Origin of the sequence: Sporolactobacillus terrae (assembly GCF_019930545.1) — a bacterium.
GTDB classification, from domain to species: domain Bacteria; phylum Bacillota; class Bacilli; order Bacillales; family Sporolactobacillaceae; genus Sporolactobacillus; species Sporolactobacillus terrae.
On record NZ_CP082837.1, the window covers coordinates 3,054,631 to 3,285,316 of the forward strand.

The 230,686-nt window shown below is 46.4% G+C and carries 219 protein-coding genes, 5 pseudogenes and 1 riboswitch (2 of these 225 running past the window's edge); of the genes and pseudogenes, 173 read left to right on the forward strand and 51 right to left on the reverse strand.

Going from position 1 to position 230,686, the window contains the following annotated elements:
• The 8 genes from K7399_RS14710 to K7399_RS14745 all read left to right on the forward strand — a co-directional run.
• A protein-coding gene (locus K7399_RS14710) for a pyrroline-5-carboxylate reductase family protein (protein ID WP_128165970.1) crosses the window boundary here: on the forward strand, positions 1-546 show its 3' portion. It extends 264 nt beyond the left edge of the window; 546 of the gene's 810 nt are visible here — the last part of the coding sequence; its start codon lies off the left edge, out of view; its stop codon occupies positions 544-546.
• Positions 547-549: 3 nt separating this feature from the next.
• Complete coding sequence (locus tag K7399_RS14715) at positions 550-1,320, forward strand: VOC family protein (RefSeq protein ID WP_128165971.1); 771 nt, start codon at positions 550-552, stop codon at positions 1,318-1,320.
• A 13-nt stretch (positions 1,321-1,333) separates the two neighbouring features.
• Positions 1,334-2,215, forward strand: a complete 882-nt coding sequence (locus tag K7399_RS14720; protein ID WP_223362366.1) for a transporter substrate-binding domain-containing protein — start codon at positions 1,334-1,336, stop codon at positions 2,213-2,215.
• 22 nt (positions 2,216-2,237) lie between these two features.
• Positions 2,238-2,936, forward strand: a complete 699-nt coding sequence (locus K7399_RS14725) for an amino acid ABC transporter permease (protein WP_010023645.1) — start codon at positions 2,238-2,240, stop codon at positions 2,934-2,936.
• 14 nt (positions 2,937-2,950) lie between these two features.
• On the forward strand, positions 2,951-3,709 hold the full coding sequence (locus tag K7399_RS14730; protein WP_028976916.1) for an amino acid ABC transporter permease: 759 nt from the start codon (positions 2,951-2,953) through the stop codon (positions 3,707-3,709).
• 21 nt (positions 3,710-3,730) lie between these two features.
• Positions 3,731-4,471, forward strand: a complete 741-nt coding sequence (locus K7399_RS14735) for an amino acid ABC transporter ATP-binding protein (protein ID WP_028976917.1) — start codon at positions 3,731-3,733, stop codon at positions 4,469-4,471.
• Positions 4,472-4,536: 65 nt separating this feature from the next.
• Positions 4,537-5,280: an SDR family NAD(P)-dependent oxidoreductase gene (locus tag K7399_RS14740; RefSeq protein WP_164875452.1), complete on the forward strand. Its 744-nt coding sequence runs from the start codon at positions 4,537-4,539 to the stop codon at positions 5,278-5,280.
• A gap of 24 nt (positions 5,281-5,304) precedes the next feature.
• Positions 5,305-6,324: a uroporphyrinogen decarboxylase family protein gene (locus K7399_RS14745; RefSeq protein WP_051577900.1), complete on the forward strand. Its 1,020-nt coding sequence runs from the start codon at positions 5,305-5,307 to the stop codon at positions 6,322-6,324.
• A gap of 76 nt (positions 6,325-6,400) precedes the next feature.
• Here the strand turns inward: K7399_RS14745 and hcp are convergent, their stop codons facing one another.
• Entirely contained in the window at positions 6,401-8,038 is a 1,638-nt protein-coding gene (gene hcp, locus K7399_RS14750) for a hydroxylamine reductase (RefSeq protein ID WP_128165974.1), read from the reverse strand.
• Positions 8,039-8,423: 385 nt separating this feature from the next.
• Here hcp and K7399_RS14755 point away from each other — a divergent pair, with 385 nt between their 5' ends.
• Both K7399_RS14755 and K7399_RS16330 read left to right on the forward strand, forming a co-directional pair.
• The gene (locus tag K7399_RS14755; RefSeq protein ID WP_028976920.1) at positions 8,424-8,846 is read left to right on the forward strand and encodes a VOC family protein; all 423 of its coding nucleotides are present in this window, start codon (positions 8,424-8,426) and stop codon (positions 8,844-8,846) included.
• Positions 8,847-8,971: 125 nt separating this feature from the next.
• Positions 8,972-9,302, forward strand: a pseudogene (locus tag K7399_RS16330) (DUF6176 family protein).
• A gap of 4 nt (positions 9,303-9,306) precedes the next feature.
• On the opposite strand, the gene K7399_RS14765 reads toward K7399_RS16330, so the two are convergent.
• Positions 9,307-9,594, reverse strand: a complete 288-nt coding sequence (locus K7399_RS14765) for a DUF5316 domain-containing protein (protein WP_028976921.1) — start codon at positions 9,592-9,594, stop codon at positions 9,307-9,309.
• A gap of 30 nt (positions 9,595-9,624) precedes the next feature.
• The gene (locus tag K7399_RS16190) at positions 9,625-9,753 is read right to left on the reverse strand and encodes a hypothetical protein (protein WP_263282748.1); all 129 of its coding nucleotides are present in this window, start codon (positions 9,751-9,753) and stop codon (positions 9,625-9,627) included.
• Between the two features lie 565 nt (positions 9,754-10,318).
• Here K7399_RS16190 and K7399_RS14770 point away from each other — a divergent pair.
• The 17 genes from K7399_RS14770 (at position 10,319) to K7399_RS14850 (ending at position 29,603) form a co-directional block, all read left to right on the forward strand.
• Complete coding sequence (locus tag K7399_RS14770) at positions 10,319-11,065, forward strand: VIT1/CCC1 transporter family protein (RefSeq protein WP_010023627.1); 747 nt, start codon at positions 10,319-10,321, stop codon at positions 11,063-11,065.
• Between the two features lie 21 nt (positions 11,066-11,086).
• A complete protein-coding gene (locus tag K7399_RS14775) occupies positions 11,087-11,776 on the forward strand; it encodes a VIT1/CCC1 transporter family protein (RefSeq protein ID WP_010023626.1) in 690 nt (229 codons plus the stop codon).
• Between the two features lie 184 nt (positions 11,777-11,960).
• Positions 11,961-12,064, forward strand: a riboswitch (SAM riboswitch).
• A 293-nt stretch (positions 12,065-12,357) separates the two neighbouring features.
• A complete protein-coding gene (locus tag K7399_RS14780; RefSeq protein ID WP_051577903.1) occupies positions 12,358-13,524 on the forward strand; it encodes an amidohydrolase in 1,167 nt (388 codons plus the stop codon).
• Between the two features lie 356 nt (positions 13,525-13,880).
• Positions 13,881-14,435, forward strand: coding sequence for a serine O-acetyltransferase (locus tag K7399_RS14785; RefSeq protein ID WP_010023624.1), 555 nt, complete (start codon positions 13,881-13,883; stop codon positions 14,433-14,435).
• Positions 14,436-14,896: 461 nt separating this feature from the next.
• The gene (locus K7399_RS14790; RefSeq protein WP_028976923.1) at positions 14,897-16,465 is read left to right on the forward strand and encodes a Vga family ABC-F type ribosomal protection protein; all 1,569 of its coding nucleotides are present in this window, start codon (positions 14,897-14,899) and stop codon (positions 16,463-16,465) included.
• Positions 16,466-16,782: 317 nt separating this feature from the next.
• The gene (locus K7399_RS14795) at positions 16,783-17,937 is read left to right on the forward strand and encodes a pyridoxal phosphate-dependent aminotransferase (protein WP_028976924.1); all 1,155 of its coding nucleotides are present in this window, start codon (positions 16,783-16,785) and stop codon (positions 17,935-17,937) included.
• A gap of 33 nt (positions 17,938-17,970) precedes the next feature.
• A complete protein-coding gene (locus K7399_RS14800; RefSeq protein WP_010023619.1) occupies positions 17,971-18,732 on the forward strand; it encodes an SDR family NAD(P)-dependent oxidoreductase in 762 nt (253 codons plus the stop codon).
• A 278-nt stretch (positions 18,733-19,010) separates the two neighbouring features.
• Entirely contained in the window at positions 19,011-20,372 is a 1,362-nt protein-coding gene (locus K7399_RS14805) for an aspartate kinase (protein ID WP_010023617.1), read from the forward strand.
• Positions 20,373-21,438: 1,066 nt separating this feature from the next.
• Positions 21,439-21,762, forward strand: a complete 324-nt coding sequence (locus tag K7399_RS14810; protein ID WP_010024591.1) for an ArsR/SmtB family transcription factor — start codon at positions 21,439-21,441, stop codon at positions 21,760-21,762.
• Positions 21,763-21,816: 54 nt separating this feature from the next.
• Positions 21,817-22,248, forward strand: coding sequence for an arsenate reductase (thioredoxin) (gene arsC, locus K7399_RS14815; protein WP_028976925.1), 432 nt, complete (start codon positions 21,817-21,819; stop codon positions 22,246-22,248).
• Positions 22,249-22,261: 13 nt separating this feature from the next.
• Positions 22,262-22,621, forward strand: coding sequence for an arsenite efflux transporter metallochaperone ArsD (arsD, locus tag K7399_RS14820; protein WP_010024593.1), 360 nt, complete (start codon positions 22,262-22,264; stop codon positions 22,619-22,621).
• 18 nt (positions 22,622-22,639) lie between these two features.
• The gene (gene arsA / locus K7399_RS14825; RefSeq protein ID WP_028976926.1) at positions 22,640-24,391 is read left to right on the forward strand and encodes an arsenical pump-driving ATPase; all 1,752 of its coding nucleotides are present in this window, start codon (positions 22,640-22,642) and stop codon (positions 24,389-24,391) included.
• 119 nt (positions 24,392-24,510) lie between these two features.
• On the forward strand, positions 24,511-25,806 hold the full coding sequence (locus tag K7399_RS14830; RefSeq protein ID WP_028976927.1) for an arsenic transporter: 1,296 nt from the start codon (positions 24,511-24,513) through the stop codon (positions 25,804-25,806).
• Between the two features lie 220 nt (positions 25,807-26,026).
• Positions 26,027-27,187, forward strand: a complete 1,161-nt coding sequence (locus K7399_RS14835; protein WP_028976928.1) for a cation:proton antiporter — start codon at positions 26,027-26,029, stop codon at positions 27,185-27,187.
• A gap of 14 nt (positions 27,188-27,201) precedes the next feature.
• Entirely contained in the window at positions 27,202-27,492 is a 291-nt protein-coding gene (locus tag K7399_RS14840; RefSeq protein ID WP_010025172.1) for a hypothetical protein, read from the forward strand.
• 51 nt (positions 27,493-27,543) lie between these two features.
• Complete coding sequence (locus K7399_RS14845; RefSeq protein WP_028976929.1) at positions 27,544-28,824, forward strand: ArsB/NhaD family transporter; 1,281 nt, start codon at positions 27,544-27,546, stop codon at positions 28,822-28,824.
• A 200-nt stretch (positions 28,825-29,024) separates the two neighbouring features.
• Positions 29,025-29,603 carry a coiled-coil domain-containing protein gene (locus tag K7399_RS14850; protein WP_128165975.1) on the forward strand — a complete coding sequence of 193 codons (579 nt, stop codon included), beginning with the start codon at positions 29,025-29,027 and terminating at the stop codon, positions 29,601-29,603.
• Between the two features lie 179 nt (positions 29,604-29,782).
• Here K7399_RS14850 and pdxR read toward each other — a convergent pair whose 3' ends face one another.
• Complete coding sequence (gene pdxR, locus K7399_RS14855) at positions 29,783-31,186, reverse strand: MocR-like pyridoxine biosynthesis transcription factor PdxR (RefSeq protein ID WP_028976930.1); 1,404 nt, start codon at positions 31,184-31,186, stop codon at positions 29,783-29,785.
• A 109-nt stretch (positions 31,187-31,295) separates the two neighbouring features.
• Between pdxR and K7399_RS14860 the strand changes: the two genes are divergently transcribed.
• From K7399_RS14860 to K7399_RS14895, 8 genes are all read left to right on the forward strand, one after another.
• The gene (locus K7399_RS14860) at positions 31,296-31,838 is read left to right on the forward strand and encodes a pyridoxamine 5'-phosphate oxidase family protein (RefSeq protein ID WP_028976931.1); all 543 of its coding nucleotides are present in this window, start codon (positions 31,296-31,298) and stop codon (positions 31,836-31,838) included.
• Positions 31,839-31,920: 82 nt separating this feature from the next.
• Positions 31,921-32,691, forward strand: a complete 771-nt coding sequence (locus K7399_RS14865; RefSeq protein WP_028976932.1) for an alpha/beta fold hydrolase — start codon at positions 31,921-31,923, stop codon at positions 32,689-32,691.
• A gap of 387 nt (positions 32,692-33,078) precedes the next feature.
• Positions 33,079-34,539, forward strand: a complete 1,461-nt coding sequence (locus K7399_RS14870; RefSeq protein WP_128165976.1) for an MFS transporter — start codon at positions 33,079-33,081, stop codon at positions 34,537-34,539.
• Entirely contained in the window at positions 34,536-35,702 is a 1,167-nt protein-coding gene (gene aroC, locus K7399_RS14875; RefSeq protein WP_128165977.1) for a chorismate synthase, read from the forward strand. The genes K7399_RS14870 and aroC overlap by 4 nt, the downstream gene beginning before the upstream one ends.
• A gap of 54 nt (positions 35,703-35,756) precedes the next feature.
• Positions 35,757-36,305, forward strand: a complete 549-nt coding sequence (locus tag K7399_RS14880) for a hypothetical protein (protein WP_128165978.1) — start codon at positions 35,757-35,759, stop codon at positions 36,303-36,305.
• 7 nt (positions 36,306-36,312) lie between these two features.
• Positions 36,313-37,620 (forward strand): 3-phosphoshikimate 1-carboxyvinyltransferase, encoded by a 1,308-nt coding sequence (gene aroA, locus K7399_RS14885; RefSeq protein WP_128165979.1) that lies wholly within the window; start codon positions 36,313-36,315, stop codon positions 37,618-37,620.
• Positions 37,617-38,729, forward strand: a complete 1,113-nt coding sequence (locus K7399_RS14890) for a prephenate dehydrogenase (protein WP_128165980.1) — start codon at positions 37,617-37,619, stop codon at positions 38,727-38,729. The genes aroA and K7399_RS14890 overlap by 4 nt, the downstream gene beginning before the upstream one ends.
• Positions 38,729-39,250, forward strand: coding sequence for a shikimate kinase (locus K7399_RS14895; protein ID WP_128165981.1), 522 nt, complete (start codon positions 38,729-38,731; stop codon positions 39,248-39,250). Before K7399_RS14890 ends, K7399_RS14895 begins: the two co-directional genes overlap by 1 nt.
• Positions 39,251-39,594: 344 nt before the next feature.
• Here the strand turns inward: K7399_RS14895 and hemG are convergent, their stop codons facing one another.
• Entirely contained in the window at positions 39,595-40,977 is a 1,383-nt protein-coding gene (hemG, locus tag K7399_RS14900; RefSeq protein ID WP_128165982.1) for a protoporphyrinogen oxidase, read from the reverse strand.
• Positions 40,978-41,212: 235 nt separating this feature from the next.
• Between hemG and K7399_RS14905 the strand changes: the two genes are divergently transcribed.
• Complete coding sequence (locus tag K7399_RS14905) at positions 41,213-41,710, forward strand: AAA family ATPase (protein ID WP_128165983.1); 498 nt, start codon at positions 41,213-41,215, stop codon at positions 41,708-41,710.
• A gap of 67 nt (positions 41,711-41,777) precedes the next feature.
• On the opposite strand, the gene K7399_RS14910 is transcribed toward K7399_RS14905, so the two are convergent.
• Positions 41,778-42,587 (reverse strand): ZIP family metal transporter, encoded by an 810-nt coding sequence (locus tag K7399_RS14910; protein WP_010026009.1) that lies wholly within the window; start codon positions 42,585-42,587, stop codon positions 41,778-41,780.
• Between the two features lie 957 nt (positions 42,588-43,544).
• Between K7399_RS14910 and K7399_RS14915 the strand changes: the two genes are divergently transcribed.
• From K7399_RS14915 to K7399_RS14935, 5 genes are all read left to right on the forward strand, one after another.
• A complete protein-coding gene (locus tag K7399_RS14915) occupies positions 43,545-44,621 on the forward strand; it encodes a C40 family peptidase (protein WP_028976942.1) in 1,077 nt (358 codons plus the stop codon).
• Between the two features lie 384 nt (positions 44,622-45,005).
• Positions 45,006-45,719, forward strand: a complete 714-nt coding sequence (locus tag K7399_RS14920) for a YczE/YyaS/YitT family protein (protein WP_010027557.1) — start codon at positions 45,006-45,008, stop codon at positions 45,717-45,719.
• A gap of 227 nt (positions 45,720-45,946) precedes the next feature.
• Positions 45,947-46,225 (forward strand): hypothetical protein, encoded by a 279-nt coding sequence (locus K7399_RS14925; protein ID WP_028976943.1) that lies wholly within the window; start codon positions 45,947-45,949, stop codon positions 46,223-46,225.
• 90 nt (positions 46,226-46,315) lie between these two features.
• Positions 46,316-46,810 (forward strand): hypothetical protein, encoded by a 495-nt coding sequence (locus K7399_RS14930; RefSeq protein ID WP_051577908.1) that lies wholly within the window; start codon positions 46,316-46,318, stop codon positions 46,808-46,810.
• Between the two features lie 600 nt (positions 46,811-47,410).
• The gene (locus K7399_RS14935) at positions 47,411-47,581 is read left to right on the forward strand and encodes a DUF1540 domain-containing protein (RefSeq protein ID WP_010027073.1); all 171 of its coding nucleotides are present in this window, start codon (positions 47,411-47,413) and stop codon (positions 47,579-47,581) included.
• A gap of 39 nt (positions 47,582-47,620) precedes the next feature.
• On the opposite strand, the gene K7399_RS14940 is transcribed toward K7399_RS14935, so the two are convergent.
• Together K7399_RS14940 and K7399_RS14945 are read right to left on the reverse strand one after the other, a co-directional pair.
• On the reverse strand, positions 47,621-48,109 hold the full coding sequence (locus tag K7399_RS14940) for a GNAT family N-acetyltransferase (protein ID WP_010027072.1): 489 nt from the start codon (positions 48,107-48,109) through the stop codon (positions 47,621-47,623).
• A gap of 80 nt (positions 48,110-48,189) precedes the next feature.
• The gene (locus K7399_RS14945; protein ID WP_010027071.1) at positions 48,190-49,092 is read right to left on the reverse strand and encodes a LysR family transcriptional regulator; all 903 of its coding nucleotides are present in this window, start codon (positions 49,090-49,092) and stop codon (positions 48,190-48,192) included.
• Between the two features lie 118 nt (positions 49,093-49,210).
• Between K7399_RS14945 and K7399_RS14950 the strand changes: the two genes are divergently transcribed.
• Positions 49,211-50,653: an MFS transporter gene (locus K7399_RS14950; protein WP_010027070.1), complete on the forward strand. Its 1,443-nt coding sequence runs from the start codon at positions 49,211-49,213 to the stop codon at positions 50,651-50,653.
• Positions 50,654-50,706: 53 nt separating this feature from the next.
• Here the strand turns inward: K7399_RS14950 and K7399_RS14955 are convergent, their stop codons facing one another.
• From K7399_RS14955 to K7399_RS14970, 4 genes are read right to left on the reverse strand one after another with little or no spacing between them, the layout of a single operon-like run.
• Entirely contained in the window at positions 50,707-51,489 is a 783-nt protein-coding gene (locus K7399_RS14955; RefSeq protein WP_037563323.1) for a flavodoxin family protein, read from the reverse strand.
• A complete protein-coding gene (locus K7399_RS14960) occupies positions 51,486-51,866 on the reverse strand; it encodes a DUF488 domain-containing protein (protein ID WP_028976945.1) in 381 nt (126 codons plus the stop codon). The genes K7399_RS14955 and K7399_RS14960 overlap by 4 nt, the downstream gene beginning before the upstream one ends.
• 11 nt (positions 51,867-51,877) lie before the next feature.
• Positions 51,878-52,114, reverse strand: coding sequence for a ferredoxin (locus tag K7399_RS14965; protein WP_010027065.1), 237 nt, complete (start codon positions 52,112-52,114; stop codon positions 51,878-51,880).
• A 29-nt stretch (positions 52,115-52,143) separates the two neighbouring features.
• On the reverse strand, positions 52,144-52,452 hold the full coding sequence (locus K7399_RS14970) for a cupin domain-containing protein (RefSeq protein ID WP_010027064.1): 309 nt from the start codon (positions 52,450-52,452) through the stop codon (positions 52,144-52,146).
• Positions 52,453-52,691: 239 nt separating this feature from the next.
• Between K7399_RS14970 and K7399_RS14975 the strand changes: the two genes are divergently transcribed.
• From K7399_RS14975 to K7399_RS15000, 6 genes are all read left to right on the forward strand, one after another.
• Positions 52,692-53,354, forward strand: coding sequence for a Crp/Fnr family transcriptional regulator (locus tag K7399_RS14975; protein WP_037563326.1), 663 nt, complete (start codon positions 52,692-52,694; stop codon positions 53,352-53,354).
• 258 nt (positions 53,355-53,612) lie between these two features.
• Positions 53,613-54,296 (forward strand): queuosine precursor transporter, encoded by a 684-nt coding sequence (locus tag K7399_RS14980; RefSeq protein WP_010027062.1) that lies wholly within the window; start codon positions 53,613-53,615, stop codon positions 54,294-54,296.
• Between the two features lie 14 nt (positions 54,297-54,310).
• On the forward strand, positions 54,311-54,796 hold the full coding sequence (gene queF / locus K7399_RS14985) for a preQ(1) synthase (RefSeq protein WP_028976947.1): 486 nt from the start codon (positions 54,311-54,313) through the stop codon (positions 54,794-54,796).
• A gap of 17 nt (positions 54,797-54,813) precedes the next feature.
• Positions 54,814-55,509, forward strand: a complete 696-nt coding sequence (gene queC / locus K7399_RS14990) for a 7-cyano-7-deazaguanine synthase QueC (protein WP_028976948.1) — start codon at positions 54,814-54,816, stop codon at positions 55,507-55,509.
• 233 nt (positions 55,510-55,742) lie between these two features.
• Positions 55,743-56,300: a cysteine hydrolase family protein gene (locus K7399_RS14995; protein ID WP_028976949.1), complete on the forward strand. Its 558-nt coding sequence runs from the start codon at positions 55,743-55,745 to the stop codon at positions 56,298-56,300.
• Positions 56,301-56,634: 334 nt separating this feature from the next.
• Complete coding sequence (locus K7399_RS15000) at positions 56,635-57,090, forward strand: putative immunity protein (RefSeq protein WP_128165985.1); 456 nt, start codon at positions 56,635-56,637, stop codon at positions 57,088-57,090.
• Positions 57,091-57,381: 291 nt separating this feature from the next.
• Here the strand turns inward: K7399_RS15000 and K7399_RS15005 are convergent, their stop codons facing one another.
• On the reverse strand, positions 57,382-58,131 hold the full coding sequence (locus K7399_RS15005) for an NADPH-dependent oxidoreductase (RefSeq protein ID WP_028976951.1): 750 nt from the start codon (positions 58,129-58,131) through the stop codon (positions 57,382-57,384).
• A 58-nt stretch (positions 58,132-58,189) separates the two neighbouring features.
• Here K7399_RS15005 and K7399_RS15010 point away from each other — a divergent pair, with 58 nt between their 5' ends.
• The 7 genes from K7399_RS15010 (at position 58,190) to K7399_RS15040 (ending at position 68,773) form a co-directional block, all read left to right on the forward strand.
• Positions 58,190-58,462, forward strand: coding sequence for a hypothetical protein (locus K7399_RS15010; RefSeq protein WP_028976952.1), 273 nt, complete (start codon positions 58,190-58,192; stop codon positions 58,460-58,462).
• Between the two features lie 58 nt (positions 58,463-58,520).
• Positions 58,521-59,537 (forward strand): Wadjet anti-phage system protein JetD domain-containing protein, encoded by a 1,017-nt coding sequence (locus K7399_RS15015; protein ID WP_028976953.1) that lies wholly within the window; start codon positions 58,521-58,523, stop codon positions 59,535-59,537.
• Entirely contained in the window at positions 59,525-61,042 is a 1,518-nt protein-coding gene (locus tag K7399_RS15020) for a hypothetical protein (protein ID WP_028976954.1), read from the forward strand. Before K7399_RS15015 ends, K7399_RS15020 begins: the two co-directional genes overlap by 13 nt.
• Positions 61,029-61,772 carry a DUF6063 family protein gene (locus K7399_RS15025; protein WP_028976955.1) on the forward strand — a complete coding sequence of 248 codons (744 nt, stop codon included), beginning with the start codon at positions 61,029-61,031 and terminating at the stop codon, positions 61,770-61,772. The genes K7399_RS15020 and K7399_RS15025 overlap by 14 nt, the downstream gene beginning before the upstream one ends.
• Positions 61,756-66,168, forward strand: coding sequence for a coiled-coil domain-containing protein (locus K7399_RS15030; protein ID WP_128165986.1), 4,413 nt, complete (start codon positions 61,756-61,758; stop codon positions 66,166-66,168). The genes K7399_RS15025 and K7399_RS15030 overlap by 17 nt, the downstream gene beginning before the upstream one ends.
• A 404-nt stretch (positions 66,169-66,572) precedes the next feature.
• A complete protein-coding gene (locus K7399_RS15035) occupies positions 66,573-67,769 on the forward strand; it encodes a pyridoxal phosphate-dependent aminotransferase (RefSeq protein ID WP_028976957.1) in 1,197 nt (398 codons plus the stop codon).
• Positions 67,766-68,773 (forward strand): D-2-hydroxyacid dehydrogenase, encoded by a 1,008-nt coding sequence (locus K7399_RS15040; RefSeq protein ID WP_028976958.1) that lies wholly within the window; start codon positions 67,766-67,768, stop codon positions 68,771-68,773. Before K7399_RS15035 ends, K7399_RS15040 begins: the two co-directional genes overlap by 4 nt.
• Positions 68,774-68,939: 166 nt before the next feature.
• On the opposite strand, the gene K7399_RS15045 is transcribed toward K7399_RS15040, so the two are convergent.
• From K7399_RS15045 to K7399_RS15055, 3 genes are all read right to left on the reverse strand, one after another.
• Entirely contained in the window at positions 68,940-69,506 is a 567-nt protein-coding gene (locus K7399_RS15045; protein ID WP_028976959.1) for a biotin transporter BioY, read from the reverse strand.
• Between the two features lie 101 nt (positions 69,507-69,607).
• A complete protein-coding gene (locus K7399_RS15050; protein WP_028976960.1) occupies positions 69,608-70,387 on the reverse strand; it encodes an ABC transporter permease in 780 nt (259 codons plus the stop codon).
• The gene (locus K7399_RS15055) at positions 70,377-71,276 is read right to left on the reverse strand and encodes an ATP-binding cassette domain-containing protein (RefSeq protein WP_037563331.1); all 900 of its coding nucleotides are present in this window, start codon (positions 71,274-71,276) and stop codon (positions 70,377-70,379) included. The genes K7399_RS15050 and K7399_RS15055 overlap by 11 nt, the downstream gene beginning before the upstream one ends.
• Before the next feature lie 131 nt (positions 71,277-71,407).
• Here K7399_RS15055 and K7399_RS15060 point away from each other — a divergent pair, with 131 nt between their 5' ends.
• Positions 71,408-72,166, forward strand: a complete 759-nt coding sequence (locus tag K7399_RS15060; RefSeq protein ID WP_028976962.1) for a TetR/AcrR family transcriptional regulator — start codon at positions 71,408-71,410, stop codon at positions 72,164-72,166.
• Positions 72,167-72,232: 66 nt separating this feature from the next.
• Here K7399_RS15060 and K7399_RS15065 read toward each other — a convergent pair whose 3' ends face one another.
• The 5 genes and pseudogenes from K7399_RS15065 to K7399_RS15085 form a co-directional block, all read right to left on the reverse strand.
• A complete protein-coding gene (locus K7399_RS15065) occupies positions 72,233-72,394 on the reverse strand; it encodes a hypothetical protein (RefSeq protein ID WP_160168712.1) in 162 nt (53 codons plus the stop codon).
• A gap of 43 nt (positions 72,395-72,437) precedes the next feature.
• A complete protein-coding gene (locus tag K7399_RS15070) occupies positions 72,438-72,962 on the reverse strand; it encodes an ImmA/IrrE family metallo-endopeptidase (protein ID WP_028976963.1) in 525 nt (174 codons plus the stop codon).
• Between the two features lie 364 nt (positions 72,963-73,326).
• The gene (locus tag K7399_RS15075) at positions 73,327-74,217 is read right to left on the reverse strand and encodes a metal ABC transporter substrate-binding protein (RefSeq protein WP_051575262.1); all 891 of its coding nucleotides are present in this window, start codon (positions 74,215-74,217) and stop codon (positions 73,327-73,329) included.
• Positions 74,218-74,267: 50 nt separating this feature from the next.
• The gene (locus K7399_RS15080) at positions 74,268-75,098 is read right to left on the reverse strand and encodes a metal ABC transporter permease (protein ID WP_028976965.1); all 831 of its coding nucleotides are present in this window, start codon (positions 75,096-75,098) and stop codon (positions 74,268-74,270) included.
• Positions 75,099-75,113: 15 nt separating this feature from the next.
• Positions 75,114-75,827, reverse strand: a pseudogene (locus K7399_RS15085) (metal ABC transporter ATP-binding protein).
• 238 nt (positions 75,828-76,065) lie between these two features.
• Here K7399_RS15085 and K7399_RS15090 point away from each other — a divergent pair.
• Positions 76,066-77,568 (forward strand): aminotransferase-like domain-containing protein, encoded by a 1,503-nt coding sequence (locus K7399_RS15090; RefSeq protein ID WP_028976967.1) that lies wholly within the window; start codon positions 76,066-76,068, stop codon positions 77,566-77,568.
• A gap of 19 nt (positions 77,569-77,587) precedes the next feature.
• Positions 77,588-78,781: an aminotransferase-like domain-containing protein gene (locus K7399_RS15095; protein ID WP_028976968.1), complete on the forward strand. Its 1,194-nt coding sequence runs from the start codon at positions 77,588-77,590 to the stop codon at positions 78,779-78,781.
• An 86-nt stretch (positions 78,782-78,867) separates the two neighbouring features.
• Here the strand turns inward: K7399_RS15095 and K7399_RS15100 are convergent, their stop codons facing one another.
• Entirely contained in the window at positions 78,868-79,437 is a 570-nt protein-coding gene (locus K7399_RS15100) for a helix-turn-helix domain-containing protein (RefSeq protein WP_128165987.1), read from the reverse strand.
• Between the two features lie 139 nt (positions 79,438-79,576).
• Here K7399_RS15100 and K7399_RS15105 point away from each other — a divergent pair, with 139 nt between their 5' ends.
• From K7399_RS15105 to K7399_RS15145, 9 genes are all read left to right on the forward strand, one after another.
• Positions 79,577-80,269, forward strand: coding sequence for an AzlC family ABC transporter permease (locus K7399_RS15105; protein ID WP_128165988.1), 693 nt, complete (start codon positions 79,577-79,579; stop codon positions 80,267-80,269).
• The gene (locus K7399_RS15110; RefSeq protein WP_037581876.1) at positions 80,262-80,576 is read left to right on the forward strand and encodes an AzlD domain-containing protein; all 315 of its coding nucleotides are present in this window, start codon (positions 80,262-80,264) and stop codon (positions 80,574-80,576) included. Before K7399_RS15105 ends, K7399_RS15110 begins: the two co-directional genes overlap by 8 nt.
• A gap of 198 nt (positions 80,577-80,774) precedes the next feature.
• Positions 80,775-81,233 carry an IS200/IS605 family transposase gene (gene tnpA, locus K7399_RS15115; RefSeq protein ID WP_051575261.1) on the forward strand — a complete coding sequence of 153 codons (459 nt, stop codon included), beginning with the start codon at positions 80,775-80,777 and terminating at the stop codon, positions 81,231-81,233.
• A 538-nt stretch (positions 81,234-81,771) separates the two neighbouring features.
• Positions 81,772-84,837, forward strand: coding sequence for a sigma-54-dependent transcriptional regulator (locus tag K7399_RS15120; protein ID WP_128165989.1), 3,066 nt, complete (start codon positions 81,772-81,774; stop codon positions 84,835-84,837).
• 234 nt (positions 84,838-85,071) lie between these two features.
• Positions 85,072-85,521: a PTS sugar transporter subunit IIA gene (locus K7399_RS15125; protein WP_028976971.1), complete on the forward strand. Its 450-nt coding sequence runs from the start codon at positions 85,072-85,074 to the stop codon at positions 85,519-85,521.
• Positions 85,518-86,009 (forward strand): PTS sugar transporter subunit IIB, encoded by a 492-nt coding sequence (locus K7399_RS15130; RefSeq protein WP_028982597.1) that lies wholly within the window; start codon positions 85,518-85,520, stop codon positions 86,007-86,009. Before K7399_RS15125 ends, K7399_RS15130 begins: the two co-directional genes overlap by 4 nt.
• Positions 86,010-86,047: 38 nt before the next feature.
• Positions 86,048-86,848 carry a PTS mannose/fructose/sorbose transporter subunit IIC gene (locus K7399_RS15135; RefSeq protein WP_010023727.1) on the forward strand — a complete coding sequence of 267 codons (801 nt, stop codon included), beginning with the start codon at positions 86,048-86,050 and terminating at the stop codon, positions 86,846-86,848.
• Positions 86,849-86,862: 14 nt separating this feature from the next.
• On the forward strand, positions 86,863-87,699 hold the full coding sequence (locus K7399_RS15140; RefSeq protein ID WP_028976973.1) for a PTS system mannose/fructose/sorbose family transporter subunit IID: 837 nt from the start codon (positions 86,863-86,865) through the stop codon (positions 87,697-87,699).
• A 72-nt stretch (positions 87,700-87,771) separates the two neighbouring features.
• Positions 87,772-88,149 carry a hypothetical protein gene (locus K7399_RS15145; protein WP_028976974.1) on the forward strand — a complete coding sequence of 126 codons (378 nt, stop codon included), beginning with the start codon at positions 87,772-87,774 and terminating at the stop codon, positions 88,147-88,149.
• Between the two features lie 126 nt (positions 88,150-88,275).
• Here K7399_RS15145 and K7399_RS15150 read toward each other — a convergent pair whose 3' ends face one another.
• The 4 genes from K7399_RS15150 to K7399_RS15165 form a co-directional block, all read right to left on the reverse strand.
• The gene (locus K7399_RS15150; protein ID WP_028976975.1) at positions 88,276-88,701 is read right to left on the reverse strand and encodes a MarR family winged helix-turn-helix transcriptional regulator; all 426 of its coding nucleotides are present in this window, start codon (positions 88,699-88,701) and stop codon (positions 88,276-88,278) included.
• A gap of 9 nt (positions 88,702-88,710) precedes the next feature.
• A complete protein-coding gene (locus K7399_RS15155; protein WP_028976976.1) occupies positions 88,711-90,537 on the reverse strand; it encodes a DHA2 family efflux MFS transporter permease subunit in 1,827 nt (608 codons plus the stop codon).
• 18 nt (positions 90,538-90,555) lie between these two features.
• A complete protein-coding gene (locus tag K7399_RS15160) occupies positions 90,556-91,212 on the reverse strand; it encodes an HlyD family secretion protein (protein ID WP_128165990.1) in 657 nt (218 codons plus the stop codon).
• Between the two features lie 494 nt (positions 91,213-91,706).
• The gene (locus K7399_RS15165) at positions 91,707-92,027 is read right to left on the reverse strand and encodes a helix-turn-helix domain-containing protein (protein ID WP_051577913.1); all 321 of its coding nucleotides are present in this window, start codon (positions 92,025-92,027) and stop codon (positions 91,707-91,709) included.
• A 117-nt stretch (positions 92,028-92,144) separates the two neighbouring features.
• Here K7399_RS15165 and K7399_RS15170 point away from each other — a divergent pair, with 117 nt between their 5' ends.
• From K7399_RS15170 to K7399_RS15205, 8 genes are all read left to right on the forward strand, one after another.
• A complete protein-coding gene (locus K7399_RS15170; protein ID WP_028982600.1) occupies positions 92,145-93,134 on the forward strand; it encodes an asparaginase in 990 nt (329 codons plus the stop codon).
• Between the two features lie 197 nt (positions 93,135-93,331).
• Positions 93,332-95,077 carry a sigma-54 interaction domain-containing protein gene (locus K7399_RS15175; RefSeq protein WP_128165991.1) on the forward strand — a complete coding sequence of 582 codons (1,746 nt, stop codon included), beginning with the start codon at positions 93,332-93,334 and terminating at the stop codon, positions 95,075-95,077.
• Between the two features lie 413 nt (positions 95,078-95,490).
• Positions 95,491-96,492, forward strand: a complete 1,002-nt coding sequence (locus K7399_RS15180; protein ID WP_128165992.1) for a proline racemase family protein — start codon at positions 95,491-95,493, stop codon at positions 96,490-96,492.
• A gap of 27 nt (positions 96,493-96,519) precedes the next feature.
• Entirely contained in the window at positions 96,520-97,833 is a 1,314-nt protein-coding gene (gene prdC, locus K7399_RS15185; RefSeq protein WP_128165993.1) for a proline reductase-associated electron transfer protein PrdC, read from the forward strand.
• A 26-nt stretch (positions 97,834-97,859) separates the two neighbouring features.
• Complete coding sequence (prdA, locus tag K7399_RS15190; RefSeq protein WP_128165994.1) at positions 97,860-99,569, forward strand: D-proline reductase (dithiol) proprotein PrdA; 1,710 nt, start codon at positions 97,860-97,862, stop codon at positions 99,567-99,569.
• Positions 99,570-99,581: 12 nt separating this feature from the next.
• On the forward strand, positions 99,582-99,770 hold the full coding sequence (locus K7399_RS15195) for a CBO2463/CBO2479 domain-containing protein (protein WP_128165995.1): 189 nt from the start codon (positions 99,582-99,584) through the stop codon (positions 99,768-99,770).
• 108 nt (positions 99,771-99,878) lie between these two features.
• Positions 99,879-100,604 carry a D-proline reductase (dithiol) protein PrdB gene (gene prdB / locus K7399_RS15200; RefSeq protein ID WP_128165996.1) on the forward strand — a complete coding sequence of 242 codons (726 nt, stop codon included), beginning with the start codon at positions 99,879-99,881 and terminating at the stop codon, positions 100,602-100,604.
• Positions 100,605-100,691: 87 nt separating this feature from the next.
• Positions 100,692-101,930, forward strand: a complete 1,239-nt coding sequence (locus tag K7399_RS15205; RefSeq protein WP_128165997.1) for an aspartate aminotransferase family protein — start codon at positions 100,692-100,694, stop codon at positions 101,928-101,930.
• Positions 101,931-102,014: 84 nt separating this feature from the next.
• On the opposite strand, the gene K7399_RS15210 is transcribed toward K7399_RS15205, so the two are convergent.
• Positions 102,015-102,887, reverse strand: a complete 873-nt coding sequence (locus K7399_RS15210; RefSeq protein ID WP_128165998.1) for a DMT family transporter — start codon at positions 102,885-102,887, stop codon at positions 102,015-102,017.
• A gap of 478 nt (positions 102,888-103,365) precedes the next feature.
• On the opposite strand from K7399_RS15210, the gene K7399_RS15215 reads away from it, so the two are divergent.
• The 6 genes and pseudogenes from K7399_RS15215 to K7399_RS15240 all read left to right on the forward strand — a co-directional run bounded on the left by K7399_RS15215 (position 103,366) and on the right by K7399_RS15240 (position 110,204).
• Positions 103,366-104,502, forward strand: a complete 1,137-nt coding sequence (locus K7399_RS15215; RefSeq protein WP_128165999.1) for an IS110 family RNA-guided transposase — start codon at positions 103,366-103,368, stop codon at positions 104,500-104,502.
• A gap of 738 nt (positions 104,503-105,240) precedes the next feature.
• A complete protein-coding gene (locus K7399_RS15220; protein WP_128166000.1) occupies positions 105,241-106,923 on the forward strand; it encodes an alpha-keto acid decarboxylase family protein in 1,683 nt (560 codons plus the stop codon).
• Between the two features lie 1,474 nt (positions 106,924-108,397).
• Positions 108,398-108,796 carry a fluoride efflux transporter FluC gene (locus K7399_RS15225; protein ID WP_028977307.1) on the forward strand — a complete coding sequence of 133 codons (399 nt, stop codon included), beginning with the start codon at positions 108,398-108,400 and terminating at the stop codon, positions 108,794-108,796.
• Entirely contained in the window at positions 108,786-109,166 is a 381-nt protein-coding gene (crcB, locus tag K7399_RS15230) for a fluoride efflux transporter CrcB (protein ID WP_128166001.1), read from the forward strand. Before K7399_RS15225 ends, crcB begins: the two co-directional genes overlap by 11 nt.
• Positions 109,167-109,378: 212 nt before the next feature.
• A pseudogene (locus K7399_RS15235) lies at positions 109,379-109,765 on the forward strand (PTS glucitol/sorbitol transporter subunit IIB); the annotation flags it as partial.
• Positions 109,766-109,811: 46 nt separating this feature from the next.
• Positions 109,812-110,204, forward strand: a complete 393-nt coding sequence (locus K7399_RS15240) for a PTS glucitol/sorbitol transporter subunit IIA (RefSeq protein WP_128166002.1) — start codon at positions 109,812-109,814, stop codon at positions 110,202-110,204.
• Positions 110,205-110,351: 147 nt separating this feature from the next.
• Here K7399_RS15240 and K7399_RS15245 read toward each other — a convergent pair whose 3' ends face one another.
• The 5 genes from K7399_RS15245 to K7399_RS15265 form a co-directional block, all read right to left on the reverse strand.
• Positions 110,352-111,446: a metallophosphoesterase gene (locus K7399_RS15245; RefSeq protein ID WP_164875454.1), complete on the reverse strand. Its 1,095-nt coding sequence runs from the start codon at positions 111,444-111,446 to the stop codon at positions 110,352-110,354.
• A gap of 214 nt (positions 111,447-111,660) precedes the next feature.
• Positions 111,661-112,107 carry a ferritin family protein gene (locus K7399_RS15250; protein ID WP_128166004.1) on the reverse strand — a complete coding sequence of 149 codons (447 nt, stop codon included), beginning with the start codon at positions 112,105-112,107 and terminating at the stop codon, positions 111,661-111,663.
• Positions 112,108-112,184: 77 nt separating this feature from the next.
• Positions 112,185-113,228: a DUF1648 domain-containing protein gene (locus K7399_RS15255; RefSeq protein WP_010023775.1), complete on the reverse strand. Its 1,044-nt coding sequence runs from the start codon at positions 113,226-113,228 to the stop codon at positions 112,185-112,187.
• Positions 113,229-113,391: 163 nt separating this feature from the next.
• A complete protein-coding gene (locus K7399_RS15260; protein WP_010023776.1) occupies positions 113,392-113,778 on the reverse strand; it encodes a GntR family transcriptional regulator in 387 nt (128 codons plus the stop codon).
• A gap of 254 nt (positions 113,779-114,032) precedes the next feature.
• Positions 114,033-114,659: a DUF421 domain-containing protein gene (locus K7399_RS15265; protein ID WP_010023778.1), complete on the reverse strand. Its 627-nt coding sequence runs from the start codon at positions 114,657-114,659 to the stop codon at positions 114,033-114,035.
• Between the two features lie 161 nt (positions 114,660-114,820).
• On the opposite strand from K7399_RS15265, the gene K7399_RS15270 reads away from it, so the two are divergent.
• From K7399_RS15270 to K7399_RS15300, 7 genes are all read left to right on the forward strand, one after another.
• The gene (locus K7399_RS15270) at positions 114,821-115,738 is read left to right on the forward strand and encodes a ketopantoate reductase family protein (protein WP_128166006.1); all 918 of its coding nucleotides are present in this window, start codon (positions 114,821-114,823) and stop codon (positions 115,736-115,738) included.
• 187 nt (positions 115,739-115,925) lie between these two features.
• A complete protein-coding gene (locus K7399_RS15275) occupies positions 115,926-116,963 on the forward strand; it encodes a DUF1835 domain-containing protein (RefSeq protein ID WP_128166007.1) in 1,038 nt (345 codons plus the stop codon).
• 6 nt (positions 116,964-116,969) lie between these two features.
• Positions 116,970-118,007: an NADH:flavin oxidoreductase/NADH oxidase gene (locus tag K7399_RS15280; protein WP_128166008.1), complete on the forward strand. Its 1,038-nt coding sequence runs from the start codon at positions 116,970-116,972 to the stop codon at positions 118,005-118,007.
• A gap of 273 nt (positions 118,008-118,280) precedes the next feature.
• Entirely contained in the window at positions 118,281-119,756 is a 1,476-nt protein-coding gene (locus K7399_RS15285; RefSeq protein WP_028982615.1) for an MDR family MFS transporter, read from the forward strand.
• 45 nt (positions 119,757-119,801) lie between these two features.
• A complete protein-coding gene (locus K7399_RS15290) occupies positions 119,802-120,377 on the forward strand; it encodes a DUF4811 domain-containing protein (RefSeq protein ID WP_051577962.1) in 576 nt (191 codons plus the stop codon).
• A 203-nt stretch (positions 120,378-120,580) separates the two neighbouring features.
• The gene (locus K7399_RS15295; protein ID WP_128166009.1) at positions 120,581-122,050 is read left to right on the forward strand and encodes an MDR family MFS transporter; all 1,470 of its coding nucleotides are present in this window, start codon (positions 120,581-120,583) and stop codon (positions 122,048-122,050) included.
• Between the two features lie 245 nt (positions 122,051-122,295).
• A complete protein-coding gene (locus tag K7399_RS15300) occupies positions 122,296-123,672 on the forward strand; it encodes an amino acid permease (RefSeq protein WP_128167263.1) in 1,377 nt (458 codons plus the stop codon).
• Between the two features lie 209 nt (positions 123,673-123,881).
• Here K7399_RS15300 and K7399_RS15305 read toward each other — a convergent pair whose 3' ends face one another.
• The 3 genes from K7399_RS15305 to K7399_RS15315 form a co-directional block, all read right to left on the reverse strand.
• Positions 123,882-124,505: a hypothetical protein gene (locus K7399_RS15305; RefSeq protein ID WP_128166010.1), complete on the reverse strand. Its 624-nt coding sequence runs from the start codon at positions 124,503-124,505 to the stop codon at positions 123,882-123,884.
• Positions 124,506-124,601: 96 nt separating this feature from the next.
• The gene (locus K7399_RS15310; protein WP_414625722.1) at positions 124,602-125,243 is read right to left on the reverse strand and encodes a cupin domain-containing protein; all 642 of its coding nucleotides are present in this window, start codon (positions 125,241-125,243) and stop codon (positions 124,602-124,604) included.
• 42 nt (positions 125,244-125,285) lie between these two features.
• Positions 125,286-126,158, reverse strand: a complete 873-nt coding sequence (locus K7399_RS15315) for a cation diffusion facilitator family transporter (protein WP_028982620.1) — start codon at positions 126,156-126,158, stop codon at positions 125,286-125,288.
• Between the two features lie 117 nt (positions 126,159-126,275).
• Here K7399_RS15315 and K7399_RS15320 point away from each other — a divergent pair, with 117 nt between their 5' ends.
• The 3 genes from K7399_RS15320 to trpB all read left to right on the forward strand — a co-directional run bounded on the left by K7399_RS15320 (position 126,276) and on the right by trpB (position 127,930).
• On the forward strand, positions 126,276-126,503 hold the full coding sequence (locus tag K7399_RS15320) for a DUF2500 domain-containing protein (protein ID WP_223362622.1): 228 nt from the start codon (positions 126,276-126,278) through the stop codon (positions 126,501-126,503).
• Positions 126,415-126,612: a DUF2500 domain-containing protein gene (locus K7399_RS16335; RefSeq protein WP_223362367.1), complete on the forward strand. Its 198-nt coding sequence runs from the start codon at positions 126,415-126,417 to the stop codon at positions 126,610-126,612. Before K7399_RS15320 ends, K7399_RS16335 begins: the two co-directional genes overlap by 89 nt.
• Positions 126,613-126,745: 133 nt before the next feature.
• Positions 126,746-127,930, forward strand: a complete 1,185-nt coding sequence (gene trpB, locus K7399_RS15330) for a tryptophan synthase subunit beta (protein ID WP_128166011.1) — start codon at positions 126,746-126,748, stop codon at positions 127,928-127,930.
• Positions 127,931-128,437: 507 nt separating this feature from the next.
• Here trpB and K7399_RS15335 read toward each other — a convergent pair.
• Positions 128,438-128,875 (reverse strand): hypothetical protein, encoded by a 438-nt coding sequence (locus K7399_RS15335; protein ID WP_128166012.1) that lies wholly within the window; start codon positions 128,873-128,875, stop codon positions 128,438-128,440.
• Positions 128,876-128,966: 91 nt separating this feature from the next.
• Between K7399_RS15335 and K7399_RS15340 the strand changes: the two genes are divergently transcribed.
• Positions 128,967-129,605: a GNAT family N-acetyltransferase gene (locus tag K7399_RS15340; RefSeq protein ID WP_128166013.1), complete on the forward strand. Its 639-nt coding sequence runs from the start codon at positions 128,967-128,969 to the stop codon at positions 129,603-129,605.
• A gap of 97 nt (positions 129,606-129,702) precedes the next feature.
• Complete coding sequence (locus K7399_RS15345; protein WP_128166014.1) at positions 129,703-130,641, forward strand: coiled-coil domain-containing protein; 939 nt, start codon at positions 129,703-129,705, stop codon at positions 130,639-130,641.
• Positions 130,642-130,783: 142 nt separating this feature from the next.
• Here K7399_RS15345 and K7399_RS15350 read toward each other — a convergent pair whose 3' ends face one another.
• The gene (locus K7399_RS15350; RefSeq protein ID WP_028982625.1) at positions 130,784-131,467 is read right to left on the reverse strand and encodes an NAD(P)H-dependent oxidoreductase; all 684 of its coding nucleotides are present in this window, start codon (positions 131,465-131,467) and stop codon (positions 130,784-130,786) included.
• 168 nt (positions 131,468-131,635) lie between these two features.
• On the opposite strand from K7399_RS15350, the gene K7399_RS15355 reads away from it, so the two are divergent.
• Together K7399_RS15355 and K7399_RS15360 are read left to right on the forward strand one after the other, a co-directional pair.
• Complete coding sequence (locus K7399_RS15355; protein ID WP_128166015.1) at positions 131,636-132,421, forward strand: glucose-1-dehydrogenase; 786 nt, start codon at positions 131,636-131,638, stop codon at positions 132,419-132,421.
• Positions 132,422-132,428: 7 nt separating this feature from the next.
• The gene (locus K7399_RS15360; protein WP_128166016.1) at positions 132,429-133,061 is read left to right on the forward strand and encodes an NUDIX hydrolase N-terminal domain-containing protein; all 633 of its coding nucleotides are present in this window, start codon (positions 132,429-132,431) and stop codon (positions 133,059-133,061) included.
• A gap of 159 nt (positions 133,062-133,220) precedes the next feature.
• Here the strand turns inward: K7399_RS15360 and bla are convergent.
• Positions 133,221-134,132: pseudogene (gene bla / locus K7399_RS15365) on the reverse strand (class A beta-lactamase).
• Between the two features lie 363 nt (positions 134,133-134,495).
• Here bla and K7399_RS15370 point away from each other — a divergent pair.
• The 6 genes from K7399_RS15370 (at position 134,496) to K7399_RS15395 (ending at position 140,817) form a co-directional block, all read left to right on the forward strand.
• Positions 134,496-135,272 (forward strand): tyrosine-protein phosphatase, encoded by a 777-nt coding sequence (locus K7399_RS15370; protein WP_128166017.1) that lies wholly within the window; start codon positions 134,496-134,498, stop codon positions 135,270-135,272.
• Positions 135,273-135,347: 75 nt separating this feature from the next.
• Positions 135,348-135,506, forward strand: a complete 159-nt coding sequence (locus tag K7399_RS15375; RefSeq protein ID WP_164875455.1) for a hypothetical protein — start codon at positions 135,348-135,350, stop codon at positions 135,504-135,506.
• A 51-nt stretch (positions 135,507-135,557) separates the two neighbouring features.
• Positions 135,558-136,103, forward strand: coding sequence for a LemA family protein (locus K7399_RS15380; protein WP_028977276.1), 546 nt, complete (start codon positions 135,558-135,560; stop codon positions 136,101-136,103).
• Between the two features lie 12 nt (positions 136,104-136,115).
• Positions 136,116-137,006, forward strand: coding sequence for a zinc metalloprotease HtpX (gene htpX, locus K7399_RS15385; RefSeq protein ID WP_128166018.1), 891 nt, complete (start codon positions 136,116-136,118; stop codon positions 137,004-137,006).
• A gap of 700 nt (positions 137,007-137,706) precedes the next feature.
• Positions 137,707-139,158, forward strand: coding sequence for a glycoside hydrolase family 68 protein (locus tag K7399_RS15390; RefSeq protein ID WP_010027213.1), 1,452 nt, complete (start codon positions 137,707-137,709; stop codon positions 139,156-139,158).
• A 99-nt stretch (positions 139,159-139,257) separates the two neighbouring features.
• The gene (locus tag K7399_RS15395; RefSeq protein ID WP_128166019.1) at positions 139,258-140,817 is read left to right on the forward strand and encodes a glycoside hydrolase family 32 protein; all 1,560 of its coding nucleotides are present in this window, start codon (positions 139,258-139,260) and stop codon (positions 140,815-140,817) included.
• Between the two features lie 143 nt (positions 140,818-140,960).
• Here the strand turns inward: K7399_RS15395 and K7399_RS15400 are convergent, their stop codons facing one another.
• Entirely contained in the window at positions 140,961-143,894 is a 2,934-nt protein-coding gene (locus K7399_RS15400; RefSeq protein WP_128166020.1) for an insulinase family protein, read from the reverse strand.
• A 213-nt stretch (positions 143,895-144,107) separates the two neighbouring features.
• On the opposite strand from K7399_RS15400, the gene K7399_RS15405 reads away from it, so the two are divergent.
• Together K7399_RS15405 and K7399_RS15410 are read left to right on the forward strand one after the other, a co-directional pair.
• Positions 144,108-144,518, forward strand: coding sequence for a DUF1801 domain-containing protein (locus K7399_RS15405; RefSeq protein ID WP_037563621.1), 411 nt, complete (start codon positions 144,108-144,110; stop codon positions 144,516-144,518).
• Positions 144,519-144,653: 135 nt separating this feature from the next.
• Positions 144,654-145,487 carry an aldo/keto reductase gene (locus tag K7399_RS15410; RefSeq protein WP_128166021.1) on the forward strand — a complete coding sequence of 278 codons (834 nt, stop codon included), beginning with the start codon at positions 144,654-144,656 and terminating at the stop codon, positions 145,485-145,487.
• 70 nt (positions 145,488-145,557) lie between these two features.
• Here K7399_RS15410 and K7399_RS15415 read toward each other — a convergent pair whose 3' ends face one another.
• Entirely contained in the window at positions 145,558-146,556 is a 999-nt protein-coding gene (locus K7399_RS15415; RefSeq protein ID WP_128166022.1) for an IS30 family transposase, read from the reverse strand.
• A gap of 308 nt (positions 146,557-146,864) precedes the next feature.
• Here K7399_RS15415 and K7399_RS15420 point away from each other — a divergent pair, with 308 nt between their 5' ends.
• A complete protein-coding gene (locus K7399_RS15420; RefSeq protein WP_128166023.1) occupies positions 146,865-147,230 on the forward strand; it encodes a hypothetical protein in 366 nt (121 codons plus the stop codon).
• A gap of 318 nt (positions 147,231-147,548) precedes the next feature.
• Here K7399_RS15420 and hemH read toward each other — a convergent pair whose 3' ends face one another.
• The 3 genes from hemH to K7399_RS15435 form a co-directional block, all read right to left on the reverse strand.
• Positions 147,549-148,364, reverse strand: coding sequence for a ferrochelatase (gene hemH, locus K7399_RS15425; RefSeq protein WP_223362368.1), 816 nt, complete (start codon positions 148,362-148,364; stop codon positions 147,549-147,551).
• A 57-nt stretch (positions 148,365-148,421) separates the two neighbouring features.
• Positions 148,422-149,879: an IS1182 family transposase gene (locus tag K7399_RS15430; RefSeq protein ID WP_028977206.1), complete on the reverse strand. Its 1,458-nt coding sequence runs from the start codon at positions 149,877-149,879 to the stop codon at positions 148,422-148,424.
• Between the two features lie 105 nt (positions 149,880-149,984).
• The gene (locus K7399_RS15435; RefSeq protein ID WP_223362369.1) at positions 149,985-150,227 is read right to left on the reverse strand and encodes a ferrochelatase; all 243 of its coding nucleotides are present in this window, start codon (positions 150,225-150,227) and stop codon (positions 149,985-149,987) included.
• A gap of 288 nt (positions 150,228-150,515) precedes the next feature.
• On the opposite strand from K7399_RS15435, the gene K7399_RS15440 reads away from it, so the two are divergent.
• From K7399_RS15440 to K7399_RS15470, 7 genes are all read left to right on the forward strand, one after another.
• On the forward strand, positions 150,516-150,725 hold the full coding sequence (locus tag K7399_RS15440; protein ID WP_028977454.1) for a helix-turn-helix transcriptional regulator: 210 nt from the start codon (positions 150,516-150,518) through the stop codon (positions 150,723-150,725).
• Positions 150,722-151,123: a hypothetical protein gene (locus K7399_RS15445; protein ID WP_223362370.1), complete on the forward strand. Its 402-nt coding sequence runs from the start codon at positions 150,722-150,724 to the stop codon at positions 151,121-151,123. The genes K7399_RS15440 and K7399_RS15445 overlap by 4 nt, the downstream gene beginning before the upstream one ends.
• 159 nt (positions 151,124-151,282) lie before the next feature.
• Complete coding sequence (locus tag K7399_RS15450) at positions 151,283-151,618, forward strand: winged helix-turn-helix transcriptional regulator (protein WP_028977456.1); 336 nt, start codon at positions 151,283-151,285, stop codon at positions 151,616-151,618.
• Positions 151,619-151,700: 82 nt separating this feature from the next.
• The gene (locus K7399_RS15455) at positions 151,701-152,312 is read left to right on the forward strand and encodes a nitroreductase family protein (RefSeq protein WP_028977457.1); all 612 of its coding nucleotides are present in this window, start codon (positions 151,701-151,703) and stop codon (positions 152,310-152,312) included.
• Positions 152,313-152,956: 644 nt separating this feature from the next.
• Positions 152,957-153,772 carry a basic amino acid ABC transporter substrate-binding protein gene (locus K7399_RS15460; protein WP_028977458.1) on the forward strand — a complete coding sequence of 272 codons (816 nt, stop codon included), beginning with the start codon at positions 152,957-152,959 and terminating at the stop codon, positions 153,770-153,772.
• 78 nt (positions 153,773-153,850) lie between these two features.
• Complete coding sequence (locus tag K7399_RS15465) at positions 153,851-154,510, forward strand: amino acid ABC transporter permease (protein WP_028977459.1); 660 nt, start codon at positions 153,851-153,853, stop codon at positions 154,508-154,510.
• The gene (locus K7399_RS15470) at positions 154,510-155,232 is read left to right on the forward strand and encodes an amino acid ABC transporter ATP-binding protein (RefSeq protein WP_028977460.1); all 723 of its coding nucleotides are present in this window, start codon (positions 154,510-154,512) and stop codon (positions 155,230-155,232) included. The genes K7399_RS15465 and K7399_RS15470 overlap by 1 nt, the downstream gene beginning before the upstream one ends.
• A 71-nt stretch (positions 155,233-155,303) precedes the next feature.
• Here the strand turns inward: K7399_RS15470 and K7399_RS15475 are convergent, their stop codons facing one another.
• Complete coding sequence (locus tag K7399_RS15475) at positions 155,304-156,032, reverse strand: EcsC family protein (protein WP_028977461.1); 729 nt, start codon at positions 156,030-156,032, stop codon at positions 155,304-155,306.
• A gap of 408 nt (positions 156,033-156,440) precedes the next feature.
• Here K7399_RS15475 and K7399_RS15480 point away from each other — a divergent pair, with 408 nt between their 5' ends.
• Positions 156,441-156,893, forward strand: a complete 453-nt coding sequence (locus K7399_RS15480) for a hypothetical protein (protein WP_028977463.1) — start codon at positions 156,441-156,443, stop codon at positions 156,891-156,893.
• Positions 156,894-156,981: 88 nt separating this feature from the next.
• Positions 156,982-157,314: a hypothetical protein gene (locus tag K7399_RS15485; protein ID WP_028977464.1), complete on the forward strand. Its 333-nt coding sequence runs from the start codon at positions 156,982-156,984 to the stop codon at positions 157,312-157,314.
• A 159-nt stretch (positions 157,315-157,473) separates the two neighbouring features.
• Here the strand turns inward: K7399_RS15485 and K7399_RS15490 are convergent, their stop codons facing one another.
• Complete coding sequence (locus K7399_RS15490; protein WP_010026491.1) at positions 157,474-157,845, reverse strand: ParB N-terminal domain-containing protein; 372 nt, start codon at positions 157,843-157,845, stop codon at positions 157,474-157,476.
• A 171-nt stretch (positions 157,846-158,016) separates the two neighbouring features.
• On the opposite strand from K7399_RS15490, the gene K7399_RS15495 reads away from it, so the two are divergent.
• The 4 genes from K7399_RS15495 to K7399_RS15510 all read left to right on the forward strand — a co-directional run bounded on the left by K7399_RS15495 (position 158,017) and on the right by K7399_RS15510 (position 162,706).
• Positions 158,017-158,508: a YbaK/EbsC family protein gene (locus K7399_RS15495; protein ID WP_028977465.1), complete on the forward strand. Its 492-nt coding sequence runs from the start codon at positions 158,017-158,019 to the stop codon at positions 158,506-158,508.
• 156 nt (positions 158,509-158,664) lie between these two features.
• On the forward strand, positions 158,665-159,504 hold the full coding sequence (locus K7399_RS15500) for a DUF4097 family beta strand repeat-containing protein (RefSeq protein WP_028977466.1): 840 nt from the start codon (positions 158,665-158,667) through the stop codon (positions 159,502-159,504).
• Between the two features lie 269 nt (positions 159,505-159,773).
• Positions 159,774-161,186: a DHA2 family efflux MFS transporter permease subunit gene (locus tag K7399_RS15505; RefSeq protein ID WP_028977467.1), complete on the forward strand. Its 1,413-nt coding sequence runs from the start codon at positions 159,774-159,776 to the stop codon at positions 161,184-161,186.
• A gap of 293 nt (positions 161,187-161,479) precedes the next feature.
• A complete protein-coding gene (locus tag K7399_RS15510; RefSeq protein WP_223362371.1) occupies positions 161,480-162,706 on the forward strand; it encodes an AGE family epimerase/isomerase in 1,227 nt (408 codons plus the stop codon).
• Here K7399_RS15510 and K7399_RS15515 read toward each other — a convergent pair.
• A complete protein-coding gene (locus K7399_RS15515; protein ID WP_223362372.1) occupies positions 162,686-164,032 on the reverse strand; it encodes a glycosyltransferase family 2 protein in 1,347 nt (448 codons plus the stop codon). The two genes, K7399_RS15510 and K7399_RS15515, sit on opposite strands and share 21 nt — an antisense overlap.
• Positions 164,033-164,445: 413 nt before the next feature.
• Here K7399_RS15515 and K7399_RS15520 point away from each other — a divergent pair, with 413 nt between their 5' ends.
• The 20 genes from K7399_RS15520 to K7399_RS15615 all read left to right on the forward strand — a co-directional run bounded on the left by K7399_RS15520 (position 164,446) and on the right by K7399_RS15615 (position 184,156).
• Complete coding sequence (locus K7399_RS15520) at positions 164,446-164,892, forward strand: Rrf2 family transcriptional regulator (RefSeq protein WP_223362373.1); 447 nt, start codon at positions 164,446-164,448, stop codon at positions 164,890-164,892.
• A 28-nt stretch (positions 164,893-164,920) separates the two neighbouring features.
• Positions 164,921-165,286: a hypothetical protein gene (locus K7399_RS15525; RefSeq protein WP_010023361.1), complete on the forward strand. Its 366-nt coding sequence runs from the start codon at positions 164,921-164,923 to the stop codon at positions 165,284-165,286.
• Positions 165,287-165,636: 350 nt separating this feature from the next.
• The gene (locus K7399_RS15530) at positions 165,637-166,464 is read left to right on the forward strand and encodes an aldo/keto reductase (protein WP_039744399.1); all 828 of its coding nucleotides are present in this window, start codon (positions 165,637-165,639) and stop codon (positions 166,462-166,464) included.
• 101 nt (positions 166,465-166,565) lie between these two features.
• Positions 166,566-167,993 (forward strand): MDR family MFS transporter, encoded by a 1,428-nt coding sequence (locus K7399_RS15535; protein ID WP_420854106.1) that lies wholly within the window; start codon positions 166,566-166,568, stop codon positions 167,991-167,993.
• Positions 167,994-168,168: 175 nt separating this feature from the next.
• Positions 168,169-168,840, forward strand: coding sequence for a YwaF family protein (locus K7399_RS15540; protein ID WP_223362375.1), 672 nt, complete (start codon positions 168,169-168,171; stop codon positions 168,838-168,840).
• Positions 168,841-169,462: 622 nt separating this feature from the next.
• Entirely contained in the window at positions 169,463-169,735 is a 273-nt protein-coding gene (spoIIID, locus tag K7399_RS15545; protein ID WP_010027158.1) for a sporulation transcriptional regulator SpoIIID, read from the forward strand.
• A gap of 148 nt (positions 169,736-169,883) precedes the next feature.
• Positions 169,884-170,885: a rod shape-determining protein gene (mreB, locus tag K7399_RS15550; protein WP_010027160.1), complete on the forward strand. Its 1,002-nt coding sequence runs from the start codon at positions 169,884-169,886 to the stop codon at positions 170,883-170,885.
• 120 nt (positions 170,886-171,005) lie between these two features.
• On the forward strand, positions 171,006-171,818 hold the full coding sequence (locus K7399_RS15555; protein WP_223362617.1) for a flagellar hook-basal body protein: 813 nt from the start codon (positions 171,006-171,008) through the stop codon (positions 171,816-171,818).
• 22 nt (positions 171,819-171,840) lie between these two features.
• Positions 171,841-172,674 (forward strand): flagellar hook-basal body protein, encoded by an 834-nt coding sequence (locus K7399_RS15560; protein WP_223362377.1) that lies wholly within the window; start codon positions 171,841-171,843, stop codon positions 172,672-172,674.
• Between the two features lie 14 nt (positions 172,675-172,688).
• Positions 172,689-173,027, forward strand: a complete 339-nt coding sequence (locus K7399_RS15565) for a DNA-directed RNA polymerase subunit beta (protein WP_010027163.1) — start codon at positions 172,689-172,691, stop codon at positions 173,025-173,027.
• 33 nt (positions 173,028-173,060) lie between these two features.
• Positions 173,061-173,492 carry a 3-hydroxyacyl-ACP dehydratase FabZ gene (gene fabZ / locus K7399_RS15570; RefSeq protein WP_223362378.1) on the forward strand — a complete coding sequence of 144 codons (432 nt, stop codon included), beginning with the start codon at positions 173,061-173,063 and terminating at the stop codon, positions 173,490-173,492.
• Between the two features lie 256 nt (positions 173,493-173,748).
• Positions 173,749-174,255, forward strand: coding sequence for a thioredoxin domain-containing protein (locus K7399_RS15575; RefSeq protein ID WP_223362379.1), 507 nt, complete (start codon positions 173,749-173,751; stop codon positions 174,253-174,255).
• Between the two features lie 493 nt (positions 174,256-174,748).
• A complete protein-coding gene (locus tag K7399_RS15580) occupies positions 174,749-175,858 on the forward strand; it encodes a GerAB/ArcD/ProY family transporter (protein ID WP_223362380.1) in 1,110 nt (369 codons plus the stop codon).
• Positions 175,859-175,873: 15 nt separating this feature from the next.
• Positions 175,874-177,415 (forward strand): spore germination protein, encoded by a 1,542-nt coding sequence (locus tag K7399_RS15585; RefSeq protein ID WP_223362381.1) that lies wholly within the window; start codon positions 175,874-175,876, stop codon positions 177,413-177,415.
• The gene (locus tag K7399_RS15590; protein ID WP_223362382.1) at positions 177,412-178,566 is read left to right on the forward strand and encodes a Ger(x)C family spore germination protein; all 1,155 of its coding nucleotides are present in this window, start codon (positions 177,412-177,414) and stop codon (positions 178,564-178,566) included. The genes K7399_RS15585 and K7399_RS15590 overlap by 4 nt, the downstream gene beginning before the upstream one ends.
• Positions 178,567-178,781: 215 nt before the next feature.
• The gene (locus tag K7399_RS15595; RefSeq protein WP_223362383.1) at positions 178,782-180,011 is read left to right on the forward strand and encodes an MFS transporter; all 1,230 of its coding nucleotides are present in this window, start codon (positions 178,782-178,784) and stop codon (positions 180,009-180,011) included.
• 11 nt (positions 180,012-180,022) lie between these two features.
• On the forward strand, positions 180,023-180,799 hold the full coding sequence (locus K7399_RS15600) for an IclR family transcriptional regulator (RefSeq protein WP_223362384.1): 777 nt from the start codon (positions 180,023-180,025) through the stop codon (positions 180,797-180,799).
• 403 nt (positions 180,800-181,202) lie between these two features.
• Positions 181,203-182,462 carry a Zn-dependent hydrolase gene (locus tag K7399_RS15605; RefSeq protein WP_223362385.1) on the forward strand — a complete coding sequence of 420 codons (1,260 nt, stop codon included), beginning with the start codon at positions 181,203-181,205 and terminating at the stop codon, positions 182,460-182,462.
• A gap of 6 nt (positions 182,463-182,468) precedes the next feature.
• On the forward strand, positions 182,469-183,251 hold the full coding sequence (locus tag K7399_RS15610; protein WP_223362386.1) for a dihydroorotate dehydrogenase electron transfer subunit: 783 nt from the start codon (positions 182,469-182,471) through the stop codon (positions 183,249-183,251).
• Positions 183,248-184,156, forward strand: coding sequence for a dihydroorotate dehydrogenase (locus tag K7399_RS15615; RefSeq protein ID WP_223362387.1), 909 nt, complete (start codon positions 183,248-183,250; stop codon positions 184,154-184,156). The genes K7399_RS15610 and K7399_RS15615 overlap by 4 nt, the downstream gene beginning before the upstream one ends.
• Here the strand turns inward: K7399_RS15615 and K7399_RS15620 are convergent.
• On the reverse strand, positions 184,149-184,364 hold the full coding sequence (locus tag K7399_RS15620) for a hypothetical protein (RefSeq protein WP_223362388.1): 216 nt from the start codon (positions 184,362-184,364) through the stop codon (positions 184,149-184,151). The two genes, K7399_RS15615 and K7399_RS15620, sit on opposite strands and share 8 nt — an antisense overlap.
• A 103-nt stretch (positions 184,365-184,467) precedes the next feature.
• Here K7399_RS15620 and allB point away from each other — a divergent pair, with 103 nt between their 5' ends.
• On the forward strand, positions 184,468-185,862 hold the full coding sequence (allB, locus tag K7399_RS15625) for an allantoinase AllB (protein WP_223362389.1): 1,395 nt from the start codon (positions 184,468-184,470) through the stop codon (positions 185,860-185,862).
• Positions 185,863-185,941: 79 nt separating this feature from the next.
• Here the strand turns inward: allB and K7399_RS15630 are convergent, their stop codons facing one another.
• Complete coding sequence (locus K7399_RS15630) at positions 185,942-186,412, reverse strand: hypothetical protein (protein ID WP_223362390.1); 471 nt, start codon at positions 186,410-186,412, stop codon at positions 185,942-185,944.
• Between the two features lie 334 nt (positions 186,413-186,746).
• Between K7399_RS15630 and K7399_RS15635 the strand changes: the two genes are divergently transcribed.
• The 3 genes from K7399_RS15635 to K7399_RS15645 all read left to right on the forward strand — a co-directional run bounded on the left by K7399_RS15635 (position 186,747) and on the right by K7399_RS15645 (position 189,114).
• Entirely contained in the window at positions 186,747-188,018 is a 1,272-nt protein-coding gene (locus K7399_RS15635; RefSeq protein WP_223362391.1) for an AAA family ATPase, read from the forward strand.
• The gene (locus K7399_RS15640; RefSeq protein WP_223362392.1) at positions 188,015-188,647 is read left to right on the forward strand and encodes an RloB family protein; all 633 of its coding nucleotides are present in this window, start codon (positions 188,015-188,017) and stop codon (positions 188,645-188,647) included. Before K7399_RS15635 ends, K7399_RS15640 begins: the two co-directional genes overlap by 4 nt.
• Positions 188,648-188,940: 293 nt before the next feature.
• Positions 188,941-189,114: a hypothetical protein gene (locus K7399_RS15645; protein ID WP_223362393.1), complete on the forward strand. Its 174-nt coding sequence runs from the start codon at positions 188,941-188,943 to the stop codon at positions 189,112-189,114.
• Between the two features lie 129 nt (positions 189,115-189,243).
• Here K7399_RS15645 and K7399_RS15650 read toward each other — a convergent pair whose 3' ends face one another.
• A complete protein-coding gene (locus K7399_RS15650; RefSeq protein WP_010025925.1) occupies positions 189,244-190,593 on the reverse strand; it encodes a TrkH family potassium uptake protein in 1,350 nt (449 codons plus the stop codon).
• A 58-nt stretch (positions 190,594-190,651) separates the two neighbouring features.
• Positions 190,652-191,308 (reverse strand): potassium channel family protein, encoded by a 657-nt coding sequence (locus tag K7399_RS15655; protein WP_028983251.1) that lies wholly within the window; start codon positions 191,306-191,308, stop codon positions 190,652-190,654.
• Positions 191,309-191,904: 596 nt separating this feature from the next.
• On the opposite strand from K7399_RS15655, the gene galU (K7399_RS15660) reads away from it, so the two are divergent.
• The 32 genes from galU (K7399_RS15660) (at position 191,905) to K7399_RS15815 (ending at position 230,107) form a co-directional block, all read left to right on the forward strand.
• Positions 191,905-192,786 carry a UTP--glucose-1-phosphate uridylyltransferase GalU gene (galU, locus tag K7399_RS15660; protein ID WP_139691874.1) on the forward strand — a complete coding sequence of 294 codons (882 nt, stop codon included), beginning with the start codon at positions 191,905-191,907 and terminating at the stop codon, positions 192,784-192,786.
• A gap of 77 nt (positions 192,787-192,863) precedes the next feature.
• The gene (locus K7399_RS15665) at positions 192,864-193,505 is read left to right on the forward strand and encodes a sugar transferase (RefSeq protein ID WP_223362618.1); all 642 of its coding nucleotides are present in this window, start codon (positions 192,864-192,866) and stop codon (positions 193,503-193,505) included.
• 198 nt (positions 193,506-193,703) lie between these two features.
• Entirely contained in the window at positions 193,704-194,576 is an 873-nt protein-coding gene (gene rfbA / locus K7399_RS15670; protein WP_223362394.1) for a glucose-1-phosphate thymidylyltransferase RfbA, read from the forward strand.
• Between the two features lie 22 nt (positions 194,577-194,598).
• A complete protein-coding gene (rfbC, locus tag K7399_RS15675; protein ID WP_420854100.1) occupies positions 194,599-195,171 on the forward strand; it encodes a dTDP-4-dehydrorhamnose 3,5-epimerase in 573 nt (190 codons plus the stop codon).
• Positions 195,171-196,193 carry a dTDP-glucose 4,6-dehydratase gene (gene rfbB / locus K7399_RS15680; RefSeq protein WP_223362395.1) on the forward strand — a complete coding sequence of 341 codons (1,023 nt, stop codon included), beginning with the start codon at positions 195,171-195,173 and terminating at the stop codon, positions 196,191-196,193. Before rfbC ends, rfbB begins: the two co-directional genes overlap by 1 nt.
• Positions 196,183-197,031 (forward strand): dTDP-4-dehydrorhamnose reductase, encoded by an 849-nt coding sequence (gene rfbD / locus K7399_RS15685; protein ID WP_223362396.1) that lies wholly within the window; start codon positions 196,183-196,185, stop codon positions 197,029-197,031. The genes rfbB and rfbD overlap by 11 nt, the downstream gene beginning before the upstream one ends.
• 8 nt (positions 197,032-197,039) lie before the next feature.
• Positions 197,040-197,960, forward strand: a complete 921-nt coding sequence (locus K7399_RS15690) for a glycosyltransferase family 2 protein (protein ID WP_223362397.1) — start codon at positions 197,040-197,042, stop codon at positions 197,958-197,960.
• A 48-nt stretch (positions 197,961-198,008) separates the two neighbouring features.
• Entirely contained in the window at positions 198,009-199,343 is a 1,335-nt protein-coding gene (locus tag K7399_RS15695; protein WP_223362398.1) for an O-antigen polymerase, read from the forward strand.
• The gene (locus tag K7399_RS15700; protein WP_223362399.1) at positions 199,340-200,284 is read left to right on the forward strand and encodes a glycosyltransferase family 2 protein; all 945 of its coding nucleotides are present in this window, start codon (positions 199,340-199,342) and stop codon (positions 200,282-200,284) included. The genes K7399_RS15695 and K7399_RS15700 overlap by 4 nt, the downstream gene beginning before the upstream one ends.
• A 2-nt stretch (positions 200,285-200,286) precedes the next feature.
• Positions 200,287-201,405, forward strand: a complete 1,119-nt coding sequence (locus tag K7399_RS15705; RefSeq protein ID WP_223362400.1) for a glycosyltransferase family 4 protein — start codon at positions 200,287-200,289, stop codon at positions 201,403-201,405.
• 14 nt (positions 201,406-201,419) lie between these two features.
• Entirely contained in the window at positions 201,420-203,411 is a 1,992-nt protein-coding gene (locus tag K7399_RS15710; RefSeq protein ID WP_223362401.1) for an Ig-like domain-containing protein, read from the forward strand.
• Positions 203,412-203,684: 273 nt separating this feature from the next.
• Positions 203,685-204,917: a glycosyltransferase gene (locus K7399_RS15715; protein ID WP_223362402.1), complete on the forward strand. Its 1,233-nt coding sequence runs from the start codon at positions 203,685-203,687 to the stop codon at positions 204,915-204,917.
• A gap of 45 nt (positions 204,918-204,962) precedes the next feature.
• On the forward strand, positions 204,963-206,225 hold the full coding sequence (locus K7399_RS15720; protein WP_223362403.1) for a flippase: 1,263 nt from the start codon (positions 204,963-204,965) through the stop codon (positions 206,223-206,225).
• Positions 206,226-206,892: 667 nt separating this feature from the next.
• Positions 206,893-210,399, forward strand: coding sequence for a CDP-glycerol glycerophosphotransferase family protein (locus K7399_RS15725; RefSeq protein ID WP_223362404.1), 3,507 nt, complete (start codon positions 206,893-206,895; stop codon positions 210,397-210,399).
• 107 nt (positions 210,400-210,506) lie between these two features.
• Positions 210,507-211,883: a DUF6270 domain-containing protein gene (locus tag K7399_RS15730; protein ID WP_223362405.1), complete on the forward strand. Its 1,377-nt coding sequence runs from the start codon at positions 210,507-210,509 to the stop codon at positions 211,881-211,883.
• A 776-nt stretch (positions 211,884-212,659) separates the two neighbouring features.
• The gene (locus K7399_RS15735; protein ID WP_128166064.1) at positions 212,660-212,911 is read left to right on the forward strand and encodes a hypothetical protein; all 252 of its coding nucleotides are present in this window, start codon (positions 212,660-212,662) and stop codon (positions 212,909-212,911) included.
• 303 nt (positions 212,912-213,214) lie between these two features.
• A complete protein-coding gene (locus tag K7399_RS15740) occupies positions 213,215-213,979 on the forward strand; it encodes a YveK family protein (RefSeq protein ID WP_223362406.1) in 765 nt (254 codons plus the stop codon).
• Positions 213,966-214,667 carry a CpsD/CapB family tyrosine-protein kinase gene (locus K7399_RS15745; protein WP_223362407.1) on the forward strand — a complete coding sequence of 234 codons (702 nt, stop codon included), beginning with the start codon at positions 213,966-213,968 and terminating at the stop codon, positions 214,665-214,667. The genes K7399_RS15740 and K7399_RS15745 overlap by 14 nt, the downstream gene beginning before the upstream one ends.
• Before the next feature lie 44 nt (positions 214,668-214,711).
• The gene (locus K7399_RS15750; RefSeq protein WP_223362408.1) at positions 214,712-215,479 is read left to right on the forward strand and encodes a tyrosine-protein phosphatase; all 768 of its coding nucleotides are present in this window, start codon (positions 214,712-214,714) and stop codon (positions 215,477-215,479) included.
• Between the two features lie 115 nt (positions 215,480-215,594).
• Positions 215,595-216,914: a UDP-glucose dehydrogenase family protein gene (locus tag K7399_RS15755; RefSeq protein ID WP_223362409.1), complete on the forward strand. Its 1,320-nt coding sequence runs from the start codon at positions 215,595-215,597 to the stop codon at positions 216,912-216,914.
• 23 nt (positions 216,915-216,937) lie between these two features.
• Positions 216,938-217,825, forward strand: a complete 888-nt coding sequence (gene galU, locus K7399_RS15760; protein WP_223362410.1) for a UTP--glucose-1-phosphate uridylyltransferase GalU — start codon at positions 216,938-216,940, stop codon at positions 217,823-217,825.
• Positions 217,826-217,829: 4 nt separating this feature from the next.
• On the forward strand, positions 217,830-218,537 hold the full coding sequence (locus K7399_RS15765) for a sugar transferase (RefSeq protein WP_223362411.1): 708 nt from the start codon (positions 217,830-217,832) through the stop codon (positions 218,535-218,537).
• A gap of 165 nt (positions 218,538-218,702) precedes the next feature.
• Positions 218,703-219,446, forward strand: coding sequence for a WecB/TagA/CpsF family glycosyltransferase (locus K7399_RS15770; RefSeq protein ID WP_223362412.1), 744 nt, complete (start codon positions 218,703-218,705; stop codon positions 219,444-219,446).
• 11 nt (positions 219,447-219,457) lie between these two features.
• Positions 219,458-220,564 (forward strand): glycosyltransferase family 4 protein, encoded by a 1,107-nt coding sequence (locus K7399_RS15775; protein ID WP_223362413.1) that lies wholly within the window; start codon positions 219,458-219,460, stop codon positions 220,562-220,564.
• 396 nt (positions 220,565-220,960) lie between these two features.
• Positions 220,961-221,119 carry a hypothetical protein gene (locus tag K7399_RS16340; protein ID WP_223362620.1) on the forward strand — a complete coding sequence of 53 codons (159 nt, stop codon included), beginning with the start codon at positions 220,961-220,963 and terminating at the stop codon, positions 221,117-221,119.
• A 26-nt stretch (positions 221,120-221,145) separates the two neighbouring features.
• Complete coding sequence (locus K7399_RS15785; RefSeq protein ID WP_223362414.1) at positions 221,146-222,291, forward strand: glycosyltransferase; 1,146 nt, start codon at positions 221,146-221,148, stop codon at positions 222,289-222,291.
• Positions 222,288-223,388 (forward strand): glycosyltransferase family 4 protein, encoded by a 1,101-nt coding sequence (locus K7399_RS15790; RefSeq protein WP_223362415.1) that lies wholly within the window; start codon positions 222,288-222,290, stop codon positions 223,386-223,388. Before K7399_RS15785 ends, K7399_RS15790 begins: the two co-directional genes overlap by 4 nt.
• Positions 223,385-224,551, forward strand: a complete 1,167-nt coding sequence (locus K7399_RS15795; RefSeq protein WP_223362416.1) for a glycosyltransferase family 4 protein — start codon at positions 223,385-223,387, stop codon at positions 224,549-224,551. The genes K7399_RS15790 and K7399_RS15795 overlap by 4 nt, the downstream gene beginning before the upstream one ends.
• A 4-nt stretch (positions 224,552-224,555) precedes the next feature.
• On the forward strand, positions 224,556-225,650 hold the full coding sequence (locus tag K7399_RS15800) for an EpsG family protein (protein ID WP_223362417.1): 1,095 nt from the start codon (positions 224,556-224,558) through the stop codon (positions 225,648-225,650).
• Between the two features lie 702 nt (positions 225,651-226,352).
• Complete coding sequence (locus K7399_RS15805; protein WP_223362418.1) at positions 226,353-227,264, forward strand: hypothetical protein; 912 nt, start codon at positions 226,353-226,355, stop codon at positions 227,262-227,264.
• A gap of 114 nt (positions 227,265-227,378) precedes the next feature.
• Positions 227,379-228,512, forward strand: coding sequence for a glycosyltransferase (locus K7399_RS15810; RefSeq protein ID WP_223362419.1), 1,134 nt, complete (start codon positions 227,379-227,381; stop codon positions 228,510-228,512).
• Between the two features lie 41 nt (positions 228,513-228,553).
• Complete coding sequence (locus K7399_RS15815; RefSeq protein WP_223362420.1) at positions 228,554-230,107, forward strand: lipopolysaccharide biosynthesis protein; 1,554 nt, start codon at positions 228,554-228,556, stop codon at positions 230,105-230,107.
• A gap of 508 nt (positions 230,108-230,615) precedes the next feature.
• On the opposite strand, the pseudogene K7399_RS15820 reads toward K7399_RS15815, so the two are convergent.
• A pseudogene (locus K7399_RS15820) lies at positions 230,616-230,686 on the reverse strand (transposase domain-containing protein); its annotated part runs 226 nt beyond the window's last position; the annotation flags it as partial.

Genomic DNA, 230,686 nt, shown 5'->3' on the forward strand with positions numbered 1-230,686 from the left:
GGTCTGAAGAAGCCGCTGATCTCGATCATTGCCGGTGTCACGATCAAACAATTGGAGCAGGCGCTCGAAACGCCGGATTATCCACTTGTTCGTATTATTCCGAACACGCTCACGGATACAGGTTTCGGAGTTACTGGAGCCGCGCTGAACGCAGCAGCAAAGCAAGCGGACGTCGATGAATTTCTGAAGAGTTTCGGAAAAGTTGATTATATTCCCGAAGAACAAATTGATATCTATACCGGGTATGCGATTGCCGGACCAAATTATGTGTACAATTTCTATCTTGCACTGACCAATGCCGGTGTACTTGGCGGACTATCACGAAAACAAGCCAATCAAATTGCCCGTGAGAATCTTCAGGGCGCGGCGAAGATGCTGGAGATCACCGGCAAACATCCTTATGAATTGCTAGATATCAATAATTCGGCAGGTGGTGTAGGCATCACCGCGCAACATGAGCTGGATGCAAGCGACTTTGCGGCGGGTGTTCAGAATGCTGTACTCGCAGCGATCCGAAGAACAACCGAATTGGGGAAGGGAGAATAATAAATGGCTGTTTTAAACTGGGATCATACGATGATCAATGTTCAGGATGTCGATGAAGCAGTCCAATTTTTTGGCGAGCACGGCATTGTGTTCGCACGGGGCGGACGCCATGAAAAGTGGGGTACCGAAAATGCACTCGGGTATTTTGGTCTAAACTATATTGAACTGATTTCTGTTTATGATGAGGCGCGGGCAAAGGACTTTTCACGCTCAGATGCTTCGGCAGTCTATGACGCGGTTCAAGATTATGAACAGAAACTGCAGCGCATCAACACGATTGCGCTCCGAACATCGGATATTGAGGCGACACACGCACGCCTGAAGCAAGCCGGTGTTCCTGCCGGTGACATCGAAGTCGGCAAACGACTGAACGAGCAAGGGCACTTGATTACCTGGTCGATTTTCTTTATCGATGGTACGATTGACGGTTTGCCTTATCCATTTTTCATTCAATGGCAAGGCAGCGATGAAACGCGCGCGCAAAAACTTACGGAGCAAGGGCTGATTGTCCAACATGCTGCCGGAGATTTGCTGGCGAGACAGGCGGTATTCCATGTACCCGATCCGCAAAAGGCAGCCGACGTCTGGGGACGGCTGCTGGAGGGCAATCCGGAAAAAACAGAGCGCGGATATCGTATACAGTTGCAGGATCGGCAATTGATTTTTGATCAAGGCGCGGAAAATCACATCGTTCAGCTCAAGTTTGACGGTGCCGGTGATCCATTAAAACAACAAACACTTGTGTTTGACCAAATAAAACTTTCATTTAACTAAAGGGGAGAGCAACATGAAAAAGTTGGACAAGATCATCATCGGTGTCATCGCAGCAGTTGTCATTGTCGCTGCAGGTATTTATTTTCTAGGCGGTCTCGGGTCGAATAAATCGGCAACTTCCGATAAAGCAAGTTCCGACAAGCCAAAAGTGATTAAAGTGGCCTACGCTACGACCAATTTCCCGATTACCTATCAAAACAGCAAGAAGCAAGGGGACGGATATGACGTTGCCATCATGCGTGAAATTGATAAACAACTGCCTCAATATAAATTCGACTATGTCGGTACAAGTGATGATGACGTTTTAATCGGTGTGAAGAGCGGCAAGTATCAAGTCGGTGTTAAGAATATTTTCTATACGGCAGATCGCGCGAAGACCTACCTCTTTCCAAAGAACTATTTCGGTGTGAGTGATTCCGGCTTTGTTGTTCGTACAAAAGATAAGGATAAATTCGGCGGCTTGGCGAAGCTGGCTAAGAATAAGGGTAATCTCGTTCCCATTGCGCCGCAAAATGGACAATATGGGGTCATCGCTGAATACAACAAGAATAATGATCCTAAGATTGACTTAGGGAGTGCAGACACATTCGTTGTTTCCGATGCCTTGAAATGGGTCAATGAAGGTCGTTACGACGCATTCTTCGCGATCCGTCCAATGTTTGAAGCCAATGTTGAAAAGAAAAACGGAGCCAATGCAGACTTGAAGGGCAAGTTGAGCTATGTGACGTTAGGCGGCATCAAGACCTACCCGCTGTTTAATAAGGATCAAAAGGAATTTGCGGCAGCCTACGATAAGGTGATCAAGAAAATTATTGATTCCGGCAAGGCATCCGAACTCTCAGAGAAATACTTTGGTCAGGATAACTTTAAATTACTCGATCAACCGTTCAAGTAATCGAAAAGTTGAGGTTATGTAAATGGAGAATATCAAATTAATCATTAATTTTTTAGGTCAGTTGCTGCCGGCCATTAACATTACCTTAATCGTCTCGGTATCATCCATCATTTTGGGCAGTCTGCTCGGCCTGCTGCTTGCTGCAGCGCGATTAAGCGAATCGGTTGTCCTGCGGGTGCTTGCTAGTGTATATGTGAGTGTGGTTCGGGCAACACCGGCGATCATCATGATTTTCGTGGTGTATTACGGCATGCCGATGTTGTTTAATGACTGGTTCCATACGAATATTGACGGTTGGAACCGTATGTACTTTGTCATTATTGCATTAACCGTTCTGTTTTCCGCTCCGGTATCGGAGATTATGCGTTCGGCGTATGAATCGATTGCAAAAGGACAGATGGAGGCCGGACTGATGGTCGGCATGACGCCGTTCCAAACCCTTTATCGAATCATTTTACCGCAAGCGTTTGTTGTGGCACTGCCTAACTTTGCCAATTCAGTCATCAATCTTCTAAAAGAAGGTGCCTTGACGTTTACCATCGGGGTTGTCGACATGGTCGCCAAAGCGCAAATGATCGTTGCCAATAACTCAGGCGGCTATGCTTGGCAGACGTATTGTGCTTTAGCCTTGATTTACTGGGTGATTTCGCTGGCGATTGACAAAGGCGTGTCTCAGGTTGAAAAATCTTATCAAGCAAAACGAAAAACGATTGCCGTTTAAAGGGGGGCGCTTCAATGTCATTAAATACAGACTTCATGGTAAAAGTAGCCCAAACGGCCATTCAAGGGGTTCCCGTTACCCTGCAGATTGTCTTGGTTGCATTAGTGATCGCATTCCCGATTGGCATTCTCTTTGCTTTAATCCGAATTTATCGGGTCAAAGGCTTGCAACGCTTGGTGCAATTCTATGTCTCTCTGGTTCGAGGGACGCCGATCATTGCTCAGATTCTGATTGTATACAGTGCATTTCCGAGCCTGTTAAATATGATCATTGGCAGGGCAGCATTCGCCATAAATCCGATTTATTACGCGTACATCGTCTTTACGTTGAACGCGATTGCGACCTTGACGGAAGTCTTCCGTTCCGCACTGCAGACGGTTGACAAAGGGCAGATGGAGGCGGGTCTGATGGTCGGCATGCAGCCGCGGCAAACGTTTTGGCGGATCATTCTGCCTCAGGCATTGATTTCAGCACTGCCCAATATCGCCAACACAACGTTATATCTGATTAAGAATTCATCGCTTGCTTTTATCATGTCGGTTAAAGACATTACTGCGATTGCCAAAACGGAGGCCGCGTTCAACTATAATTTTCTGGAGGCCTATCTGGTGGTTTGGGTGTACTATCTGATCATCTGTTATGCTGCAGAAGTGGTCTTCTACTTGCTTGAACGCTATTTCAGCAAGTATCGCAGACCTATAAAGAAGACGAGCGGTTTCAATTGGCTTCCTTTTGGTATTAAGCAGCCGAAACTAGAGCGAAAACAGAGCTAGCAGAAAGCGGGAGGATCAATCATGCTCACGATTGAAGGCTTAAAGAAAAGCTATGCAGGAAATGACATTCTCAAGGGGATCAGTATCGATGTGAATAAAGGTGATGTCATTTCAATCATTGGGCCCAGCGGCTCCGGAAAGACGACCCTTTTGCGGACGATGACCACGCTGGAAGAGGCCGATGGCGGACATCTTACGTTTGCCGGCGTTGATAAAGACTTTGAGAAGCTGACAGGAAAAGAAGTCAACACGATTCGACGCAATGTTGGCTTTGTCTTTCAAAACTATAACCTTTTTAACAATAAAACGGCCTTGCAGAACATTACGGAAGGCTTAATCGTTGCACGCAAAGTGAAGAAAAGCGAAGCGGAGAAAATTGCGTTGAAAGCATTGGAGCGTGTTGGCCTGACAGACCGCAAAAACCACTATCCGTCACAGCTTTCCGGCGGGCAGCAGCAGCGTGTCGGCATTGCTCGGGCGATTGCGCTGAATCCGGAAGTTATTTTCTTTGATGAGCCGACCTCAGCCTTGGACCCGGAACTTGTCGGGGAAGTGCTGAAAGTCATGCAGGACTTGGCAAGTTCAGGGACAACCATGGTGGTCGTCACACACCAGATGAGTTTTGCCCGTGATGTTTCCAATCGCGTGATTTTTATGGCGGATGGGCACATCGTCGAACAAGGGGCACCAAAAGCTATTTTTGAAAAACCTTCTGAGCAGCGAACGAAGAAATTCTTGACGGACATCTTAGCAAACGTGTGAAGAAGAACCATCTGTAGGTGAAGCAGAATTTTTCAAAACGTATGATTGAAGGAGACCGAGGCGGCATGGCACACGACAAGAAACATGTAATTGTTACAGGAGCAAGCAGCGGCATTGGACGCGCGACTGCGGTTGCCCTAGCTGAGCAGGGGTACAGCGTGCATTTGATTGGCCGAAATGCAGAACGTCTTGCAAACGTACAGACTGAGACACGCCGTGAAGGCGTGCGGAGCACAACGTATCAATTGGAATTGACGGATAAGACCGCGGTTCAACAGGTATTTGATGAAATCTACGCAACAACCGGACGTATTGACGGGTTAGTGAACGCGGCAGGCATTTTCTACACGACGAACGTTTTAGACTATGAGGACCCGTCATGGAAGGAAATCATGGATGTCAACTTCTATGGGACGCTGTATCCGAGTCTGGCACTGCTTCCGAAACTGATCGCTCAAGGATTCGGCAGCATTGTGAACGTGACGTCTGTCGATGCTTTTGACGGAATCTCGAATTACGATGCGTATGCCGCGTCAAAGGGTGCGGTAACCAGCTTGACAAAGACATTGGCGCTGGAGGGTGCAGCGAAAAATGTGCGTGTGAATGCGGTTGTTCCCGGAATTACCGATACGGAAATGACGCACGAACGGCTTCTGGAAAACATTGAGAAGTATCGCAAAAAAGTGCCGATGCAGCGTGCGGCTCAAGCGTCTGAAGTTGCAAAGCCGATTGCTTTTCTGATTTCTGATGATTCAAGTTACATCACCGGTCAGAGCCTCCATGTCAATGGCGGCTGGCGTCTCGCATAAGGCAAAATACAGGGAGTGACGGTTGTGGCAGAAAACAAACATCAGATTTTACTCGATACGCTGGATAATAAGCCGACAGACCAAGTGTTGGCCGGATTTTGGCATCACTATCTGTCGGATGAAAAAAAGCAAGTGCTTGGCTACCGTGATCAGGCGGTGATCGATGATATTGTTGCACGGCAACAACATTTCTATGATCGCTATCAGCCTGATTTTACAAAGATTATGAGTGACGGATTCTTCCTGCATCCCAGCGTGATTGACAACACGTTTGAAACGCCGGAAGACTTGAAGAAGATTCAGCGCATTGATGCGAATGATCCGTGGATCACGCGTCAAGTGGCGGCAATTAAAGCAATTGTTGACCATTACAAGGGTGAAATCGGCAGCTTTTACAATATTTTTTCGCCATGGTATCAGTTACGCCTGCGTTTTGAGATCCTTGAACAGGATCCTAAGAAGATATACCGCTTTTTAAGAGAAGCTCCTCAAGCGATTGCCGATGCCTTTGACATTCTTGCCGATGATCTAATTTTCTTAAGTACCAAGTTGATTCAACAGTCGGGAATTGACGGCATCTATCTATGCGTACAGCAGCCGCAGGACTCCGTCATTAGTACGAAAACATGGCAGCAGTTCGTGCAGCCCAGCGAGGTGAAACTGCTGGGCGCAGTTCAAGAGGTTCACGATTACAACATGATTCATATCTGCGGCTTTGAAGGCAAGCGGAATCGCCTTGGCGATTACAAGAACTATCCGGTTAAAGCATTCCACTGGGCCTCTTATGTCGAAGAAGTTTCCTTAAACGAAGGCAAGAAACTATTTGGTGACCGCGCGGTGATGGGCGGCTTTGAAAATACAGAGAACGGTGTCTTCTATAAGGGAAGCAAAGAAGAAATTCAGGCGGAGACAAAGCGTCTGCTCGAAGAAAATGGGCGCCAAGGCATTCTGATCAGCGGCGATTGCAGCATCCCGTTTGACACCGACGACGCGCATGCTGCGTGGGTTTCTGAAGCGGCGAACGGGTTGAATGTCGGCGATTGATTTGAAAACAAGTTCAAAGAAGAGTAAAATCGCGATCCCGAGTTCGGGGGTCGCGATTTGTGTTTGAGCGATTCAATTAGCCGAAGAACATGTTCAAATCCTCTTGAACGCTGCCTATGCCTGTGACACCGAATTGTTCGGTCAACAATGCGGCGACGGTAGGTGAGAGGAATGCCGGCAGGGTCGGTCCAAGATGAATGTCCTTAATGCCGAGATGCAACAAGGCTAAGAGTACAATAACCGCTTTTTGCTCATACCATGCAAGGTTAAAAATGATTGGCAGGTCATTGATATCGCTTAACTGGAAGATCTGCTTCAACTTAAGGGCAATCAACGCTAAAGAATAGGAGTCATTGCATTGCCCGGCATCAAGCACGCGCGGGATGCCATCGATCGCGCCTAGATTGAGTTTATTGTATTTGTACTTCGCACATCCAGCCGTTAAAATAACGGTATCTTTAGGGAGCGATTTGGCAAAGTCGGTATAGTAGTTTCTTGATTTAGCGCGCCCGTCGCATCCGGCCATGACAATGAACTTTTTAATGTGGCCCGATTTGACCGCAGTGACGATCTTATCTGCCAGTGCAAAGACCTGCTCATGCGCAAAGCCGCCGACAATTTTTCCAGTTTCAAGCTCAGTAGGCGGCGGACATTTTTTGGCGTGGGCAATGAGTTTGGAGAAATCTTTTTGTTCACCAATTTTGCCAGAGAGGTGCGTGCATCCTGGAAAACCTGCGGCACCGGTTGTGTATATACGATCTTTATAGCTGGCTTTTGGTGGAACGATACAATTTGTTGTCATAAGAATCGGACCATTAAAACGCTCAAACTCTTCTTTTTGCTTCCACCATGCATTTCCATAGTTTCCAACGAAATTCGGGTACTTCTTAAATGCGGGGTAATAATGCGCAGGGAGCATTTCCGAATGTGTGTAGACATCGACACCGGTTCCTTGCGTCTGCTGAAGCAGTAGCTCAAGATCACGCAGGTCATGGCCTGAAATTAGAATTCCCGGACGATCTCTGACGCCAAGATTGACTTCGGTTATTTCTGGATTTCCGTACGCATTTGTATTAGCCTGATCCAGCAAGGCCATGCCCTTCAAACCGTAGCGTCCTGTTTCGAGTGTCAGACTTGTGAGTTCTTTGGTGCCCAACGTATCGTCCAAGGTTGCTGCCAAGGCATGTTGAAGAAATTCATGAATTTCCTCGCTGTCTTTGAGCAGGACATTGGCGTGTTTCATATAGGCGGAGAGGCCTTTCAAACCATAAGTAATGAGTTCGCGTAAACTGCGAACATCTTCGTTTTCCGTAGAGAGGACGCCTAGATGTGCCTTTTTAAGAGCAAGACCTCTGTAATCGGAAGATGTCCAAAGTGCTGCATCCGGAAGATTCTTCTTATCGGTTAATGCATCAATCAGTCTGTTTTTTACTGTAAGCGTTGCTTTGACTAGGGAGCGGATGGCTTGTTCATCGAAGTTCGCGTTTGTAATCGTGGTGAAGAGATTTTCTGTGACCAAATGGTTGATGTCGGCGGAGATTTTCTTGCCTTCATCACGCAGACGCATGGTCACAGCGGAAAGCCCTTTCGTGACGTATACGAGCAAATCTTGCGCAGCAGCGACTTCAGGCTTTTTCCCACAGACGCCGACTAATGTACAGCCTCTACCCCTTGCTGTTTCCTGACATTGGTAGCAAAACATTCTCTTTTCCATGTTTCATTCCTCCAGATCAAGATTTTTTTGATTTACTTTGCGCAAACGATTGGCTAAGACGTGTTTGAACTTCAATTTCCTTCAATCATAGTCATGAGGTGAATCAAATGCCATGATCTGGATCAAGTGTTTCGAAGAATTGTTTTGCAGGTGAGACATTCTTGAAGCGGCGTATTAAAGGAACAGAACAACGCATGTTTTTAATCGAGCCTTGCCGGGTATAAATAAATAGGTATGTCCTTCATCCCGTGCTCCTGAATTTGAACGGGAAGACTTGGGAAAGATAAAAGCGTTTGACCCATGAGAAATATAGGGTAAGCTATATGAATGTACGTTCCTGTTTCCTGGTACATAGAAAATCTAAAAAAAGGCAGAGGTGTAGGCGATGAGTGGCGTTCATCCTTATTTGCGAATGAATGGCAATGGGCAAGAGGCCGTTAAGTTTTATGAAGAGGCATTGCGCGCAGAGGTTGTTGGCGTCCAGACATTTGGTGAAATGCCGTCCAACCCGGAATTTCCGCTCCCTGAAGAAGCGAAGCATCGGGTCATGCATGCGATGCTAAAAGTCGGTGCTACCGTTCTTATGCTGTCGGACACGTTCCCGGGTGATGCTTATCAGCTGGGAAACCAAGTTGATGTAGCACTTATTCTCGATGAAGTCAGCCAATCAAAGGCTGCATTCGAGAAACTTCAAGTAGGCGGCGATGTGCTCATGCCACTTCAAGAAACGCCTTGGAGTCCTTCCTACGGACAAGTAAAAGATAAGTTTGGCGTTACATGGCAGATTTCAACAGAAGTTAAGCGTTGAATTGCGTCGACTTGGCGCACGGAAAGCTTTACAGAGCGTCAAAGGCAGCTTTGACTAATTAGGCACCCCAGCAGTTTTAAATGCTGGGGTGTTTGTGCATGTGTGCTCGGATTGTACACAGGAGGTTGAAAACAGAATTGAGCAACTTGCGTGTGAAAAAAGGCAAAACAAAAAGGTACATGAACGGCTGGTATGTCTGAATTGGATGCCAGAAGTCCTGCTGACTTTGAAAATGACGTCGAAGCGATTTTTCGCGAAAAGGATGCCGATGATGAATTCCTGTATTGGTTCTCGATTCAAAGCGAAGGCGGAGCGATGGTCGAAGAATTGAATCACGAAATCGACTGCGTTCATCTAAACTATTGGTACGAATGTATCATTGAATCCGTTCATGTACCAACGCTGGCACCGCAGGTTGAGATGATCCCCAAGCGAATACGGCGGTTGACGAGCTAAAGGACTATGCAATCCATAGAAGAGCGATAAAAGCAACGAAATTGGGAAGGCCTAAAAGAAACAAGCGGCTCATCATACCGGTTCGTTCGTTCCTGCTTTTCTTGTCTTCAGTTGCGAAGTTCGCACGGTTGCGGTCGCCACTGACTAATGCGCCGGAAGCTAGAGCGGAAATAAGCAGACAAACAATACCGATGACGGCGGCAATGCTTGCGAAGAAATCACGAAAAGGCGATAGAGCGCCGATGACAAAGAGCAGTATGGCTATGGTTAATCCGGTTGCAAAGAATTTCAATTGGTTCACCTCAAGTGTTTTGTTGGGAGATTAGTGCGCGATAAAAATGGCATAGACAATGAACGCTACCGCTGCAATGACGATCAGGGACATACATCCTGGTTTTCCGATAAATACGCGATCGAAATTGTCTTTTCTGTTCTTGTTCGATTCGAACATGCTGCACTCCTTTGCATTAACAAATCATTACGATTTTCTTACTGATTTTTCTGTATTTACAATCTATTATACATGATTGCCGGAAAAAATGCTGCCTCGGTGGTGTCATGATAACGAATGCATCGTTGAGATTTCCGATTCCTCTGCATCATCTTTCGAGGTGGTCCCCCATTTTATTACGTGGAACAGCAGCAATTCATGTCCTCGCTTAATTCTCAATTATAAACGATAAGACAAAACGTGAATTCCTTTTGAATATAATAAAGTAATGATTATTAATTGATAAATAGTATATATAAAATCATCTGGATTGATTCTGAGTTCATTCATTCTTAATTGTGATTTTTAACGAAATAATCCTATAATACGGCGATTAACAATGATAATCATTCTTTGTTATCAGCGTAATTAATTGTGATTATCATTATCAATTAAAAAATATAAATGATAATAAAGGCTTGAATTTCTAATAACAAGTGCTACAATTTTATGTATAGAATAAATGTTTCCTCGATGAAAATTAGAGCTTTTATTAATAGTGATCATTGGAAGGGAGCGCAGAGTCATGTCAATGATGGAGAATAACGTCGAAAAATTGAAACTGAGATTGAAAGAGAATGAGACGCTAAAAAAATTTTTTCGTAAAAGTACATTAGCTCAGAAAGTTAACGTCCTGCGCGCGAGCGTGATGGGGGCGAATGATGGAATTATTTCCGTTGCCGGCATTGTTTTAGGCGTTGCCGGAGCAACAAATAATAATTTTGCGATTTTTATAGCCGGAATCGGTGGCTTGCTTGCGGGAAATATCTCGATGGCAATGGGAGAGTATGTGTCGGTCCATTCGGAACGCGATGCTCAGGAACGAGCGACACGAAAAGAGAAGCAATTATTGGCAACAAATTATGACCAACAGTATCAATACATTTGCAAGCGGTTGGAGACGTCGGGGATTTCTCATGAGCTGTCTGAACATGCGGCTCAAGAAATGATGGCGCGTGATCCGCTCGGAACGGTCGTTCGTGAGAAATATGGGTTTGATCCAGCACAGTTCACAAGTCCGTTTGCGGCCGCACTGGCTTCGATGCTGTCGTTTACACTGGGAGCATTGCTTCCCCTTATGGCAATGACCTTGTTGCCCGCTCAATGGAAGACCATTGGAACGATGCTCGCTGTCGTATTCGCGCTCATGATTACAGGGTACAGCGCCGCTGCCTTGGCGCGCACCAATCGATCCCGCAGCGTCTTTCGCAATGTAGTGGCGGGCTTGCTGACGATGCTTGTCACTTACTTTATCGGAAGTCTATTTGCCTAAGGATTCAGGAGATGAGTTTCATTGATTCAGAGTAAGGTAACGAAACAGACCATGAGTGAAAAATTAAATACACTAAGAGCCGGCGTGCTCGGTTCGAATGATGGAATCTTGACCGTTGTCGGCGTGCTGTTCAGTGTGGGTGCGGCAACGACGAACCACTTCACAATCTTGATCGCCGGATTATCCGACTTGATTGCCTGCGCGTTCTCAATGGCAGCAGGAGAATATGCATCGGTTAGTACGCAAAAAGATACGGAACATGCGGTTGTGGAAAAAGAACGGTCACTGCTTGAAAGCAATCGTGCGCTTCAGCTGCAGCAGGTTGCGGACTATTATCAAACGAAAGGGGTAACAAGCAAAACAGCGTACGCGATTGCCCAAGAACTGATGGTACGCCGCCCATTACAAACCGTTGTCGACGTAAAGCACAACATTCAATTGGGTCATTATATGAATCCTTGGTTTGCCGCATGTGCCTCTTTGATCTCTGCGGCGATGGGCGGCTGCCTGCCCCTTCTCGCCCTTACCTTTCTTCCTGGAAACGCGCAATGGCCGGGAACAATCGGTGCAGTCATTCTGTCCGTAGCACTTACCGGGTTTCTTGGCGCGAAGCTTGGCCGAGGATTTGTTAAAAAAGCGATTATTCGTAATGTGATCATAGGGATTGTTACAATGCTGATCCATTATTACGTCGGTGTGCTGATTGTTTGAAAACAGCGTGCCCGTCATGATTTAAAGGCGGGTTAGGGTTGTGGCGCAAGGAGGCTGTAGTCCCGCTCTTTTCAACGAATTCGTGACAATGGATGCGCCTAATTAAATTATTCGGATAAAAATACTAAGAATTATCTTGACGCTTGCAATTATTTTAGATACACTCAATACACCAACTGAATCATTCTTATCAAGAGCGGGGGAGGGACTGGTCCAATGAACCCCGACAACCAGCATTTGCACGATGTATGGTGTCACATCCAGCAGATTCATTCTGAGAGATAAGAATAATAGCAGCGAACGTTGCGACGGCTATTTTTCTTCGACTCAAGAAAAATAGCCGTTTTTCTGTACACGATTCGTGTAAGGGCAGCGTTCGCGGGCAAAGTTCCATGGTATTCCAACATAATAACTTGTTCAAAAATAAGACCGTACTTGAAGATGTAACGGAAAGTCTTAGTGTCGTCTCGAGAAGAACGAGGAACTGGTCGAGGATTCGAAACCAAAAGAACGCTTTGAAAACAGCAAACGTGTGCGCACGCAAGCTTTTCTGCAAAAACTGACGTATGAGGAGGATTGACATGACTCAGATTAAGGAAACTTTGCAAACATTAGAACCGCTCTTTCACTGGTTTCATCGCCATCCGGAACTCGCGCTTAGCGAATTTGAAACAACGAAAAAAATCAAACAGGTGCTGACCGAGCACGCGATTGAGCTTTTGCCCAACCCGCTGGATACCGGTGTTTTCGCAAAGATCGGTGGCAAGCATGACGGACCATTGATTGCGCTTCGAGCGGATATTGATGCACTGCCGATTAACGAGGAGTCAGGGCTGACCTACTCTTCTGAGTATCCCAATCGGATGCATGCCTGTGGTCATGATTTTCACTTAACCAATTTACTTGCGACAGCCATCGAATTGAAAAAAATTGAAGATGAGCTGAACGGAACAGTCTTGCTTATTTTCCAACCGGCGGAAGAAGTCGATCATGGTGCAGACAAGGTTGTGCAGACCGGCATCTTAGAGGGTGTGGAAGCGATCTTTGGTCTTCACGTCAATACAGAACTACGGGCGGGCGTTGTGGGTATAAAAGAAGGCAATTTGAATGCCGCGGTTGATCGCTTCTTTGTTTCGTTTACAGGAAAAGGAGGGCATGCCGCTCATCCTGAAGATGCGAATGATGTGATTGTTGCGACAGGGCAGTTGATCGGTGCCGCTCAATCAATTGTCAGCCGCAATATCAGTCCTTTCGAACCAGGTGTGGTGTCGATTACACACATTGAAGCTGGAAAGACATGGAATGTCCTACCGAGTACCTCCTTGCTTGAAGGGACGGTTCGCTCATACGCGCCAAGCGTTCGCGGGCAAATCAAAGCCCGTTTGCAGGAGGTGACGCGTGGCATAGCCGCTACCAATGGCATTAGCGGTGCATTTAAATGGGTGGATGGTGCGCCGGCCGTGGTGAATGACCACCGCTTAACGAAACTGGTTGCGTCTGTAGCAAAGGAGCAGAACTTTGATGTTGTTCCTCTGAATCCAAGTATGGGCGGCGAAGATTTTTCATCCTATCAACAGGTGATTCCCGGCACCTTTTTCAATGTTGGTGTTTCTTCGGACTATCCGGTGCATAACAGCAAATTTAAGGCGGATCCGAAAGCCTTTGAAACATCCGTTCCTCTTTTCATTGCATTAGTCAAAGCCTATTTTGAAAGGGGCTTAAGCGATGGTGAAACGCTTCTATCCTGATTTTTTAACGATGTGTTCGGACCGATCATGCAGCCGGGGTCGAGCGCCAGTTTTGCCGGGACCAGCCGTGTTGGACGAGTGGCTCATTATGTGGTTAAGTCGCCACTGCTTTAAAGCGTAGCCTGAATTGAGCGGATAAAGCAGATCGTTTTACACAATCTGAAAATTCTGCTAAAATATAAAGATGAGCGCTTCTTCCATTGTTATTCATAGTAATCGGACAGCACCTAGAAAGGTGTTTTTTTGTATCTTTATATTTAGGATCGTGGGCAGAAAGTTGCAGATGAGCAAAGTTTATCTAAAAAATGAAAGGATGATGCATCAGTAATGGAAAAAGACAAGAGTTTGGTGGTTGGATGAAAAAATGGCGAATCGATATGCAGGCGAATGATCGGGTCAATGGAAAACTTGTACTCACCATTTACCGCTTTGGCAACTGGCTGTACGAAGATTTTAAAGTCCCGGTGTTTCATTGGCTGCTTTGGTGGAGTTATAAGATTTTGAATTTAGTTATTGCAAAGGGGTTTTGCAGTGCGGACATCCCTGCAAGTACCAAAATCGGTGCGGGTCTTTACTTAGCTCACGGCGGCAATGGAGTTGTCATCCACGAACGGTCGGTCATCGGCGAGCGCGTATCAATCCTTCAGCAAGTGACGATTGGTGAAAATTCTCATCACAGAACACATCCTGATGTTGGACCGATCATCGGCAGCGATGTTTATATCGGCGCCGGTGCCAAAGTGGTTGGGCCGATCAAAGTCGGCGACAGCGCAATTATCGGAGCAAACGCTGTCGTTTTAAAGGATGTCCCAGATATTGCTCGGGCAGTCGGCATCCCGGCCCACATCATCAAAAGCGATAAAATCATCTATACACGACATTCCCCCTCAGTAAATTTAAGGAAGAAGTAAGAACTCAGCCGTTCAGCACGTCTCATCAAAAGGCATCTCCCAACTGGCGGAGCTTCATGATCACGCCCAACCTTGACAAGGCAAGGAACGTCAACTGAAAAGCAGCATGTGTCAAAAATTCGTGATCCTCGAATGCAGATAAGTGCTCAGAGGCGGTCGGACTTTACAAACGGAGAGCGTTTAACTAAACTAAAGGTAATCAAACGAACGGAAGGGTGAACCAAGGGCCGATGAAAAACTAATCCTATTTTTGAAGCTGATAACTGAGGGACGTTGAAACAGTAGCTTTTTTCTGTCTTCATGCCTTCAGTCGGATGTTCAGAGTAGGATGGTTTTCTTCGCTCGTGCCCAAAAAGAGTGGATCTCTTTTTGCTGTTCACCAAAGTGATGCCGCCTATTCTGAAGCCGGATAGGGGGCATTTTTCTGTCCCCGGATATTGAATGAAAATGGGGATGATGCAATGGTTTTACTTGAGGCAATGAAGATCAAACACTCGGTCAAAGATCGGCTACTGTTTGCCATCGATCAATTATACGTGCATGAGAAGGATCGGATTGGTCTGGTTGGACGAAACGGAAGCGGGAAGACGACACTGCTCAATATACTTGCGAAAAAGCTGACTCCGGAGGAAGGAACCGTGATCCAACGGGCATCATGTGACCTGCTGCCTCAGCTGAAACGCGCGGATACGACCAAAAGCGGCGGTGAAGTGACGCAGGCATACATTCAGGAGGCACTGCTTAGGGCGCCGGAACTCTTGCTCGCTGATGAGCCAACCACAAATCTTGATCTTGAGCATATTGAGTGGCTGGAAAAGAAATTGAATGCCTGGCAAGGCGCATTGATCCTTGTGTCGCATGACCGTGCCTTTCTCGACCACTTGTGCACGACAATCTGGGAGATTGAGGATGGGAAGCTAACGAAATACACGGGCAATTACAGCGCCTACGAAAAACAAAAAGAAGCCCAACGCGCCGAGCAGCAACTTGCTTATGAAAAATATGAGAAGAAAAAGCGCCAACTGGAGGATGCGCTGCAATTAAAGGTGAGGAAAGCTGAGCGGGCCACGAAAAAGCCGAAACATGTGAGTGCATCCGAATCAAAGATTACAGGTGCACGGCCCTATTTCGCAAAAAAACAGAAGAAGCTGCAGAAAACGGCAAGTTCCATTGAAACACGCCTGGATCAATTGGAAAAGGTTGATAAGGTTAAAGAAGTCGAACCGATCAAAATGGCTTTGCCCAATGCCGATGCATTTAAAAACCGAATCATTTTTCGCGTGAAGGATGTATCTGGGCAGATTGGCGAACGGGTGCTGTGGAAGCGTGCACGTTTTCTTATTCGCGGCGGCGATAAACTGGCAGTCATTGGTCCGAACGGGAGCGGGAAGACGACACTGATTAAAAAAATCATTCACCAAGAAGCAGGAATTTCACAATCGCCTTCGGTTAAAATTGCTTATTTCAGTCAGAACTTGAACATTTTAGATGAAAAACAGTCGATTCTTGAGAATGTCCGTGTCTCATCCAAACAGAGTGAAACCTTGATTCGAACGGTACTGGCACGGATGCATTTTTACCGCGATGCTGTCGAAAAACCGGTTGACGTACTTAGCGGTGGTGAACGCGTCAAAGTCGCGCTAACCAAACTCTTTTTAAGCGAGATGAATACACTGATTCTGGATGAACCGACGAACTATCTTGATTTGGAAGCCGCTTCAGCGCTTGAATCACTGCTTAAGGACTATGAAGGAACCGTGATCTTCATCTCCCATGATCGTCGCTTTATTGAGCGTGTCGCGACGCGGGTGCTTGAGATCCGTAATCAGAAAATCACCCTTTTCGAAGGAAGCTATCGGCAGTTCCGAAACCGGAAACCGAAAAAGAAACACGACGTGAAACAGGACCAGCGGCTGATTATTGATACAAAGATGACCGAGGTGCTCAGCCGGTTGAGTATTGAACCATCGTCTGAATTGGAGGAAGCGTTCCAGAAGCTTTTAAAAGAAAAGAAAGAGCTTGAACAGTAAGCGAGAAAAGGCAGACGATAACGGGCAATGATGCATTAAATAGGATAAAGCTGGCCAATCAAAGCAGATACGAAAACGCAGCGCGAGCAACGCAAGAAAACGAGCGGAGGGAGGGTGAATCCCTACCGCTCGTTTTTTGTCGCACGGCAATTAGGATTCTGGAAAACAACGCGCTTTATTTAAACAATGCTTGTTTTTCCCAAAGCACCGGGATGCATTGGCTGTGAAAATTTATTTTAAAGCATCTTTTGCTTATCCGCTCGAATCGATTTACTGATAGTATAGAGAAAGGTTATTAAGAATTGGAGGAGCGTTACGTGGAATTTTCAAAGAAAGTGGCCGCCATCCATCCATCGCCGATTCGGGATATGATGGTGCGTGCCGCGCGTATTGATGATGTCATTTCGTTTGCGGTTGGTGAACCGGACTTTCATTCAGCACCGAATGTGATTGAGGCAGCAAAAAGCGCTCTCGATAATGGAGAAACTAAATATGCGCCTGGCGCAGGAATGACAAAGCTGCGGGAGGTTTATGCAGCCTACCTCAAAGAGGCCATCGGTGTTTCTTATGAGACGGAAAACTGTCTCGTGACAACGGGCGGCATGGGCGCGCTTTTTCTCGGTTTGACCACACTTTTGAATTCTGGGGATGAAGTCATTTTCAGTTCGCCGTACTGGAGCAATTATGGGCAGCAGATCGTGCTTTGCGGTGGCAAGCCTGTTGCGGTTGATGTCGATGAAGCGCATGATTTCGTGATTGATCCAGTTGCCATTGACAAGGCAATCACTGCGAAGACAAAAGTAATTCTGCTAAACTCACCGAGCAATCCGACCGGCAGTGTGATTGATGCAGCATCGCTGCGCGCGATTGCTGAGATTGCGGTGAAACATGACCTTGTTGTGATCAGTGATGAGGTGTATCGCCACATTCTCTTTGATGGAGAAACGTACACAAGTATCGCCTCTTTTCCTGGAATGAAGGAACGTACGCTGATTATCGACAGTTGCTCGAAAACCCATGCGATGACCGGTTTCCGTGTTGGTTTTGCAACCGGACCGCTGAATTTGATTCGAGAGATGACGAAGATTACCGAGGACGTTTGGAGCTGCGTGAATACTTCTGCCCAATTCGCGGCGATCGAAGCGTTCACCCGCGGAACGGATTACCGTGAAATGATGGTCGCTGAATATGAAAAGAGGCGTAATTATATTTATCAACGGATTAATGCGATTGATCGTCTGTCTTCGATTAAACCGATGGGTGCCTTCTACCTTTTTGCGAACATTACAAAGACGGGACTTGCCGCAAAGGAATTCTGTGATCGTCTGCTCGATGAAGCGCATGTCGCGGTCGTTCCCGGTGACCATTTCGGGACGCATGCTTCAGGATACGTCCGCATTTCCTATGCAACGTCGATGCAAAAGATTAAAGAGGGTATGGACCGAATCGAAGCGTTTGTCAATCGGTTGTAAGATGTGGAAATGAATCACTAGGAGGGATACGTGATGGAGTTAGCAATAGTTACCGGCGGATCACGCGGACTCGGGTATGAGACGAGCCGTATCCTGCTTGAGCGCGGGATTCGGGTGATCGGCATCTCCCGCAGCATCAACGCGACCATTGATGCACTCATTAAAGGGAGCAACGGGCATTATGTGCATGTTGCAGCGAATCTTGCAGATGCATCCGATGTTTCATCCGCCATGCAGCAGGTCTGTGCGCGGATCTCATCTGAGAAACCCGAAAAAGTATATGTGGTCAATAATGCGGGAACTGTGGAACCGATTGAACGGTTGGGCTATTTAGATGCCCCAGCGATTCAGCAAGCCATTCAATTAAATATGCTTGCGCCGATGTTAATCAATAACCGCATACTGCAGCAACTGGACGGTGAAAAAACGGAACTAGTGATTGTCAACGTGACTTCCGGTGCCGCAGAACGGGCGATCCATGGCTGGGGCGTCTACTGCACGACCAAAGCGGCGATTGATATGCATACGAAAACAGCAGGGCTGGAACAGGAACAGGCCGGGTTGCCGCATAAAGTGATCGCCTTCAGTCCGGGAATTATGGATACTGAGATGCAGGAAACGATCCGAAGTACAGCAGCAGAAGCATTCGCCGACCATAGTACTTTTGTAGGCTTTAAAGAAAACGGTAAGCTGCGTCCACCTGCAACGGTTGCAGGTACGTTAGTCAACTTGATATTAAATGAACCGTTAGTGAATGGGAAAGTTTATGATGTGAACGACTTTATTTCATTGTAAGAAAGTCTAGAGATGTCGAGGAAAAGAGGACAAGAGGGCTGACGCGGAGGAAGTTGAAGCAGCTGCCTACTGGTACCGAACCGCTCTGTGATGTGAGTCATCTGAGCGTCCGCACTCAGAATAATTGGATGGACAGACGTTTTTTTACCCCTTCTTCCAATTTTGTCACTGATTATTCGAGAAAAAGTAGAAAAAGGGTTTGAAAATTTTTCTGAAAAGAGTAATAATGAAAAGACATTTGCGGAAAGAATCAAATAAGTAGGGGTTGCTGTTGCTTCATGAAAGTAGTTAAATTTGGAGGAAGCTCACTGGCTTCCGGAGTACAAGTCGAAAAAGTATATCAAATTGTTTCATCAGATCCTGAACGTAAAATCGTCGTCGTATCCGCTCCTGGAAAACGCTATGCGGACGATGAAAAAGTAACCGACCTTTTGATCAGCTGCGCTGAACGCTGTTTGAAAGGTGAAGATACGCATGATCTAGTCGATACGATTGTCGGCAGATACCAAAGCATTGCTGAAGAACTTCATCTTGCCGATACAATTATCAGAAAAGTCAAAGATGATCTGCTCAGTCTGCTTGCAAGCGACAAGACCAACCCATCCGCCTTTATTGAAGCGGTTAAGGCGAGCGGCGAGGATAATAACGCCAAGCTTGTTGCTGCCTGCTTTAAACATAAAGGCTTGAATGCTCATTATGTTTCACCAAAAGAAGCAGGTTTGCTTGTCAGCAATGAGCCCGGCAACGCGCAGGTGCTCCCTGAATCGTATGAACGGCTTTACGCATTGCGCGATCAGCCGGGAATTATCGTATTTCCAGGTTTCTTTGGCTATAATACCGACGGCGAAGTGGTTACATTTTCGCGCAGCGGATCGGATATAACCGGATCGATCTTGGCAAATGGGGTAAAAGCGGATCTCTATGAGAACTTCACCGATGTTGATGCCGTTTATGCGGTGAATCCGCATCTTGTTTCTCATCCGAGAGAAATTTGCGAACTGACGTACCGTGAAATGCGCGAACTTTCTTATGGCGGTTTTTCTGTTTTTCATGATGAAGCACTGATCCCGGCTTTCCGCGTAGGCATTCCGGTCAACGTGAAGAATACCAACAATCCGGAGGCTCCAGGAACGAGAATTGTGAGCGAACGCAAAAATACGAACGGGCCGGTTGTCGGAATTGCTAGTGACGACGGCTTCTGCAGCATATACATCAGCAAATACCTCATGAATAAGGAAATCGGATTCGGACGCAAGGTGCTCTGTATTTTAGAAGACTATGGCTTGTCCTTTGAACATATTCCCTCGGGGATTGATGATATGACGGTTATTCTTCGCCAAAGCCAGATTGATGAAACGCTTGAAAAGGAGATTACCGCGCGTCTCATCGAGGAACTTCACGCCGATGAAGTTCATGTTGAACACGACCTTGCGCTGATCATGATGGTGGGCGAAGGGATGAGACAAAAGGTCGGTACAAACGCACGCGCATCAATGGCATTAGCCAATGCTCATATTAACATTGAGATGATTAATCAAGGTTCATCGGAAACGAGCATGATGTTCGGCGTTAAGGAAGCGGTTGAAGATCGGGCGGTACAGGCCCTTTACGAAGAATTTTTTTCGACTGCTAAAGTATGAGCGGAATAAGCAATGGAAGAAGCTCCGGATCGGGGCTTTTTTTTATAGGTAAAGACAATTTATAATTTTGCCTTGCTGGGACGATGATAACGGCATAAAAGTGGAACTTTCGCTAATTGTAAGAGGAACTTCTGCTAATTATAAAGGAACTTTCGTAATTGTAAGGGAACTTCCGCTAATTATAAAGGAACTTTCGCTAAGGACGCATACGTCCTGTATGCAACGCGAAAGTCACCGCATCCTGCGGAAGTACGTCCTGTGCACAACGCGGAAGTCACCGCATCCTGCGGAAGTACGTCCTGTATGCAACGCGAAAGTCATCACATCCTGTGAAAGTACGTCCTGTGCACAACGCAGAAGTCACCGCATCCTGCGGAAGTACGTCCTGTGCACAACGCGGAAGTCACCGCATCCTGCGGAAGTACGTCCTGTATGCAACGCGAAAGTCATCACATCCTGTGAAAGTACGTCCTGTGCACAACGCAGAAGTCACCGCATCCTGCGGAAGTAAATAGGCGGAAAAAATCCTTTTAATTTGAAAATAAAACTAAAAATTAGCTTAAATAGACGGAGAGCTTCCGCTTATCGACTTGAAAAACGCGAAAATGAGGGGTTTGCTTTGCATAAGCGGAAAACCTCCGCTTATGTACCCCCGAAACGAGCTCCGTTCTGTAGATAACCGAAGAAACTCCGCTTATTTTACGAGTTACTTAATTAAGACCCAGAATGCTTAATGAAAAAGAAGTGAAATGGATGGGACCAGTGTCTTAGCCAAGAATTAAAGCGGAGGTGCCTGGCGCCAGCGGGATCGCGCCTAGTTGATGCGTGCCAGCGAGACCCCGCAGATTCCTGCCCTGTCTGAGGGGGCTCGCGGTGCGCCCGCGGCAAGCGAGCGATCGGAGCGTACACAAAAATAAGATTGGTTTTTCTTATGTGAAAAATCCCGGGTAAAGCCAATCCGCAAAAAAAGTAAAGGAAATGATTTTTGTTGCATGAAGAGCAGTTATCTTTTAATATAAGTGTATAATAATATAAGTGTGAGTGAATATAGACAGGAGTTGAATCGATGATCGGCACAAATGCACGTGTTTCGGAACTTGCTGCGTTGCTTAAACTGCTTGGCGATCAAACACGCTTGACTCTCCTTTCCTATTTGAAGCAAAGAGAACTATGCGTGTGTGAACTTGTGGATGTCCTAAATGTCTCACAACCGGCAATCAGCCAACATCTTAAAAAGCTTCGGCTTGCGGGTATCGTTCAAGAACGGAAGCAGGGGACATGGGTCTATTATAGCCTGAATCAGCAGCTGCCGGATTATGTGTCGGTAATTCTCAAAGCTCTGCCGGATCAACAGCTACCAAGCTGCGACAATCCGAAATGCTGTGAATGAAACGACTGTTGAAGCTGAGCACAGGTAAATCCAATAAGGGAAGGAACAGTGACCATGAGCAAAAAAATCATTTATTTTCTCTGCACCGGCAACTCCTGCCGCAGTCAGATGGCTGAAGGATTTGCCAAAAAGTATTTAGCCAGCGACTTTGACGTATATTCTGCCGGGATCGAAGCGCACGGCTTGAATCCCAAAGCGGTGAAGGCGATGAATGAAGTCGGTATCGACATTTCTGATCAAAAATCGAAACGTATTGATCCGCAGCTGCTCAGCCGTGCTTATCTTGTTGTGACGCTGTGCGGCGATGCTGAGGATCGGTGCCCAAGGACTCCGCCGAATGTGCGGCGCGAACATTGGGGTTTTGATGACCCGGCAAAAGCTGAAGGAACGGATGAAGAAAAGTGGCAGGTTTTTCAGCGGGTACGTGATGGAATCGGTGCACGGATTAAGCGGTTTGCTGAGGAAGATAAGCAGTCCAATCACTAAGGAGATGTCAGCGATGAAATCCATTCAAATTTTCGAGGCGGCGATGTGCTGTGCAACGGGCGTTTGTGGACCAAGTACTGATTCAGAGTTGATTCGGATCACTTGTGCAGTACGGAATATCCGGCGTAAGGAATTCGATATTGTACGCATGAATTTGACCAGTAATCCGGATGCCTTCGTAGCGAATTCACTCATTCGGGATTTGCTGAAAAAGGAAGGTACAGAGGTTCTCCCGATAACACTCGCAGACGGAAAGCTTGTGAAAAAAGGAAGCTATCCGACCAACCAGGAACTGGCAGAATGGTCGGGAATTGCGCTTGAAGCGATCAATAAAAAGCAGCACTTTCAATTCAAGCTGAATATGAACCAATAAGGGAAAGAAGGAGATCTCTTGACGCGCCTATTCCGGCCACAAACAATGGCGCTGCCCCGCTACTTATTTTTTACAGGCAAAGGCGGCGTTGGAAAAACATCGATTGCGTGCGCGACGGCGGTTGCACTTGCGGATCAGGGAAAGCGGGTGCTGCTTGTCAGTACGGATCCTGCATCGAATTTGCAGGACGTTTTTGATGCAGTGCTCACCATGGAGATCACTGAAATCTCTGAAGTTCCGAATCTGTTCGTATCCAATCTGAATCCGGAAGAAGCGGCTGCACGCTACAGAGAAAAAGTGATCGCGCCATATCGAGGTCTGTTGCCGGACGCGGCTGTGAAGCAAATGGAAGAGCAGCTTTCTGGAAGTTGCACCGTAGAAATCGCTGCATTTGACGTCTTTTCGTCGTTGCTGACCAATCGAGCGCTCGACCGAAGCTATGATCACATTCTTTTTGATACGGCGCCCACCGGCCATACGCTGCGCCTTTTGCAGCTGCCAGGTGCATGGAGCGGCTTTCTGAATGAGAACACACAAGGCACATCATGTCTTGGTCCATTAGCCGGCTTAAATGATAAAAAAGAACAATACTTAGAAACCGTCCAGGTACTCGAGGATGAGAAGCGAACGATGCTGATCCTAGTCGCGAGACCGGAACTTTCGACCATTAATGAAGCGGCTCGAGCATCTAGGGAATTAACGAATATTGGCATGAATAATCAGCATTTAGTGATCAATGGGCAGATTGAACAAAGCAAGACTGATGATGCTTTAGCTGCTGCGCTTGTGACTCGTCAGCATGAAGCACTCGCAAATCTGCCGCAGGAACTTCGCACGATTCCGGTGTACCATCTGTTTTTGGCACCTTGTAACATGACCGGCGTACGAAATATTCGTAAGCTTTTGTCCGATCAAGTGATGGGTACACGTGATCAATGGGCGTCCCCGTTCGAAACGAAGAAATCGAAGCAGTACCCTGAGTTGAGTCGATTCATCGATGAATTGATTGAAAGAAAGCAGCGTGTGGTCTTCACGATGGGAAAAGGCGGCGTGGGCAAAACAACATTAGCCCGGACCATTGCCTTGGAACTTGCTGCCCAGGGAGAAAATGTTCATTTAACAACGACAGATCCTGCAGGTCAATGTGACTTCGTTAGCGCAGGAAAATCTCAAAGGATTACCGTGAGCCGGATTGACCCGAAGACAGAAGTTAAAAACTATCGAAAAAAGATTCTGGAACGCTCTCGTGAACAGCTGGATGATGAAGGGCTCGCGTATCTGGAAGAAGATCTGAAATCACCGTGTACGGAAGAAATCGCCGTCTTTCGCGCATTTGCTGAGTTGGTTCAAAAGGCTGATGATACGTATGTAGTCATTGATACGGCACCGTCCGGTCATACGCTACTACTTTTAGATGCAACTGAGGAATATCATCGTGAAATTGCACATGCAGCAGGAACAGTACCCAAATCCATCCAACAGCTTCTCCCGCGGCTCCGCAATCCGGATGAGACGGCAGTAGTAATCGTGATGCTACCGGAACCAACGCCTGTGTTTGAAGCAGAGCGTCTGACTGCTGACTTAGAACGTGCCGGCATTCGGCCATCGTGGTGGGTTGTCAACCAAAGTTTGATGAGGACCCGCACCAATGATCCGTTGCTAAAGAAACGTTCAGTTAACGAGCGCATATGGATCGAGCGTGTAGATCGAAATGCTGGCCATCGGTTAACGGTTATCCCGTGGCAAGAAACGGATGAAGACCATTTTTAAGGGACGGTAAAATGGATTCAAGTATTTTTGTTAGAACATGCTTTCTATGTACACAGGAGTCGGTGCTTCTTTCCTGACTCCATTTTTAGTTTGTTATAATAGAGAAAAGGGGAAACGTAATGGCAGCAATCTTAGCTGTTCTTGTTTTTTTATTAACATTGACGTTTGTTATTTGGCAGCCGAAAAATCTATCGATCGGTTGGTCTGCATGCGGCGGAGCGCTGCTTGCTTTGCTCGTCGGCGTTGTTCGGTTTCAGGATGTCTGGACGGTTGCAGGCATCATATGGAATGCGACACTTGCTTTTGTAGCGATTATTATTATTTCATTGATCTTGGATCGTATCGGTTTCTTTGAGTGGGCGGCGCTGCATATGGCGCGTCTGGCGAACGGTCACGGAATTCGTATGTTTATCTTGATTTCCGTACTCGGCGCGCTCATCTCGGCACTGTTTGCCAATGATGGCGGCGCGCTGATTCTGACGCCGATTGTGCTTGCGATGGTGCGTGCCTTGAACTTTGATGAACGTCGGGTGTTTCCCTTTGTGATCGCCAGTGGGTTTATTGCGGACACGACCTCTTTGCCCCTGGTTGTAAGCAACTTGGTAAATATTGTTTCAGCAGATTTCTTTAGCGTTTCTTTTGGACGCTATGCCATGCATATGCTGATCCCGACACTTTTCTCATTGGCTGCAAGTATTGCCGTCCTTTATTTCTATTTTCGGAAGGACTGGCCACGTACCTATCAATTAACCAATTTGAAGAAGCCGGCTACCGCACTTAAGGATCGTCGTATGTTTCACATTTCCTGGTTCGTGCTGATCGCGCTTGTGGCCGGCTACTTTGTCAGCAGTTTCATTAAAATTCCAGTATCCTTTATTGCTTTGGCGGTTGCGTTTGTGTTTCTTTTTCTTGGAGGCCGAAGCCCTGCGATTCATACCAGAACGATTATAAAAAGTGCACCGTGGAGTATTGTATTTTTTTCTTTAGGCATGTATGTCGTTGTCTATGGTTTAAGAAATGCTGGGATCATTCATCGACTTGCTCGGGTTATTGAGGCAGGTGTCGATGGTGGCCTGCTGACGGGAACAATCGTGATGGGATTTCTCTCAGCAGTGCTGTCGGCGTTGATGAACAACTTGCCGACCGTCATGATCAATGCGCTGTCGATTGATGCATTGCCGGTTGCCGGAGTGATGAAACAGGCACTCGTCTATGCTAATGTTGTCGGTGCCGATCTTGGACCGAAGATGACACCGATCGGGTCGCTCGCAACGTTGCTTTGGCTACACGTCCTTTCAGGAAAAGGCGTGAAAATTGGCTGGGGCTCGTACTTTAAAATCGGAATTGTAATGACGATACCGGTTCTCGTCGTGACGTTAATAGGTGTGTATGTGTCGATGGTTTTGTCGGGTTAATCGCAGACGGTAGGCTAATGGGAGGTTTTCGATAAATTAGCGCATACTCAGGCAAAAGCGCTTGAACAGGCGAGGGTTTATCTTGACAGAAAAAGGGAACTTCGTTACTCTTAACACTAAGAACTGTATTATATTGAGCGTTTTGGAGGAGCCTGTCACATAGGCTCCTTTTTTAATTGTCTTTTTTCCAAAAATAACCAATTGTGTAAGGAGGAAAATCGTGCATTTTATTTTAGAATTAGCGATTATTTTGATTGCAACAAAATTAGCTGGTCATGTGAGTGTTTTGTTAAAACAGCCGGCTGTTCTCGGCGAACTTGTGGTTGGTATCGTGATTGGTCCAGCGCTGCTTGGCTGGATTCCAAATTCGGACACCATCCATCTATTAAGCGAAGTCGGTGTCATTCTACTGATGTTCATTGCAGGACTCGAAACCGACTTGGATGGTCTGCGTCAAAATGCAAGACCCTCTTCAGCTGCGGCGATTGGTGGCATCATCTTCCCGCTTGGCTTCGGATATCTTGCAGGGCTGATCTTAGGCATGGATTTAGCTCACGCTGTTTTCTTAGGATTAATTCTTTCGGCAACTTCCGTGAGTATTACCGTCCAGTCATTGAAAGAAATGGGAAAGCTGCAAACAAGAGAAAGTACCACGATACTAGGGGCGGCCGTTCTCGATGACATTCTAGTCATTATTCTGTTAGCTTTTGCCATGAGCTTCTTCGGGGAATCCGATCAAAGCACACTGCTTGTGATTGGTGAAAAAGTACTGTTCTTCGCTTCTATTATTCTGATTAGTTGGAAGGGACTTCCGATGGTGATGAGCTGGTTCGGTAAAATGAAAGTCAGTGAACCGTTACTTAGCGGTGCACTCATTCTTTGCCTGCTTTTTGCCTACTACGCTGATCTACTTGGTGTTGCGGGAATTATCGGTGCTTTTATCGCCGGTGCGGCAATTGCGCAAACTCAGTACAGTAAAACAATCGAGCATAAAATTGAGCCGGTTGCCTACGGCGTGTTTGTTCCCATTTTTTTCGTCAGTATCGGACTAAACGTTTCTTTCTCAGGGCTTAACGAGCAGATTTGGTTTATTGTGGCGATTTCGCTCTTGGCTGTTTTTTCAAAACTGGCCGGCTCTGGCATTGGTGCTTATTTGACTGGATTTGATTTCCATGGGTCGGCGCGGGTCGGCGCTGGGATGATTTCCAGAGGTGAGGTCGCCTTGATCCTAGCCAAAATAGGATTGGACGCCAAGCTTCTCGCTGAAGAATTTTTCACACCGCTGATTGTCGTCGTTATGGTGACCACACTTGTCACGCCGCCTTTACTGAAGGTCCTGTTTGAAAATGAGCACACTCAAGTGAATACCACTGAGAAATAAAGGGTGATGAAAAAGTGAAGAACTTGACCTATGAGGTGAACAAATCACAAATTTATTTGAAAGAACAAGACGATGCAGGAGATTGTGCATTTATGATTCAGGCAAAGACCAATGATGCGCTGAATCGCTTGCGTCAAATGAAGATTTTTTTTGAGAGCGACAAAGTCTCAACAGACATTTTGTTTTATCCGCAAAAAGACAAGGTGTATCAAGTGATTGTCCGAAAGGAAGTTTACACTGCGTTCATTGTTCACTTATTTCAACTTCAGCTGCTGAAAACAGTTCAATGGAACGGGATAGCATGAAGATCCGCACACGGCTAAAGAGAAGAGAAAACCAACAGGAGGCAGAGCAGCATGGGGAATGAATCGTTACTTGCAATTGGTATCTTTGTACTGACCTATGGACTGATTATTGCTGAAAAAATTCATCGAACGATCATCGCGATGATCGGCGGCGGACTAATGATTGTATTGGGGATCGTCAGTCAGCACGTGGCATTAGCACATATTGACTTTAATACATTGGGCTTGCTGATCGGAATGATGATCATCGTATCAATCACAGCGGAAACCGGATTATTTAAATTCATTGCACTTTGGGCAGCAAAAAAAGTAGGCGGCAGGCCGGTCGCTCTTCTTGTTGTTTTTTCGTTGATTACTGCACTGGGCTCTTCGTTTCTGGACAATGTAACTACAGTTTTGCTGATGGTGCCGGTGACCTTCAGTATTTCAAGAGCACTTAAGGTTTCTCCGATTCCGTTTCTTATTTCAGAGATACTTATGTCGAATATCGGGGGAACAGCAACGATGATCGGCGACCCTCCGAACATCATGATCGGTAGTGCGGTTAAAAGCCTTAGCTTTATGGATTTTATCACGAATCTTGCACCGGTGATCATTATCATTATGGTTCTCACCTTGCTAATTCTTCGGTTTATATATCGTAAACAATTAACAACAACTGATGAAGCGCGGGAACAGATTGCCGCTCTGGATCCGAGCAGTGAGATTGTGGATCGACTATTGCTAATTAAATCTTTAGCTGTCTTGTTGCTGACCATTTCAGGGTTCTTTCTGCATCAGGCATTGGGGTTGGAGACGGCAACTGTGGCGCTGATGGGTGCTTTTCTTCTGCTCCTTTTATCCGGAGAGAAGCAACTTGAACGTGCGTTCCATCAGGTGGAATGGACAACAATTTTTTTCTTTGTTGGGTTATTTGTTCTTGTTGGCGGATTAGAGGAGACCGGGATGATACGTTTGCTTGCAGAGCAAGTGATCCAATTGACCGGAGGCAATCTTGCACCGGCAACTTTTTTAATTTTGTGGATGAGCGGTTTTGCATCCGCATTTATCGATAATATTCCATTTGTAGCGACAATGATTCCCTTGATTCAGGACATGGGCCAAATGGGAGTCAATGATCTGGAACCAATTTGGTGGAGCCTTTCTCTGGGAGCCTGTCTTGGAGGAAATGGAATGCTGATTGGAGCAAGTGCAAATTTAATTGTTGCCGGTTTATCTGGGAAAGAGGGCTATCCAATCACCTTTCTAAGATTTATGAAAATCGGATTACCCGTAATGATTTTGTCACTGGTAATCTCAACGGTTTACATTTATTTTAGGTACTTAACGTAATCGATTGCTGGAATAAAGGAAAACAGCATTAATGTTGTTTTTGAAAACGATACGCGATGAATAGGAAAACGTTTTGAATCAAACCGGTGCAAATTTGTAACTTTGTCGTTGAAAAAGCCGTGTGGTATGGGTAGAGAGGACTTTTGCTAAGCGGCATTTCATTGTATAATAACTGAAACCACATAAATGGAGGTGAGTCTATGCAAATAAAAGACAGCGATTTTCATCAATTGTTTGAACTGGTCACCGATACACGAAAAGTGATTTTGAATTTTAAAGATTCTGTGGACAAGCGCTTTGAAGCGGTGGATGAACGTTTCGATCAAGTGGACAAGCGCTTTGAAGCGGTGGATGAACGTTTTGATCAAGTGGACAAACGTTTTGAAGCGGTGGATGAACGTTTCGATCAAGTGGACAAACGTTTTGAAGCGGTGGATGAACGTTTTGATCAAGTGGACAAGCGCTTTGAAGCGGTGGATGAACGTTTTGATCAAATGGATAAACGTTTTGAAGCGGTGGATGAACGTTTTGATCAAGTGGACAAGCGCTTTGAAGCGGTGGATGAACGTTTTGATCAAATGGATAAACGTTTTGAAGCGGTGGATGAACGTTTCGACAAGATCGACAAGCATTTTGACACTGTTGATCGCCGATTGAGCAACCTTGAAACCGCTCAATTAGAAACCAATGCACGTCTCTCAAAACTCGAAGCAGGTCAACACAAAACAACGCAGGCACTGACGGCTATTGCTGATGTTCTAAGGGAACACGCAAAATAACTCATGCGTATTAAACGTCATGAATAGCAATAGCACACCATTTCTTTAATTTACTCGACCCTTCCTCTGCAATAAGAATCACATTTGATGTGCGCTCTTCAAGTCCTTATTTTATCTTCAGAAATCGTACTGCGTACATTCGAGCGTCTCGCATAAAACAATCCCTTTTCTAATTGAACTCATTGATAATCATGCAGCCAGGCTTGATGCAAGCGTTGGATGCCCTTTTTGATTTCTTCTGGAGACAATCCGCCGTAGCCAAGCAGAACGGAGGTTTGAAGCTCCTTTTTGTGAAGAACGGCAGAGACTTCGTACACAAGAACACCGACCGATTTCGCCTTCTCAATCAGCACAGCGGCGGGGACTTTACTCTTCACATGGAGGACAATGTGGAGCCCTGCGTCCTGACCGCTTACTGCACAATGGTTACCCATGACCGACTGAATTTCGTTTAAGAGCAGCGCTTGTTTTTTCTTGTACAGCGTCCGCATCCTGCGGATATGCTGCTCCCATTTCCCACTTCTCATAAATAGAGCAAGCGTCTGTTGATGCAGCCGCGACGCACTTTGCCGCCATTCTAGCTGTTGATAGGTGCCGAGAAGTTCGGGCGGCAAGACCATGTAGCTGATTCGAATCGCCGGCATCAGTGATTTAGAAAACGTGCCGATGTAGATGACCCGATTGTGCTCATCAATGCCTTGAAGTGAGGGGATCGGTTTACCTCGATAGCGAAACTCGCCATCATAATCATCTTCAATGATCCATCGCGCCTGCTTGTTGGCCCAGTCGAGCAGCTGAATGCGGTTTGTGATCGGCATCACCATGCCTAATGGATACTGATGTGATGGCGTGATGTAGACCGCATCAACGGGTGCATGCGTTAATTTGTTGATGGACAGACCTTCCTTTTCAACGCTGATCGGTACCAGTTGGATCGGTCGTTTTTGAAGCGAGCGGCGCACGCCTTGATAACCAGGATCCTCCATTGCAATCCGACCGGTTTTCCAATCGATAAGCTGGTAGAGTAGCGCAAGTATGGACGGAGTTCCAGCAGCGATGACAATTTGTTCCGGCATGCATTGGACGCCGCGCGAGCGATGCAAGTAGCCGGCAAGCAATTCTCTGAGGCTAGCTTCGCCTTGATAAGCGCCGTATCCGATCACACTTGGATCTTCAAACAGCCTCTGCTCACATTTCCGCCATGCATTGAGTGGAAAATGGCTGACATCAATCGCGGACATAAAGAAGTCGATGTCAGGCGCTTTTTCACTTGTCCGGTTAAGCTGCTTAGGCTTGATTGTGCGCATCGAACCGGCGGAACGGTTCAGGAACGGGTGATCCATTTTTGCGACAAAATAGCCGCTGCGTGGTCTGCTTTCAAGATAACCTTCCGCGAGCAGCTGCTGGTAGGCCATTTGTACAGTGGTTTTGCTGAGTGCGAGCTGATCTGCCAGATAGCGGATCGAGGGAAGCCGCGTCTGTTCCGGTAAGCCGGCCAACTCAATCTCGCGCTTAAAGTATGCGTAGAGCTGCAGATACAACGGTTCGTTTAAGTGATCATCAAGTTTCGGAATAATTTCCATTACCTTTTCTCCTCTGTACCGGTTAATTTATGCTAATCTGTATCTTTTAAAGGATACAGTGGTTTATATAATATTATAAATGATCAGAATAAAAAAGGCGGTGGTTGACATGCGTGCATTGCGAAAAAAGGCGCTGGAATGTAAGGATACGGATAAAATTAACCAATTTTTAATCAATTCCGAGATTGGGTTTCTAGGCGTTGCCGATGAGGAATACCCTTATGTGGTTCCGCTTAATTATATCTGGCACAAAGATAGAATCTACTTTCATGGCGCGAATGCGGGGAAAAAGGCCGAGCTAATGCGTGCGAATTCCAAGGTTTCCTTCACGGTTTGCGAGGAACTGGGCATCATGACGAGTCCAGTGCCGGCACACACGAGCACCGCATACATGAGTGTGATGATCTTTGGACAAGTGAAGCAGATCGCGGATTGGGATGAAGCGACGGAGGTCATGCAGAAGCTATTAGATAAATATGTTCCGGGTTACTTTGACCGTCCGCTCGCACGCAGTCATGTCGAGAAGTATCGTTCAAAACTGGGCAGCCCGACCACTGTTTACTGCCTGACTCCGGATGTGCTGACGGCAAAAGAGAGTCCGCTTGAGTCGGGACGGAAGTTTGAAGCGGGGATGAAGGCCAGGAAAAAATAAAGGAACGTGGCGGCTGCGCAAGGCATGCTTTGCAGAAGGCATGTTAAAATGAATAAAACGAATCTGCAAAGAGGGATACTCCATGAAAGCATTTTACATTGAAAAGGCACATGCAACCATGCGCTATAATGATTTTCCAGGGCGAGATCAACCGATTGTCTTTATTCATGGACTCGGATGTGCCGGATCATTTGACTATCCTCAAGTCGCGGCTCAGGCAGAACTTCAAAAACATCGCTGCATTATCGTTGACCTTCTAGGGGCCGGCTACAGTGACAAACCGCCGGATTTCAGTTATACCGTAAGCGCACATGCAGAATATCTGGCTGACTTTGTTGCTGCACTTCATTTGCATGATTTCGTGCTGTTCGGGCACAGTTTAGGCGGAGCGATTGCAATCGCACTTGCCGGCAAGTGCCAGGAACGGGTGAATCGCCTCCTTTTGAGTGAAGCAAATCTAGACAAAAGCAGTGAGGGATCAACCAGTAAATGTATTGCTGATTATGAAGAAGATCAATTTCTGAAAAATGGATTTGAAACGTTAATTCAAGACAGCCGCGCGAGCGGAAATCAAATGTGGGCAGCCTCCTTGTCCCTATGGTCGCGCGAAGCGGCCTATCGTCTTTCAAAGTCGGCGGCAAAAGGAGTCGAGCCTTCGTGGCGAAAACAATTCTATGCGCTGGATTGCCCAAAAACATTTCTTTTTGGCGCGAAGTCCCTTCCAGACCCGGATGAACAGATGCTTCGACAGCAGGGCATTGGCGTTGATGTGGTAAAAAATGCCGGGCACTCCATGGCTTGGGAGAATCCAAGCGGGCTGGCTCGGGCAATTGCCAAGGGGATCACGACCTAATCAATCGTGCGGCAATCGTTTCAATCGAAACATCTGAAAATGGTATTGACAACCGTTTCGGTTGGTGTTTAAATTATACGTAATCTCATTTGAAGGGAACGTTAAATGATGCAGACTTGGCAATGGTTTGAAAAAGACTATTACGGCTTCTATTACTACTTTAGGTAGCGTTCGTATCCGCTTCGGGTGCGAACGCAAGATTGCGTGAGCGTCTGAAGTTGGGAAGCTGTAATAGGCAGGCCAACTTAGATGCGAAGTAACTTCGATCTAATTGGTTGCCATTGCAAGTGGAAGAGCATCTTTATTTGGCGTTGTTATAAAACCAGTTGGGTCAATAGATCCGGCTGGTTTATTTTTTTTTTCAGAGAAACAGAAGGGATGAATGAAATGAATCGATCAAACAAAGTCAGACTCAGTCTTATTTTGTATCTGAATTACTTTGTTCACGGCATTGGGCTGATTATTTTGACGCAGAATATGAAGACATTGAGTGGTGAGTGGGGCACGCCGCTTGCCGTCGTTTCTTTTGCAATTTCTGGAATGGGCATTGGCAAGCTGATCGCCTATTACGCACTGGGCAGCTTATCGGATCGTTACGGCCGCAAGGCGTTAGTTGTTTTCGGCATGGGCTTGTATGTGGTCTTTTTTTTCGGTATAACGCTCACGCATGATTTTCATATCGCCTATTTGTTGACCATTCTGGCCGGCATGGCAAATTCAGCGCTGGATTCGGGAACCTATCCAACTTTCCTTGAGATGAACGGTAATAACGGGGCTTACAATATCTTGATCAAGGCCGCCATGTCGCTCGGTGAATTTGTTCTGCCCATCTATATTGGGCTTAATGAAAATCTAGGCGGCTGGTACGGCATGAGCTTTATCATCACCGGTGCGATTTTGCTTATCAATTTGATCTTGATCAGTCGGACCAAGTTCCCGCAGCGGCCAAAAACAGAAAAACAAATCAGCCAGCGTCTGTTCAGTGAACGATTGACCGCACCGAAAATCGGCATGCTCATAATTCTGTCAATCTATGGCTACACGTCAATGGCCGTGATGATTTTGTTTACTCAGTGGATTACCCTTTATGGGATCGATTTTTTGGGAATGAACAACCTTCAGGCGCATTTTCTGCTGTCGCTATACAGTATGGGATCGATTATCGGCGTACTCTTGATTTTCAGCATTCTTCAACGCGGGTTGATTCGCGACATCCGCTTAATTGTGGGATTGAACGGCTTATCTGTGCTTAATCTGCTGGTCATCTGCTTTTCAACGCATCCGCTGCTCGTCAGTATCACCTCTTTTCTTTTCGGAGTCACGGCAGCCGGTGGTGTCATGCAGGTTGGACTGAACATTTTCAGCGCCATGTTCCCACATGCAAAAGGGCGCGTCACCGGCATTTATTTCTCATTCGGCAGCATCGCATTATTTACCGTACCGATCATTACCGGCATGCTGTCGAAAATCAGCACGGCTGCCGCCTTGCGTTTTGATATCGTGCTCGCACTCATTTCCCTAGTCATCTGGGTGATCGGACATCGTCTGATGGATAGCATTGAATCGTCAGATCTTAGCCGTGAACGCAGGCAAATCAATAGCATTGATTTCTTCATTCTGAAGCTGTTGCAGCGGCGTTTTAAGCATGTGCGGGCGATCGGTTTGAAAAAAATCCAGCAAAACGGTACGATTTTCGATTCGGCACGGGAAAAAGAAATTCTTGATAAAATTGAACAAAAGATCCGTGATAAAGAAAACAGCAGATACTACCAATCCATTTTTAAGAGTATTATGACCAGCTCGAAAAACTATCAATCCGAGGTTCAAGAGAAAGGAAGAGTTCAATGATCTACTTAACAGCCGGCGAATCACACGGGCCGGAACTGACCGGGGTGATCGAAGGATTCCCGGCAGGATTAACTTTGTCGGTTGAAAAAATAAATGAGAAATTGCATGCACGCCAGTGTGGGTACGGCCGCGGCTATCGGCAAAAAATTGAAAAAGACGAGGTGAAAATCACATCCGGTGTGCGTCACGGCGTCACGCTCGGCTCACCGATTACGTTGCGCATTGCCAATATCGATCACAAACATTGGGGCGAGGTCATGAAGCCAGTCGGTGCACCGGACCCTGAGGTCGCGATGCGGGAAGTCAAGAAGCCGCGTCCCGGGCATGCCGATCTGGTCGGCGGCATGAAATACGGACATCGCGATTTGCGTAATGTTCTGGAACGGTCTTCAGCACGTGAAACAGCAATGCGTGTTGCGATCGGTGCGGTTTGCACGCAACTGCTCAATCAGTTGGGAATAACGATTGCCGGATATGTGCGCAGCATTGGTCCAATCGAAGCCGATGGCGAGCGCTTGCTTTCTCCAGATGAAATTGAACAGGCGATCGCACTGAACGATCTGCGCATCGTTGATCAGGACAAGGTTGAGCAGATCCATGAATTCATCGATCGAATGAAAAAAGCGGGCGATACTCTCGGAGGCGTCGTTCGTGTCGTCGCCTCGAACGTACCTGCCGGTCTTGGCAGCTACATCAGCTGGAATGAAAAATTGGATGCCAAAATCGCTGCCGCAGTGCTGGGGATTAATGCCTTTAAAGGGGTCTCATTCGGCGACGGTTTCGAGCTGAGCAGACGCTCCGGAAGTAACGTGATGGATCAGATCTATTGGGATAAGGAGCAAGGCTGGTACCGAAGCAGTGACCATCTTGGCGGATTCGAAGGCGGAATGACCAACGGCATGCCGATTATTGTCAATGCGGCGATGAAACCGATCCCGACGCTCTATAAGCCGCTGCACAGTGTAGCGATCGACAGCAAGGAAGAACAAAAAGCAAGCATTGAGCGCTCGGATGTGACGGCAATTGTCCCGGCATCACTGATCATTGAATCGGTTGTTGCCATTGAACTGTGCAAAATCATTCTCGATACGTTTGACTGCAGTCGTTTTCATCGCTTGAAGAAGCAATACAACGACTATTGCGAGGAACTGAAAAACTATTAAATCATTGTCTCGTTGTGTGTCATAGACTGGGGACAGCGTGAAGGAGTGCTGAGCGTGATTATCCATACTTTAGGACCTGCAGAAACGGACAGTTGCGAAGCGGCATCGGATTATCTTCGGCATCAGTGTGACAAGGGAACTCTTGTACTTCATGACAGCTTCGAGTCCGTGATCAATCATTTGGATGCGTTTGTGGGCGATTTTCTGCTTATACCGGCAGCATTTAAATCCTCGCGTAGAAACATTGATTGGGCGGACGTTCATTACGGCTGTTTGGAGCAGTTGAAACTGGTCGACTGTTTTCACGCTCAACTTGATCCGCTTGTATTAGTCCGCAGGAAGGATGCGGCTCATGCCATTGCCTATACACATCCGGCAACAGCCGCCTTATTAAAGAAGTATTTGCAGAACAGTGACCGCTCGGTGGAAATTCGTTACACGGACAGCAAATATTTAGCTTACCAGAACTATCGGTTAAACCACGCTCAACTTGTTGTGACCAACAAGAAAATCATCAGTCTTGGCGAGCAAGAAACGATTGAAAAAACCTATGCGGTTGATATGGTTTGGTGCGTATACAAAATACTGAAGCGATCAAGGTGAATGTCAGATGAAAAAGTTAACAACAACGATTCGGAGAGGGCTTCATGGACAGCTCCATGTTCCAGGGGATAAGAGCATTTCCCACCGCAGTATCATTTTCGGTGCGATCAGCAGCGGCGTGACTGAAGTCAACAATTTTTTGCCGTCCGAGGACTGTCTCACAACGATTCAGGCGTTTCGGGACATGGGTGTCGTGATCGAACGCAGCAGCGACCATGTTCGTGTTCATGGCACACCGAATGGTCTGAAGCTGCCGCGCCATCCGCTGAATATGGGCAATTCCGGGACGACAACCCGTCTTCTGCTCGGCTTACTAAGCGGGCAACAGTTTACGACGGAGCTATTTGGCGACGCATCGCTAAGCAGGCGGCCAATGCGACGGGTCACTGAGCCGCTTTCTCAAGCCGGTGCACGTTTTCAAGTCGGCGAAAAAGGGACGCTGCCCATTACTGTTTTTGGACAGCGAAATCTCAAAACACTCAACTACCGTTTACCGGTCGCCAGCGCTCAAGTGAAAAGTGCCTTGATTTTGGCCGCATTGCAGACGTGCGGTGAATCGACCATCATTGAGAAACTGCAAACCCGAGATCACACGGAACGGATGCTCAAGGCTTTTGGTGGCGAGATTTATCAGCATGGACGGACGATTCAAGTGATGGGGAAGCCGCAACTGACCGGGCAAAACGTTACGGTACCGGGCGATATGTCTTCAGCCGCCTTCTTTCTTACTGCGGCGGCACTGCTTCCGGGCAGCGAGGTGACGTTGAAAAATGTTGGGCTTAATCCGACACGTACCGGTTTCCTGGATGTATTAAAACGCATGGGGGCTTCCGTCGACGTGCTTAACGAAAAGAAGCAGGTGGAGCCGTCCGGTGATCTGCGGGTGCGCCATGCCCATTTAAAAGCAATTCATCTGTCACAGGAAGAGATTCCGAGTGTTATTGATGAACTGCCTTTGGTCGCCCTGCTGGCTACTCAGGCGAAAGGAACAACGACCATTACCGGTGCGGAAGAGCTACGCGTCAAAGAAACGGATCGTATTGCGGTGGTTGCCGAAGAACTGACGAAACTTGGTGCGCGCATCGAAGAACTGCCAGATGGTTTGATCATTCATGGACAGACGGCATTGAACCCTCAGATGAGTGATCGGGTCGATACACATGGCGATCATCGTATCGGGATGATGCTGGCGGTTGCGGCGCTTCTCTGCGACAATTCGCTTTATTTGGAAAACGAGGCGGCAATTAATATTTCCTATCCCGGTTTTTTTGACGATCTTAAGCAGCTTTGCGAAGAGGGGACTGCGGAGCGATGAAAACGATTTTAATCGATGGCTTGGGACTTATTGGCGGATCGATTGCGCTGGCGATTCGCAAGAAATGGCCGGATGAGCGGATTGTTGCTGTCGATGTCAGCCCCGATGTGCTTGAGCACGCAAAACGGTCCGGAATCATTGATGAGGGTTCGCTGCAGCTTAACGAAGTTGCCGCCAACGCCGATGTGATCGTGCTGTCTGCACCGGTCGGGATTATTATTGACCATATCAAAACGCTTGCAGAACTGAGCCTGAAACCTGAAGTCATTGTGACCGACGTCGGCAGTACGAAGCAAGCGATCATGCAGCACGCACAGAAACTTACGGAAAAAAAGGTTATTTTTATCGGCGGGCATCCGATGGCCGGCTGGCACAAGACGACGATACGTGCTGCCCGTGCAGATTTGTTTCAGAGTGCCTATTATTTTCTGATCAACGATACGCTGATTGATGAGCGGCATCAAGCGGCTGCCCGTGCGCTGCAAGAGCTGCTGTCCGAATTGTCCGTCAAATGGCTGACGGTTTCCGCCAGCCGGCATGATCGGATCGTGGCACAGATCAGTCACCTCCCGCATATCTTGGCTTCCGGATTGGTGAACATGTCCCAGAATGAATTTCGAAATTCGCCGCTTTCGTTGAAATTGGCTGCAGGAGGATTCAAGAGCATTACACGGATCGCTTCGTCTGATCCAACGATGTGGACAGACATTCTGCTCAGCAATCGCGAAACGCTTATTGATAAAATTGATCGGTTTAGCCAGTGTTTGGATGAGGTTAGACAAGCACTAGCGGCTTCCGACCGTGAATCGATCCGGACGTTTTTTAAAGAAGCGAAAGTCACGCGCGACAATCTTAATGCACAGACCGGCGCGCATGCACCGAACTTTTACGACTTATTTCTTAATCTCCCGGATTGCATTGGTTCGCTAGCCCGCGTAACGCGGATTTTAGAGCATGCAAAGATCAATTTAGTAAATATTCATATTCTGGAAATCCGTGAAGACGTGGCCGGGGTGCTGCAGTTGTCATTTTCCAATCAGGAAGACCGGTTGCAGGCAAAATGTGAACTGGACCGGCACGGATTACCAACCATCCGAGGTGACCAATAATGGCGCAATGCATTTTAATCGGCTTCATGGGCAGCGGCAAAACGACGGTCGGTCGTCTCATGGCGGAGACGACCCATACGCCGCATTTGGATTTGGATGAGCTGATTGTTGCTCAATCCGGCCAGTCGATCAATCAAATTTTTGCCGCGCATGGCGAAGCATACTTTCGCGATCTTGAATCGCAAGTGCTGCGCTCGGCAATGCAGGCTGAGGGCATCCTATCGACAGGTGGAGGCACACCGGTTCGTGAAGAAAACAGGAAGATTTTGGTGCAATCAGGTATTCCGGTTATTTTCCTGAAAGCCTCACCGGAAGTTATTCGCGCTCGGTTGAAGGAAGCATCGGACCGGCCGCTACTGCGCAAACTGTCTGCCCAGCAGTTCGTACACTTGCATGAGGAGCGCGAGGCGTATTATGCGCAGGCAGCTGATTTGACGGTCGTTACAAATCATAGGAAGCCCGCAGACATTGTCCGTGAAATCTTAACACGCGCAGACTTATTAGAGTCCAAGAGAAAATAAGCCAACACAAACAGATCGGAATAAATCCAAAATAAACCAAAGCCGAGGCGAAGGCATGTACGCTTCGGCTTTTTGACAGGTAAAGAAAGGATGTAATTTGACCTTGCTGGTACGCTGATTAGCGTTATAAAGAGGAACTTCCGCTAAGGGGCGTGCATGTCCTGTGGCCCCGCGGAAGTCACCACATCCTGCGGAAGTACGTCCTGCATCCAAACGCGAAAGTCACCACATCCTGCGGCAGTACGTCCTGTGCACAACGCGAAAGTCACCGCGTCCTGCGGAAGTAAGGACCGGGCGCTTTTTGCCTGGTTTTTCTTATACGTCTGGCGCTTTAAGTCGATTCATCAGCTGTGTGCATGTTCAAGGGTGTTGAGATAATGAACCGCTTGTTCAGCGGTCTGACGGGCATTTTCTGTACAATCTGGAAGCCCGACCCCGTGAAGCATGGCACCACAAGCGAAGACGCCGTCAATGGTACTAAGCGCATTTTCAAACGCGTGAACGCGCTGTTTGTGATTGACGGTATATTGCGGCATGTTGTCGATTTGCCGCGTGACGATCGAGAACAACGGTGTACCGATTCGACTGATCGTTCGCAAATCAGCAAGGGCTGCTTGCGCTATAGCCGCATCGCTTTGGTGAACGAGTGCTTGGTCCTCAGGTGTGCCGACATAGGTACGTACGAATGCATAACCGTCCGGTGCCAGGTGCGGCCACTTTCGATCCATAAAGCTGCAGGCCGTGATGTGCAGCTGTTCTTTTCGCGAAACCACGTAGCCCGTGATATCCAAAGCTTCAACGTCTTCTTTTTTAAAAGCAAAGGCAACGGTTGCGGTTGAGGAACGTTTATCATTAGAAAGTGCCCATGCTTCTGGAAAATTGAGCAGTGGACCGAATTGTTTTGGAGAAGCAGCTAAAAGGATTGCATCGGCATTCAAAACGGTACCGTCGTCGAGCGTCACACGGCCAGAGTTAATTTGCGAAACCGATGTGTTCCGCCTGATCTCGTCCGCATAGTCCGCAAGCTTTTCGGTCAATGCACTCAGTCCGCCTGACAGTGAGACAAACGCACCCGTCTTTTTAGTGACCGCTTCTTTCTGTTTGGGTGGGCGCAGCGTTTTCATGCCAAGAATCAGGCTGCGGTGTTTCTTCTCAATGGAAGCAAACTGAGGCAGGGTCTCTTCCAAGCTCATATCGGAAAGGTCGCCGTTATAGATACCGGAAAGAAGCGGTTCAATCATGTTGGCGACCAGTTCTTTTCCAAGGCGCTTTTCAAAGAATGTGCGAACGGAAAGGTCTCGGTCTTGATAGACATGTGGAATCAGCAAATCCATTGCCGCACGCAGTTTGCCCCATGGACTGACAAGGCCGGTTGTCACCATTGGTAGCAGCTTTGTCGGCACACCCATGACCGCCCCTTTTGGCATTTGCCTCAGACGGTGATTCACATAAATCGAATAACCGCCGGATTTGGAATGGACAAGCTGATCGCCGAGGCCGATCGCTTTGATGAGGTCGGTCAGTCCCTTCTTGCGGGCCATATACCCTTCAGGACCGCATTCAATGGTAAACCCGTCTTTATAAATTGTTTTGACTTTTCCACCGATTCGATCGGCTGCTTCCAGTACCGTCACATGGACATCCGGTTTGTGACGTTTGATGTAAAAGGCTGCCGCGAGTCCTGAAATACCGGCACCGACAATGATTATCCTCTGTTTTGCTGTCATCCTGATCCTCCGCATACGTTTTTACGCATCATTCTATCTTCATTTTAACACGACTTATGAGAAGGGCCGTATAAAAAGCATTGACTGGATCCCCCCATAGCGATCAGCCGCAGCATCTAAATTTAAGTTTATAATTAGAAGGAAACGGGGATAAGCGCTCCGGCTCAAGCGAGCAACTGAAGTGCTTTAGCTCAATGGCGATGAATCAACCGCATAAAAGGTGAGGGGAATGGCGATGAAAAAATTAATTATGATGAACGGAACCATGGGCGTTGGAAAAAGCACCGTCTCCGAGCAGCTGACCAAACAGCTGAAGCCAAGCATCTACTTGGATGGAGATTGGTGCTGGAAGATGAATCCATGGGTGTTCAGTGAAGAGAATAAACGGATGGTGCTCGGTAATATTACGTATCTGTTGAATGCGTATCTTGCCAATTCCTGCTTCGACTACATTATTTTTTGTTGGGTTATGCATCAAGAACAGATCATTGAAGAAATTCTGAACCGCCTCCATGGCGACTATGAGCTCCATAAAATGACGCTGATGTGCAGAGAAGAGGTGCTGCGTGCGCATATCCTGCATGATGTGAAAAAAGGAATCCGTTCGATCGATTCAGTTGAAACCAGTATTGAGCGGCTGCCGCTCTATGAAAAGATGGACACAGTTAAAATTGATGTCAGTGAAATCAGTGCTAGGGAAGCGGCGATGCAGATTGCTCAGCGGATTAAGTGACAGCGCTTTGTCGCTTACGCGCGGATTGCGCCGATTTTTCGGTAAATAAACATTTGTTTAACACCGGTTATCCGAGTGCGACATCCAGCATCATCATGACGGAAAAACCGACCATGGTTGCTGCCGTTGCCAGATCGGTCGATCCTTCGCGTTGTGATTCGGGAATCAATTCTTCGATAACAACGAAAATCATGGCGCCGGCAGCAAAGGACAGGGCATAGGGCAGAATCGGCGTGACAAGAATGACGAGATAGGCACCGATGACCGCAAAGATCGGTTCGACAATTGCCGACATTTGTCCATACCAGAAGCTCTTTGTCCGGGAGAAGCCTTCACCGCGCAACGGGATAGAAACAGCAGCGCCTTCAGGAAAATTCTGAATGCCGATCCCGAAAGCGAGAACCATGGCGGCGATAAGCAATTCGTGTTGGCCGGCAACAACCGCACCAAAGGCAACACCAACCGCCGCACCTTCCGGAATATTGTGAATGGTAATCGATAACACGAGCAGAAAGGTTTTGCGCAGGTGTGTTTTTGGGCCTTCTTTATCGGTAACCGGCATACCAAGGTGCAGATGTGGTGTGACCCGGTCAACGAGGCGCAAGAAGGCACCTCCGAGCAGAAAGCCAACTAAAGCAGGAACAAAGGAGAGCTTGCCTAAGTGGGCACTCATCTCAATCGCCGGTGCAATCAGCGACCAGAAGCTGGCCGCAATCATGACGCCGGCTGCGAAGCCGAGCATCACATTCGCCATTTTTTTATCAAGATTTTTAAAGAAGAACACGAGCGCCGCACCTGCAGCGGTACAGCCCCAGGTAAACAATCCGGCCAACAGGGCGAGAAAAACGGGGTTCAATGTGGACAGTGTGCCAAGCAACAGGCAAAACCACCTTTTTCTTATTATTTTATCATAGAAAGCATGCGCTTATCGAGAAATGAGCCGATCCGATGAATGAAGATTACCGTGATTGATCGCGTCAATTGCTCCTAAATCGTTATTATTTCATTTCTGGTTCATTTTGATTAACGTTCTTCATTTTTCATCAGGCACAATACATTTGATACGCTCGGATCGCCCGCGGTCGCGCTCTGTTGATGCGAGCAACCTGAGTGTCGTTCGTGCACAGCATTGACGGTTCAAAACCGCGTCCTGTGAAAGTGAATAGACGGAAAAAGTTCTCTTAATTAGAAAATAAAATAAAAAATAGCTTAATAGACGGAGAGATTCCGCTTATCAACTTAAAAGACGTGAAAATGGGGAATTTTGCTTTGCATAAACGGAAAACCTCCCCTTATTATCCCCGAAACGCGCTCCATTCTGCAGATAACCGAAAAAACTCCGCTTATTTTACGAGATACTTAATGAAGGATCAGAATACTTAATGAAACGGAAGTGAGATGAAATGGAGATCGTTTTTATTCGCTCACAAATGGCCAAGAACCCCCTCATGCTCTGGCGCCTGCGGGATCGCGCGTTGTTGATGCGTGCCAGCAAGACCCCGCAGATTCCTGCCTGTCTGAGGAGGCTCTTGGACTGCCCGCGGCAAGCGAGCAATCGGAGCGTACACAAAAACCAGGATGGTTTGAGGACCAAGTACAGCTTGGTTTGTCTTACCAACAATACCCATTAATGTTTTCCAATGTTAACCATGTGAATATATAGCGCAAATATGAAGTTTGATGGCGTTTTTTGTAATCAGATTGTATCGGTGCTGTCAATAGGATGTTATTGGAATGCAACGTCCGGAGCCTATGATTAATGGTGTTGAAAAAGTTCATAAACACTGAGAAACAAAGAGATACTTTTAGAGCTCGCAATGGAGGTAGACAACTTATGAAAAAAAGCATCCTTTCCGTAGCACTAATCGGCGGGTTGACAGTTACAGGTCTCGGAACACATCAGGCACAAGCAGCTTCAGGAGCATCGGTTGTAAATGTAGCTGAACAGGGCGTTGGTTCATCTTATACATGGGGGCAAAATGACTGCTCCGGATTCACGCAACGCGTATTTTCAAAACTAGGCGTGCAGCTGCCGCATAGCTCGGCCGGCCAAGCGGGTTACGGCACAGCCGTCAGCCGTGGGGGTCTGCAGCCGGGTGATCTTGTCTTCTTCAATACGTCAGGCAGCGGCATTTCTCATGTTGGCATCTATGTCGGCAATAATCGGATGATCAGTGCGGAGACGGAGAAAACGGGGGTTCGCGAAACACAAATCTTTGGTGGAGGAGCCTCTAGCTATTGGGAGCCGCGTTTTGTGACTGCGCGAAGAGTTGTCGCCGGCCAATCCGTTTCGCAGCAGGCAGCAGAATCAACGCCCGCATCATCAACGGCGCCGGCGCCATCCGCTTCATCAGCGCCTGCACAATCAAGTTCAGATAAGGCAGCTTCTGCAGCTTCCGATTCAACGACTCACGTGTCTCAGCCTGCATCGGCTCAGCCAAGTGGTGCGAAGAATCAAACGAGTGATGATCAGAAGAGGACACCGGTCGCACAGCCGTCTTCCTCAGCGCAGCAGACGACCCAAACAGCCAAGAGCAGTGTTTCTAAAAAAACACCGTCGGCTCCATCCGCATCGGTGCGGCAGCCAAGTGCAAGTGCTTCTTCAGCTTCACAAGGAACAGTAAAAAATGGCAGTTACATCGTACGCGTCGGCGATACGCTTTGGGAAATCTCAAATCAAAACGGCATCTCCGTACAAAAGCTGCAACGTTTGAACGACCTATCCGACACGATGATCCATCCGGGACAGAAGCTCAACCTGCAGGATCCGCAGCAAACCTATACCGTTAAATCCGGTGATTCGCTTTGGGCCATTGCCGATAAGCATGACACAACCGTCAAACAGTTAATGACGGCAAATCATCTGGATTCGGATCTGATCTATCCGGAAGATCACCTGACGATCAAATAAGGAAAGCATTGGTGATATAGCCATCCTCCGAACAGAACAGGATTGAGGATTAAAGACCGGGCATTTTTTGCCCGGTCTTTTCATGTTTTCGGACGTTTTGCTGATTGACCGAAACAAGCGAAGCCGCTAAATGCTAGGCGAGCGCAACTTTTTTTATTAGATAAGGGGGGCAACCGTTTAAGATGCGCAAAAAGAATTACGATAAAAAAGTATTTTTTCATCATTCCCATTGATCCCGCGTGCAGAAAGTAATACGCTAGCTAAAGTATGTCGGTAAACCTTTTTGTCCTTGGGATGAAGAGGAGTGATCCGGCACGGACAACGTCACTCAACCAGTGATGCTTGAAACGAAGCATCAGATTGATACAAGAAAGGAACATTTTCGTGGTTGCCAATCATGCTGTACCTGTACGTACCAGAAGACAAAGTGAAAATCTGATTTACTTTGCCCTTTCAATTCTTTTTAATTCTTTAGGCAATGCATTGACCGTTGCGCTTAATCTTGGCAGTGCGCTGTGGACGGCTTCTGCAGTGAATTTTACTTTTATTACAGGCATTCCGCTTGCTGTCGTACTGTTTGCATTCGGTGTGGCTGTCATTATTGCCAATGCTGTGATTATCGGCAAACTGGACTGGCACCGCATCATAGGGAACGTCATCTTCATGGTTCCGTTCAGCTATTTAATCGGGATACTCAGTAATTACTTGATCTTGTGGGGGATAAACGATCTTCCGTTGATTGTCCGAGTGGTGATGGATTGTTTCGGTGTTTGCCTCATTTCACTTGCCATTTCGATCTATCAACGTGTGAATCTCATGCTTCATCCTGTTGATGACTTGATGCAGATCATCCGCTTTAAGTATTTTAAAGGGAGCGCGACAATTGCTCAGCTAGTGACCTTCATGCCGCCAATCCTCATCACCGTGATCTGCTGGATCATCGGTCAGCACCTGCTTGCGATAAATATCGGAACAATTTTCGCATTGCTGTTCCAAGGTTCACTTGTTGGCGTGTTTGATAAGATTGTTTTTCCTTCATTAAAACATCAGAATCTTGACCACGGCGAAACCAAGAATGACGATCGCGTGCATTCATGAGAAAACGCAAACGACCCTGAATCGGAAAAAGCTGTTTCACTAGTCAGTAGTGAAACAGTTTTTTTCAGGCTTGAATTTACACTTTAAGTGCAATTAAAAGGACTTAAACCGATCGAAGAAGTTGAGAAACACTTGCAACAGCATAATAGCTAGCTGAACCATTATTATAAAAAAAGAAATTCATCGTTTCTGGTAGAAGAAATCCCCGAATCGGAGGAGTAATCTTAATGGATACGGCATTGGATGAAGCACAGGAATTTGTAGAACAAGACCCATTTTTAATTCATGAGATTGCCACGTATTCGTTTGTTGAATTTATGCCGTTGATTATGCGCAGCATCCGAATCATTACGAGACGCAAGGCGGAAACAATACATCTGCGACGCTTTTCGTTGGTACATGTAAGGATGGCACCTATGACGATGTATCTGCAAGTCCTGAAAAAATATACACGAGAGTGCAGCTGCACAAAAAATGGAAGGTTCGTGATGGTAAACGATTTCTAAATGAAACGGTTGTTGGAATACTCCGAAAACACTTTTGGTTATAGCCGAATGGATGTATAATAACAGAAATCACACAAAAGGAGGGACGGTATGACTGACAAGGAAAGTGAATTTCACCAACTTTTTGAGGTGCTCACAGACACGAGAAAAATTATGTTGGATTTTAAGGGAAGCGTAGACAAGCGGTTTGACGCGATAGATCAACGCTTTGAATCAATGGACAAACGCTTTGAATCAATGGATCAACGCTTTGAATCAATGGACAAACGCTTTGAATCAATGGATCAACGCCTTGAATCAATGGATCAACGCTTTGAATCAATGGACAAACACTTTGAATCAATGGATCAACGCTTTGAATCAATGGACAAACGCTTTGAATCAATGGACAAACACTTTGAATCAATGGACAAACGTCTAAGTGAATTGAGTGACGGACAATCGATTATGAACCACCGGATCGGAAACTTGGAAACGGCTCAAATTGAAACGAATGTCCGCCTATCAAAGATTGAAGCCGCTCAAGATAAGACTACGAAAGCGTTCATGACTATTGTGGAATTATTTAATGAACATTCCAAGTAAGGATTTGTTATTTGCTTTTATCCATCATACTGGTGTTTTGTTGACTCCTCAAGAAAGATTACTTCACGTTAATTACTCCCGATGATCGCCCAACGAATCCAAGTAAAATAGATTCATTTCTCTTATTTTCAATGAATGAGGCGGGTCCATACACGTCTATGCCTGCCATATTATGCATCACCTATTAATGCTTAAAACTTGAAATACCAAAAACGACCTTCAAACCTTGTCCAATAAGAAAAATTGCTACTTTTAAACACAAAACTGTCAATTAAAATAAGTAAAAACACCAACATAGAGGGAATCCACCATATCAGTTCATACCACTTGTGAATAAAATTCATCTTTTCAATCCTGCTAATAATTAAAAAAATTATAACAAAAAGCATGGAAATGAAATAGTTTCGATTCTTGGTCATTTTCTGTGAAACATCAATGGTTTGGGAGCGTGAAAAAATCGTGAATACCTATGAGAATTGTCTTTTTAACGCCATTCGTTGAGGCTTTAGATTGAATTTACCCACCCTTGTCTTGCTGGAAAAGGGGCCGCTGCATGTATTTCGGGTGGGTGATCATAATAATCGTGGGAGGTGATCCGCTTTGGCAAAAGATGTACTGTGCGAAGTAAACAACTGCACGTTCTGGGATGAAGGAAACCACTGTTCCGCAAACGCGATTTATGTGGTGAGTCACAAAGGAAACCAAGCATCAAAAACCGAAGAAACCGACTGCAAAACGTTTAAACCGGAACACTCGAAAGTTCATCACTAATGGCATGTTGAATGAGGCGGGAGCGCGGATGCTCTCGCCTCATTCGTTTAACGGTTTATCCATATTGAACCACTTCATGCCGCCGTGCTCGGATGCGGCGATGCCTTGGTTGGTGTAGCCGTTCTTCTCGTAAAAAGGGATAAGAAATTGGCGGCAGGTAAGGGTCACCGTCAAGCGATCTTTTTCACGGGCTTTATCCTCCAATGCGCGCAGGAGCTGGGAGGCAATGCCTTTTCCTTGGCAATTCGGCGCGACGACAAGTCCGAGGATGCTCTGATAGCCGCCGCGATCCGGATTGGGTATGGTTTGTTCAAACAGGTCATCGGTAATATGCGGCATGGAAATGACCGGTCCGTTGACGTAGCCAATGATTTGATTCATTTCTTCAGCGACGAGGAACGTGTCGGGGATGGTTTCAATACGGGTGATGAATGCTTGCTTGGTTGCGGCTTCTTCCGGAGTAAAACCGCTGTTTTCCAGTTCGATGAGCTGCGCTAAATCTGATTTGCGGACTTTTCTGATCTTCATGACGTTTCTTGTCTCCTTTAGGTGTTTTCGGAAGTGCTGCATGCGCAAGGGCGATTGGCGAACCGTCACCAGGCATACGTTTAATGGCCGGATTCTTGACGAAAGAGATCAATAAATCGCTTTGCTTTTTTCGTTAAGTAGCTGTCTTTCAGCCAGATGATGCCAACCTCCGACCGAGCCGTGATATCCGGCAGCTCGAACATGTCGATGTCGGCGATGGAAAAGGCGGTCAGAACAGATTTCGGTAAAATCGTGACGCCGATTCCGGCTGTGACGAGTGCAATGGTTATCGATACACTGGAACATTCACAGATGATATTCGGTTTAAAGCCGAGGCGGAGGCATTCGTTTACGATTTTTTCATTGAGTTGAACCGTCTTATCGCTTTTTAGAGCGATCAGTGGTGTCGCTGCCAAATCTTTCAGACGAAAATGAGATTTGGCTTGCTGCCATTTTCGATTCTTAGGGACGATCATCACAAACGGATCGGACGGCAGATGCAACGTCTCGTATTTGGCGTGATCATCGTTTGATTCAAACGGCAGGCGTGTGACGACGAGTTCAATACTGCGGTCGGCCAAATAGTCGCCCAAAACAACATGGTCTCCTTCGAGAATTTTGAAGGTGACGTGCGGATAGCGGTCTCGAAAACAGGCGATTTTCTCAGGAAGAAGGGAGGCGCATGAAAAGACAGAACCGATATTGAGCCGTCCTTGAAGGCCCATGTCGATTTCTTTGACTTCTGTGATGGTGTCGTCCATTTGCCGAAGCATATCTTTTGCATGTTTCTGCAGGGTTTCGCCGGCTTCAGTCAGGCGCATCCGCTTGCCTTGTCGGTCAAACAAGGCGACGCCGAGCTCTTCTTCAATCAATTTCAGCTGCCTGCTGAGCGGTGGCTGTTCTATAGATAATTTTTTCGCGGCACGCGTAATTTGTCCTTCTTTGGCAATCGCCAAAAAGTAGCGGAGCTGTCTCAAGTCCATGTTCCTTCACCTTCTTATGTATACTTAAAAGGTATGTTAACGAGATAAAACAGATAGTTAATGTATGGTTAAACGAATGATATCATAAAAGAAACGAATCGAGAAGGGGGGACGCTGCATGGAAAAGCATCGCATCTTTGTAACGGTTAAGAACGAGCCGGGCATACTGGCAAAGGTATCGCAACTCTTTGGCCAATTCGGACTAAATATTGATGCCTTAACCGTTGACGCCAACAAAAAAGTATGCACCTCAAAAATGAAAATTACGCTGCAATCGGAACCACCGCTCATTGAGCACGTGATCCAGCAACTAAGCAGTCTTGCTGACGTGCTTCAAGTGAACGTTGCCCGACATGCTGCCCGCAGCAGCCTGAGTGCCGTTCTTTCAAAACGCGGAGTCGCTTTTTGGCTGGTGGCCTACAGCTTGTTTATCACGCTGCTCGGCACTAATATCCCATCACCGCTGCTGGCCTTGTATCGCGCCCAATGGCATTTATCCGTCGGCATGGTGACGTTGCTGTTTGCCAGTTACGCCATTGTGGTCATCCCGACGATCATTCTTTCCGGGCAACTGTCGGATCAAATCGGACGCAAAAAACTGCTGATCCCCGGCGTGTTCTTCACCGTTGTCGGTTCACTTCTTTTTGCCTTTTCCACAAATTTTGCGCTGCTGCTTGTGTCACGTATTTTTCAAGGGATTTCTGTTGGCATGCTGAACGGGGTGGCCGTTGCCGCTCTGACCGAACTCGATCCGAAACAAAACCGGATTAAAGCCGCATTTGTCGGCTCGATGGCCGTAACGATCGGCAACGCATTGGGTCCGGTTTTATCCGGGTTACTTGGCGAATATGCACCGCATCCAATGAAGCTTGCTTACTTTGTGCATATGTTCCTCGCCATTCCCGGTTTTCTCGGCCTTTTCTATATGCGTGAAAAAGTAAGGCGGCCGGAGGCGATTCGGATCCATCGTCCGGCGGTACCGCGTGAACTTTTCGGCCGTTTTTATCTCTCCGGCATCACTTCATTCATCGCTTGGTCGCTGATGAGCTTGATGCTGTCGATTATTCCCAGTTACACCGAACAGCTTGTCGGCAGCGCCAACCTGGCTGTTGCCGGCGCAATTGTTGCCCTTGTGCTCAGTGTGTCCACGATCAGTCAAATCGTCTTGAAAAATTTACCGCTTCAGCGCTTATCGCTTGTCGGTTTTGCAGTGACTCTGCTCGGTCTTGCTTCGCTCATTGTGACGCTTGAAACAAAATCGCTTGTCTTTCTCTTTTTAACGACACTGTTGATTGGTTTCGGCCATGGTCCGACCTTTGCCGGCAGCCTTGCGCTGACCAATCATATTTCCCCGGATGCTTCGCGCGGCGACATTATTGCTTCGTTTTACGTCGTCACGTATCTCGGCGTTAGCCTGCCGATCCTTGGCCTCGGATTTGCCGCGCGTTGGGTCGGCTTGAACAATGCCGTATTCATTTATAGCGCACTCATGATGGTTCTGATCTTAATCAGCATGTACTTCTGGATCATCGATGCCCGTAAAGCACGTAGCGTCAACTGAGTATTAATAAAAAACGGTCGCCCCGCTCAATCATGAGCGGACGACCGTTTGCTTTAGGTGCGCCGGTGTTTGCGAACGGCGAAATAGCGGAGCATTAAGGAAAGAAAAAGGTAGCTCAGAATCACAAAGGAGAGATAGTTGATCCAAAAGCGGTGCAATTGAATGAGATGCATCGCCGCCAATCCTTGCTGGATCCCCATAACAATCAGAATGGTGAAGGCCAGCATAAAGAAAAGCTGAATGTAGCGTTTCAAAGTGAATCCTCCTTTTTGGATACGTAGCGGCATGTCCTGACCGATCGCTCTGCAGGCCACCTGTTTTGCTTCCGGCAAGGTGGTTACCCCGAATGTATCCGTACATACCGCTTCGGCAAGCCGGTGCATGCCGGCTGCCTGAAGTGGCCGATCCATCGTAAGAAACGTTTGATCCGTGATGCCACTGAACCGGTTGACGTTCTTGCTGGTGTAGCAGCTGGTCAAGAGTACATAGCTTTTTCCACGATAATCACCAGGGATGGGTTCCCCTTTTTTCGTGAAGCGGACGAGCTGAGGACGGAAGCAGTCAAGAAAATGCTTCATCAACCCGGATACGTCGCCCCAGTAAGTGGGTGAAGCGAGCACGAGACCATCTGCCTGCTTGAGCTGCGCGTCCAGCTGTGCCATGGCGTCACGTGCCTCAGAATCTTCCGGATTCATGCTTAACCGATAGTCATTTAAATCGATTGTATCGATGCGGCAGCCGCGCTGGCGTGCACCGTCGAGAACAGCATCCAGCATTTGCGCGGTCACGCCGTTGCGATTCTCTGTACCGAGAATGCCGATTATTGTTGGTGTCATGATTGTTCAGGTGCTTCTTTCTCGTCAAGATAATGCAGCAAAACGCGCGCATGGTTGCAGTTGGGATCCTTCGCCGCATAAAGCAGCGTCACATTTTGCGTGCGGTTCCAGTCAAGCAGCTGGCGCACGGCCTGCTGTTTCTCCGCATCCTCAGACAATTCGCGCCGGTATGCTTGCGCAAATGCTGCAAAGCGCTCCGGTTTGTGATTGAACTGTGTGCGAAGCTCGGGACTTGGCGCGACATTTTTCATCCACTCATCGAGCTGCGCCTTGGCTTTCGATACACCTCTTGGCCACAAACGGTCGATGAGAACGCGCAAACCATCGTCATCCTGAACGGATTCATAGATTCGTTTAATTTTTCGTTTCACATGCATCACCTGTAGGGTCAAAAGGGTTTGTCTGATACAAGTATCGATTCTGTAGGACATCCTTCATAGGCATCCTCTAAATCTATTAATAATTCTTCAGGAACCGGCTGGATCCCTTTATTTCCGTCAATGATTGAAAAAGCGAGCCCTTGATCATCGTAGTTGAAGATGTCCGGAGCAGCCATCTCACACGCACCGCAGGAAATGCAGGTATCCTTATCGACACGTGTGTATTGATGTTGTTTTTCTTCCAAAGCAGTCACTTCCTTGTTCTTGATGCGAATTAGCAGCCGCCTACCGGACCGGCGGCGGATTTCACGAGTACCACATCACTGTCTTCTTCGGCACTGAGCGAATGGAGCTCTTGCGCGTTCAAATGGACAAGCTTGCCCGGTACCAGATGTTCCGATTGTCCGGAAGCGGTGAAGACGATTGCGCCGCGAACGGGGATGACCGTTACGGCTGCGTCACCGCCATGGTGTTCGGGAATGCTTTGGCCTTTTTTCAAGGAGAGGTGCATCACGGTCTGGTATTCATCATGATACAGTCGTTCTTTTAAAGCGGAATGAGTTTCACATGTAAGCAGTTGCACTGAAAACGCCCCTTTATCATTAAATGGATGGTTTATTGTTTAATTGAGAATTTGTATCACCTATACTATATAATAATGTTGGCAAACGAAACATGATCGAGATCAAGTTTGTGTGAATGGAGAGCAAATGACCGCAGTGCGGCGGATTCGTTTTGCGGTTAAAGTGCTGGCAAGGCGAGGGAGCCAGGTCGCGCGTTTGGCGCATGCCGGCGGGTCAATGATAAAAGGGGGGGACATTGATGTCTGTTTTAAAAGCAACCGGTTGGTTTCAGAATTTTACCGATGAGCAGCTGAGGGAGATCGCGTCATTTGGACGGATAAAACGGATTGCGGATAAAAAACTGCTCTTTGTTCAAGGGGAACCATTAACCGATTACTTTTTTGTTGTCGATGGTCTGGTCCATGCGTACCATCAGAATAAAGAAGGAAAAAGGTGGATCGCCAGCCTGTTTGCAAGCGGCGATTTGTTCCCGCATGTCGGTTTGGCGGATGATGAAAGTCATTATCCGGCTAATGGCGGAACGATTACGCCATGCCTGCTGCTCGTCATCAGTCGGACGAACATGCAAAAATTGATGCTTCGTTACCCCGTGCTTGAACGTCGCCTGACCGAATTTCTCGCAAAGAAAAGCCGGGAACTGATGAATCGCTATGCCGATTCGGTGCTTGAACCAGCACTGAATCAGCTTTTGTCCCTACTGAAACGTCTGGCAAGCACCTCAGGAACGCCGGCTTCCAGCGGCTGGACCTTGATCCGTCATGCGATGACCGAGCAGGATATGGCCGGATATCTCGGCGTAACGCCTGAAACCGTCAGCCGTCTGCTCAATCGGCTGTATCGTGAAAAACGCGCCAAATCAGCCGGACGCGGCAAAATTTACATTGATTTGGAGCGATGCTGATTAACAGGGCGTTAACTTTTGCGGAATTCGCTTTAACTTTGAGTAGATTCGCTTTAAGAATTGGGCGATTCGCTTTAACTATGGCGGATTTCGCTTTAACCTCGGGATGGTCGTCTTTTTCGTCCCGAATAAATGCGTCATTTTTTCATGAAGTGCTTGCCATTATTCCAGAACAGCGCCTATAATCAAGGAGTTGCACGTTTGGCAGAGTTCGAAACCCTCCTCTGCCTTACCAAAAAAACTACGGGAGTGATAACCATGAACGCACCGCAACATGTATCAACTCAATCATCTGTTTTTATCCCCTTTAAGCTGATCGTTCTGGCGATGGTGTTTGTCACCTGCTTGATCGCAGCCAATCTTGTGGCCGCAAAGCTTTTCTCTGTTGGCGGCCTTTCCATGACCTCGGGTATTATCATCTATCCGCTGACTTTTCTCGTGCTTGACAGTATTACCGAATGTTGGGGCAAATCGATTGCTCAGAAAATCGTCTGGATCGGGTTGCTCGCCAATTTGCTTTTTATTGTTTTGCTGCAGGCAGCGATTCATCTTCCACCGGCGCCATTTTGGAAAAATGAGGCAGCTTTTTCTGAGATTCTCGGTGCAATGCCGCGCACCGTCATTGCCTCGCTGTGCGGCTACAGCATTTCGCAAACGCTGGATATTGCCATTTTTACCGGACTGAAAAAGCGCACGCAGGGCAAAATGCTCTGGCTGCGCAGTTTATTAAGTACAGCAATCAGCCAGCTGGCCGACTCGACCGTTTTTATGTTTGTCGGGTTTACCGGCATTCTGCCCGTTACCGCGATTCTGTCAACGATCGGTAGCGAATACGTGCTTAAATTCGGTTACGCGGTTGTTGGCGTACCGCTGATTTACCTCATTGTTCACTGGATTCGCAGCAGAGCAGCTCATACGGATTATGGGCTTAGCAAAGAATGAAAGGGGACGATCCCATGGACCGATCCAAGGAAGATTTAACCCTGCTTGGCAATAAAGGGACAAAATACAGCTTTGACTATGATCCGGGATTGCTGGAAACCTTCCAGAATGCGCACCCGGATCGGGACTACTTTGTAAAATTTAATTTTCCGGAATTCACCAGTCTCTGCCCAATTACCCATCAGCCGGATTTCGCAACGCTTCATATCAGCTATGTTCCGGCAGTACGGATGGTGGAAAGCAAGTCGCTGAAACTGTATCTGTTCAGTTTCCGCAATCACGGCGATTTCCATGAAGACTGTATGAATAAAATTGCCGATGACCTGATCCACCTCATGGATCCGAAATATCTCGAAGTCTGGGGGAAATTTACGCCACGCGGCGGCATCAGCATTGACCCGTATGTCAACTATGGCAAGCCGGGCACGCGCTGGGAACAGGTCGCCTTTGAGCGGCTGAGCCGCCATGATATGTATCCGGAAAAAATTGATAACCGATAAAAAGGAGGCATCCGGCGATGAAAAAAAGAGCGGTTGTTGTTTTAAGCGGCGGTCTCGACAGCACCACCTGTATGGGCGTCGCCAAAGACCAAGGTTACGAGCTCTGGCCGATGACGTTCAGCTATGGGCAGCGTCACGATCGAGAAGTGGAACAGGCGCGAAAGATTGCCGACTATTTTCAAGTCAACACGCATCGCATTGTTAATCTGGACTTTTTCAAGCAGCTGGGCGGCAGTGCATTAACCGATCAACAGCTGGATGTGCCGCAAAATGAAGAAAATCCGGGCATCCCGATTACTTACGTGCCGGCGCGCAACATGATTTTTCTGGCGCTGGCTTCTGCATATGCCGAAGTGATTGGTGCATCGGCTGTGTTCACCGGTGTTTCGTCGGTCGACTACAGCGGCTATCCCGACTGTCGGCCGGAATTTATTGAAAGTATGGCCAAAACCGTCAATCTGGCTACACGTGCCGGCGTCACCGAACACAAAATTTCTATTGAAACACCACTGATGCACTTGACGAAAGCGGAAACCATTCGCCTTGGCACGCGGCTGCACGTCCCTTATGAACGGACGACCTCGTGCTATAATGGTGGCGATAAAGCATGCGGAACCTGCGACAGCTGCCGGCTGCGCATTAAAGGGTTTCAAGAAGCCGGTCTCGTCGATCCGATTGACTATGCGATTCCGATCGATTGGTCGCGTGCCTAACGCTTCGATAAAACTGCCTCGCGCGTCATATTGGCGCTGGGGCAGTTTTTTTAGAAAAAATTTTTAAAAATCTTTACATTTCGGCATCTGCCTTGTCTGTATTGATCAAATCTATACGGCTCCAACCCGCATGCTAGCTTGCGGAAAAAGAGAATTCGAAAAGAATGGTTCAGGCCGCATGTTCATCAATCGACTATGCTACAATGAAAAAAATAGTAGAGGAGCGTGCCCCGATGAACCAAGCGTTACTTGTTATTGATGCTCAGCAAGCGCTGATTGACGGCGATGCCGGCGAACCCGGCGTTGGCAATAAAGAAATCCTGCTTCAAAAGATTAATGCAGTGATCGAAAAAGCCGTTCAAGAGAATGTGAACATCGTCTTTGTTCGTGACACAAGTGTTGCCGGAGGAGAGGGACCAGGCTTCGAGGTGCATCCGGCGATCCGTAGACCGGAAGGCGCAGCCTTTTTCAAAAAGAGCGCGACAAGCGCTTTTTATCACACATCGTTATTGGACTACCTCAAAGAACGCGCCATCGAGCATCTTGTGATAGCCGGTTGTCAGACTGAATATTGTATTGATACCGCCGTTCGGATGGCAACGGTCAACGGCTTTGATGTTACCTTGGTCGGCGACGCCCATGGAACTGCGGACACCCCGGTTTTGTCGGCAGAACAGATCGTGAAACATCATAATCAAACGTTGAATGGCTATGACAACGATGACCATTTTTCGCTCGTCCGGAATTCGGATGAAGCACTCTTTCAGCCGATTCATGAGCGTTACCGATGATCTCACGTTTTGTTCAATTTAGACGATTAAGCGCGATTGCTGCAGACCTCTTCCAAAATGCTGGGAGAGGTTTGTTTTTAAACGATGAAAAACGGCGCTTCGCGGGATGAATGATGCAGAATGATTGGTTCGGGGGTCAGGAACATCTAGATCTTCCCGAAAACGAAAAAACCAATGATCTTTGAAAAATTGGAGAAAATAAGGAGGCACAAACAGGTGCTGATTTTGAGCATGCGGACAGAGGCGCAACCTGTTCTGGAGCAGATCGTGTAGAAACAGCGGTAAACAGAAGCGCCTGCGCCACGGAAATAACCGCCTGCCAAGGAGGGATGTTATGCAATTCATAGAATCAGAACGTAAGAAGGCAATTGATGAGAAGCTTCAAACGGTAAGTCAAAAGATTGCTGCGCTGTGGGCGGTACAATGCGCGGAACATGTTATTTGCTATTTTGATCAGGAACGTCCGAAAGACAATCGCCCGAGAAAAGCAGTGGATGCGGCACGAGCGTGGGCACGCGGACGCATTAGCATCGCTGACGCACGAAAAACAGCCTTTGCTGCGCATGCCGCCGCCCGCGCAGCCAAAAGCGACGCGGCTATTGCCGCCGCTCGATCTGCCGGGCAAGCGGCAGCTACCGCACATATGACAGGGCACGCAATCCATGCATCGACCTATGCGGCCAAAAGCGTCTTCCATGCGACTGACGGTGATCTGAAAGCGGTGGATCAGGAGCGCATGTGGCAGTATGACCGGCTGTGCGAGCTTGCGCTTTTTATAAAAGATGACTGATTTGCGCGATGGCCATTGCTTAAAAGAAGCAAGCAGGTCCTTCACTAGCGCGGGTGTCTCAAATGAGAACATAAAAAAATGAGTCTGGAAAGGGAACTCCAAACTCTGGATTAAGCAATCAAGTAAATCCAAGTGTGATCGAACCGCAAAAATCACTCACAAAGAAAGGCCAAAACGCTGGCCGTTATAACTGGGATGAGTGCTCATCTATCGATGATTCATTCTTGCTGCACGTCCTTATCCAAGTCATGATCGCGAGTCTGCCATTCATCCACCTGCAGAATCATCCCCTCAATACTGAAACAATCCCTGCGCTTTCAACGTTTCCATCATTTTTTGTTTGTTTTCCGATTGGGTTCCTGTGACAGCTTTTGCGATCTGATTTGTAAACGTATCGACGCGGCGGTTGGCATCGCGCAGATCATAGTACTGATTGACGACATGATCATAGTCCTTTAATTGCTCAAGCGGCTGCTCCATTGAATGGTATTCATTTTCAAAATATACGGTTTCTTTTGGCAGGCGCGGCTTCAGCTGCGGCGCTTGGTTCGGATAGCCGGTGGCAACGCCGAACGCCGGAAAGGTCAGTTTTGGCAGTTTTAATAAATCAACCACCGCTTGAGGATCGTTTAAGATACTGCCAAGATAAACGGCGCCCAGCCCCAGACTTTCTGCTGCAGTTACGAGGTTCTGCGCAGCGATGACCGTATCACTGAATGCACGGAAGAAAAAGTCGGTCGAACCGAGTACATCGGACGGCTGCTCCTTCGCCTTGGCAATCGCGGCATTGCGATGCAAGTCAATAACAAGGACAAACAGGCCGTCAGCTTCGGCGATATAGTGCTGATTGCCAATCTCGGCTAGCGCCTGTTTCTTTGCCGGATCGGTGACGCGGATCATCGAGTATTGTTGGAAAAAGTTGCTCGTTGATGCATGCTGCGCAGCGCGAACCATCAGATCAATCTGTTCTTCAGGAATCTTCTGATCGGTAAAACTGCGTATGCTGCGGTGGTTTAAAAGAGTTCTAATTGTTTCATTCATGCCAGCAGATACTCCTTTTCATAAATAGATCTTGTCTAACCGTTACCTTGATTATAGCATGGAGGGGAAAAGGGAAGAATCACTAATAAAACTGACTGATAAACTGCCCAAACTGGCTGATAAAATTCGCAAACTGACTGATAAACTGCCCAAACTGGCTGATAAAATTCGCAAACTGACTGATAAACTGCCTAAACTGGCTGATAAAATTCGCAAACTGCCTGATAAACCGCCCAAACTGGTTGATAAAATTCGCAAACTGCCTGATAAACCGCTCAAACTGCCTGATAAACCGTTCAACTGGAAAATTTCATCATCTGTCAGGTCATGAGGAAAATACTTCGAAAATTTAGTACAATAGTACTATAGCAGGAATTCGGGGGCATTTTATGGATGACGTAACAAAGCGTATTGCAACCTTTGCAAAGAAAACGATCACTTTGGATGAGCTTCAACAGCTGCTCAACCCCTTTTTCAGCTCCTATACGGATTTCGCTGAAACTGTGCGCGAATTTGAGCGGCATCAGGTGCTGGTGATGATCCGTGCTTCGGGGCGAACAATTCGCATACCCGCGCTTGCCAATCGCTACCGAATTAATAAAAGCGCGCTGAGCGGCGACTACCATAAAGAGCTCCAGCACTACCGGAGCAAGCTGCACCAAGCGATCAGTCTGGATAGCTATTATCGCAGCGATCCGGAATTGTGGGCGCGCGATCTGCCTGACCTCATCAAAGTGGATCACTACCTTAAAAACCATGGATTTCCGCAAGAAGCGGTTCCAGCACCGGAGCGCAGCTTTGAACTCGTTGCCGACGAAAAATGGATTGATGAAAAAGGCGGAAGGGAACTGCTTGAGAAGACCGGCTTGTATGCGCGCCTTAATATCCTTCCCGTCTCTGATCCACTGATGCTTGCGATCAATCCTCGATTCATTCATGAATCCGAACAAACACATCTGATTGTTGAAAATAAAACGACCTATCAAGGCTTGCTGCCGGTATTAAAACAGACACGTTTTGCCACACTGATCTATGGCTGCGGTAAAGCGGTGATTAAAAGTATCGAGCAGTTTTCGATGCAGTATCCGGTTCGGGCAGCACATCGCTTTCTGTATTTCGGCGATCTGGATCGAGAAGGACTATCAATCTGGTATTCACTCAATCAAAAGCAAGCAGCAGAGCCGGCACTTCCTTTTTATGAGGCGTGTCTGAAGAAAAAGGCGGCGGCGGGGAAAGCGTACCAACAGGCGCGCAGCACGGCGATCGATGCTTTTCTCACCCATTTCCCGGCACCGGAAGCGCAGCAAATACAACGCGCACTTCAAAATGGAAACTATTATCCACAGGAAATCTTGAAGACTAAGGAATTGCAGCAGATAGGGAGGGAAGCCGATTGGAAGAACTAGATCTGCGCGAGATCGTCAGCGGCTATAAGGAGCGGATACGCCGGCTTGCTTTGTTTGATCCGCTTTATGAGCTGGAGCGCAAGCGTGAACAGGACCACGAGAAAAAAGACATCGACATGAAAGGCCTTGGGCTGCTTGCGCTGCTGTTTTTCTTTGAGCAGAAGCTAATGCGCCAATATAAGGCGGGAGCGAAACAACTGGCTGCTTTTCTAGAAAAAACGGCTGAGATGCAGTACCGGCTGGATCATGAAGATTACGAGCGTCTGGCCCGGTCGATTATTCAGACCTTCCGGCCAACCACCGGAAAAAAACGGTGCTATAGCTTTTTTAATTGGGAAACCGGGGCGGATGATGGGATTGATTATTCGATTTTGAAGGCGAGCAGTTTCGACATGAAAACAAATCAGCAGTACTACACTTTGGATGAGGACGGGCTTGAACTCGTTTTTGCGACGAAGGAATTTTACAGTGAATTTCAGTTGTCGATCAATCAGCTCATGTTGCGCAAGCAGCTGGACAAGGGTGAATTCAAGGGCGCCCTTAGGCAGATCAATGAGATGCGCATTGATGTGGAAAGCCTTGTCGAGCGGATGACGCGGCTCAAACACGAAATCCAGCGCAGTATCGTGTCTGAAGAGACCTTTGAGCGCTATAAGCAGCTGCTTGAGGATATCTACGGGCGGCTGAACCGGGAGAATGATGAATTCAAAGCGCTGCGTGCGTTTGTGAAAGAGACGCGCCAGCGCCTGTATGCAAAGGACATGCATAAGAAAGAATCGCGTACTTATGACCTGGTTCTGCGCATTGCGCGTGAACTGGAGTCGGTCCATTACGAGCATACACGGCTGCTGGAACAAACCGGCGACTTGAAGAATACCACGCTGCTGACAGCACAAGAGTCCTTATACTATACAGGTATTCAAGCCTTCAATTTCGATCAGGACTTGTCTGCAAAAATTACTGCAACTCCTTTGCCGCTTGAAGCGATGGCCGGCGTGCTCCAGCCTTTTCTGAAGGTAGAGGAGAACAAGCGGTGGTCGCCGCTGACTATCCTCGCCGATCAGAAAATCAGTGAAGAACGTGCATCGGCGGATGACCAAGGCTTTATCGATGTCGACTCAGATGATGAAGCGTTGCCGTATCGACGCCTTTTGGCGGAAAAATATCGAGAATTAATGGCTCTGTTTCTGGGCGCTTCCGAGCAGAGCGGTGTTCGAAAACTGTCTCAGTTCATCAATTTTCTCGAAGAAAGCGATCGTTCCGATTTGTTTGAGCAGCGTTACTTTTACCAGTTTTGGCTCATTCTGCATCAACGTTCGCCAATTATTAATGGAGAAACTGAGGGTGACGATGAGGGCAAAACGGTACTCGATGATGCACTGACACTGCTTGGCGACCGAGTGCTCCATGTGCGTGAAGGAAGCGGTATCCTGAAAAAATCCAAGCGCTTCTCGATCCAGGAGCTGCTGATCCATATGGAGGAGGGCAACAATGAACTATCCTGAACAAAAAGTGACCCAGGCGTTTCGCCTTTATACGCTTCTCGCTAGAGACGGCGCTGCAGCGGAAGACGCCGTACAAAATTATCGTGCCGATGATGCGATCCGCGGCTTGCTGGACACCTTTGCAAGAGAGGTGGATTGTGTCGTCATCAGTACCAGCGAGCAGCTGTTTCTCATTCCTGAAACCAAGCTTTCTCCCTTCCACGTCAGCAACGACTGGATCAAACGCAATTATCTGCGTACCGGAGCAACCAATGGCGACCTCTATCTGCTCTACTTCGCCACAATGATTCTGTTTGGTAGTTTTTACGATACCTACCAGAGTCAGGAACCGACGCGGCTGTTTTTGCGCCTCGATGAGTGGGTACGTTTTATTCAGGAACGTATCGATCAGTTGAAAACGCATGATGAAGAGGAACTGAAACAGTTGGAGCAAGCGTTTTCCTATAACTGGCGGCTGATTATCGAAAAATGGGACGATATGGACGACATTAAAGAAACCGCCAAGAAGCAAAGCGGCAACACGATTAGCCGTATGAGTTTTATCAATACGGTCAAACGATTCTTGGCCGATCAAAAGTTGGTGCAAGACATTGGCAATGAAGAGATCCGGCTGACCGAGAAAGCGAAGACGATTATTCAGCGCTATTTCATGGAAGTCGAATATAGTAAAGGAATTTTTGAATTCCTCTATGGTTTTGAAGGAGATGAACCGCATGCCGACGATCAGTAAAATCCGCTTAACGAATGTCATCTACGAGGAAGGCAACAAACGCTATAATGACGAGCTGTTTCTCTTTGACGGACAGAATGGCGCGATCTTGATTGAGAACGGCGGCGGGAAGACCGTCTTTATCCAAACCGCGCTTCAGGCCATTTTGCCGCATACCGACCTTGCCGATCGCAAAATAAAGAATACCTTGATGCTTGACGGCGCGCCGGCGCATATTGCAATCGAATGGATCATCAACGAGCAGCCGAGACGTTATGTAGTGACGGCGGTGTCACTGTTTACAACGAAGAACACACTCGATTCACTGCGCTATGTTTATGAATACCACGAGAACGATCTGAACGGTATTGAGGGGATTCCGTTTGTCCGAGCCACTAAAGGCGGCAAACGTCCCGCTGACCGCGGTGAAATGCAGGATTATTACAGCGGCATGCATGAGAAGACGCTCAGCGCACAAACCTTTAAGACGATTAAGGACTATAAAGCGTTTCTGGAGGAGCAATACAACATTATCTCCAGTGAATGGGAGAGCATTGTCAAAATTAACGGTTCTGAAGGCGGCGTTGAAGCCTTCTTTGATGAATGCAAGAATACAAGTCAACTGTTTGATCGTCTCTTGATCCCAACCGTGGAGGATTCGATGGTCGGACATGACCGCCATCTTTTCGCCGATTTGTTTGAAAAACAGCTTGAAAGTCTGAAAAATTATCAGAAGCTGAAAGCGACAATCGAAGAAAACGAACAGATCAGCAGCGCGCTTGAGGAATACAGCAAAACCAGTGAAGGGCTGCATGAACACGAAGTGACGTATACGAAAACAAAGCAGCATGCCAAAGGGGTCTGGAAGCAGCTGACGGATCAGCAGCGCAAACAGCAGGCAGAGCAAGAGGCAAACGATGCAAAGCTTCAAGAATGGAAAAACGATCGTTATACGCACGCGGTTAAGGCCGAATCCTACAAAATTTTCACCGAAAAGATTGCGCTTGCCGATTTGGACAAAGCCTATAAAAAGGCGCGCGCGTTGCAAACGGAAACGGAAGAACGGCTGCAAAAGGACCGGCATGCCTATGCCTCGCTGCAATGGGCTAAAGTAATTGAGCGACGCAACGTACAGATGGAGCTGTTGCAGGAGTGCGAACGGCAGTTGGAGGCGATGGATCGGCGTGCGGACGCGCGCGAGCTGCGCAGCGAGTATGAACTGGCCAAGCGCCAGCTGCTTGGCTGTTTGCTGCAAGAGATCGAGAGCTTAGAAACAACGCGGCAGGAATTGACAATGGCGCAGCAACCGCTTGTTCAGCAAATCAGTGAGCAGGAAACGGCGCAGAAAGCCTGCATCGAAACAGAAAAAATGAGGCGTGATTCGTGCGCGAAAATTGAGGGACGCTTGCAAACACATCGGGAAGCGTTGGAACAGTTGATTCGCGAACTGCCGATCCATTCGGAACAAGAAACGGTGACCGAGCAGCTCGGAAAATGGACGCAGCGCGATCAATTTTTAGACGAGGCAATCATTGCTTTGATGCAGCAGGAGAAGGAGCTGCGTGCACGTCAGGCAGAAGTTCAGGAACAGAAAGCAGCGTTACAAAATGAGAAAAATGAGACCATGCGTGAATCCGATCAGCTGCAAAATGCGCTTGCACAGATGGAGAAAGCAGAGCGCGGTGTCATCAAACAGCTGGCGGCACTGCGCCCGCAATGGAGCGGGCTTGAGACCGTGTATCTTGATCAGGACTCGATCACGCAGCGGCTTGGCGAGACGATCGATCGCTTCACGGCAGAACGCGAGGAGCTCCTCTATAAAGAACGGGTTGCCCGCCGATTTGTCGATGATCACGGCGATCAGGATCTATTTTTTGGCGATGCTTATTTGGATCAGCGCATCCCCGCATGGAAAAATCAATTTGGGTTTCTTGCGACAGGTGTGGAATACCTGCAAATGGTCGATGACTCGGATCGAAGGCGGATGCTGGGTTACCCGCTATGGGCGCTTACGCTTGTGACCACGGCTTCGGAAAAGGCGCAGCTTCTGGAGAAATTGGATCATGTTGCGGCACGTCTGCAATACCCGATCACGGTGCTTTCAACGGAAGAAGCACTGGCGGCGGATTCTCGACATGCGGGCCAATGGGTGGCTCCGGCGCATTGGCGGGGCAATACGAACCCCGATTCGTTTGCAGAATGGAAACAGCGGCTGGGGGATGAAGCCGATCAAGCGACGGGGCGACGCGCGGCCAATGAACGCGAATCCGCTCGCTGGCAGCAGACGCTCCATGCATTCAACAGCTTTTTCAGCGACTATGCCTATCAAACGGTCGAAGCGCAGCGTGCCAAAAAGAACGAGCTGCAAAACGCGCTCGAGACGCTTACCTTGTCGATGCGCGAAACGGAGCAGGAAGCAGCTGATTTGGAAACGGAGCGAATGAAGGGCAAGGCAGCGATCGACCAGTATCGAGAAGAACGAAACGGACTGGCGCTGTATATGGAAAAGGCGCGTCGTGCGTTGCGGATTGAGAAAACGATTGAAGAAGAAAAAGAGCGATTAACACAAGCGAAAGCGCATGTACGCGCAGCCGAGCAGGCGCTTGCAGCGGTGCTCGACAAGCTCAGTCTCTTAAATGATGAAAAGAAGCGCATTGATCAGCGCCTGAACGCCATTTCTGCCGAACTTCGTATTTTGCGGCGAGATGACGACTATATTGCTTTGCGCGACTTGACTCCGGAAAGGACAGACAAAAGCAAAGCGGTAATCAAGGAACAGATCAAGAACTTGGAAATGCGCTTAAATCAAATCAACAAAACGCGCGGCGAATGGGATGAAAAACGCAAGGGTGCGGCGAGCGAAATTAACCATCTTGATGAAGCCATGAACCGCCTGCGCCGCACGTACGACTCCATTGACGAAACGCAAAGGTTCCCGGGCGATGGCGATCAGCAAATCGAAACACTCCGGGTATGCATTAAGGAACGTGAAAAGGAGCAGCAGCAGCGTGCCGATGCCGCGCAGACGGCCCAATTGAAAGAAGCGGAACAAAAAGGGAGTGTGCGCAGCAGCCTGCAACAATTCCAGCAGCATTTCCCGAATGAAGAAGTTGTTGATTTTCATAAGGATACGGGCGATGCAAAGCAGGCGCTTCAGGGCGAGAAAAAGCGGCTGAACGAACGCAAACGCTATCTTGATCAGGCAGCCGGACGCATTGAAAAAGAGCTGACGGCGCTTAATCAGGCGAGCACGCAGCTCGATAAATTTGAGATCGCCCATCATTTTACGGCTCCGGATCTCAAAGCGATTCCGTTAACCCGCGAAGAAATCAATGATCTGACCTATAACCGTAAAAAATCGGTGTCGGCGATTACCGATGCGCTAGAAGAAAATCAAGCCACTGTGATGGCCGGGAAAAGTGAAGTCGGACGTGCTCAGCAGACATTTAAGAACTTTTGCCGAACTCAAATTTCCGATGTTAAGCTCAGACAAATGGCAATCAGCGGCATCGAAACAAAGCAAAGCTTTGAGGCGATCATTGCCTTCAAGAAGAATATGTCACTGCGTATCGCGCGCATTTCTCATTATGCCCGCGAGCATATCCGCCAGAGCGACAAGGACTTGCAGCTGTTCATTGACCAAATTCAAACCCATCTACGTACATTGGCGGAAGAACTGCGGCAGATTCCAAAGAAAACCAAGGTCAAGGTCAAAGACGATTGGAAGCAAATTTATTCGTTTACGATTCCAGAGTGGAAAGAAGAAGACGGAAAAGCGCGGATTCGCAATCATGTTGAATGGATTTTAGATAAGTTGGATGAGCCGAGCTTCTTCAATGAGGAGGGCAGGCAGGACAGCGGAAAAGTACGCAAAGCGCTGGATACTTGGCTGCAGTCGAAGCAACTACTCCGCGAGATCATCGGCAGCGATGTTTTAAAAGTGACGCTGCGAAAGGTAGCGAGCGACAGTACGGTGTCCACACGCTTTTACACATGGGAGACGAGCAATATTTGGTCCGGAGGCGAGCGCTGGAGCAAAAACATGACGCTTTTTCTCGGTATCCTCAACTATGTTGCGGAGAAAAAGAAGCATCTTAAATCGAATGGACACTTGCATCGGGCCGTCATTCTCGACAACCCGTTCGGTCAGGCATCCAGTGACCATGTGCTAAGTCCAGTATTTTTTGTCGCCCAGCAACTTGGCTTCCAGATGATTGCGCTCACGGCTCTTGCCGAAGGCAAATTTCTGCAAGACTATTTCCCTGTCATTTACAGTTGCCGCCTGCGAGGCGCGTCTGACTCCGGCAAACAAGTCATGACCAAGGAAAAACGAATCCGCAAAGCGTACTTTGAAGACCACGCTCCGCAAAGCCTTGAACGCCTTGGCGAAACCGAGCAGATCGGCTTGTTTGATTGATCCAGCTTCGGCGTCGATGGAACGAAGCTTCATTCGTTTTCCCAGCGCCTTGAAAAAATAAAAGTTTGACACTTTTTAAAAAATTTGATATAAATAGATCACCAACTCAAAAGGAGTCCTTGGTCATGAAACGAGCAGGAAAACTCCAATTGAATAGCTTTTATTACTACTTTGGCTTCTTTCGTTAGTGTTTGCATTTGCTTCGCTGGATGCAAACACTTCTTCAACAGAAGCTTGCATCCATGCGGGAGCCAAGGTGGTAGCATTAAACTTGGAAAAATAACCACATGGATAAAGAATCAATAATCCGTGTGGTTTTCATTTATCGCGAAGAATTCCTGAGCACCCACGGTTTATTGAAACCGTGGGTGTTTTTTTCACACTTTGGAAAAGGAGAAATCATCATGACCCATTCATTAGTCAGCAAGATGAAAAAGGAATTAAGTTTAATTCAGCCGTCTGACATCCTGAAGTTTGATCAGGAAGCTTCAGCAATTCCAGGGATTATTAAGTTAACCATTGGAGAACCGGATTTCAATACACCGGAACATGTGAAAGAGGCCGGAAAACGGAGCATCGACCATAATCGCAGCCACTATGCGCCGCCGAACGGAACGCCTGAGCTTCGCCAGGCAATCAGCCGTTTTCTCGAGAAAAAGTACGGTCTGTTCTACAATGCGGATCATGAAATTCTTGTCACTGCCGGAGCAACCGAAGCAATCTATACGGTACTCACCTCAATTTTGAATCCTGGAGACAAGGTGCTGATGCCGACACCGATCTTCCCGCTCTATATCCCGGACACGCTGCTTGCCAAAGCAGAACCGGTATTCATGGATACGTCTGATAATGGCTTTGTGCTTTCACCGGAGCTGCTGGAGAAGACACTTGCCGAGCATGGCGATGCCGTGAAAGCAGTAATCTTCAATTTCCCATGTAACCCGACCGGTGTGACGTACCGGCGTGATCAGATTGAGGCACTGGCAAATGTATTGAAAAAGCACGACATCTTCGTCATCTGTGATGATATTTACAGCGAACTGACCTATGGTGAGCGTCATATTTCAATGGCTGAGTACCTTCCAAATCAGGCGATCGTGATCAATGGTGCGTCAAAATCACACGCGATGACCGGATGGCGGATCGGCTTCATCTGTGCTCCGGCTGCGATTGCAACGGAACTGGGAAAGATTCATCAATTCACGATTACCTCGACGGCTACGGTCGCTCAGGATGCGGCACTGGAAGCCTTTGAAAACGGGATAGATGACGGGGTTCACATGCGCGCGGAATATCAGAAGCGGCGTGATTTTGTCTATGAGGCGATGAGTAAAAATGGCTTCGATTGCGTCAAACCACAAGGTGCGTTCTATCTATTTGCTAAGATTCCGGCTCATATGATTCAAAACAGCATGGATTTCAGCCGCGATTTGGCACATAAAGCGAAGGTGGCGGTAATTCCAGGCGGATCGTTCGGCCCCGGCGGTGAAGGCTATATTCGCATCAGTTATGCGGCCAGCATGGAACAGCTGCAAGAGGCGATGCGCCGGATCGCACACTATGTGGAAACGCTAAAAGAACAAAGGAGCGTGCAACAATGAAGATTATCATGTTTTCCGTTCGCGATGATGAGGAAGCGGCAATCAGGAAATGGGAGAAGAAAACAGGGGTCCGAGTGGACATCAACCAGCTTGAATTAAATGCGGATACGGCAGATCAAACGCAGGGCTATGACGGGATTGTGATTCAACAGCGCAGTCGCATCAGTGATCCAGTTGTATACGAAAAACTTGAGAAAAATGGACTGAAGCAGCTGTCCTCACGCACAGCCGGCTATGATATGGTTGACCTTGAGCAAGCGAGCGCGCACGGACTCGTTGTCACCAATGTGCCGGCTTATTCGCCGAACTCAGTCGCCGAACTGGCACTGACACAAACGATGCGCTTGATTCGCAACTTGCCTTTGTTTGATGCGCGCGGTGCCGAGCAGGATTTCCGCTGGGCAGGACTGATGGCACGCGAGATTCGCACACTGACCGTCGGAATCATTGGTGCGGGGCGGATCGGCGGGACGGCTGCTCGTTTGTTCAAAGCGCTTGGCGCCACAGTCATTGCCAACGACATTGTTGAACGCGATGAACTCAAGGACAGCGTCACGTATGTGTCCAAAGAAGAACTGCTTCGAACGGCAGATGTTGTGACACTGCATGTGCCGCTTATGGAATCAACGACACACCTGATTGATGCGAACGCACTTGCCTTGATGAAGAATGACGCTGTACTCATCAACGCATCACGCGGTCCGGTTGTCGACACCGATGCGTTGATCGCCGCTTTGCAAAACAAGCAACTTGCCGGTGCAGCACTGGATACTTTGGACGGCGAAGAATGCGTTTTCAATCAGGATCTGCGCGGCAAAGCACTACCGAGTGAGCAGCTGAAGACGTTGCGCACGCTGCCGAATGTACTGATCACACCGCATATCGGCTTCTACACCAATAATGCAGTGAAAAATATGGTTGAAATCAGCCTGAATGATGTCCTGACGATTGTGAAGACGGGCACAAGCGAGCACCAAGTGAACAAAGTGGCGGTCGAAAACTAATCAGAAGAGCGGCATAAGGCTGCGCTTGGTTCCTATAAATAAATTTGGCGAAGCCAAGCTTCTAGCGCCGGCTAAGCGTTCGTTGCCCTAATACTCTAATCGATAATCTTATCGTATTAAATGAAAAACAGCCCCCTGTAATTACGGAGGGCTGTTCACTATTTTTTTATGCTGCAGGTTGCTTGTTCTTAGCAGTCAACAAGCCAAACTTTGTCAGGCGTGAGCGTACTTGAATACCGACAACGCTGGCGATGGCCGCTTTCACGACGCCAACAAGCAGGAAGGGGTAGACGCCGGCAGCCATTGCTTTGGCCCATGACAGATCGAGCACAAATTTCAGCTGGATCGTGCCAATCGCAAGTGTGACGAACATGCCGACAACGTTGGCAACGATCGCCATTGGCGTATTGAATTTCGTGTGTTCAAGAAGCCATCCGGTCACAAAAGCGGCGAAAATAAAACCGATAATATAACCGCCGGTCGGTCCGAGGATAATGCCGAATCCCCCACTCATTTCAGCAAATACGGGTAGGCCGATTGCGCCAAGACCGGCATAGACGAGCATCGAGCCGGTTCCGTAGCGGCTTCCTAGAATTGTGGCGGTAAGGCCGACAGCTAAGGTTTGACCGCTGATCGGAATAATCGGCAGCGGAATCGTCACTTGAGCAAGAATTGCAGTAATGGCGGCAAACAGTGCACATAGAATTAAATTTTTCAGACGTGTATGATTCATTTTAATAGATCTCCTTGTTTATAAGTTAACTATATCGAATAATAGGTTAACATATATTGAAGGATTTGACTATAAATTTATCGTGATCTATGAAAAATGATTTATCGACGTCCGGATTTCCGTTGAAAGGACCAAGCACTCAGAACAAATGCGACGAGCAGTAAGCCGCCGCACCAGCCGAGGGACCACCATCCGTTGGTATGCAGCGGGGAATCATTGAGTAGCGAGCGGATCGTTTCGGTGATCGGCGTGATCGGTTGATGGTCGGCAATCCCGCGAAGCCAGCCGGGCATGGTGTTTGTCGGAACAAATGCACTGGATAAATAAGGAAGAAAAAGTAAGACAAAGCCATATCCTCCGGCAGCAGACGGTCCGGATGCCATCATCCCAATTGCAGCGAAAAGCCAAGTGAAGGTAAAAATAAATAATGTAATGATCCCAATGGCGCCAAGCCATTGCAAGAAACTGGCTTCCGTACGAAAGCCGATCAGTAGCGCAACACCGATTACAAGCGTCGTAGCGAGCAAATTACGTAAAACACTGGCCACCACATGACCATTGATCACATCAAGGCTTCTTACGGACATCGTGCGAAAGCGGTCAATGATGCCATTGGTCATATCTTGAGCAACATCAACGGCTACACTGGATGAGCCAAAGCCGGCACATAAGAGGATGGTGCCGGGAACCACGTAGGTCACATAATTTCCGCTTGGGTCAATGGCACCACCGAAAACATAAGTAAACAGAAGCATTAAGAGAATGGGTAGAGCAATGGCCATAATCATTGCATCCGTGTTTCTGATGCTGTGGCGAATGCTGCGCTGAATGAAGATGAGCTGCGCAACCCAAACGCTGGATTTAAGTGACTCATTGTTCATGATTGATTTCCTCCTTTCGCCGATCGGTTACAGACAGGAAAACGTCATCCATACTTGGCCGGCGAATACGAATACGGGTTTGCGCAGGGACGTGGTCGATGAGTTCATCGATCCGCTGTTTAAGCTGCTGGATTGTTCCGTCTGTCGGAATTTCCTGAAGCATTTCATTGTGTTCATTTCGTAATTCAATGATATCCTGATTAATTTGCGCTTTTAATTCATCAGCGGTTCCTTGCGCAACAATCCGTCCATTGGAAATAAAGGCAATATGGTCAGCAAGCTGGTCGGCTTCTTCCAAATATTGTGTGGTCAGAAAAATGGTTGTGCCTTGTGCTTTTAATGCGCAGATCATTGCCCACAAGGCTCGCCGACTTACCGTATCGAGTCCGGTTGTCGGTTCATCAAGAAACAAGATTGGTTTTTTGACGATGATGCTGACGGCCAGATCAAGACGACGTCGCATGCCTCCGGAAAAAGTTCTGACTGTTTTATGGGCAGCATCGACTAAATCGAATTGTTGGAGCAAGGTAAGCGCACGTTGCTTAGCTACAACAGCTTTCAGCCCAAAGAGCCGGCCCATCATGATCAGATTTTCCTGGGCAGTCAACAATTCGTCAACCGCAGCATACTGACCGGTGAGGCTGATCAATTGTTTCACTTCTTCTTTACTGGCGGAAACATCATGCCCATCAATAAAAACCGAACCCGCATCCGCGTTCAATAAGGTGGAAAGAATATGAATAATGGTTGTTTTTCCCGCTCCATTAGGCCCGAGCAATGCAAAGATACTTCCGGAAGAGACGGAAAAATCGATCTGTTTAAGGACTCGCGTGCCATTAAAAGATTTTGACAGACCATGGACATCAATCGCGTAACGTGTCAAATGCATACATCCCCTTCTGTGTATGATATAAACGGTTTATTGCGTACACAGTATATAACGTATACAATTAATGTGCAAGTTTTTATGATCTAAATCGGCGGAAACGTCGACCAGATGCGAGATCAGGAGGATGGACTATGGACAAGCAGCTTCCAAACGGTATTGCGCTCAGCTGGGGATTAGGAAAACCGTCGAGCCGGGGCCCAAAGCGAGAAATGAGTCTGAAACAGATTGTGGATACAGCGGTTTCGATTGCCGATAAGGATGGACTTGCAGCGGTTTCCATGAATCGGGTAGCAAAATCACTCGGATTTACAGCGATGTCGCTTTATCGATACATACCAAGTAAGGATGATCTCATCATTTTGATGCAGGATGCGATTTCTGATCTTTCTATTCCATTGGAGAAGGCGGAACATGGGTGGAGAGAAGCGATGGAAGCATTTGTTCAAGCGACCATTGACGTCTATAAAGAACATCCGTGGTTTCTAGAGACACCAATTTATGGTGTGCCGATGACGCCGAATGCACTGAAAGTAGTAGACTGGGCGCTTGGTGGGCTGCAGCATGTACCGCTTGAAGATTCTGAGAAGATGGCCGTGATTTTGCTGCTCAGTAGTTACGCGCGTGCGTGCGGCATTCTTCAGAAGGACATGGCACGTGCGATGCAGTTAGGCAGTCCTCCGGATGCGTTTAGCGGAAAAGGATATGCCGATACACTGGCAAGTCTAGTGACCCCGGAACGTTTTCCCTACTTGCACAGCGTTGTTGCATCGGGTGCTTATACAGATGAAAACCAGTCCTCTGAAGATGCCGGCGACGATATTGAGTTTGGGCTGAAGCGTATTTTGGATGGGATTGAACAGTATTTAAAGAAAAAAAAAGAACAGACTTAATTTGAAGTCTGAGAGGCTTAGTATTGCTCAATTAGAGAAGCTAAGATATGAAAATGCTTAAGCAACTTACAGTTTTACGAGCAAACGGTGAATCCATTGCCAAGGGCGTTTAGCGCAGGTTGATTCTTTGTGAACGTCTTCGTATGGATAACCGCTTTTTTCAATCATTTCTTGAAAATGCCGATCAACAGCTTCATTCATTGCTTTTTCATCCTCTTTGTAAGACATAGGCGCAGCCTTTCCCCCTTAGTATGATCAGTCTCTTGCTCCATTAGCTGACTTGCCCACGGATCGATGGATCTGCGGACGGGTTCTGCGCACGCTTGAGCTCATTTAGTCGCGCTTTAACTTGGGCGCTCGGAACCATTAAATGCGTGGCGATTTCTTCCACCGACAACCGCTGATTCAAACAATCACTCAATGCATGACTCGGAATTAAAAGGAAGCGGGCAAATTCATCGGCCTCTTGTTCTTCAGGATACCCTGCTGATGGATCGCTGTTGTAGCGAATACGGCAATAACGGTCTGCGTGCTGTTCCTGATTGAGATGAAGAAAATAGTGACCAAGCAGATGCGCGAGAAAGAAACGCTGATGTGCTTGGTCCCAGTTGCTTGCCAAATAGAATAACGTTTGCCCTTCATTTTTCGTTCGGATGATGCCGAAGCGATCGGAAAATTCACAGTCGGTATGATAGACGGTGATGTGCGCTTTAGAAGCGATCAGAAATGGATCGACAGGGACATGTGCTTGCGCTCCGTAATGCAATGACAATGCTTTAACTTTACTTTCCAGCACAACCAACAACCTCCATAAAATAAACTTCAAGGTCAGATGCAGAGATTCGCTAACTCTATTTTGCACTAAGGAAACATTAATGTCAATAAGAAACAAAAGTTCCTTTGTTTAAACTTTTGGCGGATAAAATGAGAAAAACCTAGCAAAAAGCGCCCGGTCCCTCATCTTCAGCCATGTGTGATGGATTCGTGTCTTTTCAGTGCTGAATCATCGCTCCGATTGCTCGCTTGCCGCAGGCGTCTCGCGTATCTGCGCATTTGATTCTCGGTCCAGATACTGGGCTATGGGTTTGAAGATGGGACAAAATCATATTCTGGAAAAAACAGCCGCTCTCAAATTGAGAACGGCTGTTTTAAAGGGGAAATTAGTTGCTTAGTCCGTCATAGATATGGTCAAGATTCCATTTCATCATGCCGTAGTAGGTGTCACCATCCTTACCTTTTTTAGCCAAGGAGTCGGTGAAGATTTTGCTGTAAATCTTAATACCCGTTTCTTTGGACAATGTGTCCATGCTTTTCGGATTAACACTGGTTTCCACGAAGAGGTGCGGGACCTTGTGTTTTTTTATAATACCAATGATCCGTTTCATCTGATCAGGCGTCCCTTGTTCTTCAGTATTGATTTCCCAAATGTATTCCGGGTGAAGTCCATACGCACGTGAGAAGTACTTAAATGCACCTTCACTAGTGATTAGATAGCTTTGTTGTTCCGGTATTGCCGCCATTTTTTCCTTGGCTTCTTTGTCGAGATCCTCAAGTTTCTTTACATAAGCATCTGCATTTTTATGATAGGCATCGCCGTGGTTCGGGTCTTGCTTCGCCATTTGTTTCTCCATGTTGCGGATGTATTTGATCCCGTTTTGAATATCAAGCCATGCGTGCGGATCGATCTGTTTTTCCTGACCCTCTGAGTTTAGATGAATGGCTGTAACGCCTTTGCTTACGGCAAAGATGTTTTTATTATAATCGCTGCTTCGCCCGGCACTGTCAATCATTTTCTTGAACCAGCCATTGCCGACTTCGAGATTCAGCCCATTATAGAAGATGAGGTTGGCTTTAGCGACACTTTTCGCGTCTGTTGGCAGTGGTTCATATTCATGCGGGTCCGTGCCAATCGGTACGATGCTATGAACGTCGACATGATCTTTTCCGATCTCCTTAGCCATGTCGTAAAGAATGGAGTTCGTGACAACAACTTTCAATTTGTTGTTTGTAGATCCTGACGAACTGCCACAGGCGGAAAGAGCGAATACCATGATGAGACCTAAGGCGAGGGTAAAATAGCGGCTGGTCGTATGCAAATGAATCACTGCTCCTTTTTAAAGATAAATTGGTTTTTTTTCGAAAAGAGGAAAGCAATGCCGAACATCACCGTTGCACTGACGACAATCGTTGCACCGGAGGCCAGATTGTACGTGAAGCTGAAGTAGAGGCCAATGACGGAACTGATGACGCCGAACACGGCTGCAAGAACAATCATGCGACTCATCTTATCGGTGAGCAGGTAAGCCGTGGCGGCAGGCGTAATCAACATCGCCACAATCAGAATGACACCAACCGTTTGCAGGGAGACCACCGTCATCAGCGTCAGTAACACCATTAAGAAATAGTGAATCACTTGCGTGTTGATTCCATAGGTCTGGGCAATGGTTTCATCAAATGAGCTGACCAGCAGTTGCTTGTAAAAGAGTGAGACCAGAATAATAACGAGAAGCGTGACGATTAGGGTAAGCATGAGATCATGCATTGTTACTGCGAGAATATTGCCGAATAGAATATGATAGAGATTGGTTGAACTTTGTACCACCGTGATCAAAATCATGCCCAGCGCTAAAAAGGAACTGAGGATAATCCCGATTGATGTATCGCTTTTAATCGGGCTCTTTCTGCTGATAAACCCCATACAGAGGGCAGCGAAAACACCGCAGAGCGTTGCACCGATAAAATAATCAATGCCCAGCATGAATGAAATAGCCACGCCTGGAAGGACGGCATGAGAGATGGCGTCGCCCATAAGTGACATCCCTCTAAGAATGACAAACGATCCGATAACGCCTGATCCGATCCCTACCAAGATTGAGGTAATGAGCGCTTGCTGAAGAAAACGATAGTTCATGATGTCTGAGAAAAATTCCAAATGATTTAACCTCCCTTAAAAATTGATTTCCGCACCGTAGAAATGTTTGAGCTGCTCACCGGTAAACACATGCGCCACTTCACCACAGACAATATGATCCGAATGAAGCATCACCACATCGTCAAAGTAATCCTTAACTGTACTGAGGTCATGATGGACGATGACAAAGGTTTTTCCTTGAGCATTCATCTCACGGACTAAGTCCATAATGATTTTTTCACTGACGACATCGACACCGGCGAACGGTTCATCAAGAAAAAAGCGGTCTGTTTCTTGAACCAGCGCACGGGCGATAATCGCACGCTGCAACTGACCGCCGGATAATGCGGCAATCTGCCGGTGGCCTAAATCGCCCAGTTTGACAGCTTCAAGCCATTTCTGCGTACGGGCTTTCTCAGCTTTTCCCGGTCGTTTAAATAGCCCCAGAGATGGATAGGTACCCATCAGTACCATGTCAAAAACCGTGATGGGAAAGGTCAGATCAATCGACTGTCGTTGCGGTACATAAGCGATCGTTTGATGCTACTTTTTCGGATTGGTTTCGCCGCTGTCCAACGTAATCGTTCCCGTCGACATTGGAATCAATCCAAGCACAGCTTTCATAAATGTTGACTTTCCCGCCCCGTTTGGGCCAATGATCCCGGTAACTTTGCCGGAACGAATGGACACTGAGACATCGTTTAGGACACGCCGCTTGCCGTAGTAGACCGATAAATTTGAGATCTCCATATCATTCTCCTTAGAAAGATTAGTAGTCAAAAGACAAAATGTTTCTTTTGAGAAACATTGTTAGCCTAATTATAAACGACAATGATTTTCATTGTAAAGGTCCTACGAATGATTTAGAAAATAAACGAATCATTGTGGCCAAAATTGGACTGTTCAGGATCGATCCAATTGGATCTTTTCATAAGGTATTGGTATGGATATGATAAGAATAATTTGAATCAGCAGAAGGAGGAATGTAATGAACGTAACGATTAACCGTGAAGCGGCAACGCCGGTCTATCTTCAAATTGCCAGTCAGATAAAAGGACAGATTCTGTCTGGAAACCTGCCGGCAGGGTTTATTCTTCCTCCGGAACGCAAATTAGCTGAGCTTAAAAAGATCAGCCGGACGACCGTCATTAAGGCCTATGAGGAATTAAAAGCGCTTGGTCTGGTTGATGCACAGACCGGCAGGGGAACGGTTGTTACCGAACAGAAGGTTCCCGATCCCGTCCCGTTACAGCCGGCAGTGCTGCCGATGTCATGGTATCCCCTGTTTGATAAGCGCATGGCGAACTTAAATGATGCGGTGGGCGAGATTATGTATATGGGGAATCAAAATCGCGTCATCTCGCTTGCGGCAGGGATTGGTGATCCGGATTTGTATCCAATTGCTGATTTCCAGCGCATTCAGCGGGAACTGCCAATCACCAGTGCTCATCTTAATTTTAGTCCGGTCGAAGGCTATTACCCGCTTCGCGAAAGCATCAGCCAATTAATGGAAGGTCGCAATCTTACTGTGACTGCAAAGGAAACAATGATTTTATCCGGTTCGATGCAAGGCATTGATTTTGCCGCACGCGCATTCCTGTCTGCCGGCGACGCTGTGATTGTTGAGGAACCGACTTTTTTACAGGCGATTAAGTGTTTTCGGGCAATGGGCGCTAAAATTATCGGCATTCCCATGGATCGGGAAGGCATGCGGCTGGATGTACTTGAAGCGCAAATTTCTCGTTATAAACCGAAGTTCATCTATACCATTCCCAACTTTCATAATCCGACGGGCATTACGATGAGCATGGCGAGAAGGAAGGCGTTGCTGAAACTCGCCTATCGCTTCCAGGTTCCGATTTTAGAGGATGATCCTTATGGAGATATCACGTTTGATCAGGAACATCCGCTTCCGATTAAAGCGCTTGATGCTTATGGCTATGTGATTTATCTCAGTACGTTGTCAAAGGCACTTTTTCCAGGATTAAGAATCGGTTGGACCATCGCTCCTGAGGCAGTGATGAAGAAATTTTTGCTGTTAAAGCAAATCACCGATCTTCATGTGAATACAGACAGCCAAATCCTTGTGGATCGCTATTTGCGGGACGGATGCTATGAGGAACACCTTAAGAAAATTCTGCCATTATACAGAAAGAAAAGGGATGCCGCTGCAGAATTATTACGGCAGGAGCAATCGGCCATACCGTTTGATTTGCCCGCCGGCGGCTTTTATTTCTGGTGTCGTCTCCCTTATGCAGTACCGCAGAAAAAATTACTGGCGCTATGCGGGGAACAAGGCATGATCTACACACCGGGCAATGTATTCTACCCGCAAGAAAGTGATGGCGAGCATTGGGTACGGCTGAATTTTACCTATGAGCGAATGGATCGGCTCAAGCAAGGATTAATGGTATTTATTAAGTCCGTTAAGAAACTGAATGAATGGAATGGGACAAGAGACGCACCCACGGGCGCCCCCCCAATTGTATAAACGAGGAGCGGATTGATCAATGACAGTTAAGTATGCAAAGCGCGCCGAGCATGTCGCGCGTTCGGCAACACGTGAAATTCTAAAAGTGCTCGGCCGACCGGAAATCATTTCATTTGCCGGCGGACTGCCGGCACCAGAACTATTTCCTGTAGAAGCGATTAAAGAGGCCTGTTCGGCCGTGCTTGATGAAGCGGGGGAACAGGCACTTCAGTACAGCACAACTGAGGGATTTCTTCCATTGCGAAAAGCGATTAGCACACGTATGGAAGCGATTGGTGTGCGTGCAAATGCAGATCATCTGCTTATTCTTACGGGATCTCAGCAAGGCCTTGATCTGACGGGGAAAATTTTTCTTGATAAAGGAGATACCGTCATTTGCGAAAGTCCAACCTACCTTGCGGCGATTCAAGCGTTCAAGGCCTATGAGCCGCAATTTGCAGAGGTGGCCATGGACGACTCTGGCATGAGGATGGACGAGCTTGAGCGAACGCTTCAGCAGAACCCCAAAGCGAAATTTATCTATACGATTCCTGATTTTCAAAATCCAACCGGACGGACCATGGCACTGGAACGTCGCAAGCAGATGGTGGCGCTTGCCAATCAATACGATGTCGTCATACTTGAAGATAATCCGTATGGCGCAATTCGGTTTGCCGGTGAAGCACTGCCGCCGGTTAAAAGCTTTGATACAGAAGGGCGCGTCATCTACCTCAGCACGTTCTCGAAAATCTTTGCACCGGGTTTTCGCCTTGGCTGGATCTGTGCAGCGTCTGATTTCATGAACCGTTATGTTTCTTTCAAGCAGGCAACCGATCTTCATTCGGATGTGTTTGCCCAGCGCGTTACGGCGAAGTACTTGGAGCTGAATGACCTTGACGCGCATATTCAAAAGATCAAAGCAGTTTACCGTGCCCGGCGCGAAACAATGATGCGTTGTATTGAAACCTGTTTGCCGGGTCATCTTAAGCACAGCGCTCCGGAAGGCGGTTTGTTTATCTGGGTTGAGCTGCCTGAATCGGTCAATGTTCAAGCACTATTTGAGCGATGCCTTAAAAATAATGTTGCGTTTGTATCGGGCGATTCCTTCTATCCTAATGATGTGAAACAAAACGCTTTTCGATTGAATTACTCAAACATGAGTGAAGAACGGATTAAAGAGGGAATGAAACGGCTTGGCGAAGCACTTGGTGAAGCACTTTCCGAATATGCTTAAGAAACAGCTCTTCAGGAGACTTCGCTGAAGAGCTGTTTTCAATCAAAGCAGGTTCACGAATGAGCCAATCGATGGCGAAAGTAAGGCTACATGGAATGATAAGCAATCACGAAATGTAAAATGGCAAGCTCGCCGGAGGGGTTGATGTATTTATGATCGAGATCTCCTTTAAACTTGATCGAATCGTACGCATGAAGAGGGTAGGTTTCGCCGCCTACCGCCACATTTAAGGAACCGGCCATGACGGTGACGTATTCGTTGACGCCGAATTGGTGAGCTGCAGAAAGGTATTCAGTATGCGGTTGCAAATAACCGCGGTACAGTTCGTAGAGGCCATGGGATTGAAAGAGCGGCTCTGCGACAAAGCCTTTATCTGAACTTGCCAATTTGATGCCGTCTTCTTTTCGCGCGATGGAAACATCCGATTCAATCGACAGCAGGGTGCTCACCGGGATGTTTAGCCCATTGGCGATTTTCCAGATCACCGACAGCGTTGGATTGCCTTCGCCGCGCTCTACATTCATCAGGGTTAGCTTGCTGATGCCGATTTTCTTAGCCAGTTGTTCCATACTCATGCCACGGTTCGTCCGAAATTGGCGCAGGTTCGCACCGATCCGTTTGCCGGCATCGCCGTCTTCCCAAGGATTCTTCTTCATGACCGGTTCTTTCCTTTCGGTATAGTTTACTATAAAAAAAGTAAATTATTATATACTTTGAGGGGGCTGTATATTATAATTTATAACAAGTTAACTTTATTATACTATACGTAACTCAAACTGAGGAGGATGAAGCGTCATGCGCGCTGTAAAACGTGCCGTTTTGAAAACAGCGAGTGTTGAAGCGCTGCCACTCGCGATTGCGATTGCCGCGTACGGCGTGTCCTACGGCGTACTTGCCACCCAGGTCAATTTTAATGTACTGACCGCTGCTTTGATGTCCGTGCTCGTCTTTTCCGGATCTGCGCAGCTGGTCGCTGTTGCGATGCTTTCCGGCGGAGCGGGTCTTGCGAGTGTGTTGGTGACCGTCATTTTGCTGAATCTGCGCAACTTGCTTTACGGAGCAGCATTAGCCGAAGGGCTTGCCCCTGCCGGTAAGTGGACAAGTCTGCTCGCATTTGGCATTTCAGATGAACCCTTTGTCTTAGCAAGCAGCCGATTTAAAAAGGTTGGTCCGGATCCGTTCTATTTCGCAGTTGTCGCAGGCATTTTTTATATGGCTTGGATCTTCGCTTCATTGACCGGTGCGCTGATTGGCGGACAACTTGATCCGCAGAAATTTGGACTTGATTTGGCATTTCCGGTTACTTTTGCAGCACTGCTTGTTCCCGGTTTAAAGGGAAAACCAGTGATCGGCACGGCTCTGGCCGCAGTTGTGATGACCTTGGTCCTGGAATGGATGAAGCCGGGAAATGAATTGACCATCATTCTGACCGGACTTCTGGCACCGCTCGTTGGACTTTACCTACATAGGAGGATAAATAATGAATAACCCATGGCTGTTAATCATTGTGCTGGCGGCGGTAACGTATCTGTCCCGATTACTTGGAGTAACGGTCATGGCAGGGCGCAGCCTCAGCCCGAGTTTGCGTCGCTACTTTAATTACGTCCCAACCGCAATTATTGTTGCGCTCATTATGAAACAGATTTTTGTTCCATCCAACGGTCAACTGACGTTGTCGCTGCCGGTGCTTGCTGCCTGTCTTGCCGGCGCGCTCTCAATAAAATTTGTGAAGAAGTTCCTGCCCTCGGTCGTGATTGGGATTGTGATCGGCTTGCTTGTTCGCTATTTATTATGAAATGCAGCTGTCTCAGTCGGTTTTACGATTGAGACAGCTCTTTTATTTATGGACTTTAGTCCGTTGAGTACGCGTAGCGTGCGAAACATAAACCCCCCGCTATGCGGGGGGAGTACCAAATCGTTATACAAAGAAGCGCTTCCTTTCGATAGAATATAGATGTTCAGGCTATATTGCTACATGAAAGGAAGCGCTAGAATGGCTAATAAAGCAAACAGTTTAGCCCATACCAAATGGTTGTGTAAATACTATATCGTATTCACACCAAAGTATAGACGAAAAATTATCTACAATCAATATCGGAGAAGCTTACAGGAAATCATCAAGCAGCTCTGTCGGTATAAAGGAGTAGAAATTTTGGAAGGACATATGATGCCTGATCATGTGCATCTTCTGCTCAGCATACCACCTAAAATGAGCGTGGCAAGTTTTATGGGCTATTTAAAAGGCAAAAGTGCGTTGATGATGCTTGACAAGCATGCAAACTTAAAGTACAAATTTGGCGATCGTCATTTTTGGGCAGAAGGCTACTATGTGAGTACCGTAGGATTGAATGAAGCAACCATCAAGAAATATATTCAAGATCAAGAAAAACACGATATTGCACTGGATAAATTAAGCGTTCGAGAATATGAGGACCCCTTTAGAGGTCGCTGAGTAGTACAAACACCCATTTATGGGTAAGCAAAAGAGGCAAAGTCAATATAGCCTGAACAAAGTGAAGGCCAGCGCCTTGAGACGCTGGCCGGTAATCCAAGGCTTATAGCCTTGGAGCAAACCACCCTTTTGAAGGGTGGTTATGATTTCAGGATAAGAATGTATCTGATTTTGCCCCGTCTTCAAGCCAATAGACCCGTGTCTTGGCTAAGAATCAAAGCGGAGCCACTCTGGCGCCTGCGGGACCAGCGTGCCAGCGAGTAACCGAACCGACGATTCAGCACCGAAAAGACACGAGCCCATCGCTGGAGGTTAAGGACCAAGCACAGCTTGATTTTTCTTTGCAGGTAAAGAAAGTTTATGATTTTGCTTTGGTGTAGAACGATAAGCGGCAATTTCATCAATAAGAGTTAGCTCGAGACACGAAAGCGCGAGACGCCTGCGGGAACAGCGAGCCAAGGAAGACCCTGCAGATCAATTGCGTGTCCGAGGAGGCTTCCGGAACGCCCGCGGCAAGCGAGCAGCTGGAGTGTCGTTTGTGCACAAGGTGATGAACAAAGCCCGAATGGAAGGCGGAAGTAAGGATCGGGCGTATTTTGCCGCCGAATCAATGGCGGATTCCCGAATCAAGCTTTCGTTAGTCTCAAGCCGGACATCGAAACGCATTTCTCCCGATCAATTCCCGAATAGAAGTTTTTTGATGAAAGGGAGTGAAACGCCCGAAAAGAAAACGTTTTCAATTATAATAGAGGATATAGCAGACAACATGGAGAATGGGATTATAGAGGTGAACGTAATGGGACGGCGACGTGAAAAGATTTTTGAGGAATTAACGCGGCAATGTGCGCAATTAGATAAGAAAAAGCTGCTTGATCTTTCGGGCGTGTCAGCATCGGGCTTAGCGGATGCGCTCGGCATCCTGCGCAGTAATGTCAGCGCAGAGCTCAATGAACTGGTCCGTGAGAAGCGCGTGATCAAGTTCGTGACGCGGCCGGTGCTCTATGCACCGGCCGCACTGATTCACGAACAATTCGGCGATGCGGTCGATACGTATGCGCTTAAGTGTGCATCGTTGAAGGAATGGTTCAATCAAGAGCGGACGCGCGAGAAGAATGAAGATCCATTTTCCCATCTGATCGGTTCAGATAAAAGTTTGAAAAAAAGCGTCAAGCAAGCCAAATCAGCGATTGTTTATCCGCCAAGAGGGTTGCACACGCTAATCCTCGGGCCAACCGGTTCAGGGAAAACATTATTTGCGCATATGATGCATCACTATGCAATTGCAATCAAGCGCATCAAGGAACACGCGCCGTTCATTGATTTCAACTGCGCGGATTATTACAACAATCCGCAGCTGTTGATTGGACAGCTGTTTGGCTATATAAAAGGCGCATTTACCGGGGCTGCTCACGATCAGGACGGATTGGTCGCAAAGGCGGATGGCGGTATTCTGTTTCTTGATGAAATTCATCGGCTGCCGCCGGAAGGTCAGGAAATGCTGTTCTATTTTATGGATACCGGCCACTACAGCAAATTAGGCGAAACCGGCAACAAGCGCGGCGCTCGGGTTCTGATCATCGGTGCGACGACAGCCGACCCGGAATCGGCACTGTTGCAGACCTTTCTGCGGCGTGTTCCGGTGATGATCAATGTTCCCAACTTCCAAAGCCGAAGTGTGAGTGAGCAGATTGAGTTGAGCAAATTTCTGCTCTCTCGGGAAGCACATCGCACGCATCATGAATTTCACGTGAGTTCCGATGTGATCAAAGCGTTGATTGGCAGTGTTACTTTTGGCAATATTGGCCAGCTGAAATCGAATGTGCAGCTGGTCTGTGCGCAAGGATTCCTTGATAGCATGAACCAAGATTATGTTGAACTTGATGCGAAAATGCTGCCCACGGAAATGCAGGAAGGGTTGCACCGCATCTCGCATCAGCCCAAAGTCAATCAGGAGCTAAGCAAACGGTTGCCGCTTTTCCTTGTGGTAACCGGGAGCAAGGACCCGCTCTTAAACGATGTGGATCAATACGAACCTCCATTTGATCTCTACAAAATGATCTCGGGAAAATACGACGCTTTGATCCATGAAGGTTTATCAATGCAGGATATTCGCAAACTCGTCATGGAAGATATTAAGAATCAAGTGAAACAATTTTACCAAAAAACGTCGAGTGATTCGTCAAATACAGTCGTGGATCAGCGCGTCGCCCGCCTTTCCGAAGATTTGGAGGTCATCTGCGCCCGCGTATTAGGTCAGCATTTGAGCCATCAATTTGTTTCGCTGCTTAATGTGCATCTGTCCGCGTTTCTGGAACATCCGCTGCGCAGAATGAATGGAGCGCCAGATAAGGCGATGTTTCCTTTTGCACAGAAAGATTATGAAGCAGCGGTTCAGGTGGCTGATTTAATTGACCGCAGGCTTGGTGTAGCGTTGCCAGAGGTAGAGATGGTCTACATTGCTTTTCTGATCGGTTCGTTTGTTGAACTTTCTCAGCAGCGCAACGTTGGCATTGTTGTTGCGGCACATGGTCCGCAAACCGCAAGCTCCATGGTCAGCGTTGTCAAGGAATTAATGGGCGATTATCCGATTGCGGCCGTCGATATGCCGCTCAGTCTCAATTTCGGCGATATCTTTGAAAATATCGTAGCAGCGGTTCGTTCCGTTGATCAGGGTGCCGGCGTGCTGATGATGGTCGATATGGGGTCGCTCTACTATTTTGAAGAAAAGATCGCGCAGGGTGCCAAAGTGCGAGTCAAGGCCATCGACATGGTATCAACGCCGATGGTGCTCGATGCGGTGAAAAATGCCAATTATTTGCATATGGATTTGAATGGAATGGTTGATTCCCTCGATACATTGCGCCGGACGGTTGGTATGGAGACGCGCAGCGCGCGCAGTGAACGTCAGAAAGCGATTCTAACCATTTGCACAACTGGAAGCGGCATTGCCAAACGTATTAAAAATATTGTCAGCATGTATCTGCGCAACCTTACCGATGAAGAAATCCTTGTTATACCGGTATCAATCGAGGACCTATATGATGTCGCACGAAAAATGCAATGTAAATATGAGGTTGTCGCCAGCATTGGCGCAAAGAACCCGAAACTTGAGGGCGTACCGTACATCACGCTTTCTCAATTTGTCGGCGGCGAAGGTCAAGAGATTCTGCAATCCGTTCTTGCGGGCAAAACCTTGCCGATGAAAGACAACCCCTCTCATGTTATCGTAAAAGGAGTCTGCGTGGACAGCTTGCAGGATATGCTGATGTACCTAAACCCGAAACGAGCGGTCGCCGCAATTCTTGAATTTAATGAAGCCGTTCAAAAAGCGCTGCACCTTCATTTTAAAAATGCGACCCAGATTCGAATCGTCATGCATCTTGCATTTGCTCTTGAACGGGAAATTGTCCGCATGCCACTGACTTACGAAGGCGCGCGCAGTTCGGAAAAAAAGCGTTTAGCCAAGCAGCTTGATCCGACAATGGCCGTGCTAAAAGACAAGCTTAACCTCTCGCTCAGCGAGGATGAATTGTACTATTTTATTGATATGGTGATCGATGAATTTGGCAAAGAAGTCATTTATCGGCGCGCACTTCAAAACTAGTGTGTTCTTTTTTTGAATACGAATGGGTTAGTGTTTTAGTTTAAAACAGAAAACCTATTAGTGCGTTATTCGAAGGTTTAGTGTTTCGTTTTTCATAAATAGTGTGTTGACTAAAAACAGATCAATAATAATAGCGCTTACAAAAGGGCCTTCTCGAGGCTCTTTTTTTTTAACACACCGTGTTGGCATAAAAGTTGCTTAGTAAAAAGTGCACAGAGAGAGGAGGAGAGAAAAGTGGTCGCGATTGTTATTGCTACACACGGAAATCTCTCGGAAGCGCTGATTGGAACGGCCAAGATGATTTTCGGAACAATGGAACATATTGCTGAAGTTACCTTTAAACCCGGTGAGGGGATCGAGCATTTGCTCGATAAATATCAGAAAGCGAGCGATGGGTTAGGAGATGATCAGGTTCTGTTCCTAGTGGATTTGTTTGGAGGCAGCCCATACAATGCCGCCAGCCGTTTTGTTGCGCGTAAACCGTCCATGGATGTGGTCAGCGGCGTCAATTTGCCGATGCTGATTGAAGTCCTTGGCAAGCGTCTTGCGGGAGCCTCACTTGAGGAACTGGTACAAACTGCAACAGCCGCCGGAACAGACGGCATTAAGTCATTCAAAGACGTTTTTTCGCATCAAAAAATTGCCAATAGTGCACAAGAAGACGAAGGAGATGAGTTGGGATGAATATTAAATGGTTACGTATTGATTCTCGATTAATTCACGGACAGGTGGCAAACAACTGGGTGAACCATGTGGGGGCCGGAACAATTATTGCCGCAAATGACAGCGCTGCCAAGGATGATTTGAGAAAAACACTGCTGCTTCAGGTTGCCCCGGGACGCACAAAGTCCTATGTGATGACCGTCGATAAAACGGCGCGCTGCTATAAAAACCCGACCTATAAAGACTTGGACGTCCTGATGGTGGTCGAATCGCCCAAAGACGTTCTTCGTTTGATGGATCAGGGCGTTGACGTGACTCAGGTCAATGTCGGCGGCATTACCTTTAAAGAAGGCATGACACTAATCTCCGAAGCCGTATCGGTCAGCCGAGAAGATGTCGAGGCATTTAAGGAGCTTGACAAGCGCGGCATCAAGCTGATTCTGCAACAGCTTCCCAACACGCAAGCGTCTGATTTTATGAACCGGCTGAAAAGCAAAAATCTTGTATAAATAAAAAGATTAGCAGACAAAAAGGGAGGTCTTCAAACATGAATGCCATGCAATTTATTTTAGTTATCTTGGTTGCGCTGGTTTGCGGGATGGCGAGTGTTTTGGATGAACGCCAATTTCACCGTCCGCTTGTGGCGTGTACGCTTATCGGTCTTGTTCTTGGTGATTTGCACACCGGTATTATTCTTGGCGGTCAACTTGAATTGATTGCGCTCGGCTGGATGAACGTTGGTGCAGCGATGGCACCTGACTCGGCCCTCGCTTCAACGATTTCAGCGATTATCGTTATTGTCGGGCATCAATCGATCGGTGAAGGGATTGCGATTGCGATTCCACTTGCTGCCGCCGGTCAAGTACTGACCATTTTTGTTCGAACGATTACAGTATTCTTTCAGCACCAAGCGGACCATTTTGCTGCGAATGCGAATTTCCGAGGGGTCGAGTGGTGTCATATAGGAGGGCTGTTGCTACAAGGCCTGCGTGTGGCGATTCCTACCGGAGCCGTTGCCGCCATTGCCGGAACGAGCCTTGTCAGCCAGTGGCTGGATGCGATTCCGCCGGTCATCACCCATGGTCTGCAAGTTTCGGGTGGGTTCATCGTGGTTGTTGGGTATGCCATGGTTATTAACATGATGAAAGCGCGTGCGTTGATGCCGTTCTTCTTCATTGGATTCACGCTTGCCACCTTTATGAGTGGAATCAACCTTGTTGGTCTTGGTATTCTCGGTGCTTGTGCTGCCGTTGTCTATGTTCAATTGAATCCAGATTTCCATGACGCGATTAAAGCGCCAACAGCTGCAACGAACGTCGGATCCGATGATGACGATGTATTAGGATAAGGAGGGTGAATGAAATGAGTGAAACGAAAAAAGTACAGCCGTTAACGAAAAGAGACATTATCAATACCTATTTTCGAAGTACATTCATGCTCGGCTCCTTTAACTTCGAACGGATGCAAGCAATTGGGGTTGCCGTTACGATGATCCCGGCGATCAAACGGTTTTATCATCGAAAAGAAGATCAGGCAGCCGCATTGAAACGCCACTTGGAATTTTTTAACACAACGCCTTGGCCAGCATCAGCGATCTTTGGTGTGACCGCAGCGATGGAACAAAAGAAAGCAGAAAACGGTGAAATTGATGAGGCCGCCATTACGAACGTGAAAATCGGTTTGATGGGACCGCTTGCCGGTATCGGCGATCCGATTTATTGGGGAACGGCACGTCCAATTTTAGCCGCACTCGGCGCGTCGCTGGCACTGAGCGGAAGTATTCTAGGGCCACTGCTCTTCTTCTTCGGGATCAACATCATCCGCATGCTGACCAGATGGTATGGGTTTAAATTTGGCTACAGCCAAGGTACGGATATTGTGCAGGATGTCGCCGGCAACCGTCTCAAGAAATTGACGCAAATGGCTTCGGTGCTCGGACTGTTCGTCATGGGTTCACTTGTTTCGAAATGGACCAGTATCAAAATGCCCTTTGTCCTTGTGTCCTATGAACAAGCGGGAAAGACGGTCAACACAACGCTGCAAATGATTCTCGACCAACTGCTTCCTGGCCTCGTTGCTTTGCTGATGACCTTCGCTTGCATGTGGCTTCTGAAACGGAAAGTCAATGCAATCTGGATCATCTTCGGCATGTTTGCGATTGGTATTCTCGGATACTGGGCAGGGATTTTCGGACTGTAAATTGAGTCGTTTGGCGAGGCATCACGCGCGCAGCGTATACGATTTTGCAAAAAAGGCTAGGAGGAGATTTTCATGTTAAAAAGTATCATCGCATTTTTGGAACCTAATCATAAACCGGAAGGCTACATCTTCAGTTCGGCGAAATTAGTAACCGGATTAATGGTACTCGGCCTCCTGCTTTACACGATTACTGGCGGCTGGGGGACGATTGCTTGTCTCGCGCTTGCGATTGGTTTAATGATCGGTCGCCATCTGCTTGTCAAGCAGGCCACCAATGATTTTCGCGACCTGCATCATGCCAAGAAAGGTTATGGGCAAACCAGAAACAAAGACTATTTGCGCTTTATCAAAGCACGTGGCGAGCAAATGCTTCGCGACAACAAAGCACTCACTAAATCAGCAAAGATTGAAATTCGTGAACTCCTTGCCTATGCGGAACGATACCTTTGATGTGCGCCCTGTGATGCTCAGCTGCAGAAAATCAATGAAACGAATTAAAAAGCAGCACCGCAATGATTGCGGTGCTGCTTTTTGTGAGTCATAAATGAATTGGAGCCTAAGCTGAAACGTCAGCGATTAGTCAACCAATTTAGCAATCAGCTCGGACAACTGATTAAGCTCCTGATCATCAAAATCACTGAAAACCTGACGCATGTAGTTCTCGCGGATGCAGATCAATTGGTGATAGAGCGCAATGCCTTTTTCAGTAACCGTTAACCGAACTTTTCTCCGATCTGTTTTAGATCGCTGACGCATCACATAGCCGCAACGAATCAGTTTATCGATGACCGTCGTCGCGTAACTTGGAGATACATCGAATTTCTTTGCAATTCGTGATGAGGTTTCCCGATCATGTCGGTAAAGATGGGACAGGAACGAGAATTCATGAGCAGTCAGTTCACTGCCCTGAAGTTCATTGATTGTCCGCCGAAAGCGGCGAATAACAATTGCAAAGCTGTTTTCGATTTCATGGATCTTGGCTTCTCTGTCCGTAAGAGACACCTGCTTCCCTTATTCTTTGGCCGTTGTCAGATTCGTCTGCGTCTTTTTCAGATCCGTGTTCTGTTGCGGCGGGGTCGCGCGTTTAATAAAGAAGGAGAGCACCCAAGCAACGATCGTCAGCAAGGTCGCAACGATAAAGGCATCATTAATGCCTTGAATCGTCGCCAATTGCTGCACCTTCATCTCAAGCAGCTGCATGACGGTTTGCTGCCCCTGTACCGCGGAAACGTGACCGCTTGCAGCCAGTGAAAGACTGGAACTCTGCAGCTGCTGCATAAACGGATGATTGCTTGAAGCAACCTGATTGGCATAGTCGCCAATATGAAATGTGGTTCGGTTCGACATAACGGTAACAAGGAAAGCGGTACCGAGTGAACCGGCAACCTGACGCATCGTATTGGACATTGCAGTCCCGTGACTGTTCAACTCGCGGGGCAGATTATTCAGCCCTTCAGTCATAATCGGCATCATCAATAGCGACATACCGAACATTCGCGCGGTGTAGAGAAACATAATCCAGCCGTATGTGGTTGCATCGCTCAAATGCGCAAAGCCCCACGTCGTAATGATTGTCACAGCGAGCCCTGCTACCGCGAGCGGCCGCGAGCCGATTCGGTCAAAGAGCATGCCGGTAATCGGCGACATGACACCCATGAGCAGCGCGCCTGGCAGTAAGAGCAGTCCGGATTGAAGTGGTGTAAATCCGCGGATGTTCTGCAAGTAGATCGGAAGCAGAATCATTGCGGCAAACATCGCCATTGTCACTAGTATATTAACGATTGTCGTGAAAGTAAATATTTTGTATTGAAAAACGCGCAGGTTAAGCAGTGGCGTATCCAAATGCAGTTCGCGCCAGACAAATAGAATCAGTGAGATGATCCCAACGATAAGTGTCACCAGTACGGCGGCGTCATCCCACCCGTTGTTTCCGGCTTCACTGAACGCGTACAGGATGCCGCCGAAGCCAATCGTCGACAAGATAATGCCCAGAAGATCCAGCTTCGGAAATGAGCGGCGGCCGACATTTCTAAGAAATGTGATCGCCAGAAAGACATCGACAATGCCAAGCGGGAGCACGATCCAGAATAAGAGTCGCCATGTAAAGTGTTCCACAATATAGCCGGAAAGCGTTGGCCCAACGGCAGGCGCGAAGATCATTGCCACACCCATCAGACCCATTGCCCCGCCACGTTTTTCAGGCGGAAAAATGGTCAAGAAGACATTGGTCATCAGCGGCATGATGATCCCGGCACCGGTTGCCTGAATCACGCGTCCGCCCATCAAAATGATGAAGTTAGGCGACAAGGCACAGACAAGTGTTCCCAGCGAGAACAGGACCATTGCTGAAATAAAGAGCTTTCGCGTCGTAAAAGTTTCCATTAAATAGGCGGTAATTGGGATCAAAACCCCATTGACCAGCATATACCCGGTGGTGATCCATTGCGCCGTGTTGGTCGAAATATTCAAATCAGTCATCATCTTAGGCAGAGCCACGTTCATGAGCGTCTGGTTCAGCAGCGCAACAAAAGCGCCGAGAATCAGCACCAGAATAATCGACAGGTGATGACCGGAAGTGTCTTGCGTGCCGGATTCATGCTTTTCCGCGTGCGCTGCAGGGGTTACCTCAGCAGAATGCGGAGCGTTCTGCGCGCTTAGCTGATGCGGAGCATGCGGCTCCCTGTCTTGTGTTTCGACGGGGGCGTGCATGGAAGCTTCTTGCGTGCGCGGCCGATCATCTGCCGCAAGTTTGCTTTTGCGGCGGCGATGCAAAATGAAGTTGAAAATCACGAGAAAAATGATCGCACAACCGATATACACAGAAAGGAACGATGTCATCAAATCCCTCCTCTCAAATTAGATATGAATTTTCACCGTAACATTCATGCCGGGAAGCAGGTCATTGCCCTTGTAGTCGTCAATTGAAATTTTTACAGGCACGACTTGCGTAACTTTTGTGTAGTTGCCATTACTATTCGAGCTTGGAATCAACGAGAAGGTTGAGGCGGTCGCTGTTCCGATCTTCTCAACTTTTCCCGTGAAATGCGTACCTGGGAACGCGTCAAGTTTGAGATCAACTTTTTGTCCTGCTTTTACATTTTCAATGGCATTTTCATCGACATTGGCGGTAATGTACAGCTCATTTAGATTATAGGCTTGAGCAAGTTGTGCGCCTGCAGCAGCAAACGCATTCTTTGTCGTGTTGTTTAACGCAATCGTCGCCTTTTGCGGCATCTTTACTGCAACTTTAGCACTCTTGCCATCAGCACCGATTGTTTCCACATTGCCGATCGTATCATTAGCATCAAAGGTTTTCCCTTCTGAAGCATCCCAGTTCACGAGTTTTCCAGAAGCCGGTGCGGCAATGGAAATGGCTTGGCCGCTGACTGCGGCGTTATCGGTTTTGACGTAGTTGGTTGCTTGATCATAGTAGTAGTAGCCTGCTGCGCCGCCACCGATCAAAGCTACGATCACAATGATATTAATGATGAGCAGACGAGTAAAGTTGTTCATCGACGAATCCCCTTTCGTTCTTAAAAAAAGATTAATTAAGTTAATTATTAACTTTGTTAACTAATTGAGTGCATTAGTCACTTTACCACGATTGTTTTCATCATTCAATAGAAACGAAAAAATATTTTTTCTCGATGCACGTAAAAAAGTACAGGCAGGCGCAGCAAGGCTTAGCGAGAACAGTGAAAGAGCAGGTCCGGGGACGTCCGCAAAAAAAATAATCAGCAGGGCGTTTAGTTGGCAGGTCCAGCAAGTATAAAAATTTGTAAGAGGAGGCTCACGGTGCGCCCGCGGCAAGCGAGCAACTGGAGTGCCCGTTAGGTACAAAATTGATGGTTTAAAACGGCATTCAGAGTAAAAGGAACTTTCGCTAAGTGCGCATATGTCCTGTATGCAACGCGGACGTCATCACGTGAAAGAAGGACCGGGCACCGCTTGGTTTGTCTGATCGTTTATCGGTAGCGTCGGAATAGGGGGAATTGATGTGGCGGTTTTTAGTGAAGTGTCCGCTTCACCTTTATAAATGCGATGATCTCTTTTCGCTCCGCTTCAGTTAACGCCTGCCCATCAATGAATAAACGGCAGCACTCATTTTGCGGATGATCGAGATGAATAACGGCTTCAAAAGGGCGGTCAACTAATCGATCAAGCGATAGCGAAAAGAAATCGGCAATTTTGATCAACGCGTCAATTGGCGGTTGACGATAGCCGCTTTCATAGCTGGCATAGGTACTTTTAGCGATCCCGAGCGCATCAGCCACGTTCTGGATTGTTAAATTTTTTTGCTTTCTTAACGCGATTAATTGAGCGAGCATCAGATCACCTCTTTGATCAGTCTACACTGCTTGTACACGCATAGTAAACATTTTATTGAATTATATGAGAAAAAAGTTATAATGGGCGTAATAAATACACAAAATGGGGAAATTCATATGAAGAAAATTTTAGTGGTGGCGACCGGGGGAACGATTGCGTCAACACCGCACCAGGAGGGACTGGCGCCGGGCATGACGATTGATCAGCTGGCGCGCTATTTTGAACATAGTCAGGATGTATCGGTTGATTTTCATGTACTCATGAACAAGGACAGCACCAACATGCAGCCGGAGGATTGGCTGAAGATGGCGCGGGTGATTGATAAAAGTCAGAGCCAATACGACAGCTTCATCATCACACATGGTACGGATACGATGGCGTACACGGCTGCTGCATTGTCCTATTTATTAAATGGTCTCAATAAAACCATTGTGATCACGGGTTCACAAGTTCCGGTCAGCTTTAAACGGACCGATGCAAGGAAAAATATAAAAGATGCGCTTACCTTTGCGCAGAGAGCGGATCTTCCCGGCGTTTTTATTGTTTTTGATGGAAAAGCAATCCTTGGTACGCGGGCGATTAAGCTGCGAACAAAAAGTTACGATGCGTTTGAGAGTGTCAATTACCCCTACATAGCTGATATTGCGGACAAGCATGTTCGGATTCATTTCAGAATGGAAGCGGAGAAGACCGCAGTGCCGAAGCATATCGGAATCTGTCCGGATGTCTTTTTATTAAGGGCATTTCCCGGACTGTCGCCGGCGTTCTTTGCGTTCCTGCAGAACCATGTCAGGGGACTGATTATTGAAAGCTTCGGGAATGGCGGTCTCCCTTTTGAGAACAGAGATCTGGTGACCGGCGTTGAAAAACTGGTGCGGCAGGGGATTCCGGTCATTATCACGACCCAGTGTCTTGAGGAAGGGCAGAATATGGAGCTGTACGAAGTAGGAAAACGTGTGGCCGATGCCGGTGGAATTACTGCGGGTGACATGAACACGGAAGCCATTGTTGCAAAGCTGATGTGGGTGCTCGCGCAGACTTCGGATCCTGCAACGGTTAAAAAGATGATTCAGACGCCGATTGCCCATGATCTCGACTATATCTAATCAGAGCGTGCGACAGAGTAACGTGTTCATTGGCGATCAGAAACCCCTGCATGAGCGCCCTGGTGATCAAGCTTTATATACTGGACAGTGCGGAAATAATATGTTTAAATTTATCTAAAAGTGTGAACTTTATAATAAATCGATGGATTGAATGGGAATCAGCTTGCAGAATGCATGTACGCCAGGAGGAGAGGTCAATGAAACATCTTTTGCCGGAACTTAAGGATCTGCTCCATACAAGCTTTGTCATGCTCAGTGAAGCGCAGTGGAAGACCTATGCATTAGAACATGCATTTGATCTCATTTTTGTGCAAAAGTCGCTTCAGCTCATTGCCTGTTCGCCCCAATGCCATGCGTTTGCCAATAAATATAGGATCCCTTTAGAAGCATTGCCGGCCAGAAGCGCTGGTTTGGTTCAACTGGATGATTCGTGGGACACGATCGGCAAAAAAGCAAATCAATACGATTATTTACTGGTGGTTAAAGCGAAAAAACCAATCGGTTATATAAAAACAGGTGAACTTATTCCCATTATTTTAGAGGCCTATACGTATTTAAAGGCATACAACGATACAATATTGGAAACAACAGATAGCACCATTTCGGTGATTGACGAACAGATGAAAACGGTTGTTTGGACGAGTGGTGCAGAACGATTATACTCAATAAAGAAAGAAGAGATTTTAGGAAAGCCGATGACTGACTTTTTCTCCGAGAGCCGTTTGGATAACTTGCGTATCATTCACTCAGGTAAGCGTTTTTATCATAAGCAGCATCAGCCAAGGGAGGACTTGTTTGTATTAATCAATTCGAATCCTGTAAGGGTGCATGATCGGATCATTGGCGCCGTTTCTTGTGAATCTGATGTGACGCATCAAGTCCATCTTAATCAACAATTAAACAGCGCGAACGAAATGATCCAGCAATTGCAAAAGAAAGTGTCGCGGCTGAAGCCGTCGGCTGATCCGTTTTACCCGATTCAGGGATCCAGTCCGTCCATTCGCCGAACGATCGACCGGGTGAAGCAAATCGGAACGACACAGGCAAGGGTTTTATTTCTTGGAGAATCAGGGGTCGGGAAGGAATTATTTGCGAAAGCCTTGCATGATCTGCGCACATCGAATCAGGCGCCGTTTATCGCCATTAACTGCGGCGCAATTCCTCCCTCCCTGTTTGAGAGTGAACTGTTCGGCTATGAAAAAGGCGCCTTTTCCGGAGCGAGTGCACTCGGAAAGAAAGGAACCCTTGAACTGGCAAGAGGCGGGACGCTGTTTCTGGATGAAATTGGCGAACTTCCGCTTGATATGCAGGTGAAGCTGTTGCGCGTGCTTCAGGAGGGAACCTTTTACGCAGTAGGCGGGACAAGACTTAAATACGCCGATTGTTTTATCATAGCTGCAACAAATAAGGATTTGCGAGAACGCGTAAAACAGGGCAAATTCAGAGAAGATCTCTACTACCGGCTCAACATCGTGTCGATTCTCATCCCCCCATTAAGAGACAGAATTGAGGACGTCGTCGAATTAAGTCACCAAATTCTTTATGAATTCGCCAAGAAATACAATCGAGACGTAAAAGAAATCCCGAAAGAAATTATGCTCGCGCTGGTCAACCATCGCTGGCCCGGGAATATCCGCGAGTTGCGGAATGTCATTGAAAACTTAGTCGTCTTTTCGAAAGACGGAAAATTAAATTTCACCGACTTGCCAGTGAATCTTCAAGCGGGTGAACATGAGGAGCGTACAGTAGGACACCGGACGTTCCCTTCACAAGAAATGCAGACTTTTTCTTCATTAAATGATACGTTGAAAGCATGTGAAGCAAAAACCATTCAGCAAGTATTGGAACAAACGCATGAAAATAAAAACAAAACGGCCCAAATTTTAGGAATCTCAAGAGCAACACTTTATAACAAAATGCATAAACTGGGTATTTCTCCTTGAACGGTTTGCGAGTCGTGAGCTAGGGCAGCTCCCGCAGTCTGGGAAGGCTCCCGAATCGCCTGCTAAATCAAAACCGCGAAGTTAAAGCGAAACGCGCATGAAAGAGAGAACTTCCACAAACACCACTACATCCTTCGATTGACAGAAAATCTAACACAATATGACGTACCTCCCTGATTTTTTCCACGAAAAAATACATTGAGCCAATAAATATTTCATTTTATTACACTGGATGTTATTAAATATGCCTACCAAATGAAACATGTCTCAATAATTAGACGATGACTGTCAAGTGATTGAGACACTTTCGTGGATTTAGCCAAGAAAAAAGTTGGCACGGTTCTTGCTAGAATAATTTTGAATATATTCTAAACTAATCGAATTTTCGTTCCGTTTTAGAAAGGAGGACGGTGATGGCCGATGATCAGAGCCTTTTTATCATTGACTCGCATACGATGGGCGAGCCGACCAGAATTATTGTGAACGGATTTCCAGAAGTCGATGGGAACACCATCATGGAAAAGAAAATATGCCTGCAAAAGAATTATGACCATCTTCGCCGCGCGATCATCAATGAGCCGCGGGGACATCGGAACATGTTCGGCGCACTCTTGATGAAACCGATTCATAAAGAAGCCGATTTAGCGGTTATTTTTATGGACGGGGGCGGTTACTTGAATATGTGCGGGCATGGGTCCATTGGTGTCGCAACCATAGCGGTCATTCGAGGCTTGGTTCCCGTGACTGAACCGTATACACACGTGGCATTGGAAACGCCTGCAGGTTTAATCCGCACAAGGGTGAAGGTGGAAAACGGTCGCGTAAAAGAAGCCTGTATGATTAATGTTCCTGCTTTCTTATATCGCAAAGACGTGGCGATTCAGGTTCCTAAATGGGGAGAGATTCGGGTAGACGTTGCGTTTGGCGGCAACTTCTTCGCACTGGTAAATGCTGAAAACCTGGGTATAGCGTTGATCCCGGAAAATCTGAACAGACTTTTACAAATCGGCGTTGACATCCGTGAATCGGTGAATCAGCAGACGGTCATCCAACATCCGCTGCTTTCCGACATTCATTCGGTTGATTTGGTAGAGTTTTTCGAACCCCTGCACGATCCGAGGACGATTAGAAATACCGTTGTCTTCGGGAAAAGGCAAGTGGATCGCTCGCCATGCGGCACAGGAACCAGTGCCAAGATTGCTTCGCTCTGTGCTAGAGGGGAATTAAAGCTCGGTGAAGATTTTGTTTGTGAGAGCATTATGGGGACGCGTTTCACCGGTCATGCTTTGGGAAAAACCGCTGTGGGCGACTATCCGGCGGTCATTCCGGAAATCACAGGTCGCGCCTATGTGACCGGAGAATCTAGGCTCATCTTTGATGATGAAGACCCCTTTGAATTTGGCTTTGCGTTGTAACGACGGATGAAAGGAGGAAGATTCACCATGAGCGAAATGTATAAACTTCTTTTAAAACAAGGCGTGGGCAAACCGGCGATTCCGTGTGTTAAAGCAGGAGAGTCTGTAAAACGTGGCCATTGCATTGCAACAGCCGATGGCCTAGGTGCCGACCTACATGCGAGTGTAGCCGGAACAGTAATTCAGGTGACTGATGAAGCGATTTTTATACGCGGTGAAAAGTCTGAAAATAGTGAATTTGAAACAATTCCGCCGGGAAACATCGGCGAACGTGTTCGTTCCGCGGGTATTGTCGGTATGGGAGGGGCGGGGTTCCCCACTTGGATAAAGCTGGCCCAAAAGATACCTGGCGGAACAGTGATTGCAAATGCTGCTGAATGCGAGCCAATTCTCGCCCATAATATTGCTGAGATCGAACGCGGTCCGAATGAAATTTACAAGGGGTTGCTCTATGCGATGGAATCGGTCGACGCCGCGCATGGAGTGATTGCTGTCAAAGCGAAACATAAGAAAGCCATCGCCCGTTTGAAAACGATCATTCAGGATGACCGTGTGTCCGTTTTTCAATTAGAGGATCGGTATCCGGTTGGTGAGAAGCGTGCACTGATCCGTGATGTTTTGGGCGTGCTGTTGACTCCGGATGAACGAACGGTTCACGCTAACGCGATTGTCTTGAATTCAGAAACGCTTTCCCGCGTGAGCCAGGCCGTGGAACTCGGCCGACCTGTGCTTTCTAAAAATCTGACGATTGCAGGAAAACTGCGCAGAGGACCCAAGTCAGTCACGCTTATGGATGTGCCAATCGGAACGCGTATCGGAGACTTAATCGAAAGTGTCGGTGGAATGGATCGGGACTACGGTGAAGTGATTACCGGCGGACCGTTTATGAGTCAACGTGTGACGTTGGACGATGTGGTGACCAAAACCACCGGTGCACTGATTGTGACGATGCCTTTTCTGAAAGCAAAAGCGCCCCTTGGTCTGCTCGTTTGTGCCTGCAGTGCGAGTGAGGCCCGAATGAAAGAGATTGCAGATCAAATGGGAGCGGATGTGGCGGCGAGTGAACGGTGCAAACATGCAGTGGAGGTTCACGGCGTTTTGCGATGCCGAAATCCAGGGATATGTCCCGGACAGGCTGATCGGGTGCTGCGCCTGAAGAAAGCCGGTGCCCAAGCACTATTAATCGGCAATTGCAGCGATTGCAGCAATACGGTGATGGCTCTTGCACCGAAATTAAACCTTCCGGTGCACCATGTCACGGACAGTGCATTGCGCGCGATGAATCTGCCGCTTGTCCGTAAGCTTCGTAATCATGAGGTCAATTTCAAATCACGCATGTAATTATTTTTTGGTAAAGGAGCATTTCTATGTCAATTACAAATGAAACAGCCAATCTGCATCAGAACGATCCAGCGGTACTTTGTTGTCTGAGAAACAAAGGAACGATTATTTCTGCGTCTGATCTTGAAGATCCTGCCATTGTTCCCGACCTGCAAGAATCCGGGTTACTGACCATTCCCGAGGATGCGCTGACGATCGGTCAAGTATTGGGCGCGACCTTGAAAGAAGATACAGATGCCATGACGTCATTGACCGCGAAATTACTCGATGGCTATTCAAATAAGGCAGGTGAATCAGAAGATAAGCGCTTATCCGCGCCAACGGATTCGGGTACATCGCAGCCTGCGGGCGTCATAAAATTTAGCATCAGCAACGTGCAAGGCCAGATTGAATTGCCGGATGGGTTAAGTACGATTGGTTTGCCGTTTACGGTGCCACCCGTTGAACAAAAGCCGGAAGATAAAATCATTCGTACGCTGACGCAAAAAGAATTTGCCGTTCAGAAGGTTTGTATGGGGACGGAGACGTCATTTAAACACGGAACGCTGACGCTTCGTCAGGACTTGTGCGAGGATTCGCTCAAGGCGGATCCATTAGTGAAAGCTGCGGAAATGGACATTATCCCCCTGGATCAACGGCATGTGTATGCCAACACGATTATGGATGTCATGCCGATTGCGGCGAAAGTAGAAGGCCTATTGGGCGAAGGTGTGACCCATGTGATGAGCGGGGTCGTGATCATGCTGACCGGGGTCGATGAAAAAGGCGTTCAAGTGCATGAGTTTGGCTCCTGTGAAGGATATCTTGATGAAAACATTCGATTTGGACGTCCGGGCTGTCCGGATCCGGAAGATATCATCATCCGTGTCAATGTCACCATACAGGAAAATACCGGGATGGAACGCCGCGGACCTTATGCGGCGCATAAGGCTTGTGATTCAATCATTCAAGAGATCCGCGAGGTACTGAAGCGCGCGCCTGCGGAAGCATGCACGAAGCAGGATGTGTTCCATGATTGGAAGCGGCCGGGTAAGCCGCGGGTGATGCTTGTAAAGGAAATTATGGGCCAAGGCGCGATGCATGATAACGTGCTGCTCCCTGCAGAACCGGCAGGTGTTGAAGGCGGACAGCGCAATGTCGATCTCGGAAATGTACCGGTCGTCTTGTCGCCAAATGAAGTGCGCGACGGTGGAATTCATGCACTGACCTGCATTGGGCCGTCGACAAAGGAGGATACGCGTCATTATTTTCGCGAACCGCTTGTTAATCTAATGGCTGAGGATGAAGAAATTAACTTGGTTGGCGTGGTCTTTATCGGCAGTCCGCAAGTCAATGATGAAAAATCCTATGTCTCTGCCCGTCTCGGTGCTTGGGCGGAAGCGCTAGACGTTGAAGGAGCCATTGTTACTACAGAGGGATTTGGAAACAACCATATTGATTTTGCGGAAAACATCGATCAGATCGGCCGCCGCGGCATCGATGTTGTCGGTGTTTCCTATTGCGCGTATCAGGGACAGCTGGTCGTAGGAAATAAACACATGGATGCAATGATCGAACTCAATAAAGATCCGGAAGGCTTTGAAAACGAGATTCTAGGCGACAGCACGCTCTGCCCGCAGGACGCCAAGCGCGCTTTGCTGATGCTGAAAACCAAAATGGCCGGCATTCCAATCGAATCTGCCAACCGTCAATGGGAACAGGCAGTTATCGATGCAAATCAGCAGATGATCCGGTAAGGATGTGATCCGATGGACTATGAACTCACACCGAAACTTTTGCCCGGTAAGATTCTCGAGGTAACTGAACGTGAAGTGAAAGTGACCTTGAAAGGACGCATGGGGATCATTATCGTGCCGCTTCGCTGTGTCCTTACCGATCAACCGCTTCACGTTGGTCTGAAAATCCAAGTCTATTTAAGTTATATTCAAGTGGTTTAAAGGATTTGTTTTCACTCGAGCAATTGATGAAGAGACCCTGGTTGCGCATACCTGAATCACGCGATTCATCGTGACTTTTATTCATTATAGAGAAGGAAGGAAAAAAACATGCAATTAACAACCGCTCAGCACTTGAAGTCTGAAATCTATGTTCCGATCACGCCGCCTCCGGTATGGACGGAGTTAACCAAACCGTTACATGAATGTACGGTTGCATTCTGTACTGCAGGTGGTGTGCATTTGAAAACGCAGCCGCGCTTTAATCTCTCAGGTGATTATTCGTTCCGAACGATACCATCGGAAACCCCATCTTCTGAGCTCATGGTTAGCCATGGAGGTTTCGATAATAGTGACGTAAACAAGGATATTAATTCAATGCTTCCTATTGATCGTCTTCATGAATTAGCAAAAGAAGGATTCATTGGAAAAGTTGCCCCTGTTTTGATTGGATTTATGGGCGGTGGCGGCAACGTTCAAAAATTCAAGCAGGAAACGGGTCCTGCGATTGCCGAGATCTTGAAGGAGGAAGGTGTCGACATTGCGGTCTTTACAGGCGGATGCGGCACATGCCACCGTTCGGCGACGATCGTCGAACGTGCAGTGGAATCGGTCGGCATTTCCACTGCGATTATAGCTGCTCTGCCGCCGATTGCCAAGCAGCAAGGAGCGCCCCGCATTACCGCTCCACATGTACCGATTGGTTCCAACGCAGGCGAGCCGAACAATGTTGCGATGCAGACCGCAATACTCAAAGATACGCTTACTGCCATTGAGGAAATGACGACATTCGGACAAATGAAAACACTGCCTTATGAATACAGACATAATGTTTGAGCCGGAACACTGGCGAGGAGAAGGCTGATTAGAAAAAAGACAGCTGATTTTTGATCGAGCAAAATTTACAAAAAGGAAGGTATGGCGATGAAACTATCAGAGGTGCACAAAACCGCCGGTGAAATTAAGGCACTCACGAAAAAGTACATGATTGACACTTATGAACGGTATGATTTTGTGGCTCAAACGGCCAAAGGGATGTATCTCTATGATGAGGAGGGTCATGCTTATCTTGATTTTTACGGAGGCATTGCCGTTAATAGTGCAGGAAACTGCAACGAAAAAGTTGTCGCCGCCGTTCAAGATCAAGTCGGTGATCTCATGCATACCTTCAATTATCCCTATACCGTTCCACAGGTTCTCCTTGCGGAACGGGTGTGCAAAGCGCTGGCCATGGATAAAATCTTTTATCAGAGCACAGGAACCGAAGCGAATGAAGCGATGATCAAAATGGCGCGTAAGTATGGCGTAGACCACTATGGACCGAATAAGTATCACATCATCACGGCGAAAGGGAGCTTTCACGGAAGAACATACGGGGCGATGTCTGCGACCGGTCAGCCGGACAACGCGTGCCAGGTTGGCTTTAAGCCGGTCGTTCCCGGATTCAGCTACGCTGAGTTCAATAATCTCGATGATTTTCGGGCGCATGTAACCGACGACACGATTGCGATTATGCTGGAACCGATTCAGGGAGAAGGCGGGGTGAACCCTGCAACGCCTGAATTTATGAAAGGGATCGCTGACCTATGCAAGGAAAAAGGTCTGTTGCTGCTTCTCGATGAAATTCAAACCGGCTGGTGCCGAAGCGGCAACGTCATGGCTTATATGGATTACGACGTGAAACCGGATATCGTTTCGATGGCCAAGGCACTTGGCGGCGGGATGCCCATTTCCGCGATTTGCGCAACTGAAGAAGTTTCCAAGGCGTTCACCATGGGCGCGCACGGAACGACGTTTGGCGGAAATCCGGTTTGCTGCGCGGCCGCCTATGCTGAAGTAAACGAACTGCTCAACAGAGATCTTGCTGGCAATGCAAAAAAAGTCGGCAATTATCTGGTTGAAAAACTGAAGACTCTCCCTCACGTGAAAGAAGTTAGGGGAAAAGGCTTGATGATTGGCATCGAATTTGATGCGCCGGCAGGCTATGCCATCAAGCATGGCTGTTTTGATCGGAACATGCTCGTGACCTTGATCGGCGATCGCATCATCCGCCTTTTGCCGCCGCTGATTGCCACAAAAGCGGACTGTGACAAAGCCTGTGACATTTTGAAGGAGGCGGTCATTACAGCAATAGAGTGCAAGGAAAGCCCCCATGTGATGTAATTAACGAGCGAACCCAGCGACAACTGCTGCGCCGATCCATGCGCGCTCGCAAGGCATGGTGACCGATCCTCACGAGGCTGCGCTTCATGTGGTTGCGGAATCGCGTTGTACAAAGAAGGTGTACGACAAGGAGGCAAAAATCATCAGGATACCAGCAATCTGAAGCAGGGATGGGAAGAATCCGATTAGCAAAACGTCAGTCAGAATCGCAACGAGCGGATCGACATAAGTCAATGCGGAAATAACCGGTGTTGAGAGACCGCGTAGACTTCCGTAAAAGAGCAGATACACAATGCCCGTATGAACCACACCCGTGAGAATGCTGTAAAACCAGTTCGATGCTGACAGATCCGCATAAAGCTGGTAATGAACAAACGGCAGCAGCATGAACACGCCGATAAAGGTCTGGATGATCGTGACCAGGTAAGGACTTGCGTGCTGAATGTATTTTCCGGTCAGGATCACCAGAGCATAGAGAGAGGCCGCGATCAGCGCATAAATCGGTCCGGTCAGGGAACCGCTACCCGGAAGCTGACTTGGACGGATGCCCGAAATCAGCACGGTTCCGACAAAAGCGAGAAACAGGGCGAGCACACCGACCAGCTTGACCCGATCTTTGAAAAAGAGCCATCCGATCACAAGCACGATTATTGGTGCAAGATTATAGATGGAGACGGCAATGGTAATCGCCGTCTTTTCAAAGGAAGTAAAAAAGAAAATCCAGTTCAGGACCAGGAATACACCACCAATTATAATGGCGGTGTATTCTTTTTTCGGAAAATGCTCCTGTTTGAACTTGCCGCTGATCAGCCAGTACAGCGTCAGGAACATCGTCGCGCTGACGCATCGAACAAAGACCAGTTCCAGCGACGGCAGTCCGGAAAGACTGGAAAAATAACCAATGGAACCAAAGATCGCCATTGCGATCGTCAATTTAATAAAAGCAGCTCTATTCAATGATCTGTACACTCCTCAAGGTAAAATCTGGTGAAACAGTAGACCCAACCTGTTTTTTCGCAGGTAGAGAAAGTTTGTGATTTTTGGTCATGTAAAAGACTGTGCATCAAACGGGCAGATGCTCTGGCGCATGCGGAGCGTCTCTGTTGATGCGTGCCAGCGAGACCCCGCAGATTTCTGTTTGTCTGAGGAGGCTCGCGGTGCGCCCGCGGTCGCGCCCAGTTGATGCGAGTAACTGAAGCGGCGATTCAGCACCGAAAAGACACGAGCCCATACCATATGGCTGGAGATTAACGACCGGGCGTATTTTGCCCGGTTTTTCTCACACTGGTAAGAAAGTATATAAAAAATTTAAGGAAACGAGTTATCATGAACAAAACTAGCCCCCTTGATTGTAGAATCGTGGATTAAATGGGGAAAAATGAAAGAGACTTTCAAATCCTCAAACAGAGCCATCATACGAAAGGGAGCTAGCACTATGAATGATAGCACAAAATATGTAGGTTTAGACGTCTCTAAGGAAAAAATAGCGGTTGCGGTTGCCGAAGAAGGAAGAAACCAGCCCCAGTACATCGCGATGATTCCTTATCGACCAGAAGCGATTCGGAAACAAATGAGCCGATTAGGGGATCCGAGCCAGTTGCGTGTCTGCTACGAGGCCGGACCCACCGGATATGGTCTTTATCGTTTACTCAAGGCGATGGATATTTATTGCGAAGTCATTGCTCCGTCCCTGATTCCGCAAAAGCCGGGTAATCGTGTCAAAACAGATCGACGTGATGCTCTGCAGCTGGCAAAATTATATCGAGCAGGTGAACTCACCCCTATTTATGTTCCCAGTGAAGACGATGAAGCACTCCGTGATCTCGTCCGTGCACGGGAAGATGTCAAAGAAGATGAATTGCGCGCGAAGCATCGGCTTACGAAGTTTCTTTTGCGGAACGAAATCAAAGAACCTAGTGGAGTACGAAAGTGGACCCGAGCGTACAAAGATTGGCTCGATAAACTTTCGTTTGAGAAAAGCGCCTCTTTGGTAGTTTTTCAGGAATACTTGCACACACTCAAAGACATTGAACTTCGCTTAAATCGTTTAGAAAAGGAAATTGAGCGTCAAGCAAAAGAAGGACACCATGCGTCGATGATTCAGGCGCTTCAAGTTTTTCGTGGCATTTCAATCATCACAGCCACAAGCCTTGTAGCGGAAATAGGATCATTTCAGAGATTTCAGACTGCGCGACAGTTCATGGCTTATACCGGGCTCATCCCTAGCGAGCACTCGAGTGGCGAGTCCCGGCGACAGGGGAAAATCACAAAAACAGGTAATCGTCATGTTCGACGGCTGCTCATTGAATCCGCATGGAGTTATCGTTATCAGCCGGCCGTTAAGGGTGCTTTGAAAAAGCGTCAAGAAAATCAACCGCCACAGCTTTTAGGCATTGCTTGGAAAGCACAGACGCGCTTGCACACAAAGTATTTCCGTTTAATGGGAAGAGGTAAGGAAGCAGGCAAAGTAGTGACGGCGATCGCACGGGAACTCGCTGGGTTTGTTTGGGCACTCACGCAACAGCTTGACGAACCGAAAACGGTCACTCTCAATGAGGAGCGCACTGCATGACCTTTGACAGGGAGCCTCTGTGGGCGCTGTTTTCCCGCAAAAGGTGGCCAGCTTGAGTTTTGCACGGCTTCCCAGCCTACCACGCCCACCTCTCCCTGTCAAAGGGTGCTCGTATCTTGTTTCGTTGTAGAAAAAATAAAAGAAGAGAAGGACTTGAGAATAGGGCTGGAAGGCAAAGATGAAAACCGTAAGGGATAACGCACGACTTACACATGTGCTCGCTTGAATTGAGGTGAATGCACGAAACGAGTTCGTGACAGATCCTGAGACGGAATGATAAAATGTGAAAACCCACGGATATCAGTATACTCATCGGCGAAGAGATTTTTGCCTTCGAGCCGTGCGCTCGAATCGCTCTAGAAAGTATTCGTTCATAAAAAAAGAAGGTGAATTCAAAAGAGACGCAGTGGAGTGATGGAGTTGAAAGAAAAAAAGAAGCCCAAGAGCTTCTCTTCTTAAAGTTGGAATAAAACAGCTGATCCAATCCCAATGTAGTGGGGGTATTGACAGTTTTGTTCATATCAGTGTAAGTGCAACTATGTCTTTGCCTTCGCCAGAGGCTTGGCAAAGCCAAGTTTTCTAATCTATTTATTATAAAAGGCGATGAGGAAACGTTCAATCAGACATTCACGGTACGTGTTAGCTTCGATCACACGCAAGGCTCTAATTACCGGTTCCATACATATCCGCGGGCGCCCGGGTCAAAATAGGATTAGTTTTTTTTTAGGAGGCGCAAGGATGAAGGTTGGTGAATTTTTGTTTGACTGTCTGAAAAATGAAGGGATTAGTGAGATTTTCGGGGTGCCGGGTGATTATAATTTTTCTTTGCTTGATACGCTTGAAGCGGATGGGGCGCTCAACTTTGTCACGTGTCGCAATGAACTCAATGCAGGCTATGCCGCTGACGGTTATGCACGCGTGAAAGGAATCGGAGCTTTAATCACCACATTTGGCGTCGGTGAGCTGAGTGCATGCAACGCGATTGCCGGTGCCTATAGTGAATCGGTCCCCATTATTCATCTTGTCGGAGGGCCGAAATCCATGATGCAAAGACAGCACAAGCTGATGCACCACACCTTGCTTGACGGCAATTTCGATACCTTTAAAAAAGTATACGAGCAAATCACGTGCTATGCCGCGGCGATTACGCCTGAAAATGCAGGCGTCGAGATCCCCAATGCAATAGCTAAGGCACGAGAAACCAAGAAACCGGTGTATTTGACGATACCTACAGACGTTGTGACTGCGAACATGATGTCCAGGGCTGAACATCCACAGCGAAAGAAAACGGATCGAGCGTCCCTTAAAGAAGCCGTTCGCATGATTCGCGCACGTTTAGAAGTTGCCGAGCGTCCGGTGCTGCTTCCGGATGTTTACGCGATGCACGAGGGGCTTGGGCAGCAGGTTGAGAAGCTAGCGGAGAAAATGAACATCCCGATAGTCACCATGATGATGGGCAAAGGAGTTTGCAATGAAAACTTGCCGAACTACGCCGGCTTTTACTGTGGAAAACTAAGCAGTGATGAAGCCGTACGGCAACGGGTTGAATCCTCAGATTGTGTGCTGGCATTTGGCGCAGTATGGAATGATTACAATACCGGACTATTTACCGATCAAATCAACCCGCTGGCAGTCATTAATGTGATGCCCGACCATGTGCAGATCGGCAAAACAGTTTATCCGAACATTATCATTGATGATCTGGTCGATGCCTTTCCGGCGGCCGGACATTCGTGGACACTCCCGCAGCAATCGCCTTTTCCATTTGACAGTCAGGATGCAACAGATGACGCACTGACTGCCAGAAATTATTACCCACAGTTTCAGGCGATGCTTCGCAAGCGGGATATTGTCGTTGCCGATGCCGGAACCTTTGCTTGGGGCATGGCAGAGGTACGATTGAAAAAAGAGGTGACCTACATCGCCCAAGGCGGTTGGGGCGCCATTGGCTATGGGCTTCCTGCGGCATTTGGTGCCTGCGTCGCCAATCCGAATCGCAGAGTACTGCTTTTTACCGGCGAAGGATCACTGCAGATCAACGTACAGGAATTAAGCTCAATGCTCGATAACGGGTGTAAGCCGATCATCTTTGTCCTAAACAATAAAGGGTATACAATTGAGAAATACATTAATACTGTAGACAATACAGAATATAACAACATTCCGAACTGGGACTACCATAAGCTTTCGGAAGTATTTAAACAGGATGCGTTCACGGTTCAAGTACGCACAAACAATGAGCTTCGTCAGGCCATTGCCGATGCCGAGAAAAAGTGCGCCAAACAGCTGTGTATCATTGAAATGATCACCGACCCAATGGATGCGCCGAAGATTATTCACAAAATGCATCAGACGGTACTCGAGATGGAGAACAAAAGTGAGGGGCTGCTGACTCTTTTCACAGGTAAAGAAAGGATATGATTTTTGGTCACGCTGTGCATCAAAAAGGAGGCGCGAGATGCTTGAGGGATCGCGTCTCGTTGGTGCGAGCGACCGAAGCGTTGATGCAAAACCATGAAGACACTGACCAACGGCATACCCTAAAGTTAAAGCGAAACCCGCCAAAGTTAAAACGAAATACATTAGCCATAACATAGTGTCTTAGCTGAGCATCAAACGGGCAGATGCTCTGGCGTATGCGGAGCGTCTCTGTTGATGCGTGCCAGCGAGACCCCGCAGATATCAGCCTGTCTGAGGAGGCTCGCGGTGCGCCCGCGGCAAGCGAGCAATCGGAGCGATGATGCATAACCATGAAGACACAAACCAACGGCACAACCGAAGTTAAAGCGAAACGCTGACGGTCGTGCCCAGTTGATGCAAGCAGCTGAAGTGCCATTCAAGCGCAAGATTGATGGTTCACAAACGCGCGCCTGAAGTAAATAGACGGAGAGAATCCGATTATCAAGGTGAAAAACATGAAAATGAGGGATTTTGCGTTGCATAATCGGAAAAAATCCCCTTATGTGTCCCCGAAACGCGCTTCATTCTGCATATAACCGAAAAATCTCCGCTTATTTTACGAGTTACTCAATTAAGGACCAGAATTCTTTATGAAACAGAAGTGAGATGGATGGGGATCATTTTTCACAGGTAATATGAACTTGCCCCGTCTTCAAACCGATAGACCAGTGTCTTGGCCAAGAATCAAAGCTGAGGTGCTCTGGCGCCTGCGGGATCAGCGTGCCAGAGAGACCCCGCAGATTCCTGCCCTGTCTGAGGAGGCTCGCGGTGCGCCCGCGGCAAGCGAGTAACCGAAGCGGCAATTCAGCACCGAAAAGACACGAGTCCATCACATACGGAAGGAACTTCCGCTAATTTAAAGGAACTTTCGCTAATTGTAAAAGGAACTTCTGCTAAATAAATGAACTTCCGCTAAAGGCGTGCACGTCCTGTGCACAACGCGGAAGTCATCACATCCTGTGAAAGTACGTCCTGTGCACAACGCAGAAGTCACCGCATCCTGCGGAAGTAAGGACCGGGCGTATTTTTCCCGTTTTTTCTCAGGTGCGCATTTGAAAACGGACACCATTTGGAAGCTATTTCCGGATGATGCCCGTTTTTTGATGTATTGAAAACGATCAAGTTCAGTCCGATTGAAAGGGTTGCAGAAATGATATTGACTCAATGATAGAGCGTGCTTGCCGTGACTGGAAGTTATTCGATCAGCGCTCCTTTTTATTCGCCCCAAACGGGAGGGTTAGGTTTATAATGGACGTCAGAGATCACGAGAAATCGAAAGCAGTCAGCATATTTGCTGAAGGTCATGATGCAATCAAAAAATAGACGCACTAAAAAATTAAGATTAAGTGTGGAACAAAAACAAACCATGCATGAATGATAGTCATTACACGCGCGCCTTGTTGATGGATTCATTCAAGCAAAGGAGGTTCAACTGTTGGTTTATGTACTTCTTGTACTGTTTGGTGTGCTCGGCGCACTGTCGCGCTATTCCCTGTCGCTCATCATTCATGTCTCTTATTTTCCGCTTGCAACGCTAATCATTAATCTATTAGGGTGCTTCATTCTCGCATTCGTCACGCGTTTTCTAATCTGGATTCCGCGCGTATCACCCAAACTTGTTGCAGTGTTCGGCACGGGTTTTGTGGGTTCGTTTACGACCTTTTCTACTTTTTCGCTGGAATCCTTCGCACTCATTCAATCCGGTCACTATTTGGAAGCGGCTATTTATCTTGTACTTAGCGGATTTGGCGGACTTGCGGCATCTGCCCTTGGTTTTCGCCTGAGCAAAATCTTGCTGATTAAGCAGAGGAGGCGTCTCCGCCATGCTGGTTAATTATCTCATGGTAGCGTTCGGCGCCGCGTTTGGTGTACTCGCCAGATTCTCGTTGTCGAATTGGATCAAGCGCAGATGGAGTCATGATTTTCCGCTGCCGACTTTTATTATAAATGTGTCGGGTTCGCTTGCCCTCGGTCTGATTACCGGATTGGGAATCGGCGTACACGCATCGTTGCTGCTGGGCACCGGATTCATGGGCGCGTATACCACCTTTTCAACGTTCAATATGGAAAATATTTCTCTGAATCGCAGAAAGAAAAAACGCGCCTTTTACAGCTATATCATCAGTTCCTATGTTCTAGGAATTGCAGCGGTTTTCCTAGGTACCTCGCTGGGCGCAGCGACACGATCGCTGTTAGGCATGTAGAAAAAAGTGAAAAACGTCGGTCTGGAGTGATCCGGCCCGGCGTTTTTTTTAGGGAAAAGTTTATGAACTTGCCCCGTCTTCAAACCGATAGATCAGTGTCTTGGTCAAGAATCAAAGCGGAGGGGCTCTGGCGCCCGCGGCAAGCGAGCAATCGGAGCGTTGTGCGGCAAGCGAGCAGCTAAGTGGCGTTCGTGCGCAGGACTGATGGTTCACAGGCATCGGGCATTGGCGGCTGGTTCGGAAAAGTAATGTCACCGCTCGCCGGAAATATATGGGGCCTGATGCTGATTGGTTTTATCTGTTCACTGCCATTCTTGTCACCGCTTCTCGGTCCTGGAGGCGTGATCGGTCAGGTGATTGGTACGCTGATCGGTGTGGAAATCGGAAAGGGCAACATCCCGCCGCAGCTCGCACTTCCGGCACTATTCGCGATTAACACACAGAACGCATGTGATTTTGTTCCGGTTGGGCTCGGGCTTGCCGAAGCAAAACCGGAAACAGTCGAAGTCGGTGTTCCTGCTGTTCTGTACTCACGATTCTTGACTGGTGCGCCTCGTGTTGCGCTTGCATGGCTGTGCAGCTTCGGTCTTTACGTCTGAACGAGCTTTGGAAATTTAGCTGATTAATCCAAAAGGGGGATGAAAAATGTTTGGTATGAAGAAAAAAACAGCCGATCCAACGGAAATTTATAGGACTCAGATAAAGAGTATTGGCAAGTCCGCAAAGGATTTTTTAAAGGAAAAAATGTTGGTTCTCTTTGGCGACGAAGCCCCGGCAGGATTAAAAGACTACTGCTTTGCGATTAAGGTCACACCGATTCAAGGCGAAATCCAAGTCGGTCAGCATGTAGCGATCGACAAAGATCGTTTTAAAATAACCGCGGTAGGAAATTTAGTGCAGAAAAATCTTGTTGATCTGGGACATATTACGATGCGCTTTGATGGAAGCACAACAGCAGATCTTGCAGGAACCCTTTATCTTGAGGCAAACCCTATTCCCAACCTTAGCGTCGGATCAACCATTAAAATTGAACGATGATCTCAAACGCAAACCCCTGATCCACAAGTGCAGCACTTCTGGATCAGGGGTTTCGTTGGTTTGACTGCGGTTTGATACGATTTTCGGACCGTTTGATACGATTTTGACCCGTTCACTACAAACGTCCGCCGAATCGGTTGGAAGCGCTTACAGGAATTGCTTCGGGACCCAGCCGACCGATCCTTCTTTTTTGATCAGCGTATAACCGGCGCAGCCATCGTCGACCACAGCGACTTGGTCGCCTGCGCGAACCGGAAGGCCGGAACAGCTGAGATCGTCTGCAGCAGTGAATCCGTCGTCTTTTTTCTCCAGATATTCATTCTTAATCCATTGAGTGAGTCCGAGCGCGATGTTTTCGCAGAGGCTGAAATAAGTTCCGCGTTTCAGCGGCCGCACGGCGTAATGTGGGTAGTTCAAGGTGCCGATAAAATCAGCCGGCGGCGTATAGCTCTGTGTGATCGTTGCCAACTTGTGAAAATGGTCGGCGCTGGTGAAACGGATCCGATCGCCTTGCGGGTTCCGCTCGATGATCAGCGCGTTCAACTGGCCGTCAAAACGGACTTGATTGCCGCCATCGATACAGATCATCCGTTTATCAAGAGCGATGATTGGATTATGGCAGGTGATTGCTTCACTTCGATAGTTAACGACCGGCCAATGACCGACGACAACGTTCTTTTCACACTGATGCGTGCGTGTATAAAAGTGCGGGATGGCGACGGCGGATCGATGGCTCGTTTCGCGCCAGTCCGCGCGGTCGTCGATACCGGCGTGGATGAACAGATAGTGGTCAGCTTCCAGTGCGGTCGGCAGTGAGAACAGCCAGTCGATTTCAGCGCCGCATGTTTGCCGATAAAATGCGGCAAGTGCAGGAACGGAATCAAAATCGGCGATCGTTTTACCCTGTTCCTCAATCCATTCGTTCATCACGGAATGCGGGTGCTGCGCCAAATGATCAAAGACCGTCGGATCGTTGTCGAAGACGTGATGGATCAGCCGGTCGCAGTTGCCCTCGGTGATAAAGACGCGGCTGCTCGAGTCCATGAGCTTTCGCGCATATCGGATCACACCGAGACTGGACGGCCCGCGCTCGCACAGATCGCCGTTAAGAATCAGCGTGTCCGCAGGTGTGTAGCTTACCTTTTTCAGCAGTTGCTGGAAGAGGTGCAAATCGCCGTGGATGTCGGAAATGACAAGGACTCGTCCGGTCTCCGGGAGCGCTATTTTTTGTATGTGAATCATGTGAGAACTCCTTTGTTCAATGCGATTCGCGCTGCGTGTTTTGGGAATCATTACTCTTCATTATTATAGCGCAGTGACCGGTTGCCCGTGAACCAAATCAGAAAAAACCAGCAGAAATTGATTGTTCGTGAACCTCAGAAGCCACGTAATGATTATTTTTCAGCAAAAAAATCTGCCCTTGTTCCGCAGAACAAAAGGCAAATGTAAAGAAGGATCAGACGAGTGAGACGGTCATAAAACCAAAGCGTATCGCATGTTTGATTTCATCGGTAAAAGCTCGGAGCAGGATGTTGCGGATGGTAACATCTTGCGTATTCAGGTAAAGATTACGGTACGTTTCATAGTCTTTGAGCTCATTATCGTAGGCAATCCTAAGCCCGTTGGAAAAAGAACCGAAAGAAACCGGTGTGATCGAAACCGAAGCCTGCATTCCAGTGAGCTGTTCATAGAGCTGGTTGAACAAGTGAAAGTGATCCTGTTCATCACGGCGGATGCTCAGAATCCTGTCGCGCATCGCCGCGTTTGGCGCAGCCTCAACCAAGCGACCGTAAAAATCGATCGCCGTTGCTTCTCCTTTAATTGCATTCAGAATTGCGTCGACAAATGGAGCTGCAGGATTCTGTTCCATTTGTTGCCGATCATCGAGATTATCGTAATACATCGGTCACCACTCCTGACGTAGATCGTTACGTTACAGTTTATGAGCAGCGCCCGATTCGGTGAGCGCCCAGCTTGTTCTTAATGCAAGCTAAGCAGGACGGTCATGATGATGATTGCCGCGGGTATGATCCAGACGAGGGGACGGGCCATGTTCACCGTATACCCGATACCGACGCGTTTTTCAATAAAAAGCGACGGATCGGAACGATTAAAGTAAAAGATGCCTCCAATCCATTTGTCATCATCATCCAAAATCGAACCGGATGCCGTTTTACGGCGCACGAAGCGGGCGTGAATGAGGAACATGGCAAGCATTAGCCCGAAATCAAGCACGCCGATGATAAGAAACCAGACGTAATGAACGTGGAGCAGGGGGCTTGCGACCATTAGAAAAAAGATGGACTGGGTTGCTAGGCAAAAAAGGATTAGAATCAGGTTCAGCATTTTGCGGTATGCCGCATACCCTGGTGCGGCATTCGGATTTCCTTTAACGGATGCCGGCGCCCGGCGTACAAACAGGATCAGTGCGCCAAAGATCAGCTGGAAGAAGACCGGATTCAATACGGTCAACCACGATTTCGCTGCCCATCGATCCGGCCCGGTCAGCCCAAAATGAACAGGAATGGAATCAGGCATATAAGGATAACCGAAGCAGGCGACCACAAGTGTTGCAATAAAGAACGGGAGAAGCAGCAGCAGCCAGCGAAGCGGAAGGACGTTTTCGCGTGCGTTCCGACCGATCGCAACAGAAATTTTATTTGTGCTCAGCTGCGGATTCGGTTGAAGTTGTTTTTTCAGTCGGCGCATTCCCGTGTTGCCGCGGATGAAGAGAAGCGTTTCCAGCGCGAGGAGTGCAAAGAAGATCAAGTTGCAGGCAATCGCCAGTACGAGCTCCCGGCTGCTGAATAACCGTGCCACGATTAGGAGTACCAGCAGGATCAGCGCCGTACCGATACTTTCGATCAGATAGCGGCGCGTGATATTCTGAGCAGTCGGATGATTACGAACCTGATCATTAGCAAAGACAACGCCGAAAAAGACATTTTTGCGTGCAAACCAAGGCTGAGCGATAAAAAGACAGGCGACAATGAAAAATGTTCCAATGAGAAGTAATGAGCTCATGATTCGGTTCCCTCCAGTTTTGTCATAAGCGTAGTCAATGATCTGGTGCAGGACGGCGCGGCAATGCTTTATTCGACCGCCGACTGCACAAAGATTTTGGGCGACGTACTGAACGTTTCGCAGAAAGCGGCATACAAAAAAGCACCAAGATGCAGGAACGGCATCATTCTGTACCCGCCAATTCGTCGTACAAATGATCAATTATTTTATGGAGCACAGCGCGGTCAACACGTTCTGTGACCGCCGCGTGCACCATGTCTTTAAGCGGCACGCCGTATTTCCTTAAGAAAGCAGCCGTGCTTTGAGCGGTTTTGCCGGCTTTGATGAATGTTCCGCGTCGTCGCTGAATATCAATAAACCCTTCGCTTTGAAGCAGTTGATACGCTTTGTTCACAGTATGGAGATTCACGCCAAGTTCGGAGCCAAGCACGCGAACCGAGGGCAGTGTATCGCCGTCCTGAAGTTTTCCCGAGGCAATCCCGGTGACAATCGCATCGCGTATTTGCATATAGATCGCTTGATCCGAGCTGAAATCAATCGACAGAAGCATGATCGAACACCTCTTTGTTCTATCTGTTATACTAAGTGTATAACAGATAGAACAGAAGATCAAGATCGAGGATGATTGAAAACAATTAAGGTTTGCCTATAAATCAGAGAAAATGGAATGAGAAAAGAAATGGAAGAACCGGCGCAAAGGGTAGTCGCCAATTTGGATGTCGTGGATAAAGCCAAACAATACGAAGTGTTTAATCGAGATACTGAATCAGCCGGTCGAAAGTCTGGTAATCATTAAATGGCTGCTCAGCGCGACCGTTTGCGGTGGTTTTCGATCTCAGTAAAGAGTTTCGCTTCTTGCGGCTTTTTTTTCTGTTGGGAGGGGAGCTGAACACGCAAGGCTTTTGCGATCACCGCAAGATCCTGCTGCAGTGCAGCAATATCTTCTTTTGTCGCCGGACGCTTCTTTTGAACGAGCAGGCAGGCAATTTGCCCGCTCTGTTCCACCGTCGCCATTTCGATATCTTCAAGCCGCTCGACACCGTTTTGCCGCAACTGCATTTCAATATGGTCGACCGTCATTTTCATTTTTCGCAAACGTCGCGTGCGCAGTTTCCCATTTTTAATAATTATTTTTGCATGTCCGGAGAAAAGCGACTCCGCCCAATCCCATTTCAATTGAAGCTGATCGATGACAAACAGTGTAGCAACAAAAATAACCCCAATGGCAAAGGACAAGGTAATGCTTTTGCCGCTCACCGGTTGGACGAGCATTGTCCCAATAGAAATCATAATAACGGTTTGCGGAATGGTCATCTGCGAGATTGACTTCCTTCCGGAAACCCGTATTAAAAGAACACCGAACAGAAGGATAACGACCGCTTGCCACAGCCAATTGGGATGAAAATCAATCACACGCATGAATCCGTTCATAAACAGCCCTCCGTTACGTCTTGCACTTAGTTTGACAAAGCAGATTGCTTTTATACAGAACGGGCCTGGCATCCGGAAGCACGATAACTCTTCCAAGTGCAAAGCAGAGCGGTTATACTAAAGGAAACTTACAGAAAATTGAAACGGGGTTGGAGAACGGAATGGAAATCAAAACAGTGGCAATCATTGGGCTCGGTGCGCTTGGCATGATGTACGGAAAACAGTTTGCGGACCATCTGGGGAACGATGCGGTTCGTATTGTCGCCGACAGGCGCCGCATTGAGCGCTACAAAAAGGAGGGCGTGTACTGCAACGGAGAACCCTGTGCCTTTCATTATGTGGATGCAGACGAGCAAATGGAACCGGCAGATCTGCTGATTTTTACCGTTAAATACGCCGGGTTGGCGAAGGCGATTGAGAGTGCACGCAATCAAGTTGGGCCGAATACAACGCTCATCTCATTTTTGAATGGAATCAGCAGCGAGCAAATGATCGGTGAAGCATTTGGCTTCAAACAGCTGCTCTACAGCATTGTTGCCGGGATGGACGCATCGAAAATCGGCAATCAATTGACCTATACGAAAATCGGTTTTGTCAGCTTCGGCGAAAAGGATGACGCGCGTACAGAAAAGGTCGCTGCGCTTCAGCAATTGTTTGAGAAAGCGGAGATTCCTTATGAGATTCCCGCGCGCATGATGCACAAAATGTGGAGCAAGTTGATGGTCAATACCGGAGTCAACCAGTCGACCGCCGTTTTTGCGACCAACTACGGAGGTATCCAAGTGCCGGGCAAACCGCGCGATACGGTGATTGCAGCGATGAAAGAAGTGATCAAGGTGGCCAATGCGGAAGGCGTGCCGCTGCGCGAGTCGGAAATTGCCGGTTGGCTGAAGATCAACGATGCGCTCAGCCCCGAGGGAATGCCGTCCATGCGCCAAGATACGCTGCAGCATCGCCCGACCGAGGTTGATCTTTTCGCCGGTACGATTCGCCGACTCGGCAAAAAGCATAGGATTCCAACACCGGTGAACGACTTTCTTTACACGCAGCTTTGTAAGATTGAAGCAAGCTATTCATAAATAGAAGGAAGCAAACCGCATGTGCGTGAGTTAAAGCGAAACGGTGAAAAGTAAAAGCAAAAAACCGAAAAGTAAAAGCGAACCCCGCGAAAATTAAAGCGAATGAGCACAGGGTTCGGCTGCAAGCCTTTGTGCTTGGTCGATCCTCAGTGATGGTGATAGGATTTGAGTGGAGGCGATTGATTTCGTGAATGAAAAGCTAGCGGAAGCGATTAACCAATTGAATGAACGCGAGAGTAAGCGGATGCTGTTGCAACTGTTTCAGGAAGCCGAAATGACCGAACAGAGTTTGTTGGATGAGCGGCAGCTGACAAAGCGAATCTGCCGCATGTATAAAGATCTGATCCGGTTGCAGCCGAAGCAGCCGCTGGCTGAAGAGGCCTTGAATCACCGGCATATTGCGTTTGGCGATTCGGTTGCCGGGAGTCTGAGGTATGGGCTAAGCAGCATTAAGGTTCGAAGCGAACGCGTCCTTGCCATGGCAACAGACCTTTCAAACGGACCGTTGGCAAAACTGGACGAAGCAGATGGAGTGCGCCATCGAAACGCATGGCTCAAAACGTTCATTGACGGATGTTCCTTTGATGAGGATGACCTCGACGCGCTGACGAATCAACTTGAAGCGATCAAAGCCATTCCTGAGCATGTGCCGGTTACCGTTTGGGCATCGGATAATGCTTGGGAGCAGTGCGGGCTCGCTCTCGTTGCCTATCTTTTGCGTGACCGCAAGAATCCCATTCGGGTCATCAATCCTTCTGCTTACGAAAAACAGCTTTTTGAAGAATTTGGAGAGGGGACACACTCGGCGTATAGCGGCGAACTGGCTCCGGAGACGTTGGCGATGCTGTTTAAAAAATATGCGCAGAAGCCGCCATTGACTGAAAATGAGCGCCGCCAACTGGAAAGTGAATGGCTGCGTGTGTCTGCCGATCCTGCAGTGCTGCGCATCTGGGAAAACGAACACGTGCAACCGATGTCGCCGGATTACTTTGACGCCGAAATTTTGCGACATGCACGCCGGCTTGCTCGTCAAACGGAAACCCGCAAAGGCTTTCTGTGCGTGCGTTTAATCGGCGAAGTGATCGGTGAGCTGCATGATAAACAATGGGTCGGTGATACCTTTATTTATTGGCGCATTAAAAAACTGATTGAAGCAGGAAAATTGACGGTGAATGCATCTCCCAAGCAGATACTGCATATGAAATTAACCCTTAATAAGGAGTGAATTCCAGTGATCGATCTTTTCACACCATGGACGTTCAAAGGCTTAGATTTAAAAAATCGTGTCGTCATGCCGCCGATGTGCCAATACTCCGTCGAGAAGAAGGACGGCATTGCAACCGACTGGCACTTCTTACATTATGTTAGCCGGGCAATCGGCGGCGCCGGAATGATCATCATTGAAATGACCGATGTGGAGCCGGATGGCCGAATTACCGACAATGATCTCGGGCTCTGGTCTGATAAGCAGATCCCGGCGTTAACTCGGATTGTTGATGAATGCCATAAATACGGCGCGAAGGTGGCGATTCAAATCGCCCACGCCGGACGCAAAGCAGAGGACGCAGCAGTACCGGTTGCGCCATCGGCAATCGCGTTTAATGAACACTATAAAACGCCGCGTGCGCTGACAACCGAAGAGGTGAAAGCGATGCCGGAAAAATATGCTGCGGCGATTGCACGTGCAGTAAAAGCCGGGTTTGACGCCATTGAGCTGCACGGCGCTCATGGCTACTTAATTCATCAGTTCCAATCCGCGTATACCAATAAGCGCACCGATGCGTACGGCAACGATTTAGCGAAATTCGGTGTTGAGGTTGTGCAAGCGGCAAAAAGCGTCATGCCGGCCGACATGCCTCTGATCATGCGCATTTCAGCAATTGAGTATGTAGCCGGCGGCTATGGTCTGGATCATGGTATTGCGTTGGCGAAAAAGTACAAAGAAGCCGGCGTCGATGTGTTCCATGTCAGCGCCGGCGGTGAAGGACCGATTGCGGCAGCCGGTAAGCCAGGCACGCATGCGGCTTACCAAGTGCCGTTTGCTCGCGAAATCAAGCAAGCGGTCGGCACGCCGGTGATTGCCGTCGGTCGTCTTGAGGATCCGCAGCTGGCCAATGCGGTGATCGGCAATGAAGAAGCTGACCTGATTGCCGTCGGACGCGGCATGCTGCGCAATCCGTACTGGGCGCTGCAGGCGGCATCCGAGCTGCATAAAGAGACCGAGCTGCCGCGCCAGTATCGCTATGGGTTTCCGTCACTGAGGCATTAAATAAACGCTTGTTTAAGCTTCTCCTCTGAAGGGGAAGCTTTTTTTTGTGCGCATTTTGCAGCCGTTTTCTTGCTGGCTGCAACGGATGCGCTCCAACCGTGTCGGTCGCTTCACCCAACGATCAATTTTCACAAACGCTCGTTTAATTAAAAATAATGTTGTTGAATTCATAGCGTGTTCATAAAGCGGCGCTATCCTCTTCAATAGGATGTTGTGGAGTGTGCGCCGATCCACGATAAGATTGAGATAAATGAAGGAAAAGGAGTTTCGTGTATGACTGAGAAGAAACAACCCATGGATATCGATGGGAAAGCGTATAATCGAACTTTTTTAATTGTTATTTTGCTGGTCGGGGCGTTCTGTACTATTCTGAATCAGACGCTGCTTGCAACCGCACTTCCGGATATTATGAAGGATTTTGATATTTCTGCGGCGACAGGGCAGTGGCTCACGTCCGGGTTTCTGTTAATGAACGGCGTAATGATTCCGGTAACGGCACTGTTGATCAATAAAATCAACTCGAGAGTATTGTACATTGGTGCTTTGATCCTTTTTTTGGCGGGAACGGTTACGGCGGCGCTTGCCCCCAATTTCTCGGTGCTGCTTGTCGGGCGTTTGATTCAGGCTGCCGGTGCCGGAACGATGATGCCGCTGATGCAGACCATCTCGTTGTTAATTGTTCCAAGGGAAAAACGTGGGGTGATTATGGGGCTTGGCGGCCTTGTTATTGCCTTTGCGCCAGCGCTCGGACCGACACTTTCCGGATGGATTGTGGATCGTTATGATTGGCGAGTGCTTTTCGAGATGATGATTCCGATCGTGGTGGTCGTGATTATTCTTGCGTTTGCAGCGATGAAAAAAGTTGTGCCGCTCACCAATCCGCGTATTGATTTTCTGTCACTTGTGCTGTCAACGCTTGGCTTTGGCGGAGTTCTTTATGGATTCAGCAGTGTTGGCAACTACGGCTGGTCGGATGGCCGCGTGGTGTGGCCGCTGGTCGTTGGGGCGGTCTTTACCGTTTTCTTTGTTTGGCGGCAACTGGTTGCAGAGGAGCCGATGCTGGAACTGCGGGTGTTCAAGTCGCCGATCTTTACGCTATCGGTGGTAATCAGCAGTATTGTCATGATGGCGATGATCGGTGCGGAGCTTGTGCTTCCGCTGTATATTCAGAATATCCGCGGCGAGAGTGCGCTTAACTCCGGACTGATGCTGCTTCCGGGCGCGATTATTATGGGTCTGATGAGCCCGGTCACCGGGATCATCTTCGACAAGATCGGCTCGCGCAAGTTGGCGATTACCGGTATGTTTTTGCTGACAGTAGGCACGCTGCCGTTCATGTTCCTGACCGAACATACAAGCTTTACGTCAATTATCGTGCTGTACGCGGTGCGCTTCGTTGGCATTTCCATGGTGATGATGCCGGTGACGACCGCAGGGATGAATGCCCTGCCTGATTCGTTGATGAGTCATGGGACTGCCGTCAACAACACGATTCGTACGGTGGCGGGTTCAATCGGAACAGCCATCTTGATCAGTATTTTGACGAACGTGACCAAAAATGATTCACCAAGTAAACAGTTGATGCATACCCATCCATCGCAATATGGGAAGCAAATGCTTGATGCAGCGCTTAATGGGATGAACGCGGCATTTATTGTTGCGATTTGTTTCTGCGTGCTGACGCTGATTTTGACCTTCTTTATTAAAGGGAAAAACAAACAAGCGGTTGAAGCGCAAGGAGCGGATTGAGCGACACAGTCGGCAAGACTATTTTACGAATAGGGAGTGAATCGTTTGGTTTTATATAGTTTAAGCGTCGGTGTTGTGCTCTTTGTCGTGTTCATTTTCACGGGCGGAGTAAAGAAATTTGCGAGATACCGCTGGCTGCACTACGGACTGGCCGCTGTTTCCTTGATCGTCTTTCTCGGCAGCGAGACGTTGTTGATTATGAATGAACACAATCATTTCGGGATGACCACGAAGGTAGAGACGCAAAAAGTGCCGATCTATTCAGCCGCCGGAACCGCAGCAGCGCAGGGCCCGTTTCTGCTGCTGAATCAGGCTGTCGGCAAGGATCGCCTATATCTCTACAATACGAGCAAACAAGGCAAACCGAAAATGAAGCACACGGCGATTACGGACAAGAGTGTCGTCAAAAAGACCGATCAGCCGGCTTATCTGGCGATTGAAAAGAAACGCCGTGTATTCAAGAACAATCGCTTTAAGATGCTGTTTGCCTATAGCGGCAGCAATGATGTAGTGGTTTCTACGCGCAACGTCTTCTACGTTCCGGAAAACCATCAAGTGATGAGCGTCAAAGAAATGAAGAAAATGCAGAAAGCGATGCAAAAGAAGCAAGCACTGAACTAAAAAGATACTGAAGATCGTCCTCCATAATGTGGCGGGCGATTTTTTGGTTTACCTGCGACTTTAACGTATGGGCCGCACCAAACCCAAAGCGCACTGAAACGGATTTGGCTGCAAGGGACAATTCGGCCGCATTTTATGAGTGTAAATCGGTGTATTGAGCCATACTACGGGTCAGGAGACTTTGGACGAAGGGACGTGGGACAATGGCTGCCCAAGCGCATGCAAGGGATTGTGAGGGGAAGCCGTATAAACGATGGGTTCTGGTTGCCGTGCTGCTTCTGGGAACGTTTTGTGTGGTCGTCAATCATCTCATGATCGTTACAGCGCTGCCGGGCATCATGCATGATTTTCATATTGATGCCGATACCGGGCAATGGCTGACTTCCGGGTTCCTGCTGACGAACGGGATTATGATTCCGGTTACCGGGATGCTGATGCACCGGATTAATTCAAAGCGGCTATTCATGGCTGCGATGCTGATTTTTCTCGTGGGTACGATCATCGCGGTATCGGCACCGAATTTTCCGCTGCTTTTATGCGGGCGGGTTGTTCAAGCGGCAGCGACAGGCATGGAGATGCCGTTGATGCAAACCATTCTGCTGCTCATTTTTCAAAAACACGAGCGCGGTTTGGCCATGGGTTTGGAGGGGCTGGTGCTGGCTTTGGGACGGGTTGTCGGACCGGCAATGGCCGGCTGGGTGATGGATCACTTCAACTGGCGCATTCTTTTTTGCTTGTTTCTGCCGGTTGTTCTTGTGATTTTACGACTGGCGTCCAAATCCATGCGCAATGTTGTGCCGCTTGATCCGAAGCGAATCGATCCGCTCTCACTGCTGCTGTCAACGCTTGGGTTCGGCGCGCTACTGTTTGGATTCAGCAGCGTCGGGCATCACGGCTGGAGCTCGCGGCTGGTTATTGTTAGTTTGGTTATCGGTGCCGGCTGCGTCAGTCTGTTCATTTGGCGGGAACTCACGATTGATAACCCGATGCTCAATCTTAAGGTTCTGCGTTCACCGCTTTTCTGTTTATCGGCAATCATTTGCGCAGTGGTGATGATTGCGATGTTCGGTGCCGAACTTATGCTGCCGCTCTATATCCAGAACGTACGCGGGCAAAGTGCACTGTTTTCCGGCCTGATGATGGTGCCTGGTGCGGCCATTATGGGTCTGATGTGTCCGCTCAGTGGGATCGTTTTCGAAAAAATCGGCGTTCGCAAGCTGGCAATCACGGGAATGGGCCTTCTAACGATGGCAACAATTCCATTTGTTTTTTTAACCATGTCAACGGAGATTGGTGCGCTGACGACGCTCTATGCGGTTCGGCTGCTTGGCGTTTCGCTTGTACTGACGCCGATCACAACTGCGGGAATGAATACCTTGCCTGAGGAATGGATGGGTGACGCAACCGCCGTTACGAACACGTTACGAACCATTTGTGGTGCAATCGGAACTGCGGTCTTGATCAGCGTGATGTCCGATGTCACCAAAAGTGAAATGCCGGCAAAAACCATGTTCGGCATCGATCCGCACCTCAATCGCGTATTAAAAACAGACGCCGTACTGAACGGTGTCAATGCAGCTTTTTTAGTTGCGCTCGGCTTCTGCATCGTTGCCTGGGCGCTGACTTTTTTTATCAAAGAAAAGCCGCGCAGCGATTCATTTGATCAGGATTGACCGCCAGGCATATGGAAGCGCATTATCAGCTGCGGACAAACAACAAACAAAAGATCAGCTGGCCGAGGAAAATACACAAAGGATCTTCCGCTTGGATGTGTTACTGAGTTTGTGCATCGTAAGGGATTCGACCTCTGCTAACGATCATGGCTTGACAGTTTTTTGGGAATTCTTATAAAATGAAAATTGTCGCTTGCTTTATGACTTTAAAGCAAGCGACATAAATAGAGAGAAAGGAATTAATGATGATGGGTGCAACAGAAAAGAAAAAAACGGAACTAAAACGTGGTTTGGCCCCGCGCCACATCATGTTGATGGCCATGGCCGGGATGATCGGCACCGGCATTTTCAAAGGAAGCGGCGACACGCTGGCGATTGCCGGCCCAAGTGTGACGATCGCATACCTTGTGTGTGGGCTTATTTTATTTATTGTCATGGTCGCGCTTGCCGAGATGGCGATTGCTTATCCAGGGCTGAACATGCAGCACTTAATGCATAAGGCATTTGGCTTTCGGGTATCAATTATGATCGGCTGGCTATATTGGATCAACTGGATGATTGTAACGGTTGTCGAGGTGCTGGCGGCGGGAAGTTTTCTTCAATATTGGTTCCCGAGTGTTCCACTTTGGGTACTTGCCGGTCTGTGCGGCCTGTTCATCGTTGGCATAAATCTTTTTCAAGTCAGCCTTTACGGCGAATTTGAATTCTGGTTTGCAGGGATCAAGATCGGGGCGATTATTGTCTTTATCATCCTCGGATTCTTAATCTTGTTTGGTGTGATTCCAAGTCCTGCCGATCCGGTGAAAAATATCTTTGGTCACGGCGGCTTTTTCCCAAATGGTTTTGGTGGAATGATTGCCGCATTTCTGGTCGTTATTTTTTCTTACGGCGGTTCGGAAATGATTGGACTTACGGTAACCGAGGCAAAAGAAGTGGAGCATATTCTGCCTCGAGTGATTAAAAGCGTTGTCTCACGGGTTGCTTTATTCTATATTTTGCCGATCCTTATTATTTGCGGCATGATGCCGTGGAGCAGTGTTTCCGCGACAGAGAGCAGTCCATTTGTACAAGTATTCGAGACAGTCGGGCTTCCGGGTGTCCCGCATTTGATGAACTTTGTGCTGCTGACTGCCGTGCTGTCCGCAGCCAATTCCGGGATCTACGCAACAACGCGTACCCTTTATGCGATGGCTGAACGCGGCGAGGCGCCGGGTTTTGTCCGTAAATTGTCCAAACACGGTGTCCCGCTGGGCGGGATTGCGCTGACGACCAGCTTTTTAGCTATAGGCGTTTCACTTGCCTATTTTTCTCCGGCTCAAATCATCAATCAGCTGATGAGTATTCCCGGATTCACGGTATCTTTAGTTTGGATTGCCATTTGCGCTGCAGAATTAAAACTGCGTCCGCATTATCCAAAAATGCCTTTCTTTAAAATGGCGGGCTTCCCATACATGACCTTTGTCGGCTTGATTGCACTCGTTCTGATTTTCCTATCGTTTGTGTTCAATCGCGCTAATCTGACTGGAACGCTGACCTGCCTCGTCATTATGGCTGTACTGATTGTCATTTCGTTTCTTGTGAAAAAAGAAGGACGCGAGACGGAAAGCGAGCAGACTTTGTAAGAAGCAGATGTGAACAATAAAATCCGCATAAAAAGGCGTCTCAGAAGTTTGTTTTTGACTTCGAGACGTCTTTATTGTGAACCATAGATGATGAATCAAGCGGAAGACGGGCAAGAAAGACCTCTTGCGCGATGGGGTACACGTTTGATGCCTGTGGTTTCCGTATTTTAATATGTAGTTACAACTTCACTATGGCGACAGATCACGGTCTATTTTAATAATTTGATGAATTCTATAACTTTTTTATTGTCGCCTGTATCAATGGACACGTGCTTTGTATTTTTAGTAATCGCTGTGTAGAATTTTTTTCCAGCAGGATATTGCCCGTCCCAGCGTAAGGGGACGTTGTAGACATTGATCGTGCCATCCCCATTGCTATGGTAGGTTACTGAGCCATCGACTAAGCGGGAACCGGCTAACTGGATCACATCTTCCGGATAGTTGGCACTGGTGGTGTCATCAGGGTTAAGTGGTGTACCGGCTGAAATATGACGTACATATAATCCCTCAATGTTCTGGTTCGCACCAAGTTGCAGCCAAACGCGAGCGTATTCGATTTCCTTAACAGAATACTGAGCTAGTGTTTCTGTTGACTCATTATTGCCTGCACTTGAGGTTGGTTTATGTTCATAATTTGTACTGCTGGGTTCAGATTCTGCATCGGTGGTTGAACCTTTTGATTGAGAAGGATCATCGCTACTTTGCACGGAGTGATCAGGTGTTGCCTGATTCTTGGCTGGTGGCTGATGCGTTGAGGATTGACCGCAAGCAGACGTTCCGACGGCTAAAACAGTTAAGAAACATGCTGCGATAAAAATTTTGCTTTTCTTCACGGGTGCGGGTGCAACTCCAATCTTTTAAAATAATACTTAGAATAGTCTAACATAATAAAAAAGAGATGACGATCCATGTAGATCTGCATCTCTTTTTTATGCGTCATAAGGTATCGGCGCGGCCGGTCCTGCGAAATAGGAGGAGGGGTACGGCTTCGGCTGCGGGCCCGCTTCGTTGGGCTGCTTTTGATTGGTGCAGCCGACCGGTGGACCGAGAATGGTAGACTGCTGAATGGGCGCAACGGTTTGAGCATAGGCGGACGGATCAACACAATAGGCACGGTTCATGACTTCTGCCGGTATGACGCGTAGAAAATCGGAACCAAAGACAACGTCCGGAGTCGGCTGATCAAAGATTGTCAGTAGGTGCACGTCATCCGTCAAGGCAAGGATCCAGTGGAACCATCCTTTCGGCAGAACGCACACCTGACCTGGATTGAGACGATAGGTCATCACCTTTTGCGTAAATGGATTGAACACCGATGTGACCACCGTACCGCTGATCACGAAGACCATTTCAGAAGCATTGGTGTGCCAGTGCGGCTGAATAATGATTCCGCGCGTCATGCGGGCGTTGAAAAAACCGGTTTTGATTGTCGGAAGCTGCGGCCCGAACAGCTGGAAAATGTAGTTGTTTGCATCGCGTTGTTCCGTAACGGTTCGCATCGAATCGCCGAACAGGGTAAAAGACGGGTCGGATGGATTAACCGGCATAAGCATCATCCCTTTTTGGTTCATTTCTCTCTACCTTATGCCTGAAGCCGGCTAAGGGTGAAACGCCTATTCATTCGGTTCGACGTGTACATGGACCTCGAAGACGTCATATTTATCCATCAATACGGCTTCAACACGCGAAGAAATGCGATGGGCCTCGCGCAAGCTCATGTCCGGGTTGACAACGATGACTAAATCAATAACCGTGTTATTGCCATATTTCCGCCCACGGATATCGCGTACACCTTCAACGCCGGGCACCGAATGCACCAAATGGTTAAAGGCATGCAGCGTTTTGTCATCAAAGCCGTCCGACAGATGATATGAGGATTCTCTGAAAATGTCCCAGGCGGTTTTGCAGATGAGCAGTCCGATTACGAACGCTGCCGCCGAGTCCAGCCAGTTTAAGTGGATTTGTGCACCGAAAATACCGATACTGGCGCCAATGCTCACGCAGCCATCGGAAAAATTGTCCTTGGCTGCAGCAAGGACCGAAGTGCTGCCGGTTTTCTTGGACAGCCGTTTATTGTATGCGTAAACGGAGAACATGATCGCTGCACAGAGCAGGCCAATCCAAGCGGCGAGCAGATCCGGGCGTTCTTCATGCCCGTTAAAAATGGATTGCGCGCCGTCGAAAAGCACTTGAACACCAACCGCCATCATGACGAATGAGGCAAAGAGCGAGGCGATGGTCTCGCTTTTCCAATGCCCATACGGGTGGTCGCTGTCAGCCGGACGCTGGGAAAGTTTCAAGCCGATCAGCACAGCAACCGAAGCGAAAATATCGGTGACATTGTTAAAACCATCGGCACGAAGCGCGCGCGAGCCCATCGAAATACCGACAAACAGCTTGAGCGCAGATAAAATCAAATAGGTGATGATACTTATGATTGCACCGCGTTCACTTAGTTTCAGGTTCAAATATCGGTCTTGAATCATAGCGGACACCAGACTTTCTTTTCATAAAAAGATTGTGAATCATTTGTTATACTAAGCGCAACATTTCACCGATACCCCATAAACAAATGAATGAATCTGCATGTGGAGGTTGGTTTATTGGATACGGTTGATGCTTCATTTCAAATGGTGCAAATCATTATTTTTATTGGCTTTGCGCTTGTGATTGGCGGCATTATTTTCAGTTTTGTAAAGCAAGCGGCAACGTGGTCATCCAACAAGCAAAAGCCGCGTCTTCGTGTTCCGGCGCAGGTCGTTGGTAAAAGAACCGGAAGCGACCGGAGGAAACGAGAGGCCTGTGATTACCCACTATTATGCCACAGTTGAGGTTGAGAGTGGCGACCGGATCGAGTTTGAAGTATCTGGATCGGAATACGGCATGCTCGACTTTCAAGGCACACGCCATTTGGGTTATCGGCGCAGCCTTGAGCCGTGACCGAGGTTGAAAATTTTTTGTCAATTGAAAAAATCGATTGACAATCGTTTTTGAAAGTTAGAGACTAAAAGAGCACTACATTTTCGGTACCTTCCGGAGGGCGGGTACGAAAAAGAACAGGAGCTGAGCAGAGTTGAGTAATCATTTAAGTACAGCATCAGTAGGAACATTTGGTGAATTCGGCGGCAGCTATGTCCCCGAAGCATTGCAGAAGGTCTTGGCAAGGCTTGCCGAAGCCTTCGACCGATATAAGGACGACCCGGAATTTAACAGCGAATTGCGTGGCTACATGAAAGACTATATCGGACGCGAAAATCCGCTAACTTTTGCAAAAAACCTGACGAAACAAGCAGGCGGTGCCAAAATCTATCTGAAGAGAGAAGATTTGAACCACACCGGTGCTCACAAGATTAATAACACAATCGGTCAGATTCTGCTGGCCAAACGGATGGGTGCAAAGCGCATCATCGCAGAAACCGGCGCCGGACAGCATGGCGTCGCAACAGCCACCGTTGCCGCACTATTCGGTCTGCCATGTACGATCTACATGGGTAAATACGATACCGAACGTCAAGCACTGAACGTCTTCAGGATGGAATTGCTTGGCGCTAAAGTCGTGCCTGTAGAAAAAGGTCAGGGCCGTTTGAAGGACGCAGTTGATGTTGCACTGGCAGATTTAGTGCAAAATCATGAGACAACGTTCTACTTACTGGGGTCAGCGGTTGGCCCGCACCCGTACCCAACGATGGTGCATCATTTCCAATCGATAATCAGTGAAGAGTCGAAGCGGCAGATTCTTGAAAAAGAAGGCAAGCTTCCTGCTGCGGTTGTTGCTTGTGTCGGCGGCGGTAGCAACGCAATCGGTGCCTTTGCCCATTACATTGACGAGCCAAGCGTTCGCCTTGTCGGCGTCGAGCCTGCGGAAGCCGCAAGCATTGCCGAAGGCGTACCGGCCGTGATTCACGGCTTCAAATGCTACGCGCTTGTCGATGAAAACAACAATCCAAAGCCGACCTACTCGATTGCCGCCGGTCTCGATTATCCGGGTGTCGGTCCGGAACACAGCTACCTGAAAGCATCGGGGCGCGGCGAATATGTCACGGTTACCGGCAAAGAAGCGCTGGATGCCTTCCTGAATCTGTCCAAGGTCGAAGGGATCATCCCGGCGCTCGAAAGCGCGCATGCCGTCGCCTATGCGACAAAACTCGCCAAGACTTTGCCAAAGGACGATAGCATCATCGTCAACCTTTCCGGCCGCGGCGACAAAGACGTAAAGCAAGTCTATGAGATGCTGAACAAAAAAATGAATGTTGATTAAAAATAAGGTTCAACGCTACGGTTTGTAAAAGAAAAGGAACGCTCATGCAGGCGTTTTATTAAAAAAGGCGGCTTGGCATTCAAATGCTTAAGCCGCCTTTTTCCTAAGTGAAGAAAAGCTAGCGCACATTGAACTTGTATTTTTGCACGTTAACCGATTTCTCATACCGACCGTGTGTTGCACTTAAATAAGTACAGGAGCATCGAATTGAGGATAAAACGTCACTTGATTCGGAACGTATCTCGAGAGAACCCATACCCTTTCATCATGATTTGAAAGAGGATTGCTTATTTGCTGCTCCTTCCAGCACTGCTCAAAACCTTGTCCGTCAGGAAGCAGAACTTCCCAAATGAAGGCGTTATTGGCGGTATCTACAGCTTTGTACCCTCTGCGCTAAACTTCATCACGCAAGGTGGACTTTCCAGTCCCACAATATGCTGGTGATGAAGATGACAGCTTTTCTCAGATGCTTATCGATACGGAACGCTCCTTTGAAAATCCAAGCGTCTATTTGTCTACGTTAACAGAAAATGCATAATCTGATTTGCCGGATCGCCAATGTGCTTGAATCAGGATCACATAAATTCCTGGTTTTGTTGGCAACGTTATCGTGTTTTTATGAACAGGGAGCGCTGATCCTTTGCGGTACTGATTATAGAGATGCGCACTAAATTTCGGGTGGGAACGATTGGAAAAGGAGACGGTTGCTTTTTGACCGGGATCAATAGACAGCCGATGCATAGTTTCCGTCCATTGCGATGAAGCATCGGCGACGACAGAGGTGCGGCTGAACAACCAGTAGCTCCATTCATAGCCGCCCTTGCGTGTTTCCGCTTTTTTGTGTTGCGCGGTGACTTGTACGTTTGGCGGCTCTGTGCTGATTGAAGTGCACGATGAAACGGTGAAAAGCATCATGCATACGAAAAGCAGGCCTAATTTTTTCAAACCGTTCCCTCCAATGTTTTTCTTCCATTTTAACCCAACCATTCAACCCATGCATGATACAATAATGAAAAAACAGAAAGGATGCTTACTTATGTTTCTTCATAAAATTGACGATGAACTTGCGCTGAAACTCGTGGAGCCGCAAGACGCAGAAGCGATTTTCGATTTGACGGAACAGTCGCGGCATTCGCTGCGCGAATGGTTGCCGTGGCTGGATGTGACGCGCACGGTCACGGATACTCAAGCGTTTATTCAAGCAGCGCGCAAGGGATATGGCGAGAACCGAAGCATGACGGCGGTCATCCTTTTTCATAGAATAAGAAAAGAACGTGTAAGGGCAACGAAGGTTCAGCCGGCGCCTGAAAACTTGGCTTCACCAAGTTCTCTTAATAACGAGACAGCGGGACTGATCAGTTTTAACGAAATCAATTGGGCGAACAAAACGGCGCAAATCGGCTATTGGCTCGGTTCGCAATACCAAGGCCGAGGGATCATGACACGCGCCGCATCGGCATTAACGGATTACGCATTTCGAGAACTCGGTTTGCATAAGGTGGAAATCCGCGCTGCGGTTGGAAATTCGAAGAGCCGCGCGATTCCTGAGCGGCTTGGCTTTAAGCAGGAAGGCTGCATCCGTTCCGGCGAGTGGCTCTACGATCATTACGTGGATCATGTCGTTTACGGTGTGCTCGATTCAGAATGGGCCGTGAACGCGCCACGAGAAAAGTGAAAAATAAAAACATACACATTCCCTATCCGTCACGATTCAAAGAAAGTATAGGATGTGCCAAGTACAGCCTAGTTTTTCTTAAAATGGAGGAGAGGCTATGTTTGATTCATTCAACCAAGAACTTCAAGAAATTAAAGAACAGGTGAAAAATAAGAAGAAGTGGGAAGCCCAGCTGGCGCGTCTGAAGGACGCGGCGCAGCAGCAGGAACAAAAATGGGCGAGGCTTCAAGCAACGTTGACCAAAGAGCAGAAGGACGTCACGCGGATGGAAACGTTAAGTGTGCCATCGATTCTTTATACGCTGATCGGCCGCAAACTAGAGAAGATCGACAAAGAGAAGCAGGAAGCGATAACGGCACAGTTGAAGGAACAGGAAGCGCGACGGACACTGGAAGATATGAAAAAAGAGCAAGCGGAGCTCGCTGAAAAATTGAAACAGGTTGCCGGTGCAGACACGCGCTACGAGGCTTGGATGCAGCATAAAGAGCAATTGATTCATGATACGGCCTCGCCAATAAGCAAAGCGCTGTACCAGCTGCTCGATCAGGAAGCAGATCTGCATGCAGGACTCAAAGAACATAAGGAAGCGATTGCGGCAGGTCAACAGGCGCACGAGGCATTGAAGCACGCCCAAGCTTCGCTCGACACAGCGAAAAATTGGTCCAATCTCGACCTGTTTGGCGGAGGATTTATCTCAACCGCGATGAAGCATGAGCGAATGGACGGCGCACGCGGCGATATTCATGATGCCCAGCAAGCACTGCGCCGCTTTGAAAAGGAATTAAGTGACGTGACCGGCGCGTCGCTTTCTGAACTCGAAAGTGATGGGCTGCTTACCTTTGCCGACTATTTTTTTGATAACGTGGTGACCGATTGGATGGTGCACACGAAGATTCAGAAATCCAGCGAGCAGATCGAGCGAATCCTGCAGCAGATTGCTCAATTGCTTGATCCGCTCCGCCAACAAAGCGCTGATCTGAAAAAGAAGCTTGAAGAAACGGAAAAGCGAAGAACGAAAATGATCGAGAACTATTGAGCACGATCAAGGATTGAGCGAGATACCGTTGCAGTCGCGCCTATAAAGAGAATTTGGCGAAGCCTTAGGACGCTTATCCTTCTAATCGTACAAAAAAAGCGCAGCCTAAGCTGGCTGCGCTTTTCAAGGGGGATCCACTTCCTTAACGCCAGTCGACGATGTCTTCGATCGGTTGGCGCGTTTTCGGCCGCGGCGCTTTGGCGCGGTAGCCGAACGCCGCCATGCAGGCGATGCCGAAGTCGCCGCCTTTGATGATCCCTTCATCTTTTAGCACTTTTTCAACTTTTTCTTTATTAAATCCTTCAATTGGGCAGGAGTCGATGCCGATTTCAGCAGCCGCGGTCATCATGTTGGCGAGGGCAAGGTAGCATTGCCGGCAGCCCCATTCGAAGAAGACACGATCATTGCTTGCAAGATCAAAATCAACCTTTTGAAAATTATCGATCGCGCCGGTCATCATCTTGGCAATATCCGGCGGACACTGCTGTACCTCACGGATCATGTGCTGAACATGCGGCGCGTTTGCTGCAAGTCCCGATTTCAGACGCGACAGAACGAGGACGAAATGGCTGGCTGTTTTCAGTTTTTCGGTTGCGCCCCATGCTTCTGGGGCGAGTTTTTCCCGCAGATCCTTAGTTTGTACAACGACGAATTTCCACGGCTCAAGGCCAAATGAACTCGGCGACAGTCGCGCGGTTTCCAGAATGAAGCGAAAATCGTCATCACTGATTTTCTTGGTCGAATCGAACGCCTTGCAGGCATGGCGGAAGTGAAACGCGGACAAAATCTGCGCTTTGATTTGCGCTTTGTTTCTTGTGGTTTCCATGAACAATCCCTCTTTCTTCAATCGTGTTTCCAACGGTTATTATAAATCAGTTTGGCGGGAAAAATGAGTGAGAAGGCTTGAGCGAACGGTTAGACCTTTGCGGATGACTTGCAATTGAGCCATTTCTTTTTCACAATAAAAAGAAGACGTATTATCGGAGGTTTTTCGATGTATTCAGATCTGGCAGGAAAAGTAGCGGTCGTGACCGGCGGCTCAAAGGGGATCGGAAACGCGATCTCGCGCCGACTGGCTGAAGAAAAAATGGCCGTTGTGATCAATTACCACAGCGACCGTGAGCAGGCGGAACAAACCGCTGAAGAATTGAAAAAAGCCGGCGGCGACGCGGTTGCGATTCAAGCAGATGTCGGTAGCGAGCAAGGGATTCAGGCACTTCTTGATGCGGCTGAACAGCATTTCGGCGGTCTGGACGTCTGGGTCAATAACGCCGGCATGGAGAATCGCGTCCCCACGCATGAGATGAGCCTCAAAGAATGGGAGCAGGTGATCAACGTCAACCTAACCGGTGTTTTTCTCGGTGCGCGGGCGGCGATCAACCATTTTCTAAAGCATCAGAAGAAAGGGAACATCATTAACATGTCTTCGGTTCATGAGCGGATCCCGTGGCCGACGTTTGCCCACTATGCGGCGAGCAAGGGCGGGGTCAAGCTGTTTAGCGAAACGATTGCTTTGGAGTATGCAAAACGCGGCATTCGCGTCAACAGTATTGCCCCGGGCGCGATTGAAACGCCGATTAATGCGGAAAAATTCGCTGATCCGCAGCAGAGACAGAGTACGTTGGAGATGATTCCGATCAACTCCATTGGGAAGCCGGAAGAAGTGGCTGCAGCCGCTGCATGGCTGGCGTCAAGCGAATCGAGCTATGTCACCGGGACAACCCTTTTCGTCGACGGCGGCATGTCACTTTATTCCGAATTCGAAGAGGGAAAGGGCTGAGCCATACATGGAGCAAAAAGAAGCGCTTTATAAGCCTTGGCTGGACTGGGCGATTGAGCTTCAGTCGCTTGCACAAGCAGGGCTCGCTTACTCAAAGGACCGTTTTGATCAGGAGCGGTTCACCCGCATTCGCGAAATCGCCGCGGAAATGCTTGCCGCGAAAAGCGGTATGTCACTTGATAAGGTCAGCGATTTGTTCTGCAACGAAACCGGCTATCAGACGCCGAAGCTCGATACGCGAGCCGCCATTTTTCAAGATGAAAAAATAGTGCTCGTCAAAGAAAACAACGGCGTCTGGTCGCTGCCCGGCGGTTGGGTCGATGTTGATCAATCGATTAAATCCAATACGAAAAAAGAAGTAAAAGAAGAGGCAGGGCTGGAGGTTGAACCGATGCGGATCATTGCTATTCACGACCGCAATGCGCACAACCGACCGCGCTACGCATACGGGGTATGCAAAGTTTTCGTCCAATGCAGACGAATCGGCGGACAATTCCAAGCAAACAGCGAAACGACCGAGAGCCGCTGCTTCGCACTGGACGAGCTGCCACCGCTCGCCGAAGAAAAAAATACAAAGGAACAAATTCAGATGTGCTTCGCCGCATATCACGATCCAAATTGGACCGCCGTGTTTGACTAACGCGCGGTCCTTATTATTTACCTTTGTTTCTGCTCTTGACGATCTCACTGCCAATCGCGCAATAATGGTTTGAAGGACCTTTGTTGGTTCAGAATAAGTTTGATTAACCGTCACTCTAGACGCTTGAATCCGTTATTTTTAGTATTCCAATCGCTACACTCACTTAAGGGTGCTGATTGTGAGCTTCGCAGCCTCCGCAATAAGTTCGTTATGATAGGGGGCATCTTTTGTATCACGGCCGGACAGAATTGCAAGGATAATGGGCAATCTTTTCGGTGGCCAAACGATGGCAAGGTCGTTTCGCGTTCCATAACCGCCGGCTCCGGACTTATCAGCGACCGCTCAGCCTTTTGGCACGCCGGCACGAATGAGTTGGTCTCCAGTAGTGTTTCCACGCATCCAATCGGCGAGCATTTTACGTTTATGAGTTGGCGGTGCCTTGCCAACCGAGAAAGCTTTAAGATCGGTAGCAAGTGCGCTTGCCGTGCTTGTGTCACGGAGGTCTCCGGGAATCGCTTCATTCAAATCTGTCTCAAAGCGGTTCGCCTTCGTAACATTGTCGCCGATCTTATTGAGTGTTTTTTCAAATCCATTAGGACCGCCTAGTTTCTTAAGTAAAAGGTTGCCCGCAGTGTTAGCGCTGTAGCGAATGGCAGCCTCGCAAATTTCACCAAGGGTCATGCCGCTATTCACGCGATTTTCAGCGATTGGAGAATACGTGACTAAGTCATCTTTGCTAAACAGGATGACTTCATTTAATTGGTGAATCGAGCTTTGTTGCAGCACGGCTCCTGCAGCTAGGGCCTTATAGGTAGAGGCATAGGCGAACCGGTCATCCGGTCGATAAGCGACTGTCCGTTGTGTACCGCTATCGAAAGCATAAACGCCAATCCGGGCGTCGAACTTTTTCTCAAGTTGAACGAACGCTTGATCAGTCGGACGGTTTGTTCGCTGCGCTATTTTTTTTGCTTCCACCTGCACTGATCTGCCCGTGAAGGGTTTAGCGCCTATACGACTTAAAGTTAGCAGGCCCGTACAAATCCCTATTGTTAACAACCTTGTCCTTTTCAAAAGGGTCACTTTTTTCGGATTTTATAATCCTAAAAATCACAGTGTGTTGTTCAATGAGAATAAGATGGCTAAGGTGGTTAGTGTTGACGATTTGTCTAGTAAATCGCTTTATTTCAACGCATCACTTCCTCCAGAAAATTCACCAGGTTGCGCCTATAGAGTCGTGATTTTGTGATCGGCACCGTAAGCGATCGACTGATCCGCGAGGTTAAAGCGAAATCGCAAAAAGCGAAAGCGAATCTCCGCTGCGTGAACGGTCCCGAAAATGTTTACGATTCGTTTGCATACACGAAATAATTCCGCTTATAAACTATGATATGATAAATGAAAACAGAAAAAAAGTGGATGGAAAGAGGGGATCCGATGGAAATAAACGGATTAATGGAACGTGTACTGCCTTTAAAAGGCGTCTATAATTTCCGTGATATGGGCGGAATCAAAACGCGGGATGGTCGGAAAGTGAAACGCGGTCTGCTCTTCCGGTCGGCCGATTTAACAGATAGTACCGAGCAAGATAAAAAACATATTCAGGATCTGAATCTCAAAGTCATTTACGACTATCGTGATAAAGCAGAAGCAGATGTGCGGCCGGATCCGCAAATCGGCAGCGAGCGCCATGAGCGGATTGCGGTTAACGGCGAGGACAAAACGACGGCGCGCGAGGAATGGGATCCGGCGACTTTTTATAAAACGTTTACACGAGAAAAATTTGCGCAAGTCTATCGAGAAATGCCGGTGCACAACAAATCGTACCACCGGCTGATGCAGTTGTTCAAGAACCCGGAGGAAAATCTGCCGGTACTGCATCACTGTGCCGGCGGCCGTGATCGCACCGGGGTCGGCGCCATGCTGCTGCTGCGTACGCTCGGTGTCTCCTTTGAGACAATTATGGATGATTATTTGCTCTCGAATCAAACGCTTACTCGCTACCACGAGGAAACATTCGCGGATGCTGCACGCTACGTGAGCGGGCCGCAGCTGAAGCGGTTCGAGGAGGGCTTCCTCGTTCATGAAGAATATCTGGACGCAGCGATTGGCGCGATCTTCAGCAGCTATGGCAAGTTCGGCAAGTACTTGGAAACAGAGTTCGGAATTACCCGCGCGGATCGCCGGCGCCTTCAAGCATACTGCCTCGAATAAAGGTTGGAACAGCGGCTTTGAGAAGCTGCTGTTTTTAAATGCAGAGTAGCAAAATTCACTTCCAGGCGATCAATCATGCCGGCGGGACGTTTACAAATCAGCGAACCCGCGGCAAAAGGCTTGAGCCGCGGTCAGGGCATTCGCCCGTCGGCACGGCCAATCGAAGCGTATTGCCACTTCAGTACATTTTTTGTGCGCATCGCTTATGGGAATTTTATGATGAATCAATTATAAGCGGCGTTCCAATGCTATACTTAAGAAAATGATTTAAAGAGGAGAAAAAAGATGGCAACTTGGATTATTATTGCGATCATTGCGATTATTGTGATCTATTTTATTGCGCAATACAACGGTTTGGTCAAGCTGCGCAACTGGGTACAGGAATCATTCAGCCAGATTGATGTCCAGCTGAAACGGCGCCATGACCTGATCCCCAACCTTGTCGAAACGGTCAAAGGCTACGCCAAACATGAAAAAGAAACGCTCAATCAAGTCATTGCGGCACGCAACGGCCTGGTCAGCGGGACGCCGCAGCAGCGGATTGAAGCGGATAATCAGCTTGAAGGCGCGTTGAAGTCAATCTTTGCGCTTGCGGAATCCTATCCGGATTTGAAAGCCAACCAGAATTTTCTCAGCCTGCAGGAAGAACTGGCGACGACTGAGAACAAAGTTGCTTATTCACGCCAGCTGTACAACAAAACGGTTAAAGACTACAACATTAAGCGTGAATCGTTCCCGTCGAACATTATTGCAAAACTGTTCAACTTCCAAAGAGAAGAACTGCTCTCGATTCCGGAAGCCGAACGCGACGTGCCTAAGGTTACGTTCTAACGGAGGCTGCGTATGCTCTATCAGCAAATACAACAAAATAAGCGGAAAACACTTGTTTTGCTCACCTTTTTCTGCGTACTTGTTCTGGCGATCGGCTGGGCGGTCGGCTATTTTCTGAACGGAGATCTGTTCTCCGGGCCAATCATTGCAGCGGTTGTGCTTGCTTTTTACGTGCCGATCACCTTTGCCAGTGCGCGTGCGCAAGTGCTCAGCATGGCCGGTGCGCATCCGATTGAGAAAAAGGACAACCCGATGCTGTTCAATGTTGTCGAGGAACTGGCGCTGGCCGCGAATGTGCCGATGCCGAAAATCTATATTGTCAACGATCCGTCGCCCAATGCGTTTGCGACCGGAATGAAACCGGAGTCAAGCGTGATTGCGTTCACCAGCGGCTTGCTCGAACGACTGAACCGAGAGGAAATCGCCGCAGTCGCTGCACACGAATTTTCTCATATTCGCAATTATGACATCCGTTTGATGACTCTTTGCATTGCACTTGTCGGTGTAATTGTTGTTGTTGCCGACATCGGGCAGCGCATGTTTTTCTGGGGCGGCGGGCGCAGCAACAAGCGCAACGGTGAAAAATCAAATCCAATTTTCATGATCATCGCGCTGGTCCTGATCATTCTCGCGCCGCTCGTCGCACAATTTGTCCAGCTCGCCGTCTCGCGAAATCGCGAATATTTGGCAGATGCCTCAGCAGTTGAACTAACCCGCGATCCGCAAGGACTCATCAACGCGCTTACCAAAATCAGCAGCGACGACAAAGAAATGAAACGGGTCAAGGACGCGACGGCCTCAATGTACATCTCCAATCCATTCGGCAAAAACAAGAAAAAAACGAACTGGTTCGCAACGCATCCACCGATCGAAAGCCGGATTGAACGGCTCAGGGCCATGTAATCATAATGAAAAATCCCTCGTACAGAACGTTGTGCGAGGAACTTTTTTTGCAGGTAAAGACAGGATGTGATTTTTGGACATGCAAAAAAACCGTGCATCAACGCGCAGATGCTCCGGCGTTTGCGGGATTCAGCACCGAAAAGACGAAAGCCCATTACACATAGATGGAGATGAATGCTAGTGAACGGTCCTATCGATTAAGGATGATTCAATTGTCAATCGGTTGACAAAATGCGGTTGATAATAAAATGTAATGTAAATTTTTCTGGAATGAATTGGGGGCTATAGACCCGTTTTTGTTGCGTTTGTGTAACGATCATTGAAATTTTACGAATGGTTCAAAAGTACTGTCCATTCGTTGCGTTGCGCGCTTGAAAATCCAAGTCCGTTATGGACTAGGACAGATTAATTTGCATATCGACTTGAACGGGGCAAAAACAAAAGATTGCATAGTTTGTTACATCAGTCATCTAAAGAGGGACTAAAGGCTTAATAAGGTCTAGTTTGGGAAACGCTTACCGACATATCTTGGTGAATTGACAGACAGCTGGCTTCACCGTATTCTAGAGGTGCCCAGTCATCGATTGATTGACAACCGGTTGACAATTGGTCTTATCCTGTGCGCACAACAGAGAAAAAGTGAATAGGGCAACGTTTATGAAACGATGAATCCAAAATTGTCGGAGGAGAGAAGAATACCGTGAGAAAACAGCCAAAGAAGCTTATTGCAGGACTGCTTACCGCAACCTTTTTGATTGTAGGTGCAGGCAATGTATCCGCGAAACCAATTGATGCTTTTGGGAAGAACCAGACTTATGGCGTTTCCCATATTACACGCTATGATATGAGTAAAATTCCCGATCAGCAGGGGAACGAACGCTTCGAAGTTCCGCAATTTGATGAATCAACGATTGAAAATTTACCATCGGCAGTTGGCAAGGATAAAGATGGAAACGAAATCGATTTGGATGTTTGGGACAGCTGGCCGCTGCAGAACGCGGACGGCACGGTAGCCAACTATAAAGGCTATAACATTGTCTTTGCACTCGCTGGTGATCCGAAAGTCGGCAGCGACACATTCATTTACCTTTTTTACCAAAAGAAAGGCGACACATCGATTGACAGCTGGAAGAACGCAGGTCGCGTTTTCCAAGCGGATGATCACTTGAAAACGAATGATGAAATCTTGAAGAATCAGGCAGAGGAATGGTCGGGATCGGCAACGCTGACCTCGGACGGCAAAGTGCGTTTGTTTTACACAAACCGTCATCCATGGGACGAAGGCAAGAAACTCTACGGAAAACAAACCTTAACGACTGCGCAGATCAATCTGTCACAGCCTGATGCAACGACCTTAAAGGTTGACGGCATCGAAGATTTGAAATCAATTTTTGATGGCGACGGCAAATATTATCAAACCGTTGATCAATTCGTGGCCGGTGACAAGGGCGCGGATAACCATACGCTGCGTGATCCACATTACGTAGAAGATAAAGGGCACAAATACCTTGTCTTTGAAGCAAATACCGGGACGAAGGTCGGCTATCAGGGAGACAACCAGCTGGACAACCGGGCCTACTACGGCGGCGGGCTCCGATATTTCCAAAAAGAGCGAAAAGCACTGCTCGAAAGCCCGAAAAAGAATCTGGCATCGCTGGCCAATGGGGCCTTGGGCATCATTGAGCTGAATAACGATTACACGCTGAAAAAAGTCATGAAACCATTGATTACATCGAATACGGTCACCGATGAAATCGAGAGGGCGAACCTCTTTAAAAAGAATGGCAAATGGTATCTGTTTACCGATTCACGCGGCGCGAAAATGACGATTGACGGAATCGGAGACAAAGATATCTACATGCTCGGTTACGTGTCCAACTCGCTGACCGGAACCTATCGTCCAATGAATGGCAGCGGTCTAGTGCTCCACATGGACTTGGATACCGATGACATCACTTGGAATTACTCGCACTTTGCCGTACCGCAAAAGCGCGGCAACAACGTAGTGATTACGAGCTATATGACCAACCGCGGTACATTTGACGATCAACACTCAACGTTTGCACCAAGCTTCCTCGTGAAGTTGCAAGGATCACGCAGCTCGGTCGTTCCTGACAGTACGCTTGATCAAGGACAGCTCACGATTGACTGATTAAACGGAATAGATTTTGAAAAATGTCGCCTATCGGTGACATTTTTTTTGTTTTCGGGAAAAATAGACGAGAATAGAAAGCCATAAGGAGCATTATATATGAAAAATTTAAGAACCCGACGGCTCATCATTGCAGGCGCGCTGGTCATGATCGGTTTGCTGCTCGTGCTGGTCATCCTACAAGTCCTCGCGCCGCTGCAACCGGAAAAGAAGCCGACCGTTGAGACAGAGGAGCATTCCTATCGTCCCGTGTATCACTTTTCCGTACCGGACAAATGGATGAATGATCCACAGCGGCCGCTCTATTTTGATGGAACTTTTCATTATTATTATTTGTACAACCGTGATTACCCGAAAGGGAACGGAACAGAGTGGCGCCAAGCAACGTCAAAAGATCTGGTTCACTGGACGGACAAGGGCGTTGCAATACCGAAATACACGAACAAAAATGGCGACATTTGGACTGGCTCGGTTGTGCGTGATTCGCAGAATACGGCAGGATTTGGGAAAAATGCACTTGTCGCGATCGTGACGCAACCGCCCGATGGCCGCAGCCAGGAACAATTTCTCTGGTACAGCACCGATGGCGGCAAGACCTTTAAACAGGATCACGAACAGCCGGTTCTGCCCAATCCTGGGGTCAAGGACTTCCGTGATCCAAAGGTCATTTGGGATACCGCCCACAAAAAATGGGTGTTGCTGCTTGCCGAAGGAGCGAAAATCGGTTTCTATGAATCGGAAAATTTGAAGGATTGGCGCTATACGAGCGGGTTTACGTCAGAGAACATCGGTCTGATTGAATGCCCGGATCTGTTTCAGCTGCGCGCCGCCGATGGTACAGTTAAATGGGTACTCGGTGCGAGCGCCAATGGACGAGCGTCGGGCCAACCGAACACCTATGCTTACTGGGTCGGCAATTTTGATGGTGAACAATTTACGTCCGATCAGGCAGCGCCGCAATGGCTCGATTATGGCTTCGATTGGTATGCCGCTGTTACCTTCGAAAACGAGAATCCGACGCACCGTCTAGATTCTCGCTATGCAATTGCCTGGATGAACAACTGGGATTATCCGAACGCCACGCCAACCATGGACGAGGATTTCAATGGCGTTAACTCCATTGTACGCACGATTCACTTAGCGAAACATGGGCAACAGCACAGCCTCATCTCGAAACCGATTGGCGCGCTCAATGAACGGACAACAGCGACGCAGCAACCGAGAACCATCCGCGTGAACGGAAACAAATCGCTGGGCGCAAGCGGTACCGCCTATCAGATTGAGACCGATATCTCTTGGACGGATGCACGCAACATTGGCTTACGACTGCGCGAATCAAGCAATAAGAAACGGCATATCGACGTCGGCATTCTCACAGAAGACCATGCCCTCTACGTCAATCGCCGCTTCACAAACCATCCGGATGACAAAAAACAGAGCGTTGAAAGCCGCGCGCCCATTTCGCCGAAAGCAAAGAAAATCCATCTAAAAATACTCGTCGACAAAACGAGCATTGAAGTCTTCACCGGCGACGGGCGCACCGTCCTGACCAACGAAGCATTTCCACCGCTCACTGATCAAGGCATCAGCCTGTACGCAGAAGGAGGAACCGCCGTCTTCAGCCATTTCAAGATCGAACAATTCAAACCGATCCAATGAAAAAACGCAGCAAGGACCGCCGCGAGTTAAAGCGAAAAGCCAAAAGTTAAAGCGAAAACCCGAGAAGTTAAAGCAAAATGCGAATCGACGCGAAAAAAGAGCAGCCCGTTGAAATGGGACTGCTCTTTTCACCTCTTTTTTATTCAGTCAAAGACATTGACGCATTCTTTGAACAAGGCTTGGTTTTCTTTGATTTTTGTTTCACTGCCGAGCACGCAGACGAGTCCTTGATCGGTGACTGCTTTAAGCAGTTTGCCAAAGGCTTGGATGTCGCTTTGGTTCGTATCAAGCACATTGTCGCGTGTTTCTTGAATATCGGCTTGTGTAATCTTTTTGAAGTACTGCGCGTCTGCAAGGCTGCCTTTGGCTCGCGGCGTCTGCGGTGTCTCCAAATCCGAAAGTGTACCGATGATGTATTTGGTCATTTCGAAATCATCGGCATCGAAGGACTCAGCAAAGGCTGCTGCTTGATCGTAAACGGCTAGTGTTTCCTGCAAGTTCGGATCGCGGTAGGACCAGAATACCATGTTACCGGCCGACTCAAGCGCAAGCCCGCAGCCGTAGGCACCACCCATGACGCGCACCTGATTCCACAGATAGTCCAGTGACAAGATTTTTTTCAGCACTTGCAGTTTGCCGCTGTAGTCATAGCCGAGCGCTTTGAAGTTTGCACCTTTGGCAGCATATTGGACTTTGCTTGAGGTCATCAAGCCTTCGTTTTTGGCTTCGGGTTCCGGTAGCTTCTGCGCGCTGCGTTCCGGAGCCGCCGCTTGTTCCTGCAAGTCGAGCACTGGGAACGCTTTTTCAACGGCACTGAAAATGGAGCTGTCGCCGGTGACGCTTATAACCAGCCCCGCTTTATTGAACAGCAGCTGGGCGAGTGATGCCAAGCTTTGCGAGAACTCACTGAAGCGGGCGTCCCAGTTCTTGTCCAGATCGGTAATGAAACGGTAAAAATCAAGTCCGCGCAGCCTCTCGCCATAAGCGGCTGCCTGCGAGAAATAGGAGCCGAGCCGGCGAACAACCACCGACTGACCATTTTGGTTGAACGACATTTCAATTCGCGACTTGATTTCTTTGACAATTTCACGAATACGCGCACCATTGTCAAACTTGGTATGGTAGATGATCTCGTGAATCAAACCAAATGCTTGTGCCAGTTTTTCCGTCAGTACTTTGGTCTTCACCGAGAATTTCGGCGCATAGGCATCATCATCGGCCTTGTCGCCAAACGTTTGGTTGTCGAAGTCGATGCCACCGCTCTGAATGTTGATCTCGCTGACTAGGTCTGCGTATTTGTAGTTTTCCGTATCGACCTTGCCCAGAATTTCCTGAAGCAGCGTCAAGGTTGAGATCTGATCGGCAGGTACGTTCGATGCATCAAAGTACAGGTTCACGTAGGCAATTTTATTGGTCTCCAGTTCGTGTTTGAGCGTTTTGACGCCATCAATCGCCACTTCCTCAATCGGCAGTTCTTCTGCTTTGCGGTCAATATCCGAAAGCGACAGCATCGGAATTTTGCGCAAGTCTTCCGGCTTGTCGGCGCTAGACTGGCGTTCCTTTAGTTTAGCCGTTTCTTCAATAATCTGTTTGACGCCGTCCGCGCTCAGATTTTCTTTGACATCGGCAAGCTTCTTCTCCACCAGCTTCGCTTCTTTGTCCGCGATCGTTTTCGATGGGGCGATGGTGACAAAGGTCTGGTGATTGCTGCGCAGCAAGTACTGATCGATCAACGTTTCGAAATAGTTGCTTGTTAATGCCTGCTTGATTTTTGTCAAGGTGTCTTCGAATTTTAGGTGCATGAATGGGTCTTCATCGTAGAGCCAGCTGTCCATAGCCATGATGCTGTAGATGAGCCCTTTCGGCATCGAGCCATAATCGGCCTCGCGTAGCTGGAACTCTTTGACGTTGATCGCCGCTTCGATCTGTTTTTTATCGAGACCATCTTTTACGTATTGGTGCAGCGTGTCGAAGACGACTTTTTTAAAGGCTTCTTTTTGATCTTCATTCGCATTTTTTACATTAATGGAGAAAAACGGCTGGCGGATGCTGTTGTCGTAGGCACCGAACACATCCTGACCGATGCCGGCATCGAGAATCGCTTTTTTGAGCGGCGCTGCCGGACTATCAAGCAGAATATAGTCGAGAATGTCGAAGGCCAGATAGGTTTCCGGGTTCGTCGATTCAGAAACCGCGAAGTTCATGCTCAGGTAGGTTTTGTCCTTCAAGTCGGAGTCAGGCAGAACCGGATACTCCTTGATCGTTTCATTGATTTTGCCGATCGGTTGCTGAACAGCAATCGATGAATCCACGTCAATTCGCTCATACGTACTGAGGTATTCCTTATCGAGAAAGGCAAGCTTTTCTTCAAGATCAAGATTACCGTATAAAAAGATGTAGCTGTTGGCCGGGCTGTAATACTTTTTATGGCAGTCGACAAAGTACGCGTAGGTCAGCTCGGGAATGTAGAGCGGATCACCGCCCGACTCGAATCCATAGGCTGTATCCGGGAACAGTGAACTCTGGTTGGCGCGCATCAGCAACCCCTCCGGCGAAGAGAAGGCGCCCTTCATTTCGTTGTAGACAACGCCTTTGTAATGGAGCGGATCGTCGGCATTTTCCAGCTCGTAATGCCAGCCTTCCTGCTGCAGGATTTCCTTGTATTTATAAATGTTCGGATGAAAAACGGCATCGAGATAGACGTCCATCAGATTTTTAAAATCTTTGTCATTTTTACTAGCGACCGGATACATCGTTTTATCGCTGAACGTGAATGCATTCAAAAAGGTATTGAGCGAACCTTTGAGCAGCTCAACGAACGGTTCTTTTACCGGATATTTATCCGATCCGCACAGAACCGAGTGCTCAAGAATGTGAAAAACGCCGGTGTTATTTTCCGGAGGCGTACGGAAACTGATCGAGAAAACCTTATTGTCATCGTCATTTTTCAAAAACAATAACCGTGCGCCGCTTTTCTCGTGCTCGAACACATACGCATCAGAGTGAATGTCCTGAATGCTGTCCTTGTGGAGCAGACGAAAACCATGGACAACCTTGTTTTGAGTGAGTGCTTCCATTAAATAACCTCCCGTTTTAACCTGTTTCGTCCCCAAGCTCATTATGCTGAGCGCAAAAAGACAATAGTTTTATTATACAATACGAACTAGAAAAAAATGCCTGTGACAAACTGAAGCTTTTGCAGGCGAGCATCTTTGTTTAAAATGTACAGAAAGACACATTTTCATACGACAAACGAGTTGAGGTGAGCCGAATTGGCTGATGAGGCAAAAATGAAAGAAAATGAAAACAGCGTCATTGCATTTATTGAACACGTGGAACATCCGCGTAAAAAGGCGGATGCCTACAAGCTGCTTGAGTTGTTTACAGAAACCGTCGGTGTTCAAGCGAAAATGTGGGGACCAAGCATCATCGGCTTTGGATCGTATCACTACAAATATGCTTCCGGACACGAAGGAGACGCACCACTGACCGGATTTTCGCCGCGCAAAGCGAAGATCAGCTTGTACCTTATGATGACCGATGAAGCATACGAAAAATTCGCTGCTGATTTTGGAAAACATACACGTGGCAAAGCCTGCATCTATGTGAACAAGCTCGCCGACATCAACTGCGATGTCCTGCAGGAAATGATCCGCACGTCTGTTGCGTTTGCCAAAAAAATGGATCGGCCGAGGGAATGAGCACTAATCGAGCGCGAATCATGAAAACATAAGCAAGGGAACTTTTTGGTAACTACCGCACAATAAGGTGCGTACTGTTCGTCAAAGGCGACATCCGTTACACTGAGTAAAGCATGTATCAGAGGAGGATGATCGATGACACAGACCACGGTTACATTAAATAATGATGTCGAGATGCCGCTTGAAGGACTCGGCGTATTCCGGGTGGAAGACCAAGCGGTTGCGGCTCAATCGGTACAAGCCGCAATACGCGCAGGCTATCGATTGATCGACACGGCTGCGATTTATCAAAATGAACAAGGCGTTGGCGAAGGGATTAAAGCCGCATGCAAAGAAACCGGCTTAAAACGCGAAGACCTGTTCATCACCTCAAAAGTATGGAACGCGGATCAAGGCTACGCATCAACCCTAAAGGCATACCAGGACAGCCTCGACCGGCTCGGTCTTGACTACCTGGATCTTTATCTGATTCACTGGCCGGTTGAAGGAAGGTACAAGGAAACATGGCGCGCTATGGAACATCTCTATAAGGAAGGAAAAGTCCGTGCGATCGGCGTCAGCAACTTCCAGATCCATCATCTCGAAGATCTGCTAGACGGCGCTGAGGTCGTGCCGGTTGTCAATCAAGTTGAACGCCATCCACGCCTGACTCAGCAACCGCTCAAAGACTTCAGCGAGGCGCACGGCATCCGTCTTGAAGCTTGGGCACCGTTGATGGTCGGCGAGCTGCTTCAAGATAAAACGATCGGTGCGATCGCAGAGAAATACGGAAAATCCGCCGCACAAGTCATCCTCAGATGGCATATCCAAGGCGGGGTCATCGCCATTCCGAAGTCCGTCAACGAAGACCGCATCAAAGAAAACTTTGCGATCTTCGACTTCGAACTGACCGAGGCAGACATGGCAGCAATCAACGCCCTGAACCAAGACCACCGCACCGGCGCTGACCCGGATAATTTTGATTTCTAATGAATGAGACAGAAACAACGAAAAACGCGAGAGGATTCTTTTCCTCCCGCGTTTTTTATAGCTTGAATTGTCAAACTAAGTGCAACGCCTGATTATAAAAGAACTCAAAAGGAGTCTTCCAGCCCAAACATTTGCGAGGTCGGTGATTTAATTCGTTCACAGCATGTGCGATGGACGCATCGCTGTCCTGGCGAAAGTCATGTCCTTTAGGGAAATATTCTCTTAGTAGTCCATTAGTGTTTTCGTTACTTCCTCGCTGCCAAGGCGCGTGTGGATTGGGAAAATAAAAAGTCATGCCGCATGCCTTAGCGACTTGGTCATACCAAGCAAATTCTTTGCCACGATCGGGAGTTACGGTCAGCCGCTGATGTCGAGGCAATGGGGAGAACAGTTCAATTAATTTCTCTTTCACGCATTTAGCGGTTTTCTTCGCGGCCTTTGCGGCAATGAGTAAGCGTGTCTTTCGATCAACAAGGGTTACCAGACATTCGGATCCGATTTTTCCAACGACCGTATCTGCTTCCCAGTGGCCAATGACGCGACGTTCATTAGCCTCAGGCGGTCGTTCATCAATGGAATGACTGTAGTTGATTTTGCCACGACGTTCTTCATAACCTTTGCCGTGGCGTGATTTTCCTCGGTGTCGCAGGCGACGAGCAATCCCACGTTGCCCAGGTTGATGATTAGGCTCATCCAAAAGATGCGCTTCAATCCCACGATAGATGGTCGTATAACTGATCTTCCAAGGAGAATGATCCTGTTTAAGCCGCTGATCGATCTGTTCGGGAGACCACTGGTGATCAAGAATAAGCCGCTGAATCAAGTCGTGAAGTTCCGGATTAGCCAGTAGAGGTTGGCGGCAACATTCTTCGCGTCGTGCATGGTACTTTTCCTCGGCCTGTACGGACGAGTATGTACCATCACCCTGTTGATTTCGTTTCAATTCACGACTGATTGTGGATGGAGGTCTTCCTAATTGGGTGGCAATCGAACGAATGGGGCGACCCAAAACAGCATTTTTAAGTATGATTTCTCGTTCATATGGATTAAGATGGTGATAGTGGCTCATCGTTTACGTCCCCTGTCTTCAATAGTTTGTCGCAATTCTATTGTACAGGAAGACTCAGCGATGGGTCCTTTTAATTTTCTAAGTGTTGCACTTAAAGTGTAAATTCAAGAGATAAAGAATCAAAGTACTCGATAAATCAGTACCAATCACATTGGACGCATGTGGTCAAGTTGAAGCAGTGGGTCTGAGGCAAATTGACAAATTTTTTTCACACATTTTAAAAGAATCGAGAAATCCTTTGTTATACTAGACTTACAAAAATGAACAGGCATCATGACTGATCAAACGAGATGAAAGGAGGTGAATACATGAGTGAAAAAGTACTCGAGTTAATTCTCGATAAACTGACAAGTATGGACGACCGCATGGGTAACATGGAGATGCGCATGGATCATATGGAAGAAAAGCAGGATCTGATGCAGACACAGCTCGATGAAACCAGCCGTATTCTTAAAGCGGTTTATGATCGACAAGAGGTGTCGGATGCGAAACTGACGGCGCTGAGCAGTGATGTCGATAAGCTGCATGGCGACGTGAAAAATATCGATGAGAAAGTCGATCACAATCAGCAATCCATAGACAAAATGATCGAAAATCAAGCAGCAATTTTTGAAATGCTCGGCGAACATGATGTCTCCATTCGCGCGCTGAAAAAGAAAGCAAGATCATCGTAAGCTGCTGCAGCAATAGGTAAAGATCAACCGCGTCAAAGAATTCCTCAAAACACATCCACCGGCAGCGGTGACTCAACTCCAAAGTCAAATAAAGTCAAAAATGCCGGTGCCGCGCAAAGGTTCCGGCCATTTTTATACCTATCTCAAGGTTTCAATTATACTCTTTATCGCCAATTCGGCATTGCGGTTGGATCACCCTTGGGCGGATGACCGTCGACTTCTTGATCTTTTTTAACATAAATAAGGATAAAAGGTTTAGTGCAATTTTGTGTAAGCGCGACTAAGGTCTCGCCTTCTCCGAAAGTTTAGCGAAGCTAACTAACAGTTGCTCTTTATTTTGACAGGCATTCGCAGCCTTTGCCTCACCAGATCTTCCAGACAATCGATAAAAAACGGATGGTCATTGACGGCCGGAATATAGTCGAACTGCTGTCCGCCGGCTTCATAGAAAGCGCGGGCGTTTTCCTGCTTGAGTTCTTGCAAGGTTTCCAAACAGTCCGCACTAAAACCCGGAGCAATGACGGCAACGTGGCGCACGCCTTGTCGCCCCAGCTGACGCACGGTATCAATCGTTGCCGGCGTCAGCCATTCCTCACGACCAAACTTGGACTGAAACGCTTGCGTGATCGCCAAATCCGGCAGCCGGCGCTTCAACTGTTCCGTTGTCAAACGGCAGCGCTCCGGGTAGTCGTCGCCAGCTTCGGCATAGCGCACCGGAATGCCATGATAGGAGAGGAGCAGACGGTCAGGCTTGCCGTGGTTGGCAACATAGTGCCGAACACGCGCTACCAAGGCGGCGATGTAATCGGGATGTACCGGGTAGTCGCGAATAAATAGCAGCTCCGGTACATCGCGCCATCCGGTAAGTGACCGCTGCACACCATCCCAAACAGAACCAACCGTTGTCGACGAATACTGCGGATAGAGCGGCAGCACAAGTAGGCGACGGACCTTTTGCCGATGCAGCTGATCCAAAATGTCGCCTAAACCAGGGCGCCCATAGCTCATCGCCAGTACGACATCGATCCCGGTTTCCGATAGCCGTTCTTGCAGCGCCGCTTGTTGCCTGCGGGCATGAAGGGAAGCCGCTGAAAAACTGTCGATTTTTTGATCTGAGAATTCTGGTTGGCGCAAAAAAGGACCACTTTTCGTCTGCGTTTTGACGAAAAGTGGTCCTTTTTCCCTTTTTTTTTATCTTTTTTCGTTGAGGATCTTCAGAATCCGCTTGAGATTGACTGCGAAGATCGTGGTCGCTCCTTGAATCTCCATTCCAAACAGACCCGCAGATGATGCTGTATCATACCCGTGTCTGTTTTTTAACTCACTGTTCTTCGCTTCTATTTTATAACGCGTTTTTGCCAGTGATTTAAATTGTTCCGTATTTTGAAATGCTTTCTGTTCTTTATGTTCTGTGGATTTAATCGTAACGTAATAAGACTTCGTTTTTGATCCTTCCTGATAACACCCCTCACGCATGGAACATACTTGGCATTTCGTTACATCGAACATATATCTTACACGCGGATTGACCTTTTTCGTTCCTTGTCTTCCATCGTATTTCTTTTTAAAAGCCATATGCCCTGCCGGGCAGACAAACATACCCGCATCTTTATTAAACTCAAATGCTTTTTTGCGCGTGCCTTGTGATACCACAGGGTGTAATTTTGAAACCAAAGCTATATGATTTGTTTTTGTATAGGTAATATTATCTTTTTCTGAGTAAGCCGTATCGCCAATGACCGTATCAATGGTCATCCCTGACTCCTTACTTTTTTCGATTAAAGGCTCCAGATAGTTTCCATCGCTCTTTTCGCCTGTCGTAATGACGGCCGCTGTAATAATACGTTCATCGCTCATCGCCAGATGTGTTTTATAACCAAAAAAAGAAGAATCTTTTGTTTTATGTCCGATCCGAGCATCGGGATCATTCGAAGGGTTCATATGTTCCTTAAAATCTTCGACACTCTCTTTGAGGACATTTAACTTTTCTTTAACCGCAGGCAGCGCGGTGATTTGCGGTTCGGTTTCAAGGGTGGAAATGAGTTGATGACAGTAATCTAATTCCTCGTTGATTTCATTAGATGTATTCTTTTCTGGAAATTTTGGTTTCATGGATGCATCCAATTGATAGACGGCTTTGCGAACATTTTTAGATTTCTCTCGTAGAAATTCGATCGGTGATTTTTGGTTATAACGCGCTTTTGTATGGGTGGCATCAACAATAAGCGTTTTACTTTTAATAATTCCTTTTTCAAGCGCAATCTCAACGGTTTTCCCAATAAGCAGATCTAACAATTTAACGTCCTGAAGACGTTGCCTACGAAAATGCGTTAACGAACTTGAATCAATGACGTCCTCCTCAGGGGCCATGTTGAGGAAATATTTAAACGACAGGTCATATTTAGAACGCTCGACTAAATCGTTATCTGATAAATCATGAATCGTCTTTAATAATAAATATTTGAACATTCGAATTGGAGAGATCGCTTTACGCCCATTATCAAGACAATATTTTGTTTTCAATTCATCATAAATGAATGAAAAGTCCACGAGTTCATTGATTTGACGAAGCATATTATCTTTTGGGACAACAAGATCGTAGAGTGCTGCATAAGGGCTAAGGTTGAGTGTTTCTTGATTTGAGAGCATTGAGTTACCACCTATATACGTTGATAGCTCCATTATAAAGGAAAAGGGCCGTTGAATGTTTGATGAATCAAACATTCAACGGCCCAATGAATAGGTTGGACTTTTTCAGTGGCCTCCATGAAGGATCAGCGGCGAACCCTCTTCCGTCCATATCAATTTGTAAAGCTTGGCCGATCGTCTCGGCCGCACACGCAGAATAATCCCGTGCAGAATCGGCAGCCACTTCCAGTGCGGTAGATCAATGACACGCGGGTCACTGAGGAATTGTGCCAGATAGCGACGTACCGATTGAGTATCGGCAGCCTCCGGAGTCCCCAAATTGACGAGCAGTACCGCAGTTTTTTCCATAGATAAAGCCCCGTTTCGATCAGAATAGTTTAAGTGTACCAAAGATCAGTCGATTCGGATCAACCGCCCCAAAAAAAGATTCCTAATCGAGGCAGGTGCTTGTGAATTCCTGTAGAAAAGGCCCTGTTTCTATATTCTGGATCTCTCTCAGCGGTGCAGCAGTCGTCCGGATGGGCATGATGGCGGAAAGGAGTTCATGGACGTGTCATGTAAAGGTATATTTACATGAGGCGAGGAAACTGATATATTGGGTGTAAAGATATCTTTACTCACTGAAAGGAAATTCCTATGCGTGTTGTCAATCATATTCGTGAACTTCGCCTGAAGAATGGGATCACACAGATAAGAATGGCTCAGGATTTGAAAATCACGCGCCAAACGGTAAACGCAATTGAGAAAAACAAATACAATCCGAGTTTGGAACTTGCTCTGAAATTAATCAAGTATTTTAACGTACCCATCGAAGAATTGTTTTATCTGGAAGGAGACAAGGAATGAAAAAGAAACAGTGGGAGCAGCTCATGATTGCGATAGTCTTGCTTTGCACAATAATTGGAGGATTTATCGGGCTGACCATTGCCGATGTGACCATTGATTTTAGCCTTGCAGCAGCAATCATTTGTGCACCGCTGCTCGGGCTTCTGCCAAGATTTTTCTTAGCCGCCCGACATAAGAAAAAGATGGGGAATATTCCGGAAGCGGATGAACGCACGGCATTAATTTTGAAACGCTATTTTCTTGGTGTTCTGTACGTCGTCTTGTTTGGCAGCGGCGCGGCTCTGCTTGTCCTTTATGCCATGGGCGTCGAATCCATTGAAACCGGGCTGCTGATTGTATCGATGATGGTTCTGTATGTATCGATCGCGATTGGCACACTGATTGCGGCAAAATTGTGAAAAATTTTATGGAAATCACGCAGATTGCGGCGATCATGGCCGTTTATCGGAGTGGAAAAGCGCCTCAGCATGGCTAGAATAACGAAAATCATTTATAATAAATAAAAGTTAGTAGGTGATCTATTGTATGTATAGGACAATAGATGAGGAGGGATGACCATGGAACGAGAAATCTCAGTGTGTCCCAAATTAGAAAAGGCATTTAAAATTTTAGGGAAAAAGTGGAACGGTTTGATTATAGAAGTACTGCTCATTGGGGAAACTCATTTCAGTACGATCTCCTCGGCAATCCCGGAACTCAGTGACCGCATGCTGTCGGCAAGGCTCAGGGAGCTGGAGGAGATGGGCATTGTCGAACGGCTCGTGGATACCGGATACCCAGTCCAGGTGAGCTACCGGCTAACGGAAATGGGCAAAGGCATCAAACCAATCTTAGACGAAGTACACCGCTGGGCGAATAAATGGTATGCCGATGAAGTACCTGAAAAAAAGTGAGTGCATATTACTGGCTTTTTTTTAATCATAAGCTATACTAATGTAAGTAAAGAAAAATTAATTAGTTAAGGAGTGTTTTTTAATGTCTGAAACCTTTATTGATGCAATTAAGAACCGCAGAAGTATTTATGCACTTGATAAAAATGTAAAAGCAAGCAAGGAAGAAATCGTTAAGGCGATCCAAGAAGCGGTAAAATACGCACCATCCGCATTTAACTCTCAATCGGCACATGCCGTTGTCCTGTTCGGCGATGAAAGCGCAAAGATCTGGGGCGAAGGCGGTTTTGCTGAAGCCGCACTGCGCAAGGTTATTCCTGAAGGACAGTCCTTCGAATCAACCGCGCAAAAACTAGCCTCCTTCAATGCCGGTGTCGGCACGGTGCTGTTCTACGAAGATCAGGATGTGGTCAAAGGCCTACAGGAAAAATTCGCGCTGTACGCAGACAATTTCCCGATCTGGTCGGAACACAGCACAGGAATCGCGCAGTTCTCTGTTTGGACCGCACTTTCCGAGCTCGGTGTGGGCGCTTCCCTGCAGCATTACAACCCACTGATTGATGAAGCCGTACAAAAGGAATTCGACATCCCGGCAAGCTGGAAACTGCGCGCACAAATGCCATTCGGCAACATCGCCGCACCAGCAGCGGAAAAAGACTTTGCACCAATCGATGAACGTGTCAAAGTGATCGGCTGATTCATTTCGATCGCTCAAGATCCGAAGAGCCCCCTCTTCGGGTCTTTTTTTTCTAGGTAAAGAAATACATAAGATTTGGCCCCGACTTCAAACCAATAGACCCGTGTCTTGACCGATAATCAAAGCGGAGGTGCTCTGGCGCCTGCGGGATCGCGCATTGGTGATGCGTGCCAACGAGACCCCGCAGGAAAAATGCGTGTCCGAGTAGGTTCGCGGTGCGCCCGCGGCAAGCGAGCAGCTGTAGTGCCCGTGCACAAAGTGATGAATCAAAGGCGCAGCAAAAGGAACTTTCGCTAATTTAAAGGAACTTTCTTAAAGGAACTTTCCTGATTGTAAAGGAACTTTCGCTAAGTGCGCATACGTCCTGTATGCAACGCGAAAGTCATCACATCCTGTGAAAGTAAGGACTAGGCTTAGCCGGGTTTTTCACAGGTAAAGACGGTATACGATTTGACTTCTGGCACTGCGATCACCGCATACAAGGGGGGGGGAAGCGAGTCACATTTCCTCAATCTGTCAGCAAACACCAGGAACGCTTCAATTTTTTCAAAATTCAACATTTACTTGCTATTTATTTTGCGAAAAGCGTATAATAAATTTATTAAAAATTGTAAAGAGATCTAACATCAGGGGGAACTCGAAAAATGATAAAGAAATTATCCATAGTCTCACTTTTACTCGCATTTATTCTCGTCTTCACAGCCTGTTCTTCAGGCAGCAGCGGTTCTTCTTCTGAAAAGACATCGAATGCGAAGAAAACCTTGCGTATCGTCAATGATGCAACCTATCCGCCGTTTGAAACGCTTGAAAAAGGCAAGATGGTTGGGTTCGATGTTGATGTGATCAAGGCACTTGCCAAAGCAGCCGGCTACAAATACAAACTGGAAAATGTCGGCTGGGATCCGGTCTTTGCCGAGCTGAAATCAAAAACAGCAGACATGAGTATCTCAGCCATTTCAATAACAGAGGATCGCGAGAAAACGTATGACTTCTCGAATCCATATTACCGTTCGATCAACGAAATCATGGTTCCAAAATCAAGCAAAATAAAATCCGCACAGGATCTGAAGGGCAAAACGGTTGCCGTTCAGCAAGGAACAACCGGTCAATATGCGGTAGAAAAAGTACTTGGAAAAAACAATCCGAAGATTAAAAAATTCAAAACCGTCAACCTTGCGATTATGGAAATGCTCAACCATGGTGCAGATGCAGTGGTTGCCGATAATGGCGTGATGGACTATTATGTAAAGAATAACCCGGGCAAGAACTTGAAAACCGTTGGCGATGAAAAGACATTTGACGGCGAGTTCTACGGCATGATGTATCCGAAGGACAGCAAGCTGAAAGCAACGTTTGATAAAGCAATCAAAAAAATTATTGACGACGGCACCTACACAAAGATTTACAAGAAATGGTTTGATAAAGAACCGGATCTGGACAAGCTGCAAGCAAACAATTAATGAATCATAATAACAAGTAACATTCACAGGTTGCTTAACATTTTGTTAAGCAACCTTTTAGGTTAGGGGAGGATTCAGTTGGGCGTAAACCCTTTAGATATCATCAGAGAATATTTGCCCTTTTTAGCAAGCGGTACGCTGTTCACGATCGGATTTTCACTTGGAGGCATTATTTTTGGAACGATTCTCGGCTTGTTCATCTGCTTTGGGAAAAGGATTCGTAACAAGCTGCTTCGTGCTCCGTTTGTCTGTTACATCACATTTTTTCGCGGCACGCCGCTGTATGTGCAGATTCTGATCATTCACTTCGGTCTGGTACCGCTCATCTTCCATCAATCGAATGGAATCCTTGCCGGCGTTATTGCTCTGTCGCTGAACGAGGCTGCCTACATTGCCGAGGTGTTCCGTGCCGGCATTCAATCGATTGACGAAGGGCAGACCGAAGCAGCACGATCGCTCGGCATGGACCGTTTTCAGGCGATGCGTTACGTTATCCTGCCGCAAGCCGTCCGCCGCGTTCTGCCGCCAATGGGCAATGAATTCATCAGTTTGATCAAAGACAGCTCGCTGATCGCAGCCATTGCAGCGCCGGAATTGACCTATTGGGCACAAGCGATGGGCGCGCAGTACGCGATTGTTTGGACACCATATCTGACGATCTCCTTTATCTATCTAATCCTGACGCTGACCATGAGTTATCTCGTAAATCGCCTAGAAAGAAGGATGGCGACAAAATGATGATTAAAGTAGAAAAACTAAAGAAAACCTTTGGTGAAAATGAAGTACTGAAGGACATCAACCTTGACGTTGAGAAACAGGAAGTCGTCGTTGTCATCGGCCCATCCGGTTCTGGAAAATCAACGCTGCTTCGTTGTATTAATCAGCTGGAGACGATAACCTCAGGGCATGTCTTTATTGAAGGCACCGACATTTCAGACAAGAATGCCAACATTAACAAGATTCGCGAAGACGTAGGAATGGTGTTTCAACAATTCAACCTGTTCCCGCATATGACCGTGCTCGACAATATTATGCTGGCACCAACCAAAGTGAAAAAAGTGAACAAAGATAAAGCGAAGATGAAGGCAATGGACTTACTCGGCAAAGTGGGACTGGCAGAGAAGGCAGATGCCTATCCGGATTCATTGTCCGGCGGGCAGAAGCAGCGCATCGCCATTGCGCGAGCGCTTGCCATGGAACCGAAAATGATGCTGTTTGACGAGCCTACTTCGGCGCTTGATCCGGAAATGGTCGGCGAAGTGCTCGACGTCATGAAACAGCTTGCTGAAGACGGCATGACAATGGTTGTCGTCACCCACGAAATGGGTTTCGCCCGCGAAGTCGGCGACCGCGTCGTTTTTATGGACGGCGGCTACATTGTCGAAGAAAATGAACCGAAAAAGCTGTTCGAACAGCCGCAAGAAGAACGAACCAAAGCCTTTTTAAGTAAAGTGTTATGAAAACGAAACAACCCCCAGGCAACCGAGCACAATTGCCTGGGGGTTTTGCTAATTAAGGACGCGGGTGGAACTTAGTCGATCCATTTAGGGGGCGCACTGAGCAGCCGCAGCCGGTAGCAATTTTTCGCCGTTTCACCCAGCCGGTCAAGCAGATTATAATTAACCACAGCGCCAACCGCCGCACCAATACCCGGCATCAGCTGCAGCATTTTGGCAAAATCAAGATAGTCGCGGTATTCCTGCTGGAACTCTTCCCAGTCTAAGTCCAGAAATTCTTGTTTGCGCGTTTCCCAATGTTCAATTACTGCGAGCGTCTCATCCCGTACTTCATCGCTTGAAAAAGCGAGCTTGAACACTTGCAAAATAAAGACGCGTTCCGCATATTCTTTCGTGTCAAAGCCGTAAACCGACGCCGCGTCAAATAGAAATTTCATTTTGATTGAAAGCAGCAGCGGAAAATCAGCGAGCCCAAGCAGAATGCCACCGGCACCGGTGCCGGCGCCTTCAACAACAGCTGTTTTCCGGTAGTTGGACAACTTCTGTGTGAGTAATTGATCTTTTTCCTCAAGAGATAGACCGGCAGCCTGATCTTTTTTCGTGATCCACTGTGAACCATTCAAGCAGGCCTGAACCATATTTTTAATCGCAACCGTAATCGCATTCATGACCTTGTCAGGAATGTAGCCATTAATCTTTGCTTGAACTTTTTTGGACATCCGGTTCAGCAGGTTCGACGGCTTGCGCATTTTTCGCTTCCAAACCATGATTTCATCATAAGCCTTCAACTCATAATCGTTCATCGGAACCCTCCTTGTTTGATTTACGCGCGCCGATCAACGTGCGTTTCACTTAAAAAGCGAAAACCGCAGCAAAACAAGTGAGCCACCGCACCACTTGCCGGCGACGGCAGCCGGTCGAATTCAAAGGATGGACCGAATTTGGGAAGAAGGTGCGGGGAACAAGGCCAAACCCGGAACATGCTGAACCGTTGAATCCCGCGATCAAAATGAATCTCCAGCCAGTTTTCTTGCCGATAAAAGCAGTGAAAAAGCTGATTCAGACGTAAAAATCAAATTTGGCGATTAACGGGTTCGAACATATTCTAAGTCATTACCCCATTTTTCTGCCTGCGGCCTAGGCGCCCGCCCATCCGGATTTGCGCGCTGGGCATACAGTAGTAACAAATACGATAGGCAGGTGTTTCGAAAATGTATGAGGACCAAAATGGGGATGCATATCCGTACGGCGATGCATCGTACGAATTTGAACCGTACCGTTATGTAAACGATTATGACGATATTTATGTTGATGAGCGTGAACAGCCGCAGCCGTTTTTCATTCCGCCGAATGCGATTCAACAAGAGTTGAACCGCGGCCGTCGCGGCCATTTTTACCGCACGCGTCTAGCAAGTTACAATCAGATGATGCTCATTCAGCTCTTGGGGATCAATCAGAACACGGGCATGGTGAGCATGAACGTTTACTTACCCTGGCAGCGACGCTGGGTTCAGCACCAGGAACATTTTTCCGATATGTCCGGACTCACGTATGTCGGCCCGACGCCTCCGCCGGGCGTTCCATTTCCAAGACCCACGCAGCCGCCGCGTCCGCCGCGCCCATGGTGGTGCCCGCAATTCCCATGGCATCCTGCGTGCAGATAAAAAAAGAAAGCTTAACAGAAAGAGATGGCCCATGCGCGGCGCCATCTCTTTCGTTGTTTGATAAACGATTAAACAAGGGGGAGTAGCGATGTCTTTACTAGTTATAGTTTTGAGTTCGCTGTATTTTTGGTCTATGCTGAGCGGCTTGCATCTTGATGCCAGCGAGCGGCAGCATGCAAAGAAGCTTCACTGGAGGCATCTGCATGGGAAGAAGCGGCATCGCTTATACATCGAGATGGCGATCGCTTTTTTGTTTTGGGTCGGCCTCATAAGCTTATCCTTCAGTCTTGACCATCCATGGATGACGGTGGGCGCGATGATCCTGTTTTTAATCGTTGCCGCGATCAATCTCAAACGCACCGCGTGGCCTGCAGAAAGCGCTTCACAGACCGTCAGCGGCAAACGTTGTGGCGACGCTTGATCAAGCAGATGGATCAAGAAAAAGCTGCTGAAACTCCGCTTTCGGGAAACGATTGGCAATATCCATTTGCGGCATGGACCGACGCGTTGAAGCGATGATCATGCCGCGAAGTGCATCGATGTTTTAGAAAAAAACGAGCGCCGTGGCGCTCGTTGTCGATTAGACTTCCTTATAAACAGTGACTTCTTTAATTTCCGGCAGCAGGCTGTAGGCAGTGAGCCGATGCTGGCCGTCGTACAAACTGAGATCTTTGCCTACGATCATCGGCGGAAGCTTGCCGCCTTCGTGCAGGTGGTCAACCATTTGTTTGACGTTATCGGTGTGATAATCGTCGTAGTTTTCCGGATCATTGGCCCATTCTTTGTACGTGATCAAGTTTTTACCATTATTGCTGAACGTGCAAGGGACGTCGTACAGCGCTTCCTTTGCGATTGTCGTAAGCACAAATTGGTGGTCGTCCGTGCCAAACGCGTCGTTTTGCAGATCACTGTATTGGCTGCAAATCGCTTTTCCTGTTAAAACCTCTCCCATATGCAACCCCTTCTAAACGGTTTCCAAGCCGCAAAATGATGGATGCGGCAATCCTTTTACTCATTATAAAATGCCTCATCCTGCAAAGTAAAGACGATTCTGGCGCGATTTGACAGATGGTAACTTTTTGCTAAACTTAACGTTAATATAACCTGAAGCGGAGGCGCGCGTATGTCGGTAGAAGCAGTGAAGGATTATTTCAGGTCGGTCGGTCGTGAAAAGGATGTCATTGAGCTCGAACTTTCCAGCGCGACGGTGCAGCTGGCTGCGGAACATCTGCATGTTGCACCGGAACGAATTGCGAAAACGCTCGCGTTTCGAGGCGAAAACAAGCAAGGGGCCATAGTTGTCGTCATGGCTGGCGATGCCAAGATTGACAACAAGAAATTCCGCCATGAGTTTGGATTCAAGGCACATATGCTTTCGCCGGAAGAGACGCTTGAACGGGTTGGTCACGCGGTGGGCGGTGTTTGCCCGTTTGCCTTGAAGCATGACTGGCCGGTTTATCTGGATGAATCTCTGAAACGATTTGAGACTGTTTTCCCGGCATGCGGCAGCAGCAACTCAGCAATCGAGCTAACGATTGACGATTTGTATCAATTTGGAAACGGCAAGGCGTGGGTTGACGTCTGCAAGGGCTGGCAGGACGAAGCGGAAGCTTAAGCGGCTAAAACGAAAGGCTTAGTGCAGAATAGAGCGTCGGAGGGTTTCGGAACCTCCGGCGTTCTTTTACACTAGAGGAGCAGGTAAAAACAAACGGCCGGTTTCGCTGACTTGAGGCAAATCGGCCGATCGAATACATGAAAAAGGAGTTTTTCGATGAAACGATTTGCGATTGTACTGGTCATTGTTGCGCTTGCCTATTTCATTATTTTTAAGCCGAGTCCGTTGCTGCCGTTCAGCAAGCAGCAAGCATCAGCCCCGGTCACGAAGCAGGTCGATCAGATCAAGCTTGAAGTTGGCAGCATGCACACCGAGGTCAAATTGAGCGATGACGACCAGGTGCACGCGGAGTTGAAGGGAAGCGGAAGCGTGAACGTGGTACGTTCCGGAAACACGGTTCAGGTGAAAACACGTCGGCCGTTCACTTTTTTTAACTGGTGGAACCGTACGCGCCTGACCGTCAGCATCCCGCGCGACTACGAGCGAGCGCTTGACTTTGCCATTGGTTCCGCAAAACTGGATTTCACCGCTGAACCCGAAACAACCTATACCGCACTGACAGCAGATGTCGCCTCAGGATCGATGACGGCTAAAAATGTGACTGCAGAGAAAAGCACGATTACCGTGCATTCCGGAAATGCCCGTTTAAATCACTGGAAGACTGCATCGGCCGATCTGGTTGTGCGGTCGGGGAACCTCAAGGCAACCGGCTATCGCGGTGGATTTAACGCACAAGTAAACTCCGGAAACCTGACAATGGATGTCGCAAAGCTTACCGGATCGGTCAAAACAACCGTACGCTCCGGACGCGCAAGGATCCATTTGCCACGCGACGCCAGCTTCCGCCTGAAAGGCAACGCAAACAGCGGCTTGATTCAATGCACGCTTGCGCTGAAGGAGAAGGGCAAAGGGGAGAACACGATCGAAGGCGTGCATGGCTCGGGCACGTACACGTTTGATGCTACGGTCAACAGCGGCTTGCTGCATATTAATTGAGTAAATTGGAATAGGGGTTCGGCGATCGTGCCGGGCCTTTTTTCCATTAAGGAAGAAAGCTTATGATTTTGCCCCGTCTTCAAACCCATAGACCCATGTCTTGGCCAAGCATCAAGCGCGAAGATGCGCGACGTGGAATGTTGGGATTGTATCATATTTCTACCTTGTCGGTTTGATTCATGATATTATAGTAGAGTTGCCCGATGCTGATGATCGAACGCCAAGCATCAGCAAGGTTATTCATGAAGGTTTGAGAAAGAAGTGGTGGAATGGAAACATTAGAAGAAAAAAAGATTCAAACGCATGAAAATCTCAACGTGATCCCAATTGTGCTCATTTTGCTTTCAGGCGGGTTTGTCACAATATTGAACCAGACGCTGCTAGTCACAGCGCTGCCGAGTATCATGCATGACCTGAATCTTACATCGGTTAGTGTACAGTGGCTTCAGACAGTATTTTTGCTTGTCAACGGGATTATGATTCCCATTACAGCCTTTCTTGAGGGAAGGTTTACCACGCGAAAATTGTTTTTGTTCGCAATGGGATCATTTACTCTTGGTACGCTGATCTGTCTGCTTGGGGACAACTTTCTCCTATTAATTATCGGGCGCATTGTCCAAGCGATGGGCGCCGGCATCATGATGCCGCTGATGATGACGGTTATGTTTATCATTTTTCCAATTGAAAAACGTGGATCGGTGATGGGGATCTTTGGACTCGTGATCGGGTTTGCGCCGGCGATCGGCCCGACCTTGTCCGGCTGGCTGATCAACCACTATTCATGGCGGATTTTGTTCTACGTCGTGCTGCCGGTGGCGCTGCTTGATTTCATTCTTGCTTATTTTATCCTGAAGAATGTCACCAAACTGACTTACCCGAAACTGGATGTGTTATCGATTGTCCTGTCAACGATCGGATTTGGCGGTATCCTGTATGGCTCGAGTATCGCTGGAAGTCGCGGCTGGGGCGATCTTGAAGTTCTAGCCACGTTGGCGATTGGGGCTGCGGCGCTGGCGGTCTTCATCTACAGACAGCTTCATCTCGACCAGCCGATTCTTGAGTTCCGCGTCTTCCGCTATCCGATTTTTACGCTGACAACGGTAATCGGTATGCTGTGCTTCTCGGTGTTCATTGCCGGAGCGACGATGCTGCCAATCTATATGCAGACGATGCTCGGGTTCTCACCGCTCAAATCGGGGCTGATGCTGCTTCCGGGTGCAATCGTGATGGGCGTCATGTCACCGATCACCGGACGCATCTTTGATCGAATCGGCGCGCGCGGACTCTCGATCACCGGTGTATCGATTTTGTTGCTGATGACGCTGCTGCTTGCTCGCGTGGATGCTGAGACGTCGTTTGCCTATTTGGCAATCGTCAATGCCGTGCGCATGATGGGACTTTCGATGGTACTGATGCCGACCACCACGGCCGGCCTCAATCAGCTGCCGCACCATTTGATTCCGCACGGCACGGCGATGAACAACACGATGCGCCAGGTCGCCGGTTCGATTGGTACCGCGATCCTGTTCACCGTCATGGCCTCAACCGCGCTCGATCCGAAAAAATTCGGCGTCAACGGACTAATTCACGGCATCGATATCGCATTCACCATGGCTACACTCTTATGCGGCGTTGCACTGATCTTAACCTTTTTCGTAAAAAAACCAAACGTATCACACTAAAAATAACCCCAAAACCTCCTTTTAGCACACTCTGAAGTGCAGAAGGAGGTTTTTTGCTTTAATTATTGAGCGTTGCGCTTTAACTTTTGCGGGATTCGCTTTAACTTTCGTGAGCTTCCTTTAACCTCGAAAATCTGCTTTCATTCTTGCACAATTCCATTCGATTGTTGTGCATCTCATTGAACGCGATGATTTGCTTCATTAAATAGGAGTGCGCCGGCGAGCGGCGCACGAATGCAGAGCGCCTCCGCAGCATACGCTGATAAAAAAGTAGGCAGTGGGGGCGTTCGCTGATGCCGGATTTATTTGATCAGATGCAGCCGTTTTTTGATCCGCGCTGGCTGCGGAGGCAGATTTTTGAGACGATTGATTTTTACGATCCGCAGTGTGTCGATCAGAAAAACGGCGGCTTTTTTCATTGCTATCTAGATGATGGGACCGTTTGCGACCGGACGACGAAATCGCTGGTCGGTACGGCGCGCTTCATCTACCTATTCAGCGTCGGCACGATGCTTGGCGGTCCGGCGCATTGGAAGACGATCGCAAAACATGGATTGCGCTTTCTCGATGAAGTTATGCGTGACCGAATCAATGGCGGTTACTATTGGCAGGCGGAGGAACGCCAAGTCAGCGACGATGGAAAAGATACCTATGGGCAGGCGTTTGTTCTGCTCGCTTTGGCAACGGCGACCAAAGCGGGTGTTGCCGAGGCAGGACCGCAAATCAAGGAGTTGGCGCAAACGATCACTGCCCATTTGTGGGACGACGCGCAGCAACTCTGTGTGGCGAAAAAGAGCCGCAATTGGCACTGGACGGATCCGTACCGGGGACAGAATCCGAATATGCACCTTTGCGAAGCGATGATCGCCGCCTACGAAGCGATTGGCGACCGTGCTTATCTCGAAACCGCGCGCACACTTGCACGCACCGTGACGATCACGCTCGCGCAGCAAACGGGTGGTTTGATCTGGGAACAGTACGATCAGAACTGGCGACCGGACTGGGTGCGCCGCGCCGAGTATGCAGGTAATGAGTTCCGCCTCTACGGGTATGTGCTTGGCCACTCGATTGAATGGAGCAAGCTGCTCACAAAAATTTACGCGTATACGCGCGAATCCTGGCTGCTCGCTCGGGCAAAAGCGCTCTATCATCAAGCATGGCAACGTGCCAAAGACGACCGCTACGGCGGCTTGATTTTTTCAATTACGCCGGATGGCCAACCGCTTGACACCTATAAATATTATTGGGTTATGGCAGAAGGGCTCGGCGCATCGGCACGGCTGGCAGCAGCCGATCCGGTACAGCAGCGCGCATACCTGGATAATTATCAATGGCTGTTTAACTACTGCTGGAATCATCTGATCGACCATCGCTATGGCGCCTGGTATCCGAAGCTGACCCGTTCCAACTTACGCACCGGTTATGAAAAGAGCCCGCTTAACAAAACCGATTATCACCCCATCACGAATGAACAGGAGGCCATGCATGTTTTTGAAAAACTAGTCCCAGACGCGCTTTAAACGAAACAGCGCCTGCGCGTATCCCCAGACAGAAACCGGTGACATGATCAGCTGGTAGCAGAGCAGAAACAGCACCAAGCCAAGCCGATTGCGGCGCACCCTCAAGCCGAGTCTTTTAAAAACACGATTCTTTTGATAGAGGTAGAGTGATCCGAAACTTAGAATGGTCAGCGGCAAAACGAGCAGCGTGGTCAGGCCAACGATCCAGTAAATGCCGAAGAATGCCAAAATCAGCCCAGGAATCCAGCACACAGTGTAAACGATGTCCAAGTACGGCATCATCAGATTAATTCCGGTTAGATATTTCGTATAGACGAGGGGATGCTGCCACGGCTTAATTTCCGTCAGACCTTCAATCATACCGCGCGCCCAGCGTGAACGCTGTTTGGCAAAATGGGCCAGCGTTTCCGGTGCATCGGTGAAAGCGACAGCCAGCGGTTCAAAATAGACGCGCCATTTTTTATGAAGCAGCCGCCAGGTCAGGACAATGTCCTCGCCAATCGCATTCGGCCAGCCGCCAACCGCTTGGACGCATTCGGTTTTATAGAGACTGAACGCGCCTTGGGCAACCAGCGTACCTTGATAAAGCCCTTGCAGCCGTTTGACCGAAGCAATGCCGAGGAAATAATCCCATTCCTGCATGCGCGTGCAAAGCGAAGCGCGGCTATTGCGCACCAGCATCGATCCGGCAACCGCACCTACATCATCTGGACTGCTGACCATACGCGCAACAAGCGCACGCACCGCCGAAGGATGAAGCAGCGTGTCGGCATCGAGTGTAATCACAAAAGGGGTGGCGACATGTTGCAGCCCCTTGTTCAACGCGTGAAATTTGCCCGGACGTTTCTCATGGAGCAACGTAACGTCCAAATCCAGCACTTTGGCTGCACGAGTAACCGCGCCCTCCGTATCGTCATGCGAATGATTGTCGATCACAATCACATGCAGATGCGCCCGATAATCTTGCCGGGACACATAGCGAAGGGTCTGCTCAATCGACGCCTCTTCGTTGTAGGCGGCGATCAACAGGGTCACCGGAACCGACGGATGTGCCTGTTTCCAGCGCGGCTGCCGGTCAAAGAACAGACTAATAATCAAGAAGGCATTCAAATAGCCCGGGATATAGGCAATGGCACTGATCAGAATCAAGGCAAGCGGAAAGGAAACCACCGCGGAGAAATCAAGCAGCCACGGCAGCGATATATAAATAGAAAAGAGCAGCCAGGCAAAAGCAAAACCATGGCTGATCCAGAATTTTATCGAAACGGGTACATACAACTTGCGAGATTGCCTATTTGGCTCAAGCGGAGGGATAAGCAAATTCATAGCAGACTCCTAGAAAAATAGTATGACGGATGATCCGCGAGCACATGGCACAAGCATGAGCGTTTAAGTGATGTTTTTAGAAAACTTGGCTTTGCCAAGCCTCTGGCGAAGGCAAAGTCGCCGCCCGCGACGGCCATGGACGGCCTAGTGTTCGGTGAGCCGCAGGACGCGGCGTTCTACCGAACCACTTACACTCGTTTCCTTAAATCTTTTATTTTCTATACTTTCTTACCCGTGCAAAAAAAGATATTCGAGGCGAAACAGGGCAGGGCTTATGACATATTTTTTGGTGCCGATAATCGCTGAATTTCGTGAGTAAAATACTGGAATCGACCGTTTCTGCAAGAAAATGAATTGATTTTATAAACTGTATCTATTATAATTACACTAATCTCCGAAAAGGGGAATCAAAGATGAATAGTCAGTTTACCATTGCGGTTCATTGTCTGATTGTACTCGCAAGAAATCCCGAGCAAGTCTGGAATAGTGAGTCACTGTCACGGAAAGCGCACACGCATCCGGCCCGAATTCGCAAGATCATGAGTGTTCTGCGTAAGAGCGGCTTTGTCGAAACGAAGGAAGGTCTGGGCGGCGGCTATCGGATCTGCTGTGATCCCGGCACATGCACACTGGCACGAATCTATCAATCTATAGCCTGCGAGGCGCTGAAGCTCAGCTGGTGCTCGGCAGGTTGCGAGGACGATCCGGAATTCGATCGCATTCGCTCAGCGGTAGACTTTGCCTTTACCGGAGCCGAACGCGGACTCGAAGAATATCTGGAACAATGGTCGATCGCCTCACTGATGAAGCGAACGACTGACTCTGTTGCACCAATCTCAGAAGACATGCATAACACATAAACTAAAACAGGATCGGTGGTGAAGGTTAATGCAACATGAAACGATTTGGAAAAAAGGCGAATGGGTCAAAGGCAGAACGGTCAATGGCGAACTCATGCACGGTTTTGTCGTCGACTACAACCACGAAGACGGCACCGTCAAAATTAATGTTGTTGCGTGTGACCGCGAATCAACGGTGGGTAAAGTCATCGAAACACTCAGCTACCTAATCAAACCGTTCCCGGTGTCGCCGCTTGGCGGTCAGGAACTGCGCAGCATGACCGATCTCGCACTGATCACATCGGACCGCGACTGGTTCATGGATCTGACTGAACAACTTTCGGACCGTACCGGCAAAACCACCGGTGACGACCAAGAACAAGACAGCTCATGGTACTGGTCGGCGCAGCGTTAAATCAATCGCATAGAAAAGTAAACAAAGGTGCCTTCGGGTGCCTTTTTTCTGTTTTGGGCAAATGAGGCTGAGTCTGCGGTTTTGTAAGACTTCAAACGAATGCGCTGAAATAATTAGGATGGTATGAAAAAAGAGCAGAACATCACCTGAATACAGATGTCTTCCCCCTTTCATTTGCTGCATTGCAAGAATCGATGACTTTTTCAGTGACCGCATTCGCGGGCCGGGCAGACTCCCCTCGTTCCTCTTTTACAAACTGTTTTTTTCGTCAATACTTGCGTGAGTAAATTTCTTTTCTTAGCTGGAAAGATGTGAGAAAATGGTAGAACAAAAGGGGGTCGGACATTTTGATTCATTCATTGAAGGATACGGTTCAATTGAATAATGGCTTGGAGATGCCGGGTTTCGGACTTGGCGTCTGGAAAGTCAAGGATGGTGAAGAAGTCATTCACTCGGTTCGCTCTGCACTGAATGCGGGCTACACGATGATCGATACAGCGGCCATCTACCGCAACGAGGCGGGTGTCGGCGAGGCGCTGCGCCAATCGGGTGTCAAGCGCGAGGATGTATTTATCACCACCAAGGTATGGAATGCCGACCAAGGCTACGACGCGACGCTGAAAGCATTCGAGACCAGCACGAAAAAGCTCGGGATCGAGACGGTTGACCTGTACCTGATCCACTGGCCGACCGCCGGCAAGTACAAGGAAACATGGCGGGCGATGGAAAAGTTGTACAAAGACGGCCGCGTGCGTGCGATCGGCGTTTGCAACTTCCACATTCATCATCTTAAAGATCTGATGGAAGGCGCCGAAATCAAACCGGCCGTGAATCAGATCGAACTGCACCCGCTGCTTTCCCAAGTTCCGCTGCGCAACTACTGCTACAAAGAAGGAATTGCGGTTGAAGCCTACTCGCCGCTCGGCAGCGGCGGACTGATCAATCATCCGCTCCTAAGCGAGATCGGCAAGAAGTACGGTAAAACCGCTGCACAAGTCATGCTGCGCTGGGATGTTGACAGCGAGATCATCACAATTCCACGCTCAACGAAAGAGGCACATATCATCAGCAATGCCGACATTTTCGATTTTGAACTTTCTCCGGAAGACATTGAACAGATCGATGCATTAAATGAAGACAAGCGTTTCGGTGCCGATCCGGACAACTTCAATTTCTAAACGATCGGACCTGCTGCATGCGTGAAGAGCCTGACGGAATCAAGAATTTCGTCGGACTCTTTTTCTGACTGAAAAAAATGAACCAGACAGGGAGTTTTTTAATGACCACACAAGAAATCAAACGCGGCCCGATTACTGTGGCGCTCATTATCGGCGCGTTTGTCGCAATTTTAAATGAAACGCTGCTGAACATCGCACTTTCCGATTTGATTACCTACTTTCACGTAAACGAAACCACCGTTCAATGGCTGACCACGGCTTATCTACTCGTGATTGGCATCCTGATGCCGGTGACTGCACTCTTGACCGGCTGGTTCACCACGCGCCAGATGTTTCTCGGGGCGATGACCTTGTTCCTGTTCGGCACCGCGATCTGCGGCTTTGCCCCGACGTTTTCACTGCTGCTCGTCGGCCGCATGATTCAAGCCGCCGGATCCGGACTTATTTTACCGGTCATGATGAACACGATTCTGTTTATCTATCCGCCGGAAAAGCGTGGCGGTGCCATGGGATTGATTGGACTGGTCATCATGTTTGCCCCGGCACTCGGACCGACCGTCTCAGGCTTGATCATCGGGTCACTGTCCTGGCGCTGGCTGTTTTACCTCGTGCTGCCGCTGGCGCTGTTCTCGATTCTGTTCGCGGCGCGTTATCTGACGAACGTTTCGGAAGTGACTAAGCCTAAGGTAGACATTCTGTCGGTGATTTTGTCTACGCTTGGTTTTGGCGGGATTGTCTTCGGTGCTGGAACCGGCGCTGAAGGCGGTGCGCTCGGGATCACAGTCGTGGCGATCGGATTTGTCAGCATCGTTCTGTTTGTCTGGCGCCAGCTCGCAATCAACAATCCAATTCTTGATTTTCGCGCCTTCAAATACCCGATGTATACACTGTCAACACTGATCATGATTATGGTGATGATGACGTTGTTCGCAACGATGATTCTGCTGCCGCTCTATTTGCAGCGGGCGTTACTTCTGTCCTCGTTCGCCGCAGGATTGGTTCTGCTTCCCGGCGGGCTGATCAACGGGTTGCTGTCGCCGGTGATGGGCAAACTGTTCGATAAATTCGGTCCGCGCCGGCTCGTCATTCCCGGGCTGCTGATCATGTGCGTCGTCGTCTTGCTCATGACGCGATTGACCGTTTCTGAAAGCATGCTCTATGTCATTATTTTGTACGCTGCGCTCTTGATCGGCATGTCGATGGTGATGATGCCCGTTTCAACGACCGGCCTGAACCAGCTACCGAAACCGATGTACCCACACGGCACAGCGATCATGAACACGCTGCAACAAGTCGCAGGCGGGATCGGCACCGCGCTGTTCGTCGGCATCATGGCCGCCGGACAGAAGGCCTATCTTGCAACCGCCGCCGACCCGAAAGCACCGGCCGAACTGCTGCATGCGATGGTTGCCGGCATGAGCCGCGCTTTCTTTGTCGCCCTGATGATCGGGATTGTCTCGCTCGTGCTCGCCTTTTTCCTGAGACGATCAATCGCGCCCGGCGAACAGCAGCCGCACGGTGATGCTTGATTGAGACGCACGCCGGTTTTTAGGCACATCGTTAATGGTTTGAGCGGATGCGTTACGAGTTCGGAGGTCGTTGTTCCGATTTTCACGCGCGTCATTACAATTGGAAATCCAATCGTTTAATCGATCAACACTTGCGCATACTAAGTTCATCTTTAACTTCAACGAGGTGACTTAAATGACTGCATTTTCGATGGAACATCTCAGCACTTTATACATCATTCTCCTACTTGAGGTCGGTCTGATTCTATTCAGACAGACCTCTTTTGCGCGCAGCAAACTTCGTTTTTGGCTCGCCGCCATCTTAATCATTGGCGAGACCGGCTACCAGATCGGCACCGCGCTTGTCGGGAAATGGACGCTGCGCAATTCACTGCCGCTCGAAGTCAGCGATCTGTCGGCATTGCTCACCGCAATCACGCTGCTGACCCGAAAACGCCCGCTCGCCGCGATCCTGTATTTTGTCGGCATCTCGAGCGCACTTCAAGCATTGCTCACGCCGGACTTGAACGCATCCTTCCCGGATCTGCGCTACATTCAGTTTTTCGCCACACACGGCGCGACCGTCCTTGGCTGCACCTACCTGATCGCAGTCGCCGGCATCCGTCCGACTTACCGAGCGCTCTGGCTTGCTGCCGCCTGGTTGAATGCGTACGCCGTGCTCATGTTCATTGTCAATCGGCTGCTTAACGCGAATTACATGTACCTAATGCACAAACCGAAACTGTCCGCGCTGAACTTATTCGGACCGTGGCCGTGGTATCTAATCTGGGCAGAGCTCGCGATGCTGATCGAATTTCATCTGCTCTACTGGATCAGCAGGAAGTTTGCCGGGCGACGTCGAAAATAATAACCATAAGTGAAACCCATCTGGTCAAAAATTCAAAGTCAGATGGAATTTTCCTCAAGAAAATTCCCCCATCCTCCATGGTTCACCTAAAATAAAAATGCCCGAATCAAATCAGCGCGCCTCAAAGTAGAACTTGGGACGCGCTCACCATATTTGATACCGTTTTCACGAACCACCGCAGACTCAGTTGCTTTTTCACAAACTACCGCAGACTCATTAATCGTTTTCATGAACTGCCGCAGACTCATTTGCCTTTTCACGAACCACCGCAGACTCAGTTGCTTTTTCACAAACTACCGCAGGCTCATTCATCGTTCTCGGCAATACATTTCGATTCAGCTGATTTTTTCTCTTCTTATTTGAGATTTTCCCTCATTAGAAAAAGAACGCGCTTGTGCGTGTGTTCCCTGCGATGCACTCCGCTTAGTTTTCCCTGCGAACCCTTGTCCCCATTGACTTTTTGGCATATAACCGTAGGTCGTTTAATAAGATGTTACAAACTCACATACGGGGTTTCGAGGTGAGCGCGGCGGGCTTGGAACGAGTATGATACGTTACTTGAGTTCCGTTTCTCCAAAGAATGTCTCATTTCGCATCTTCATAAATACAGGAGGCGAGTGGTGTGCACGATTACATCAAAGAGCGTACGATCAAGATTGGAAAGCATATCGTGGAGACAAAGAAGACGGTTCGAGTCATCGCCAAGGAATTTGGCGTTTCGAAAAGTACCGTTCACAAAGACCTAACGGAGCGGCTGCCCAGTATTAATCCGGAACTTGCCAACGCAGTCAAAAATGTACTCGACTATCACAAGTCAATCCGCCATCTTCGAGGAGGGGAAGCGACGCGTCTGAAGTATCAAAGAGATACGGAAGAAAAAGCGGTTCAGCACTGAGGCCATCAGAAGCGCGCGAACATAATCGACGCATTCGTTTATTTTTCGACATACTCCCTGTTTTGTTTGAATTTATGATAAAATGGAATAATGATTGATAAATATTCCGGCAGAACGGCGAATATTTATGCGACAGGGAGGATTTAGCGTGTTTTCAAGAGATATCGGAATTGATCTCGGAACAGCCAATGTACTGATCTACGTAAAAGGACAGGGCGTCGTACTGAATGAACCTTCAGTTATCGCAATGGATACAGACACAAAGCAAGTGCTCGCAGTCGGTGAGGAAGCAAGACGGATGGTTGGTCGTACACCGGGAAATATCATCGCCACACGGCCGCTACGTGATGGAGTTATTGCAGACTTTGAAGTAACCGAACTCATGCTCACGCACTTCATTGATAAAATAAATGTAAAAGGCTTCTTAAAAAAGCCAAGAATCCTAATCTGTACGCCGACACATATTACATCGGTGGAACAAAAGGCGATTCGCCAGGCAGCAGAACGAAGCGGTGGAAAGCAAGTTTATTTGGAAGAAGAACCTAAGGTAGCCGCAGTTGGCGCCGGCATGGATATTTTTCAGCCAAGCGGCAACATGGTCATTGACATTGGCGGCGGGACAACCGACATTGCCGTACTTTCAATGGGCAACATTGTCACCTCTCAGTCGATCAAATTGGCAGGCGATACCTTCGATCGCGAAATTTTAAGCTTCATTAAAAAGAAGTACAAATTGTTGATTGGTGAACGCACGGCCGAACAAATCAAGATTACCGTCGGCACGGTTTACAAGAATTCGCGTGATGAAAGCATGGACATCCGCGGACGCGATATGGTCACAGGGCTGCCGAAAACACTGACGGTGCACTCCAACGAAATTGAAGCAGCCCTGTCGGATTCGGTAAATGTGATCGTTAGTTCGGCAAAAGCCGTACTCGAACAAACACCGCCGGAACTCTCCGCAGACATCATTGACCGCGGCGTGATCATGACCGGCGGCGGTGCGCAGCTGCACGGAATCGACCAATTGCTTGCAAGCCAATTGAAAGTACCGGTTGTTGTCGCAGACAATCCGATGACCTGCGTCGTTGAAGGCGCCGGCAAAATGCTGGAACATCTGGATAAACTGCCGAAGCGCAAAGCAAATTAACTGCTCTGCGCTTTCGTGTAGCCCAAGATGCGGACAAGCCCATCGAAAAAGGTACGGCACCCGCTGCACCGGGCTACGAAAAGTCGGATTCGAAAACTAAAACGGGGCAGGTGAATGATCGTGATTCGAGGCATCTACACTTCAGCAGCTGGAATGATTGCGCAGCAAAGACGGCAGCAAACATTATCGAACAACTTGAACAATCTTGACACCCCGGGCTATAAAAGTGATCGAAGCAGCTTGAGGACCTTTCCGGAGCAGTTGATCGAGCGGCTCGGCGGGGACAATGAAACCAACCGTGAAGTGGGTTCGCTGGCAACCGGCGTCTATCAGGACGAGATGAACCCGGACTTTACACAAGGAACGGTGACGGAAACCGGAAAAGCGACCGATGTGGCACTGATCACATCAAGCCTGCCCGTCAATCCGCAGACCGGCGCGCAGGAAGGTGCCCTGCTGTTCAATGTGCGCACAACCGGCGGCGATCTGCGCTACACGCGTAACGGGCACTTTACCTTGAGCCCGGAAGGTTATCTGACCGACAGCTCCGGAAATCAAGTGCTCAGTTCCGCCGGACAACCGATCCAGCTACCGTCCGATGATTTTCAAGTTGCAGCCGACGGAACGATTCAAGCCGGCGGCAACAACTACGGACAAATTGGCGTCAGCTATGCGGCCGATACCAATCAGCTGGTCAAGGAAGGCGCCGGGCTGTTCCGCAGCACGAACGGCAACTTGCCGCAAGCCGCAGCGAACGTTCAGATCAACTATAATGTGAATCAAGGATTCGTTGAAGGGTCGAATGTACAGGCCGATCAGACCGTAACAGACATGATGGAAGCCTACCGATCCTTTGAAGCAAACCAGAAAGTGCTGCAAATCATTGACGGTACACTGGATAAAGCGGTCAATCAAATCGGCCGCGTGAACTAATCGATAAAGGCGGGTGAGTCGCGTGCAGCAGCAAATGATGGCTTCAGGGGTCTCGCTGGGACAGATCCAGCAGCAACTGGATACCGTGGCCAATAATATCGCGAATGTCGGAACAAACGGATACAAAAGCCGTGATGCCAAATTTGTCGATCTTCTTTTTCAGCAAATCGACAATTTGAATCCGGCCGATCAGGACCAAACCGATATGGCAAATCGACTGACGCCGAACGGCATTCGCAGCGGTTCCGGCGTTAAGGTCGGCGACATATCGCTGGATTTGTCCGCAGGAGCGATTAAAGAAACCGGCAATCCGCTTGACCTTGCATTAACGGATGCGCACCAATTCTTTACCGTTGACGGAGGCGGCGCAACCGCCTACACACGTGACGGCGCCTTTAACACTCAGCCCGATCCAGGCAATGCGAACCAGCTGCGGCTTCTGACGAAAAACGGCGCGGCTGTGCTTGACGCAGGCGGTCGGCCCATGACGATCCCAGCCCATTATCGGGACATTCGGATCAATCAAGCCGGACAAATCAATGTCACCTTGAACAACGGCACAACCGTTAATGCCGGCCAACTAGGCATCGTAACGATTAACCGCCCGCAGCTTCTCGAGAGCAGCGGCAATAACCAATACGCCCTGCCGAATTTGGCAACGCTTGGCATTGGCCTCAACCAAGTTGTTCAACCAACCGCAGGCAGTGTCACCCAAGGCAGCTTGGAAAATTCCAATGTTGATCTGACCAAAGAAATGGCCGATCTCATTAATTTGCAGCACAACTACCAGCTGAACGCGCGATCCGTGACCATCGGCGACCAGATGGCCGGATTGGTCAACGGTCTGCTGCGCTAAGCGAGGAATAAAGCATGGAACCAAACGAAAAGCTACATAATAAAAATAAAACCAATCCACCGGAAACGAGAAAAGCTGCCCGGCATCAGCGCAAGGCTGCACAAAAAGCAGAACGCAAAACGGAGAAGAAACGTCCGACTGAAGAACAAAAGCCGCTGTATAATCCGTTTTTCGCTTATAAAAAGCGCCGTTTCCCAATTTGGCAGCGCTTGATTGCTTTGATTTCACTTTGCTGCATTGCTCTGGTTGTCGGAGCAATGCTCGGTTACGGCGGGCTCGGGCACCGCAACCCGTTCGCCGTTTTCAATCCGGACACGTGGCAGCATATTTTCGATTTCTTCCGAACCGATTGAGCGAAAGGGGGAGAGGCGCAGCTGCGCCATCCTATGCTAACCATTGATGAGATAAAAAAGATTTTGCCACATCGTTATCCATTCCTGCTCGTTGACAAAGTGCTCGAAGTCGAAGACGGGAAGAAAGCGGTCGGTATTAAAAACGTAACCGTAAACGAACCATTCTTCCAAGGCCATTTTCCTGATTATCCGGTCATGCCCGGCGTCCTCATCGTTGAGGCACTCGCACAAGTCAGCGGCATCGCCGTCCTCAGCAAAGGCAAACAAGAAAACATGCTGACCCTGTACGCCGGAATCGACAAGTGCCGCTTCAAGCGCCAAGTACGGCCCGGAGACCAACTCAAACTGGAAGCAGAAATCCTCCGATTCCGCAGCGGATTCGCCAAAGCCAACGGCACCGCCAGCGTCGACGGCGAAATCGCCTGCGAAGCAGAAATGATGTTCGCACTCAAAGCAGCAGAATAAAAAAAGATCGCAGAGCACACATCTGCGATCTTTTTAATCAAAGAAGAATCGGTAAAGCGAAAGCCCGAGAAGTTAAAGCGAAATCCCGAAGTTAAAGCGAAAAGCCTGAAAGTTAAAGCAAAATCCCGAGAAGTTAAAGCGAAATCCGCGAGAGTTAAAGCGAAACTCATCTCAGTACTATAAGCATGAGATTAGAAGATAGCCAAAAATCGAGGAAGTATGATAAAGAATAACAAACAATAAGGGGGAATCATCCATGACACAACTCTCCGACACCGGATTTCATTTCGGCAATCCGGCAGCACCGATCAAATTGACCGTGTTCACCAACTTGGCTTGCCCACATTGCGCTGCATTTTTCACGAACAACGACCTGACTCCGTACTTTGAGAACAAACAGCTTGAACTCGTACTGAAATTCTTCGACAAGCCAAAAATCGGCCTGCTCAAAGGCAACCTCGTTCATCTGTTCTTGGACTACAATCAACAGGAAAAAATCAACCCGATTATTTTACAACTGTTCAAGGATCAATCCGAGTGGAAAAAACTGAGCGATGACGCATTGAAAACCACGCTCAAAGAAAAATATGGACTGGATGTCCATCCGGAAAATACAGATTATAGCTTGACGATTGCCAAAGAAGCGATCGACTTCAACGCAACCTCGGTACCAACCGCGCTGATCAGCATCAATGGAGAGGCGCCAAAAAAAATCAATCAAGACGAATTGAAAGAGACCCTTGAATCTGTTCCCGCAAACTAAAAGAATGAAAATGAAGGCCGAGCGACTGAGCTCGGCCTTTCCATTTATAGGGAGTGAAGCAACTCGGGGATCCGAGTTGCAGCCGAAAAATGAACCCTTTAAAAGTAGAACCGAAACCCTCCCCTCACCAAGTGATAGTGCCTTCACAAAAATTAAAAACGAATTCCGATCATAATCCGCTTGCCATTCCTAAAATAAAATCCATCTGATCAGAACATATTAATAAATAAGTCATTTTGAACGCGCAGTCATTCCAGCAGTCATTCTATCAGTACGGGCCTAAATTCTGGTATCAGCATTTTTTTGCGATCAGTACCCTCATGTCTTTCTTTGGCTGCTGATCATCCGAAGTTTTTCACGCTTGTTTCTTGTGTATTCTTTTGTATTAGCCCTAATTCGCGGATTGGTCCGCAGGCGTTTTTTGCGATCGGTCAGTCATTTAATCGGGTTTTTTGACGGGTTATTGCAGACTTTTCTTGAAGGTTGTGGGTGAATGATTCAATCAGAAAGAATCTCGATCTTTCAATTCTATCTGCCGATTTATGTGGGGATCATTACGACCAGTGTGTTGACGATGCCGCTGGTGCTTTACCAAGCTGCGGAGCAGAATCTGTGGCTGCCGCTGATTGTCGGGTCGCTCAGTGGCTATTTGGCGGTGGCGATTGTGTCCTATCTTTATCATTGTTATCCGCAGCAGACCATTATTGAAATTTTGCAGCAGCGGATGGGGCGCTTTGTCGGCACATTGTTTGCAGTTCTCCTGATCATTTGTTTGGCTTTTCAAGGAGGATTTATCACGCGCGAGTACCAGGTGTACTTGTCGATCAACTTCTATCAATTCATGCCGCATTTCGTGTTGATCGGCTTGATGCTGGCCGTTGCTTTGTATGCGATCCGTCAAGGGATTGAAGTGCTGGTCCGCTGTACGGTTCTGTTTGCGCCGCTCATTCTTGCGGTTTACCTCTTGATCTGTGTTTTGATTGTTCCTGAGCTTTCAGCCGATCGGCTATTGCCGCTGTTTGATCACGGCATTTGGGCGCCGCTTAGAGGGACGCTGCTTCCTGCGGTTTCCTTTAGCCAATTTATCTGGGGCGCCTTCTACATGCCTGCTGTATCGGTTCCGGCGAAAAAAATGTTTACAAGCGGCTGCTGGTTTGTCTTGGCGGTCACGCTCACGCTCTTGATCATTTTTGCCGTTGTGGTCTGTTTTCTCGGCGATGCGACGTTGCAGTCACTTTATCCTTTCGCTATGGTGGAGCGCTATGTACAGATCACCGGGATTCTGGAACGAAGCTCCGCATTTTTCATGATCGTTTGGCTGCTCGGTGTGTTTGTGAAAACCGCTACGCTGCTGTTCATCTTGAATCTAGCAGTGGCGCAAACGTTTCATCGGCAAAGTTACGTGCGCACTGCATTGCCGGTTGTCGTCTTATTTTTCTTTACTGTTCTTGTACTGTTTCCGACAAGCGAAAGTCTGCTGCATCAGGGACACGTGCTTCTCTACACATGCAGCATTGCCGGCAATCTCGTGATTCCGCTCGTGACCGCTTTTTATCTATTTTTTTATCGAAAGATGACGGGCAAAGCGCGCAGTGAACCCTGAAAGGAGGAATCCGTCGTGTTCCAATGGATGCGCAAGATGCGAAAACAGCGCAGGAAGCCTTGGCAAGAGGTACTGGTCGATGAAGAAGGAATGAAAAAAGTGAGTGCCAGTGTGAAAAAAAATAAACAGATCCTTGAACACGCGTATCATGCGTGCGCCGATCTGATCATTCGTTCGTTTGCGACGAAAGACAGCGTGGAAAACAACATGCTGATCGCTTATCTCGGCGGGACAGCCAACGTCGAGGAAATCAACGAACATGTCATGAAGGGGCTTCAATCGAGCAATCGGCCGCTTGATGGACTTAAAGCGCTGGAACAATCGGTAGCGATCACCGATACGAAGAAAATTCACACGTTCAATGATGTGTTCATAAATATCGCTGATGGCAAACCGGTCTTGTTTGCCGAGGGCATCAATACGGCACTGTCCCTAGGCATGAGCAAATGGGCGACACGTGCTGTTGAAGATACGCAGACCGAGCCGGTGATTCGCGGTGCGAAGGAAGGCTTTGTCGAATCGATGCAAGTTAACGTCACCCTGCTGCGCAAGCGTATCCGTACCCCACGTCTGAAATTGAAAACACTGGTCATCGGCGATTACTCGCGCACTCAGGTCGCCTTACTCTACATCGACGGACTTTGCGATCCCGAGCTGCTGAAAGAAGTCAAGAAACGCATCAACGGCATCCATATTGACGGCGTCTGGGACGGCGGCATGGTGCAAGAACAAATTCAAGACAATCAGCGCAGCGTTTTTCCGCAAATCCTGACGACCGAACGACCGGATGTCGTCTGCGCGTCACTTCTTGACGGGAAGTGCAGCCTGATCTTTGAGGGCAGTCCGAACGCCTTGATTCTGCCGACAACCTTTTTCGCTTTTATGCAATCACCGGAGGACTATTATGTTGGCTACATGATCAGCAGTCTATTACGTATGCTCCGTTTTGGTTTCCTACTGATCGCGCTGCTCGCGCCGGCGTTTTATATCGCGATCGTCACCTTCCATCAAGAGATGATTCCGACAACGTTGATTATGGCGATGGCCTCAATGCGCGAACAAGTGCCGTTTCCTGCACTCGTTGAGGCCCTGGTTATGGAAGTCACCTTCGAAGGGCTGCGCGAAGCCGGCGTCCGTCTGCCGCGCCAAGTCGGCCAAGCGATCAGTATTGTTGGCGCACTGGTGATTGGGCAAGCGGCGATTATGGCCAGCCTTGTTTCGCCGGCGATGGTGATCATTGTCTCAATCACGGCAATTGCTTCGTTCATGATCCCGCATTACGAACTGTCGATCGCTGTGCGCATTCTACGCTTTCCGATTATGATCATTGCCAGCATGGTGGGTTTGTTTGGCGTGGTCTTGTCGGTCATCGTGATCGTCGTGCACCTTGCTTCATTACGTTCCTTTGGAACCCCCTACCTTGAACCGCTGGCCCCATTTAAGAAACAAGGAGCGGGCGACAGCATCATCCGCAAACGCATTCAGAACCAGAACATTCGTCAGCATATGACCGGAAAAACATGGAACAAACAGCGCAGATGGAAGGAGAAAACATGATGAGGAAAATGCTCATGTTTCTGCCGATCATCGGCTTAGTCGCATCGCTGCTGAGCGGTTGCGAGGATCGTAATGAACTTGAGGATTTGGCACTGGTCATGGGCATCGGGATCGATAAGACTGAAGACCAGCAGATCCAAGTCTCGCTTCAATTTTTTCTGCCTCAGGGAAGCGGACAAAGCGGAGGCAGCCAAACGCAGTCTAAAGGGGCTGGCGGTGCCAATCAATCGTTCATTGCTACAGAAAGCGGTGAGACGATCAGCGATGCTGTAAATAAAATTGCCAAACGGATGTCGCGGCGCATTTATTTTTCACACAATGCGGTCGTGATCATCGCCAAGAAAATGGCACGGCGTCATCTCAACCAAGTGATTGACTACTGCCAGCGCACACGCGAAATTCGCCAACGGACGCTTCTCTTTATTACCGATGAATCGATGCCGAAAATTTTAAGTTACCAATCCGTTCTTGAGAAAACGTCGTCCATTTCTCTGATGAAGGGCGAGGAGAAGCACCTAAACCTCATTACGACCATCCATGATGTCCTACTCATGAGAACACGACCGAATCAGCCGATGGCGCTTCCGATGATCAAGATACGCGAGGACTCCTATGATCCGCGCCAACAGGTGACGAAGATTGTCGGCTCTGTATTGTTTGCCAATCAAAAGATGGTGGGCATGATGAATCCGGAACGAACGATGGGCTTGTTAATGAGCAACGGAGAATTTAGAAACAATACGTTCACATTCAAACCAAAAGGGAACAAGGGCAGACTTTCGATAAATATCCAAGACATCCAACTCCGAGCCGTTCCAACCATCAATCACGGGCGCTGGCAGCTCTCCATCCATTTGAGCGGTAATGGCATATTGCAGGAAAACACAACGGTACTCAATCCGCTGAACGCGCGCGACCGACGCCGGATCGAGCAGCAAACCGAAGCATACCTCGCATCACTGATTACCAAGGGCTTTAAACAAAGCCAACACGTTGGCAGCGATGTCTACATGACGTACGAAGTGTTCGAGCGCAGCTATCCACGTGAATGCCAACGCGCCCGAGAGCATTGGGCGACCGTATATCCGAACATTCATCTCTCGGTACATCCGCAGATTCAACTGTTGCATTCCGGAGCGAGCAACAGCTGACCCTAAGGAAACGTCGAAAAAGGACACATTATGTAGAAAAACAAAAAACATTGTCAGAATATCTTACATAAGTGTCTTTCTCATCGAAAAATCGAGCTAGAATAAGGACATGCATTTATTTTTGTTTGGTCAAAAAAGAAACACCGTTCCACTCAATGGAACAACAGAGCGCACAGTATAGAAAAATACATTTTGGGGTGAAGGGTGAGAGACGAATGACAGAGACAACCAGCAAGTTGCAAGAAGAGGAAAAGGTGGGCCCTTATCAACACCAGGCGCTTTGGGCATCGATTGTCGGCTATGCGATGGACGGTCTGGATATGATGATTCTTTCCTTTGTTCTGCCATTAATTATTGCGTATTACAGTTTGAACCCCGCTCAGGCGGGAAGTATTTCAACCATTACAATGCTAGGGGTTGTGGTCGGCGGTTATTTGTTCGGGATCCTTGCCGACAGCTACGGACGTGTGCGCGTGTTTACATGGACGATCCTCATTTTCTCCGTGTTTACCGGTCTTTGCGCGTTTGCACCGAATTTTGAAACGTTTAACATCTTCCGCTTTCTCTCCGGACTGGGTCTCGGCGGAGAATTCGGCATCGGCATGACCCTGGTAACAGAGACATGGCCGAAGAAACTGCGGACACGCGCAACCTCCTATGTCGCGCTTGGCTACCAGGGCGGGACGATTCTCGCCACATTGATGGCAGCATTCATTGCGCCGCATTTCGGCTGGAAAGGCGTATTCCTTGTCGGCGTCGTTCCCGCACTGCTTGCTTGGTGGTCGCGTCGCAATTTGAAAGAACCGGAAATCTGGCTGAAGTCAAAGGGTGAAAAGAAATCATCCATTTCGATTGTTGAACTGTTCAAGGGCTGGCGCATTACCGGAACAACGCTCGGCTTGATTATCATTTGCAGCGTGCAGAACTTCGGCTATTTCGGCATCATGAACTGGATGCCGACCATGCTCGCTCAGCAGCACCACTACACGATTAACGGAACCGTAGTTTGGACCATTTCCACCGTTGTCGGCATGGTGCTGGGCATCATTGTTTTCGCTTGGCTTGCCGATACATGGGGACGCAAACCGGCCTACATGACGTTCCAAATCTGCGCCGCGCTGATCGTCTGGATTTATTTCCAAATTGGCAATCCAACGTTACTGGTTGCACTTGGATCGGTACTCGGGTTCTTCGTTAACGGTATGATGGGCGGTTACGGCGCGCTGCTTGCCGAGCATTATGCGACAAGCGCCCGCTCCACAGCGGAAAATATTATTTTCAACACCGGGCGCTTTTTCGGCAGCTTCGGGCCGCTGATCATCGGATTCATGGCCCTCAATCACTCACTTAGTGCGGCGCTCGGTACGATCTCCGTTGTTTATATCCTGGCCGCCGTATCGATGTTCCTGCTTGTCCCGGAAACAAAGGGTAAGGATCTTGCTTAATAAAGGACGTGATGACCATCGAATGGATGGACCGCTTTGTTAAATTGATGGATGTAATCAGCGACTGTCCGGCCGGCGGTATCGGCATTACCGAGCTTTCCAAACAAACGCTGCTCAGCAAAGGGAGCTTACACCGCATGCTGCAGAACATGTGCGGCTATCACTTGGTGGTTCAGAGCGCGGAAACAAAGAAATATATGCTGGGACCTAAAGCAATGAGTTGGGGCAGTACATTTTTGCAAAACCGCGACCCGGTTGGGCTGTTGGCGCAGTATTGCAAGCAGGTTGGCGATGAAACCGGCCTCTATGCCTTTATTTGCCGCTATCAGGCCAATGAAGTGTTCTGCACGCATACGCATCAACCGCTAAGCACCGGCGCGAACTTCTTTGTCCATGTCGGTCAACGCATGCCGCTAAATGCGGCGGCTGGCGCGCAGATTATTCTCGCGTATCAGCCCGATGAAGTCATTGACGGGATGCTGGAGAAAGAAGCGCTCCACCCGTACACGCCGTATACATTGACGGATCCGGACCAGCTGCGCCGCAAGATTGAGCAAGCGCGGCAAACCGGCGAAGCCTACTGCAAGCAAGAACTAGAGCTTGGCACGTCAGCACTTTCCGTACCGATTTTTCATTGCAAAAATCAAGCGCTGATCAGCATGAGCCTTGTCGGCAAGCAGCATTCTTTTGACGAAAATAAAGATCAAATAAGCAAAGCCTTGCACCAAGCCGCAGACCAAGCCAGTGATCATCTGAGCGCGATGCAGGCACTGAGCTCACTTTTTTAATAGGTAAAGACAGTGTGTGATTTTTGGTCGCGCAAAAAGCCAGTGTCTTGACCAAGAATCAAAGCGGAGGTGTTCTGGCGCCTGCGGGATCGCGCCTTGTTGATGCGTGGGCGAGGGCACCGCAGATTCCTGCCTGTCTGAGGGGGCTTCCTGGAGGCACGCGGTCGTGCCCTGTTGATGCGAGCAGCTGAAGTGTTGTTCAAGCATATAGTTGATGAATGATGATGGAACAGCATCGCGTGTCATAACGAATGAACAATCCAAGCGATCACTGATTTTCTTAAAACAACAAAATGAGCAAAGTGCCGGATGTTTGAGCGATTCGTCTCGCAGGACACCGGTACTTTTCCTTCACAAGATAGAGACAGATTCTAAAAGCAACACGTAAGGATGGCGATGGCGAATGGTTGACACGCAGCGAGTGAAACAAACAATGCGCGTGCTTGCACAGATTGGAAGAACAGACCGCGGGATGATGCGGCTCGCTTACAGCAAAGCAGAAGAGCAGGCGACAAATTATCTGATCGAACAGTGCCAAGCGGCAGGATTAACGGTACGCGTCGATTCAGTCGGCAATGTGATCGCCCGCAGGCAAGGCCGTTGTCAGGAACTTCCGGCAATTGGCATCGGCTCGCATCTGGATACGGTCTATGAAGGCGGCACTTACGACGGCACACTCGGCGTACTGGCCGCACTGGAAGTCCTGCGCGACCTGAATGCGCGCGGAATCGAAACGATGCGCCCGATCGAGCTGTTTTCCTTTGCCTGCGAGGAGTCGGCGCGATTCGGCTTCTCGCAAATCGGCAGCAAAGCGCTTGCCGGCCTCATTGAGCAAAAGGATATTGCCGCGCTCACCGATAAAGAGGGGACGCCGATTCAAACGGTTTTTGCCAAGCGCGGCCTTGACTTCAGCAAGCTCGAGGAGGCACGGCTGCCAAGAAATAGATTGGCAGCTTTTCTGGAACTGCATATTGAGCAAGGACCAATGCTTGAGGCGAAAAATCGGTCGATCGGCGTGGTGAGCGGCATCGCGGCGCCGACGCGTTTCAGCATTTGCGTCAAAGGCCATGCGGCCCATTCCGGGTCAACACCGATGAATCAACGCCATGATGCGTTGATCGGTGCCGCAGAAATCACCTTGGAACTGGAAAAGGAGGCACGCCGTGAGATGGCGCATGGTACGGTGGCCACCGTCGGCGATATTGAAATTGCACCGGGGGCGATGAATGTCGTGCCGGGCGAGACCCATATCAAGGTCGATATCCGCAGCATTTCCCGCGCGTCGAAAGCCCGTGTCGTTCAATTCCTGTATGAGCTCATGGAGCATCTGCGCCAAACGCGCCGGCTGGAAATTACCTGCAGGATGCTGAGTGATGAAACGCCGGTGCAGATGGATGAAGCCCTGATCGAAACGTTTGAGTCGGTCTGCCGCAGCAAGAACATTGCGTCGATGCGGATGCCAAGCGGGGCCGGGCACGACACGATGAACATGGCCGCGCTCTGCCCGGTTGGCATGGTTTTCGTTCCCTCAACCGGCGGCATCAGCCATCATCCCGATGAACACACCAATTTGAGCGACATCATCACCGGCATCGACGTTCTCGAATCGGCCGTGCTTGAATGCGCCGGCAATGCCGCCCCAACAGAAAGCAGGTGCAGCTAAAGACCAATGAAACTCTTCAATGCGAAAATAATCGCCAACCGCCCGATCAATGCCCGTTACTGGCACATGGTCCTCGATGCGTCGATGCTGGGTGAACACGTCGCACCCGGTCAATTCTTTCATCTTCAATGCGGCGATGCGCAGCAGAATCCACTGCGCCGTCCGCTCAGCGTCTTCCATTATCATCAAGCATCGGCAACTTTGGAATTTCTCTATCTTGTAAAAGGAAGCGGGACGCAGCAGATGGCCCAGCGCCGCCCCGGCGACTACATGAACTTGATTGGCCCGCTCGGACGCGGCTTCACGCTTCCGGAGCAGGGCGCCCTGCTGCTGATCGCCCGCGGTGTCGGTGTCGCCACCTTGCATGCGCTGGCACGCGAGGCACGCGCGCAAAACAAAGCGGTTCATGTTTTGCTCAGCGCACGAACAGCAAACGATCTACTGACAGCCGGCGCCTTGGAGGAAATCGGTGCCGTCGTCCACACCGTCACCGATCAGGAGGGCACAAGCGACTTGCAACAGGTGCGGCAACGTTTGGAGCAGTTAATCCGTGACGAGAAAATTGGTGCGCTGTACAGCTGCGGCTCGCGCCGGTTGAGCAAGTTGGCTCAGGACTTGGCGGAAAAGTACCACTTGAAAGGAGAGCTTGCAATCGAAGCACACATGGCTTGCGGCATCGGCGACTGCTACGCCTGCGCGTGCACGATCCGCAGCCAGGGACAGTTGAAAACGGCCCGCGTCTGCAGCGACGGACCGGTCTTTCCAATCGAACAGGTGGTGATCCAATGAGCGATCTGTCCGTGCCCATCGGAAAATTGATGTTGAAAAATCCGGTCATGCCCGCTTCCGGTACGTTCGGCGCAGAGCTCACGCCGCTGCTTGATATCAATCGGCTCGGTGCGCTTGTACCGAAAAGTGTCACCGTCTCTGCCCGTGACGGGAACCCATCGCCGCGGGTTTGCGAAACCAGCGCAAGCATGATCAACTCGATCGGCATTCAAAGCAAAGGAATTGACGACTACGTGACCCGCCTTTTGCCGGAGTACCGCAAATTCAGCCCGCCGCTGATCGCCAGCATTTCCGGGGAAACGATTCAAGAATATGAAACTTTAGCGGCCCGGCTGGATGCGCAGCCGGACGTTGCAGCACTTGAGCTCAACATCTCTTGTCCGAACTTGCGTGCGAATGGACAAGCGTTCGGCATGAGTGCTGAAGCAACCGCTCAGCTTGTGCGTACCGTTCGCGCAGTAACCGATAAAACGGTGATCGTAAAATTAACGCCCAATGTGACCCGGATCCAAGACATCGCCCAAGCCGCAGAACATGCCGGAGCCGATGCGCTGACCGTGGCCAATACCTTTCTGGCAATGGCGATCGATAGCGAAACGCGCAAACCACGCATCGGCAACCTTATGGGCGGCCTGTCCGGAGCCGCGGTCAAACCGCTTGTCGTCCGCCTCATCTATCAAGTCCATCAAGCGACCCGTCTGCCGATTATTGGCAGCGGCGGCGTCATGAACGGACAAGACGCGATCGAGATGATCCTCGCCGGCGCATCCGCCGTGCAGGTTGGCACCGCAACATTTATCCAACCGAACGCCATGACCACAATCATCGACGAAATCGACGATTATCTGAACCGTCATCAGATTGAGCATCTGACCGACCTCGTCGGGCAGGTGGATCTCAGTTAACGACCGTCGCGCCAAAAAAAGGCAGCCCGCAATCGCATAGGCGAAACATTGCACGCAGTGAAGCCGCGCGGCCGCAGTGAATCAAGGTCGACCCGCAGCGAATGGAGGTGCGCTGAATGAGGTTCGGAACGCCGAATCGTGCCCAAACCGCACCGAATTGCCCACTGTTAATGTGAGCAACCGGATTCCACACAATGCGCCACGCCAAAACGGTGTTCGCTCAGTTTCTGTGAATCAGCATCAAACACTTTTGCCATCGCACCGGAAAATCCCGTATAATTTAAGCAGACACACAGACGGAGGCGAAAGTCATGCACTGGGATCATCTCATCAAAAACGGAACCATCGTCACACCAAGCGAAACGTATCAAGCCAATCTCTACATAAAAGAAGGAAAAATCGCCGCAATCTCCAAAACAGCGCTTGAAGGAACGGCCGACCAGGAAACCGACGCGCGCGGCCAATACATACTGCCCGGGCTGATCGACGTCCATGTTCATTCGCGCGATCCGGGGCCAACCTACAAAGAGGATTTTTTCACCTCAACCCAAGCGGCGGCGGCCGGCGGGATCACCACGATCTTCGACATGCCGAACACGACACCGCCGACACGTGATGCCGCCAGCTATCACGCACAGGTGGACAACCTGACGCCGAAAGCCCATGTCGACTTCGGACTTTGGGGCATCGCGCTCGGGCCGATGAACAACGCCAGCCTGCCCGAACTCCATAACGCCGGCGTGATCGGCATCAAGTATTTCTGGGGCTACGCGGTCAACAAGAACACGTTCCAGCTCACCTATAACTACGAACCGGGCATGACCGACGTGCTGCCGCCGCTGTCCGACGGCGAGGTCTACCAAATTTTCCAAAACGTCGCCAAGACCGGCAATGTCCTCGCCATCCACGGCGAGGACAGCAGCCTGATCCAAGTGCTAACCGAGCAGGTGAAAAAGAGCGGACGCGACGATTACGAGGCCTTGCTCGACGGACGCCCGAACCTGGCCGAAGAAGTCACCGTACAAATGGGCACGGCCTTCTCACGCGCATCCGGCGCCAAACTGCATGTGCTCCATGTGACCACTGCCGAGGCAGTGGTCGCGATTCGTCGCGCGCAAGCCCAAGGCGCGCCGGTCAGCGCTGAAACCTGCCCGCACTACCTGTTCCTCAGCAACGAGGACTACCCAACCGTCGGCGCAGTAATGAAAATCTACCCGCCGGTTAAATACAAAAAAGACCAACAAGCGCTGTGGCAGGCGATCAATGACGGCACGATCACGATCATTTCATCCGACCATGCGCCGCATACAGCCGAAGAAAAATCCGGCAGCCTCTGGAAAATACCGGCCGGCATGCCGGGCACCGAAACGATGGCACCACTGATGCTGAACGCCGTTAACGAAGGCCGGCTCAGCCTGCAAAAACTGACGGCACTGATGTCGGAAAACCCGGCCAAACGCTTCGGTATTTACCCGCGGAAAGGCTCGCTCGAAGTCGGCACCGACGCCGACATCACGATCGTCGACCTAAACAAGGAAACAACGATCAAAGCCGCAAACCTACACAGCAAAAGCAAAGTAACCGCCTATGACGGCTGGCGCGTCAAAGGCATCCCGGTGCAAACCATCGTCCGCGGCGAAACAATCATGAAAAACGGCGAAATCATCCACAAACCGATGGGCCGAGTTATAAAACCTGGTAATTAAAAGAGAACACTGGTAAAGGGAAAAGGGCTCGCTAAATGAGCCCTTTTCCCTTTTTCATCGTTAATGCAGTTTGCTGCGTCTATTTGGTGTCGATACAAGCCCGAGTTATTACGACTTTTCGCGTTATCGTTACAACTTTCTGCAGTATCGTTACGATTTTTGCGACTAACGTTACAACTTCTCCTGGAATCGTTACAATTTCGTACCGCCTGCAACGATTCAATGAGTCACGGTCCAAAGCTTTTCGAGCATTGCCAATTTCCAATGCGCTAAGGCTGAAGTTGCGTACCTCCTCTTTGGTTAATTGAGGGGCGGACGAACTGATGCCGAGGATGTTGGTCAGGAACGAGCCCGGGATGACCGAAGTATCCAAGTCAATCATCGGGAAGTAGTGGTTCTTGCCGCAGACCGGATCCGCGTCAACCGCGTGGATCGGTGTGGTGACAAAATCGAAAGCTATGAAATGAATCTCGTCATCCGGTGTTGTGTTTAACAAGTCGCCGATGGTTGAAAAAATAGCAATGTGATGCGGGTCCGTCATTTTGACCATTTCGCAGATGCCGGGAACGATGCAACACGTCATTCCGATTGATCTGTAAGGAAAAGGCACGTTCCAGTTCACAGACAGTTTTCACAACCAAGGCGGCTATATCCTTCGTTCGAAGAAAGCTGATATATGTGTGACGCAGCACGATGAAGGAATGGAACAGAAACAACCAAGAAAAAGCTCGTTTCTCCTGAGACTTTTGCCTATTTTTGTTTATCTTGAAGTGATCAAAATTCGGTTAAAGTGAGAAAATATCTCAAAACATGTGTTTAATAGCTACCTAGTGTATATAATGGTATTACAAAGTGAGAAAATGTTGAAGGTTGAGGTGAAATATATGATTTTACAATTCAGTGTTGGAAACTTTCTATCCTTTAGGGATGAAGTGACCTTGAGTATGGTTGCCTCCAGAATTACAGAACACAAAGAAACGAATATAATTACACTGGATCACATGAAACTGTTGAAATCGGCAGTGATTTATGGAGCGAATTCGAGCGGGAAGAGTAATCTAATTAAGGCAATGGGCTTCATGAGAAATTTTGTTCAATCTTCCTCTAAAGAAGGGCAAATTGGAGAGGAAATTAGTGGAATAAAAAGCTTTAGGTTAAACACAGCGAATGTTACCAAACCAAGTTATTTTGAAATCGTCTTCTTTCATGAGGGAATGCAATATCGCTACGGATTCGAAGCAGATACAAAGGAAGTTAAAAGCGAGTGGCTGTATGCTGCACATCCAGGAAGAAAGGAAAAAGAACTTTTCTTTCGTGAAAATGGAGAAATAAGCGTTACCAAAGGATTTCAAGAAGGACAGGGGCTCGAAAAACGAACGAGAAGCAATGCACTGTTTCTATCAGTCGTTGCAAATTTGAATGGCGACATAGCAACCAGCATTCTTTTTTGGTTTAAAAATCTGCTCGTATTAGATGATCTCACAAACCATACGAGAAATTATACAATTCGTAAAATACTCGATGTCTCTTCAAAAGAAGAATTAATGATCTTGATAAACAAACTGGATTTGGGCATTGAGGATCTTATTGTAGAGGCTAAATCCATCCCACAAGAAATGTTAGAACTGCTCAAAAAAATAAATGGGAAAGTAGACCGATTTCCAACTGAACATCACAGCATCATCACAATGCATAAGCAATATGATTCAGAGAATCATTTTGTTGGATTAGAAAGATTCCAATTGACAGAAGAAGAGTCTGAAGGCACAAAGAAAATAGTAGCATTACTAGGACCAATTGTTGATGCACTAAACAAAGGTCAAATTTTAGTGGTTGATGAGTTGGATGCGAAGCTGCACCCCCTTATTACTCGATTTATCATTCGCTTGTTCCACTCAACGGAATTCAATAAAAAGAATGCACAGTTAGTTTTCAACTCGCACGATACGAATTTATTAAGCAAAGCGTTTTTCAGAAGGGACCAAATTTGGTTCACGGAGAAGGATACGTATGGCGCGACAGACTTGTATGCATTGTCTGACTTTAGTGTACGCAAAGATGCAAGCTATGAAAAAGATTATTTGCATGGAAAATATGGATCCATTCCCTATGTCGGAACTTTTGATTTCCTGGGTAAGGATGGAACCGATCAATGACTCATAGCAGAAGAGGTACCCGAGATCAAAAAGCATTTAGACGAAAAACAAGACAACGTGGTCCAGTAAAAGATTTAATTCTTATTGTTTGTGAGGGTAAGCAGACTGAACCAAACTATTTCGAGGCATTTCGATTAACCAATGTCGATGTTGTTGGGGCAGGTGCAGACCCGCTGACTGTTGTTGAACGAGCGAAGGAGATGGACCAACAACAGCATCGTCTTGGAAAAGATTATGACCAAATTTGGTGTGTCTTTGATCGTGATGAATTTCCTGCAGAACGATTTAACAATGCGATCTATGCGACAAGAAAATTAAATAAGTTCCATGCCGCCTACTCGAATGAGGCGTTTGAGTTATGGTACCTCCTGCATTTCGAATACCTTAATTCAGGAATTTCAAGACAAGATTATATCGAGAAACTGACGAAACATCTGGATCGCCGTTATGCGAAAAACGATCCGGCAATGTATCATTTGTTATTAGAGAATGGTGATCAAGAAAAAGCAATCAGTTACGCACAGCGACTGCTCAGATGCTATTCACAAGACAATCCAAGTGAGAATAAGCCATCGACAACCGTACATCAATTAGTACAAGTATTGAATCAATATAAGCACAGAAAATGATCGGGTAAACTTAACCACATGAGTAAACGGTCTGTCGTATTTTGAATTAACTGCAGCTTATGCAATAGTATTTAAATGAAAATGCGAAATTTTGGAAAGGTAGAAATACTTATTGTAGAATGTAAGAATACGAAAGGGATGGCTGTATTGGATAAAAAGATATTGAGCGTAAGCATTCTTCAGCGATACGAATTAATGGGTGTCAGGATGTACATTTAGAAGGAAATAGTTCCTTTGGATTTGATATAGGCATTGATATAACAAACTCAGAAGGAATAACCGCTTTAAATAACATGCATTACGAATCGTTTGAAGGATCACTTGATTTAAATAAGAATATTGAAGCAGCAAAAAAAGGAGATAAGAAAGCTATATCCTTTTTAAAAGATGTCTTGGAAAAAATAACTGTTGAAACGGTTGCAATTTCATATAAAGCCTATCTAAGTGCACATGGAATTGAAGTTTAATTTGCATGATCATGATATAACTAAACGATTTACCCTACAACAAAGCCACGATCGGATCACTCAGAATCGTGGCTTTTATCTTTATAGTAACAGGTGCAACGCTTGCGGGTGACGGATCCACAGGAATGCTCACCCTGTATAAATCTCCCCATCCGGATAGCGGATGTCGACGTGCGAACGTTTGGTGACGGAAAAGGCCATCGTCAGCGGTCCGACCTTGCCGAAGAACATCAAGAGCATGATCACAGCCTTGCCAAACGGCGATAAATCAGCGGTCGCGCCAATCGATTCACCGGCAGTCCCAAACGCCGAGATCACTTCAAACAAGATCACGAGAAACGGTTGATCCTCCGACAAGCAGAGCAGAAACAATCCGATCAGGACGACGATCAGCGAAATCGAGATGACCGATACGGCACGAATAATCACTTGATGACGGATTGTTCGCTTATTAATCACAACCTCGCGCCGCCCTTTCAGAAACGTCAGCATCTGCGCGAGCACGATCATGAACGTGGTCAGCTTAATCCCGCCGCTGGTCGACGTGCTGCCGGCGCCGATGAACATCATCAGCATCGTCAGCAGCAGCGATGCTTGGCTAAGGCCGGCGGGATCAAGCGTTGTAATCCCGGCGGTTCGCGGCGAGATGCCTTGGAAGAAGGCCGCCCACAGCTTGTCCACGAAGCTGAGCGGGCCAAGCGAATGCGGGTTGCCATATTCAATCACGAAAATGGCGAGCACCATGACGACGTTGATCACCAGTGTACCGGAAAGCATCACCTGTGCGTGAATGGACAGCTTGCGGAACCGGTGCGTGGACAGCAGCTCGGCCAGTACCGTAAAGCCGATCCCGCCAATTGTAATCATCGTAATCATCGTCAGATTGACAATCGGATCACCGAGGTAGCGGTTCATGCTGCCGGGAAATAGCGAGAAACCGGCTTGGTTGAACCCGCTAATCGAATGAAACAGGCTGTAATACAGACCCATACCCCAGCCGAAATCCGGCACGAAGCGGAAAGCAAGGAAGAACATCCCAACCAGCTCAATCGCAAACGAAACGATCAGAATCCAGCTGACGAGCCGAATCACGCCGCCAAGCGACGGCGCGTTCAATGCCTCCTGCATCAGCTGACGCTGGCGGATCGAGACTTTCTTGCCAAGCAAAATGACAAAGAAGACGGCAAAGGCCATGACGCCGATCCCGCCGATCTGGATCAATACCATCAGCACAACCTGCCCGAACAGCGTAAACGTCTCCGAAGGCTCAAACGGCGTCAGCCCGGTCACGGTCGATGCCGATGTGGAAAAAAACAGCGCATCGATCCAAGATAAGTGCCCGCGTGCCGCAATCGGCAGCTTCAGCAGCACCGTCCCGACGAGAATTAGGACGAACAGCAGCATCGACAAGAGTAGCGGCGGGTTCGTCGAGATCGCCCGCACATCCAATTTTTTCAACAAACGCTCAAACAGAACCATAGCCAATCTCCTTATAAATAAAAAATCAACCGCCTCATCACGAAACGGTTCATCCCAATCAGACCCCTTGCTTCTCAAAACGTTCCAAATCTTCACTCTTACCGATAATCAGCAGCACATCGCCGTGCTTCAATTTCAGTTCGCCAATGTTGCGTACGACGACCGAACGATCACGGCGGATCGCGATCACGTTGCAGCCATAGTTGGCGCGCACATCAATTTCCATGATCGACTTGCCGATCAGCCGGTCGGTCACTTCAATTTCAATGATGCTGTAATCTTTAGAAAGCTCGATGTAGTCAAGAATCTTATTGGCCGTCGCCAGATGAGCAATGCGAAAGCCGATTTCCACTTCCGGACGGATAATCTTATCGGCCCCGAGCTTCTTCAGAATCTTCTCATGGTAATCGTTCTGCGCTTTCGCCCAGATCTCCTTAACCCCGGCTTCCTTGAGCAGCAGCGTCGTCAAAATGCTCGCCTGAATGTTGCGGCCGATCGCAACAATCACATGATCGAAATTGCGAATGCCAAGCGCCAGCAGCACCTTCTCATCGGTCGAATCCGCCTGCACCGCCTGCGTCACCACATCCGCGTAATCATTCACTTTATCCAGATCAATATCAATCGCCAGAACCTCGCAGCCCATATTCGTCAGCTCAATGCTGATGCTGGAGCCGAGCTGCCCCAGCCCAATTACTGCAAATTGTTTATTCATCGAAATCGTTCCTTTATATACAGAATGCACGAAATGCAAAAAAACAATACCAAATGATTTCCATATAACTGTATGGGAAAGCACGGAGCGTGTCAAATCGATTTCGGGCAATAACAACCCGCAAGAGGACAGCTTGAGATGCATAGACCAAAACAAGGAGCAGCGTTCAATGAACCAAGGTTAACGCAAAGCAACATAACCAGCAAGGATCGCATGCCCCATCATAACCGGCGACAAAAAATGACACATTCAGCACTTGACTTTGAAATCTTTCTGTAAAAAAAACGTAAATGAACCGCAATCAATTGTAACAAAAGCCGATGCAGCAACGACCCATGACCATCTGCCCATAACTTCCACTTTGCACAAGAAAAAAATATGCTATAATGCTTGTAGCTTGGCGTGTAAAAAATGTCGAGATTTAGAGCAAAGAAGCAGGTGAATGGGGTATAATGGAAGAATCGTTTGCTATATCCTTTCATTAATTCCTTCTATTATAATGATACAGTACACTATTTCCTCAAAATTACGCGAGACTGCAGCAGAGAATAAGCAACCGAGATAATGTGCGTCTCCACGACTCAGGGGGTCTTTTCATGAAGAAAGTCAGAAAAGCAGTCATTCCGGCTGCAGGTTTAGGCACACGCTTCTTACCGGCAACGAAGGCATTGCCTAAGGAAATGCTTCCCATTGTTAATAAACCAACGATCCAGTATATTGTTGAGGAAGCTGTGGAAGCCGGCATTGAAGACATCATCATTGTGACCGGTAAAGGAAAACGGGCCATCGAAGATCACTTTGATACGGCATACGAACTCGAACAAAATTTGATCAAAAAAAATAAACTCGATCTGCTTGAAAAAGTACGTGAACCGTCCAAGATTGATATTCACTATATCCGTCAAAAGTCGCCGCAAGGGCTGGGTCACGCGGTTTGGTGTGCCCGCAAGTTCATCGGTGACGAACCATTCGCCGTTCTGCTTGGCGACGATATTGTTCAGGCAGAAACACCATGCATTAAACAATTAATCAACCAATACGAAAAAACCGGATGCTCCTGCATTGGAGTTAAAGAAGTGCCGGAAAACCAGACGCATCGCTATGGCATCATTGATCCGAAAGCGCAAGATGGTCGCTTATTTGATGTGCGCAAGTTCGTTGAGAAACCGGAAAGCAACCCACCATCGAACATGGCGATCATCGGACGCTACGTGCTCACCCCGGAAATCTTTGACTTCCTTGATAAGAAGGAAATCGGCGCCGGCGGCGAGATCCAATTGACCGATGCGATTCAGAAATTAAATGAACTGCAAGGCGTTTTCGCGTATCAATTCGAGGGCAAACGTTACGATGTAGGCGAAACGCTTGGTTTTGTTCTAACCAACATCGAAATGGCACTTCAAGATAAAACGATTCAGAAGGATGTTCTTAAAGGCATTGAGCGAATCCTTCACAACAACAGACTACCACTTGAATAATGATGGAGGATAAGACAATGGCGATGCCAAAATCAGAAGTTAACGCGCGCTACGTAGAAGAGACACGACGTTCCGAAATGGTACGCGATTTTGGAAGTGGTAGTGTTTCATATATGTTTATTAAAAGATCCTTTGATATATTTGGTGCGGTCATTGGACTCGTACTCAGCTCACCAATATTCTTAGTTGTTTCGATGCTATATCTATTTGGCGAGAATAAAGGACCAGTATTCTTTAAGCAAAAGAGAATTGGTAAAAATGGGCAAGCTTTTTATATTTATAAATTTCGATCAATGGTCGTGAATGCTGAAGAGGTTTTAAAGGCAAATGTGCTATTATATCAAAAATATGTAAATAATAATTATAAGCTTGAGCCGAAAGAAGATCCGAGAATAACTAAATTAGGAAGCCTTTTGCGGAAAACAAGTCTTGATGAGCTTCCACAATTTATCAATGTACTCAAAGGAGAAATGAGTTTAGTAGGCCCAAGGCCTGTTGTAAGTGAGGAATTGAGTGAATATAGGGATCAGAAAAGTAAATTTCTCTCCGCTAAACCAGGAGTAACTGGATATTGGGCGGCTTGCGGGCGAAGCGACATTGAATATCCAGAACGATGTAATGTAGAATTGTATTACATTGACCACATGTCACTGGTACTTGATTTCAAAATAATAGTTCTTACTATTTATTCGGTAATGAGTAGAAAAGGGGCATACTGATTTATATGTCCTTTTTTAATATTCAAAAATTTAAATGCACTTGACCTGAGTTGAAATTGAAAAATTATTTTTTTAAATTAATTACATCATAAAATGAATAGTTTAGTAACGTGACTGTTATTTATTGAAACTAGCTATCCGCATAAGAAGTTCTTAAAAAGATGAAAAACGGATAATGAAATTTAGGAGAGTGAAATAGTGAAAGGCATCATATTAGCTGGTGGCAGTGGTACGCGACTCTACCCAATAACGCGGTCTATTTCGAAACAGTTAGTACCAATTTACGATAAACCGATGATTTACTATCCGCTTTCGGTTCTTATGTTGGCTGGTATCAAAGATATTCTGATCATTTCAACACCACAAGATACGCCGAGGTTTGTTGATCTTCTTGGTGACGGTTCAGATTGGGGGATTAATCTTCAATACAAGGTACAGCCCAGTCCAGATGGCCTTGCACAAGCGTTTATACTCGGTGAAGATTTTATTGGCAATGATAGTGTAGCGTTGATCTTAGGCGATAATATTTTTTATGGTCATGGATTCACTAATATTCTTGAAAAGGCAGCATCACAGAAAGAAGGAGCAACTGTTTTTGGCTATAATGTAAAAGATCCGGAACGCTTTGGTGTTGTTGCTTTTGATGGAACAGGCAAGGTAACCTCAATCGAGGAGAAACCGAAAGTACCGAAATCAAGCTATGCGGTGACTGGGCTTTATTTCTATGATAATCAAGTTGTTGATATCGCCAAGAACATTAAACCATCCGATCGTGGAGAACTTGAAATCACCTCAGTAAATGAAGAATATCTGAAACAAGGTAATCTGAACGTAGAGTTGCTTGGGCGCGGGTTCGCTTGGCTGGATACTGGAACGCATGAATCGTTGCTGGATGCTTCTTTATTCATACAAACCGTAGAGAAGCGTCAAAGCCTCAAAGTGGCATGTCTTGAGGAAATAGCATTCCGAAAAGGTTATATTGATACAGAAAAATTGTATGAATTGGCACAGCCATTGAAGAAAAACGGTTACGGTCAATATTTGCTTCGCTTGCTTAAAGATCAAAAATAATGCGTGTAATGAGGGGTTATAAATGTCAAAGATTAAAGTTACAGATACCTTCTTAAAAGGTGTCAAAATTATTGAACCAAAAGCATTTGGTGATAATCGCGGCTATTTCATGGAAAGCTATAATGCTGAAGAACTAGCTGAGAATGGAATACATACAAAATTCATTCAAGACAACCAGTCACTTTCTAGTGAGCCCGGGATTGTGCGCGGACTTCACTATCAATTAAACCCGAAATGTCAGACCAAATTACTTCGAGCACTAACGGGTGCTATTCTCGATGTTGTTGTTGACATTCGTAAGTGTTCACCTACCTTTGGCAAATGGGGCGGATTTATTCTTAGTGAATACAACAAACGTCAATTACTGATTCCAAAAGGATTTGCCCATGGATTTTGCACGTTGACGCCAAATGTGAACGTCTTCTATAAAGTCGATGAATACTATGCACCGGAATACGATCGCGGTATTCTTTGGAACGATCCGGCTATTGGCATTGATTGGCCGGTCAGCGATCCAATCCTTTCCGAAAAAGATAAGAATCATCCGTTACTAGAAGATGCGGAAATGAATTTTGAAGTAGGAGTTGAAGACTGATGCGCTTACTTGTTACCGGCGGTGCCGGATTTATCGGCAGTAATTTTGTTCATCATATGATTAACTTTCATCCGGAAGACACCGTGGTCAACTATGACTTGCTGACCTATGCGGGCAACCTGGAGAATCTAAAGGACGTTGAAGACCATCCGAATTATCATTTTGTGAAAGGCAACATCTGCAATCGAGAACTCGTTGAATACGTTGTTGATCAGTATGCGATTGACACGATCGTAAACTTTGCAGCAGAATCCCATGTTGACCGCAGTATTACTGAGCCGGATTTGTTTGTGAAGTCAAATGTACTTGGCACCCAAACACTGCTTGACGTTGCTAAAGAGAAAAAGATTAATAAGTATCTGCAGATTTCTACAGATGAAGTCTACGGTTCCTTAGGTCCGGACGGCTATTTTACCGAAACAACACCGCTCGCACCGAACAGTCCGTATTCCGCCAGCAAGGCATCTGCCGATCTGATGGTTCGCGCCTACTATGAAACGTTCGGCATGAATGTGAATATAACCCGCTGCTCGAACAACTACGGACCTTATCATTTTCCCGAAAAGCTGATTCCGCTGATGGTAACAAATGCACTAGAAGGCAAGGAACTGCCGGTTTATGGCGATGGCAAGAATATTCGCGACTGGCTCTATGTTGAAGACCACTGTGCAGCGATTGATTTAGTACTTCACAAAGGAAAACCAGGTGAAGTCTACAATGTTGGCGGACATAATGAAAAACGCAACATTGATATCGTTGAATTAATTGTTGATACGCTTGGTAAATCACGCGATCTGATTAAGCATGTTTCCGATCGCCTTGGACATGATCGCCGCTATGCGATTGACCCAACGAAGATTGAAACCGAACTTGGCTGGAAGCCGCACTATAACTTCGACTCCGGCATTAAAGAAACGATTCAATGGTACCTCGATCACGAAGACTGGTGGCGCAAGATTAAGTCCGGTGAGTATATGAATTACTATAAGAAGCAATATGGAGCAAAAAGTTATGTCAAGTAAGATACTCGTCACCGGCGGTCACGGACAACTCGGTACGGAACTAACGCTAATGCTTAAAGACAAAGGATTCGAAGCCTACAGTTTGGGGCACAGAGAGCTGGATATCACCGATCTTGAGCACGTTCGTTCCGTCTTCCGTGAGATTAAGCCAGATGTTGTCTGTCACACGGCTGCGTATACAGCAGTTGATAAAGCGGAAACAGATCGTGACGGTGCCTTTCTTGTCAATGCCTATGGGACACGCAACGTCGCCATTGCCGCAGAAGAGATCGGTGCCAAACTCGTTTATGTAAGCACGGATTATGTGTTTAACGGAGAAAAAGAAGGTGCCTACAGCGAATTCGATTTTCCGTCACCGCTTGGTGTGTATGGCCAGTCCAAGTATGCCGGCGAACAATTCGTTCGTGATTTCCACTCCAAGTTCTTCATTGCACGTACCTCTTGGGTATACGGTCAATACGGCGGCAACTTTGTGAAAACGATGCTAAAGCTCGCTGAAACCCATGATCAGCTCAAAGTGGTTAATGACCAACGCGGCTGCCCAACCTATACAAAGGACCTTGCAGAAAAAATTATCGAGCTGTTTCAAACGGATAAGTATGGTGTATACCATCTCTCTAATTCAGGAAGTTGCACGTGGTATGAATTCGCAAAGGCAATTTTTGAAATTAAAGGGTTGGATGTTACAGTTAATCCATGCACCACAGAAGAATTTCCGCGTCCAGCAAAACGCCCGAAGAATTCGGAGTTTGAGCATATGGCACTGAGGTTGAATGGGTTCGAGGATATTAGAAAATGGAAGAAAGCACTATTCAATTTTATTGAAAAAATTAAATGAGGTTTACCATGATGAAACAGGCTGCAGTTGCAATAGTTATCGTTAACTGGAACGGGTATAAAGACACAATTGAATGCTTGGAAAGTTTGAATAGCAATCTTTATTCAAATTTTAAAGTGTTTCTTGTGGATAATTGTTCTAAAAATAATTCATATCAACTTTTACAACAAGATATTGATACAAACAAATATCAATATGACATTGAACTGATGCAGACTGAGGAGAATCTGGGTTTTGCTGGCGGAAATAATTTTGCTCTTAAAAAAGCCATGAAGCAGAATTATAAATATTATTGGTTATTAAATAATGATACAATTGCTAAAGCTGATTCCCTGTCACTACTGGTGGATTTCTTGGAAAAAAATAGCAATGTAGGGATAACAGGATCTAAAATATACTACAATAACACGAATATGATTTGGTTTGTTGGCGGGAAATTCAATAGAAAAACTGGTAAAATAGCACATATAGGTTATAAAGATGTTGATCATGGCAGCTATAATCAAATTACGGAAGTCGACTATATAACAGGCTGTAGTATGCTTGTACGTCATTCCGTTTTTGAAGAGATCGGATTAATGAAAGAAGACTATTTCTTATATTTTGAAGAAACTGATTTTAATGTTCGGGCTCGAAAAAAAGGCTGGGATATAAAAATTAATCCGCAATCAGTAATTTATCATAAGGTATCCATTTCTTCAGGTGGAGAACAAAGAAATCAAGCACCATATGTTGCCTATTATGATTTAAGAAATGGGTATTGGATTTGCAAAAGAAATTTTTCCGGCTTACACGTAAGGGCATTTCTCTACATGATGTATAAGAGTGTTAAGAAGATCGGTAAAATTTATTTGTTAAATCAACCCCAAAAGGGTACTCGATTAAAATATATCTATCATGGTGTTATAGATGCCCTGATAAAACCCTGAAGTTGACTTAATTTATTTCTAAAACTAACAATATTTGAGGATGTATTTATGTTAATTCTAAATTGGATTTTACTAAGTGCTAATTTGCTCGCTGCTCTCTATGGCATTGCAACGTGCATTCATAAAGGTAGAGTAGAACTAAATTATGTATCATTGTTTAGTGTTGGATTTATTTTCTACTGGGTAACGCCAATAATGCTAATGCAAACGCGGCTTATTTCTTATATAGAATTTCCGCTAAAGGAAAATTGGATCGGCATATATCATTCGATTGGTACAATGCGAATGAACCAATTTTTAGTTTTCTCTTTGATCTTTTTTATCTGCTTTTTTTGCGGAAGTTTAATCAAATTTCGAGAACACACTGTGATTGATAAAAGTGATGCATCAGAAAAGTGGGATTTGAGAGCAATTAATATAATCCTAATTGGAGTTGGCATTTTACTTTTGTATTTTGTATTTCAATTTAGAGGGGCTCTATTTACGGGCTATAATAAAATTGACTGGGCACAAACAGGTCAAAAGGGTAATTTAGTCGGTACTTCTTTAATTTTCATGAATTTAATCTTATTGAAGAACTTAATGAAACAGAAATATAAAAAAGTATTGAATTTAAAGCATTATTTTATCAGTATTGAAATGGTATTTTTTCTCACAATACAAGTCATGATTTTGTCTTTGGGAACACGAATTTACTTTTTAATATCATTAATAGCCATTATCATGTTTGCAAGCATTTTTATTACTAAGTTTAAAACGAAGTATGTTATTCTAGGTACCTTATTTTTGGTGATCCTCATAAGTTGTGTAGGCTTATTTAGATATGGGTTTAACCTATCAGAAGTGAATTTTTTATCGCCGGTTAATAACATTTTGCAGGAGACAATGCTGAATAGCTTCTCATTAATAGCAACGATCAATTTTAATCATTGGGGAATTATTAGGTTTCCAATTTATCTCATGCAGGATACATTGAATGGCGTTTTGTCTCATTTACCTGTACACCTTCCTGCACATGATCCATCGAAAGCTGGTTATCCTTTGTACTCACCAGTAGGGGGCACAAGTTTATTTTACTCTTTAATCATTAACTTCGGTTTCATAGGTTCATTCATCTTTGCATTTGCAGTGTCCAGTTTGTTGAATTATTTAAGAAATACAAAAACCTTATACACCAATGCTGTTTATGTATGCTTATCGTCAACATTAATCTTTACGTTCTTCCGTGATAACTTTTATATTTCAATCATAAAAGTTGGTATACAGGATTTTGTTGTCTTCCCAGCTATTGTCCTATTGACCATATGGTGTTTATATTTTGTTTACCATAAGTTCTTTGATAAAAATAAGTTAAAAAGCAATCAAAAAAGGAAAATTAAATGAAAATATCAATCATTATACCCACGTATAATCCTGGCAAGACATTTGAAGGCAATTTTGAAAAGATAGAGCAGAATATAAAAAATGTAAGCTTGGAAAGCGAAGTGGTCATCGTTGACTCAGGAAGCACCGATGGTGGCTTGGACTTTCTAAAGCATAAGAATGTACGGTTAATCGAAATTAAATCGAGCGAATTTAATCATGGTGGTACAAGGAATATGGCTGCTAAAATCGCGAATGGTGATCTTTTGGTTTATATGACTCAAGATGCAGTTTTAGCAAAAAATACATCAATAAAATCGCTTATATCTCCATTGTTAATGAATAAAAAGTTAGGTATTGCTTATGGGAGACAACTCCCTCGGAAAGATGCGGATGTCTTTGCAAGATCTGCACGTGAGTTTAATTATCCAAATAAGGACAGAATTCAATCCTTTTCTGATATAAATAATTTAGGCATTAAAACTATTTTTGTGTCTAATTCATTTGCAGCCTATAAAAAAGATGTTTTATTCTCAATAGCTGGAGGATTCCCTGAGCACACAATTTTCGGCGAGGATACTTTTGTTGCTGCAAAATTAGTTCTAGAGAAATATTCGATTGCTTATGTAGCTGATGCTGAAGTTTTCCATTCACATAACTATACGATTATGGAAGAATTTCATAGATATTTTGATATAGGTGTATTCCATTCAAAAGAGAAATGGATATTAGATCGTTTTAGAGCGCCTGAATCTGAAGGAGCCAGATTTATTAAATATCAGCTTAAAGAACTTTGGGACAATAAAAAAGTGTATTTGCTTTTCAGTCTGATTTTCAGAAATGGAATGAAATATTTGGGGTATAAAATGGGTAGATCAGAACGCCATCTTCCATTAAAAATAAAAAAACGTTTAAGTATGCACCGGGCATTTTGGGATTCACCAACGAAAGAGGGGCAATAAATATGAAGATAGGAATAAATGCAACAATTCTTGATGATAAGCCCACGGGCTTAGGAATTTTTACATTAAATATTATAAACCAATTAGCGGACATTCTAGATGAAAAGGATGAATTGGTCATTTACACATCGGTACCTTCCTATTTCGAAAATTTGAATGTTACAGTTAGAAAGGTAACAGATTCTGTTCAGCCTAAAAATGGGAAAAAAGCTGGATTAATTAGATTTTTATGGACGCAGTTTATGTTCCCTATTCTCTTTTATAGGGATAAATGTGATATTATGTATTCTACAACCCATCATGGAAATTTGTTCCTAACAAAAAAACAGGTTTTAACAATCCATGACTTACTGCCCATCAAATTTCCAAATCAATATATGTTACAAAATCTTTATTTTAAAACCATTATCCCTCATTTAATCAAAAAAAGCCCTTTTCTTTTTACTGTATCCGATAATACCCGAAAAGATATAGTAGATCATTACCACTACGCTAGTGACAAAATAGGCGTTATTTATAACTCATATGACAAAGAACATTTTTATCATCATGATGAAGAGTCGTTTAAAGAACGCTTTGGAGACTATTTACTATTTCTAGGTGCGTCTTACCCACATAAAAATGTTGAACGAACAATAAAAGCATTTTTAAACTTCAAGGCTCATTCAGAAAATAAAATTAATCTGTTAATTGTTAATAGAGTAAATGACTATTTAGATAGTGTTAAAAATAAATTTAGATCAAATAAAACTTTTCTTGAAAATGTTAAATTTGTAGATTACGTTAGTTATAATGAATTGCCCATATTATATTCAAATGCAGTTGCTTTGATATACACGTCGATGTATGAAGGATTTGGCATACCTCCACTTGAAGCAATGGCTTGCGGATGTCCTGTTGTTGCCTCAAATAATTCATCAATACCGGAAGTTTGTGGTAGTCATGCACTTTATATTGATCCATATGATGAGATGTCTATTTTCCAAGGAATGAAACAGATCGTGGAAGATCAAAAGCTTAGAAAGGACCTTTCAGCCCACGGTTATGCTCAAACAGCGAAGTTTGATTGGGCACAAAGCGCTCAAAACTTATATCGCGAATTAAATAATTTGCACCTTTAAGCCTTTATAGGGAGATGGTGAAACTGGCCAAATATTTTGTTAAACTTGCATTTATTTCATTGTTGATTGTTATAGGATTATTATTTAAGAGTAATGTTAGTTATGCTGAAAGTAATACATCCCTTAAAGCGATGGGATTCATTGATGACCTCTCGAATGGAAGTATAGTAACTGGGATTAAAGATATACACGGCTGGTTTCTGGATGGAAGTATTGTGGATAAGATTGATGTTATGGTTGATGGTGATTACATAGATCGTGCAACTTATGGATTATCAAGACCAGATGTCGGCAATAGATATCCAGACTATCAGAATAACAATTCTGGTTTTAATTACAATCTTAATACTCGGATACTATCGAATGGAATACATACAGTAACCTTTAGAGAAACGGGCAAAAATGGTGAGATAAATGACCAAAGCATTCGGTTAAATATTCAGAATCCATCTGCGATGGGATTTATTGATGATCTGTCCAACGGTAGCATAGTGTATGGGATAAAAGAAATACATGGATGGTTTTTAGATAGCAATACAGTAGATAAAATAGACGTGCTCATTGATGGTAACTACCGAGATCGTGCGATCTATGGGCTATCTAGACCAGATGTAGGACAGACTTATCCAATATATGGTAATAATAATGCTGGTTTTAAGTATACGCTCAACACAAGAGCTCTGTCGAATGGAATACATACAATTACATTTAGAGAGACAGGTAGAAATGGTAAGGTAAAAGATGAAAGTGTCCGACTAAATATCCAGAATCCACCGGCAATAGGATTTATTGATGATCCTACTGAGGGTAGCAAAGTAGATGGGACAAAAGAAATACAAGGCTGGTTTTTGGACGGTAGTATTGTAGACAAGATTGACGTAATGATTGATGGCGCATATAAGGATCGTGCTACCTATGGCATCTCAAGACCAGATGTTGGCAGAGCTTTTCCAGCCTACGACAACAATAATGCAGGTTTTAGATATTACCTTGATACAAGAGTTCTAACTAATGGGAAACATCAGATAACCTTCAGAGAGACAGGTAGAAATGGCAAAATAAAAGATCAGAGTGTTCAACTAAACGTTGAGAATCCTTCGGCAAAAGGATTTATCGACGATCTAAATGATGGAGCGCAGATACAGGGAATTCAAACATTTCGTGGTTGGTATTTAGATGGAAGTATCGTAGATAAAATTGATGTAATGATTGACGGTCAATATCGATACAGAGCAACTTATGGAAAGTACCGTCCTGATGTAGGGCAGGCATTCAAAGAATACCATAATAATTACGCAGGATTTGATTTTAAACTGGATACTCAAGAATTAGGGAATGGCTGGCATACAATAACCTTCAGAGAAGCTGGCCGAAATGGAGCCATTAATGATCTTAATATTCGAGTGAATATAAAAAATATACCAGCTCATAGCTTTGTAGATCTTGATCTTAAAAAAGCTTCAAATATTTCTCTGGATGAACTCATAAATTATGTGAAACCAAGAGCAAAGAATCATCCCTCTAGCATCTTTAACAATGATGGGATATTACGTGAAGTCCTTCAATCTGCGATAAATGCTGAAAAAATATATGGAGTTAACGCACAATATCTGATTGCTCACGCAATATGGGAATCTGGATGGGGAGAATCCAGTATATCCAAATATAAACATAATCTGTTTGGATATGGTGCTTATGATGCTAATCCATTCAATGGTGCCTATTATTTTCCAACATATCAAGAAGGAATTTATTACGTTGCATATAAAATCAGGAGCAACTATCTTGAGGAAAATGGTCCATACTATTGGAAAAGTCCAACTTTAGAGGGAATGAATCATTACTATGCTACAGATAATAATTGGAGTAATGGAATTGCGGGTGTGATGAAATCTATTAAACCATTCAACACCGACTATTATGCTAGTCAGCCAGAAATGATAACTTCATCAGTGAATAACAAAAAATACGGAAGTGCTATCCCTGTTGGACAACCTAGACCGTAATGCTCTTCTTTAAATCTATTAAAATCTTTATCAGATTGGCGAAAGTCCTTTGCTATCCAGGATTTTCGCCTTTCATTGCATAATTAAATTTTTCATCAGTGTTTTGAGTTTATGATATAATTTATAACTGAAAATCAAACAAACTCAGTTTTTGAAATCTTTTCAGTAAAAATTGAATTGGATTTTATTCGTTTAAAATTACTCTGGATTGAGAATATTAAATTTGAACGATGAGTATTAGAAAGTCTTTATATTGATATTGGAGTGGATCATTTGTCGGTTAAACTATTAGTCATTTCACCATTTGTTCCCTATGATCATGTCGACCATGCAGGCGGGCAAATTCACAACTTTTATTTGAAGAAATTTCAGAAATCACCACATTTTGACTTGAGATTGTTAACGTGTGCTTTTGAAAGTGAATTAAATAAGATAGATTTAGGTTCACATAACATAGATAATGAACTTATTATTAAGAAAAGCGGTATGGGACGAATCATTCGGGGAATTTATAATCTTAATAGTCGTTTTAATTTGTTTAATACATATGGAGGGGAATTAAGCGGTTTTTTCAAATCTAAAGTATTAACTCATTTAAGAAAACTAAAAAAAGAAAAGTATAATCCTGATGTAATTATATTGGTATGGACTCAATCAGCGTTTCTAATTGAAAAGATTCAGGAATATTATCCGCATGCAAAATATATTTTAGTTGAGCATGATGTTACTTTTCTTGGCATGAAAAGAAAATATAACTTAGAAAACAATAAGTTTAGAAAAGCTATTAAATATATACAGTATAAAAATGAAAAAAAAGCTGAATTAACTGCTATAGAAAAAGCTCATCTAACTTTGACATTTAATGATAAAGATAAAAATTTACTAATTAAAAATGGGGTAGATAGAGCCCATGTGAAAACAATTACACCTTTTTACCATAATTATAATTATCGACAAACATCAAAAAGTAAAAATATACTTTTCTTTGGTGCCATGAGCCGTCCAGAAAACTATGAAAGTTGTATTTGGTTCATTGAAAATGTTTTTTTAAAATTACATAATCAGGATCTTGAATATAAGTTCTATGTGGTTGGTGGCAATCCTAACCCAAAATTATTAAAGTATAAGAGCAGGAATATTATTATTACCGGTTTTGTACAAAATTTAGAAGAGTATTTTGAAAAATGTATGTGTTTGGTTGCACCGTTACTTTTAGGAGCAGGAATTAAAATAAAAATACTAGAAGCGATGAGTGCGGGGATTCCCGTATTAACCAATGATATCGGGATTGAAGGGATACCAGCAGAAGATAATGTTAGCTACCTTCATTGCAATAGTGAGCAAGACTATATTGATAAAATAAATAAAATGGAAAAGAATGAAATTGACCGTAACTATATTTCGAGAAATGCAAAATCAATGCTAAATAAGTATTTTAATTTGGACCGTGAATTTGAAAAATACAGTAATGAAGTGTTGGGAGTACTTAAAAGAAAAAATAGGTAAGGTGATTAGTAGCCAACAGTGAAATGAATGATAAGGAGCTTCTAAATGGATGTTGTAAAAAGATTGTTTAATAACTTTCTGCCTTTATTAATTTTAAGAGGTTTTGAATATATTTTGCCGCTAATGACGGTTCCTTACTTGGTTAGAATTTTGGGTAAATCCGGTTATGGATCAATGGCACTTTCTATGTCGCTTGCAACTTTCTTCACAGTATTTACGAATTACGGATTTGAGTTTACTGCTACGAGAAAGATATCGATCAATAAGAATTCTGTAAATACCGTATCAAGATATTATTCTGTTGTATTAACAGCGAGGCTAATGCTGCTTTTTGTTAGTTTCATACTGATGAATATACTTGTGTTTTCACTAAAGTCTTTTTCTGTTGAGTGGGAGCTATACTATATCGCATTTATTTATGTCATTGGATACGCACTATTTCCTGTATGGTTCTTCCAAGGCATGGAAAGAACCAAATATATCTCTATTGTTACGATAGTACCAAGAGCAATTTTTGCAGGTTTAATATTTGTCTGCATTAAAGGTGTAGACGACTTATTCCTCTCGGTACTGCTTCAATCCGCGCCATTACTATTGTCTGGGATAATGAGTGTATATATTGTAAGAACGAAATTTCATATTAAATATCAAATTCCTACACTGAATGAAATCAAAGAATGTTTGAAAGATGGTTTTGGAATTTTTTTGAGTTCATTCATGACTTATGTTCTAGCTTCAAGTGGAACTTTAGTTTTGGGGATGTTTGCTAATCGAGGAATCGTTGGGGTATATTCAGCCATTGAAAAAATAACTAAAGCAATAATAGGGATGTTCTCACCATTTTTTCAAGCAATATTTCCTTATATTAGTGAAAAATTTAATGAGAACTATCAAGCTGGAATCAAGTTTTTGAAGAAAACCAGTAAATATGTGATAGTCTTCTCCATAATCGTTATGTTCATTATGATTGGATTATCAAGTAAAATATTAGTATTACTGTATGGGAAATCGTACGATCAATATAGTTTATGTTTGCAATTATTTTCTATTTGGGTTTTATTTTCAATTGTCAATAATTTTATTGGAATACAATATTTAATAGCATCTGGAAAGCAGAGTCTATACAGTAAAAGTTTCACAATATCATCTTTGATGACATTAGTATTATTTTTTACATTAATTCCCTTTTTTACTTTATATGGTACAATAATTGGTGTCGTGAGTGGTGAAATAGTTTTAACGTGTGTCATGATTATATTTATAAAAAGGGCTTCTAAGACATCTAAATTAACGGTAGAAAGAAAATGATACTTACTGAATCGTGAAGTGATCCATGGACTGGGTTTTTAAGTATACTGGTTTAAAAGAGTTAAAATCCACGAGTGAAGGTAGCGATAAAGATAAATAAAAAGAATGTTTGGAAATTGTTCAGTTTAGTTTTCATCTTCTAGTAACGAAAAGTATACTTGGAATTAAACTGTATCAAAATACATCATGAACCTCTCATTATGCGCGACTCATTCGAGTAGTTTAGGTAACAAATACACCTCAGCTCATGCATGACACAAGGACTTGCTCTCAATTCACTCCAGAACTTGGGGTAATGCTTTAGAGGACTTTTTGAGCATCGCGAATTGAACACAAAGCAATTGATAAAAAGAATGGGGTGATCGCCTCATTTTTTTTTGATTGTTTATACTAATTAAACGACCCGAATTTTTTATCTCTTGACACCTCCTTTCCATTGCGGTATTTTGACAAGTGATCCCGAAAAATGATGCGCTTTTACGAAGATATTATAAAGACATGCTTGATCATTGGATAGGAACATCGCGCATTTAATGAATTGCTGTCAATTGAATTGATGACTGCTAAAGGAGAAATGGACAAGTTGGGAAAGCTGAAGAAGGTAATAAAAAGAAGGCTGCGTTTCATATTCGGCCCATTGGTATATGGTTTAAAGCAAAGTCACCGCATGAGAAGACTTTACGCCAAGTATTATGATCGGACCAACATAAAAAAGAACGTTATCCTTTATGAAAGCAGAGATGGGCGTAGTATCACCGATTCGCCCTATGCAATGTTCAAGTATTTATTAAAACATGATCACGAGAAGAAGTACACGCATATATGGAGTATTGTTGCAGGTGATGCGGAACTTGATGAGATCATTAAGGACTATGCGGGATCGACCAACGTTCAGTTTGTCATTCGTAATTCACGCGACTACGTAAAGGCATTAACAGAAGCGGAATTTTTAATTACCAACTCGACCTTTCAAACGTTTTTTGTTCCTAAAGAGGGGCAGAAGTATATCAATACATGGCATGGGACACCGTTGAAAACAATGGGGTTCGATATTCCGGGAAATCCGGCGCATTCCCAGAATGTGCTGCGTAACTTTCTTTCTGCACAGTATCTTTTGAGTCCGAATGCGCACACGACCATGATGTATACCAAGAGCTATAAGTTGGATGGTCTGTATCGCGGCGAGATTTTAGAAAGCGGTTATCCGCGAATTGATTTGACCTTGACTACGCCGAAAGCAGAGGTCTTGGGCAAGCTCAGAAAGATGCGTGTACGCATTGATCCGAATAAGAAAATCTTCCTTTATACGCCGACATGGAAAGGGTCAAACGTTAATCACGCGCAAGGGAATATTCGGCAGATTATTGCGGAAAGGGCGTTCTTGGAGCAAGAACTGGGGGATCACTACAATGTGCTCATTAAGGTACATCCCTTCTTGTACCCGCATGTCAGAGGGCAAAAGGAACTCCAAGGCAAGTTGATACCGGATGTCACCGACACCAATGAGCTGCTCCGTGTTGTCGATTTGCTCGTCACCGATTACTCGAGTATTTTCTTTGACTATCTGGTCACAGGCAAACCGATCATTTTCTATTGCTGGGATAAGGACCTCTACGATACCGAGCGCGGCATGTATATTAAGGCGAATCAATTGCCGGGACCGACGGCATTCAACGTCTGGCAGCTGGTGGACCTGGTGAAACGCGTTAAGGAGATCGAGAAAACGTATAAGGATTCCTATCAAAAAATGAAAGCGCGTTTTGTCAATTATGATGATGGGCATGCAACGGAGCGCTATGTGGACTATATTTTTAATCATAAGCACGGAGAACGGATCAATCGCATCCGCGTAAACAACAATAAGAAGAGAATCCTAATCTATCCGGGTGGTATGAAAAACAATGGCATTACGTCGAGTTTTATTAACTTGACGAATACTATTGATTACAGCAAATACGACGTGACACTCTTTATGAACACACCGCATCGCGCTGAAATATTAAATAACTTGAACAAGGTCAATCCAAATGTGCGCATGCTCTTTAAACCAGGGATCCCGATTTATAAATTGAATGAAATTTATCGAGATAAGCTGATACAGAATCGTTCGTTAAAAGGATATCTGAAGCGCTTGTATCCAAAGAAAGCCTATAAACGCGAAGTCAATCGCTTAATGGGGAATCAGACGTTTGACATCAGCATTGATTTCAGTGGCTACAGCTATTTTTGGGCGAAATATATGATTGAAGCCAATTCGCTGAAAAAGATCTGCTTCATGCACAACGATGTGAAGGCAGACAGCGAGCGGACAATTGGCAACAGACATCCGCATCTGATTAATTTGCGCGGCATTTTTTCACTTTATAACAAATTTGACAAGCTGCTCAGTGTTTCAAAGGCAACGATGGAACTCAATAAAACAAAATTAAAACCGTATGCCAGCGAAGATAAATTCGATTATTCGGTAAACACGATTGATCCGCAGAAAATACTCGGTTTAAACGCGCAGGAAGATGAATCGGTTTCGGAGTCGATGCAGATTAAATCGGTCAAGTTCAATGCACAAGTCACAGGGGATCGTTCAGAAGTTAGGATCTGGCCGGAGTTATCTGATCCGGAAGTCGATCCTCCGGTCATCCATCATGTGCCGAAAGAGGCATCTCTATTTGTTATTGCGGAAGCGAGAAAAGATGGCGAACCGCTCTATTGCAAAATACTCATCAACTCAATTTATGTTGGCTGGATTGAAAAAGGTCACATCGAGTATGTTCCAGATGAGATTCTCGAGCAACGTACCTGCCATGCGTACGGATCAATTCAATGGCCGGGGCACAACGCCTTATGGACAAAGCCATATGATGTACCGGGATGTACGCGTATTTCTGATGCTAAATTCTTAAAGAATGTACTGGTACGTATTCAAGAAGAAGCGGTTACGACAACAGCGAGCTATAACCGGATTACGGTTAAAAATCAAGAATTAGGTTGGTTGGACACCAATGCAATAAAAGTCATTGATGAGGAAACAAGCGTATCGAAACGCCTGCAAAGAGCGCTAAGAGAATTGCTGAATCACGCAAAACATCATCAAGTGATTGCCTCTTTGCCGAACCGGACCCTTGAGGAGGAGCATCTGTCCCTATACGGGAGGGTGACAGAGGATGCAGATCGCTTTACGATAGGGAACAAGCCCTACCCCAACTATGGCTATAAAGCAGTAGGCAACGCAGCTGAATTAGCCGGGAAAACACTAGGCATCCGAAAAAAAAGTACCACAAGAGCAGGCTCCTTCTATCTATGCTGCGATGATCAAGTGACACTTGGTTGGCTGGATGCGCAGGCTATCCGGATTCTCGATGAATCGGAACTGATCAATGTAGCCATTGGGGAGAAAGCGGTTCATTATTCGGTAACACCGAAGCCGGAATCCGATCACTCTGTTTGGAAAGAGCCGTTAGGATTCACGGAAAATGAAAAAATTGCAACGCTCAGTGAGGATACGGACTATATCGTTAAAAAAGAGGTGCAAACGAGTGAAGGCAGCAGTCTCGAACTCTACACGGATCGTTCTGAAAAAGTGGGGTACATTGACAAGAGCGCAGTAGAGCTGAATGAGAATGAGTTAACCAATATAAACGGCGAGTCGATTGGAGCGATTGATTCAAGCTGCTTCAATTTTATTACAATGGGACGCTTGTCACCGGAGAAAAACCAAGCAGAGTTGATCAGAGCGGTTGCAAGACTGGCCGAAGAATACAAAAATGTCCGTCTTTATATATTGGGCAGCGGGCCGCTGAAAAATCAGCTACTTTCAGTCATTTCCGAGCTTGATGTAGCGGATAAGATCTTTTTACTGGGTCAAGTTGATCAGCCGTTCCGAATGATGCGGCAATGCGATTGCTTTGTTCTGTCATCGATTTATGAAGGACAGCCCATGGTGCTTCTCGAAGCCATGACGCTTGGAATGAAAATTATTGCTTCAAACATCATTGCCAATACGTATGTCTTGAAGAATGGAGACTATGGATTACTAACAAAAGGTACGGATAGCGAAAGTATTTATGAAGCTTTAAAAGAAATGTATACACATCCATCAATGCAATTTAAATCGTTCGATTATGAGACCTACAATAAAAGGGCAATTGGTGAATTTTATCAAAAAATTAATGAATGACCGACGAGCGATCATTTAAGTTGGGACAGTGGGCGACAAAGCATTGGAACCGTTAAGTCATTTGTGCGTGACACTATGTAGGAATGAAAAGGGTAAGTGGGAAACCAATGAATAGAATTAAAGTTGCTGTGATCGGAAGCTGCGCCTCGCGCGATAATTTTAATCATCATTTTGTTCCAAATTATAAAGATTTCTTTAAATGCGTGGTCTCGCAAAATCAAATGTCGATGATTTCGCTGATGGCCGATCCGATCCCGTTTCATGCAGATCATGTAACCGGTGATGTGTCGAATTATGCGAAGCTTCATTTTACAACCGAGCTGGAAAAATCCGTACTTTACAATCTTTTAATTAATGATCCGGACTATGTCATCTTGGACTTTTACGCGGATATTTTTTACGGAGCACGGGAAATTAATCAATCGTTAATTACCAATAAAGTGTGGCAGTTTAAGAAGATCAATATTTATAAGAACTTTGAAATCGGTAAAGCGATCTCTATTCCAAAAGAGGAGCAATCCATACTCAAGGCTTGGACGTTGAAAAGAGAAGAACGAACCTTTATGAGGGTGTGGAAGAACAACGTTGATCGTTTTGTTCGATGGATGCAGGAACAGTTGCCCAACTGCAAAATCGTCATCAATCAATCACGATTTACAAATGCGTACTATGATGAGGACAAGGACGAGATCTGCCGGATCACCGATAAATTAAATCATCATTATGACCTCGATCGATTGAACAGGATTTGGTCTGAAATGGATGCCTACGTTATTGAGAAGTACGGCGTACGCTCTATAGCGTTTGGCGATAAAAAGTATCTTGCGGATCCGAATAATCCGTGGGGATTGTTTTATCTGCACTTTGAACATGCTCATTATCTGGATTTTCGCGATAAGTTCTTAAAAATTGTCGTTGACGATTTACTAGAAAATCAAAAGAAACGAAAAAGAATGGAAACCTGTTCCGTGAATTTGATCAAAAATTCAACGTTCAATTACGGGAAAAAATACTGGACCTATTGGCAGGATGAATTTAAGATTCAGCAGAACAGAACAAAATCCAACAGCGTATCACTCACGAGAAAGAATCTGCAACAGGATGCGAACTGCCAGATTTGGTCCAACGCCGTTGAACTTAATGCCGATGGAACAGCCGCATATACGGTATCCTTCGATGTGCGAATTACAGATGTATCTCAGGTTGACGGTGAACAGGCCATTTTCGCGATTCGGCTTTACAATAAACCAAACGATATTTTTCAAAAAGACGCGGTTGCCTTTCACTACTTGACCATGCAGCAGTTTAAAATTAAGAATAAAGAGTGGACAAGATGCTCATTTACCTTTACGCCAACCGAAGGACGATTTATAAAAGTCGGTGCGTACTTGTTTCGCAATGGGACGGTTGCATGGAGAAACATTCAGTTGGAAAAAGGAAGGTACGCGACACCGTGGAAGCCTGGGTATAGAGAAGCACAATGAACATCTTGAAGAGCAATATGACCGTATTAAGGCCAAATGCTCTTTTTTTTATGCAAATGCGGCTGTTTCCTTAATCATCATCGCAAATAGTTTCCTTTGTTTTTGCAAATAAATTCGAAAATTACGATGCGTAAAAGTGAATTTATGCTATAATTTAAACAATTTAAGAATGCGTATGTAAAGTCTTACCTGATAATATTTAGAAAAAATGAATTATGTACTGTTTTATCTAGATGTTTTCCATCAAAGATGCAACCTCAGCAGTTACCATTCAACAGTGCTGGTTTCTAGATTCAATGCCCTCTGCGTTGATCAAATCTGGAAATCAAGGGCAAAACCTTCCGATTGCAATAGCAAATAATCTATTTTAATGAACGAAAAAGAGATGCGCCGCTGTAGGGTCACTCAATCCATGAGCAGTGTAGACTGATCAGCAGAAAATATGAGCGGTTTGTCAGAGAAAAATAGAACCGTTGGGGTTTAATCATGTTTAATCATAATGAAACAATTTTTATTACACTTGCAAATTAACTTTAATCGAACAGCAAAGAATGAATACACAATAATGAAGAATGGGTACGAATGAATATAATAAGAAACCATTCACCAAATCTTTGATGAATGGGACCTTAAAATAGTCGACCCAAAAAGGTTTTTATGTGCTACAATACAAAATGGTACAAAGGTTATCAGACTTATGGCACATGTATCGCTGTGCTTACATTCTGCCCGTCATGCGGACGGATAAGATAAAATTGGATTAAGGAGGAACGGCGATGCTGCAATTTAGTTTTTACTTAGAGTATGATGGGAGACGAACAGTATCCACTTATGATGCACCCACAGAGGTTATTCGTGCGAATGGGTTGCTTGAAGCGCTGTCGCTTTTTGCCGAAAAGAGAAAACTGAAAAAGGCGGGCAGTGAAACGCTTGAGAACGGACAAGTACGGGCGTACTTTATGCAGAAAAAATTGTTCTCTGCACCTAGGGAATATGTGTACATGGTTCGCGAAGCAAACAAGGAATAAAATTTTCATTAAAGTCATGTAAAAAAAACATGATTCTTTCAAATGTGCTATAATATGACCCATAATTGCTTTGCCGTTAATTACCAGTATTCAATATGACTTTTCTAGATCTGCGAGTTATTCTCCACTTAAACAGTATCAAAGATCATAACCAAGGACTTAGCAGGGAAATCCCCGCGGAAGACACCAAACCAACGATCCAACAGTTAATTCCTATTACAGAATCAGTATTCCTGTGCTATAATCTGTTGGAATAAGTAGAATTTTGTTTAGACCATACTCTATTACTCTGCGAGGGATATCATGGAAGAGACGATTAGTTTAAAAGAAATCTTCCAAACGTTGCGCAAGCGTTTGGTAATGATCCTTTCAATCACGTTACTAGCTGTTCTGGCAGCAAGTGTTGTTACTTTTTTTGTGATGACGCCGAAATATGATGCATCAACTCAGATCCTAGTTAATCAATCGAATGCCAATAATAACAGCCTTTATCAGAGCAATGCCGTACAAACGAATGTTCAGCTCGTAAATACGTATAGCGTCATCATTAATAACCCTGCGGTACTCAATCAAGTGATTAAGAAGCTGAATCTTGATGTTACTGTAGATGAGTTAAAGGGAATGCTGACGGTCGGCACGGAACAAAATTCACAAGTGTTCACGCTAACTGCCGAATCGACAAGCCCGCAGCAGTCGGTACGGATCGTCAATGGTGTGGCTCAGGCATTCAAATCTCAGGTGAAAAAGGTGATGAATGTAGATAACGTCAGCGTTCTGTCACCAGCCAATATTGCCTCGAGTCTTAATCCGGTTAAACCGAAAGCAACAATAAACTTGGCAATCGCTTTTGTCGTCGGACTGATGGTTTCCGTCGGACTGGCATTTCTGCTTGAATACATGGATAACACCATAAAAACGGAAGAAGACATTGAACACGTTTTGGGACTTCCCGTTCTTGGCGTAATTTCGGAAATCAAAGGACATAGTCAGCCTTCAGGAACCCGTACGGCCACCCATGCGGCGGGCAAGCATCATGTGAGAGGAGTTGGCCGAGTTGAGGCGAAATAAACGCAACGTTTCGAAACAGCGGCATCTGATTGCTTTCTATAAACCAAAATCAACCACGGCGGAACAGTATCGGACGATCCGGAGCAATGTGGACTTTTCCGCAGTAGACAGCGATCTGAAAACGATTATGCTGACTTCATCCGGTCCTGGTGAAGGAAAATCCACAACCGCAGCGAATCTTGCCGTGGTTATGGCACAGCAAGGGAAAAAGGTCTTACTTATTGATGCTGACCTGCGTAAACCGACGATGCAGTATACCTTCCGTGTATCGAACACGGAGGGCTTGACAACGATGTTGACGAAACAGACGGCATTCGAAGAAACAATTAAGAAAACAGAGGTTGATAACCTTTTTATTATGACAAGCGGACCAATTCCGCCAAATCCGGCCGAACTGTTAAGCTCTGTGGTGATGGAAAGCTTCATTAAACATGCCTTAACACTCTTTGATAACGTCATTATTGATACGCCGCCGGTGCTTGCGGTTACCGATGCACAGGTGCTGGCCAATGTTTGCGATGGGACAATTCTTGTCGTTCGCAGTGGTGTCGCTGAAAAAGAGGCGGCATTAAAAGCCAAGGAACTGCTGAACAAAGCGAAAGCAAAGATTCTCGGCGTTGTTCTCAATGGTAAGCCGATCGACAAGAGCAGCGGCTACTATTACTACAGCTATTATGGTAATGAGTAAAATCATCTCAAAGAAATTAACTCGAGAGAGGAGGCAGATTGCAGATGATTGATATTCATTGTCATATCCTGCCGGGTATCGATGATGGCGCTGCTGATGAGCAAGTAGCGCTTGAGATGGCAAAGCTCGCCGTATCCGAAGGCATCACAAAAATCGTCGCCACACCGCATCACCGGAACCGACATTGGGATAATCCGGCACCAGAAGTTCAGCAGCATGTGCAGCGTTTAAACCAACAATTCAAGGACCATCAAATTGGCCTGGAACTGTTACCCGGTCAAGAAGTGCGCATCTTTGGCGAGATGGCCGATGAGCTCGAAACACAGGATTTGATGACGGTGAATAGTAACAACACCTACATCATGGTTGAATTCCCGACCCATCATGTGCCAAGGTATGCACAGCAGCTGTTCTTTGAACTGCAAGTGAAGGGCGTAACGCCGGTGATCGTTCATCCTGAGCTCAATCAAGAACTCGCGGATCGTCCAAACCTTCTCTATGCGTTTATTAATGATGGCGCCCTGTCACAGGTAACTGCAGCAAGCTTGATCGGCAAGAATGGTCGAACAGCTAAGAAACGCGCCCACCAATTCATCATACATAATCTTTCACACTTCGTGGCCTCGGACGCACACAACACGACCCACCGACCCTTTTCCATGCAAAAAGCCTTTTACGAATTGAAGAAAAACTACGGCAAAGACTTCGCCAACCTTTTTAAGGAAAATGCCGAATTATTAATTAACGGCGAACTCGTTAACCGTGAAAAGCCGGTTGAGATAAAGAAAAAGAAAATCTTAGGGTTTTTTTAAAACCCGAAGTTCCAAAAACGTCTATTCTCGACAACCTTACCAAATGAGGGAGCCGATTATTCTATATAAAACAAGAAACAAATAGAGAAATTCTCTAAACAGGGGGAATGAAATAATGAAGATTGCGGTAATTGGTACCGGCTATGTCGGCTTAGTAACCGGGGTCGCGCTATCAGAAATTGGCCATCATGTGACCTGCATCGATGTCGATCCGGAAAAGGTAGAAACATTGAACAAGGGTGTACCGACGATTTATGAACCTGGACTTGAAGAACTGATGAAGAAAAATATGGCGGAACATCGGCTTGCCTTCACAGCGAAGCATGCAGCTGGTCTTGCCGAAGCAGAAGTCGTCTACATTGCTGTTGGCACGCCACAGCGCGCGGATGGCTCGGCAAATCTGGACTATGTCATGGCAGCAGCTAAGGACATCGCACAAAATATTACGACGAATGTGATCGTTGTCATCAAGAGTACCGTTCCGGTCGGTACGAACCTTTTGATTAAAAGCTTTATTAATTCATGGACGAATAAAGGTGTATCGGTGAAGATCGCCTCGAACCCCGAATTTCTCAGAGAAGGCTCGGCTGTGCACGATACCTTCCATGGTGATCGCATTGTTATTGGTGCTGAAGATCCTGAAACCGCTAATGTTCTCGCTGAAATTAACAAGCCTTTTGATATGCCAATCGTCAAGACGGATATTGCCAGCGCAGAAATGATCAAATATGCCTCAAATGCATTTCTTGCGACTAAGATCAGTTTCATCAATGAAATCGCCAACCTTTGCGATCAGTTGGAAGCGAATGTTGAAGAAGTTGCCAAAGGCATGGGCTTTGACCACCGAATTGGACCCGATTTCTTGAAAGCGGGGATTGGCTACGGCGGATCGTGTTTTCCAAAAGATACAAACGCACTGGTACAGCTCGCCGGAAACCATCACCATAAGTTCAACCTGCTCGAATCTGTGATTGAAGTGAATAATCATCAACAAGTCCTGCTGATTGATAAAATCATCAAACACTTTGGTAGCTTAAAAGGAAAACGCGGCGCAATCCTTGGACTAGCCTTCAAACCACATACCGATGACCTACGCGAATCACCAGCACTGGTGATGATTCCGAAACTGGCACAACTCGGTGCGGAACTGACTGCATATGATCCGATCGCCGTTTCCAATGCGAAAAAGCAGATTAACGAAACGATCACATACACCGACAATCTGCAAACCGCACTTCAAAATGCAGACTTTGCGGTCATCATTACCGATTGGCCGGATGTGAAGAACATCGATCTCTCAAGCTATGAACAACTCATGCATGAACCGATCATTTTTGACGGACGCAACTGCTATAGCTTGGACGAAGCGAAACAAGCAAACCTAATCTATTATTCAATCGGACGCCCCAATCAATCCCCAGAATTGATCAGATGAGCTAAGAGAGGAGACAAGAATCGATGAAAAAAGTAAGAAAAGCGATTATTCCAGCTGCTGGACTAGGTACACGTTTCCTACCGGCGACCAAAGCACTGCCTAAGGAAATGCTTCCGATCGTCAATAAACCGACCATTCAATATATCGTCGAAGAAGCCATCGATGCAGGAATTGAAGACATCATAATTGTGACCGGAAAAGGAAAACGAGCGATTGAGGATCACTTTGACAGTGCTTATGAGCTCGAACAAAACCTAGAGCATAAAGGCAAACTGGATCTTTTGGAAAAAGTTCGTGAATCATCAAAAGTGGATATTCACTACATTCGGCAAAAGTCACCAAAAGGATTGGGGCACGCCGTATGGTGTGCGCGCAAGTTTATTGGCGATGAGCCCTTTGCTGTACTTCTCGGCGATGACATTGTGCAGCATGACAAGCCATGTATCAAGCAGCTATCCGAGCAATATGAGAAAACCGGTTGCTCAACAATTGGTGTACAACGTGTTCCATACGAGCAAACCTCTCGATACGGCATTATTGATATCGAAAATCAAGAGGATCGACTGTTTAACGTAAAACAATTCATTGAAAAACCGAAACAAAATCCGCCATCCAACTTAGCAATCATCGGCCGGTACGTGCTGACTCCGGAGATCTTTGATTTTCTAGATAAGCAAGAAATCGGTGCAGGTGGAGAAATTCAATTGACCGATGCGATTCAAAGGCTCAACGAACGTCAAGGTGTCTATGCCTATGAATTTGAAGGCAAACGCTATGATGTTGGCGAGACACTTGGCTTTGTCTTAACGAACATCGAAATGGCACTGAAAAACAATGATCTACGTGACGATGTACTCGCTGGAATCAAGAAAATACTCGAACAAAACAAACTTCCTTTAGTACAAGGGTGATTGTATGGCAGCGATCAAAACAAATGAAGGAACCGCAAAAGCAGAACCATTCACATTTAATATCGGTACGGATGCCCAAGATTTAAAGAAGAAAGTTGAAAGTCAGCATGCATACCTAATCACAAAAAGGTTAATTGATATGATTGGTGCAATCCTAGGTATTATTTTCCTATCACCGGTATTTATCATTGTATCGATACTCATCAAAGTTGAAGATCCTAGAGGACCGGTTATTTTTAAACAGATTCGTGTTGGAAAAAATGGACAAACGTTTAAAATCTTCAAATTTCGGTCGATGGTCACCAATGCAGAGCAACTGCTCGGTCAATTGCTCGATCAAAATGAAACAACTGGTGCAATGTTCAAGATGAAAAACGATCCGCGCGTGACTCGGATTGGGCATTTTATTCGGAAAACGAGCATTGATGAACTGCCGCAGCTATTTAATGTACTGAAGGGGACCATGAGTTTAGTTGGACCACGGCCCCCATTGCCGAGAGAAGTTGATAATTATTCAAATTATGATAGGCAAAGGCTGCTAGTAACACCAGGTTGTACCGGATTGTGGCAAGTGAGTGGGAGAAGCAATGTCGGGTTTAAGAAAATGGTTGAACTTGATCTACAGTACGTACAATCAAGATCATTTTTGTATGACATGAAAATCATTTTAAAGACCATACTTATGCTTTTTGGTTCGAAGAATGCATTTTGATCTGGGGCTTGCATAACAGGAATAATAACATTAGTGATTTGGAAGAAGTTATAAATGAAAACTGAAGTCATCTGGACAGGGTACGTCGAATTGATGAATGGTGTATCTCTGTTGGAACTCGTGCATACAGTGACATGGGATAGGATAGTGGAAGGATGTAAAAACATGTCAAAGATGAAGTTTCTGAACACAGAAATTGATAACTTAACTTTTAAAGAAGCTCTCCAAAAGGCTGATGAGCTTGTACAGAATGACACATTCGACTATGTTGTTACGCCAAATGTGGATCACATCGTGCAGTTAGAAAGTAACGAAAAACTACAGATTGTATATAAGAATGCTTCGCTAGTATTGACAGATGGGGAACCGTTGTTATGGATTGCCAACATGAAGAAAACACCGATTAAAGAAAAAATTAGTGGGTCAGATTTCTTCCCAGCATTGATGCAAGTTGCTTCAGTGAAACAATATCGCGTATTTTTATTAGGAGCTGGCGAAGGCGTAGCAGAAATTGCTAAGAAGAATCTCGAAGGAAAGTTTCCTGGACTCCATATTTCAGGTACTTATTCCCCACCTTTTGGCTTTGAAAAAGATAAGCAAGAGTTGGAGAAAATTATCAAACTAATTAACAAAGCAAACACGGATATTTTAGCTGTTGGTTTGGGTGCGCCAAAGCAAGAATTGTTCTTATACGAGGCTTGGAAATCTGGCGATATCAAAGCGAAGTTAGGACTAGGTATTGGAGCTACTATCGATTTTGAAGCAGGGAACGTAAAGAGAGCACCCAAATGGATGAGTAACCATGGTCTTGAATGGGCTTATCGTATTACACAAGATCCGAGCCGGTTAGTGAAGAGATATTGGAACGATTTTATGAAAATTGGACCAATTGTGAAAAAATATAAGTAGGTAGAAAGTTTATGAAAAATATACTTATGCTCACTCGCCTTATGGGGCAAGGCGGGACAGAAAAAATATTTATCCAACAGTGTTCAGTTCTTAAAGAAGCTGGATACAATGTTATCGCTTGCTCAGGTGGAGGGCTTAGTGTCCCTGCTTTGGAAAAAATGGGAATTAAACATTATACAGTGAATGATCTTGAAGATAAATCACCTTACAAAGTGCTATCAAACTTATTTGGAATTAACAAAATAATTAAACAGAACAAGGTGGATGTAATCCATACACATCATCGTATGGCTGCAGTATATGCACGGTTATTAGCCAGAAAGAATAATGCTGTTCATGTTCATACCGCTCATAATATTTTTCATGATAAAATCTTGCTAACAAAATTCGCATTAGGGGACTGTTCTGCAGTAGTTGCAGTTGGAATTTCTGTAAAAGACAATTTGGTTGAAGATTACGGTATTTCACCTGGAAAAGTAAAAGTAATTTATAACGCGGTTCAAGATTTCCTTGTTAGTGAAAAGAAAGTTGATGATACAATTTCACATCTTTCTTCTTCCGGGAAGATTGTTGTTGGGAACTACGGGCGCCTTACAGAACAGAAGAATTTTGAAATGTATATCCGGGCTATTTCTAAACTGAAAGACAAAGATAAGTTTGCCTTTTTAATTGTTGGTGATGGCGAACTCAAGGGAAAACTTGAAAGAATGGTGACAGACCTTGGATTGACTGAACTTGTTTATTTTCTTGGGTATAGAAGCGACATCCAAAACGTTATGTCGCAAACAGATTTCACAGTTATTTCCTCAAAGTGGGAAGGCCTTCCGTTAGTACCAATAGAATCATTTTCTGTTGGAAAGGCTGTAATCGGTACGAACATTGGCGGAACTAATGAACTTATCAAGGATTCAGAAACAGGTCTATTAGTTGAGAGTGATAATGAAAAGGAACTGTCAGAGAAAATTTCACTCCTTGCCAATGACGAAAAGTTATTACGAAGAATCGAAACAAATATTACTGATATTTATGATAGAAAATATTCATTTGACGTTTTTGAAAAAAAATATCTCGAGCTCTATCATAAGTTATTAATGAAAGTTGACGAAGGGTATAAATGAGGAAGATACTCAAACAAACAAACAAACAAACAAACAAACAAACAAACAAACAAACAAACAAACAAACAAACAAGGAAGGAAGAAAAATCTAGAAATTTACTGATTCCGAATCTCATCATTTCAATATATCGATTTGGAAATGGATTAATAATTCATGGTGGAATCAGAAAAAAGGCTCTATGGCCACTATACAAACTTCTGGATCTTCTAATTCTTCGCTTCATTTTCAATGTTGAAATTCCAGCACAAACAAAAATTGGGTGGGGCCTACGAATTGGGCATCCATACGGCATCATTATTAACGAAAATGCTGTTATTGGTGAAAACTTCTCAATTCAGAACTTCACTACAATAGGTGATGCAAGTCTTTGGGGGACACCGACTGGAAGTCCCACTATTGCAAACAATGTTTCTGTCGGTGTTGGAGCGAGAGTTTTAGGAAATATTGAAGTTGGAGATAACGTAAAAATTGGTGCTAATGCGGTTGTCATAAAAGATTGTGCAGAAGGTTCAGTAATGGTTGGCATCCCGGCTAGAGATGTTCGAAAAAGATAATATATCATTAATGAAATAGGTGCATAATGGTGAAGAAAGTATTATTTGTTGTAAACAGGCTGGATTTTTCTGGTGGTGAACAGAAGGTTTTGACACAGATTGCTCAGGAACTTTCGAAAAGTAATAGTGTTGAGGTTTATTCAATGAAAAAATCCCAACAAATTACCTATCCTCTTACCGACATTAAGATTACATATGGAATAAAAAAGTACACAGAGCCAGTCAGGAAAGCCCTACGCGCTTTTGAAATATTAGAAAACAGGCTTGGGATTGAACAATCTTGGTATACAATTGATGATTATCGCCAAGAAAAGCTGTTGCTAGAGTATATACAAAATTATAAATTCGATATTGTATTCTTCTCGGGAGGACATACTTACAAGTATCTAAGTGCTATCAAGAAGAAGCTACCAAATATTAGAATGTATGCTTGGTTGCATTACTCAGCTGAACAAGACTTATCGAGAAAAATTAAGCAAAATAAAGAAATGATGGGTGTTGCAGATGGTGTTATTTCCTTAACAAAACCAGATGCTGATTGGATTAAGAAATTTACCGATCGCTCTTATTATATTTACAATCCCGTGACTATTGAAAATATAGGTTGCTCAAGCTTAGAGGAAAAGGTCATTTCTTTTGTTGGAAGAATAGACGAAAAACAAAAAGGTGTTGATCTTTTAGTTGAAGTTGCAAAAAATTTGCCAGAGGGATGGAGCATTAAAGTTGCTGGCACCGGTCATGACTCAGCGGTGAGAAAGTTTACTAAGGAAATTGAGGACAATAGTCTTAGCGATAGGCTAATTTATGAAGGGTTCAAAAGTGGGAAAGAACTTCAAAAGCATTATTTCAATTCTTCTATTTATTTAATGACAAGTCGTTTTGAAGGGTTTGGACTAGTACTTGTGGAAGCAATGAGCTATGGGCTTCCAATTGTCGCGTTTGATCAACAAGCTAGTCGTGTTGTACTTGAAAATGGACGGTACGGCTTAATTGCCAAGATGGAAGACATAAAAGATATGTCTGAAAAGATTAAATTACTCACTGATGATGTCAAATTGCGAAAAGAATATTCTAGGCTTTCACTGGAACGCTCTCAACAATTTGATATGGCTGCTGTTATTGAAAAATGGACCCAGCTAATCAATAATAACAAGGTGACTTATCGAATATGAACGTGCTTATGATTCATAATACATTGCCTAAGTATCGTGTAAATTTCTTTAATGAGCTTGCTAAGCACTGTGATCTGACAATGATTTTTCACGATTATAATCAGAATTCTTCAATATACGAAGATGTTGATCGTAGAGAAGAACTGGAAAATTTAGAGAGCTATTTTGAATATAACAATGAACTTCTGAAAAGGTTACTCACTGAAAAGGATTTTGATTTTGTAATTATTCCACCACTCGATGATTTTCAAGCATTAAAAATATCTCGATACGTTTTGACTCTTAAAAATAAATATGGATTTAAGATTGTTTTGTTTTGGGAAAAGTGGGTTGCACCAACAGAGTTTCTTCCTCTTAAGAAAAAGATTAAAAATACTATCCAGAAGGTTGCTACAAAATCGATTGTTCGAGATGTTGATCTCTGTGTTGCATCGGGTTCCAAAGCAAAAGAGTATTTTGAAAACAATGGAGTAAATCCACAAAGAATCCGAGTTGCAATGGATGCGGTAGATGTTAAATATGAACGAACTGTTGATGTTAGAGAACGTTTTGGAATTGATACAGAATCAAAAATTATCTTATACTTTGGACGAATTGTGGAACGAAAAGGATTGGTTCTTCTGATTAAAGCGATTCAGAAAGCTTTTTCTAACGACAATGTATTTTTCCTGATTTGCGGAGATGGCGAAGAACGAGAAGAAATAGAAAGAATTGCTGAGGATACTCTTTCATTGCCATATAAATTCGTTGGGAAAGTAGTTCCTGAGGATAAAGCCAATTTCTTTTCAGCAGCTTCTCTGTTTGTGCTTCCATCATATTTTTGTGAGGGTACACCTGAAGCTTGGGGATTAACGATAAACGAATCGATCCTCTTCGATGTTCCTGTAGTTTCAACTTCAGCTGTAGGTAGTGCCTACGATTTGATAGTACCTGGGGTGGGTAAAATGGTAGAACAGGGAGATATCGAAGCTCTTGCAAACGGTATGAAGGAAGTAATAGAGACTTGTAGTTCGAGAACCGTGCAAAAAAATAAAAAATGGCTTAGTTCACAAACAATGGCTGAAGAATTTGTTTCTGCATTGGAGGAGAAAAAATGAAAGTTCTCTTTTTCTTAAATGATGATGATAAATATGGTGCTGGAAAGTCAACCATGAAGTTAATTGAACTGTTGTGGGAGAACCATGGCGTAACGCCTATTCTTGTAACACCTAAATATAATAATAATAATAAATGGTGTAACGAAAATGGAATTGAAAATTATTCTCTACTCTATTCTGATGAAATTATTGGAAATGGCTCGAGTTTTCTGAAGAAGTCAATAAAAGTTATGGGCGCTACGGTATTAAACTTTAATTTACTTCGCTACCTAGAAAAAAAGATCGATTTCTCTCAAGTAGATTTGATTCATACCGGATTTTCGGGAATCATAGTTGGATGGAGATTATCAGAAAAACATAGTATTCCACATATTTGGCATTTACGTGACTTTCCTTTGACATGGAGCTTTTTTGATGAAAATCAAATTTCAAAGATGAATAGCAGCCTCTCTACATTTGTGGCAATTTCAGATGCTGTGAAGCGTGAATGGGTAGTTAAGGGCCTTGCTTCCAATAAAATCACAAAAATATATAACGGAATTGATCCTTCAACAATCCTATATTCAGTCCATAAATTTAATGAATCAACACTAAAAATTTGTTTTGTTGGAGCAATGGTAAAACATAAGCGGCCAGATTTAGTTATTGAGGCAGTTGGAAAATTACCGGAAGCTTACAGAAAAAAAGTTACTGTGGATTTTTTTGGAACAACATACGAGAATTATCAACCGATTCTTGATAAGTTAGTCTCTAATTATCATTTAGCAAATAGTATAAAATTTCATGGATATACGGCAAATGTTGGAGAAGTTTTGAATGAATTTGATGTTGGAATCATGTCGTCCATTGCTGAACCGTTTGGACGCGTTACAATCGAATATATGCTTGCTGGACTAAGTGTTGTGGCGAGTGACACTGGTGCAAATCCCGAACTAATAGAAGAATCAATCACCGGTTTCTTGTTTGAATCGGGTAATTATGATAGTTTAAGTAGAAAGTTGATTTGGCTCATCGATAACCCAAATATGATTAAAAAAGTTGGACAAAACTCAAGAAAATATGCATTAGAGAATTATTCAGCTACATCAAATGCAGATAAGATTTATCAGTTGTATTTAACTTCTTTAAAAAATGGTAAACAATTACTAATCAAGGATAGGTAATGATATGTTCTATTATCTTGTTTATGGAATTTGTACCTTTTTAGGATTTTTAGTAGATGCAGCAAATAAAGATGTCAAGAACACAGGTAAAACAAAGTATATTTCTGAAATTGGTTTTTTTGCAATCTCTTTGGTGCTATTTCTATTGGGGGCGCTCAGATATTTTGTTGGGGTTGACTACGCACTTTATTTAGATAGGTACATACCTCAGGTTCTCATGGGAATTCCAGATGCTGTAGAGCCAGGGTTTAAGTGGATTATTCTAATAGGTTCATTTTTTGGAAACTTCCAGTGGATTTATGCTTTAACTCAGCTTGTTATTGTATTGTTGGTATCTTATTCCATCAAACATCATTCGAATAGTATTGGTTGGTCAGTGTTTTTCTTAACATTTGGAACTTATATAAATTTAGCTTTTAGTATTATGCGACAGACAATTGCAACTGGAATATTTCTGTTTTCATTGAAGTATCTTTTTGACAAGAAACCGATAAAATTTTTGATATGCATTATGATTGCAGCTCTATTTCATAAATCGGCTCTCTTCTTTCTTCCAGTAATTATATTTATGTATATCCCTTTTAATCGTATAGTTTTTCTTGGAATCATTGTTGGATCAGCAATACTGAAAGGGAGCCTTCAGTCTATCCTATTATCTATTTTTGAGAAGATGGGAGAGTATGAGGGTTACATCACAGATTTTAATGGTCGAACTGGGACGAGTGGTGTGTTGTTGCTTGAAATATTGCCTGTTACATTATTGATCATATATCTTATGTTTTCCAAGAACTACGATAAACTGAAGAATTCGAGAAGACTCCCAGTCCTAATGTACTTACAGTCTATTTCGACAAGTATCCTAATTTTTTCAAATGTTTTACCTCAATTTGAAAGAACAGTAATGATGGTTTCTTTTTCGAATATCATCATGCTACCGTTGCTCTTTCCAATGATCGAAAGGAAGAACACCAGAATTATTGTCAAAGCAATCTTCGTAGCGATTTATTTGATTGTATTTTTCCAAACTGTAATTGTTAAGAGTGGTACTGGCTCTTATCCATTTCGTTTTATTTTTTGGCCAAATACATTTTTGTATTAGTTTTCACGAAAATGCTAATCATTGTATTTATTAAGTATTTTTTGAGTCATTAAGAATCATTGGAGGTAAGTAGGGTTTGCTGAATATATAAAAAATGTTGATATAGCAGGACTTTTAATCGTTTTTGTCGAAATTATATGCAAGGATAAATGCCGTATGGGAGCATTTTCGAAAAATAACCTTGCACATGAGGTAAATGCTTTTTTGATGATGGAGCCTTCGTAAATAGTGTTGGAAAAAACATAAAAATTGTGGAGAACTGTTATTTCTGAAGATACTCCACTGTCAAAGCAAATGCTAACGGATCGAAGCATTCGTTTTTACTCTCAAGACCATAATTTCATGGATAAATTTAAAAAGATATGTGAACAGGGGTAACATCAAGCGTATTTTCCGTAGGAAACGATCTTTGGATAGGTTCATGTACAGTAATCCTTGATAGTGCGTCAATAGGCGATGCTGCTGTATAGATCCAAATTAAGTATCGTAGTTGAAATATCTTTTAACTTGATGAGGAGTACCGAACAACCAAAGTAAACTTGTTGATAATATAGATGGTTTCAAAATGTATGATAAGTATTTGTTGGATGATTCTGAATGGTTGAAACCAAATTCGAAAGATCATTATCTAATTAAATTCGCTTATTATTGCAATTACAGCTCTATTTATCAATATTACTGTACGATGAGAGGAAAAAATAAATGCAAAATATAATTAGGACTATTTGGAAATTCAAAAAAAAAATAGTGAATAAAATATTTTATTCCAAATCTAGAAGAAAAACAATCGTTCAAAGGGAAATAGATCGCATGAGTAACATTAGTGATGAATTTGCTTTATATCAAGGTAATCCTAGGAAAGGGAGAGTTATTGTCTCACTGACTAGTTATGGAAAACGAATAAAAACAGTGCATTATTCGATAAACTGCTTGATGCATCAGAGTGTATTACCGGATTATATTGTTCTTTACTTATCGAATGAAGAACAAAATAATCAACTTACAAAAGAGTTAACTACTTTAGTTAAAAAAGGGTTAATAATTAGGTATGTTAAGGATATTAAAGCACATACCAAATATTATTATGCTATGAAGGAATTTCCAAATGATATAATTATTACTATTGACGATGATATCATCTATGATGCTGATTTAATTGAAGAACTAATAGTGAGTTATCAGAAGAAAAAGTTTGCTGTTCATGCAATGCGTGGCCACAGAATGTTAGTAAAGAGTGGGTTATTACAGCGATATAATGATTGGGAATTAGAAAGTCGTTATACGAGAATGCCGGTTATGGATTTGTTGCCAACAGGGGTAGGCGGAGTATTATATCCTCCGCATTTACTTCCAGAAGAAACTTTTGATTTAGATATGATTCAAAAACTTTCACCTTATGCGGATGACATTTGGTTAAAAGCAATGGAATTATTATCAGAAGTGCCTACTGTCATCGCCAGTAAGAAATATCGTCCTATCATTGAAGCTGATGGTACCCAAGAGAAAGCTTTGAATCATATTAATGTTAATGAAGCCCTTAACGATAAGCAATTAGAAGCTGTCTTTAATCATTATGACTTATGGAAAAAATTAGGTGCAATAGGGTTGAATTGAAAAAATAGACTATATTAATATGTTTGAAAAAAATTGAAAGGCTGTAATCCATAATTTATGATAAAACTCTGCTTATTCATCCAGTTATATAGAAGTACTGAGGAGTAAAAATAGATGAAAAAAATTGTTTTTTTAACAAGACGTTACAATCTAGGTGGCGCCGAACGTGTGAACGCAATCATAGGTAATTACCTAAATCAGAGTGATGAATTCAAGGTATATTTTTATTCCGAAAAGGACATTGAACCTTTCTTTCAGCTTGATGGTGAATTTGTAAAATATGAATCTTCAAGGTTTGAAAAGTTACCGATTATTGGCAAAGCGATTCGAGGAAAACGAGTAATCATACAGAAACTGAACAATGGACAATACGATCCAAATCATGTAAGCGGTCGTTTTAAAAATCAGTTTACTGATTTTTGTTTAAAGGAAGGCGTTGATACGGTAGTAATTAGCTCACCTGAGTTAATTTCACTCATACCGGACATGAAGCAACAAATGAATAATGTGAAGATTATCAGTTGGCTTCATAATGGTTGGGTTCTATACCTTAACAAAGATAAGAATCCAGTTTATAAACCTTTTATTAATGGAATCAAAGCTGCCGATATCGTAGTAGCACTTACTCACGAAGACCGAGATAAATTTATTGAAATAAATAAAAATACAAAATGCATATATAACCCACTAACAATTAAAAATGAAGAACATTCTGCGCTTAAGTCTAAAAATATTGCTTTTGCAAGTCGCTATGCAATTGAGCAAAAAGGAATAGATTATCTCGCAGAAGTTGCGGCAAAGTTACCAGATAGGTGGAAGATTACGTTTGCCGGTTCGGGAAATGAAACAGAGGTCGAAAATGTTAATCGTTTATTTGAAGTAAACAATAGTCTTGATAAGGTCGATTTCTTAGGTTTATTAAAGGACGATGAATTAAGAGATTTTTATTTGAGTGCTTCAATGTACTTAATGACAAGCAGATTTGAAGGATTTGGTCTGGTACTAAGTGAAGCAATGAGTTTCGGGTTGCCGGTTCTTGCCTTCGAACAAACAGGCTCTAAAGAAGTATTATCAAATGGCAGATATGGAATATTAGTCGAAAATGGAAATGTGTCAAAAATGTCAGAAAAAATTAGCGAATTGATTGAGAATAGAGATATTTTGATAGATTATCAAAAAAAATCATTAGAACGAGTGGGCGATTTTAAGCTTGAAAAAATTGCAAAGAAATGGAAAGAAATATTATAATAATTACATTAGAATGAACGAAGAACAGTTGGTACAGTTATATGAAAAATAGAAGTCGAACCAGCAATTCAATTAAGAATTCTAGTATTGCTGCAGTCACACAAATTGTGACAATGATAATGACATTTGGGATGCAAACTGTTTTTATCAAGACATTAGGGGCTACATTTTTAGGCCTTAATGGCCTGTTTTCAAACTTGCTCTCGATTTTATCGTTTGCAGAACTAGGAATAGGTAGTGCCATCACATTTTCTCTGTATAAGCCTCTTGCAAGAGGCTCAGAGAAAGAAGTCGCTGCTAGAATGAACTTTTTTAAGAAAACATATGATACGATAGGTGCTTTGATATTAATTATTGGTTTAGTACTTACTCCATTTTTGTCGATCTTTGTAAAAGATGGGCAGGATGTAAGTCATATACATTTGTACTTCGTATTGTTTTTGCTAAATACCGTAGTAAGCTATTTTTTTTCTTACAAACGAACTTTGCTAATTGCTGACCAAATGGGGTATCTTTCAACATTAAATATATTTTATTTTAAAATTGCTCAGACAATCATTCAGGTTATAATTTTAATAGTTCTTCGAAACTTTGTCCTATATTTGCTGATCCAGATTGCATTTACACTTGCATCGAACATTCGGATCTCCATCATATGTGATCGAATGTTTCCTTATCTAAAAAAATATAAAAAAGAAAGGATTAGTGCAGAAACACTTAACCGAATTAAGATTGATACTATTGGAATGGTAGGAGCAAAGATTGGTGGAATTTCAGTAAACAATACGAATAATTTGTTAATTTCATCATTTGTTGGATTAGTGACTGTGGGAGTTTATTCAAGTTACATTATGGTAATTGGTGGTGTAACGATCATCATTCGTCAGGCAATGGATGCCATTACAGCTTCAATTGGTAATTTAATTGCAGAGAATGACAATGAAAAAGCTGAAAAAGTCTTTAATAGGCATTTCTTTTTAAATTTTTCTATAACTTATTTTTCGGCTATACTCTTGTTTAACTTGTTTAACCCGTTCGTGACTTTGTGGCTGGGAGAAAAATATGTGTTTCCAATCTATATCGTTACTATGTTAGTATTAAATTTCTATATTGAACAAATGAGGATGACGCCAATCTCATTCACGTATACTTATGGGCTTTTCATCCAGAACGGGAAAAAGTCAATCGTGGAAGCAATTGTAAATCTCGGGGTTTGTTTAGTATTTCTCATGGTGTTCAAACTTGGCGTTTTAGGTGTTCTGGTAGGAACAACTGTTGTACATTTGTTAGTAAACATATGGTATGAACCGTACTTAGTTTATAGAAAGGGATTTGGAAAGCCGCTTAGTTTTTCATATTTCCTTCGATATATATTTTTGGCATTACTAACGGGATCCGTATCTGCGATTGTCTACTTTCTATCTCACCAAATTCTTCTGAGGGGAGTGTTCAGTATTCTAGTTATGAATTTAATTATCTCGATTTTTATATCAGCGATTGTGTACCTAGTAGTTTTCGCGAGAAGTAGCGATTTTAAATATTTTATGAGTCTTGGAAAAAGGATTTTAGAAAAACATTGTAATTTAGAACGATAAATAAATTAATCGTTGGAATAATGGAAGTAAATTAGAGAAGTTGGCATGCCACGATGGTAACTTATGAAGCTGATCCCTTAGGCGGTATCAGCAAAAAGCGAAAGAACCCGCTTTTCCATTTTCTCATTGCGTAAACTAATCATTTGAAGTAGTCTCATGGCCATGTAGCTGCACAAGATCGAACCTTCAATGGCTTTCAAGGTAGAACTTGTTTTTGCACATGTCCTTCGGTCACGTGATCCCAAGAGATTGGATCATCGGATTTGCGTTAACGCTGAAGGCGGTCATCGGAATAGTTCACTCGGACGTGCGGACAAAATCCTGGACTTCGGGTAAACTATAAGCATGTACACAAATGCAGATAAACTCAAAGCAGTAAAGTTATTCCATCAATATGATCGAGCATGGGCACAAGTCCTTCGTGAACTGGGCTATCCGTAAGCGTCAAATAATGAACACCTTGAATAAATGAATCTCCATCTGGATGAAGTTCAGATGGAGATTCATGTTAGTTTATAGGAGATTGGCAGCTTGAAGGAAGAACATCGGACCATGGCAGAACTCGGTCGAGCTGTTGCG

Excerpts from the sequence above, each read along its gene's own strand:
- rfbC (WP_420854100.1), top strand. The coding sequence starts at position 194,599 with ATGTCAAAGATTAAAGTTACAGATACCTTCTTAAAAGGTGTCAAAATT.
- K7399_RS15155 (WP_028976976.1), bottom strand. The coding sequence starts at position 90,537 with ATGACATCGTTCCTTTCTGTGTATATCGGTTGTGCGATCATTTTTCTC.
- K7399_RS14980 (WP_010027062.1), top strand. The coding sequence starts at position 53,613 with ATGAACGCACCGCAACATGTATCAACTCAATCATCTGTTTTTATCCCC.
- K7399_RS15095 (WP_028976968.1), top strand. The coding sequence starts at position 77,588 with ATGACAGTTAAGTATGCAAAGCGCGCCGAGCATGTCGCGCGTTCGGCA.
- K7399_RS15540 (WP_223362375.1), top strand. The coding sequence starts at position 168,169 with ATGACTGCATTTTCGATGGAACATCTCAGCACTTTATACATCATTCTC.
- K7399_RS15420 (WP_128166023.1), top strand. The coding sequence starts at position 146,865 with ATGAGTGAAAAAGTACTCGAGTTAATTCTCGATAAACTGACAAGTATG.
- K7399_RS15265 (WP_010023778.1), bottom strand. The coding sequence starts at position 114,659 with ATGAACGGATTCATGCGTGTGATTGATTTTCATCCCAATTGGCTGTGG.
- K7399_RS15415 (WP_128166022.1), bottom strand. The coding sequence starts at position 146,556 with ATGAGCCACTATCACCATCTTAATCCATATGAACGAGAAATCATACTT.
- K7399_RS15520 (WP_223362373.1), top strand. The coding sequence starts at position 164,446 with ATGAATAGTCAGTTTACCATTGCGGTTCATTGTCTGATTGTACTCGCA.
- allB (WP_223362389.1), top strand. The coding sequence starts at position 184,468 with ATGCACTGGGATCATCTCATCAAAAACGGAACCATCGTCACACCAAGC.
- K7399_RS15240 (WP_128166002.1), top strand. The coding sequence starts at position 109,812 with ATGTTTGGTATGAAGAAAAAAACAGCCGATCCAACGGAAATTTATAGG.
- K7399_RS15475 (WP_028977461.1), bottom strand. The coding sequence starts at position 156,032 with ATGAACGATTATGAGTTGAAGGCTTATGATGAAATCATGGTTTGGAAG.
- K7399_RS15705 (WP_223362400.1), top strand. The coding sequence starts at position 200,287 with ATGAAGATAGGAATAAATGCAACAATTCTTGATGATAAGCCCACGGGC.
- K7399_RS15490 (WP_010026491.1), bottom strand. The coding sequence starts at position 157,845 with ATGGGAGAGGTTTTAACAGGAAAAGCGATTTGCAGCCAATACAGTGAT.
- K7399_RS15770 (WP_223362412.1), top strand. The coding sequence starts at position 218,703 with ATGTCAAAGATGAAGTTTCTGAACACAGAAATTGATAACTTAACTTTT.
- galU (WP_139691874.1), top strand. The coding sequence starts at position 191,905 with ATGAAGAAAGTCAGAAAAGCAGTCATTCCGGCTGCAGGTTTAGGCACA.
- K7399_RS15650 (WP_010025925.1), bottom strand. The coding sequence starts at position 190,593 with ATGGTTCTGTTTGAGCGTTTGTTGAAAAAATTGGATGTGCGGGCGATC.
- K7399_RS15035 (WP_028976957.1), top strand. The coding sequence starts at position 66,573 with ATGACCCATTCATTAGTCAGCAAGATGAAAAAGGAATTAAGTTTAATT.
- K7399_RS15270 (WP_128166006.1), top strand. The coding sequence starts at position 114,821 with ATGGAAATCAAAACAGTGGCAATCATTGGGCTCGGTGCGCTTGGCATG.
- K7399_RS14805 (WP_010023617.1), top strand. The coding sequence starts at position 19,011 with ATGAAAGTAGTTAAATTTGGAGGAAGCTCACTGGCTTCCGGAGTACAA.
- K7399_RS15015 (WP_028976953.1), top strand. The coding sequence starts at position 58,521 with ATGGATGACGTAACAAAGCGTATTGCAACCTTTGCAAAGAAAACGATC.
- K7399_RS15040 (WP_028976958.1), top strand. The coding sequence starts at position 67,766 with ATGAAGATTATCATGTTTTCCGTTCGCGATGATGAGGAAGCGGCAATC.
- K7399_RS15535 (WP_420854106.1), top strand. The coding sequence starts at position 166,566 with ATGACCACACAAGAAATCAAACGCGGCCCGATTACTGTGGCGCTCATT.
- K7399_RS15510 (WP_223362371.1), top strand. The coding sequence starts at position 161,480 with ATGCCGGATTTATTTGATCAGATGCAGCCGTTTTTTGATCCGCGCTGG.
- K7399_RS15460 (WP_028977458.1), top strand. The coding sequence starts at position 152,957 with ATGATAAAGAAATTATCCATAGTCTCACTTTTACTCGCATTTATTCTC.
- K7399_RS15215 (WP_128165999.1), top strand. The coding sequence starts at position 103,366 with ATGAATGATAGCACAAAATATGTAGGTTTAGACGTCTCTAAGGAAAAA.
- K7399_RS14715 (WP_128165971.1), top strand. The coding sequence starts at position 550 with ATGGCTGTTTTAAACTGGGATCATACGATGATCAATGTTCAGGATGTC.
- K7399_RS15135 (WP_010023727.1), top strand. The coding sequence starts at position 86,048 with ATGAATGCCATGCAATTTATTTTAGTTATCTTGGTTGCGCTGGTTTGC.
- hemG (WP_128165982.1), bottom strand. The coding sequence starts at position 40,977 with ATGACAGCAAAACAGAGGATAATCATTGTCGGTGCCGGTATTTCAGGA.
- K7399_RS15360 (WP_128166016.1), top strand. The coding sequence starts at position 132,429 with ATGGAGCAAAAAGAAGCGCTTTATAAGCCTTGGCTGGACTGGGCGATT.
- K7399_RS14785 (WP_010023624.1), top strand. The coding sequence starts at position 13,881 with ATGAAAAAATGGCGAATCGATATGCAGGCGAATGATCGGGTCAATGGA.
- K7399_RS14790 (WP_028976923.1), top strand. The coding sequence starts at position 14,897 with ATGGTTTTACTTGAGGCAATGAAGATCAAACACTCGGTCAAAGATCGG.
- K7399_RS14905 (WP_128165983.1), top strand. The coding sequence starts at position 41,213 with ATGAAAAAATTAATTATGATGAACGGAACCATGGGCGTTGGAAAAAGC.
- prdC (WP_128165993.1), top strand. The coding sequence starts at position 96,520 with ATGAGCGAAATGTATAAACTTCTTTTAAAACAAGGCGTGGGCAAACCG.
- K7399_RS16190 (WP_263282748.1), bottom strand. The coding sequence starts at position 9,753 with ATGTTCGAATCGAACAAGAACAGAAAAGACAATTTCGATCGCGTATTT.
- K7399_RS15690 (WP_223362397.1), top strand. The coding sequence starts at position 197,040 with ATGATGAAACAGGCTGCAGTTGCAATAGTTATCGTTAACTGGAACGGG.
- K7399_RS15665 (WP_223362618.1), top strand. The coding sequence starts at position 192,864 with ATGGTACGCGATTTTGGAAGTGGTAGTGTTTCATATATGTTTATTAAA.
- K7399_RS15145 (WP_028976974.1), top strand. The coding sequence starts at position 87,772 with ATGTTAAAAAGTATCATCGCATTTTTGGAACCTAATCATAAACCGGAA.
- K7399_RS15795 (WP_223362416.1), top strand. The coding sequence starts at position 223,385 with ATGAAAGTTCTCTTTTTCTTAAATGATGATGATAAATATGGTGCTGGA.
- K7399_RS15765 (WP_223362411.1), top strand. The coding sequence starts at position 217,830 with ATGGCAGCGATCAAAACAAATGAAGGAACCGCAAAAGCAGAACCATTC.
- rfbB (WP_223362395.1), top strand. The coding sequence starts at position 195,171 with ATGCGCTTACTTGTTACCGGCGGTGCCGGATTTATCGGCAGTAATTTT.
- K7399_RS15255 (WP_010023775.1), bottom strand. The coding sequence starts at position 113,228 with ATGAGCTCATTACTTCTCATTGGAACATTTTTCATTGTCGCCTGTCTT.
- K7399_RS15440 (WP_028977454.1), top strand. The coding sequence starts at position 150,516 with ATGCGTGTTGTCAATCATATTCGTGAACTTCGCCTGAAGAATGGGATC.
- K7399_RS15500 (WP_028977466.1), top strand. The coding sequence starts at position 158,665 with ATGAAACGATTTGCGATTGTACTGGTCATTGTTGCGCTTGCCTATTTC.
- K7399_RS14950 (WP_010027070.1), top strand. The coding sequence starts at position 49,211 with ATGGAAAAGCATCGCATCTTTGTAACGGTTAAGAACGAGCCGGGCATA.
- K7399_RS15610 (WP_223362386.1), top strand. The coding sequence starts at position 182,469 with ATGAAACTCTTCAATGCGAAAATAATCGCCAACCGCCCGATCAATGCC.
- K7399_RS14865 (WP_028976932.1), top strand. The coding sequence starts at position 31,921 with ATGAAAGCATTTTACATTGAAAAGGCACATGCAACCATGCGCTATAAT.
- K7399_RS15130 (WP_028982597.1), top strand. The coding sequence starts at position 85,518 with ATGAATATTAAATGGTTACGTATTGATTCTCGATTAATTCACGGACAG.
- arsD (WP_010024593.1), top strand. The coding sequence starts at position 22,262 with ATGAAATCCATTCAAATTTTCGAGGCGGCGATGTGCTGTGCAACGGGC.
- K7399_RS14845 (WP_028976929.1), top strand. The coding sequence starts at position 27,544 with ATGGGGAATGAATCGTTACTTGCAATTGGTATCTTTGTACTGACCTAT.
- K7399_RS14870 (WP_128165976.1), top strand. The coding sequence starts at position 33,079 with ATGAATCGATCAAACAAAGTCAGACTCAGTCTTATTTTGTATCTGAAT.
- fabZ (WP_223362378.1), top strand. The coding sequence starts at position 173,061 with ATGCTAACCATTGATGAGATAAAAAAGATTTTGCCACATCGTTATCCA.
- K7399_RS15575 (WP_223362379.1), top strand. The coding sequence starts at position 173,749 with ATGACACAACTCTCCGACACCGGATTTCATTTCGGCAATCCGGCAGCA.
- K7399_RS15315 (WP_028982620.1), bottom strand. The coding sequence starts at position 126,158 with ATGATTCAAGACCGATATTTGAACCTGAAACTAAGTGAACGCGGTGCA.
- prdA (WP_128165994.1), top strand. The coding sequence starts at position 97,860 with ATGTCAATTACAAATGAAACAGCCAATCTGCATCAGAACGATCCAGCG.
- K7399_RS14740 (WP_164875452.1), top strand. The coding sequence starts at position 4,537 with ATGGCACACGACAAGAAACATGTAATTGTTACAGGAGCAAGCAGCGGC.
- K7399_RS15260 (WP_010023776.1), bottom strand. The coding sequence starts at position 113,778 with ATGCTTCTGTCGATTGATTTCAGCTCGGATCAAGCGATCTATATGCAA.
- K7399_RS15805 (WP_223362418.1), top strand. The coding sequence starts at position 226,353 with ATGCAAAATATAATTAGGACTATTTGGAAATTCAAAAAAAAAATAGTG.
- K7399_RS14940 (WP_010027072.1), bottom strand. The coding sequence starts at position 48,109 with ATGAAGATCAGAAAAGTCCGCAAATCAGATTTAGCGCAGCTCATCGAA.
- K7399_RS15180 (WP_128165992.1), top strand. The coding sequence starts at position 95,491 with ATGGCCGATGATCAGAGCCTTTTTATCATTGACTCGCATACGATGGGC.
- K7399_RS15700 (WP_223362399.1), top strand. The coding sequence starts at position 199,340 with ATGAAAATATCAATCATTATACCCACGTATAATCCTGGCAAGACATTT.
- K7399_RS15165 (WP_051577913.1), bottom strand. The coding sequence starts at position 92,027 with ATGCTCGCTCAATTAATCGCGTTAAGAAAGCAAAAAAATTTAACAATC.
- queC (WP_028976948.1), top strand. The coding sequence starts at position 54,814 with ATGAAAAAAAGAGCGGTTGTTGTTTTAAGCGGCGGTCTCGACAGCACC.
- K7399_RS14995 (WP_028976949.1), top strand. The coding sequence starts at position 55,743 with ATGAACCAAGCGTTACTTGTTATTGATGCTCAGCAAGCGCTGATTGAC.
- tnpA (WP_051575261.1), top strand. The coding sequence starts at position 80,775 with ATGGCTAATAAAGCAAACAGTTTAGCCCATACCAAATGGTTGTGTAAA.
- K7399_RS15800 (WP_223362417.1), top strand. The coding sequence starts at position 224,556 with ATGTTCTATTATCTTGTTTATGGAATTTGTACCTTTTTAGGATTTTTA.
- K7399_RS15025 (WP_028976955.1), top strand. The coding sequence starts at position 61,029 with ATGAACTATCCTGAACAAAAAGTGACCCAGGCGTTTCGCCTTTATACG.
- K7399_RS15595 (WP_223362383.1), top strand. The coding sequence starts at position 178,782 with ATGACAGAGACAACCAGCAAGTTGCAAGAAGAGGAAAAGGTGGGCCCT.
- K7399_RS15600 (WP_223362384.1), top strand. The coding sequence starts at position 180,023 with ATGACCATCGAATGGATGGACCGCTTTGTTAAATTGATGGATGTAATC.
- K7399_RS15505 (WP_028977467.1), top strand. The coding sequence starts at position 159,774 with ATGGAAACATTAGAAGAAAAAAAGATTCAAACGCATGAAAATCTCAAC.
- htpX (WP_128166018.1), top strand. The coding sequence starts at position 136,116 with ATGCTCTATCAGCAAATACAACAAAATAAGCGGAAAACACTTGTTTTG.
- K7399_RS15410 (WP_128166021.1), top strand. The coding sequence starts at position 144,654 with ATGACACAGACCACGGTTACATTAAATAATGATGTCGAGATGCCGCTT.
- K7399_RS15740 (WP_223362406.1), top strand. The coding sequence starts at position 213,215 with ATGGAAGAGACGATTAGTTTAAAAGAAATCTTCCAAACGTTGCGCAAG.
- K7399_RS15350 (WP_028982625.1), bottom strand. The coding sequence starts at position 131,467 with ATGGAAACCACAAGAAACAAAGCGCAAATCAAAGCGCAGATTTTGTCC.
- K7399_RS15010 (WP_028976952.1), top strand. The coding sequence starts at position 58,190 with ATGGAGGGGAAAAGGGAAGAATCACTAATAAAACTGACTGATAAACTG.
- K7399_RS15435 (WP_223362369.1), bottom strand. The coding sequence starts at position 150,227 with ATGGAAAAAACTGCGGTACTGCTCGTCAATTTGGGGACTCCGGAGGCT.
- K7399_RS15030 (WP_128165986.1), top strand. The coding sequence starts at position 61,756 with ATGCCGACGATCAGTAAAATCCGCTTAACGAATGTCATCTACGAGGAA.
- K7399_RS15340 (WP_128166013.1), top strand. The coding sequence starts at position 128,967 with ATGTTTCTTCATAAAATTGACGATGAACTTGCGCTGAAACTCGTGGAG.
- K7399_RS15310 (WP_414625722.1), bottom strand. The coding sequence starts at position 125,243 with ATGAACCAAAAAGGGATGATGCTTATGCCGGTTAATCCATCCGACCCG.
- K7399_RS15785 (WP_223362414.1), top strand. The coding sequence starts at position 221,146 with ATGGTGAAGAAAGTATTATTTGTTGTAAACAGGCTGGATTTTTCTGGT.
- K7399_RS14925 (WP_028976943.1), top strand. The coding sequence starts at position 45,947 with ATGGATACGGCATTGGATGAAGCACAGGAATTTGTAGAACAAGACCCA.
- K7399_RS15170 (WP_028982600.1), top strand. The coding sequence starts at position 92,145 with ATGAAGAAAATTTTAGTGGTGGCGACCGGGGGAACGATTGCGTCAACA.
- K7399_RS15590 (WP_223362382.1), top strand. The coding sequence starts at position 177,412 with ATGATGAGGAAAATGCTCATGTTTCTGCCGATCATCGGCTTAGTCGCA.
- K7399_RS15160 (WP_128165990.1), bottom strand. The coding sequence starts at position 91,212 with ATGAACAACTTTACTCGTCTGCTCATCATTAATATCATTGTGATCGTA.
- K7399_RS15710 (WP_223362401.1), top strand. The coding sequence starts at position 201,420 with ATGGTGAAACTGGCCAAATATTTTGTTAAACTTGCATTTATTTCATTG.
- aroA (WP_128165979.1), top strand. The coding sequence starts at position 36,313 with ATGAAAAAGTTAACAACAACGATTCGGAGAGGGCTTCATGGACAGCTC.
- K7399_RS15695 (WP_223362398.1), top strand. The coding sequence starts at position 198,009 with ATGTTAATTCTAAATTGGATTTTACTAAGTGCTAATTTGCTCGCTGCT.
- K7399_RS14735 (WP_028976917.1), top strand. The coding sequence starts at position 3,731 with ATGCTCACGATTGAAGGCTTAAAGAAAAGCTATGCAGGAAATGACATT.
- K7399_RS15355 (WP_128166015.1), top strand. The coding sequence starts at position 131,636 with ATGTATTCAGATCTGGCAGGAAAAGTAGCGGTCGTGACCGGCGGCTCA.
- K7399_RS14860 (WP_028976931.1), top strand. The coding sequence starts at position 31,296 with ATGCGTGCATTGCGAAAAAAGGCGCTGGAATGTAAGGATACGGATAAA.
- K7399_RS15725 (WP_223362404.1), top strand. The coding sequence starts at position 206,893 with ATGAGAAGACTTTACGCCAAGTATTATGATCGGACCAACATAAAAAAG.
- aroC (WP_128165977.1), top strand. The coding sequence starts at position 34,536 with ATGATCTACTTAACAGCCGGCGAATCACACGGGCCGGAACTGACCGGG.
- K7399_RS14755 (WP_028976920.1), top strand. The coding sequence starts at position 8,424 with ATGAGTGGCGTTCATCCTTATTTGCGAATGAATGGCAATGGGCAAGAG.
- K7399_RS14930 (WP_051577908.1), top strand. The coding sequence starts at position 46,316 with ATGACTGACAAGGAAAGTGAATTTCACCAACTTTTTGAGGTGCTCACA.
- pdxR (WP_028976930.1), bottom strand. The coding sequence starts at position 31,186 with ATGGAAATTATTCCGAAACTTGATGATCACTTAAACGAACCGTTGTAT.
- K7399_RS15815 (WP_223362420.1), top strand. The coding sequence starts at position 228,554 with ATGAAAAATAGAAGTCGAACCAGCAATTCAATTAAGAATTCTAGTATT.
- K7399_RS15060 (WP_028976962.1), top strand. The coding sequence starts at position 71,408 with ATGGACAAGCAGCTTCCAAACGGTATTGCGCTCAGCTGGGGATTAGGA.
- rfbD (WP_223362396.1), top strand. The coding sequence starts at position 196,183 with ATGTCAAGTAAGATACTCGTCACCGGCGGTCACGGACAACTCGGTACG.
- K7399_RS15140 (WP_028976973.1), top strand. The coding sequence starts at position 86,863 with ATGAGTGAAACGAAAAAAGTACAGCCGTTAACGAAAAGAGACATTATC.
- K7399_RS14960 (WP_028976945.1), bottom strand. The coding sequence starts at position 51,866 with ATGCATGTGAAACGAAAAATTAAACGAATCTATGAATCCGTTCAGGAT.
- K7399_RS15205 (WP_128165997.1), top strand. The coding sequence starts at position 100,692 with ATGAAACTATCAGAGGTGCACAAAACCGCCGGTGAAATTAAGGCACTC.
- K7399_RS15630 (WP_223362390.1), bottom strand. The coding sequence starts at position 186,412 with ATGGTCAAAATGACGGACCCGCATCACATTGCTATTTTTTCAACCATC.
- queF (WP_028976947.1), top strand. The coding sequence starts at position 54,311 with ATGGACCGATCCAAGGAAGATTTAACCCTGCTTGGCAATAAAGGGACA.
- arsC (WP_028976925.1), top strand. The coding sequence starts at position 21,817 with ATGAGCAAAAAAATCATTTATTTTCTCTGCACCGGCAACTCCTGCCGC.
- K7399_RS15245 (WP_164875454.1), bottom strand. The coding sequence starts at position 111,446 with ATGATTCACATACAAAAAATAGCGCTCCCGGAGACCGGACGAGTCCTT.
- K7399_RS15580 (WP_223362380.1), top strand. The coding sequence starts at position 174,749 with ATGATTCAATCAGAAAGAATCTCGATCTTTCAATTCTATCTGCCGATT.
- K7399_RS15075 (WP_051575262.1), bottom strand. The coding sequence starts at position 74,217 with ATGGTATTCGCTCTTTCCGCCTGTGGCAGTTCGTCAGGATCTACAAAC.
- K7399_RS15300 (WP_128167263.1), top strand. The coding sequence starts at position 122,296 with ATGATGGGTGCAACAGAAAAGAAAAAAACGGAACTAAAACGTGGTTTG.
- K7399_RS14770 (WP_010023627.1), top strand. The coding sequence starts at position 10,319 with ATGTCAATGATGGAGAATAACGTCGAAAAATTGAAACTGAGATTGAAA.
- K7399_RS15810 (WP_223362419.1), top strand. The coding sequence starts at position 227,379 with ATGAAAAAAATTGTTTTTTTAACAAGACGTTACAATCTAGGTGGCGCC.
- K7399_RS14720 (WP_223362366.1), top strand. The coding sequence starts at position 1,334 with ATGAAAAAGTTGGACAAGATCATCATCGGTGTCATCGCAGCAGTTGTC.
- K7399_RS15195 (WP_128165995.1), top strand. The coding sequence starts at position 99,582 with ATGGACTATGAACTCACACCGAAACTTTTGCCCGGTAAGATTCTCGAG.
- K7399_RS14895 (WP_128165981.1), top strand. The coding sequence starts at position 38,729 with ATGGCGCAATGCATTTTAATCGGCTTCATGGGCAGCGGCAAAACGACG.
- K7399_RS15645 (WP_223362393.1), top strand. The coding sequence starts at position 188,941 with ATGCATTACGAATCGTTTGAAGGATCACTTGATTTAAATAAGAATATT.
- K7399_RS15515 (WP_223362372.1), bottom strand. The coding sequence starts at position 164,032 with ATGAATTTGCTTATCCCTCCGCTTGAGCCAAATAGGCAATCTCGCAAG.
- K7399_RS15045 (WP_028976959.1), bottom strand. The coding sequence starts at position 69,506 with ATGAATCATACACGTCTGAAAAATTTAATTCTATGTGCACTGTTTGCC.
- K7399_RS15005 (WP_028976951.1), bottom strand. The coding sequence starts at position 58,131 with ATGAATGAAACAATTAGAACTCTTTTAAACCACCGCAGCATACGCAGT.
- galU (WP_223362410.1), top strand. The coding sequence starts at position 216,938 with ATGAAAAAAGTAAGAAAAGCGATTATTCCAGCTGCTGGACTAGGTACA.
- K7399_RS15285 (WP_028982615.1), top strand. The coding sequence starts at position 118,281 with ATGACTGAGAAGAAACAACCCATGGATATCGATGGGAAAGCGTATAAT.
- K7399_RS15105 (WP_128165988.1), top strand. The coding sequence starts at position 79,577 with ATGCGCGCTGTAAAACGTGCCGTTTTGAAAACAGCGAGTGTTGAAGCG.
- K7399_RS15655 (WP_028983251.1), bottom strand. The coding sequence starts at position 191,308 with ATGAATAAACAATTTGCAGTAATTGGGCTGGGGCAGCTCGGCTCCAGC.
- K7399_RS15380 (WP_028977276.1), top strand. The coding sequence starts at position 135,558 with ATGGCAACTTGGATTATTATTGCGATCATTGCGATTATTGTGATCTAT.
- K7399_RS15430 (WP_028977206.1), bottom strand. The coding sequence starts at position 149,879 with ATGCTCTCAAATCAAGAAACACTCAACCTTAGCCCTTATGCAGCACTC.
- K7399_RS15790 (WP_223362415.1), top strand. The coding sequence starts at position 222,288 with ATGAACGTGCTTATGATTCATAATACATTGCCTAAGTATCGTGTAAAT.
- K7399_RS15220 (WP_128166000.1), top strand. The coding sequence starts at position 105,241 with ATGAAGGTTGGTGAATTTTTGTTTGACTGTCTGAAAAATGAAGGGATT.
- K7399_RS14830 (WP_028976927.1), top strand. The coding sequence starts at position 24,511 with ATGGCAGCAATCTTAGCTGTTCTTGTTTTTTTATTAACATTGACGTTT.
- prdB (WP_128165996.1), top strand. The coding sequence starts at position 99,879 with ATGCAATTAACAACCGCTCAGCACTTGAAGTCTGAAATCTATGTTCCG.
- K7399_RS15735 (WP_128166064.1), top strand. The coding sequence starts at position 212,660 with ATGCTGCAATTTAGTTTTTACTTAGAGTATGATGGGAGACGAACAGTA.
- K7399_RS15615 (WP_223362387.1), top strand. The coding sequence starts at position 183,248 with ATGAGCGATCTGTCCGTGCCCATCGGAAAATTGATGTTGAAAAATCCG.
- K7399_RS15405 (WP_037563621.1), top strand. The coding sequence starts at position 144,108 with ATGAAAGAAAATGAAAACAGCGTCATTGCATTTATTGAACACGTGGAA.
- K7399_RS15345 (WP_128166014.1), top strand. The coding sequence starts at position 129,703 with ATGTTTGATTCATTCAACCAAGAACTTCAAGAAATTAAAGAACAGGTG.
- K7399_RS15755 (WP_223362409.1), top strand. The coding sequence starts at position 215,595 with ATGAAGATTGCGGTAATTGGTACCGGCTATGTCGGCTTAGTAACCGGG.
- K7399_RS15720 (WP_223362403.1), top strand. The coding sequence starts at position 204,963 with ATGGATGTTGTAAAAAGATTGTTTAATAACTTTCTGCCTTTATTAATT.
- K7399_RS15050 (WP_028976960.1), bottom strand. The coding sequence starts at position 70,387 with ATGAACAATGAGTCACTTAAATCCAGCGTTTGGGTTGCGCAGCTCATC.
- K7399_RS14945 (WP_010027071.1), bottom strand. The coding sequence starts at position 49,092 with ATGGACTTGAGACAGCTCCGCTACTTTTTGGCGATTGCCAAAGAAGGA.
- K7399_RS15295 (WP_128166009.1), top strand. The coding sequence starts at position 120,581 with ATGGCTGCCCAAGCGCATGCAAGGGATTGTGAGGGGAAGCCGTATAAA.
- K7399_RS15445 (WP_223362370.1), top strand. The coding sequence starts at position 150,722 with ATGAAAAAGAAACAGTGGGAGCAGCTCATGATTGCGATAGTCTTGCTT.
- K7399_RS15000 (WP_128165985.1), top strand. The coding sequence starts at position 56,635 with ATGCAATTCATAGAATCAGAACGTAAGAAGGCAATTGATGAGAAGCTT.
- K7399_RS15565 (WP_010027163.1), top strand. The coding sequence starts at position 172,689 with ATGGAACCAAACGAAAAGCTACATAATAAAAATAAAACCAATCCACCG.
- K7399_RS15090 (WP_028976967.1), top strand. The coding sequence starts at position 76,066 with ATGAACGTAACGATTAACCGTGAAGCGGCAACGCCGGTCTATCTTCAA.
- K7399_RS15750 (WP_223362408.1), top strand. The coding sequence starts at position 214,712 with ATGATTGATATTCATTGTCATATCCTGCCGGGTATCGATGATGGCGCT.
- K7399_RS15525 (WP_010023361.1), top strand. The coding sequence starts at position 164,921 with ATGCAACATGAAACGATTTGGAAAAAAGGCGAATGGGTCAAAGGCAGA.
- K7399_RS14955 (WP_037563323.1), bottom strand. The coding sequence starts at position 51,489 with ATGACACCAACAATAATCGGCATTCTCGGTACAGAGAATCGCAACGGC.
- K7399_RS15480 (WP_028977463.1), top strand. The coding sequence starts at position 156,441 with ATGTATGAGGACCAAAATGGGGATGCATATCCGTACGGCGATGCATCG.
- K7399_RS15395 (WP_128166019.1), top strand. The coding sequence starts at position 139,258 with ATGAAAAATTTAAGAACCCGACGGCTCATCATTGCAGGCGCGCTGGTC.
- K7399_RS14725 (WP_010023645.1), top strand. The coding sequence starts at position 2,238 with ATGGAGAATATCAAATTAATCATTAATTTTTTAGGTCAGTTGCTGCCG.
- K7399_RS15605 (WP_223362385.1), top strand. The coding sequence starts at position 181,203 with ATGGTTGACACGCAGCGAGTGAAACAAACAATGCGCGTGCTTGCACAG.
- K7399_RS15485 (WP_028977464.1), top strand. The coding sequence starts at position 156,982 with ATGTCTTTACTAGTTATAGTTTTGAGTTCGCTGTATTTTTGGTCTATG.
- K7399_RS15370 (WP_128166017.1), top strand. The coding sequence starts at position 134,496 with ATGGAAATAAACGGATTAATGGAACGTGTACTGCCTTTAAAAGGCGTC.
- K7399_RS15775 (WP_223362413.1), top strand. The coding sequence starts at position 219,458 with ATGAAAAATATACTTATGCTCACTCGCCTTATGGGGCAAGGCGGGACA.
- K7399_RS15100 (WP_128165987.1), bottom strand. The coding sequence starts at position 79,437 with ATGAAGAAGAATCCTTGGGAAGACGGCGATGCCGGCAAACGGATCGGT.
- hcp (WP_128165974.1), bottom strand. The coding sequence starts at position 8,038 with ATGGAAAAGAGAATGTTTTGCTACCAATGTCAGGAAACAGCAAGGGGT.
- K7399_RS15640 (WP_223362392.1), top strand. The coding sequence starts at position 188,015 with ATGACTCATAGCAGAAGAGGTACCCGAGATCAAAAAGCATTTAGACGA.
- K7399_RS15455 (WP_028977457.1), top strand. The coding sequence starts at position 151,701 with ATGTCTGAAACCTTTATTGATGCAATTAAGAACCGCAGAAGTATTTAT.
- K7399_RS14800 (WP_010023619.1), top strand. The coding sequence starts at position 17,971 with ATGGAGTTAGCAATAGTTACCGGCGGATCACGCGGACTCGGGTATGAG.
- K7399_RS14975 (WP_037563326.1), top strand. The coding sequence starts at position 52,692 with ATGTCTGTTTTAAAAGCAACCGGTTGGTTTCAGAATTTTACCGATGAG.
- K7399_RS15730 (WP_223362405.1), top strand. The coding sequence starts at position 210,507 with ATGAATAGAATTAAAGTTGCTGTGATCGGAAGCTGCGCCTCGCGCGAT.
- K7399_RS15450 (WP_028977456.1), top strand. The coding sequence starts at position 151,283 with ATGGAACGAGAAATCTCAGTGTGTCCCAAATTAGAAAAGGCATTTAAA.
- K7399_RS15065 (WP_160168712.1), bottom strand. The coding sequence starts at position 72,394 with ATGTCTTACAAAGAGGATGAAAAAGCAATGAATGAAGCTGTTGATCGG.
- K7399_RS14890 (WP_128165980.1), top strand. The coding sequence starts at position 37,617 with ATGAAAACGATTTTAATCGATGGCTTGGGACTTATTGGCGGATCGATT.
- K7399_RS15055 (WP_037563331.1), bottom strand. The coding sequence starts at position 71,276 with ATGCATTTGACACGTTACGCGATTGATGTCCATGGTCTGTCAAAATCT.
- K7399_RS15470 (WP_028977460.1), top strand. The coding sequence starts at position 154,510 with ATGATTAAAGTAGAAAAACTAAAGAAAACCTTTGGTGAAAATGAAGTA.
- K7399_RS15175 (WP_128165991.1), top strand. The coding sequence starts at position 93,332 with ATGAAACATCTTTTGCCGGAACTTAAGGATCTGCTCCATACAAGCTTT.
- K7399_RS14915 (WP_028976942.1), top strand. The coding sequence starts at position 43,545 with ATGAAAAAAAGCATCCTTTCCGTAGCACTAATCGGCGGGTTGACAGTT.
- crcB (WP_128166001.1), top strand. The coding sequence starts at position 108,786 with ATGCTGGTTAATTATCTCATGGTAGCGTTCGGCGCCGCGTTTGGTGTA.
- K7399_RS15400 (WP_128166020.1), bottom strand. The coding sequence starts at position 143,894 with ATGGAAGCACTCACTCAAAACAAGGTTGTCCATGGTTTTCGTCTGCTC.
- K7399_RS14780 (WP_051577903.1), top strand. The coding sequence starts at position 12,358 with ATGACTCAGATTAAGGAAACTTTGCAAACATTAGAACCGCTCTTTCAC.
- K7399_RS15375 (WP_164875455.1), top strand. The coding sequence starts at position 135,348 with ATGCCGGCGGGACGTTTACAAATCAGCGAACCCGCGGCAAAAGGCTTG.
- K7399_RS14810 (WP_010024591.1), top strand. The coding sequence starts at position 21,439 with ATGATCGGCACAAATGCACGTGTTTCGGAACTTGCTGCGTTGCTTAAA.
- K7399_RS15495 (WP_028977465.1), top strand. The coding sequence starts at position 158,017 with ATGTCGGTAGAAGCAGTGAAGGATTATTTCAGGTCGGTCGGTCGTGAA.
- K7399_RS15250 (WP_128166004.1), bottom strand. The coding sequence starts at position 112,107 with ATGTATTACGATAATCTCGATGATCGGCAACAAATGGAACAGAATCCT.
- K7399_RS15110 (WP_037581876.1), top strand. The coding sequence starts at position 80,262 with ATGAATAACCCATGGCTGTTAATCATTGTGCTGGCGGCGGTAACGTAT.
- K7399_RS15635 (WP_223362391.1), top strand. The coding sequence starts at position 186,747 with ATGATTTTACAATTCAGTGTTGGAAACTTTCTATCCTTTAGGGATGAA.
- K7399_RS14730 (WP_028976916.1), top strand. The coding sequence starts at position 2,951 with ATGTCATTAAATACAGACTTCATGGTAAAAGTAGCCCAAACGGCCATT.
- K7399_RS14850 (WP_128165975.1), top strand. The coding sequence starts at position 29,025 with ATGCAAATAAAAGACAGCGATTTTCATCAATTGTTTGAACTGGTCACC.